The following is a 230,686-nucleotide window of genomic DNA, read 5'->3' on the forward strand; positions in this document are numbered from 1 at the left end:
ACGACATGATCCTCGGCCTTTTAATAGTCGACGTTTGATCTTTCGTAGCCGAACGAACGTTTGTTGCATGCTTTGTTTTCGTAATATTGACAGCAAGGTCATTTTCCCGGGTATGCTCTCCGATGATCATTCCCTCGTATATTTCGGTTCCGGGTTCGACGAAAATAGTACCGCGGTCTTCGACATGCATGATGCCATAAGTTGTTGCTTTTCCACTTTCCATGGAAACGAGCACTCCTTGATGTCGCCCGCCTATCTGTCCCTGTGCCATTGGCTGATAACTATCAAAGGTGTGGTTCAAGATGCCGTACCCTCTTGTAATCGACATAAATTCAGTCGTATAGCCGATCAGCCCTCGCGCCGGAACCTGGAAGATCAACCTGACCTGTCCTTTTCCGTTATTGATCATGTCCAGCATTGTCCCTTTTCGGGAGCCGAGAGATTCAATGATGCTGCCCGTATGTTCCTCAGGGGCATCGATTTGTACGTGCTCAATCGGCTCACAAAGGGTCCCATCAATTTCTTTCACGATGACTTTCGGCTTGGAAACCTGCAGTTCAAAACCTTCACGCCGCATATTTTCAATTAAAATAGACAAATGGAGCTCACCACGTCCGGAGACGATCCAAGTATCGGGAGAATCGCCAAGTTCTACACGCAAACTGACATCGGTCTCCAACTGTGTCATAAGCCTTTCTTCAATTTTTCTGGCAGTGACAAATTTGCCTTCCCTGCCGGCGAACGGACTATTATTGACAAGAAATGTCATTTGCAAAGTAGGCTCGTCAATTGTGAGGATCGGCAGAGGCTCTTGATGGTCTACCGGGCAAAGCGTTTCACCCACATTTATATCTTCCATCCCAGAAACGGCAACGATATCGCCAGAAAATGCTTCGTCGATCTCTACTCTTTTTAAACCAAAGAATCCGAACAGCTTGGTCACCCGAAATTGTTTTACTGTGCCATCTTGTTTTAAAAGGGCGACCTGTTGCCCGACTTTAATTGTTCCGCGAAAGATACGGCCGATGCCGGTTCTGCCAACATACTTGTCATAATCCAGCAAAGAGACTTGGAGTTGGAGCGGCTCTTCCCGATTTTCCACGGGAGCCGGAATATGATCCAATATCGTTTCGTAAAGGACTTCCATCGTTTCTTCCTGACGGTCCGGTTCTGTACTTGCTGTTCCGTTTATGCCGGAAGCAAAAACAACTGGAAATTCAAGCTGGTCATCGTTCGCATCCAGTTCGATAAACAATTCCAACACCTCGTCCACCACTTCTTCCGGGCGGGCAAAATCACGGTCGACTTTATTGACAACAACGATCGGTGTCAAGTTTTGTTCAAGCGCTTTTTTCAAAACAAACCGCGTTTGGGGCATGCAACCCTCGTAAGCATCCACAACAAGCAAAACGCCGTCAACCATTCGCAAAATCCGCTCTACTTCACCGCCAAAATCGGCATGTCCAGGGGTATCCATGATATTGATTTTTGTACCTTTATATTGAATGGCTGTATTTTTAGCCAAAATTGTGATTCCCCGTTCACGTTCCAATTCATTGGAATCCATTACACGATCTTCAACGTGCTCATTCGTACGGAAAATCCCTGATTGTCTTAAAAGCTGATCCACCAATGTCGTTTTCCCATGATCAACATGGGCAATGATCGCTATATTTCTTATATCATCTCTTTTATTCAAAGTTGTTCCTCCTGCCTAAGTCGTGCATATTGAACATTGAACCTGACAATTATATCATAAATGGTGGTTAAATGGTTAATTTTTTTGTACAATATCAATAAGGAGGCGAACGTTTGTGACTGGCATAAAGTGGAACTTTTTATGTCTCGCCATTTTGGCGGCATTTTCCATTGTGGGAATGGGCATTTCGCTCGGAGTACAAAGCATGTTGGGAATGCTCATTTGCTTGATTATTTTAGTATCCGTCATGGGTTACGGTTTTAAAATGAAAAAAAAGCTTCGGGAAGCCGGAAGGCTATAAGATAACCCGGTGTATTCTCATGCTTAGTATCCACAACACGGCGTCCATTCAATGAATGGCGCCGTTTGTTATTGAATGCCCTTTTTTAAATACTCTTCTATTATTTTTTCATGGAGACGCGGTTTTGCGGCGACAACCGGGGTTTTTTCAAGCAGATTCAAAGGTTCCCCTTTTAAATTGGTTATTTTCCCTCCCACTTCTTCCAGAATGATTTTTCCGCCTGCGAAATCCCATGGAGAAAGCCGCATCGTTATGTAGGCATCAAGCCTTCCTGTCGATACGTAAGCAAATTCCATGGCAGCTGAACCGTATGAACGAGTTCCGCGCACATCATTTGCCAAGGGTATAAGTGTTTTGGCCGGATCCAACAGCCTGTTGGATGTCAGCCACGTCAGGTTAATACCAATAACAGCCTTGTCAACAGTTGTTTCTTTCAACATGGGGAGCTGTTCATCATTCCAATAAGCTCCCTCACCCGCAACAGCAACATATATTTCGTTTAATACGACATCATATATGTACCCAAGACGCGATTCACCGTTTTCAAATATTCCGATGGAGATCATAAAATTCCGTTTTTGATGGATAAAATTCGTCGTTCCATCAATGGGGTCGACGATCCATACGACTCCGGAAAGATCTTTTAGGTCATCACCAAAACCTTCTTCCCCCATAATTCGATGTCCGGGAAATGTTTGTCTAATCTGTTTGGCAAAAAATCGTTCTGTCTCCTGATCGATATTCGTAACAAGGTCGTTTGCGTTCGTTTTTTCCTTTATTTGAAGAGCCGTTTGAAATGATAAAATAATTTTATCGCCGGCTTCCTTCAACCAGGCCCGAGCACATTGATCAATTTCCGTCCAGTTTGTCATTGTTTACCTCCAAAAAAGTCTTTCATAGTTGCCTTGCTACAAGCTTAGATAATTAAGGGAACGTTTTCAAGTGCCACCACACAAAAAAACGAACCCCTATTATGAAACATGGCCCTTAATAGTGAGTCCGCTTTTTCATATGTTTATATTCATTGATGTCTAATTTCATTTGTCAAACTCTCACAATGCTTCCATTTTCATTAACTCGGCACGAATTTTTTCCAACTTTCGCTTTGCTTTTATTTTCAACTCTTCATTTTCCTCTTGCATGGCATCAAATAACACAGCCAATTCATAGTTCAACTCAAGGTGAAGGACAGCAAGTTTTTGTTTATCCATCGACTTTTTGCGATAAGCATTCATTACTTGCTTCATGAAAAAACACCCCTTCCAAAATTAATCTCCATCCTGACCTTAATTCACAATTTACTTATGATATCTTATGTTGTCTGCATTATGCCGGTAACAAAATTGTGCACTTACCTATGAAAATGTTATATGAGTCCTTCTGCTTACTAGTTTAGTACCCTTTTTAGCAAAAAAATAAACGCATTGGATCAATGCGTTCATAAGGGATCATGTATGTTTTATGATGATGGTTTTGTTATCTTCAGCCTGCTTCGCTTTTTGAAAAACTTGGTAAGCGGAGTATCCGCTTACCTCTTCAAATTCCTTCGTCACCTTTTTTTCTTCTGCTTTTCCGGGAACAATTTGTTTGAAGCGGCGATATTGAGCCATAAATTCATCCCGGGGAATGCCTGTTTCATAGGCCTTTTCTACAGCTTGAAAAAAATGAATGACGGCAATGATTTCTTCCGTCGTCCAATGGTGTGAACAGGGATATTGATATTCCATTTATTTTACACCCCACTTCTTTCGAATTCCTGCTGCCTCCGAAATCAGCGATTGGATCAACTCTTCAACACTGACCACTTTATGTATTAATCCAATTGCCTGGCCGGCCCAACCATATCCTTGATCTACAAGACCTTCATGTATATATTTTTTGTTTGCTTCCCCGCTGATATACTCTTTCATTTCTTCGTAGCCGCCGCCCGCTTGCTCGATGTCCAGAATTTTTTTCGCCCAATCATTTACAATGACCCTGCCTGGGGCATTTAAAGTCTGTTTGATGACAACAGTATCGGTTTCCTCTCCCTTGATAATCGCCTGCTTGTATTCCTCGGAAGCATGTACACATTCTTTTGTCGCAATAAATCGTGTTCCCATCTCAATTCCTTCCGCGCCGAGTGCAAGGGCAGCCATCAATCCTCTGCCATCAGCGATTCCCCCCGAAGCAATGACAGGTATTTGCACACTGTCCACAACGCGCGGAATAAGAACAAAAGTCCCGATATCATCTTTGCCGATATGCCCCCCGCCTTCCTGACCAACAACCATTACAGCGTCCGCTCCAAGCTCTTCCGCTTTCTGCGCCTGTCTTTTAGCTGCAACAAGCACGAGCTTTTTGACATCGACACCTTCCAGCATCTTGAAAAATGGGGCAGGGTTTCCGCCAGTCACGGAAACAACACTGACACTTTCCTCTATGGCGGCTTCAACCATATGTTCAAAAGGTCGTCCGTGCTGGCCGATTGCAAAATTAACGCCAAAAGGCTTATCGGTCAATTCTTTCGTTTTTTTAATTTCTTCCTTCAACATTTCCGGGTTTTCCAGCGACATTGCCGTTATCTGTCCAAGTCCACCTGCGTTTGAAACGGCTGCAGCCAGTTCCGAATAGGCCAGATAAGCAAGGCCTCCCTGAATGATCGGATATTGAATATGTAATAAGTCAGTCACTCGCGTTTTCAACTGTTCCACTGCCATCTTCTCCTTTTTTTCCTTTTCTGTATTCATTCTCCATGCTTTTCGAAAAAACCTTTCTCCAACAAAAAAAAGGAAGCATACCCGGGGCTGCTTCCTTAAATGGCAGTGGCGACTGTTGTTTCCTCTTTTTTTCCGCAGTCACAGCAACAGGAATAAAGTGTCGTGACCTTCTCATCTTCAAAATAATCAATCGTTTCATTGCATGCTTGGCAGACAATGATACCCATTTATTTCATTCCTTTCGTAAGAAAATGAAATCTTTTATTTTATATTAGGGTATCATATATCTGAAATCAAGCACAAATTGTATGTCACATATGACAAATTGGTTATCCTGTTGTCATTCAATTGCAATGAGATTCGGATCTGCCATGTCGTAGCCTTTTTCCCGCAACCCCTGAACCATTTTTTCCAAACCGTCTCTTGTCCACTCTCTGTCATGCATCAGCAAATTGGCGCCGTTTTGAAGATAGGGTGTATTGACCATAATGTCAGATATGGCATCCCCTGTTTTGTATTGGGACTCCCAGTCATAACCGTACGTCCAATTCATCAGCACCATGCCTTCCTGGGCTGCAATCTCCTTGCTCTTATCCGTATTCTTTCCAAACGGGGCCCGGAAAAATTTCGGTCGCTCCCCCGTTACCTTTTCCACGATATCGTTGACGGAAACAATTTCCTCCAATTGTTTTTCTTCCGGCAAAGTTGTCAAATCACTGTGGGAATAGGTATGGTTCCCGATGACAAACCCAAGGTCATATATTTCCTTTAACATTTTTTCTTTTTCGGGTGTGTTGATAAAGTGCCCGTTGACAAAAAAGATGGCAGGGGCCTCAAGTTTTTTCAATATATGAGCCATATCCAGCGCATATTTGTCGGGAGCGTCATCAATGGTCAGCAAGACCACTTGCGGATTTGCATCGGCAATCGGTTCAAGTGCATACATTTCATTCATTTTGTACTCGGGTTTTGCTTGTGCTTTCTCGATCTCATTCTCTTCTTTATTTTCTGCTTGCTCTTCTTTCGAATCTACCTCTTTGTCATCATTCCTGCTTTTCTTTTCGGTTCCTTCGTCTTGCGGGGTTGAACCCTTGCCCCCGGCCTTTTCAGTTTCCGTTCCTGCTTCGCTGGAGCAGCCCAGCAAAAACATTGCACATAACATGATGTAAAACCATTTCATAAAACCATTTCACCTTCTATAAATCTACTATTTTCATTCGAATATATTTCATTATACCCATTTTTGGCCTAGGAATGACATAAGCGAAAAGTCATGTTGGAAAAATAAACTGCAAGAACAAATGCATGGCTGAATAAGCAGAAAGACTCATAACCGTTATGATAAAAGTGATTTTATTGGATTTGAGAATGATCCTTGCCAGCATAAAAGCGAGATAAAAAAACACTCCAAACAAAATAACTTTGAAAAAAAGGCGGTCCCCTCCCGAAAGCCATTCCACCAACGTAAACCCGCTCCAAATCATTAGTTGTAAAATAAGAGCAATATATTTATTCATCCAAAATCTCCACCGTCTCATGAAAGTGATTTGCATCTTACTGATAATATGCACGTTACGGCGGGATTTAAAACTATGAATTTAGTCTTTATTAAAAACATGTGTATCTACAAAGGAAAAACACATGGTGTTGTTCCTCATACAGGAAGAATCCATGTGTTTTTCGACTATTTTTTATTTCACAATATGAATAGGCGTTCCCAGTGCCACTTCCGCGGCTTCCATCGTAATTTCTCCCAAAGTAGGATGGGCGTGGATCGTCATCGCGATGTCCTCGGCTGTCATCCCGGCTTCAATGGCGAGTCCGATCTCAGCGATCATATCGGATGCGCTCGCTCCGGCAACTTGTCCGCCAATAACGAGTCCGTCCTCTTTGCGAGTAATTAATTTGACAAATCCGTCCGTCGCATTAAGTGCGAGTGCCCGGCCATTTGCCGCAAACGGAAATCTTCCTACTGCAATGTCAATGCCTTCTTCTTTCGCTTGCTTCTCCGTGTAGCCAACAGATGCCAGCTCCGGCTCGGAAAAGACGACAGCCGGAATGCCAAGATAATCAATCTCTGAAGAATGACCCGAAATGACTTCGGCGGCGATTTTTCCTTCGTAGGATGCTTTATGAGCAAGCTTTGGCCCATCAACGATATCGCCAATGGCAAAGATGTTCGGTATATTCGTTCTTAACTGCTTGTCTACTTCAATCAGACCTTGGTCGTTTACTTTAATGCCGACTTGCTCAAGACCAAGCTCGTCCGTATTCGGCTTTCTTCCGACTGTAACAAGGACATAATCCGCTTCAATCGTATGTTCTTCCCCTTTGGCCTCATACGTCACTTTTACACCATCGTCTGTCTCTTCGACACCTTTTGCCGACGCGTTGGTCACAACCGACACGTTTTTCTTTTTCAAGTTTCTTTTGACAAGAGCGGTCATTTGTTTTTCAAATCCGCCCAAAATTTCTTTCATTCCTTCAATGATCGTTACTTCAGTTCCAAAATTGGCATATGCTGTTCCCAGTTCAACCCCGATATAGCCTCCTCCGACAACAACGAGTTTTTTCGGCAGTTCGTCAAGGTTGAGGGCTCCTGTTGAATCAATCACCCGTTTCGAATATGTAAAGCCGGGGATTTCAACAGGACGAGATCCAGTCGCAATAATGGCGTTTTTGAACGTATACGTTTGTGCTGAGTTATCGTCCATGACACGGACGCTGTTTTCATCCACAAAGTAGGCTTCACCTTGGACGATGTCGACTTTGTTCCCTTTTAAAAGGCCTTCAACTCCTCCGGTCAGCTTGTTAACGACGCCGGATTTCCATTCTTGCACTTTTGAAAAATCCAACGTAACGTTTTCCGCGTTAATGCCGATATCGCTGGAATTTTTGGCCTCATCATAGCGGTGCGAAGCAGAAATGAGTGCTTTGGATGGAATACATCCCACATTTAAACAAACTCCTCCAAGGTTACCTTTTTCCACGATCGTCACTTTTTGGCCAAGCTGAGCAGCCCGAATAGCCGCAACGTAGCCGCCGGGTCCCGCCCCTATCACAATCGTATCGGTTTCAATTGGGAAATCTCCTACTACCATTCTCTACGCCTCCATTAGTAAAAGTTCCGGGTCGCTCAACAGACGTTTTATCTGATTTAATGCCTGCTGTGCGGTAACTCCATCAATAACCCGATGATCAAAGCTCAAGGATAATGCTAACACAGGAGCGGCTACAATTTCACCATTTTTGACTACCGGTTTTTCAGCAATTCTGCCAATACCCAGAATGGCTGTTTCCGGATGATTGATCACTGGCGTAAACCATTGGCCCCCGGCAGATCCGATGTTCGTAATTGTGCACGAGCCTCCGCTCATTTCATTCGGACTAAGTTTGCCGCTTCTCGCTTTTTCCGCCAGTTCATTGATTTCTTTTGAAATCGCAAAAACAGATTTGGAGTCGGCATGCTTAACAACAGGGACAAGCAACCCACGCTCAGTGTCGGCGGCAATACCGATATTGTAGTAGTGTTTCTGGATGATTTCTTCTTTTTCATCATCAACCGATGTATTAAGCGCCGGATATTCACGCAATGTGCTGACGAGCGCCTTTACAACATAAGGGAGGTACGTCAATTTTATATTTTTCTCGGCCGCAACAGCTTTAAATTTCTTCCGGTGGGCAACAAGTTCTGTAACATCCACTTCATCCAAAATGGTGACGTGCGGAGCGGTATGTTTCGAATTAACCATTGCTTTGGCAATCGCTTTGCGAATCCCGCTCATTTTTTCTCTTGTTTCAGGATATTCTCCTTCCAGAACGACAGGAGCCTTCGGTTTTTCTTCTTGCTTCGTATCCGCCTTTTGAACTTCCTGAGTGTCAGGAACTTCTGTAGCTTTTTCTGGCGCGTTCAAATACTGGTCAATATCTTCTTTTAGTATTCTGCCGTTTTTACCTGTACCTGTTACCTTTTGGATATCAACATTTTTTTCACGGGCGTATTTGCGTACAGAAGGCATTGCGATAACCCGGTTGTTCGTTTTTTCCTGCTCAGCCGCGGCACCCGTGCTTTCTGCTTCTTTTTCCTGTTTTTCTTCAGCTTTCACTTCTTCTTTTTGAATATCCTGTCCGGATTCTGCGGTTGATTGCACGTCCGCTTCGGTTTCTTCTTCACCACTGTCCCCTTTAAACTGGAGATCTTCGTATCCCGGCGCATCAAATGTAACGAGCACATCTCCGACAACAGCCGTCTCGCCTTCCTGAACGAGTATTTCCTCCACTGTACCAGTTACCGGAGATGGTATTTCCACCACGGCTTTGTCATTTTGCACTTCACATAATACGTCATCTTCTTCCACTTTCTTACCAGGTTCCACGAACCATTTCACAATTTCGCCTTCATGGATTCCTTCTCCAATATCAGGCAGCTTAAATTGGAATGACAATATTTTCACCCTCCTGTTGTAAATAGTTGTTCAGTCTTGAGGTTGTTTAAAATTCCAGTATTTTTTTAGCCGTTTCAACGATATCTTTATGGTTTGGCAGCCAAACCGGTTCAGCTTGTGAAAATGGATATACCGTATCCGGAGCTGTTACTCGCAATACAGGCGCCTCCAAGCTTAAAATGGCGCGATCGTTAATTTCCGCCACAACATTCGCTGCAATTCCCGCCTGTTTTTGAGCCTCTTGGACGACAATAGCCCGGTTCGTTTTTTCAACGGATTGAATAATGGTTTCAATATCAAGCGGGCTAACAGTTCGCAAGTCGATGACTTCCACGGAGTACCCATCTTTTTCAAGCAGTTCGGCAGCTTTTAGTGAATCGTGAACCATTGCGCCATACGTTATGATCGACAAGTCGCTTCCTTCACGCTTTATATCTGCTTTCCCAATAGGAATCGTATATTCTTCTTCCGGAACTTCTTGTCTGAAAGAGCGGTACAATTTCATATGCTCAAGGAAAATAACCGGATCATTGTCTCGAATGGCGGAAATAAGCAAACCTTTGGCGTCATAAGGCGTCGAAGGAATGACAACCTTTAGTCCGGGTTGCTGGGCTACAAGGCCTTCAAGACTGTCTGCGTGCAACTCAGGTGTATGTACGCCGCCCCCAAAAGGTGATCGGACTGTAATGGGCGCATGATACGAACCACCCGTCCGGTAGCGCCAGCGGGCCATTTGGCCATTGATTGAATCCATTACCTCATATAGGAAACCAAAGAATTGAATCTCTGGGACTGGACGGAATCCTTGCGTTGTCAAGCCAATCGCCAGCCCGCCAATAGCGGATTCCGCAAGCGGCGTATCAAATACCCGTTCTTCTCCAAATTCTTTTTGCAGTCCCTCCGTCGCGCGGAAAACGCCTCCGTTTACCCCCACGTCTTCGCCGAACACAAGGACATTTTCATCATTGCGCAATTCCGAGCGCATCGCATCTGTGATTGCCTGTATCATTGTCATTTGCGCCATGGCTTACTTCGACTCCTTCTCTTTATATATTTCAAACTGCTCTTTTAAATGGAACGGAAGTTCTTCATACATATTCGAAATCAAGTCCGTCACTTTTTGCTTTGGCGTTTGATCTGCTTTTTTAATGGCTTCTCTAATTTCGTCTTTCGCTTTTTCAATTACTTCATTTTCCTTATCTTCGTTCCACAGACCTTTTTCTTCCAAATACTTTCTAAAGCGGACAATCGGATCTTTTTTCTCCCATTCGCTGTCAGTATCGGAAGTTCTATATCGTGTCGGGTCATCTCCCGCCATTGTGTGTGGACCATATCTGTAGCAAATGGTTTCGATAAGAGAAGGTCCTCCTCCATCAACAGCCCGTTTCCGAGCTTCCCGCACCACAGCATATACCGCAAGCGGATCCATGCCATCTACCACAATACCCGGAATTCCTGCCGCCACTGCTTTTTGGGCAATAGTCGAAGCGGCTGTCTGTTTGTCCCGCGGTGTAGAAATGGCAAATTGGTTGTTTTGGACGATAAAGACCGCTGGCGCGCCGAATGCGCCGGCAAAGTTGATTCCCTCGTAAAAGTCTCCTTGGGAAGATCCGCCGTCACCCGTATATGTTGCGGCAACCGCTTTTTTACCGCGCTTTTTAAGTCCAAGGGCAACGCCCGCCGCCTGCACATATTGCGCTCCAATAATGATTTGCGGAGGAATGACGTTTACTTCTTCGGGAATTTGATTCCCAACATAGTGTCCTCTTGAAAATAAGAATGCTTTATAAAGCGGAAGACCGTGCCAGATGATTTGAGGAACATCCCTGTACCCCGGCAAAATAAAGTCTTCTTTTTCCAATGCGAAATGCGAAGCAATCGCGGATGCCTCTTGACCAGCAGTCGGTGCATAAAAGCCGAGCCGTCCCTGTCTGTTCAAAGAAATGGAACGTTGATCAAGTATGCGCGTATAAACCATTCGGCTCATAAGCTCAACCAGTTCATCATCAGATAAATCCGGCAACAATTTTTCGTTGACCACTTCACCCTTTTCATTCAACACTTGAATCATTTCAAATTGTTTTTCAATATTCTCGAGCGTTTCGACCGCATCGAATTCCGCTGTCTTCGCTTTTGAAGCCATCGAAATCACCAACCCTTTCTATTTTTAAATGCATTACTTGGTAGAGTGCCCTAAAAAAAGCATGTCAATATGAAATAAAGGTGTCTCTATAGTTTTTCCACAATCTTGAGTTGAAAAAACAACTATCGACCTCCTTTGAAACACCCTAATCTGTATCAGTTATTTTTTTATGTATTATAACACAATGTAATTTTTCCTCATTTTTTAGATTACATGAGAAAATCCCTTTCGTCAACGAATATATTTTAACATAAAGCCCTCTCCAATTTTTCAATCATTCATTCCTGTATTATTATCAATCAGAAAACTGTATTATATAAAAACTTATTTTCTTCCGCTGTTATAGTACATAATTAAAGCGCTTTCAACAGCTTTTTACAAATATCCCCGCCAAATTCACCAAAAACTGCCCGAAAAAAAAGAAACGGCTGATTCCCGTTTCTGTTGATTAAGATGCATTTTTAAGATCCGCTTCTTTATAAAAAGCAGATTTTTCTTCATTAAACTTTTTCGTATATTCGTTGAATTCTTTATTGGCCTCTATGACCTGCTCCCGGGCCTTGTTGGACGCAGCAATTTGTTGTTCCAGTTCTTCCAGTTTTAAATCTTTATTCTTCATCATTTCATACAGTTTTCGGTCTTCCTTGATGGTTGCTTTATAGGCTTTGGAAAGCTTGACATGGGCGTCATACCGTTCAGCCATAAGCTGCTCCAACTGATTTGCTTTTTCTTTTAACGGTTCATCTTCTAATGAAGGAATGGTTTCTTTTACTTTTTCAAATTCTTTTTTGGAAGCCGCGATCGCTTTCTCTTCTTTTTTAAGATATTCTTCCCGCTTTTTCAAATTGTTTAAGGCCTTGTCAGAGAGTTCCGTAACTTTGTCCATTTGTTTCATTCCGAGCTTCATCATTTCATTAAAAATCTCAGTTTCCTTTTCCTCAAGCTCGGCCATCGGTTTTTGTTGGCTTTCAAAATCTTTTTCTATGCTCACGGTTTCTTCAAGGGTTTTATATATTTTTTTTTCCGGACTTCCGCAACTTGCCAATAAAAAAGCAGAAACACATATAACGGTAGCCAATTTCCTTTTTCTCACCGGTATTCCTCCCATCGTTCACATTTCCTACTATAACGGGAGAAAAAAAGTTTTACAACCTTGAATTTTTTTATCTGGGAATGGAAGTAATCTGATTTAATTAGCTGATCTTTTTTGGTAAACTGATTATACAGTATCACATACAGGGGGATGTACATGATTTTAATGAAGGATATAGTTCGGGATGGACATCCGGTACTTAGGAAAAAAGCGGCCGACGTGCCGTTGCCGCCATCCCAGGAAGATATAGATACGATCAAAAAAATGGAGGAATTTTTAATAAACAGCCAAGATCCGGAAATAAGTGAAAGGTATGGCCTTCGGCCAGGCGTCGGATTAGCTGCTCCACAAATCAACGTGTCGAAACGAATGTTTGTTATGAGGGTTACGGATGACAAGGGAGAGAAATATCATTATGGCTTTTTCAATCCGAAAATAATGAGTCACTCAGTGGAGAAAGCCTATTTGACTTCCGGTGAGGGGTGTTTATCTGTCGACCGTGATATACCCGGTTATGTTCTTCGCCACGCACGAATCAAAGTAAAAGGATATGATGAAAACGGCAATGAAATCAAGTTGCGCTTGCGGGGTCTTCCGGCAATTGTTTTTCAGCATGAGCTTGATCATTTAAACGGCGTGATGTTTTATGATCATATCAACAAGGAAAATCCGTTCCACGTTCCGCAAGACGCCGTTCCGATTGATCGTTAACCAACCAGGCAGGAGAATGGGCTTTTCCCCTGCCTGGCTGCGTTTATTGTTTAACCGTATCAAATTCACGGGATAGAAGCCCGATTTCTTTCAATCCATTGACAATCCCATCATTTTCAACATTCGTTGTCACAAAGTCGGCATGGTCTTTCACAACTTGGTGGGCATTCCCCATCGCTACCCCGGTTCCAGCCTCTTGAAGCATTTCGATGTCATTCATTCCATCTCCAAAAGCGACGACATCTTCCATTTGGAAACCGAGTCGGCCAATCATTTGCTTGATCCCCTCCGCTTTTGATCCTCCCTTCGGTACGATATCCAGAGAAGATTCATGCCAGCGAATATAAGTAACATCATCGACCTCCGGCAAATCCCTCCCTGCATTCTCATTGGCAAAGATGAGCGCCTGGTATATTTCTTTGTTTTTGTAAAAATGAGGATCAAATTCCGGATGTGAAAGCTTCAATGAACGAAGGCTTTTTTCAATCAATTCATTATGAGGGACATTCGCTTTCATCGTTATTTCATTCATGTATACGAGCGGGTAATCACGCTCTCTTGCTGTTTCATCAATTTGTTGAAGGGCATAGCGATTGATTGGATTTTTGTAGATCGCTTCATTTTCAAAAACAACATATTGCCCGTTAAAACAAATATAGGAATGGATATTTAATTCCGCAAGCACGGGGGATATAAAAAACGGTGCCCTTCCTGTCGCAATGGCCGTATAAATGCCTTGCTTTTGCAATTGCCGGACAGCAGCCTTGGCAGATGCAGGCAATTCTTTTTGAGCATCGAGCAAAGTGTCGTCAATGTCGAAAAACACAATCTTTGTCATGATCATCCCTCTTTCTCTTATTTCCATTGTTCTCCATGAGAGTCACTCTATATTTGAGCATATAATAAAAACAAAAACGATGCATATAAAAACAACCTGTTTTATGATACTTTTACTTTTTACAAAAATCGGTTAAAATAGTGATAAGGAGTGATCCACCATGTTTAAGAAGCTGCGGAAAAAGCTTTTGAAACAGTGGAAAGACTTGCTCAGAAAGAAAACAATTGCGTAAATGATTATACCGTCATTTCCGAAACCCTCTGAATCAAAGAGGGCTTATTCTTTTTATGATAAGTGTGTGGCCGACATTTTCACCAGCCCTGCAAAAAACATGCATTCACCCGGGCTTTCTAATATAATAAAGAAAATTAACAATGACAACGGAGTTAAGGAGAGAAGAACATGATTTTTAAAGTATACTACCAGGATAGCATCCACGAAATGCCTGTCCGGGAAAAAACAAAAGTATTATTTATTGAAGCTGAAAACGAACGGAAAGTACGACATTTTTTAAAAGACCGCCAACTAAATATTGAATATATTCAATTGCTTGAAGGAAAATACCTTGAATATGAAAAGAACAGCCCGAATTTTAGTCTGGAGAATGTGTAACAGATGAAGTTTGTAAAAAATGACCAGACGGCCATTTTCGCCTTGGGCGGTTTGGGTGAAATTGGTAAAAACACATACGGGGTTCAATTTCAAGACGAAATTATCATGATTGATGCAGGAATTAAATTTCCGGAAGACGAGTTGCTCGGTATTGATTACGTCATTCCAGATTATTCCTATTTGGTGAAAAATGAAGATAAAATCAAAGGACTGTTTATCACGCACGGACATGAAGACCATATAGGCGGCATTCCGTACTTGCTGAGACAAGTGAATATACCCATATATGCCGGGAAATTGGCCATTGGGTTGATCAAAAATAAACTGGAAGAGCACGGTCTCCTGCGAAAAACAAAACTGATTGAAATTAAAGAAGACGATATCATCAAGTTTCGAAAAACATCGGTCACGTTTTTCAGAACGACCCATAGTATTCCGGATTCGTACGGAATTGTTGTTAAAACGCCTCCGGGCAATATCGTCCATACGGGTGATTTCAAGTTTGATTTCACACCGGTTGGCGAACCCGCCAATTTAACCAAAATGGCGGAAATCGGAAAAGAAGGAGTGCTTTGTCTGCTGTCCGACAGCACAAATGCCGAAGTCCCGCATTTTACAATGTCGGAGCGCAAGGTCGGCGAGAGCATTAAAGATATTTTTCGCAAAGTGGAAGGAAGGGTGATCTTTGCCACCTTTGCATCTAATATTCACCGTTTGCAGCAAGTAACAGATGCCGCAGTCGCCAACAACCGGAAAATAGCGGTATTTGGACGAAGCATGGAAGCAGCGATTGAAATTGGACAAGACCTGGGATATATCCGGGCGCCAAAAGATACATTCATCACTACCCAGCAATTGAACAGGCTCCCTGCAAATAAAGTAACCATTCTTTGTACCGGCAGCCAAGGTGAGCCGATGGCGGCACTTTCGCGTATCGCCAACGGAACGCACCGTCAAATCCAAATTCAGCCGGGGGACACAGTCGTCTTTTCTTCGTCCCCAATTCCCGGTAATACAACCAGTGTAAACCGGACGATTAACCTGCTCTACCGTGCAGGCGCTGAAGTTATTGCGGGCTCCTTGAATGATATCCACACATCCGGGCACGGAGGGCAGGAAGAGCAGAAGCTGATGCTGCGGCTTATACAGCCAAAGTTCTTTATGCCGATTCACGGAGAATTTCGCATGCAAACCATGCATGCCCAACTCGCGGTAGACTGCGGCATTCCTGAAGAAAATTGCTTTATTATGGATAATGGCGAGGTACTTGCCCTAAGTTCCAATCATGCTGAAGTAGCTGGAAAAATTCCATCTGGTTCTGTTTATATTGACGGAAGCGGCATTGGCGACATCGGGAACATCGTTCTGCGCGACAGAAGAATTCTATCTGAAGAAGGGCTCGTCATCGTTGTTGTTTCCATCGATATGAACGAATATAAGATTGCGGCTGGTCCCGATATTATATCAAGGGGATTCGTCTACATGAGAGAATCGAGCGATTTGATCAACGATGCGCAAAAGATGATCTCTAAGCATCTTCAGAAAGTCATGGAACGAAAAACAACCCAATGGTCCGAAATCAAAAATGAAATTACTGAGACACTCATGCCGTTCTTATACGAGCGGACAAAAAGAAAGCCGATGATTCTTCCCATTATTATGGAAGTATAGAAAAAATCCTCTTGAACGCTTTTCAGGCGCCCAAGAGGATTTTTTTATTCAAGTACTTTTTTTTCAAACCGGTTAATATCGGTATCAGCGCCGATAATGATTAAAATATCACCGAGTTGAAGTGGATCGTCCGCTTTTGGCGAAACGATGATTTCCTCTCCCCGTTTAATGGCGACGATATTTAAACCGAATTGCGCCCTAACATCCAATTCCACGAGGGAATGTCCAGCCAATAATTCATTTACCTTAATTTCCACAATACTGTACTCCTCAGACAGTTCCAAATAGTCAAGTACATTGTTGGAAACAATATAGTGGGCGATTCTTTTGCCCATATCCCTTTCCGGGTGAACGACATGATCCGCGCCTATTTTGCGGAGCACTTTTTCATGGTAGTCGTTTTGGGCCTTAACGGTAATATGAGTAACGCCAAGTTCTTTTAAAATTAAAGTGGTCAATATACTCGACTGGATATTATCTCCAATCGCTACAATGACGTGATCAAAGTTGCGAATGCCCAAGCTTTTTAACACTTGCTCATCCGTCGTGTCGGCTACGACAGCCTGTGTGGCGATGGAGGCAAATTCATTTACACGGTCCTCGTCTATATCGATAGCCATGACATCCATTCCTTGCTCGCTTAAGGAGTGGCAAATGCTTCCTCCAAATCGGCCCAGTCCAATGACGGCAAATTCCTTTTTCACTTTCATTCCTCCACTTTCGCTGTTATTTTATTCTACCACAATCCAGCGGAGTGTACATGATTTCCTTTGAAACGCCAGGATCATACCGTTCATTTTTTATTTTTTCGCCTTAATACGTCCCCCAGCCACCCTTTTCTGTAGAGCCACCAATAAATCAGGCCGGTGGAAGCGAGGATGATCACCCAGGCAAACAAGTATCCGAAACCCCAGTCAAGCTCCGGCATATTTTTAAAGTTCATTCCCCACAACGCTCCGAATACCGTGATTGGGGTGACTAACACCGTGAAGACTGTCAATGCTTTAATCACTTCATTGCCGCGGTAGGAATATAAGTTCATATTTATATTTAAAAGTGTTTCTATTTGGCTGTCGTAATGGTATAACAGCTTCATTGTCCGCTCAAGCCTTACTTTCGTCTGCCGGAACGCATCCATATCCTTAATATTTTCGTAAAAAGCCTCCTCCATAGCCAGCAACATCTCTTCTATCGGTATCGTAAGCTGTTTTAAAAAAAGCATTTCCGATCTGCGATCAAATATTTCTTCAAGAATATTGCCGTGATTATGGAAGCGAATCCTCTTTTCCAAGTCAATCAGCTTTTCCTCAAAATCATCGATCCCATCTAAAAAAGTGTTAAGGATCTCCCCCATGATAAATAAAAATGCTTCAAAGGCATTATCACACTTTTCCAGCCGTGCCATTAATGTTTGTCTCGTCATTTTAGAAATGGTGCCAATGTCAAAATCAATCGTTAACAACTTGTTCTCAGTCACATAATAATGGAGCAGCCTGTACGAATCCTCATCGCTCGGATCAGCGGAATAGTTTAACGACCCGATCAATGCGCAATCATGATGATCATCAAAAGATAGGACCCGCAAATAATTCGTTTCAATGTCCATCGCATTGTTGATCCAAACGTCGTATTCGGGAAATTTGTCAGTCAACTGTTTTAATTTATCTTTTTCTTGAAAACTAAACTCCTGCCATCTCCACCCGTTTGCAAAACAATGAATATCTTCTTTTTTTCCACTCATATGCATCACCTGCTAGTAAATTATAGGTTTTATTCCCTTTTTCCAGGTAAATATTCATGTATAGCGATTCATTTTGTTTGCAAGGGTACTTTGGATGAAGGGAGCAGATGTGATCGTGGAACTCATGTTAATGGCAGTTTATTTTATTTTCATCGCCATCGTCATTGAAATGGCGACCACTTTCCTATGTTTGACAGGTTTATCAAGAGAAGTTTCCCGCTATCAGGCCATCTCGATGTTAACGAATACCGGGTTTACAACTGATGAGGCCAAGCTCATCTTGGAACATCCCATAAGAAGAAAAATCAGCACTTTTCTTATTCTGTTCGGCGCTTTTTCACTTGCGGTTGTGATCTCCATTTTAAGCACATATTTGTCGGATGATTTGAAAATTCCCGAGATGGCGGCGCTCGTCGTTTTGTTTAGTGTATTTTTGCTGCTTTTAAAAACACAACGGGCAACAAATGTGTTAAAAAAGAAGTTTTCCTCTGAGATGAAGGACCATTATGATCCGGAAGAGCTTCCCATCAACGAAGTTCTTTATGTAAATGAAGATGATTACTTTACAGATATTCCCATTCAAGAAGGATCCTCCTATATTGGAAAAAAGCTTGCCGATATGTTTTCCGAAAATGAGGATGTGCATGTACTGTTCATAAAACGGGGTGAAGAAGCCATCCGCAAAAACTTGGACGAAGAGCATGTCCAGGAAGGTGACCTCTTCTTCGTTTATGGAAGCAAGAAAGAAATGATGCGGAAATTCCAGCACGAGCTTGACTACAAAGAACAACATAGACATCATGATTCATGACGGCTATCTTGATCGGTTATATGGGTCCAACCATCTTTTTGGATAACTTTTCCCTCTTTCATGAGTTTTCCCAGCACTTTTTTAAACAGACCTTTGCTGATGGAAAATCGCTTCTTAATATCCTCCGCCTCACTTTTATCTGAATACGGCATCGATCCGCCGCGACCTTGTAGGTAGCGGTATATTTGTTCGGCCTGCTCGTCGATCATTTCGTGAGCTCTCGGCAAGAGAGAAACATTGATCGTGCCGTCTTCTTTTACGGCTACAACTCGCCCCTCCACATGTTGACCAAGCCGGGGCTCTTCTTTCCTTTCCGATTGATGAATAAATCCGATGTATCTTTCTTCTGTAATAATCAAAGAACCGCTAAGGAGAACCCGATACACGGTCCCCTTGACGCTTTTATTAAAAACACTTTGGCCGGCCCTGACAGAAAGCCCTCTCATTACTTCCTCATTCGCCAATTCCCCGAACAGCCTGTTTTTCTTGTCCGTTTTCATTGAACAATACAGCTTGTCCCCTTTTTCGGGCCATAACTGCAACAGTTCCGGCAAGTCATCTTTTGATATAAGCAAATCTTTTTGAAGCCCGATATGGACAAATACGCCAAGCCCCGCTTTTACTTCCACTACTTCTGCCCATCCGTATTGTCCCTTTCTGATTTGCGGAATCGTTAAAGAGGCCGAAAGACGCCCTTCATGATCCTGATATAAAAAGACAGTTTGCTTTTCCTCCGGATGAAAATTTTCGGGAACTTCCGAATGGTGAAGCAATACATCTTCCTCACCGTTTGTCAAAAAATATCCAAACGGCGCTTCACGCACTACTGTCAATTCTTTTACCGTTCCTGGTTCAAGCATGGTGTTAGTCTCCTCTATTTTTGATACATTTTTATCGAAAAAATCAACCCAATTATAGCATGACCGATTGATCCTTCCTACTTTCATTAAAAAGCAACATGATATAAAAAGCCAATATACACCATTTTTTTGAGGAAAGTGATAACAACTATATCATAAAATCCCAGAAAAATGAGTATTAAGACCTATTTTGCAATTTCAAGGTGAAAAGCGGCTCAAAATGTGAAAGATATGGTACAATTTTGTATGAAAATGGTTACAATATCGACCGGTTGGCACTTGGCAGCGAACCTGTTAAAGACTAACCACCGCCTGCGCCTATCTGTGATGGCTCTATTTGCGGTGGTTTTTACTTATTCGGAAGATACTGTGTTGAGAGCGGTTACACCCCCTGATAAAATTGCTGAACTTTTCCGAAAAGGAGGATTTCACATGGAAAAATTAAAAAATAGATGGCTGATCGTTACATCGGCTGTGGGTATTCACATCTCGATCGGTTCCGTTTATGCATGGAGCAACTTTACAAACCCGCTCATGGAGCAATATAATTGGACTGCAAGCCAAGTCCAACTTACGTTCAGTTTGGCCATTTTATTTTTGGGCTTGTCTGCTGCTTTTCTGGGACATTTTGTGGAAAAACACGGCCCCCGAAAATCGGGCCTTTTGGCGAGCGCGTTTTTCGGAATCGGTGTCTTTTGTACCGGATTTGCCGTAAAGTTTGAATCTTTGCCCCTACTGTACATATGCTACGGTGTATTGGGGGGCATCGGCCTGGGTGTCGGCTACATTGCCCCTGTATCCACCCTTGTCAAATGGTTCCCTGACCGCAGAGGAATGGCCACCGGTATGGCGATTATGGGATTTGGCTTCGCCGCGGCAATCAGCAGTCCTATCATGGATTACCTGATTAAAAATACCGGGATCGCCAATACGTTCTTTATTCTTGGCGCGGCTTATTTTATTGTCATGACGGTTTCATCCCTATACTTGGCGAAGCCTCCGGATAATTGGACCCCGAGAGGTTATAAAGAAAAGGTGGAAGCAGGTAAAATATCCGCGGACCTGGCGCAGCTCACCGCCAATGAAGCGGTCAAAACTTCGCGTTTTTATTATTTATGGATCATGCTCTTTATTAATATTACATGCGGAATCGCCATTCTCTCCGCCGCAAGTCCGCTTGCGCAAGAGAGTATCGGCATGAGCTCGATTGAGGCGGCTGCCTTTGTAGGCGTCCTCGGGATATTCAACGGCCTTGGGAGGATCGGCTGGGCTTCGGCATCGGACTATTTGGGGCGCCCCAATACATATACAGCCTTTTTCGCCATTCAAATTGTGTTATTTGCTCTATTACCTTTTACAACGATTTCAATTTTATTCCAAATCATGCTCGCCATCATATATACTTGCTATGGAGGCGGATTTTCCTCCATTCCCGCCTATATTGGAGATATTTTTGGAACGAAGCAACTTGGAGCCATTCACGGATACATTTTAACAGCGTGGGCTGCCGCGGGAGTTGCTGGACCAATGTTTGCGGCTTGGGTAAAAGATGCAACAGGAAGCTATGGCAACAGTTTATTATTTTTTGCCGGACTGTTTGTCGTTGCTTTCGTCGTATCCCTCCTCATTCGTTTGGATATAAAAAAGCTGAAAGAACGGGCATCTGCTCATGCAAGCTAAAAACAGTTTTTAATTAACCGGGTTGAGAACTTTTGTAAACATGGTAAAATTAAGGAGAGGCAACAAAAATCAGGGGTTAACCGTTATGAAAAATTATGAAGCAGAGTTTAGCAATCTTGTACGGGCATTCCGCAAACGCCATATGGGCAAAGGCCCCAGTAAAATCAAAACGACCTTTTGTAAAAACTGGGCCATTTGCGAAATGGAAGGAAATCTTTCTCCGGTCGAAAAGTTTATTGCCAGTGCACAAGACGGTAGACAAATGGTAAGGGCTGCCCGTACCGAAATGGTAAAAGAAATGTATCGAAAGAACCACCCTGTCGAGATGGAAGAATTACTCGACGCCAAATTTCTGGATCTGTTCGTTGATATTGATATTGAAAAAGACCTGGGCATGTCCATTTTTATTTTTGACCAGGATCTTGAGAAAAAATTTCATCACTGACCATGCAGTTGGCACTTGACAGGGACCCTGTTAAAGACTAACCGCCGTGACACGCTTATCATAAAGATAAGCATGTTTGCGGTGGTTTTTTTATGAATGAAAGAAAGAAAGGATGTACTAAAATGGGAAATACTAAACATACTGGACCAATTAAATTGCCAAAAACCCCCGATCCACAGCATTGGGTGAGCCCCATTCCATTTGGCCTCGGCAAAGTAAAACCAAAACATATTCGCGATACCATGAAGGTGGTCATTGAAAACCGGGACAATCTTCCCTACGCTTATCGCATATTAACTCAGGGAGTTTGTGATGGATGTGCGCTCGGAGTATCGGGTCTGTATGATCAAACATTGGCGGGACCTCATCTTTGTACAACAAGGCTGAACGTGCTGCGGCTGAATACGATGCCCGCCATTTCGGAAAATGTGCTTCATGCGGATATTGAAGAGTTGCGAAAAATGGACAGCACCGAATTAAGAAAACTCGGACGCATCCCCTATCCCCTTTCGAGAAAACCCGGAGAAAAAAAGTTCCGGAGAATTTCGTGGGATGAGGCTTTAAACAAAATAGCCGGCAAAATCAAATCTATTGATCCCAAACAGTTGGCATTCTTCTTGACTGCACGGGGAATTACAAACGAAGTGTATTATACGGCGGCAAAATTTGCCCGTTTTATTGGGACAAACAATATTGATAATGCTTCGCGAATCTGTCACTCTCCTAGTAAAACCGCATTAAAAAGATCTTTGGGCATCGGCGCATCCAGCTGCAATTACAAAGATTGGATCGGAACCGATGTGCTCATTTTCTGGGGCTCGGTTGCGGCGAACAACCAGCCTGTCTCGACAAAGTATATGTACGCAGCCAAAAGGAAAGGAACAAAAATTATTTGTATTAATCCATATAAAGAGCCCGCCATGGACGGATATTGGGTCCCTTCCATCCCTGAATCCGCCTTATTTGGCACCAAAATTGCCGATGATGTATATCAAGTAAATATAGGCGGTGATATCGCCTTTATGAATGGCATTATAAAGCATTGGTTCGAGATGGAAGAGAAACATCCCGGCTCCGCGATCAATCATGAATTTGTTTCCCGGCACGCCAACGGTTATGAGGAACTAAAAGTTCATATTGAAGAGCAATCTTGGGAACAGCTCGAACAATCATCGGGCGTCTCAAAAGAAAGAATGCTAGAATTCGCGCAGCTTCTGGCCAACTCAAATAGCGGTGTATTCGTTTGGTCAATGGGATTAACCCAACACAGGTTTGGCACGGATAACATATCACAAGTGGCCAATTTGGCTATCTTAAGGGGATTTATCGGCAAAGAACATTGCGGCGTCATGCCGATCCGCGGCCACTCAGGTGTACAAGGTTCCGGAGAGATGGGAGCAGATCCATTCGTCCTTCCCGGAGGAGATTTTGAACCTGAAAACATAAAGAGAATGGAAAAAGTATGGGGTTTTGACATACCGAAATGGCAAGGTGACATCGTGGGTGTTTCCCTTGAAAATGCCTTGCTTCCGGAAGACCATGAGCGAAAGCTGAAAGTATTTTATACTTCGGGCGGAAACTTCCTGGAAACAATGCCTGATCCGGAATTCATGGAAAAATGTTTAAGCAATGTAGATATAAGGGTACACCAAGATATTATATTAAATACTTCAACGCTTGTAGATGCGAAAGAGGAAGTGATTGTCCTCCCTGCCCAGACACGCTATGAACAGCGCGGTGGCGGTACTTCGACTTCCACGGAGAGGATGGTATATTTCTCTCCGGAAATTCAAGGACCCAGAATCGAAGAAGCCCGGTGTGAATGGGAAATATATGTTGATCTTGCTGCTCGGATCAAACCGGATATGAAGCATCTCATGACGTTTAACGAAGCACAGGAAATCCGTGATGAAATTGCCGTGGCCAACCCAAACTATGACGGCATCCAACATTTAAAAAAGCGTGGCGATGTCTTTCAATGGGGAGGAGCTTGGCTCTGTGAAGGCGGCAATTGTCCAACAGAGGATGGGAAAGCCAATTTAATTCCGATTGAGTTGCCGGAATTGCGTAAACCGGACGGCCATTTCTATGTGACCACAAGACGGGGCAAACAATTTAACTCGATGATATACAGCGAGAAAGATCCTTTCAACGCTGCTGACAGATATGATGTGTTAATCAACGAAGAAGACGCGAAAGAACTTGGTATTGCCGATCAGGAAGCTATCGTTGTTTATAACCAATTTGGCACCTTTCAAGGAAGAGCCAAATACGCGGATACACGGCGCGGAAATATTTCCGTTTATTGGCCTGAAGGAAATGTACTGCTTCAAAAAGGCATTTATGAACAATTTGCGGGAATTCCTGAATATAATATCGGTGTCGTTGTTGAAAAAGCGGACACATTCAATGCCAAAAAAGATATTCAATACTTGGAGAAAAGGATCGATGACTTAGAGCAGGAAATTAGTTAAGCAGGTGATCAGATGAATCACAGGGTCAAAAAACATCTCAACATATGGAAATATGATGGGCAGACAATCCGCAAAACCGAGGACTGCGCAGCTGTAGAATTTCCTTTTACGATTTATATTGATGGAGAAGAGTTCGCGACGGCAGTTTGTTCACCGACTGATCTTGAACAACTGGCCGTCGGCTTCCTGGCATCAGAAGGAATCATCCGGCAAATGGATGATCTGGATTCATTGGACATTGACCAAGCTCGTGGTTTTGCCTATGCCGCCTTAAAAAGAAAACAAACGATTTCCAAAGAGTTTTACTCGAAACGGATGATCGGCTCATGTTGCGGCAAAAGCAGACAATTCTACTTTTACAACGATGCTAAAACAGCCAAAACTGTCATGTCCAAACAACAGATTTCGATCACCCAATGCTTTCGTTTAATGGCAGACTTGCAAACGCAATCCGAGGACTTTTTGCTCACCGGCGGCGTCCATAATGCCGCTCTTTGCACAGCCGATGATATTATGGTTTCCTTCTCAGATATCGGCCGCCACAACGCCCTAGACAAAATATACGGCTATTGCTTAATGAATCACGTACCTTTGCACGATAAAATCATTGCCTTCAGCGGCAGGATTTCATCCGAGATCGTTTTAAAAGCCGCAAAAATTGGTGTCGGCATTCTTATTTCCAAATCCGCTCCAACCACACTGGGAATCAGTTTGGCTGAGGACCTCGGCATCACTGCTATCGGTTTTGTCAGGAAAAACCAGCTGAATATTTACTCGCATCCACACCGAATCATCGAAGCAGCTGACGATTTAGAGGAAGATGCCACAACCAAATAGAGGCTGAGACAAACCTCTATAAAAATGGATAAACCGCGTGAAATCAAATATAAAAAGATGATTTCACGCGGTTTTATCGTCACAATTTATCGTTATGGGTTTTATTGTTGCTTTTCCATTTCCCCAAGAACACGGTTAACTCTTTTCTCAAGCATCTTCATTCCGCCGCCCCCGGCTTGGAAATGGCGCAACTTGCCATCTTTATCAAATACATAATAGGCGGGAACATATTGGTTTTCGAAAGCATCGGTTAATTTCATTTCACTATCCACGAAGATCGGCTGGGTAATATCATGATCCGCAGCCACCTTCTTGATTTCATTTAAATCAAGATCGTCCTCTGAACGCGGCATATGTACGGCCACAACATTTAATTTATCCTGATACTTATCGCGGAATTCATTCACTTGCGGCATTGCCTCTTTGCACAAATGGCAGCTGATCGACCAGAAATGAATAAGGGTGGGCTTTTCGCCTACAAGCTCCTCTTTTGTAACCTGGCCATTCAGCCAATCTACAGCACCGTTCAGTTCAGGCATGGGCTCACGTAATTTCATTCGCTATCCCTCTTTTCTCGTAAAATAGTTTTCGATATGGGAAGGACAGACACAATGGGTGCCTGTCCTCAAAAAGGTTTATTTAAAATTAAACATTCAATGTTTCTTGTCCTGGTCTCCAGTTGGCAGGGCAAAGGCCACCTGTTTGCAACGCTTGAAGTACGCGAAGCGTTTCATCAACATCACGGCCAATATTGTTGTGGTTCACAACAGAGTACATCATTTCCCCTTCAGGGTTGATGATGAAAAGGCCACGAAGGGCGATTCCTTCTTCTTCAATTAAAACGCCATACTCCCGGGATACGGCGTGGTTTGTGTCAGCCGCAAGCGGATATTTCAATTGGCCCAGTCCATTGTCTTTACGGTCTGTGTTAATCCAAGCCAAGTGTGTATGAATCGTGTCCGTAGAAACCCCAATCACTTCTGCATCCAAATCTTCGAACTCATCATAACGGTCGGAAAGAGCTGTAATCTCAGTCGGACAAACAAATGTGAAGTCCATTGGATAGAAGAAAAGCACTGTCCACTTGTCATTTTTCATGTTCTCTTCCAAACTTACCTTGCCAAACTCTTTGTTGGGCATAACAGCATCCATTTCAAATCGAGGTGCTTGCTTACCTACCATACGTTCTGCCACAAAAATCCCTCCGTTGTTATAATTATTATTAATTGAGAAAATGAAATACATTTTCTCATATAAAACTTGATTACATTTGACATTATAGGCTAAATTTCGACACAAGTCAACATAAATTATAATAAATGTAATTAAAAACTAATTACTGTTTAGAATTTCGTTCACACTTTTTAAGTTATACCCCAAAAAGGGAAATTTATTCCTTATTTAAGATAAGTGTAGCATGCTTCAGCATTTTGTTAAAATAAAATGCCTTTATTAAAACAACTACATAACAGGCTGATCTTTAGTATAGTCCCTTACAACATCAAGGAAAGCCTGTACCTGTCGCAATTCAAATGCCGAATCATACCCCAAGAGCCATGTATCTCTTCTGATCGGGGTCCCCCGTTCATCCAAAAGGGGAATTTTGTATATATTTTTTTCAGTTTCATTAATCGTAATAGCCGGTAAAATAGCGTAACCGATTCCGTTATACGTCATTTGCTTGCACGTTTCGATCTGATCCACGACAATAGTCCTTTTGGGAAAAGTTTGAAACTGACGGTGCCACCAATCCTGAATCTCCTGATAATAATTGGAGTCACTTTTAAATTGGATGAAAGGCCTGTCCGTTTCAATGACTTGTTCAATCTTTTGAATTTCACGGTCAACAAGATATAGACTATCCTTGAACAACGGGTATTTCGTGCCCTTCCAATCGGTTGTCCCCCGAGTGATCCCTATATGAACCTCGCCTTCGTATAAAGCTTTCAATATTTCACTGCTCCATCCCGTAATGAGAGATATTCTCACATGTGGATATTGAGTGACAAATTGTTTTAATACTTTCGGCAGCCAATTTTGACAGACAATCGAAGCGCAGGCAATTTTCAATGTTCCGTGTACATGCGTTTCCAATGCCCGAATCTCCTCATACACCCTTTCCTGCTTCTCCAGTGTTTCGCTTGCAAATTGAACGACCTTTTCACCGGAAGGTGTAAGCATTAAGCCTTTTTGTGATCTGATAAACAGCTTTGTCCCCCATTGTTTCTCAATATTTTGTAGACGCTGGGATAATGCAGGCTGCGAGACGAACAGCTTTTCCGCCGCTTTTCGCATATTCATTTCTTTGGCCAAAACCGTTAACAATTTTAAATCAGTTAAAGACATAGCATTCCCTCTTCATTATGATGATGACGAATCAACTTGCCAATTTTTCTTTTTAGGCAAAAAGAATATTAAAATAAGGCTTATGATGCCAAAAATCAAAACTGCTACATAGACAGAATGGAGCGAATGGGATAATCCGTCTTGCAAAAGCGCTTTGACGGCAGGAAGCAATTCACTTCTTTGCTCCTCCGTCAACAACTTGTTCGTGGAATCCAGTGTAAGCTCCTCCCCTACCTTTCCACCTCGCTCAGAAAAATAGCGGAGTATTTGACCATTTAATATTCCGCCAAGCAAAGCCGCTCCCACAGTATTTCCCAAGTTTCTCATGAACATGTTCGTTGCTGTCGTGATTCCCCGCTGTTTCCAGCTCACGGCACTTTGGATCAGTACGATAAATGACGTTGATGTCATACCCATCCCAACGCCAAAACAAAAAGAAGACAAGGCCGCGCCACCAGGGCCGGCAGCAGGAACAATGGCTACAAACAACAAACCGCCAACGACCAAAAATATCCCGCCGATAAAAGATGTATTCCGATAGCCGATCTTTAACATCAATTTCCCCGCAACAGTCGAGGCAATCGGCCAACCAATGGACATGGCCGTTAATGTAAAGCCCGCGACAGTTGCACTTTCTTCCATGACACCTTGTACATAGGCAGGCAAAAAGCTGGATATTCCAATAAGCATCAATCCCGTTGTAAACGAAACTACATTGGCAATGAAGAGCGGCCGGATTTTCCATATTTCAAATGGAACCATCGGTTCGGCTGTTTTTTGTTCCTGGACGATAAAGAACAGAAATGCCGCAACAGCAATTACAGATAAGCCGATGATTTGGGGGGAGGTCCAAGAAAATCGCACTCCCCCTTCGACAAGAATAATCATGAGCGAGGCAATAACGACCGTTAACAGGCCGGCTCCGGCATAATCAATCTGAGGCTTCTTCTTCTCCATATTTTCATGAAGAAAGAGCCAAAAACCCACCATGGCGAGCAGACCGAGGGGGATGCTCACCCAAAACACCCATCTCCAACTGAGAAATTCAACCAACAGGCCGCCTACTGCCGGACCCATAACGGCTGAAATCCCCCAAACGCTCGATAAATAACCTTGAATCTTCGGACGTTCTTCTGGCGAATATATATCACCGACGATCGTTGTCGCGATGGGCATGACTGCGCCGGCGCCGATCCCTTGAAGCAGCCGAAAAAGAATCAGTTGTCCCATGGAGGCGGCAACCCCGCAAAGGAGCGACCCAAGAAGGAATATACCGATCCCGAAAGTGATAACCGGTTTTCTTCCAAATAAATCGGCCAGCTTGCCGTAGATCAGGACAGTAATGGTATTCATTAACAAATAGGCTGAAAATACCCAGCTATAATGTGAAAAACCGCCCAACTCCCCTACAATGGCCGGCATGGCGGTGGCGACGATAGTGGCCTCGACCGCTCCGACAAACATGGCAAGCATAACGGCAACCAGCACATATTTTCTCTTTGTTTCTTTTTTTTCTGTATTTTGAATAGTATCTTCCACAAACGCCCCTCCCGAAATCCCAATTGGTTTCCCCATTCCTTTTAGAACCGGATTATGAACAGAAGACCCCCATTGCAGGGAAAAGAAAAAATGACCCTTTTGAATTTTTCAAAAACAAACCATAAAAAATGGGCTCCCGAATGAGGGAGCCTCCCTTGATGTTTATGTTTAAAGCTGCATTTTTAATTCTTTTAAAAGGGCTCTTCTTGTAAAAATGCCTTCAAAATACCCCTCATCATCCAGTACACACAAAAAAGGATGGTCGATGAGCAAATCAACCGCTTTTTCAAATGGATCCTTCAACAAGACGATCGGGATGTTTACCGCCATAACATCTTCCACTTTCTTATCACTAAGCTTTTCAAACTCAATTCGTTCCAATCCAAGAATGGATTCCGTAATGATGGCGGAACTGATTAATCCGTGTAATTTAAAACGGGCATCAAGGACCGGAATCGCGGAATAACCACTTTTTGTCAATACGAGCAAAGCGTGTTCCAGGTTATTGCCAACTTGAACGTGGGCTACTTTCTCAGATGGTATGATATAGTCGCTTATCTTTGGGTTTGTAAACGCATGACTTTTTAAGGAAAGCATTGTAAACTCCCTCATCTCTTTAAAATCTTTCTTACTTCATTTTACCATAAATTAAGAAAAGGGAAACCAATATGCCATAGCAAAAAAGCACTTTCACATCCCGCAAGCAGCTTTATTTAAGAGAGATTTTTCACTTCCTGGACGATGTCAAAAATCTCGATAGCCGCAGCATCAATATCATCAAACTGGTACACTCGCTTATTTTTGTGTTTGTCGTACTCTTCAACTTCAAACGTTTTTTTGTCGGGAAAAAATTTTACTTGGCAAATAACCTTTCCGTTTACTTCAAACTGTCTTTGCGGAAAGTCATCGTAGTCCGTCATATTTTGCATGGATTGCAATCTTTGAATAATGCCCATTAATTGTGACATGTTTAAAACCCCTTTCTTTGGGAGACACACTAATTATAAAAGAAGCACCTTTCACATTGCAAACTGTTTTTCTTGCTTGTGCTAAATTTGCCACTCCTTTATTTTCCAGGGGTAAAAAACCTTGATTTTGCAGGAAAATAAAATTCGAAGCCAGTCACCGGCATTTTGCGAAAGGCTCACTGACATTAAAAAGTGAAAAAAGCAGGCTGTCAGCCTGCATCATTCATCTTCTTTCATATTTAATAAGGATTCATTCAATTTTTCAAGTGAGCGGATAATTGTTTTCTTGCGGTTATAGCCTTTGACATTCACCGATACCGTATTCATGCTCGTAAACACTTGTCCCCATGAGCCATACGGTTTAAAACCGTAAATATATATTTTAATGACTCCTGATTTTGTCGGCAGGAAAAGAGCTTCATAAGTGTTGTTTTTTAACATTTTAATCCCCTTCCATCGTTCTTCCCAGCCAATGTTATATAAAGTATCCCATCATACGAATGTTTGGTCTGACAAAGTAAATATACACTTGAAGCCTTGTGTTTTCAAGTGTAAATTCTTTTTAATAAAATCAATGAATGAAATGTTTGTGTTCAAAGAAATAATCAAACTGGGTGAATCTTTATAACATAACATAAATTCACCACTCTTTTTAAAATAGACGTGAAGTTTTTTCGGAAAACTGCTGGAACAATGTACCGAAGTTTCGTACCGAACGAACGGATCAAGAAAAAAATCCTCCAGTCTGCCATTATTCAGATATAGCGCACCAAAACTGACCACTCCGAAGCCAGTGATATCTTTCCAACAGATCTATAAAATGTTATAATAATGTCAAATTCAATCAATCTCAAGAAAGGGGAACTTTCTGTGGACCTGGATTCCAATAAGACGCACCCATTGCCGCCGACGATTGAAAACCTTTCACAAGCCATTTTTACCGTCAACAGACATGCGAAAACCGCCATTAACCCCAAATTTTTATATAAACTGAAAAAAACGGCTATTGACAAAATGATTCAAGAAAAAAAAGCGACAAAGACAGGACTGCATTTTTCAAGAAATCCGAGATTCAGCCAACAGCAATCAGATGTTTTGGTAAAATGCGGTGATTACACCTTTCACATACCGCCCACTAAAGAGGATTTTCAACGTTTACCCCATTTAGGCCATCTTGATCAACATTCCCGCAATCCTAAAACCCGAATGCCGCTTAATACAGCAAAGAAGCTTTTACAAGAATATACAGGTCTTAAAGAAACCAAACAAAACCCCCATCGTCCAGAAAGAAAGAAGCCTACATTTAAAAAATTGGGCGACAGCTTTTTTTAATAGGCTAAGACCGTCTGTGCAGGCTGTCTGAAAAAGATACAGCCTTTACGGGAAGAGCTGCCTCCTTCAAGGAGACAGCGAAATCGTAAAAATATGTTAAGCGGCTTGGGGCAAAGCCGTTTAATCTTTTTGATACCGTTCATGTCATAAAAGTCAATGACTTGTTTCATCCTTCCAATGGATCGTACTTCTTGCATTTTACCATACTCGAAGTGGCTTTCATGTCGCTGTCAAGACATCGCCAATACGCGACATCCTCTCTGCTTCACTAACCATTCGTTACACACTCAAATAATGCATTTTGAAATCCGAGATCCCTATGAAAATGCTTCATTTATACATGGAAGCGCCGCATGCAGGTTCTGAAAACTCCGTGAATGATGTGAAGCATGACTTCTTTGGGGGCTTGTAAAAGGAAAACCCCCAATGAGTGAGCTTGTCGCCTGTCTACTCATTGGGAGCACATCATTGTTTGATGGGGTATTTACTTCCAATACTTAATCAATGCCTGTGTTCCGCTTTCTTCTTCTCCTTTTTTCGCAATAGCTTCATACATTTGTTTGGCCAATTCCAATCCCGGAAGCTTCAAATCCATTTTATCTGCTTCCTCAAGAGCGATGCCCATATCTTTGATAAAGTGCTTAACAAAAAACCCAGGCGAATAATCTTCTTTTAAAACCCTGGGAAGCAGGTTGGACATCGACCAGCTTCCGGCCGCGCCCGTGCTGATCGATTGGAGCATTTTCTCCGGATCTAGCCCTGCTTTTCTTGCATAAATGAGCGCTTCCATGACGCCAATCATGTTCGATGCAATGGCAATTTGGTTGCACATCTTCGTATGCTGGCCCGCCCCGGCCTCGCCTTGATAAACAATATTGTTTCCAAGGATTTCCAAAATCGGCTTAAGCTGTTCGAAAGTCTCTTTTGACCCGCCTGCCATAATGGAAAGCGTTCCGTTTTTCGCCCCGATATCACCGCCTGATACGGGCGCATCGAGCGCTCCAATACCGCGTCTTTGCGCCTCTTGAGCAATCTTTTTGGCAAGTGTCGGTGTTGAAGTCGTCATATCGACCACTATTTTTCCTTTGGAAGCCCCATTAAAAATCCCGTCATCACCAAAATAAACATGCTCCACATCATGCGGATAACCGACCATCGTTATAATGACATTTGCATCACTTGCCACCTCTTTGGGGCTTACTTTCCATTCGGTCCCTTCCCTGATCAAATCTTCAGCTTTTTCTTTCGTGCGTGTATGAATAAGAACACGGTAACCATGTTTTTGCAAATTCCGCACCATTGATTTTCCCATGACACCGATTCCAATAAAGCCGATCACTGCATCCATTGTAAAAACCGCCTTTCTTTTTATATGGATCTTAACTTGCCGCCGTCAACGATAAAAGTATTTCCAGTCATATATGTATTTCCGTCTGATGCGAGAAATACGACAACTTTCGCAAATTCTTCCGGTTTCCCGTCCCTGCCAAGTGGTATGCTCCTTTTCGCTCTTTCTTCAATAATATCAACGTGAACCCCTTCCCTATCTGCCTGGGCACGATCAAGCTCCTTCACTCTTTCCGTTGCGATTCTGCCCGGCCCCACCGTATTGACCAAAATATGATAAGGCGCAAGCTCTTGAGACAATGTTTTGGAGAGCCCGACAATCCCAAGCCTGAATGTATTGGATAAAATCAATCCTGGAATAGGTTCCTTAATGGAGGACGAGGCGATATTCACAATTCTCCCACCCTGTCTCTTTAAGTAAGGGAGTGCTTCCCTAATCGTCCTAATATAAGATAATAAATTAAGCTGGAATGAATAGGCCCAATCTTCATCCGTCATGTCCTCAAACCCGCCCGCCGGAGGACCACCTGCATTATTCACCAAAATATCGATGCCGCCGAACTTCTCAGCCGTATATTGGACTGCCTGCTGAATATCGGACGGCTTCAAGATATCGCAAACGGTATATCCGGCAGATCCTTCCTTTAACCTATTTAACTTTGAAACTACAGTTTTGAGTCTTTCTTCATTACGGCTGGCAAGCATTACTTTCGCACCCTCTAAGACAAATTGCTCCGCTATTGCCCTGCCAAGCCCTTTGCTTGCTGCCATAACGAGCACTCTTTTCCCCGCTAAGCCGAGATCCATGTCTCTTCACCCCTCGTTAAATAATAATGTTCAACAAGCGCTTAACCGCTTTTTGATCCATTCACCTCCTATCCTTAAGTATAATGAAAAAAGAATCGGTTGCCGCCTTTTCCGCATCCGGCATATTATTTTAACAATTATAAAAATTATATCTATTTTAATCCGAAAAATAAACAAAAAAACCGGAAGGCAATTGCGGCCTTCCGACAAAATAGGGGGAAAAATGAGATTGACATGACTACTAAAAAGCAAGATCAGTCATGGTTATTATTCTATACCACATTTTTTACTTTATACTCCTTCTTTTGAAGATTTTTTTGTTTCAATTATATTACAATTTTTTAAAATTCCTAATTCCTTCTATTGGATAATTGACAGTTGTTTCGTTTTCCGTTTTACTGTACATATTCGCGTAAAAACATGATTTAAAAAAGTAGCATTGTGTCATATTTGCACTTTCATAAAATATAGTGCAAACTATGTAAAAAAACATAAGGGGGAAGCCAATGAAAATTGCCAAAGTCGGAGACTTGATTGAATTCAGGGGAGGCCTTCAAGGAATTGTGGAAAAAATTAATGACAACTCGGTCATTGTTGATTTAACGTATATGAAAAACTACCGTGAACTTGAACTGGAAGAAAAAACGGTCGTCAACCATAAAAAATATAAAATCATTAAAGAATCTGTGGGGTTATAAGAAGCAAGCACCATGCTTGCTTCTCTTTCATGCCAATGATACCATAGAAAATTGTCGAAAAATGGAGTCCAGAAAGGAATTTACATATTCAAATGAGTAAAAAATGGATTGATGTTAAACTGGCCGGCGGAGTCTTTTTGGCCTACTTGCTTGTTTTTGTTGCCTTTGATAGAACAGATGTGTTCTGGTATTTATATACAGCCGCCATCTTGTTTCTGATCAGTTACTCTATCATTCATGAACCATTGGACGATGAAGCACCTACAAAACAATATATCACGTATGGCGTCATATCGGGGATCGCCCTTTATGTATTATTTTTCATTGGAGATTGGGTGTTGGGAATTATACCGAATCCGTTATCTGAACAAGTGGATAGCGTTTACACCCATTTTAGCTTTGAATTTTTTTGGCATTATTTAGTCCTCGTTTTTATTATGATTCCTGGAGAAGAAATTTTTTGGCGGGGATTTGTCCTAAAAAAATTGCTGGTTTGGCTAAATCCAATTGGCGCCATCTTTGCGGGAGCGCTACTGAATGGAGCGGCATTTTATTTTACCGGTTATTTTATCTTGGTGATTGCCGCCTTCGTCAGCGGACTTGTGTGGGGTTGGCTATATATTTGGAAAAGAAGCATTCGACTCGTCATCCTGTCCCATTTAACATTTAATTTGTTACTCTTGATTCTCTTCCCTCTTCAATAATAGAAAAGCATTTCTTCTATCGTTTGTGAAAAAGGTCTATATGTTTGTTTTGGATTGTATGCCCCGAGAAAAATATCTACCATACTTGCAAGTGGGGACTTTTGTCATAAAAGCCCCTCCTCTACCTCTTTTTATCGAAGCATGTTTTGCAGATTATTTTCCCTTCATTCTGTATGTATGCTTTGATTTCAGTCATACCTCGGCTTTTCGGATAGCGCATCTTCACATAAATCTCTTCATAAGGCTGAATTTCTTTTTTGCATACAGAACATTGGGCAGTCAATTGAAACATTATCAACCATACTCCTCCCTATTGCTTGTCTTTTTATATATACGGTGTAACGAATAGGATAGTTTTCATATGGCAACGGTTCTTCATTACTGCCTTCCAATTACCCTCACCCACAACTTTTCCAAATATATAGGAACATTATCGCATATGAAAACAACCTCCCCTTCGCCCCTTTGCACCCAGCCGCTTAAAGGGTATTTTGAGATGATCAACGATAAAAAGCCCTCAATTCAATAAACGGCCGGAATAGACAGTCGTTTTTATGGAGACACTTTCGCCGGCTTTATCAACAACAACAGCAAAAAGCCAATGCTCACATAGCCGAATAACGGATACAACAAACCGAGCAGCTTGCCATATTTCACAAGACTAATCAAACAAAACACGATAAACAGGAACAGAATGATCCATAAGGGGTTTGTCGGAACGTATTGATGGAGCTGACGTTCAATCCCATATGTATTGCCAATCAATGTTGTAAAAATTTCTCCATATATAATGAGGATATATATAAGGTAAAGACTTCCTGCCGACTCATGAACAATCACCGCCATCGGAATTTCAAACATCCTGGGATCACGCAACACGGATAAACAGATATGGCTGGAAATTAGCAGGACGGTGAGAAATACCCCTCCCATCACCCCACCCCATTTGACTGTTTTTCTGTCATTTATTTCTGCAGCAAGGGGAACTAGTACAGCTTGAGCCAAAGCAAGATTAAAGCCGGCATACGAAATGGCTGACAACACTGCAAACCACCCATTACCTGCATCTTCTACTTGAAACCATAATGTAACATTCCCCCCAGGGACAATATGAAAAAGGACGGCTGTATTAAAGGCGATCATCATTGGAACAACAATCACATTAATCGCCAACAGCCCTTTTATCCCGGCAGCCATAATAACCAGACCAATAAACGTGGTTAAGAGCATGCCGGAAAATTTGGGGAAATTCAACTGCTCGACAAACAATGCTTCCGCGCCCGCAAGCATTACTCCACAAACGCCTACAAGCATAACTAATAGAAATAGATTAATAAACTTCGCCAACTTTTTTCCAAACAAATATTCATTTAATTGTTCAAATGATGTCGCTTTAATATCAATTGACAACAACATGATTTTTGAACCGAGGATTACGAACAAAAATCCTGCCATCAGGATTGACAACAAGCCAAGAAAACCAAACCGTGTAAAAAACTCTACAATTTCCCTTCCTGTTGCAAATCCCGCACCAATGACGGTTCCTACGTAAACGGCAGCCACTTGACATACATCTATCCAATTCTTCACGGCTCATCCCCCTTAGAAAAATCGTATGATGGCTTGCCCAAAAAAATTTGCAAAATGAGTAAAAAAGAGTTGAAAGTCAAAATTGGTCAGTGTATAATGAAATCAAAGGTCAAAGTTAGTCAATGTCAAAGGACCTTTTTTATATCATTAAATGGTCAAAGAAGATCAAAAAAATAACAAATGGAGGTTTGGTGTATATGTTTTGCAGTAAATGTAAGGAAAAACAAGCAAACATTCATCTCCACGTCAATATTAACGGACAAAAGCAAACGATGGCATTATGTTCAGAATGCTATGCGTCGGAAAAACAACAACTCGGTGCATTAGGAGGCGTCCCATTTAAAAGTCAATTTGGCAGCTTTGATGATTTATTTAAACAATTCCCCGGAATGAATCAGCCATTTGGGCAAAACATGGGCGTATCCCAAAAAGAAAGAAGCACAACAGGACGCGGCGGAGGATTTCTTGATCAGCACGGTCATAACTTAAACGATGCCGCCAGAGCCGGACTGGTCGACCCTGTAATTGGCCGCGAGGAAGAAATAAACCGGGTCATCGAAATATTGAACCGGCGAACGAAAAACAATCCGGTGCTCATCGGTGAGCCAGGTGTCGGAAAAACTGCTATCGCGGAAGGGTTGGCGCTGAAAATTGTTGAAGGAAAAGTGCCCGCCAAACTAAAAAACAAGGAAGTCTATTTGCTTGATGTGGCATCTCTTGTCGCCAATACCGGTATTCGCGGACAGTTTGAAGAGCGGATGAAACAACTCATCACAGAGCTTCAAAGCCGCAAAAACATCCTGTTGTTCATTGATGAAGTGCATCTTCTTGTTGGAGCCGGATCCGCTGAAGGATCGATGGATGCCGGGAATATTTTAAAACCGGCGCTCGCACGTGGAGAATTGCAAGTCATCGGGGCCACGACACTAAAAGAATATCGACAAATTGAAAAAGACGCCGCACTGGAAAGGCGCTTCCAGCCGGTTCAGGTCGGAGAGCCATCTTCAGACAAGGCCCTGGAAATCTTGAAAGGATTAAAAGAGAAATATGAAAACTACCATGATGTAACGTTTACAGACGAAGCGTTAAAAGCATGCGTAGAACTATCAAGCCGCTACATTCAGGATCGCTACCTGCCTGACAAAGCAATCGACTTAATGGATGAAGCCGGCTCCAAACTCAACTTGACGATTCAAGATACAGATAAAGAGTCGCTCCAACAACGCTTTGCCGAAATTGAGAAAGAAAAGCAAGCGGCCCTTGCCAAAGAAGATTATGAAACGGCAGCAAAACTTCGAGACGAAGAAATGGATCTCGAAAAACTTCTTAAAGAAGAGTCTCCAGAAAAGCGGGTTGTCGTAGACGTCCGCCATATTCAGGAAATCGTAGCGAAAAAAACGGGCATTCCCGTCGGCAAGCTCGAATCAGATGAACAGAAAAAAATGAAACACTTGGAAAAAGCTCTGGGGGCAAAAGTCATCGGACAAGAGGAAGCCGTTCAAAAAGTAGCTAAAGCCATTCGCCGTAGCAGAGCCGGATTAAAAGCGAAAAGCCGCCCGATTGGTTCGTTCCTGTTTGTAGGACCCACAGGGGTTGGTAAAACAGAGCTTACAAAGGTACTGGCTGAAGAACTATTTGGCACAAAAGACGCGTATATTCGCCTGGACATGAGCGAATATATGGAAAAACACAGCGTTTCAAAACTGATCGGTTCCCCTCCGGGCTATGTCGGCCATGAGGAAGCCGGACAGCTTACAGAACGAGTGCGCCGCAACCCGTACAGCATTATATTGCTTGACGAAATCGAAAAAGCGCACCCGGACGTTCAACACATGTTCCTGCAAATTTTAGAAGATGGCAGATTGACTGACAGCCAAGGCCGGACAGTCAGCTTTAAAGATACAGTCATCATCATGACGAGCAATGCAGGAACAGGCGAAAAGCAAATTCATGTGGGATTTGGCCAAAGTAATGCATTAAAAGAGACAAGCATTCTTGACAAGCTCGGTGCATTTTTCAAGCCGGAATTTCTTAACCGCTTCGATGCGATTATCGAATTTAACTCACTTGAAAAAGAACATCTCTTGAAAATAGTTGATCTGTTACTTGCTGAACTGGCTGGGACACTTTCCGAACAAGGAATCACGATCACGATTTCCGATCAGGTAAAAGAAAAACTAACGGAATTGGGCTACCACCCTCAATACGGGGCACGTCCTCTCCGCAGAGCCATTCAGGAGCATTTGGAGGATCAAATATCCGACTACATTTTAGACCATGAAAATGTTCAAGATCTGCACGCAGTTGTGGAAAACGGACAAATCAAAGTCATCCAAAAAGAAGTTGCCTAATACGAGGCAATCCCAGGCCGTCGAGCGTTTCTCGACGGTCTTTTTATCGAGAAAAAAACTTGTGTTTGTAAAAAGTGTAAGCTTTTTTCGAGGACACGGCTGTCTGAGCTCGCCAACAGAACAGTTTCACTTTAAGCCTTTTCGATTTCGGTGAATTTAAGGAGACGGGCCATGTCTGAGCAAGCACTGGTCACTTTCAATCTTAAGCTTTGTTCTGCTTCAATCAGGAACTAAAAACCCGCTCATTGATGTTTCGTTTATCTAGCAGTGGAGTCTCCTTTTTATACATCACCAAAGTGGGATTTAGAGGTTTGCAGGCGAAGAAAGTCACATCATGTGCACCTCCCCCTCCCACTGATTGAGCTTGTATATTCATTATTTCACTTAACGTGTCCATGGCGAAAATTATCCCAGTGTATAATACGCAAGCATTTAGCGTAGTCAAAATATGTAGACTCCCGCGGGAATAGCTCGAGCTGAAGATCCCGCAGGAAAGCGAAATATGTTGACGTAGCGATGATAGGGATTTTTTTACACAAATAAACCGAACAATTATAAATGAATTGTTCGGTTTTGCTATTTCGTATTTGCTTATGTCCCATTCTCTTTTTTATCGTTTTTTACTGTATGAATTATATTCTCGGGGTTTGCAATCTATTAGGACGACCGTATATGGTTTTGACGAAATGGTTTGGAAAATAATACGAATGACTTCTTTAGAGCATGTCTCACTTTTTTAGAAACTGTGCCAGTTTGAAAGTCCCGATAATATTCATTTAACAACTGGTCAAGCTCACGGCTGCATCTCACTGTTTCCTCGGCATTCAGTCCATATTTATTGCCAATAAAAAACATTTCTTCGCGTTTTTCCTGAATTTTTGCCAACAAGATTTGCTTTTCCATCCTACCGTAACCCATCGTTCGTTCTCCCCCGCCAATTATTTTCCTTTTCAACTTCCTCATTATCTCAAAAGTCTCTATTTTTGTAAACGCCTGAAAACGACCAGTCACACTTTTGACATATTTGTGGTTCATTATAATACTCCTTCCAATTTTAGCAAAATCTCTTTTTTATCAACTTGATTTCCAGCATATCCCATGAGTGACTTGTTCTTCCCAACTACCCGATGACAAGGGATAATAATAGGAATTGGGTTTCTTCTGTTCGCCTGTCCAACAGCTCTTACCGCTTGCTCATTACCGATCCACTTTGCGATTTCTCCATAGGTTCGCGTTTGGCCGTACGGAATTTCCAACAATTTACTCCACACCATTTTTTGAAATGATGTACCATGTAAAAATAACGGCACGTTAAATAATTGAATTGTGCCTTTAAAATACTGATCCAATTGCCGCTCCGCTTCTTTGAGGATGGAATGTTCGGCATTTTCCACGGGTTTGGTGGCTGTTTGTAGAAACTTGTCCCATCCAAACGTAATACCCGTAACTGCCTCATCCGTCCCTGTTATGACAAGTTGTCCAATTGGACTGTCCATAGTTGTATAATACATTCTCTAGACTCCTTACCTCATTTTGTTATAATATGGCAAATGAAAATATCATATGTTTGTTAAACGACGTAAAGGGAAAATATAGGCTGACTTAATAAATGAATCAAGCAGGTGATTGCATATGGATAAAAGAGACAGTTATTTTGATAATGCCAAAACCCTTTTAATCTTTCTTGTTGTGTTTGGTCATTTGATCCAATCCTACATTGAAACAAACGCTTTTATATCCTACTTGTATAATTTTATTTATACGTTTCATATGCCCGCCTTTATCATCATATCAGGATTTTTTGCCAAAGGAATATATGAGAAAGGCTATATTTGGAAAATAACAAAAAAGTTAATCATTCCATATATTCTGTTCCAAGGACTTTACGCTGTTTTTTATTACTTTTTGCACAAAGAAGATACTTTTCGTTTTGAACTGCTTGACCCAAAATGGTCGCTTTGGTTCTTAATTAGCCTCTTTTTCTGGAATATTTTGCTTTTGGTCTTTAACAAATTTAAACCGGCCGTGGCTTTAACAATTACCATTGCAATCGGCCTTGCTGCCGGATATGCCGATTGGATTACGAATTATCTCAGTTTATCAAGAACGCTCGTTTTCTTTCCTTTTTTCCTGGCGGGATACTTTTTAAACAAAGACGACTTTCAGATGTTACGATCCAATAAGGCAAAAGTTGTGGCGGCGACTGTCATGTTCGTAGTAACAATTGGAATCGTCTATTTTTCGGACTTAGATGAAAAATGGTTCTTCGGGTCAAAGCCATATGGTGAACTGGAAAGTGAAGCCATTTTGGGAATGTTGAAGCGAACCGGCATATACACACTTCAGTTTTTGATGGCTGGAAGTTTCTTTGCTTTCGTTCCTCGCCGACGCTTCTTTTTTACAAGGTGGGGAAGAAATACACTGTACGTTTACTTGCTTCATGGCTTTATCATTCGCTTGTTTAGAGGAAGCAGTTTGGAGGATTATCTAAACCAAACACTGACCCTACCTGTTCTGATTTTCGCCAGTTTCGTTTTAACCGCCATCCTTTCCAGCAAATATGTAACGAGTTTGACACAGCCGTTCATAGAATTAAGAATGTCAAAGTTGAAAAAGTTTTTCGAGCAGCTGAGAAAAGAATATAGAGCACTAAGACATTCCTGAAGCCTCCCCATTAAAATGGGGAGGTTCTAAATTTTCAAGGTTTTTCGTAGTCCTTTTTTCTAATTCGTTGTATTTGGTCTTTATCCTGCTATATTCGCTCGACATTTTTCGTGAAATTGTGGTTTCCCCCTTTCTCCGCTAAAATAGAAAAAGAGTGTCAAAAAAAGGAGTTGCCATGTTTCATGAAAGTAATCGCAAGTACTTTAAACGCGAAATTTATCCATACAAATTTAGCCATCCGATATTTAAAAGCATACGCTGCACCGGAATTTGAAGTCGAAATAGCTGAATACACGATCAATGATCCGGTTTTAAATATTGCATCCGACTTATTTGCCAAAAAACCGGACGTGATCGGCTTCAGTTGTTATATATGGAACATTGAAGAAACAGTGAAAGTGATTCAAATTTTGCGTAAGATCCTGCCGGATGCGGTCCTCATTTTGGGTGGCCCGGAAGTTTCGTACGACGTAATTTATTGGCTTAAACGATTGCCGGAAATCAATTATATTGTCATCGGTGAAGGTGAAGCTACCTTTAAAGAACTGCTTGCACATTTGGCGGGTGGAAAAACAATCACGGATGTGATGGGGATCGGCTTTATGGAAAACGGAAAGCCGGTAATCAATCCGATCCGTCCGAAAATTGACTTGCGTGAAATGCCTTCCCCTTTTCGTTTTCCAGAAGACATACCGAATCTGTCCAAGCGGGTCACATACATTGAGACAAGCCGTGGCTGTCCCTTCAGCTGCCAATTCTGCCTCTCCTCCATCGAGGTCGGAGTCCGTTACTTTAACCGGGAGAACATAAAAGAAGATATCCGGTATTTAATGAAAAATGGCGCTAAAACGATCAAATTTGTTGACCGCACTTTTAATATTAGCCGGAGCTATGCAATGGAAATGTTTCAGTTTTTAATTGATGAACACGTGCCGGGCACCGTATTCCAGTTTGAAATCACCGGTGATATTATGCGCCCTGAAGTGATTGAATTTTTGAATGAAAACGCACCAAAAGGGCTATTCCGCTTTGAAATCGGCGTCCAATCTACAAATGATTTGACGAACGAACTCGTTAAAAGAAGGCAAAATTTCGAGAAGTTGACAAGGACTGTGACCATGGTAAAAGACGGGGGAAAAATTGTTCAGCACCTCGACCTGATTGCGGGCCTCCCGGAAGAAGATTACAATTCCTTTAGAAAAACATTTAATGACGTATTTGCCTTAAAACCGGAAGAGTTGCAGCTCGGCTTTTTAAAAATGCTGAGGGGGACCGGCCTGAGAATATCGGCCAAGCAATTCGGCTATACGTATATGGACCATGCACCATATGAAATCCTCGGTAACAACGTCATTGACTTTAACGACATTCTTAAAATTAAGCAAGTGGAAGATGTGCTTGAAAAATATTGGAACAACCATCGCATGGATAACGCTGTTGAATATATCGTTTCAACTTGTTTTGAAACTCCCTTCGATTTCTTCCAACGGTTTGGAGCATATTGGGATCAGCAAGGCTGGTCGAGAATAGGCCATCAACTTGAGGATTTATTCATTCGTCTCCAGCAGTTTTTGAGGGAAGAGAATGTGGAGGGAAGAGCGATAGCTGAAGGACTCATGAAGTTTGACTATTTGTTGAACATCCGCTACAAACCAAGAAAACCATGGTGGAAACCTTCCTTAAAAAAAGAAGAAAAAGCCTATATTTACAAGGCTGTACTCGCTAAACCCGAAATGGCCGGCAGCGCGTTTGCCCGTCTGCAGTTAAAGGAAAGGGATTTATTTAAGCATACGATCCTTGAACTATTTCCATTCAGCATCTCAGATTATCTTCAATCTGGCCGGATCGTTTCACAGCCATCCATGGCCCTCGTTTATTTTGACCCGGCCGATGGAAGATCATCTTTGTTCCCTTTAGCAAAAAAACAGGCTACAAACATGCGCAAGCGTCTTATTCATGACATTTAAACACCAAAAACCGGCCCTAGAGCCGGTTTTTGAAACTATATATAATTGCTAACTTGGGAACTTTTTACAAAAGCTCTTTTCTGAGCTGTTCGGGAGATTTCGGAGACAGGAGACCGACAGGTACATCAAATACCGTCTTGGCGCCAATTTGCCCCAGGGCATTCAACCGATAGGCCGCCCTTGCGTAAGCAACCAAAATGCTTGAAGTAAATTCCGGGTTGCTGTCAAGCTTTAGAGAATACTCGACAATTTGATTCGTTCCTTCTCCGGTCTTTCCGCTTCGGATCACAAATCCGCCGTGAAGCATTTTAGCATGATTTTTCTCCAGCTCTTCTTTTGAAATAAAGTGTACGGTTGTCTCATAATCGGCGAAGTAATTTGGCATTGTTTTGATTTCTTTCTCAATCCTACCTAAATCCGCTCCTTCTTCCGCTACAACGTAACATTCGCGCAAATGCTTTTCCCTAGTGGTCAGTTCAGGATTTTCCCCTCTTCTTACGCGTTCAACAGCTTCTTCAATCGGAATTGTATATTGCACGGCGCCTTTTACGCCTTCAATTCTGCGAACAGCATCGGAATGGCCCTGGCTGAGTCCTTTTCCCCAGAACGTATATGTCGCCCCTTCAGGAAGAATCGCTTCTCCCATCAGCCTGTTTAGAGAAAACATGCCCGGATCCCAACCGACGGAAATAATGCTTGTTTTTTTGCCGGATATTGCCGCTTCATTCACCGCACTGTAATATTCAGGTATTTTCGCATGTGTGTCATAGCTGTCAATTGTATTAAACAGCTTGGCAAACTCTGGCCCCTGCTCGGGAAGGTCTGTTGCGGATCCTCCGCATAAAATCATGACATCAATATCGTTCACATATGATTCAGCATCGGAAATATGCAACACTTTGACTTGTGGATTCTTCACATGAACATCTTCCGGGTTTCTGCGCGAAAAAACAGCAACAAGCTCCATATCCCGATTTTGCTCGATAGCCGCTTCTGTACCGCGTCCCAAATTTCCATAACCAACAATGCCTATTTTGATTTTTTCCATTGTCATGCCTCCTTGAAATTTTGACTAGCCAATGATGACCCGTTCTTTCGGATAATGGAAGTCCGGTTCCTTTTCATTGCTTGACATAATGAACAAGAATGATAAAATCCCGACTCTGCCAATGAACATTAATATGATCAACAGCCATTTTCCCGTATTGGTTAAATCGGCTGTTATCCCCATGGAAGCCCCGCACGTACCAAAAGCGGAGGAAACTTCAAATATAATGGCCAACAAACTGGCATCTTCCGTATAAGATAAAATAATGATGGAAATGCCATATAACAAAACCGCAAGCAATAGAACGACAAGCGATTTAATCACATCAGCCTGGTGAATCTCTCTTTTAAAGACTTTAATGGACCTGTTCCCTCTTGCATAATGATAAAGAAATAATATATTTAAGGCAAAAGTGGTTGTACGAATGCCGCCTCCGACAGAGCTTGGCGAAGCTCCGATAAACATGAGGGCCGACATGAAAAGTACTGTCGAATGATGAAGGTCGTTAATATCGAGCGTTAATAATCCGGCACTTCTCATCGTAGTTGATTGAAACAAAGCATAAAAGAATGATTCATGCCAAGATTTTCCGACAAAATACCCGTTAAACTCTAAAAAAATAATCACAATCGTTCCAAAACCCAACAATAAAAAATAGGTGGAAGTGGTAATTTTCGTAAAAAGAGAGAATTGAAAGCGATTTTTCAACGGCTTGTTAAATAAGAAGTTTTTCACTTCAATCCATACAGGAAAGCCAATGGCGCCAAGAATGATCAGGATGATTGTAACAAACTGGACAAAATAGTCCCGGGCAAAAGGAATTAAAGATTGTCCAGTAATATCGAACCCCGCATTCGTTGTCGCACTGACAGCAGCAAACAGCCCCTGAAGAAAAGCCTCCTGCCATGTTGGAAAATAGTTCAAATAATAAACGCCAAGCACAAGCGCCCCAAGAACTTCAATTAGTAAAATCAAGGCAACAATTTGCCTGAGCAAACTGACTAACCCCGAAAAATTAAGCTGATTTTGATCCGTCTTAATCAATTGTCTTTGCTTTAGCCCGATTTTTTTTCCGAAAATAAGCCAAAAAAATGTACTTATTGTCATAATGCCGATCCCACCGATTTGAAGGGCAAAGATCAAAATAAAAATACCCGTTATTGTAAACGTTTCTGATAAGTCAACAGTTGTCAAACCCGTGACACTAACGGAGCTGGCTGCAACGAAGACAGCATCCATTGCCGACCAGTCAGCTCCCTTTTGCCTGGCGACCGGAAGGCTTAAAAGTATCGACACAACCGCAACTGCCATTATATAGTAGGAAACCAATAAGCGGAACGGTGTCAGGGCAAGTCTGTATAATTTTTGTTTATGTATCGGTTTGTCATTCATCATATTCAATTTCCTTTTTGTTACTCATTCTTACATATTAAGCAAAAAAGTATTAAAAAGAAAGAATTATTCACCACGATTTCAGAAAAAATGGATTGATTTTAGCCATATAGGAAGTTATGCACCAATATACAGCATGTTCCAGCATGGTTTACACTTTGCGCGGAATAATAAAAATTAAGCCAAACAAAGAGAAAGGAGGAATAGGTATGGGACAGCAAAGTAATCAATTGCTTGTTCCTGGCGTGGAACAATTTTTGGACAACGTGAAATACGAAATAGCTCAGGAATTCGGTGTTACTCTTGGATCCGACACAGCAGCGAGGGCAAATGGCTCCGTCGGCGGAGAAATCACTAAACGCCTTGTGAAACAAGCACAAGCACAATTATCCAACCAACAAAGCGACAGCTAAGACAGCTAAAGTCTAACGCCAATTAACGCCAACTTCCCTAACTTGGATAATACCAGGTATAAATGATACTTCACCGTCCCCAAAAATATACCCCATAAAAGGGAATATCAAATATAGAGGCGGGGACTGGGACTGTTGAAAGCCTGATTAATATTCGTAAAAATCGTGAGAATAAAACCGCGTGAAATCAAGGTTTTTAAACTTGATTCCATGCGGTTTGTTTCATTTTTACATGGTTATGTCCCGGTCCCTTTCCTTTGAGCACAATAAGCGTTGAATAACCGTTTTTTCGATTATCTCCGTATACGAGCTTTGATCGTTTTTCCCATTAAAATGGGAACGAGCACCTCGGCCTGATGACCACTGCTTCGATTATCCCCATAGAACAGGCTCGATCACTGCCATCTCTTATAACCGTTTTTTCCATTTCCCCCATAAAACGGAAATGAGCACCTCGACCTGATGACCACTTTCCATGTATCCCCATGGAACGGCAGTGATCGCCTCGGTTTATTGATTTTGGCCGCTTCTTTAATCATCCCCAGGGGCTGGCGTGGTCTCGTCACTAAAGGAGCTTTTTCAAACTCATGCTATTGATACGCCATACACCATAAGCGGTCTTCCATTTATTTAGATTCTTGCAAGACATTCTTTTTCGATAGAAAATATCCACCGGCTGCAATGACAACCAGGACGATCCAGAATGTAAGCTTCCATTCCGCTGATTCGGGAAAATGCTTGTTTAAAATACCAAGATTTGGATGTGACAATGTTAGCACAGCCAATTTTACCCCGACCCATCCAACGATCAGAAATGCGGCTGTCTCCAAACCAGGATATTTGGCCAACAAACGCACAAAGGTTGTGGCGGCAAAACGCATAATGATTACTCCGATAAGGCCGCCAAGTAACATGACAATAAATTGGCCTCCGTCTATGCCCCCTACTTGAAACCATCCTGTCGGCTTCAATGTAACAGCAAGAACAACCGCTGCAAGCATGGAATCAATCGCAAAAGCAATGTCGGCAATTTCAACTTTAATCACCGTCGGCCAAAATGAGTGGGATTTTTTGTTCTTTACTTTTTCCGGTTTACTTTCATTACCATTAGCCGAATACTTTTTCACAATGTGATGAACAGATAAAAATAATAAATAAGCTGCACCAAGCGCTTGTATTTGCCATACATTAACTAAAAAAGTGATAAGGAATAAGGCGATAAATCGAAAAATAAATGCACCAAACAAGCCGTAAAACAACGCCTTTTTCTGTTTATCCCTTGGCAAATGCTTGACCATGACAGCCATGACGACCGCATTGTCCGCGGCCAAAATCCCTTCCAGTCCCACTAAAATAACCAGGACCCATAAATACTCCAGTAGCATAGAAAAATCCAAAGAAATCCCTCCAATATAGTATAGACATTCCACCGGGCATTTAAAATGGATTTTTCAAGAAAACAAAAAGACCCCTGCCCGATGGGCAAAGGTCTTGCTAGACATTTATCATGCCAACAAAGCCGGTGAAGTGTAACCTTCACGAATTGACGACTTTGTTGCAGATGCAGGTAAACGCATCTGCTGCTACTCCCCTTCACTAAAAGCCAAGCCTATTAAACTATTAGTATTATAAAACACAATGGATCAAATTTCAATGGTTATCATGAGGTTTTTTTATTTTTTTATTCATTTTTCTTGTTTCCGGGTCAAACAGACTATAAACAACCGGAATAACAAATAAAGTAAGGAAGGTACTGCTGACGAGTCCCCCGATGACCGCTACCCCCATTGGCTGGTTCATTTCTGTTCCTTCACCGATTCCAAGTGCAAGCGGAACAAGCCCCAAAATGGTCGTTAATGCTGTCATCAAAATAGGACGAGCCCTGTCTTTTACAGAAATGACAAGCGCATCGTAGCTTGACATTCCGTCCCTTTTTCGTTGATTTATATAGTCAACGATCACAATGGCATTATTTACGACGATTCCCGCCAATATAATGATACCAATCAATGCTGGTATGCTGAGCGGCATTTGCGCCAAAAATAGCGCAATCATTACACCGATCGCCATAAGTGGCACTGTAAACATGATGACAAACGGATATTTGAATGATTCGAATTGGGCAGCCATGACAATATAGACAAGGATAATGGCCAGGATAAACGCCATCATCATGTCACTGATCGAGTCTTCAAGCAGCTCTGACTCCCCGCTGTATGTGATTTCTGTTCCGTCTTCCAAGTTAAGGTCGGCTATTTTCTCATTAACTCTTTTCGTGATATCTCCTAAATTGGTATCCGTACTGTATTTTACTGTAAATTCCACAGAGTTTTGCTGGTTGATTCGCTGGATTTCAACCGGCCCTTCACCTACTTTGACTGTTGCCACATCTTTTAATTCCGTATAGGTTCCGTCCGGCTTTTTAATCAATACCGTTTTCAGCTTATCGAGATTTCTTGTTACTTGTTCATCGTATTGAACGAAAACCCCATATACATCGGAGTTTTCACCAATTATTTGCGCTGCCTGCACACCGCGTGTTACATCGTTGATGATGGTTGCGATTTGTGCTGGAGCTAGTCCGGCTTCAAACGCTTTTTCCCTGTCGATCGTCATTTGGACTTCCTCAACTTTTTCCGCGGTGCTCGTCATGAGGGATGTCACATGATCCAACTGGCCAAGCGCTTTATAAATTTTATCGGTATTTTTATCTAAACGCTCTTTATCCGTATCGCTCACATTAAATGTCAAGGTTTGTGCTTCCATGCCGGAAGCAGTGTCTACTTGAAACGTAAGTTTCGTTCCTTTTTTTGCCTTCTCCACCTCTTTTTCCAATTCCGACTTAAGATCTTCAACATAATGAAACAGTGATATGTCTCTATCCTCTAGAGATTGCATCTTTACATAAATCTCTGCCGTATTTGCTTTCGAACTGCCTTGGAAGGAGGCTTCCTGAGTAGAACCAATCAAGCTGACATACGTATTGACGGCCTTATCATCTTTTAAGCGGTCCTCAATCAATTTGACAACTTTCTCCGTTTCAGACAAAGCGGCGCCATTTTCCAGCTCCACATTCATGCTGAAAAATCCTTCATCCGTTGGAGGTAAAAACTGCATACCTACTGTTGATATTCCAGCGGCTCCTCCAACAAAGAGCAGTAGAGAGACGAGCAAGACGACGAAGCGGTGCCTTAAGGACCAGCGAATGGAACGGTCCAGCCATCTAAACGTCTTGGACCTGCGTCGCCTTGCCTCATGATTGGCTGGCGGCTTTTTCAACACCCTGCTGGCAAGCATCGGAACAACAGTCAAGGCGACGAATAGTGATGCAAAAAGGCTAAATGAAATGGTTAGAGCGAATTCTTTAAACAATTGACCTAAAAGACCACTGATAAATACAACGGGCAGGAACACGGCAACCGTGGTTAAAGTGGAAGCCGTAATGGCACCTGCGATCTCTTTGGCACCTTCTCTCGCGGCAGTTTTCGGATCTTTTCCCATCGAAAGATGCCGATAAATATTTTCAATGACAACAATGGCATTATCAACAAGCATACCGATGCCAAGCGCAAGCCCACCGAGAGTCATAATATTCAATGCGAAATCCGAAAAATAGATTAAAACAAACGTCACGATAACGGAATAAGGGATCGCAATGCCAATAATGAGTGGACTTTTTACACTTCGTAAGAATAAAAACAATACGAGCATTGCCAGCGCTCCCCCGATGATGAGGGAAGAAGAAATGTTTCCGATAGCAATCCTAATATAATCCCCTTGGTCAAAAAGAATATCTGCTTCAATGTCTTTAAATTGGTCTTTTTGAAGCAATGTTTTTAATTCTTTTTGAAAATCCTTTGAGACGCTTGCTGTATTCGCATCTGATTCCTGCAAAACACTGACTAGAACAGACGGCAATTCATTTGTCCGTGTAATTGTTTTTTCCTCTTGCTTCTGCAGGTTCACAGTGGCCACGTCACGTATCTGAATTTTTTCGCCGCTTGCCGGATTGATTGTAACGGAAAGGTTTTCGATATCTTTAGGAGATTGAAGGCTGCTAATAATGCGTGTTGTCAATTCCTTTCCATCCGTTAACACAGTTTCGCCGGGCATTGACACATTGCTCGCTTGAACCACATTCACAATATCCGACTGGGAGAGCCCATAGTCTCTCAGTTTGTTTTGGTCAAGCGTGATCCGGATTTCTTCAGTTAGCGTTCCGGACACATTCACGCTCGCTACGCCTTTCACTCTTTTCAGTTCCGTTGTTAATTGATCGGCAAGCCTTTTTAAGGAGTCCTCATCCGTATTGGATTTTAGTGAAAGCTGAATGACCGGAAATTGCGATGGATCAAACTTTAATAATCTCGGTTTTTCCGCATCGGCAGGAACCGGAGTCTGATCAATTCTTTGCAGTATATCGTTTTGAACATCATCAATCGAAGTGGACCATGAAAACTCCAACAAAACCAAGTTAGATCCATCCTCGGAAAATGATTGTATATTTTTAATGCCCGGTAGTGTGGATAAGTTTGCTTCCAGCGGTTTAGTAATCTTTTCAACCACTTCCTCCGGACTTGCCCCCTCATAAGACGTCACTACAACGGCAATGGGGGGATTAATATCTGGTATTAATTTCAGCGGAATTTTTAGAAGTGAGACGATTCCGAGTATAACAACGAGAAACATTGTAACGATTGTAAAAACCGGTCTTCTAATCGAAAAATGGCTCAGGTTCACAAAAAGTACTCCTTTCGGTATGTCTAAACACATTCCATTATATCAATGTATCCTCCAAGTTCATAAACATAAAACATAGTAGTTTTAAACATATTTTCTCACACAAACAAAACAAGACGCCCAAAGGCGTCTGGTCGCTGCCATCCAACCTTGCCGGTCCAAATGGAATCAGGGATTGTCCGATAAGTAATATTGCTGCTTGAAAATTTCAAAAAAACCCAAGAATGCTGTATATTCAACTTTCTTGGGTGTTACCTTTTAGTGCAATACTAGACAGCCTCTTTTTGGTGGGACATTTTTATCTTATGAACGAAGTCTTTCGAGGAGTTGGGAGAATTCGACGAATGCTTTTCTCCAACAGCGCTTGGGGACTTTGGCATTCGCAAACGACTTTCGCTTCGCTTTTCAACATGTTCGCCAGTGCATTTTCCCAACATAAAAAGCACCCACCGAATCGCTCAGTGAATGCCTGGGATTATTACTTTACATCTTTTACCGAATGATCCGATGCCGTCACTTTAAGCACGGCTATCCGGTTGCGGTTCGTGGCAATGATGTAAATAGCGGTAAATATAATGGCCAAGGCTATGATGGACCCAAGATTAAACAACCCTTTCTGGGAGTACCATACAATGGCATAACCGATGGAGCCGGTTAACAGCGCATAATACGTAAACGGGAATAATGTTTTTCGAATAACCGTTCCCTCTTTGCCAAGCAAACCAACAACGGCGGATGCGGCTACAACATTATGGACGCAAATCATGTTTCCCGCCGCACCGCCAACAGATTGCAAAGCGACAATCCAAGTCGGATCGACGCCAATCTGTGATCCAACGTCATATTGAAAAAGGGAAAACATCATGTTGCTCACCGTATTGCTTCCTGCAATAAATGCTCCAAGTCCCCCAATAAAGGTGGCAAAAAACGGCCAGTACTCCCCGGCAAGTTCCGCAACACCGTTGGCAAGCTCTATCGGCATTCGTTCATAGCCCGCTTCTCCACCGCCGCTATTCAGAAATACTTGCACCATCGGGACAGTAAAAATGAGAGCAGTAGATGCAGCCAAAGCCGTTTTTCCGGATTGCGCCCACGACCTGTAGTAAGCGCTTCCACTCATTCCATGTAAGAAGTATGTGATGAAAGAAACGATAATGAAAATGGTACCCGGCGAATAGAGCGGCTGAAAGCTTGCTGTAATGCCCGAATCAAACATATTTTCAAATGCGATTGTCCATGACTGGGACCACTCCATAAACGGCAAGGTCTTTAATCTGGTCAAAACGAGGAAAATCCCAACTAGAATGTAAGGGGACCAGGCACGAATCATTGACATGGAGCCGCTTTTATGAGCGATGTCTTTTATAACAACTGTTCCTTTCCAATCAGAGTCCCATTTGGATTCATCTTCAAAATTCCATGTCTCTTCTTTCGGGGGCACAAACAGCCCTTTTTTGGCCGCCAATACGACAATGATCAGGCCGACCAATCCGCCCGTCATAGATGGAAACTCGGGACCAAGAACATTTGCTACGATCACGTACGGAATCGTCATGGCAAATGCAGCGAACAACGCAAACTTCCATACTTGAATTCCTTCTGAAAATGATTTGTTTTTACCAAAAAATCGTGTCATGAGCGATACAACAAATAGTGGAACGAATGTGCCGGCTATCATGTGCAAAATGGCCGTCTTGCCGCCGATCACCGTGACCAACTGCAGAAAGTCATTGCTAATGCCGGGGTCTGCCGACAGCCCTGTTTGAACCCCGACAAGCACCGGGGTTCCCACTGCCCCAAAAGTTACCGGGGTACTTTGAATCACCATGCCCGCCACAACTGCCGCCATAGCGGGGAATCCCAAACCGACAAGGAGCGGAACGGCAACAGCCGCAGGCGTTCCAAACCCGGCAGACCCCTCGATAAAAGAGCCAAATAACCAGGCAATAATGATAACCTGGATTCGCCGGTCTTCCGAAATATCCGTAAATCCTTGGCGAATTGTTTTAATGCCGCCGCTCTCTTGGAGCGTATTCAACAATAAAATGGCGCCAAAAATGATGTATAAGAGAGTAAAGGCGACAACAACGCCATTAATTGTCGCGGCCCCAACATTTGCTCCAGGAACTTGCCACACAAAAAGCGCCAATGCGGCTGCCAGAATATAAGAAATGGGCATAGCCCTGCTGGCAGGCCACCTCAACCCAACAAGAAACACACCTACAGCAAGAATAGGCAATAGAGATAAAAAAGCAAGCAAGCCTGTACTCACCAAAAAACTCCTTTCAAAGTGAATTTTTTATATGCCTTCTTCTTGTGGTGAATGTATTATGGTTATTTTTTCTGGAGTTCTTGTTTTATCTCGGCGCAACGGCCAGGGGTTGGAAACATTTTTCCCGCATTTAACAGATTATCCGGATTAAATACCCGGCGGATATTTATTTGGGCAGTTATTTCATCATCTGTAAAAACGAAGCGCATTTCTTCCTTTTTCTCGATCCCCACACCATGTTCACCTGTAATCGTGCCGCCTGCATCGGCGCATGCCTTTAAACAGGCGCTTCCCGCTTCGATCGCCTTTTCGGTTTCGCCCGGAATCCGCGAATCAAACAGGACAAGCGGATGAAGGTTCCCATCTCCCGCGTGAAAAATATTGGCGATCCTTAATCCATGCTCTTTACTGATGTGATGAATCTTTTTCAATACTTGAGGTAATTTGCTTCGTGGTATAACTCCATCCTGGACGAGGTAATCGTTCGAAATAGCCCCCATCGCTCCAAAGCCTGTTTTCCGGTTCGCCCACCATCTTTCTCTTTCTTGTTCATTTTTGGCCACCCTCACCTCCCTCACATTTCTGTTTCTGCATACTTCTAATATTTGTTCAATCTGTTCCTCGATTCCCGCGGCGATTCCATCGACTTCTATTAATAATACAGCCGCGATGTCCCGGGGATGCCCAACCGGAAAAGCGGCAGACTCCACACCTTCGATCGCGATTTTATCCATCATTTCCAATGCAGCCGGAACAATTCCTGCCGAAATAATGTCGGATACCGCCTGGCTTCCGTCTTCTATCCGGTCAAAATAGGCCAGTACCGTTTGCTTTGATTCCGGATTTTTTAATAGCCTGACTGTAATTTTTGTCACGATGCCCAGCGTTCCTTCAGACCCCGTTAACAGCCCAAGCAAATCATAGCCCGGTTCATCGGGAATGCCGTTTTTTCCAATCTCCATTATCTCTCCATTCGGTAAAACGACCTCCAATCCCAAAATATGATTGGTCGTCACCCCATATTTCAGACAATGTGCACCACCTGCATTTTCAGCAACATTGCCCCCAATCGTACAGCAATATTGACTGGATGGATCAGGAGCATAATAATAATCTTTATTTGCAACAGAACGGGTTAATTGCAAGTTAATAAAACCTGGCTCCACGACCGCTCGCCTATTTTCAAGATCAACACTTAAAAGGCGTTTCATTCTTGTCAAACTGATGATCACTTCTCCATTAAGCGGAATCGCTCCTCCGCTCAAGCCCGTGCCTGCCCCGCGCGCCAAAAACGGTAGATTGTTTTCAGCGCAATATTTGACGACTGCTGCCACTTCTTCTGTATTTTCAGGAAAAACAACCGCCTTGGGCAAAAATCTCTGAATCGTAAAACCGTCACAATCATAAGCGGCCAAATCAACTTTTTTGTATAAAATAGGATTAGGTCCCGATAAAAGAGATGCCAAGTTTTGTATATGAGGATCGGCCACTTTTATGTTTCTTGTTTTCATCATTTCACCCCCTCTTTTTCTTTTTGATAGGCTAAATCAAGCAATTGGACTGTATGAACGATCTCCTGTCGTCGCCCGTGCCTTTGGACACCGAGTGCCATTTGGAGCATGCACCCTGGATTTCCCATAGATATAATGTCCACATCGTGGGGAACATTGCTCATTTTGCTTGCCAATATCGCATCCGCCATTTCGGGATTCGTAATATTATAGATTCCCGCGCTTCCGCAGCAGCGGTCAGCATTGGGCATTTCTACGATTTCCACACCAGGAATAGCCTGCAAAATGTCCCGGGGTTCCTTCGAAATGCCTTGCCCGTGTACCAAGTGGCACGCATCATGGTACGTTACTCGCTTGTGAATTTCGGCTGTTGGTTTTTCGTATCCAATATCATGCAAATATTCCGATATATCCTTTATCTTGTTGGAAAAGACTTCCGCACGTTCTTTCCACTCCTGGTCAAAGCGGAACAACTCGGGATATTCTTTCATCATTGACCCACATCCGGCAGCATTCACCACAATCGTTTCTGTCTCTGCAAATGCTTGAATATTTTGTTTCGCCAGCTTTCTTCCCATTTCCCTATCACCGGCATGAACATGAAGCGCGCCACAGCATGTCTGATTTTTAGGAATCGTCACATCGACTCCATTTCTATTTAAGACATGAATCGTTGCCTCGTTCACATCACTGAACATGATATCCATTATGCAGCCGGTTAACAGGGCGGCTTCACCCTTTTTCTCTGTCTTTGTCTTGATCACGTCTTCATTTTTATATTTCTTTTGAACGGCCTGCTGTTCAATAACCGGCATGATCCCTTCCATTTCAACAAGATGCTTGGGCATTACACGGATCAAGCCGGTTTTTCTTACGACTGTTTGTATCCCGCTTTTTTGATACAGCTTTAACATCCCGCCAATCTTTTGCATTCGAGCGGGATATGGGAACAAGCTTTCCAAAAATAATTTACTCACAATATTTTTCCAGCCTGTTAAAGGCATGGCCTGCCGAATCTGTCCTCTTGCTTCCTCGATCAGCCCGCCCACATTGACATCTGCGGGACACGCCGTAGTACAAGCCCGGCAATCTAAACAATCAAACACTGGATGAACCAAATCCTCATTTACTTCCAGCCTGCCTTCAGCAACCGATTGAATGAGATGGACGCGCCCCCGCGGTGAATGCTGTTCCTGCCCTGTTATTTCATATGTTGGACATGACTCCAAACACATGCCACAGTGTACGCAATCTGCCCACTTATTGGGATCAGGGGGATCTTGCCAAAGATAGTTGCCCAGCCGTATTTCCTCACATGCAGGGGTTTGTTGAGCTTCCCTTTGCTTTTCTGCAGACAATTATATCCCTCCCACAAATCTGTGCCGATTTAATATTCCTTTTGGATCAACCTCTTTTTTCATCCCTTCCAGCAAGAAAAAGTAAGACGGTTTTTCTCCCCAAACTTGAATCTCCTTTCTATAAGATAACGGCAAATGTGTGATAACGGCATAGCCGCCAAGCTGTTCCGCCTTTGTTCTCATCTGGTGAATGGCCGCAACCACTTTCTCTGCCTCTCCATAAAAATTGATTTTGCAGAGCCCATGCCCCAAACCTCCATGAGCCTCGAGTTGTATGTTTTGCGAGTGTTCCAGTTTCATGGTTTCGTTGATAATCTCTACAACGTCCATGTTGACGACGCCTATTTTGACAGCCGCCTGAAAAACGTTTTGACCCTTATTTCGTTTGGAATAAAAGGAATCCCAAAATTGTTTTGTTTCCCCTTCAGACAGTATGGACAGTTCAGAGTCCGAAGGCTTCATTGCCTTGAGTATGTTTTCTTGATAAAGAACCGAACTTTCTACATCTTCAAAGCTGACAACCAAAGTTGTGCATGCATATCCTGTTAATGTAGCGGCCATTGTTGGGTTCAGCAATTCAATGGCAACAGGCTCAATCATGACATCCAAAAGCTGTGCGGCAAATCGGCGTATCTCTTTCATCTGATTAGCCGGGAAACTGATAAAAGCAACGCTTTCGCACTTTGGTAGAGGACGCAACTTAAAGGTCACTTCCGAAATAACCCCAAGAGTTCCCATTGAGCCGATAAATAACTTATTCATGTCATACCCCGCTACATTTTTCACCACTTTTCCGCCGGTGCGGATTATTTTTCCATCTGGATAAACGATTCTCATCCCGATGACAGCATCCCGCGCGGCGCCGTGTCTAAATCGTTTCGGCCCGCTGTCATTGGCGGCAATCACCCCGCCCACCGTTGCTTCTTCGGGAAAAAAAGGATCGACGGCCACTTTTTGATAATAATCGGCAAGATACTGCTGCAATTCGCCAAATACGGTTCCTGCCCTCACCGTCACGGTCATATCACCTTGAACATGTTCAACAACCCCAGTATAGGATTTTGTCGATATCAATATATCAGCTTGTTCCGTTAAACCGCCAAATCCTCTTTTCGTTCCCGCTCCCATGACAGAAACGGTTTGTTCCGATGTGTTGGCATAAGCCAAAATATCAGCCATTTCCTGCTCAGTTTTGGGGTAAATCGTCACTTTTCCTCCATTGCCAAGATGGAGTTCATCATCTTCCCCATCAAAAATGCGATCTTCAGGAATAACTGCCTTTAAATGAGAGAGAATGCTTGCTGTCGTCATTTCATCCACCCCAATCTACGAAGTGCTGTTTTCTCCATTTAATCATTAAAATTCTTTGTATTCAAGCAATTTTTAGAATATACTAAACAGTTTAACCACAAAAAAACTCACCCAAGTAAGGATGAGAAATATACATTGTTTAAAGTGAAACCATTTTTTCCAATCATTCATCATGCCTTTGCCAATTCCACCATCTTCGCGGAAATGCGATCTACAGGCATAATATGATCCACGCACCCCAGTTGAACGGCTGATTTCGGCATACCATAGACAACGCAAGTTTTTTCAGATTCGGCAATGGTTGTCGCGGCGCCTTCCTCTTTGCCTTTTTGCATCCCTTTCGCTCCATCACTGCCCATGCCGGTCATAATAATATAGTGGCGTTTTAACTTTTTCAGCTTGGAAACAGAATCAAATAAAACATCGACAGATGGGCGATGCCCATTCCGTTGCGGCTCCTTGTTCAGCACGATTCGATAGCCATTGATGGTTTGACGGACTTCCATATGATAATCTCCCGGTGCAATATAAACCGTACCACCCCGGATGATTTCATTGTTTTCAGCTTCAGTCACGGTGACATTGGAAATGTCGTTTAATCTTTTCGCCAAATAATGAGTGAATTTAGGCGGCATATGCTGAACAACCAATACCGGACAATGAAAATCAGGCGGGAGCTCAGTAATGACGGTTTCGAGCGCTTTTGGCCCGCCTGTGGATGTCCCGATGGCAAATATTTGGTTAAACGTTGTATTGACAGGACCCGGATGAAGAATGGGATCTTTTTTTATCTTTTTTGCGGGTACGAATCTACGTTTAGGCCGATCTTTCGAAAGCGGCGCCTTGGCAACCGCTTTGACTTTTGTAAGTAGTTCATCTCTTACACGAAACATATCCACAGAGATAGAGCCCGACGGTTTTTGGATAAAGTCTACAGCTCCGAGCTGCAAGGCTTTAATTGTTTCATATGCTCCCTTATCGGTAAGAGAACTTACCATAAGGGTAGGAGTAGGGAAGTTTTTCATAATTTGCTCAAGTGCTGATAGGCCATCCATTTTCGGCATCTCAATATCCATGGTTATGACGTCAGGCTTAAGTTCTTTTGTTAATTCCATTGCCTCCAGCCCGTTTTTGGCGATCCCGACCACTTCCAGCAAGGGATCTTGATTAATCAGTTCTGAAATGAGTTTACGCATAAACATGGAGTCATCAACAACAAGCACCCTGATTTTTAACACCTGAAACCTCTCCTATACTTTCATATAAAAAAACGTCTCTGTTTCCTTTAACTGATATTTTCCGGGTTGAAAAATCTGCTCGGCCCCTCCGACAAAAAGGTATCCTCCTTTATTCAGCGATCTGCTAAATTTATGAAAAAGATCGTCCTTTGCTTCATCAGTAAAGTAGATTAATACATTCCGGCAAATAATCAAATCAAAACCTCCTGGAAAAGGTTCTGACAATAAGTCTTGCTTTTTGAATTCTACCTTTCTTTTGATCTCATCCCTCACTTTGAAATGGTCACCCGCATCCTGAAAAAAAGATTTGATTTGAGCAGGAGACAGGTTTTTCAATGAGCTTTCCTCATATTCTCCACGTTTTGCTTTATCAAGGACTTTTTGATTAATATCCGTGGCCAAAACCCGAAAATCTTTTACATTGTTGAGGGAAGACAATACCATCGCCGCACTATAAGGTTCCTCCCCAGTTGAACAAGCGGCACTCCAGCAATGAATGACATCATTTTGTGACAACAGCCTGGGAATAATTTTTTTCTCCAGTATTTCCCATCTCATGGGGTTACGAAAAAATTCTGTCACGTTGATCGTCATATGATCTAAAAACTCATCAAATAGAAATTCATTATTGATCATCCCAACGAACAAATCATCGAAGGTGGAAAAGCCCTTTCTTGTTTTAAAAGCAGTCAACCTTCGCTTCATTTGATCCTCTTTATAGAGCTGCAAATCTATATTGGTCCTCTTTTTGATCTTCAGCACAAATTGCTCATAATCTTTCTCCAAATCAATCACTTTTGGCATGGTTTTACCTTCAGCTCCATCGGGATTTTATTCTTCATACAGAAGCGTTAGTTCAATAGATCCCGTATTATTGATGGACAGAGCGGTGTATAAAGCTTTCATCTCTGTTCCTGACACCTCGATAGATTGGCCTACCACTAACGTTGGAGGTGTGATATTCATGGAAAAACCCTTCTCCATAAAAATAGTCATGGCATTGCCACAAATCATATTCCCCAGTTCCAAAAGTGCGCTTTGAGCCATTTGATCCAAGTTTTCAGTCGGCATCCCCATCATTGTAGAAGAGATCTCCAGCCCAACCTGTAAAGGAATTCTAAAAATGATTTGTCCGCGGACATCACCTGTTATGCCTATCATAGCGAGTACATCTTCCGATGTTGGTGTTGCTGCTTGGCTGTTGTCCCCGGTTTCTTGACAAGACATTTGAAATTGTTCAAACACATGTGTTGATGCTTTTAAAAAAGGTTCTAAACTAATTGTATTCATAAGTTCCATCCTCACATTCATTTCTCGCTACCAAAAAAGAGTTATTGGTCCTTGTTTACTTTTCACCAATCTTTTTGATAGCTGCACTCATTCTTTGCGGATCAATTGGCTTAACGATAAAATCGGAGGCTCCTGCAATGATGGCATCTTTAACCATTGACTCCTGCCCCATAGCTGATGAAATAAGAACCTTGGCTTTGGGATCAAGTTCCCTTATTTCCTTGGTGGCGGTGATCCCGTCTTTGTTTGGCATCGTGATATCCATCGTAACCAAATCAGGATTTAATTCTTTGTACTTCTCTACCGCATCATTGCCATCAACAGCTTCTCCCACCACTTCGTGGCCAAATTCTTCCAACATCTTTCGTAAAGTCATGCGCATAAAAGCAGCATCATCCACAATTAAAATCCTCATAATTCCATTCCCCTATTCTGATTTCATGTTTATTCGTCATTAACAACCCTGGAAATACCGGCAACTTCCAGTATTAATTCAACTCTACCATCACCCAAAATGGTAGCTCCTGATATATATTTAATTTTGCCGATATATTTTCCTAATGATTTTACAACGATTTCTTGGTTGCCGTGCAGTTCATCCACCATTAAAGCGATTCTTTTTTCACCCAAACCTACAATAACAAGCGGAACCTGCCTGTTATTTCGATCTTTTCTGGGAATCTGTAATAAATCGTTCAACCATACGACAGGTAAAACTTGCTCCCTGATCACCACAATGGATTTTCCTTTTATCGTTTGGATGGAATCCAGAGGTACTCGTACAATCTCCAGGACGTTGCTCATCGGGATGATAAAGGTTCTCTCGCCTATGCCCACAATCAGCCCTGTAATAATCGCCAATGTTAACGGAAGTTTGATTTTAAAAATGGTGCCTTTCCCCAGTTTTGAGTCCAGTTCAATGATTCCATTTAAACTTTCAATGTGGTTTCGGACGATGTCCATGCCCACTCCTCTTCCGGAAACATCACTGACATTCGCAACAGTCGAGAATCCCGGGCGAAAAATTAAATGTATCGCCTCTTCATCTGTCATTGCCTCGGCTTCTTCTGTGGTGATCAGTTCTTTTTTAATGGCGGAAGCTTTTATTTTCTCGGGGTTTATTCCCGCGCCATCATCTTCCACAGTAATGACAACCTGATTTTCCTCGTGGTAGGCATTAATACGTAAAAGGCCCTTTTCAGGCTTATTGTTCTTGATTCGCTCCTCAGTGGATTCAAGTCCATGATCCACCGCATTTCGTATTAAGTGGATGAGCGGATCGCCAATCTTTTCAATAACTGTCCGGTCCAATTCTGTTTCTTGGCCTTCAATGACCAAATCTATTTCTTTGTTCAAAGAATGGGAAAGATCACGTACCATCCTCGGGAACCGGCTGAATAATTGACCTATCGGAAGCATCCGAACTTTCATCACGCTTTCCTGGAGCTCTCCGATTACCCGGCCAATGTGATCAGTTACCTGATCCAGTTCTTCAATCGCTTCTGCCCCGGAGTGTTGTCGGCCTAAATCGCTCGCCACTTGTTTGATCCTTGTTTGGTCGATCACCAATTCACCGACCAAGTTCATTAAGTGCTCCAATCGGTCTACATCCACTCGAATCGTCTGTTTCGTCTGTTTCCTCTGCTTTGCCTCATCCTGCCTTTTGCGCTTAACCGCAGGCTTTTTTTCGGCAGATCCGCTATCCGAACGAGTCTTTTTGACTGGTTTGCTTTGCGCTTCGCTCCTTGCAGTAAACGGGACTACACTTACATCTGCAACTTCGTTCATGGATTGAAGCAAGTCTTTGATGTCCTCGGCATCTTGCTGTGTAGCGATCAGGAAGTAAACATTCTGAAAGTCAGCGTCAACTTCGCTGTCCATTGCGGGGAGGGTTTGTATCATCTCTCCCCATGATTGCAACTCATTATAAATTAAAAAAGCACGAACTGATTTCATTCCGCAGTCAGGAGATATTTTTACTTCAACTTGAAAAATACGCAATCCTTTTTCCTTTAAAGCTTGAGCTTTGCGATGCGTTTCCGCGGTGAACAAAGCAGCCGTTTCTCCCTTGCCTTCAGGTTGTCCAGAAGCATTGCCACCACCGGTTCCCTGGGAAAATGATTGCACTTCCTTTATAAGCGGAGCGACATCCGTTCTTTGTTCTTCCTCAGAAACAATTTCATCTTTTAGCTGTCTTAATTGATCGAGACATTTAAACAAAAGGTCAATTAATGCTTCGCTTACATGTAAGCGATTATTCCGGACATGGTCCAATAAATGTTCCATCGCATGGGTTAATTTGGCCATGTCATCGAATCCCATCGTCGCGGAGGACCCTTTTATCGTATGGGCGGCACGGAAAAGCTTTTGGATCACTTCCTTGGATTCTCCATCTTCTTCAAGCGCCAATACTTCCTGATCCATTATTTGCAGTTGTTCGTCCACCTCATCGATAAAAACGCCCAAAAACTCGGTTAAATCGAATGTTTCCATGTTTTTCACCACCTATTGCCCAAGAAGTTCATTTAAATTTAATACAGCAACCAATTCTTCCCCTGAAGTCCCGATTCCACTAATAAAAGATTTATCAATATTACCGTGATCCCCGGACGATGGCTGTAAATCATCAAACGTTGTCACCCGGCTTACTCGGTCGACCACAATGCCTACCATTTCGCCTTCATAGCTGACGACTATAATTCTAGTATCTTTTGTGTATTTTTCTTCAGGCAAGTCAAATCGGTGTCTCAGGCTGATAACCGGAATAACGATGCCTCGCAGATTAATAACTCCTTTTATATATTCTTTGGAGTTTGGGATGACGGTAGTATCCTGCATTTTGATGATTTCTTTTATTTCATTGATTTTGATGCCATATAATTCTTCCCCAATGGCGAAAGAAATATATTTTTCCTGTTGGATCGTTTCCATCGTTTCACCCACTCTCACTCTTCTTTTACAGGCGCTTAAACATTTACTTCTTTTTACAAAATTTCGTTTTTACCTTCATGGCAAAATGTTCACAATGGCGATTGCAAGCCGCTTACTCCAACACTTTCTTTACATCTACATCACTTAGCAGTGTTTCCAAATCCAAGATTGTGATCGTTTGATCATCATGATGATAAACTCCTTTGATCCATTCACTCTGAGATGAGTGAGGGGCAGGGGCTATATACTCTTCCGGCAGAAACTTCACCTGATCCACATCATCTACCACAAACCCGCTTTCCTTGATATTGTTGTTCAAAACGATTATGCGGGTTGTTGACACTAATTCATTTTCCTTTTCCAAAAACATTCGATGCAAGCTAACAATCGGTATGACTTTTTCTCTAAAATGAATGACACCCAAAAACTCGTCTTTTGAATTGGGAACCCATTTCACAGTCCTCATTCTGGTAATTTCAAATACATCTTGAATGGAGATGGCAAAATATTTATCATTAATCGCAAAAACAACATATTGATCATTGATCGGATTCATTCAAACCTCCCCTTTCAAAAAATAAAAACAGAACCCCTACTACTTTTCAAAGGTTCTCCAAATATGTAAAGCGGCAGATTCCACAGAGGTCTTTACGACATACAGGAACATTGACATCCTCTATTCAATATTTATCTCGTGCCTGTTTACAAAACTGGATATCTCATATCATTTTTATCGACATACATGACACTTTCTTTAGAATGCAGGGAGTTTTTTTACTATTCAAACAGTTCGTTTGCACATCTCCATCCGCCCCCTTTAGGCAAACATTCCGCAAACGGCTGTTGGATTGCTGCAATGATTCCCTTAAACACGTCTAATATTTTTGGTGCTTTCATGAACTTGACGAACCCGGCAATCTCGGCAACAAACTTTTCATAGTGAAACAATTCTCAAATCATTTTAAGCCCTAAACACTTCCTTCAAACTCACTATAACGCCTTTTTAAATGAACAATGCTGGCATCCCCCGCCATCTGCCCATTATCCTTACAAAAAGAATAAAGGAAAGTTTACAAGATAATTTTAAAAATACTACATAAAATTTGATAATTCAACGGAAACATGTTATTTTTTACCTAGGCATAAAGACTCATTTTTATTGGCTTTAGAAATTAAAAAAGATCAAGCGGCGGGACGATCGCCCCGTATAGCAAAAAAATATAAAACAAATTCCTTGTAAAACTAAATAATATGATTAACATAGCCGATATAAATAATTGCAGGCAAAATATTAAACATAATAATGTGTATGATGAATCGTATTTTTCATTTCATAAAGCAAGAAGCTGGTTAAAGTGGATCAAGGAATGGGGAGGAAGCAGGATGGCATTGTTCGGTTTGGTAAAAAAAAGTGGCAAATCCGATAAAACAGTAAAAACACTCAAAAGCAGGGGAACGGGTGATATTGACATTCAGGATGCCCGTCTCATAGCCAAAATGAAGATGATCGATTTAAGTAAATCTGATTTGGATATCATCAAAAGCATTCAGCCACTAATCGAAAAGAATATTGATCTATTGGTGAATACTTTCTATGACACTATTTTAAATCTTGATCATTTAAAAGAAATGGTTCTAAAACACAGTACGGTGGATAGACTAAAAAAGACGTTAAGAAGACATATGATTGAATTGTTTGACGGCAATATTGACAAGAATTTTATCAATAAAAGACTGAAGGTAGCCAATATACATTTTAAAATAGGGCTTGAACCTTCTTGGTATATGGGGGCTTTCCAAAATATACAAAATTCACTTACCCAGATTATTTTTAAAGAAGTGCAATCCAAAGGGGAGCTTCTGAGCGTGATTGACGCGGTGCAAAAGGTATTGAGCTTTGAACAACAAATTGTGCTTGAAGCATACCATCAAGAACAAATGGAACAGTTAAGCGTTCAGTTCGAAGAAGGGAAATCCTACTTGAAAAATAAAATGACAGCTGTCAGTGAAGACCTTGTGGCACTTGCTGAGCAAAATCAGGCTTCTGTTGAAACGTTAAGCATAAGCATTGATGAAGTCAATCAAACAACGGCTGAAAGTAACGAAAAAGCCATATTGGCTAGAGACTTTGCCAGTGATGGCCAAAACAATTTAAATGAACTCCTTGAAAAGATCAACTTTATGGAAGAACTGTCAAAGGAAATGATTGAAAGTATCCATAAGCTGGGAGAGTCTTCCGAAAAAATCTCAAATGTCATATATATGGTCCAAGATATAGCCGAACAAACAAACGTCTTGGCTTTAAACTCCGCCATAGAGGCGGCAAGAGCCGGAGAACATGGCAGGGGATTTGCTGTACTTGCCCAGGAAGTGCAAAAGCTTGCTGAACAAACAAAAGATTCCATTACTCAAATACATGAATTAATCACCACTTCCAACAACCATAAAGAGCGGGTCATCGAATCTTTGGAACAGGTGGAAAACGCAGTGCAATCCGGTATTACCTCTTCAAGAGACACCTATGAATCGTTCCAAAAAATAGTCCAGTCCGTACAACAAAACAGCATTACCGCAACGGAAGTGCAAGAACAAGTAAAAGTTCTAATCAAAGTTGTAAAGGAAATTGAACATGCGACTTCGATCGTGGCCGAATCTGCCGAAGAATTGAATGAAGCAGCCATAAAGGCGTAAAATAGAGCTGACTGCTGCTTGATCATGACTATTGAAGGCAGGAACCTGAATTGCACCCCAATTGTGAGATGCGCGTCTGACAATTGGCGGTGCTTTTATTATGTCTATATGTAGAGGCAAGGCCGTATAAAACCGTTACAAAACGATCGTGCTGGAAATGAAGAAACCCATTGAGTCGGCTGAAATATGAGTGACAGGTGAATGAAAAGGATGTGGAAACTTCCATTGAATTTCAGAAATGAACTCGGCCACCTCTTTCTTATGAAAATAAAGCCTTATACAAATGAAACCGCATGAAATCAAATGTAAAAACCTTGATTTCATGCGGTTTATTTTCACGATTGGACAAACAGCAATTCGTTTTCAACTTATGGCCGAACCTCTCACTTTCCACCTTCCGGCTTCTTGATTTTTGCGCGGTGTTCCAAAAATCCTGTTCCGAGCACGACCCCGAGCACAATCAACAAAAACCCGATCCATTGGATGGAATAAATTTTTTCTCCGAGAAATACAGCAGCCCCAACCAACGAAAAGAAGGGAGACAAGTTAAGAAAAAGAGCAGCCTGGCCTGCTCCAATTCTCTGAATGGCATAGTTATACAAAAGATGGCCCATTGCCGTCGCAATGGAACCAGACGCAAAAAACACGAGCCAGGCCATGAGAGTCCCCGTTTTCAAGGAAGCCAATCCTTCAGGTTCAACCGTGACGCTAAGGACGAATAACATAAAGGATCCCATCAACATGGACAACCCCGTCAAAGATTGCGAACCTACCGAGTTTGCCATTTTATTAATTAAAATAAAACTGGCCGCTTGAGTAAGAACGGCGATAAAAATGAATATATCCCCAATGGAAAATTGCAATGCCGCTCCCGGCTTGGCAAGCATGATCAAAGCCACTCCCGAGAACCCAAAAACCAAACCAAGAATCCGAAAAACCGTTAGACGGTCGCCAAGAAAAAGAGCAGCCGCGACGGTCGTAACAATGGGCACCGAGCCAAGAATCAAGCCTCCATTGGCCGCGCTTGTATACTTTAGTCCGACAGATAAAAAAGCATGGTGGCCAAGAACTCCAAAAACAGCAACACACGCAATCATCAGTATGTTTTTAAATGAAAGCCTTTGAATTTTATTGCGATAAAATAGCAACGGCGAGAGTGTTAAAAAAGCGAGAAAAATGCGTAAAGACGTAATTGTCACCGGAGAGAAGTGGCTGACGATAATTTTAATCGCAGTGACATTAAACCCCCAAACGATCATGAGTACAAATAATAAAATGTATAGCAAAAAGCTGTTCATCTGATACCGCCTGCCAATCCATCATCGTTCAATTTCCTATATCATACTACCATATTATTGGATAGAAAGACTATTTATTTACCCGGAAGCCTTGGGAAACCATCCATACGAGATACATAAACAGAAAATATCCAATCGTCGAATACCAATGATGCCAGCTTTCTGTATGCCGAAGTAATCCCGCGGATTCCGCCAACATTTCAAATACCGCGGCGGCAAGACCCAATCCCAAGTAGAAAAGACATCTTCCCTTCCTGGACATGTTCTTTCCCATATACAAAAACAGTAACGTGAATAACGGCAAAGCAACCAGTGTAAAAAACACATCGATAGGAAAAACATCCGAAAACGGCCGTTTAGGAAACTCATATAACCCTTTACCAACCAATAACAAATCCAAATATGTCGCGATAAGGCAGCCAAATACAATCGCCGTAAAATAAGAAGGCCTCCTATTTCGAAAATGCTGTTTTGGCGGAGGCCGCAAACTCGAGATTTTCCAGCGTTTCACAGTAATCATCTTCTATGTCCCCACTCTTTTTTTCATGATCTTTTTCCAAGTAGTAGATGACATCCCAGCGATTAAACCAGTCCCCTTCTTCCGCATCTTCTTGAACAACATTTTTCCAGGCAAATTCCAGTCTTGGGCTATAAAATCGTGGAAATCCTTTTTTCAATTGGCATTTCTTTAATCTTTTATAAATAGTGCCCGGCAACCCTTCATGCACATCGTTGAAAAGATGCGGCCAATAGTCTTTCCTTGATCCTGTATGCGGCTGGGCGATACACCATCCCAACACCTTTCGCCACAAACGCTGGTCCGAAAATAACAGACGATATAAGTGCTTACCAAGTACAATGCGTTCATGAAGCGAGCCGAAATAATCAAGGGTCATTCCGACAAGCGCGGTTCCTCCTTCATGATCCGGCTCTGAATACGGAAACAGAATATGGTTGAATGAAAGCAGTTCCTGTAAAAGAAATTCAAACGTAAAAAGCACTTTCTCTTGATACACCGGATTTTTCACAACTCGTTTTTCTAGATAACTCTGTTCATTGATGACCTGGGCAATCGCCAACGTATAGCTGTCTCCTCTATTCCAAAAGTCATTCCACACTACTTCCATAAAAACGGATACATGCAAATAGGGCAACAAATAAAATAAATTCCTATTTTGTTTCACGGATTCCGCATAAAGTAGAAACTGGGGATAGATGTCCTGGAAGATGAGCCAATTTCCCCTCTCTAAAAAAAGGAAATAGTCTTCCCTCCGTCTTTTATTTAATAGCTTTACAAGCAATTCTCCTTTTAGATCCGTCATATTCCAACCACCGTTCCGAGAAACGACATGACCTAAAAAAGCCCAATGGATTTCCGGGTAATGCAGATAAAAATTCAGGTAAGCCATTGTTCTTGTCACATTATTGAGATTTAATGCGGCAGTTTGGGCTTTTATTTGCTCCAACAGCATCTTGTCTTTACTCGGCAAGGCTGCCGATTCGCAAGATGAAGGGGTACCCTCTTTTTTCTTCAATTGATTTTTCATGGGGATAAGATGGTCAGAGAGCTTTTTTTTCGTTAGTTTTTTTTTAACAAAAAACTCCTTCACCCCCAAAGCGCATTCTTTTTCCCGGCAAGAATAAATATGAAACATACACATAGCAAGCAAGGAGTTGGTTTTAATTGAAATTTGAACACGTTGAGATGACCATCCGGCGCATCACCGAAGAGCTGAAAGCCCGCCAATCTTCTGATGGGTCGTGGGATTTCCCTTTTGAAACGGGGACTTCCACCGACGCGTATATGATTATTTTATTAAGGACGCTGGAAATAAATGATGAAGATTTAATCCGCGAATTGACTCAACGCCTCCTCAGCAGGCAAGAAAAGAATGGGGCATGGAAACTTTATTACGATGAAGGAGACGGAAATTTAACGGCTACAGTGGAAGCATACTATGCACTCCTTTATTCCACCTATTATTCGACATCAGATCCACAAATGCGGGCGGCCAAAAAGTTTATTGTCAAGAATGGCGGAATCCAAAAATCCCATATGTTTACAAAAATAATGCTTGCGTTAACCGGACAATATCAATGGCCGGCTTTTTTCCCCATACCCGTAGAATTGATCTTGCTTCCCCTCTCTTTTCCAATCCATTTTTATGACATTTCAGTATTTGGCCGGGCTAACCTCGCCCCCATCATGATTTTGGCAACAAAAAAATACAGTAAAAAAACAAAATACAGTCCAGATCTTTCGCATTTATTTACATCCAGATCGAGTGATTTCTATTCAAACGAAGAGCTCCGAAAGCTGAAAACAATCGCCGATTATATGGAAAAAGCGGTTAAATACCTCATCGGCCTGCCATTTCAGCTTCGCCAATCGGCCATTGAGCGAACAAAGCAATATATGCTTACACACATCGAACCGGATGGCACGTTAAACAGCTACTTCAGTGCCACTTTTCTCATGATTTTTGCTTTGCTTTCGCTTGGTAGCCGAAAAGATGCCCCCCTCATTACCAAAGCGATTGACGGCTTAAAAAGAATGAGATGTACTATCAAGGGTCACACCCATATGCAATACACAACAGCCAATGTGTGGAATACCTCTCTCATTTCATTTGCCATGCAAAGCGCGGGAATTTCACCATCAGATCCCGCTATCCAAAAAGCGAACAGGTATTTACTGGAGAAACAGCATATCAAATTCGGCGATTGGGCTATTCGTAATTCCGGTGTTATGCCCGGTGGATGGGGTTTCTCGGACATCAATACATTTAACCCGGATGTGGATGACACTACTGCATCTTTGAGGGCGCTGTCCGCTACGGTCCAATCTGCCACAATTCGGGAATCATGGAACCGCGGTGTGTCATGGAGTCTTTCCATGCAAAATCGTGATGGCGGCTGGCCGGCATTCGAAAAAAATATCGATAAAAAGATATGGAACCTGCTCCCGATCGAAGGAAACAAGTTTCTCATTTCAGATGCCAGCAGTGCGGACCTGACCGGAAGGACACTTGAGTTTCTTGGTAATTATACGAATTTGCCGAAAAAACACCGAATTGTAAAGAACGGAACAAACTGGCTTCTTACCAACCAGAGAAAAGACGGCACCTGGTATGGCCGCTGGGGAATTTGCTATATATATGGAACATGGGCGGCAATGACCGGCCTTTTGGCAGCTGGGATGAATCCCGAGGAAAAACATATTCAAAAAGCGCTACATTGGTTGAAGCACATTCAAAATGAAGACGGCGGCTGGGGGGAATCTTGTCATAGTGACCACAAAAATCAGTATATACCCCTAGGAGCAAGCAACATTACTCAAACTTCCTGGGCGTTGGACAGTCTCATTGCTGCCGAAGCCAAACCTTCAAGGGAAATCAATTTCGGCATCGATTATCTATTACAAAAATATGACCAAAAGGACTGGACGGATGACTATCCCGTCGGTCAGGGTATGGGCGGCGCATTTTATATCCATTATCACAGTTACCGCTACATCTTTCCTTTAATAAGCTTAACGAACTACGTAAAAAAGTATAAAAATCAATGAAAATGCCCATTGAACTATTTTGAAACAGACCTTCAAAGTGTCAAATTTAAGGGTGTTCAACTTTTCATTTCCATTAAAGACAGATGAATTCTTTGAACGCGAATAAATACAGGGCGTCATGATATATGAAAAAGAGCCGCCAAACGCCGCCGTAACTCGGATGTTGAGCAGCCTTGAAGGTGATTTATCCCGCATGTAAGATGCCATATACATCACTTCAAGACCTGAGTTGATACAAAAGGTCTAAGTGGAAGAAAACGGCACTTAAATGCCTGATTCGTTCAACCAACATTCAGTAGGAGAGGGAAGAAAACGCCTACTGAATGAAGTTTCACTTTATATAAGATGGATATTATTGATGTAATAAAACCAAATATTTGAACCATTACCTCACGTGATTTCAAGTATTAAAAAGCATTTATCACCACAGAAAGAAAATCACTATGTTTTGATGATGAAAGGGCATTTCCTGCAAAATATAGGAAATTTTGCTACACTTAGGTTATCTAGTGTCACGAAATGATTCACTAACTGGCGGCATTATAGAATATAGAGAGAATTGATAAGTATAGAAATTGACCTTTCTTGAGGGAGCGGATAGAGTGCTTTTAGATTCTGTTGAAAAACCTTTGAGTAACTTGCGTGAAGAAAATGGAACAGGAACAATAATAAAGGAGTATATACAAATTAACGGAGTAAGACAAGGAATCATCATTGAATCTTTAAATAAAGGAAACCCATTATTATTATTTTTACATGGCGGGCCTGGATTTCCTGTCTATCCTATTATTAAAGCTCACGATATTAGGCTTGAGCAATTTTTTGACGTCTGTTACTGGGATCAAAGAGGAGCAGGAATGTCTTACCATGTTAAAGACGCTAAAAAACAACTAACGGTTGAACAGTTAGTTGACGATACGATACAAGTAATAAACTATTTGAGAAATAAATATTCACAAGACAAAGTTTTTCTGCTTGGACATTCATGGGGCACTTTTCTTGGGAGCCTTGTGGCAAGAGACAAACCTGAGCTTTTCCACGCCTATATTGGTATTGGTCAAATAGGGTCAGCAAAAGAATCTGAAAAAGAGACCTATCACTTTATCTTGCAAACCGCGATAGCTAAACGTGACAATCGTGCGCAAAAACAAATAGAAAAAGTTGCATTTAACGATACATATTACAAAAATCGTTCATATGGTGCTATCAAAGAAAAGTTTACAAACAAGTATGGAGGTGGGTTTAAGCGTACCGGGTATTCATATTTTAAAATACTAAAACATGTTTTTACTTGCCCACATTATTCTTTTCAAGAACGAATGAATATTTTCCCAGGGAGTATTTACAGCTATCAGTCATTAGGTCATATCATGGCTACAACCGATTTAGTAGAACTTATTCCAACACTCAACCTCCCTGTCTTTATACTCCAGGGTGTCCATGATTATCAAACAACATACACCCAAGCTAAACGCTTTTATGAATCAATTGAAGCTCCATACAAGAAAATGTACACTTTTCATCATTCCGCACACGCTCCTTTTATTGAGGAGGAAGAGCGCTTTTATACGATTATGCAGAATGATGTTTTGGAAATTATGAAAAGGTAATGACAAATTGATCTATTTGAGAAAATAACAGTAAAAATCCTAACGGTGCTTTTGTGGGAAAAAGAATGTCGATATGGCAGTTTCCTAGCGTAATTAAAATATTGCTTGAGCGGGTACATCTAGAAAAACCTAAAATAGCTTTTACAATTATGATTGTTTTGAATACAAGAAATATCTTTAAGGATTGCACTCTTCTTATTATCCATTTTTGAAAGTGATCGAATTTGGACATGGATAGAGGGAGGAAGAAGGTGCGATTACTTCTTCAACTATAGAGTGCATTGTTTAAAATTCAAAAAAAGGGACTTGGACATAGGCAAATACGAAATAGCAAGGGGCTGGGACAAAACCCTGTAAACATGAAACAAACCGCATGGAATCAAGTTTAAAACCTTGATTTCACGCGGTTTTATTCTCGCGATTTTACGAATATCAATCAGCTTGCAACTTGTGTCCCAGCACCTTTACCTAGTATGAGCCTTTCACTTAAAAGGTCATAAGAGATGTTGCTATCATTATTGTAAAATAAAGGGCACTTTTCTTTAAATGTTATGACTATATCCCCAACGATTACATATTTCGCAAATCTGTGACGACATCGACTGAGGAAAAGTCATGATGTTTCACCAATTGGACGAGTTTTTTTGCCGTTTCTTCCGCTGAACTGAGCAATCCTTTTTCTTTATACCCTTTAAATTGATCAACAAGTTCAAAATTTTTCCGATCAGTAGACCGGATTCGTTTCTGCATATCCGTATCAATGATGCCTGGAGCAACTGAAACAATTTTCACCCCATAAGGCTCCCGTTTTTGCTCCAACGAAACAGCCCGGGAATAATGGTCAATACCCGCTTTCGCGGCACAATAACTGCTCCATCCCGCATAGGCATGCCTGCCTGCTCCCGATGACACATTTACGACCCGTTTGGGAACATGTTTGTCTTTTAATCTGCGAATAAAAGCCGAAGTTAAAATCATCGGAGCTGTTAGATTAACCGCAATGTTTCTTTCAATTTCCCCAACAGGATTGTCTTCCGTATTCCCGATCGGATCAATCACTCCGGCATTATTGATGAGTGTGACAGACTCTGGATAGTTTGGCATATGTGCAATCATGTTGTCCATTAAGCTGTCCAAGCCGGCAGTTTCGGCCAAATCATATTTTATAAAAGCGAGATGTACTCCTTTTTCTTCTGCCAGCGCAGCCAACTCATCATTCTTTGAGCGGGCTGTACAAACAAGGATGTGATTTTCATGTAAAAGTTCTTTTGCGAGCGCCAAGCCAATACCTCTTGAAGCACCGGTTATAAAGAAAACTTCCATCGTCGACCATCCTTTCTGAATAAAAGTCTTAAGCACGATTAATTATTTTCAACATCTGTATAAAATTCCGCCGGAATCGATCCGAAATGGCGTCGATGATACAGCATCGGATTGCGATTCTCTACTTGAATATCCAACACTTTCCCAATCAGAATCGTATGGTCGCCGGCTTCGACCGCCTTAAACAACTCACATTGCAATACGGAAAAAGCTCCTTCAATGACCGGCAGGCCAAATTCGGACTCGCTCCATTCGCATTGGCTGAATCTATCTACATTAGGTGTCGCAAATGTTTTGCACAATTCGACCTGATCCGCCGCAAGAATGTGAACCGCAAATTTATCGCCCTTTGTAAAAGCCTCGAGCGATGAAACGCGATGGTCGATTGACCAGAGTATAAGAAGCGGATCGAGAGAAACGGATGCAAAAGAGTTGACAGTAAGTCCAACTGGTATATTTTCGTCTGTAAACGTCGTAACAATTGTTACTCCGGTAGGATAGTTGCCAAGCGCTTCTTTAAATAACTGCTGTTTTTCTTCTTTCGTCATCTTTTAATTCCCCTTCTTCCAAATTCCTCAAACTTCTTTTATATTTTAAAATATTTCAGTCATGCGGTTGCGCACATCAGTTGTTGAAGCATTGCCTCCCCTGATCTGGTAAGCCCTTGCAGGAGAGTATGCATGATAAGCCAACCGTTTTTGCTCATAACTTCAAAAATCAAGCAGTCGTGTTGACGACCAAATCACTGTAAGCTGAGTGACATGTCCCGCCTCCGTGATACCGGCACAAATTGCGCCGACTCGAACACGGACCTCTCAGGATTCACATTTGCTCCCGCCGTAAAGCCCTCATTTTTCGCAAGCCCAGTAATTCTGTCTTCATCCATCATTTTACCATGTTTTAAAGAATACGCGCATCCCTATGGAAAATGGATGAAATCCAACTGACAGGCTCCATGCAACTCAACCGCTTTTTTAGCTACCATATTACGGCGATCATGGACCTTAGGGACCGTCCCTCGGGATGGTTTTCATGTGAAAGAATCTTTTATGGAAAATGAACGTAATCCCCGAGCCGTCAACCGACCGCTCAAAATTTCAAGAAACCTTTTGACTGCAAGAATCTTAGCATATATTCTCTGCGATTCTTTGCCATAAATTCCGCCATCACATCCGTCCAGGCATTGTCTCGTTTATTCGCTGTCCGCTGTTCATAGTAATCTTTCATGACGTTATCGTAATCTTCCAGAATCCGCTCATATTTCTCCTCGTCATATGTATCTTCATGTAAAATAGCTTCGACCGGGAGACGCGGCTTTACTTCGTTGGATTCATCCGGCACGCCAACCGTCATCCCGAACAATGGCACAACAAATTCCGGCAATTCAAGCACTTCGCTAATGAGTTCCGGATTATTCCGCACCCCTCCTATATAGCAAATTCCATACCCTTTAGATTCTGCGGCAATGACAAAGTTTTGAGAGAATAAAGCCGTATCAATCACTGAAACAAGAAAGTTTTCAGTCAATCCGGCTCGTATATCCTTTTTCTGAATTCTTGCCGCATGTTCCAGTCTCTTTAAATCGGCACAAAAAACAAGCGCCAACGGAGCAGAATCAAATTGTTTCTGATTTTTCGACAGCTCGGCCAGCTTATTTTTTTTGACAGAATCTTTCACCCTGATGACGGAATAAGCCTGGACAAAATTGGAGCTTGCCGCATGTTGTGCAGCGTGAAGCATCTCATAAAATATTTCATCAGAGATGGGTTCGTCTTTATATAGTCGAACAGATGAATGTGACTTTAACAGATCAAGCATACAAACATCCTTTCTTAAAACATTTCGCAATACATCAAACATCATCATAACAAAGTTTGACTGCCCTTACAGTATATATGCTTGGCAGGACAGCGGTAACTCATCAACTATATGTCAAGCCAACGTTTTTTTGACTGCTGATCGATCATCGTTTTTCTTCCGAAGTATCATTCCTCTCTCCCGATATCATTTCAGGACTTCCGCCGCAAGGACTACTTCTTCGTCCTGTTTTGGCAATCCCGGGCGGTACATTAACAATCGGCCGACCTGTTCCTCAGCCGCCATTTTTCTCTTAACGAAGCCAGCCCCCTCAGATTGAGCGTCCAGCTCCTTCGAGTTTAACAAAAGTAATGTTGTCACTGCTGCGTGTTTCTTCTTTACCGCTTACTGATTTGATTGTTCGTGGATCTCGTTATATTACCTTGTTATTTTCCAGCTTCGGAAAAAATAAAGTTGTCATCATCCTGATACTTTACATTGGATGCTGCTCCTCCTTTATTTTGTCTGAAACAACGCCCGCTTCCTTTTTCGATTCGAATCTTTTTCTCCCTTTTACCTTATTATTACAACCGCCAACTCTTTTTTACTGAAGCATAATGCTCTGGCTTTTGGCTGCATGCGACGTTATACAAAAGGGTATTGCTGAAAAAATACACGTGATCCAATTCATTTGATTTTATCGCTATTTCACATGTCTATTTCCCTTCCATTATATTCAAATCGAAGATAAACAGAAGGCAACTAGTTCCCTGAATATGCCTATTAAAATATGTTTGTCTGCGATTGGAATAGATTTTGCCAGCAAAAAAACGGTTTGGACGATTCGCCTGCATAGCATATGTACAAAGAGCTAGCTTTACATTTTCGTTTATTTTTTCTCATTCTTCTTCTTTCAATTTCGATCATATAATGCAAACTTGAATCCTCTGCCCATAGACTAATTATTTATTTTCAAGATTCGGCATGAGAGTTTCCCACATTCAAATATAGTCACATAAGGTTAATGAACATTCCTTATTTTGATTAGAAACCCAAACCTTGTACAACACCGGTCATATTTTAATATGAGAACAAAGTATAAGGGAGTGAAAGCCTATGAATCAATCGTATAGAAGTGGTTATGATAGCGACATGATCTGTGATTGTGAAGCTTGCAGAGCAGATTTGAATCAAGTAGATGATCACCTCCGTGAAACAGAGCAAACGAATAATAGCATGGATGAAATGATGCGGCAATCCGCTGATCGTTTGTATCGAATTCCAGTATTTTTAAGCAGACCCAATGTTTTAAATGCTGTCCAAGAAGCATTTATGAGGCGTTTGATTCGTGAAATCAGAAGAGAGCTCTTGTTCCCCAGGACATTGCCGAGAACCGAACAATACCCAGAAACGGTTTTGGAAAATGTTAGGCTTTTAGTTAATTCGAGTTATGGCTTAGTTGCAACGAATCTCAAACAATTGGAAGTTGATGTATTAGGAACGAATACCGGCAGATTTCCAACACCGAGAATAGAGTGGTTAGGATCGGAATTTTTACAAATCGAGCCAAGTATGGCCTATCAACGGGGGCTGCCTCTCCTTCTTATTAGAGAAAGAGGCGTTGAAGGTACAGGGATTTGGAGTCCGGGCATTGCGCCTTTTTTAATCTTTTTAGAGTGGGACCCTTCCCAACCTCTGAATGAGTTTTTCAATAGTAACGCCTGGAAAGAGGTATTAAAAAACTGGGCGCATGAGGTGAGAAATGGCTACTATATTCAAACAGAACCGGAATTTAGATACAAATCATGCTGACTGGAATAATGAGAGTTCAATACGCCATCAATCAACAAGGGGGTACAACGAGTGGCAATATTAACGAGAGGGACATGTGTTGGGGTATTATATCGGGCTAACCAAGGTGCTTCGTGTAATACGAGCGGCTATTGCGTTCACAATGGGAGATTAGTAGGCGGCGTTTTAAGTATCGACAACAACACGATACGTGTGAGCAGAACTGTTAACAACGCTAATTTGCAGCAATATAGAGGGATCATACTAAGCCATTTGGCCATTAATGCAAATAACCCAAGCGGCCGGCCACGCCAACAATATTTATATTTTACTACAAACCAATTGCGGAAAGTTTTAAGAACACCCTATTATGGAAGCTGCCAAACAGCTACCCGCGATAATGTACGGGATATTATTTACCCCGGAGAATGCGTTGGCATTAGGTATTATGATGTAAACGCGAATCGATACAACGTTCATTTGGGCAGGTACCTTTATTGGGTCGGACAAAGGAGACATTGTATATTGGATGAGCGACCACAAAGTACCAACCGGCAATTTTTAAGAGCAATCTGGTATTCTCACTGGATACTGGACCCCGCCAACCCGGCAAACATTATACCGACACCCACTTCCAGAAGCCATGCCATGGGAGAACGCCGAATTTTCGTGTATAAACTCAGAATTCCTGCAAATGGTCAATCTATACGGATTCAACGAGTCCCCGGGTCTAGGCAACGGCCAAGAAGAATCATATATCAATAGATGCGGGGATCTGACTGAATAAAGCAAAACAATCAGCAGGCTTTTAGTCCGCTGATTGTTCGTTAACCAATCGGATGTTTATTGGCAGTTGATCTGCCATTTACTATTCTCGCTTTATCTCGAGTTTTTAAAGAAAGCCCCCTGCAATTCATTATTTGCTTTATCAATCGTTGAATCTTCTTTCGGAAGCGACATTCAACCAGACATGAAATAACTATTTGGAATCAATCATGAATTCACCAATCGAGAACATTATTTTTGGCGTGATGGCCAAAAGACTTTACCGACATAAACATGAAAAGCCCCGGTTAAAAACCGGGACTGGTTACTTATTATGTTTACCTTATTTTAAAGGACTCGACAGACCGGTTAAGCTGTTCAGCAAGATCGTTTAAAGCCTGGGCCGTTGAGGCTGTTTCCTCGCTACTTGCCGCCGCTTCTTCAGTCGTAGCAGAAATGCTTTCAATAAAGGAAAGAACTTCCGCTGATTGTGCCGCCTGCTCTTCGCTGGCTCCGGCTATCTCCGTCACTTTATTTCCGGTGTCGTTCACCACGTCGATAATTTCTTTAAACGCCTCTCCGGATTTCTGAGTATATGTCAGACCGTCCTCAACCGCAGCTACGCTTCTATGCGTGTTGTCCTGCATCTCCTTAATGATATCGGTGATCTGTTTTGTCGCTTCCCCGCTTCTTTCAGCCAACTTGCGCACTTCATCGGCCACAACGGCAAAGCCACGGCCTTGTTCTCCGGCGCGGGCAGCTTCAATGGCCGCATTCAAAGCCAATAGATTCGTCTGATCCGCGATATCATCTATCACTTCTATTATTTCTCCAATCTTATTGGAGTCTTCTTCCAACTGAGCCACTCGTTCACTAACAAGATTCGAACCTTCAACAGAAGACAACACTACTTTTTCCCCATCTTGGGCGACTTTAATGGCTCTATTAGAAAGTTCAGCAGCCTGTTCTGTATTTTGTGCGACGGCACTGATCGCATCCGATAATTCTTTAAACAACTCATTCATTGTTTGGGCTGAATTCGCCTGTTCGGTGCTGGAGCTGGCAATCTCCTCAGTAGCAGCGGATACTTGGGACGCGGAGGCTGAAAGATTCCCTGCCGCGCTCAAAATGTTTCCGACAGTCTCCCTCATCTGAAACACCATTTTATTCAGGGACTCAGCAAGCCGTCCAATCTCATCATTCGTTTGGATATTGGTTGTTACAGTCAGATCCCCTTGCGCCACCTTCTCCAACAAATCCGCCATGTGATCAAGCGGACGGGCAATGATCCTTGTGAGCATCATTCCCAAAGCAATACAAATGATTAATGTGATGACGACGATGGCAATCATGATTTTTATCGTAGTGGAAAAAGTTTTATTAGAATTATCATATTCTTCTTTCGAAAGCGACATGTCCAATTCCCATATCTCTTCGAGACTATTTGTTAATCGATTGTGATAGCCATACAAATCGTCATCCAGTTGTGGAAAGCTTCTCCGATCCGCGACAACCGACTGGATTGCTTGATCCATTAAATCGTTATAGGCTTTGAAGTCCGCCATAAACATGTCATGAAACTCTTGCGCCTCCTGTTGCGCTTCTTTAGGTTGATTTTTATAAGAATCGGTGTAAATGCCAATATCTTCTTCAATATCTTTCCTGACTTGCTTTAATTCTTCGGTCTTTGCCTCCAGGTTCTCATTATCCTCAGAAGTGGCTATGTCACGCCAAGTAATTCTTAATTGCAAGAGTCCATTCTGGGCTTGTGCCATATTTTCCATTGGCTTCAATGCATCCGTGTACATTTCAGAACCAATATCATGAATTCTACTCATATTTGCCATGGCATAAATGCTCACACCGGCAAGTATGACAGCAATGAGAATAAAAGTCGACAGTAATTTAAATGATGTTTTTTTATTTAGGAACCAACGCATCTTTATCATCCTTTCGCTGAGTTTCTTCGTTCCACGATCTCTATCCCTGTTCGGCGAAGCGTCCAATCAGGAATGTAAATGTTCCAGAAATTCCAAGAAGAGTATATAAAGCCGATGGTAGCCCAAATGTATTCAGGTCTTCACACATGATAAACCGCGTATATATAACAATGGCGCTTTTCCGAGGAATAAAACGATTCCAATCGGCTTATAGGCACCCTCAAAAAATAAGCATCCTTGGAAGTTGGATCTTCATGTTTGAATCAAACAAAAATTTTATGTTACATGCATTACTCAATCATACTCCTTTCGAACAGCCACAAAAAAACCCCGTATAGGGGACAATATTGTGGACAGAAAAGTTTTATCGGTATAGTAACTACGAGCGGAGCAGCCTGACATGTTTCAGTAATGTCAGTAACAATTTTAACTGCCAGGCTACATAAAATGATCGCCTTATTTAATGTATCGGCTGATTTCATTACAATAATAGTGTTTTTTTAAAAAAATCATTGACAATTGAATGAAAAATGTAAATCCGTCAGCCAGATTACCCGCGTTCGGTCGAACACCGGACTGTAAACACCCCTCGAATTTATCTATTTCCGTTCCTTGACCGGGGGGGGTGACAAGCAGAATACAATGCGAAATAAACATATCATTTTGATGTTGTGGGTTTATTGATGGATACTCAAATGTTATTGAAGACAGTTTGAGCACTTTTGCTGGATACTGCATTGGCGCCGGGAAATCTACTGTTGATCGGCATGTCGCCATGGCAGGGAGCACAAATTGATTCCAACTGTGTAACGTAATCCGGCTTATGTATTTTCAAGCGGGAAATGGCCAACCGAAGTAGATGACAGGCAAGCATTTAAAAAGGCCCAAAAAGACACTGTTCCACGTTTTTAAGAAACAGCGTCATATCATTAGACCGGGCTTAAACGAGCGAGTTCCACCTGTCAGGCATTAAAAAGTGAATCCTTTTAACTTAAAAAAGCATGAATTGTCCGACGGAAAGATCGATTCTTCATATTTGTTTTAAATGATTTTCTTCATAAACGTATGTTACTTTTTCTTTTGGATAAAAAACGGTTTGGTTTGGACTGATTGGTTTTATGAGTTCTGGATATTGGCTATGCCATGGAATGACAATCTTTGGCCTAACTTGTTCAATGTATGTTAAGATATCTTTTTCAAGCGCATGACCAGATACGTGTAAAGGTTTGTAATCAATGTCTAAATGATTTAAGACAGATAGCAATTTTGGATAATCCGGATCAAAGTTGCCCAAAGGAGTTCCGTTTGTATGTATATAAACACTTTCTTTCAAGTCAAAATCTAATAAATTTAGTATGTTTTCAAAACGATTTTGCACAAAATAATTTCCAGGGCGAACATTCATTTCCGCCGGAGTAATCCTTGCATATTTCATCAGCAATTTTTTATTCCAATCTGTTTTTTTTATCTTGTTATCGTAAATTAAAAAAGACGGATTCTCTAAAAATGTATTTGCTAGATAGGCTGTTTCCAACTCTAAAACCGCTGTACGATTCGTTAATGTTGCTACTTGGAGAATATGATGTAAACGCTCAATATTACGGTGATACAGATTAAAAAATGCCAATCCTTTGTATTCACTTAAAAGATGTTTGCTAACTTGTATGATATCCGTTTCTGTTTGACAAAGTGTATCCGTATTTTCTTCCTTCGTTGGCTTAATAGTCGTTCCTTCTATCAAAAGAATGTCTATTTGTTGCTGGCTTATACTTTTTATTAAATGATGAAAATACTCAGGATGCAGTCCATGCAACCGAAAATCTCCGGAATATAAAATCTTGAGATCCGGGGTTTCAATTAAAAATGAAGCAGCCCCGATAATATCGTGGTCGATTCGATACGGAGTAACAGAAATCGCTCCAATTTGCAGCTTTTCCGCAAACTGGAAGGACAGTACTTCACGGGAAAAAGTCAAGCCTTCACCTATATTTATTAAAGTATCGTATAGCTTTTTCGATTCCGCGGACATATAAACGGGGACAGATGGCGCCAAAGTATCAATAGCGCCCATATGATCTAAATGAAGATGGGAGATCAATACTGCTGTTGTCATCTTTGATTTTTCATAGGGCACAGGCTTTTTATTGAAAAATGGTTCACCAGCCGATAAGTCTTTATTCGAATAAACTCCATCCATATTAGGAATCATAGCCAGTTTTAATAAATCCGTGATATACTTGCTTTTTTCTTTCGTATGATCGGCGTTCACAATCAAACTAGCTGGATCATAAACAAGCCCAAAGTCAAAAATAACTCGGTTGTTTCCAAAAGTGATTTCTGCGATATTTCCACCTATCGTACGTAATCCACTCCAAAAAGTAATGGTCGTTTTGTTCATAACACGATTCTCCTTATCATGATCAAAATAATGAGTAAAGGCAGGGTACGGTATGCCCCTGCCCGATCCGACTATAATTCAGGTAAAGTCTTCTTTTATTTTTTTAGTTCTGCATTTGAACGTTCTTGGGCATCTGCCAAACCATCTTCAACAGACTTTTCATTCAATAAAATCGTTTCGAATTCCTCAATCACAATATTGCGGACAGCGTCTCCACCTTTAACACGCGCAGTAAAGAAACCGGCATCAAATTGTGCTGGTCCCGCTTTATAAGCTGGATTTTCTTCGACATACTTTTTATATTCCTCTAATTCTTGCGCAGAATAGCGAACAGGCAAATAACCTGTTTTCATTGACCATTCTGCAGTAACTTCAGGGGTTGTCAAGAATTTCATAAACTCCCAAGCCGCTTTTTGTTCTGCTTCATCTATTTGATTAAACATGACGATATCATTTCCGGCAAAAGGAGTAGCGGCTTTACCTTCAAAAGTCGGCAAGACTGCTGTTGACCATTCCATATTTCCTTCGACGGCAGTGCCTACGTGCGGGATCCCCGCAGAAGAACCAATGTACATAGCGACATCACCGCGTCCAAACGGATTCGACATATATTGGTCTTCACCGGCAGTACGTGCTAAACCGTCATCAATCATTTCCTTCATAAAGCTCAATGCCTTTATTCCTTCTTCTGAAGCGAACTTTGCTTCACTAGTGGCCTCATCAATAAAAACACCACCCATTTGTTCCAATAATCCTTGGAATTCTAATTCAAATGAATTTTCAAAGCCCATTCCGATCGTCTTACCTTTCGTCAGTTTTTCGGAGGCTTGAAGAATTTCTTCCCAAGTTTTCGGTACTTCGACTCCATTTTCCTCTAATATATTTTTGTTATAATATAAAACTCTTGTACTTTTACTAAATGGTAAGCTGTAATAAGTATCGTCCCATTGACTAGATTCACGGAAGACGTCGACATAATCATTTAATTCTTCTTCGGAAAGTCCCTTTTCGCTATCTTCAATAAACTCATTTAATGGTGTGATCAAATCATTAGCTATATACTCCGGGATGGCTCCTGTAGCCGTTTGTGCTACCGCAGGTAATGTTTTTGCTTTTGCAGCTGCCATTGTTTTTTGTCTTAAATCATCATATCCGCCTTGATTGACAGGTTTGATCGTAATATTTTTATGCTCACGATTAAATTTTTCAACTAGAGCATTCATAGCTTCTTCATGTGGCCCACTCATTGCGTGCCAAAATTCAATTTCGACTATATCCGTTTCTCCTTCTTCTGAAGTTCTTTCTGATTCTTTATTTTCATTATTTGCTGTGGCTTCTTGCCCTTTATTTTCTCCTCCACCACAAGCACTGAGCACGACAATGAATAATAGACAAAATAGGCTGAAGGGTAACCATTTTTTCATCGTATCTCTCCTCCTATACTCTTATTAGTCATCAAACGATCCATGAACGCCTCAAACGAAATTGCTTGGCATCACCCCCCCAAAAAAGTCCTTTTGAGATTTAACCTTTTAATCCAGCTCGAGCGACACCAGCGACAATATATTTTTGCATGATAAAAAAGAGTATGATCATAGGAAGTATAACCATAGATGAGGCGGCCATTAATAATTCATACTTAATTCCTGCTTCTGTCGTAAACGCCGATAAACCGACAGGCAACGTGCGTAACTCTTTAGAATTTGTAACAATTAAAGGCCAAAGAAAAGCGTTCCAACTATTAATGATTTTTAAGAGAGCTATCGTAATAATGGCGGGTTTGGCAAGTGGAACCATCACATACCACAAAAATGTAAAATCCCTACACCCGTCGATTTTGGCCGCATACGATAATTCGTTTGGAATGGTTAAGAAAAACTGCCGAAGCAGGAAAATGGCAAAAACACTTGCAATCCAAGGAATGATTAATGCTTGATATGTATTAATCCAACCTAAATTAGATAATGTCACGAAATTAGGAATGATCAGAACCTCACCTGGAACCATCATCGTTCCAAGCAGGATGGCAAAACAAATATCCCTACCAAAAAAATTGATTCGTGAAAAAGCATAGGCGGCCAGAATAGTAGTCAGTAGTTCACCAACAGTACTAAGCAGTGTCACAATGACACTATTAACAAAATAGCGATCAAATGGTGCGACTTCTAGCGCTTTTAAAAAATTATCCCATTTTATTTCACCAGGAATCCAAATGGGAGGCATTGCCATTACTTCATTAGGTGCTTTGACTGATGTACTAATCATCCAAATAAAGGGTAATATCATCAAAATGGCTCCCAAAGAGAGTAAAAAATAGATCGTTCCTTTAGACAAAGCATCACGTGTCATTTGGATTCCCCCTAATTGTAATGTACGAACTTCCTGCCGATTAATAATTGAACAAGTGTAAAAATAAACACAATCATAAATAGGATAAATGCCGCGGTTGATGCAAGACCAAACTGCCATTCCTCATAGAACTTTTGATAAACATAGTAAACAACCGTTAACGCGCTATTGGCAGGACCAGGTCTTCCACCAAATAAGGCAAAGATTTCATCAAAAACTTTAAAACCATTTATGATCGAAATAATGGACACGAAAAACATAGTCGGAGATAACAAGGGGAGCGTCACAGATGTAAACCGATGCCAAGCTGAAGCCCCATCTACTTTTGCTGCCAAATTATACTGTTCATCTATGTTTTGTAAGCCAGCGAGGAAAATAATGATATTAAACCCCAATCCTTTCCAAATACTTAAAATGATTAAGGAAGGCATGGCATAGGTCGGGTCAGTAACCCATTTGATCGGATCTATACCAAAAAAACCGAGGAAAAAATTAAGCAAGCCATAATCCGAATGAAATATCCATCCCCAGACAATCGCTACAGCCACCACTGAAGTAACATAAGGGAGGAAATAGATCGTTCGAAAAAACCTAAGAAATTTTATTTTGCTATTTAATAACATGGAGATACCAAGTGATAGGATAATCGATAAAGGTACGACACCGACAACAAATATAATCGTATTAATCAGGGCCTTAATAAAATTGGGATCTTGAAAAATGGCGATGAAATGATCAACACCATAGGCATGAACGATATTGGCGAAATAATCATAGTCTACATAAAAGCTCATTAAAAATGATTTCATAATGGGATAAATATTAAATGGAATTAGGATAATAAGGGCGGGTAGTAAATAAAGATAAGCTTTAAGCGTACTCTTCCAGGTCGGTTTGATCATCATCAACTTTTCCCCCTTTTAACCGTTCACCCGTTTCACTAGAAAAATAATGAATCTCTTCTTCCTCAGCTCCCAAAAAACATACATCGCCAATCTGAAGTTTCTTTTTGGGATCAACTAAAGCCCGGACAGTGGATTCCCCTAAATCGACCCGTATTAATGTATCACGGCCAATTGTCTCAATATGAATGATGTCCCCTCTAAACAAAGAGTTGTTCTGTGTGGTAACAAATAAGGATTCTGGCCGAATGCCCATTTTTAAAGTGGTTCTGTCAAAATGTTTTAATCTCGATAAATGTATCGGTTGTGCTGTATGCTTTATTTTGTAATGCTCATTCTGACGATGTCTTTCAACAGTGATGAAATTGATCGGGGGATTTCCTAAAAAGGAAGCAACGAATTCGTTTGCAGGTTTTTTATACATTTGCTGCGGTTCGCTATCTTGTTGCAGGACGCCATTATTCATAATCATGACTCGATCTGAAATACTAAGTGCTTCCTCTTGGTCATGAGTGACAAAAACAGCAGTAATTCCAACTTCTTGTTGAATTCTGCGAATCTCTTCTCTCATTTCTAAACGAAGACGTGCATCTAAATTGGAAAGAGGTTCATCTAATAATAATACATTGGGTTTTTTTACCAACGCCCTTGCGATGGCAACTCGTTGTTGCTGTCCACCGGATAATTGTCCGGGCTTTCGATTCAGTAAGTGGCCAATATGTAGTAATTCTGCCATTTCAGTAGCTTGTTCCCTCGCTTCTATTTTGTTCATTCTTTTCATTTTAAGAGGGAACATAATGTTTTTTAAAACAGATAAATGAGGATATAATGCGTAATTTTGAAAGACCATACCGACTTGTCTTTTTTCTGCATCAAGTTCAGTGACATCTTGATTACCAAAATAAATCCTTCCCGATGTCGGTTTATAGAGCCCTGATAACAGCATTAATGTCGTACTTTTTCCACAACCACTTGGTCCTAGTAATGAAACGAGCTCTCCATCCTTTATTGTTGTTGATAGGTGGTTCACCGCGGTTATATTATCAAAACGCATCGTTAGGTCTTGAATACGAATATCCATATGTCTGCTCCTTTCACAAAACTACTTAAATGTAGTTTAATAGTAGCAAGCTAAAATCAATATAACGTTAAGATATCGTAAAATAATTCTTTACAATATTTCATTTCCGAAAGAAAAATGTTATGATATAATCTTGACCTTATATCCTATTTTCGAAATGGTTTAATAAAAACGGCATTTTTAAATATACAAAAAAGCCTGATCCCAACAGAATTTAGGGATACAAGCTTCTTGGGCCATAATAGGGAAAGGATCCCCGACCTACACCCAAAACGATGATTGACAGCGTTTGTTAGGAGATGAATTTTCAATCAGCTGTGTTGTTGTACGCTAAAACAAAGAAATTTGGGGTTTGAGAAAGCATGATAGGTCATATGATGGGTGAAGAGCTTTTGAAACCTAATAAACCGCTTTTATATGAAAATACGGCACAATACATACAACGATTGTTGTTCGACCAAGCAATATATACACCAAAGCCTCCCCCTACATTTTGGGGGAGGTTTTCTGATTAAAAGGGAGATTTTCGTAGAAGAAAGCGACTATTATTAGAGGGGGGTTGTACGTCAGGAATTATGGCTTGAGACATATCCTGCATAATTTGTAATGGTAATTGAAGTGAAATGGAGGCTATTTACTCTTTGATGATCATCGCATAATCGAAAAAGACTCGACAAAATAGTGTGCGAAGATTGTTATGAAGGCTAGTTGTTTTTATATGAATAAAAGCCCGGTCAGCGCCGGGCCTGTTTTTATTTAGCCATTGATTTCTCTACAACGGCAAATGAATCGCTCGCGCTCACGATCATGGTGGTGGTCGTGATCACAATCATCCCAATCCCTTACTTCCCTACATCTACAAACTAACCTTACTCTCCTTCTCCGCTCTTCTCTTTCTCCACCGACAAAATCATCTTCAAACCACATATACATCTCTCCTATTGTTTATTAAAGCCGGCTTCGATATTAATATATTGTATTTTGTATAAAAGGATTGGACAAACATTCTGATGCAAATGACGATTTTTAATATAAACAAGCAGGAGCCATTATTCAGTATCGTTATTTAATTAACCGCGCATCTGATTAAGCAGCAGCGTATTTTGTGCAGCCGTACCGGTATAATTCTTGATACCGTGCTGCGCTGCCAGCTTTTTCCGGTTTGCGTAAGACGAGTCAACACCGAGCGACTTAAGATAATCAACAATGCTGTTCGTCTTTTGGTCGCCTTTCTTGGTGTTAACGGGCTTTGGATATGCCGCGGCGGTTTTGCCTGCGCGCATTTTATTGAGTAGCTGCATATTTTGCGCGGCAGTGCCTTGGTAACCGGATATGCCGTACTGTGCGGCCAATCTCGCGCGGTTAGCATAGCTTGCATCCTGGCCGATGCTTTTTAGATAGTCGACGATACTGCTGCCGTTGTAGCCGCTGGATGGTTTGCTGGCGGGTTTTGATGCTACAGGTTTGGTCGCGCTTGACGCACCTTTAACCATGTTGATAAAGTCTTGCCACGTAATACCTTTATAACCTGCCCGCAATTGCGCCGGACAATTTTTCGGATACCAGTCACGATGCTGTTTAACCTTGTCAATGCCAAGTCCGTGTTTGGCCAGCAAATGTTTTGTAAGCTCGGCAGCGTTTTGCACGGCTTTTTTATAATCACCGTCGCTGTTAATGCAAATCTCGATTGCAATTGAAGTGGTGTTGCCGGGCCCTTTCCCATCAGTAGCATGCCAGCACTTGACGCCATCAGGGAACGACTGAATGATTTCCTTATCGTCCACCTGATAATGCCAGCTTGCTTGTCTTGGATTTAATCTTGTTTGGATGTTGGCATGAGCCTGTGCATTAGCGCCTCTATTCGTATTTCCTGTTTGGTGGATAGTGATAAATTCGCACGGGTTACCGTGACCATGTGTGCGTTTGTTGATGACGTTTTGCGATACCAATTGTTGTTTGATTGTTAAAGACATGATATATCCCTCTCTTTTTAAACATAAAAAAGAGCGACCTTGTTCGTCACTCCTTCACTCCCCTTTATCGTTCTTTATTTGCTCAAACCGATTTTTTAAAAAGTCCGGTACATCCACGCCGATCTTTCCTAAATTCTCGATCAACGAGATTCCTTCCGCTGCAATCAAAAAGAAAATCATGCTGTTACGCATGAATCCACTGTCAGATCCTGCAATTATATCTAACTGATTAGCAATAATCACAAGCGAAAGCATAGCACCTTTCTTGGCAAGTCCTTTGAGCGCTTTCCTGCTGTTTACTTCTTGGCTTTGCCAACCTGCAACAATTCCAGTGATGTAGTCGCAGATCATAAAGATGGCCAGCGCTATGACCAAGTGATCAACTCCCCCAAACAAATATGCGACACCTGCTAAAGTGCCCCCTATAACCGACATATATAATGTGTCAGTTTGCTTCATTTGAATTTCTCCTTTTTTTAACCAAAATAAAAAAGCACCCGTTAAGGTGCCGGATAATACTTCACGAATATGTTAAAAAGCTTGTTATTACTCTATATTTCAAAATAAATTGCCGCGATAATATTCCTGTATTTAAAACGTAAACGACGTATGGCCTACACATCCATACGACTCCGTAGTCGATCCAGTGTGGTTAAGTTCTTAATTATTTCATCAAGAACGCCACATCTTTTATTTCACCTTTAATACTTCAAATTCATTCGAAAAAGCATTCCTTCTATCATACCATGTCGATAAACAAAAGAAAGCCCTACTCGGCTAAATGTCCCATGTCCAAATCAATCAACGTTTGTTTTACTGCGGGTTTTAACAGGTCCGGTACCACGCTGTATTGTTTCAGTCCCTTGATAATATAAGTTGCATAAAGTAGCGCCAACATTATTTACCCCCTCCATTTAACATTATTTCCGCCAATTCCATAACAGCCATGGCGTTTACTTCATTTTCCTTTTTTAGTCTCTCATTTTCCTGTTGCAATTCCTCCACTGTTGGTGGATCAACAACCTCCCCCGACACCCATTTCTCGCCGTCCCATCTTGGGTTGACTACCCCCTCCGGAATCGGCTCTATGATATACCGGTCCGTTTCGTCCTCCGGCACATGCTGTATATCTACAATATGCCCGCACGGATCAACGAGATAGGCCTTGACATGTTTTTTTGCTTGTTGAGCTTTTATTACAAACTCTTTTTGGTCGTCGGTTAACACACCATTATCTACATAAAAAAGATGAGACCGATTGAAAAAATAATCGAACTCATCTTGTGTCATTTCGGTCAAATATGGCAGTGACGGGTCCAATGCAAGATTATGCGCAGCAGACAAACCGTCTACATATCCATCATCACCAACGGAAAACTGGACATACAACTTAATCACCCTCCTAATCATTACGTAAATACCGTGACGACATTCGTAAACCAGCTATTAGGTCCCCCTTTCCGCCTGTTTTACGTGCTTTGAACTGGATGTAATAAAAAGAGTGCGATTTATATGTCGTTCCTAAATCTATTTTGAATTGTAAACCGGCACCTCCCGAAGCGGACCAAGCCGATACTGACCGCATGGCAAGTTGTTTCCCTGCGCTATCAATTACACGCACGTCTATATAGCCTACCGCAGACATTTGATCATCATAAGGGCTGTACGCACGCTGTACCCCGCCTACCAGGTTGATGACCAGATAGCGCATTGAGTTGTCCGTATATATAAAATCAAATGTCTTCCAGCTGTACCAATCTGTAGGTGAAGTGTGAACTTCGTGATGACTTGTCCATTGGTTTGCAAAGGTGATCAACCCGGGAGACGTGTACTGTGGCGTACCGCCCTGCAACGCAAGTGATATGCCTACTTTTCTGCCCGCGATAGAGTCAGATTCAGGAGATTCGTTGATACGTTCTATGACTTTTGTTTTTTCTACTCTTTTATTTACTTCAGTGTCAGCGTGTTGCTTCACTTGGTCTGCTCGTTGATCAGTATATCTGGTTCCATCTTGGTAGACACCCTCGTCCTGCTGATCGGCGTATTGCTTTGATTTTCGCTCTGCCTCTTGAATCTCTTTCTCAATATCTTCGGGTGCAGGAGTCCAGTCAGTAGCAACATTCCCTTTTTCTACCTGTAAATCCCATATTTCAGCCACATAAGGCAATCCATAGTGATCCCTGTTAGGTTGAATGTACAGGTTTGCATCTAATGCAGTCATATTCGCAGCTTTAAAATATATTACATACTCATGCATATTGTTGTCATTTGGATAAGGGTTATTGTTTATGCCTCCCGACCAGTTATTTGAAACCAACTGTCCATCCCTATAAACCTTAAAGTCAACAAATGCGTGGGCATGTCCAGCTAAACTTGTAATGTTGCCGGAAATTTTTCTGATCTTAAAAGAGAGTACATAATGTTCCCCCTGCTGAAAAATAGAATTATCCAGTTTTATGCCGGATCTATCGTTTGTAGATAACCTATAAACATAGTTATTCTCTGTCCAGGGAGTGGAAGTTGTTCCTATGATATCTTTTCTTGCCAAGTTGCGCGAACCAACCTCCACGTTGTCATACAACGGACTCCACAAGTAATCATTTGGATTAGTAGACTCGATCTGGGTCGTCTTATTATGTGCTAGTCCCAGCCAACGCTTGCCAACGGGACTATCCGACATGCCAGCGCCCTTGTCGTCATCCGCATACTTGACCCACGTAAATGTGGGTTGACCATCTTTTCCGGGAGCACCGGGCGCCCCCTGATCACCTTCCATCTTTGCCCAAGTGTAATCAGATGGGTTTGTGGACTCCGTAGGTGTTGGTTTGTTGTAGGCCAACCCGATGTACTTCTTGTTGGTCGGGTAGTCACTCATGCCCGCACCTTTGTCATTATCGGCGTATTTCACCCACGTATATAGACTTTTTCCGTCGGCGCCTTTTGGTCCTTGCACTCCTTGTGGTCCTTGCGGGCCTTGAATAAGGGACCATTGATAATCGGCATAGTTGGTGCTCTCGTTTGGTGTAGTTTTGTTATACGCCAGCCCCATATATTTTTTCCCGGCAGGGCTGTCAGACATGCCAGACGTAGGGGTGTCCGCGTATTTTAGCCATGTATAGTACGTCTTGCCGTCTGCTCCTTTGACCCCCTGATCACCTTCGATCTTCGCCCACTGATAATCTGCTGGATTGGTAGACTCTACAGGAGTGGGCTTGTTGTAGGCAAAGCCGATGTACGATTTCCCGTCAGGTAAATCAGACATACCGCTACCGTTTTTATCGTTTGCATACTTAACCCAAGTATAGAGCGTCTGCCCGTCCTTTCCGGGCGGCCCCTGAACACCTGGAACGCCCGGCTCTCCTTTATCTCCCTTCGGCCCCTGCGGTCCCTGTTGTCCATCCTCACCGTCAAACACGTTACTGATCGTGATCTGTGCCGGAACCGACACTTTATCACTCTGCACAACCACAACAAACGTGGCTTTTTCGTCAATCTCTGCTGCAGTGACAGTGATTGACTTACCGTTTTTTGAAAATGAGGGTATGAGATTTCCAGTTTTGTCGTGTTTGGACCATAGGTAATTGTATTTTTTGCCTTCCGGGTCAAACTCACTGCCGCTTAATAGGGCGTTGGCGGTGAGTGTTGTGCTACCAGTTCCATTTTTAAAGACGGTGCCTGCGCTTGATGTAACAGTCGCAATAATCAAAGACGACAGGCGGTCGCTCATGAGTTGCTTTAAAAGCTTCACTTGTTTTTCAAGGTCCTCTTTTTTGTACTCTATAAAGTTGCCGATTTTAAACGAGACAATTTTACGAGTGGCTGGATTTTCTTGCACCTCTTGGATTCTAGCCTCCAAGTATAATGGCGGATTGTAACCCTCATCCTTGATCCGGACAGTCTGTCCCAGCCTGATACGTTCGTGTGATCTGCCAAATACATGTTCCAAGCTGACAGATTCGCATTCATAGCTAACGGCCGCATCAATGCGTTCTTCAAGCTCATTTTGCGTGAGAATCCTCAACCGTTCTTCGGTCACATCCTGATTGCTCGCTTCAGGCTCATAGGCATCAATTAGGTGTTGACCGTTTCTTCCCCAGCGTTGTAGTGCTTCTTCGTTTTCTACGAGTACCGCAGGGCGTGATCCGTCCTCTTTTTCAGAGCCTACCCCTAAGAGCGCCGTAACAATGTGGCTGCTGTCCTCAATACGCCTGATGCCGATTAAATCTTTTCCAAAGGTAATTTCTTTTCCCTCAAAGCCCGCAATTTGCTTTTTCAAATCTACGAACCTACCGGAAATGTGACCGCCTTTGACAACTACACGAAAACGTAACTCTAAACCAAAGGTAGAGGCGACCTGTTTTAGAAAGTCATATGGATTGGTTAGATCGGTTATGGTGATCGTCCGTATATTTATATAATCAATGTCGCCCGGTTGCCACTCTGTACGTTCGAGCGCATAGTGGGCGGCGGTCTCCGGGGTCTGTCCTTCTAAATGTATTGGCTCAATAACCTTTGCCTTTTTCAAGTCAATGAAACTTGCATCAGACTTAATATTCTTTTCATTTCGTTTATATTGCTCGGCGTAATTGATAATAAACTCACTAAAAAAACCGTCTGCATCTTGTACAAGCAGGCGGTTCCTCTTTTCTAGTTTGTCAAACTTTTTTAGAGCGATAAAATCGAATGTGCTTTTATTCTCAAGTGAATTTGTTATGAGAGAATCTTTGTATTCACCTTTTTCATTGTTCAAAGTTGCGATTATATTGTCAGTTTTCCTGTCCAATATGTGTATTAGCGCCATCTATTCTGCCACCTCGCTGTCATGCTTTCGATAGCATCTGCCGGCTCGATAGCCAAAGCATTTTTACCCGGTTTCAAAGCGAAATATTGGCCTATGAAGGCTTTTTCTTTGTTAACCTCAATCCCATTTTTATAAATAACATTTTGTGGGTGATCAAACGTAATAATGTCGCCTGTCGTAGCGATATAAGGGACGCCCTCTTTTTGTACGATTTTGTCCATATATACACGCTCGGCGCGGTTCCGGTTTAATGCGGGAGATTGCCTATACGCTTGAAAAACGACTGCCACCGACACAACAGGACGTTGATATTCGTCCTTTACATCTTCGTACACCTGCATCCGTGCATCCCGCACTCCGCCAAACAACCCCGTTGATTTATCTGCTCTGGCTACAATCTTCCTTCCCTCTCTAACTATGGAAATGTACCCATAATGGATTTTCCAGTCGGGCACCTGCTCACGCTTGAGAGAGAGGATTTTTCTAGGTTCTCCATTCGATTTATAAACAATGATTTCCGGTCGAATCACTTTTCCATAACTATCTTTTATAAAATGTAACGACATAACGGGCTTATTTGCGCTGTCCAACGCATACAGTTCTTGGCGCCCGACACTGGTAGGATCGGTCGCCCGCAAGTATGACGAGAAATGCATATACAAATCTTGCAAAGGCTCTGACAGGCTTTTAGCCAATGCCGGTCCGTGCCACTCAAGTCCGGGTACATACCCGTAACTAGACGGAAAAAAGCCTTGCGAATCAGCCGATATAATGCCGTCTGTAATGGTGCCAGTGTAAGGAGGAAACTTTATTTTTTCCCATCCGACTGTTGTGCTTAAATAATCCATCAAGATATTACTATATTTTTCGTATACCGGTTCCTCTGCGTCCGGTATCTCTCCGATCATATTAATCTCATTGCCGTTGCCAATCGAGACAAACGTGGTAGGCTTTTTAAGCTTGACCTCGACGACCGGAAACGTTTCGGCTGAGCCTTCATTGTTAATTTCTAGTATTCCCGTATCTTCGGGGGCGGGGGACCATGGTGTTGCGGTGTCTCCTAGCTCTATTTTGAAATTGCTTAGTGTTGCCGTGCCTGAAAAATCCCGAAAATAAACACGTAGATATACAAACTCTTTTAAATCCCTGACTATCAAAAACTGTCGATTTAATCTCAAAACATTGTTTCCGTCTGGCAATTCATCGAAAGAAACAGAGTTGTAACTAATGTACCTTTCAATGTCATCATTCGCTATATATTTCAATTCCATGCCTACGAAGGGATTGGTTGAGCCTTTTTTAAAATCATCATCCGTTTTAACATCATACGATAGAGTGACAGTGCTATCAGCTTTAATTAGGTTTTTAATATCGTTAGAAACATCCAACGACTCATATTTAACGGTTGTTGGCGCGTTGGAAAAAGAGAAGGTTTTTTCCGACTCTAGTACATAATTTCTCCCGTTCCCCGGCTCACTGTTGGGCGCTACCTGCTCAGGGCCGTATTTAAATGGGTCCGAACAGAGAAAAGTCAGCGTCCCAACTAGGTTATTAGATTCTTCTTCTGGTACATCGTTTTCTAACAAAGTTGCATAAAATAAAGCATTTTCGTCAGTGAATTCTAGTACCTTTTTAGAGCCTTCTAGTAGAGCAAGAAACTTATTATATCTTTTTCTGAATCCCTCATTTGTTTTATCAGCAATTTTATATTTAACGGTTATTTCCCTTACATCAATAGTTGGATCTATTTGTTCTAAGACACCATTTAAACCTGGTATCTCTATTGTTTCTATCCTTTGTGCCAAATTTGCTCTGCCTGTTACCGTCAATGTTATAAAACTGCCGTTTTCATCACTTAGCATTTCATCTAAATTGAAACCATTAAATATTGTCTGCAATGATAGGGAAGTGCTCCCTGTACCACTTCCTTCTACGGTGTCCACGAATTTATACATAAAAGCACCTCCTAAAAACTTCTATTTCTTGCATCAACAAAGTTCTGCTCCCGCGTAATATCTTGCACAAAAGCCGAAAACTCACGTCCACCAATATTCAAACTGATATATGCCGGCTGTTTATCAACTGTTAACTCGTGCGCAGCGGTACTCCTCATCTGTACATTGGCCATCTGGTTAACACCCGCCATCTGCCCCGCAATGTTAATAGGCTCAACATTCGGTATCGCTACAAGTTTTTTCATTTCCCTTTGCACTATTGGAACAGCGCTTTTGATACTTTGTGCTATGGTGCCTCCGAAGTTTAGTTTTTGGATATCACGTAATGGCCCTTCTTTTGCTGGCGAAAACGGCAAGAAATCACGAATTCTTGATGCCACATTGTCAATTGCGTCAGTCACTATGCTAATAGCCGAACTTATGCCGTCTGCTATGGAAGTGACAATATTTCTTCCAGCATCAAAAAACCTGCTGACCATGTCAGTAACAGCCGTTAACGCACTGTTAATGCCATCTGATACGGCCGAACTTACATTTGTCAGCGCGCTTTGCACGATGCCAGCCAAAGCATTAAACACATCATTTATGACACTTCTTATTGTGTTTACAACAGTTGATATAACAGAGACGATACCATTCCAAACACCCGAAATGACAGAGCTAATAACGTTCATTATCGTCGAAATAATAGAGGATATGAAATTAAATCCTGTACTGACAACGTTCCTTGCCCAGTCTACTCCGGTTTGGAAAACACGGGTTATAAAATTCCACATGGCTTGAAGAAGATTTTTGAGACCTTCAGCGAAAAGCGAGCCAATCGCTAGAATTCTCCCGATAAAAAAGAGATTAATTAATCCCCAAACCAACTGTAATGCGCCGGTAAATATCATTTTAATCGCATCCCACATTGCCGACCAATTGCCAGTAAATAATGCACTGAAAAACTGAACAATACCTAAAATCACATTGATGGCGCCTTGTATTACCCCTTTTATTGATTCCCAAGTAGATACAATTAACGCCTTAATGACAGGCCACACTGTTTGCATGATGGTCCAAATCACGATCATTACTGCGCCTATAACAACACTAATGACATTCCACACGTTTTGTACAGCTTGTAGGATCATTTCGTTGTTTTGTTGCCACCATGCGACCAGTTGCCCCCATATAGTCATTACAAATTCATGTATTGTCGTTATGACCGTTTGAATGATTCCAGATATAAAAGCCCATGCCGTTTGCATGGCTGCTCTTACCGTCTCATTCGTGTTGTACAGATAAATGAGTATTCCCACTAATGCTCCAATGGCAAATATGATTAAAGTTATTGGTGATGCCAAAAATGCTCCAATAGTAGAAAAAGCGGCCATTGCGTTTGTTAATATCCCTGTTGTTATAAACGCACTGATCGCCGATGCATTATAGGCGATGATAGCTGCTGTTAAGGTAGCTAAAGCGACAGCTACCAGAAGGATGGTCGTTTGATTTTCTGTCGAAAGCGTATCGAAATTCCTCAAAGAATCAGCAGCTATACTCAATAAACCAGTTACTGTGCTAAATGCATCCATTAACGGATCAAGAACCGGTTCCAGCACTGCTGTCGCAAAGTCAACAAAAGCGGCTTCTGCTTGGCCTATTGCATTTTGAAATAACTCGCTTTCCATTATTGCAGATCCGGCAAATCCTGCTATCCCTGTTGTAGCTGCTGCCATTACGCTTTTAAAGCCGCTTGTAAATTCTTTTCCTTTTTTTGCCTTTTGCCCTTTGGAGCCAGTTTCATTTTTAAATGCTGTTGAAAAAGCATCAGCACCACTCGCTTTTAAATATGCTTCAACAGAATAACTTTCACCCATCAGCAATCCCCCTCCCTGAATTTATTCTTGCAGCCAAAGAAGCCATCCGCTGCCATTTAGGGAATAGCTTGCTTCTTTGCGGTCTTTCTACTTTTTTAAGCTCTTCTTCATAGTTGTAAAAATCCTGAAACTTCCTAAATACAGGAACTTGTTTCTTTCCTTGCTCTTTTGTTGCACCCGCCATATGATATAACCATGCTTGTATATGCATATCATGTTCTTTATCTATTCTTTTTAATTGATATGCTCTCATTTTGTATGCATATTCTTTTAATGACATGGTATTGATTTCATACAGGCTCTTGCAATCAAGAAATCTAAAGCAATTGATTACAATTCCATCGTACGTTTCTCGTGATGTTTTTATTGTTGTACCTTTGCTTTCTTCTCGAAATCCTCGATCTTCTGTTTCAAAAAAACCGATTCTCTCATTCCATTTTCTAGCGTTTCAAATAATTCGTTCAACTTTCCATCGAAAGCGATTTTTTCCAATTCGGCTTCGATGTCATTGTTAGACGGCTTCGATTGAAGATGATCCGTTCCAGCTTTTATGACATTGAAAAGCACGGTTGGATTTTTCGTTTTAAAATAAAACAAAGATTGTTCAATACCCATGCCAAATTCCACGCCATTCATATTAGCTGTATAAACTTGATCCATTTTTTTAATAAAACCAATCCCAAATTTCAATTCATATTCTTTACCGCTAATCATTAATTTCATATCCGTTATCCCCGCTTTCTTTTTTAATGATGTAGAAAGGGAGTAAATCCCCTTCTACAATCTATTGTCCTTCTGGCGCTGGTTCAGTAACTGTTGTTGTATCTTTAAATGCATACTGCGCAGCTTGTTCTTGTTCTGCTGTTAAAGTCGCGCGTCCAAATTGCGGTTCCATTTCAACTGTGAATGTACTGGAAATCGTTACATTTTCCTCTGCGTTTGCAGGATCTTCCCATTCAGATAGATAACCCTGTGCATATACAGCAGGATATTTTCCTTCTGCATCTTTTAAATCCTCGTCAACGGTCACTTCCCATAATTCTAGTTTTTCACCTTTTATGACGGCTTCTTGCAACATTTTTCCAAGTGGATCTCCTTTAGCTTGAATAGCATTGACCTCCACTTCCGCTTCAAGACCGCCAACTTGAATAACTCGTCCATCTTTTGTGACGAGCGCTTCTAGTTCTCGGGAATAAGTAAATGTGTGTTCCGTTTGGAAAGCTAGTTTTGCAGCTTCTTGATTTTGATCAGCTAACTTTCTGAATAACAAAATTTTATTTTTACCATGTTGCATTTGCGTTTCTACTGACATTTATACCCCTCCTGTTGGATTTGATATCCCTATGATTCCATTGATTTTTCCGAGACATTTTTTGATCAGGCTCGGATTCCATTTTCTTTCGGCTTCCTTCTGGATTCCATATGACACGATCGACAGAATGTTAGTCAAATAGGAAAATTATATGCCATCCTTTACTCCCCTTTCCCAGACGCTTCCCTTCAACAAATACCTAGAGTTCCAATAGCTGTGCAATTTGACGCTCTTTGTAAATGTTCCTTGAAGCCTCTGAACAGTTGATTTTGAACATAATAAATAAGCCTTTTAATGACTTGCTTAGGTCAATCGCAAAAAAAAATGAAAAGCTATAGGGTCTTTTCTTGCTATCAACTCTGTCTCATTGTTTCAGGTTAAATTCAACCTCGCGATCAGTTGTTAAGGAAAAGCACCCTTCACTAATAGAGACTTCATACGACAAGTCGTACGTCATGAAACCACTTGTTCTACTTTTTTTCTTGCCCGTTCAATATACTGTTGGACGGTCCTCTTTTTAAGACTCAGCATTTCTGCTATATCGGACATGCTCAATCCTTGAGCAACATGCAAAATATAACATTGCCTTTCCCTAAAGGAAAAAGAAGATAATATGTTCAGCAAAACTTTCTTTTGTTCTTCACTTAAACTTAGTGGCTTATGATTTGGTTCCAACTGTTCCATTATATCTGGGATAAATTCCATCGTTTCTAATGATCGTTTTTGATATACACTTTTTACGTCTATCCCGCGCATGACACCTGGTTGCTGCCCGGTTTCAAGCCACTTGATCACAAAATCCATGTCTCCAATCATGCTGCTAATTGTTTTTCTATCTTGCATATCCATAGGATCTGTTTTATCTAAACTGTTGCGCAATTTATCAAGCTGTCTTTTTCCTTCTGAGTATTCTTGAATTAAAATATCTGCCCAATTTCCCATTAAAAACCCCTCCTTAAAGCTGTCTGAATGAATATCCAGTTTATTCACTATTTAAAAAACTCTCTATACAGTGTTTGCATCCGCCCATTTTTCACATAGCCTTTTGAAAATTTCACTTGACAACTACCCCATCCAATTTTATTAAGTACATTGGCCTTGTTCACATTACTAAAAAGGAATATTATTCATCCGCTTATCCTTGGTTTCCTTGAATACAACAAACTTGGGGTTTCTAAACAACCTTGATACCAGTTTTTTATCGTACATGTGAAACAGTGTTTCGCTTGAAAGATTTGTAGTAATGATTGAAGATTTATCCTGCCTGGTGGTAGTAATCGCATATAAAACTCTTTGAACAAAATCGGTGGCAACTTTATCGGTGCCGATCGCGCCAGTTTCTGCGCCAATATCATCCAACGCGAGATAATCAACTTTGGACATCAGTTCTACAAAATAGCTTTCGGTGTGTTTTCTCTCTTTGTTGTTAAACGAATCCTTAATCGTCCTCATCATGCTTTCTACATTGACAAATAGGCACGATGCATTTAATTCACTCTCATTCAATTCACGTAGAGCGGCATAAGCTAAGTGGCTTTTCCCGGCACCTTGATTACCTTGAAGAACCAAATTAAAAACTTGGCCATCTTTAAAACGGGCTACCGATTCTACAACTGTTCGTTTGTTCATTCGCGCTTCTTGGTGTTCAACTTCATAATTATCTAATGTAGCTGCCAAGATCGTTTTATCGGATAATATACTAAGGTTGTAAAAAGTGTTATAATTTTTTCGCTTTAATAATTCATCGTACCGCCTTTGGATGGCCTCCTGCAGTTTGTCATCTTCTTTCTCCAATTCACAGCGGGGACAAACCAATTCACCATCTACCATCATCATTTGAATAGGCTTGACGATCTCCAGCCCGTCTTTTATATAAGTGTGCCGTTCACATATTTCAGAATGGTATGTTATATTCTTTGGCCATTTTTCCGGAATCGTGATTTTCTCCATTTGTTACACCGCCTTTTTGATTAAGGTAGGATTCAAATTTCGTTCCGAATAATGTTTCTGGCCGAAGGAATTTATTCATCTTTTTATCAACGAGCCACTCTTTGCATTTGATATGAATGACAGTTTTAAAATCCTCCAGCCTATATCCCTCATTCCAACGGGCTTTAATGAAGGCTTTTGTTTTCTTCGTTGTATGTCGATAATTGGTATGAGCCGCTTTGTTAAGATAGGTGACTATCTCGGCATATGGTATATTATCTATATCTTTATCTAGATCTCTATCTATATCTGTGCCGTCACGTGACGTCACGCTAACGTCACTTAACGTTGCTCGTTTTTTTCGTTCTCTATACCTTTTATTTCTTTCCGCATTCAGTTTTCGAACTCGTTCCATCCCCTCAATGTTTTGATGTTTGTCCCAATTCGTAATACTGATAAAATGCTCATCAGAAATGTCAATCATCCCAAATGATTTTAATGTTTTAAGAGCCATTCTTACAACATTAAGCGGTCTATTGAAAATAGTTGCCAACATCTCGTCCGTGTATGGGACATTTTCGCTTAGATAGATATATCCGCTCGCGTTTGTCTTTCCAGCTTGGGCCAAAAGCTTCACCCAAATGATTAGAATAGTGTCGGCTTCCGGCATATTTTCAATGAGGCGAATCTTCTCGTCTTCAAACATTTGTGTACTAAGCTTGATCCACTTTACATTCATTCATGTCACTTCCCGTTAAAAAATTCGGATCGTGATATACTTTTTCTCAGTTTTATAAATATGAACGATTTTACAAATGACAATTGCGGTAATCATCTTTAAAAACAATGTCTGATGTTCAATGAGGATGCGAATATCAAGTAGAATCCTTTTAGAATCACCAACGTCTCTTGGCTGGGCAATCGCCACACTCCCAATACACTTACTCGCTCTTTCGTTCCTTTATAGGAACTAAACATTCAAAAAAATATGTAATGGGAACGCCCATTTCCGTATGAATTTTTTTAGCTTCTTCTAGTGTAAAATCACCGAAGCCATTTAACTTTTTACTAACAGTGTTTGGTTTAGTATCGATCACTTTTGCTACATCTCGGTGCTTAAAGCCATTTTCAACTAAAAATGCTTTAATTTTATCATAGGCTCGTCTCTGCTTACTCAAATTTCAGTCCTCCTTTTGTTCCATAATAGGAACATCTTTACTATAAAACATGCCATATTCAATGTCAATAAAAAATGTTCCTTAAAAGGAAAAAAATATTGTCTAATGTTGCATTTAAGGAATACATATTATATTATATTCCTAAATCAGGAATGCCAAAGGGAGATAAACATGAGTGTATTTGGTAAACGGATAAAAAAATTAAGAGGGAGCCAAAGCATAGAAGAGTTGGCGAAAAAATTGAACGAAAAATATGAAACGACAATAAGCAAGAGCATGATTTCGCGCTATGAAAACGGACAATCTGATCCCAGAATGGAAATAGTGAGGATATTTGCCGATTATTTTCAGGTATCTGCTGATTATTTAGCTGGATTAAGCGAAGAGAGTAAACCACGCGTAACTGAAAAAGGCGGATTATATACAATCGCTGCCCATCACGAAGGAGAGGAATGGACCGAAGATGAATTAGAAGAAATAGAAAAGTTTATGGAATTCGTAAAATCAAAAAGAAAACAAAAGGGGGAAAAAAATGTATGACAGACTTCTAAGAGAGGCTTCTGACAAGGGAGTCGATATCTACGAAAAACCTATGAAACCAACCATTAAAGGATTATATTGTGACAACAATATTTGGATTAATAAACACCTTGCGACTACTTCTGAAAAAGCATGCATCTTAGCAGAAGAATTAGGCCATTACTATACATCAGCAGGAAACATCCTAGATCAATCTAAAGTTGAAAATCGAAAACAAGAATTAAAAGCCCGTTCATGGGCTTATGAAAAGCTGTTCCCTCTCCAAAAAATTGTACAAGCACATCAATCAACAGTCCGAAACCGTTATGAGTTGGCGGAGTTTCTCGGAGTAACAGAGGAATTTTTAGAGGAGGCTATCCAGCGCTATCGCGAAAAGTACGGCCCCTACACTACAATCGACAATTATACTATTTGTTTTGATCCTTTAGGTGTATTTGAAATGTTTGATTAACATTGAAAGCTCTTCCATTGATCTAGCTGGAGACCTTATAACAAGGATCGTGACACAATTCTCGTGATCAGGCATGGGGCGAAAATCGAAAAGGTTCGCTTCCATGACCTGCGGCACTCCTCCGTCTATTTGATGTTAAGTGAGGGAATCAATATGAAGGTTGTACAAAAGACTTGTACACAAAAACATCAAAAAACGATGAATATTTACTCACATGTCAGAGAAAAAGACGATGAGAAAGCAAGCAACGTTTTTGACGACTTGCTATGAATTGGTCACACGTTGATCACTGGCAGACACATACAAAGAAAAAGACGCTATTCCTATTTTCAAAGAACAGCGTCATATCAAGGTTTGTATGAGTGATTCCGACTGGGTTCGAACCAGCGACCTCCACCCTGTCAAGGTGGCGCTCTCCCAGCTGAGCTACGGAATCGCTATTTAATGAAATCGACATTTATTAATATATAATAGATTCTTTATAATGTCAACTATTATTCTAAAAATATTTGGCAACCAGTTTATACACCGGAATGTTTATGCACTCCATCTTTGTATGCTCCATATGCTGGTGTTTGTCTTCTCCTATTTTTGGCAAGGGGTTTGATGAACGTTTGCCAAAAATGGAGCCGCCAGTTTGAAAAGGCCAATGATATAGCGTGTATTTTTTCTCATTGCCAGTCCATTCAGCTATTTCATAATAGAACAATTTGATTTCAGTTGTCAAAAGGACGGCGATTTCTCCTTTCTCCGACCATAAATGACCTCATTGATGTTCCTTTTTTTCGATCATTTTTTCCTTTGCAACAATCCACATATAGCATAGACAAACCATGAACGAAAAGGTGCCGCCGCCCTGATACGCTACACCACTCGCTTTATTCTGTTATTCTTCCTTTTTTAGAGAATGTTGTACGGTCAATATGTGATCTTATTGCATTTCGGCGCGGGCAGCATCTTGATCCTTGATCAAAAAATAGGCCTGAAAGGCCCGTAGTTGTTCTTCCTCATAAGACAACGCTTTTTCCCATCAAAAACGGCCAAATGAGCGGACTGTCCCGATCTGATAGATATATAGCCTTTTTGGCTATTTAATAAAATATTACATTGTTCTCATAACATATCACTATTATTTTTATCTGTAAACCTTTTCACGGACTGACTACCCAAAGCAAAAATAAGGTGAAGCTTCCGTTGCTTTTTCCTCAACTTTATCCAGCAAGTTCTCAGAGGGTGCTAGCTCAAAGCACTCCTTACAATTCGCTTCACTGGTGCTGAACTGTCGAAGTACATAAGCGAACCCTCTTTGTTATATAAATTTCGCTGGCGACTCAAAAAAGCAACTCCAAGAGTGGGGTTTTTTTTTAATACCTCGCGATAAGCTTTCCAGAACCATACGCCTAGCGCTTGGTCAGCTTGTAGAGAAAGTCGATGGCAATTTCCAAAAGTCGTGAGTAAATCAAAAAAAGCGCGCGTCATTATCTGGAGTCAGCGTTTAAATTAAAGAATTTTCCAAGATTCGTTCGAAAACCCCAAAACAGACGAGTGCATTCCAAAGGGTGGGAGGATTTAGGCTTTCAAGGGTTTTGTCCCAGCGCCAACGTTTTGCCTAGTTATGCCCCAGCCCCAAAAAAAGCGAAAAACCGTTTAATCTTGGTTTTTCGCTTTTTGACTTTAAGCTGCCTTGTATTTTCCTTTGTTTTTCGTAATGATTTGGCTTGCGATCAAAGCAATAAACAATCCAAGACCGATCGTATCGGACATACCTTCCGGATACATGAGCATGAGACCGGCAATGATCGCGATAATGCGTTCAAACCAGTACATTTTTCTGTACCAGAAGCCAATGATTCCCGCGCCAATAGCAATCATTCCCGTAAATGCCGTAAAGATGACCCATATCATGTAAGGAACAGTCGTATCAATCATTAATAACTCGGGAGAAAGGACGAACATATACGGTATGATAAATGCGGCGATCGCCAATTTGGCCGCGTTCACACCGGTTCGTATTGGTTCTCCCCCGGAAACCCCCGAGGCGGCAAAAGCTGCCAACGCAACCGGTGGTGTAATATCTGCCACAATACCAAAATAAAAAACAAACAAATGTGCCGATAAATCAGGAACACCCAATAAAATAATGGCTGGCGCAGCGATTGTAGAGGTAATGACATAGTTGGCCGTTGTCGGCGATCCCATTCCGAGCACGATGGCCGTCAACATGGTAAAGAACAACGTTAATAATAGTTTTTCGTTGGCCAAACCGACCAAGCCGTTCGCAAGATTCAGCCCGAGTCCTGTTTTGGTCACGACACCTACGATGATCCCGGCAGTGGCGGTAGCCGCCGCCACGGAAAGAGCGGTCCGGGCACCATCAACGAGTGCTTCCACCATCTGCTTAAATCCGATCCGAGTGCTTTTGCGAATGGCACTGACCACAATTGTGCCGATGATGGACCAGAGGGCAGCGCGCATGACACTAACACCGGACATAAGTAAAATAATGATCAATAAAATCGGAATTAATAAATAAATTTTACTTAATACATCTTTTCTATCAGGCATTTCTTCCTTGGCAAGCCCTCTGAGGCCAACACGCTTCGCTTCAAAATGGGTCATGATCCAAATGCCGGAAAAATATAGAATAGCAGGTATCGCTGCCGCTTTGGCAATTTCCCAATACGTAATCCCGATAAATTCAACCATTAGAAATGCTGCGGCTCCCATGACTGGAGGCATAATTTGCCCTCCGGTCGATGCAGCGGCTTCAACCGCTCCAGCGAATTCTTTTCGGTAACCAAGCTTTTTCATCATGGGAATTGTAAAGGAACCTGATGTCACAACATTCGCGACCGAGCTGCCGCTGATCGTTCCCTGTAAGGCACTGGAAAAAATGGCGACTTTGGCAGGTCCGCCTACCCGCCTACCCGCAATCGAAAGCGCCAAATCATTGAAGTATTGGCCTACACCTGTTTTGACAAGAAATGCCCCGAACAGCAAGAAAAGGAAAATAAATGTCGCCGATACGTAAAGCGGAGTCCCCAAGATGCCTTGTGAAGTAAAGAACAGCGTATTGACAAGGCTTTCAAAGTTCAGTCCCCGATGAGCCAAAAAGCTTGGCATTGACTGTCCAAAATACGCATATAACATAAACAGAATGGCGATAACCGTAATCGGCATTCCTACTGCCCTTCGTGTCGCCTCAAGTGTCAATAAGATTGCGAGAACGCCAACCGTCAAGTCGATAGGTGTCAACGTTCCTACTCTATTGACAATCGTTTCGATCATCATCGGCCAATAAGCACCAATTCCAACGGATATAAGCGATAAAATAATATCATACCAAGGAACCTTATTTTTCCTTTTGATTTTTCTACTTGCTGGAAACAAAAGAAAAATCAAAGAAAGCGCAAATCCAAGATGAATCGATAGCAGAATTTGCCGCGGAATAGATTGTGTAATGGATGCATATAACTGGAATATGGAAAAAGCAAGCAAGCCAAAAAAGATAATCCAACCGGTCGGGCCGCTTGCTTTTCTTGTTGCCGACTCTGGGTCATATTTCTCCAATATTCTCTGTTGTTCGTCTTCTGATAAAACTTCAAACTTTTGTTGATCTGCCAAGCAGGTTCACTCCTTTCCAGAGCTGCCATAGTGCCAATTTTTGTTTTTTCACTCTTACAACGGAACCGGGAGCTGAAAATGAAGAAAGCGGGATGGTTTTATTTTGAATCAACAACCTGTGATTGGCATTTACTTGACCAACACTTATGTCTATCCAGGAAAAGTCACGCTTCATATCACGGATATAATATTTACCATCTTTCATTTCAAAGTCTCCCCCTCCTTCCGATTCGGACGGCATCCCTATGGATGTATCTTCATACTCCAATTCTATTTGGCGAATTACCCCGCTATTTTCCACCTGATATGTTTCTATCACTTCTGATTGATGAATAGAGTGTGTATATTCGATTTGAAAGGTTTTGTCAGTATCCCGCAAGAGAAAATACGCCAGGAGCTCCCCGCTCTTTCGAGCTTCAAAGGTGACTGCCTGTTGAAAAGGGATAACCGCCAAAACAGCCCCGATCATGAGAGTAAAAACGACCCAACCACCATATTTATTACATTTTTGCATCATATTCTCCATTTGGTCTTCTAGAACAAGACAAAGAAAAGAATAGACCGTGAAGCGGCCGGCCTATTCACTCAGTTGAGGATTTTGTGTCATTCCGATGAAATGCCCTTTTCATCAAAATATTTTTTTGCACCAGGATGCAAGTCGATAGCCATGCCCTCTAATGCTTTTTCAGCACTAATTAATTCACCTTTTGCATGGCCGATTTTATCCGTATTTTCATAGATCGATTTTGTGATTTCGTAAACAAGGTCATCAGACAAATCATCGCGAACGACGAGCATCGCCTGAACGGCTACTGTGTTTGTATCGTCAGATAACCCATAAGTGCCGGATTTGATTGTTTCCTTTGCGTAATAAGGATATTTTTCAATCAGTGCATCAATTTTGTCGTCGGCAATAGGAACAATGGACACTTTTTCTGTTGCAGCGAGCCCTTCTACCGCACCTGTCGGTGTACCTGCCGTAATAAAGGCCGCATCAATGGTTCCATCTTGAATGCCTGTTGTGGAGTCATCGAACGATAAGTTACGCGCTTTAACGTCATCCAATGTCAAGTCATGCACTTCCAAGATCTGCTCGGCGTTTGCCAGCGTACCGGAACCAGATTCACCAACCGATACCGTTTTTCCTTTTAAATCTTCAACAGATTTGATACCCGACTTTTCAGTCGTTACGATTTGAATCGTTTCAGGGTAAAGAGTTCCGAGGCCTTTCATATTTTCCACTTTGTCGCCGTCAAACATTCTTGTACCTTCAGTCGCGTAAGTGGCGATGTCTGTTTGGGTAAATGCCACTTCGGTTTCTTCTTTTTTAATCAGCGCCATGTTTTCCGCTGAAGCCCCTGAAGTAATAGCATTTGCCTCGATCCCTGTCGCATCTTTAATGAGGTTGGCAAAGTTTCCACCCAATGGATAATATGTGCCCCCCGTACCGCCTGTTGCGATACTTAAAAATTTAATCCCATAATCCTTTTTGTCTCCGCCATCACCTTTCGATTCTTTTTTACCGTCTCCTCCTCCGCCGCAGGCGGCGAGCATAAATGAAAGCACTAACATTAAAGCGGTTACAAATAATAGATTTCTTTTCTTCATTGAAGCATCCCCCTCATCTTTATTATTTAACAATAACGATTTTAACACATTACTATCTGGAATCAAGCAATAACTTTGCTGAATATACCTTGCCTGGTCAAGCTTTACCTCAATAAACGGGACGAGAAACATTTTTTTATTTCAACGCAGGCTTGTGGTAAAATCATACATATCATTTTCAATTATGGAATGTGGAGGAAATAAATGTATGAATAAGGGTCAAGGAACCGTTACTGAATATGAATTTGAAAGTCGGGAACTGGATGAAACAATTTCGCTCCTGATTTATCTGCCCCCCGGCTATTCGCCGCTTTACAAACACTCTGTTGTCATCGCGCAAGATGGCAGGGACTACTTTCAATTGGGCCGCCTTCCCCGTTTCGCGGATGAACTGATTCACAATAATGAAATCGAAAATGTCATCATAATCGGCGTTCCTTATAAAAATGTAAAAGATCGTCGAAACAAATACCACCCGGACGGAGAAAAAAATGAGGCTTATATTCGTTTTCTGGCCCATGAGCTGTTGCCGTGGATCGAAAGCGAGTATCCGGCATATTGCATCGGGAAGTGCAGAACACTAATAGGGGATAGTCTTGCGGGTACAGTATCATTAATGACTGCCCTTCGTTACCCAAACATATTCGGAAAAGTCATCCTTCATTCGCCATTTGTGAACGACAAGGTTCTTTCCGAAGTAAAATCCCACACTGAACCTCATTTATTGGACATTTACCATGTTGTTGGAAAAAAAGAAAATGAGGTGAGATTTTCGCCCGAGCGGGTGGAGGATTTTTTAACACCCAACAGAGAGTTGCATGAGGCCTTTATGGAAGCGGGCTTCACCTCGTTCTATGATGAATTTGATGGAGGTCATGCGTGGACATATTGGCAGCCTGATGTAAAAAGAGCGCTAAAAATGATGTTTCCCTAGATATAACTCTTTCTTCAGTCCTATAGGAAAATAGGATGAAATTTGCTATAGTTAAACATAAGTTGTATCATTTATCTAAGTTTTGACAATAAGGAGGTAGACAATTTGAAATATGGCGTTGTTATTTTTCCATCCAAGAAATTACAGGACTTGGCAAACTCCTATCGAAAAAGGTATGACCCCAATTATGCACTGATTCCTCCACATTTAACATTGAAAACTGCATTCGAAACAGATATGGATGTGGAAAAAATCACTGATCATTTAGAAGAAATTGCTAAAAAATATGAACCTTTTACATTAAAAATCCGGAAAGTCAGTTCTTTCCAGCCGTTGAACAACACTATCCACTTTAAAGCGGAAAAAGACCCCGTGCTGGAAGGCCTATCCGAAGATTTATATGAAACGTTGCCAGGCGAAAGACCCGAACATCCATTCGTTCCACATATTACGATCGGACAAAAGCTGTCCAACGATGAACATTCGGATGTGTATAGCCAATTAAGAATGCTTGGCCTAGAACACGAAGAAATCGTCGATCGCTTCCATCTTGTATACCAATTGGAAAACGGTTCTTGGACGGTGTATGAAACATTCCGCCTCGGAAAGGACCCCCAGTAAATGGAAGTGATTCGGGCAACAACAGAAGACCAGCTTCAGGATGCCTATGCCATTCGAAAGAAAGTATTTGTTGAGGAACAGCATGTTCCTCTTGAAATTGAGATAGACGATCATGAAAACGATTCATCACATTTTGTCCTCTATGATGAAAACAAACCTGTCGGCGCCGGCAGGTTTCGTATTTTGAACGGAAAAGGGAAAGTGGAAAGAATTTGCATCCTTCCATCTTACAGAGGAAAAGGTGCCGGCCTAAAAGTGATGAAAAAAATCGAGGAATTTGCAAGCGATCTTTACATAAAAGAGCTCGTGTTGAATGCCCAAACCTCGGCCATCCCCTTTTATACAAAACAAGGGTATGAAGTCGTTTCGGAAGAATTTTTTGACGCAGGAATACCCCACCGCACGATGAAAAAAACGCTCAAACATACATCGCCCCTGGATTCATAACAAATCCAGGGAATTGGTGCTTATCACCCAAAGTACATTGTCCTTTACAGTCAATTTCACTTTACCATCTTCTACCAGGGAAGAGAGGTATGCTGTAAAAGAAGTTCTGTACAAAAGCCATTGCCCCACTTCCCTTGCCTTAAGATCGAAATGTTCCAAGATTTTTCTTTGTATGGTGTCCATCGAAACGCCCGAAGGAACACTTTCTATTAGATTTTGTATAAATGTTTTTACATGTTCATGACATTCAATATTGGCGCGAATCGTATAAGTGGGGTCTTTTTCAAACTCTCCGTGTCCAGGCACAAATCCGGAGCAAGACAGCCGCAGGACTTTTTCCAACGATGTAATGGCTGCATTCGCGTCGACAATAAATGGAACTTTATGCTTGCGCAGTACTTCAACTCCAAAGTAACTGTCAGCCGCATAAAAAATTTCTTCAACCAATATCCCGCATTGACTGTAACTGTGACCGGGCAGATGTATAGCCGTGATCTGAAAGGGACCAATGGCCTTCTCCCCACAATCAAGCAGACTATCAACTTTGACAGGTTGTCCTTCCAGAAATTTGTTTCTAAGCGCTTTCATTGGAAAAGCCCCGTTCCATAAGTAAATAGGCTCCAAAACTGGATTTTCCATGATAGCGGCTTCAAGTGGTGGCGCAAACACCTCGACATGCGCCTCTTTTTTTATGTACGCAGCCCCGCCATAGTGATCGGCATGGGCGTGGGTCACTATCAAGTAATGGACAGGCAGTTCTCTTTTGATTAATTGCTTAAGAACTTTCTTGGCGGTACTTTTTTCCAAGCCGGAATCAATCAACATGCCTTTTCCATCCTTGAAAACATAACCGATGTTGACCGCACTTTTAAAGTAATGGCAATGCTCCGATACGCTGATGAACTCCAATAAGAAACACCCTTTCAATCATGATACTAGACATATTCGTTCACGTATCGGCCTTTTCCTGTCGGGTCCAACAATTCCTTTGCCTGTTGTTTGCTCTTTTCGGGGTAATATTTGCCCTCCTGGTAAAATGGCAATATTCTCCTTCCAAAAATGCGCTCCACTTTTGCTGTTGGGGTAACCGGCATCGGATCCTGAATATGTTCGGCTTGCTCAATCCTTCGCTTGTAGTCCTCGTATTGGTATGCAGTTACAGGAGCAATGTAACCCATTGTTCGTCCCTCCTTGATTGTGATGTTTTTATTTATTTACCCTCGTTTGTTTCAATATAAACATTTTTTTCATAATTTGCCAGCGCCAAATTGGCTCATTAAAAAAAGGACTTGCAGCAATGTCTGCAAGCCCCATTCATTATCTATTGTTTAACATATTGGTTATAGTTCCCATATCCAGTTTGCTTCCATCTTTCGTAATGGTTTTGACCATTTTGTCTTCCAATTCTTTGGAAACCGGTTTATTAGCAATCTTGGCCACTTGGCGTATCACTCTTCTGACTGTCTTTTCATCTTTAAAGTTTGCACCTTGTAATGAGTTGGCGAGTCTAAGTACCTCATCCATACTTACTCCGGTCTTTTTTTCAATGTTCTTGAAAAACTGGTTATCCATTCCTTCCCTATCCCTCCTTTACATCTTTTATATATTATGAAGGAGGAATTTTTTGGTGAAGTCAGGAAAACCAAATTCAAAAGATCGGGGCAATGCCCAGTATCTATCCGCTTATCCCTTCGGTTTAAAAATAAGAGCCCCGAGAAAACCGAATATGATGGCAGCCGAAATACCCGAAGATGTGACTTCAAACATGCCGGTTATCACCCCGATAATCCCATGTCGTTTCGCTTCTTGCATCGCTCCTTCTACGAGTGAATTTCCAAAGCTAGTAATAGGAATGGTTGCTCCGGCACCTGCAAAATCAATGAGTGGCTCATATAGCCCAAAACCGGCAAGAACTGCCCCGGCCACAACCATGATGCTTAATGTATGTCCCGGTGTTAGCTTGGCTACATCGAACATAAGCTGTCCAATTACACATATGGAGCCGCCAATCACAAAAGCCCAAAAAAACATTGCTAGCATCCGTTTACCTCCTCATCACATACATTCAATTCCAACAGCATGCGCAATGCATGGAATGGTCTCTTTCTGTTGATATGACAACGGGGATAAAAGCGCTCCTGTCGCCACAAATAAAACTTTCTTGTAAGTTCCTTTGCTCATTTCGTTTAATATATGCCCATAAGTTACGACTGCTGCACATGCCGGTCCGCTGGCACCGGCAAAGACTTCCTGTTCCTCACTGTAAATCATCAAACCACAGTCAAGAAACTGTTCTTCCTTCATTTTCAGCCCTTGCTGATGAAGCAAATCAAGGGCTGCGGCTCTGCCGATTTTGGCTAAATCGCCCGTCAAGATAAGATCATAATAAGAGGGGTCGATGTTCAAATCAAAAAGATGGCGCGTAATCGTGTCTACTGCTGCGGGCGCCATCGCTCCTCCCATATTGTAGGGATCTGTTAATCCCATATCCACCACTTTTCCAATCGTTGCAGAGACAATCCGGGGGTGGGGGCTGTTGAGTCCCTGTCCCTTGCTCAGCAATGCAACACCCGCGCCAGTAACCGTCCATTGTGCAGTCGGCGGCTTTTGCCCTCCATACTCTGTCGGATAACGAAATTGCCTTTCTGCAGAAGCATTATGGCTTGAAGCTCCAGTTAAAATATAGTTTGCTCCATCATTATCGAGAATCATGGCGGATAGGGCCAACCCTTGTGTTGCAGTGGCACAGGCGCTGAACAGTCCTAAATGGGGAATTTGATTCTTCCTGGCGGCAAAACTCGTTGGGGTTATCTGGTTGATTAAATCGCCGGCCAAAAAAAATTGAATAGCGTCTTCTTTTAATGCTTTTTTTCTCAGGGCAATATCGACCGCATCTTCGAGGAGAACTGTTTGCGCTTTTTCGTAAGAATCCTTTCCCATCCATAAGTCCTGATGAAACTTATCGAAGTCTTTTGCCAAGCGGCCGTCTTTTTCAAACGGTCCTCCTACAGTTCCGGTGGATATGATAGCCGGCTTTGTTTTAAAAACCCATGTTTGGGCTCCTGTAAGCATTACGATCCCCCCCATGTAATCCATATCGTTTTGATCAATGTAATGACAAAGGCGGAAAAAACGCCAAAGACGATAACCGATCCGGCCAATTTAAACATATTTCCGCCAACACCGAACACAAAGCCTTCTGTTCGATGTTCAATCGCCGATGAAATGACGGCATTTCCAAAGCCGGAAACCGGCACCGCGCTGCCTGCTCCTCCGAATTGTCCCATCCTGTCGTACATGCCAAAACCGGTAAGCAACATGGCCAAAAAGACGATTGTGGCGACAGTTGGATTTCCAGCAGTCTGTTCGGTAAAATCGAAATAGTAAATGTAAAAATATGTAATTGCCTGGCCAATGACGCAAATGCTTCCGCCGACAAAGAAAGCCCGAACACAGTTTTTGAAAATGGGGCGCTTTTCTTCATGCTTGCTCTGCAATTGTTCGTATTTGATTTGATTGGGTGTTTTCGTTTTATTTTTGCTTGACATGCTGATGCTCCTAAGTCATTTCTTTTTTTAGTTTGATGATTTTCTTAAAGCGTTTTTCAGCTTCTTCATTCGACATGTTCGCGCCATCCAAATCTTCTTTTAACCTTACTGTTTCAAGAAAAATTTTATAGTCGCTTGAAACAATGAAATCATCACCAGGATATTTTTTATTTAATTTGTCCGTAATTTTTTTTTCAATACTCTTCATTCGAAAGCGATTCAGATGCTTCACTTTGTAGGCGACTACAATCTGTTTGTCGCCTTCCAAAACAGCCACATCATAAATTTCATCCACCTTGGAAACATCTTTGCGCACTTGGTAGGCAATAGAATCTTTTTCTTCTCTTTTTTTCAGTTCCACCGGTGCGGGTTTTGTCGTTTTGAACAGTGCCGTATCGCTTTTTTCATGCTCTTTACCGCCATCATAAGAACAACTTGTCAAGAATATGAAAGCGAATATGATCAATATAAATGGCTTTTTTGTATATGGAATCATAATAACCCCCGTAAGAAATGTACTGTAACCTTATTTTTCACCATTCCTCATAAAATATGAACGGTTCAAATGAAATAAAAAAAAGACTGGATGAACCAACAGATTTCATCCAGCCTTTTGATTAATAATAACGCGGCTTTTTTTTAGGGGAGCCACAGCCACAGCCTTTTTTTCTTTTTCTCTTACTTGCCGGCTTGATTACATGAGGATTTTTTGTTTTTTTCATGCCTTCACACCCCGGTTAGTTTTGGAATGATTTGCCACCCCTATTATAATTTATGTTCCGGTGGATATTTTTGCTTTCCGAAAATCCCAGTTTAATCCGAAATGATTGCCTGAACGATCGTTTCAATTAGTGCAGCAAGACCGGCCAGTGAGAAGATGACAATAATGGGTTCCGCAATAATGGGGGCGCTGACGTAACATACATATAATCCAGCAGCAATCCAGACGCCGGTACACCAATAACAACTCAGAAGCGATCCGACCCAACCCCTGAATCCGCGCTCAATAGGCATATAATAAACTTCTTTTTCTCCCGCTTCATTCTCCTCTTCATATTCCTTCATGAAAGGCTTTCTCAACCATTCCATAATTTCGTCATACACAAAAAGCCTTGTTAAGCGGAATATGGCCAAGCTGAGCAATCCCAATTCCATCCAGGAAATATCCATGTCCCCAACCACTCCTTTTGCCTATTTTATGCAATACAGGCGATTGTCCGTTACTCATTTACCTACCCATTAATATGTTGTTAATGTAAATGACCATATACACTAAATTAAAGGAGGAATTTGATTTATGAGCTTTGAAGAAATGGAGTCATCGTCCATGACATTTGGAGGAGAGTCTTCTTCGGTTGAATCAATGGGGATGCAACACCATCACCATCATCATGATCGGAAAAAAGACTGTGGGTGCAAATTAAATTGTGTATGCCAGGTTGTAAAGGCGATCAAGGATATTCAAGATCAGGCTGTTGAAGAAGAATGCGAAAGGTGTACGACAAATTGCTTCATCGAACCTCTCGGTGAATTGGGTGTAAGAGGCCGAATGCATGCCGATACACGCGTATTCACATTGACGAATAAAAATGGCGAATTATTTAAAGCACTGTTCAGAGGTCATCACGGTAAATGCGTTTCCGTCTTTTTCCGAGTTGAAGAAATCTTTGATAATTGTTGTGCCACGCTGCGGGTTCTGATTCCATTGAAAAAAGACCGTCAAACTGTCGTTGATATTTTAACACCAAGTGGGCATATCAACCATCATGATCTTTGCGAAGTAAGGAGCTGGGGTGCAAGCAACAGCTGTATTACAGTAGATCTTCACTGCTTCTGTGCAGTACAATGTATTGCCGACGTGGATTTGGAAATTTGTGAATAAATGTTTGGGACGGAAATGGACCCCCTCTCCATTCCGTCCTTTACTCTAACCGATAATCCGGATCGCAACAAGATCTTGTCTCTCGATCGTTTGCCTAATTCCTTTTGTCGTCATGATCAGAATGTTGTCTTGATGAAGCTCCTTTATTTTCCCAACAAATTCGCTGTCTTTAGTCTTAAAAGCGCAATAGTAAAATTGCGGGCTTGAAAAAATATAATCTAGTTTTTCATCAATTGTCATGCTTGGAAACGACTTTACCGGCTGTAACCCTTTTGAAGGCTGCTGATTGACAGATGATTCCGGCTGCTTTGGGACCTCTTTGACAGGCTCCTCAAATATAAGCGACTGTTCTTCAACGGAGATTCTTTTCCTGTTTCTTTTGTTTTCTTGAACTGAATCTCGTTCATCTGTTTTTTGAACCGGATGTTTTTCAACTTGTGTTGAATCTGGTATTTGGACCGGTTTTTCAGGTGAAAAAGTGAAGCTGGATTGCATTTGTCCCAGAGGCTCTTTCATTTTTGGCTGATTTATAAAAAGTAAAGGCTTTTTCGTCACTGGTTTATGATCCATTAGGAACACCCCTCAAATATTTGTTTCATAATAGCGTATGCACATCCCGATTTAGAAGTTTATACTTGTGCAACAAAAAAAACTGCTGCATCAAAAATGCGGCAGTTTTTTATATTAATTTCCCATAATATGGTATCCAGAATCAACATGAATGTTTTCGCCGGTAATACCCCTCGATAATTCGCTGAACAGGAATAATGCCGTATCTCCCACTTCTTCCTGTGTCGTCGTTCTTCTGAGTGGCGCTTTTTCCTCAATTTCTTTTAAAATACTGTTAAAATCACTGATTCCTTTTGCTGACAGCGTGCGGATCGGGCCGGCAGAGATAGAGTTCACCCTAATGCCGTATTTACCGAGATCACTGGCCAAATATTTAACACTCGCATCAAGTGAGGCTTTAGCCACACCCATCACATTATAATTGGTGACTACCCGCTCTCCACCGAGATACGTCATCGTGACGATGCTTCCTCCCTCAGGCATTGCCTGGAGCTTTTGTACTGCTTTGGCAACCGCTGTTAACGAGTACGAACTTATGTTATGGGCAAGCAGAAATCCATCGCGAGTGACATTCAAATACTCACCCACCAGCTCTTCTCGATTGGCAAATGCGATGCAGTGGGCAATCCCGTGAATCGGCCCTACCTTTTCTTTAATGTTGCTGAAGCATTCTTCAATGTCTTCATCTTTTGTTACGTCGCATGGCAAAACGATAGGTTCATTACCTTCCAACGATTCGGCCAGCTCCCGGACGCTTTTTTCCAAACGTTCCCCCGCATATGTAAAAACAAGGCGAGCGCCTGCTTGGTGCAGTGATCTGGCGATTCCCCACGCAATGCTCCTTTTATTTGCCACCCCCATCACCACAAATGTCTTTCCGTCCAATGACAACATAATTGATGACCTCCTAATGATAACGTGTTATTAGCACCTAGTACTAATCATACATGAGCGCTTTTTATTCTGTAAAGATATTATTCCTTAAATTGAAGTTCACGAGTTAATTCTTCCACATATTGGGAAGAACCGGTCACAACAAGACGGTCGTTCATAAGCAGCTCCGTATCGCCGTGGGGAACAATGGAATCGACTCCCCTGAAGATTCGGACGATAATAACATCCCCCGTAAACGGAAACTCCCGTAAAGTCATCTTATGGTAATGCGGATTCAGCATCTCAATCTCATGTAAGGCCGTATCCTGATTTGTCATGATTTTGGCGATATTAGCCGATTCAATTAACGCTTTGACTAAAGCGGTTGTCGAAAGGATCGTTGAAAATATTTCAATGTCCTGTTCTGCCAGCGGCTTGCCCAGATCAGGGGTTTCAATTCTGGCGATGACCCTTTCTACCCCCCGCTCCTTTGCCGCCATGGCGATGACAGCATTCAACTCTTCATCTCCTGTTGAGATAAAAAGAATGTCCGCTTCGAATACTCCCTCTTGTTGCAGAATGTCCTCGTCGTATCCTTCCACCTCATGAATGTCAAAAACAGAATTAGTCGTTTGTGAATCTGCTTTTTCAACTTTCTTATGAATGAGTGAAAGGTCATACAAAGATCTGTTTAATTCTTTTGAAACCGCCAAGGTAAGCTGGTTGGCACCTATAAATACGACGCGTGTTTTTCTTTCTTCCCCGTTTTCTTTCGGAAGCCATTTTTTGAATAAAATAGGTGTTACAATGCATGAAATAACCGCCACCAATATCAAAGTTCCGCTCATTTCATGCGAAATGACATTCATCCGTTCCGCGATTTTTGCGGCCGCAATGACTAAGGATAATGTCGACGTTAGTAAAAAAGAAGACGCTACGACAGTTTTTGTATCAAACCAACGCTTTAAAAACAGCACCGGGATAAATTTAGATATAAATAGTGCAAGGAGTAAAAGCGGAATCAATAAAAGCATATCTTTATTGTTCAACAAAGTCCATAAATCAAGGTCTACTCCCACCATGACAAAAAATATGGGAATAAAAAATCCATATCCGAAGGAATCCAACTGCCGAACCATCGTCTTGTTCGGGTTAAGCAAAGAAACAAGGGTTCCCGCGATAAAAGCCCCCAAAATATTTTCCGCCCCTACCGACTCAGATAATGCGACCAACACGATAATGAGCGTAAATACTGCCCGCGTCCCGATCTGCACTGTTCCCCTTGAAAGGCGCGGGATGACATATTTATTCTTAAAACGGGCGCCGATAAAGTAAAAGAAAACCCCAGTGGCAAACAAAATAAGCAGAAGCCACATTTGGCCGCCGCCTTCACTTGACAGTGAAACGAAAACGGACAATAAAATCATCGTGACAAGGTCCGCAATGACCGCTATCAGCAGAATGATTTGGCCAATGCTTGTCTTCATTAGATTCGCTTCTTTTAGAGTGGGTACAACGACACCGAGGGAAATCGTGGAGATGATCAACGTCATGAGAAAGACATTTTCCATCAACCCGGCCATTTTCATGATAAACGCTAGCAACAGCGAAATAAGGAAAATGCCTATAAAAACAGTGAAGGAAACCGCCAAGCGGTTGGGTTCCTTCTTTCCGTTCGCCAGTTCCTTATGCTGATTTCCTTTAAAAGCAGAAAAATCGATTTCCAAACCGCTTAAAAACATTAAAAAGATAAAGCCCAATACAGATAGCGTGTCCAGCCACATATCATGCTGAATCAAATTAAATCCACTTTTTCCGATAATCAGCCCCATAACGATTTCAGCGATCACGACCGGAATAAAAAAGAGCCGCAAACGGTGGAGCAGAAGCGGAGTAAAAAAAGCGACCAACAGGACAATGACGAGAGAAAGCAAAGAAGATTCATTTTCCATATATTCACACCCCGCTTCAAGCATTAATGGACGAGATAGCCCATGAATAACGTCGCCAAGCCAAAATAAATCAAGATTGATGTAATATCGTTCATCGTTGTAATAAATGGTCCCGATGCAACTGCGGGATCAATTTTTAACTTATGCATCAAAAGAGGAACAAGGGAACCTGCCAAGGTGGCAACAAATAAAGAAGCCAGAATGGAGACCCCCACCAAAAAACCAAGAAACAGTTCCCCTTTCCAAAGATATACGATAATGGAAACCATAATACCGCAAATAGAACCGGTAATCAGGCCTGTTCCCGCTTCCCGCAGTACAAGCTTCCACCTGCTTTCTTCTTCCAATTCACCAGTGGCAATTCCCCTGACGGCGACAGCCAAGGCCTGGGTCCCCGTATTTCCGGCCATTCCAGCGATCAATGGAATAAATACGGCTAAAATGGAAACCTCATTCAATGTCGCTTCAAACCTGCCGATAAGACTCGCTGTAAACATACCGAGAAACAGCAGGATGATCAGCCAAGGAAGTCGTTTTCTCGCTGCGGTAAATGGACTTTTATCAACGGTGTCAACATCAAATACACCCGCGAGTTTAGAGTAGTCGTCAGACGCTTCCTCATCAATAACGTCAATGATATCATCAACGGTAATAATCCCTAATAAATGATTTTGAAAATCGACAACTGGCAGTGCCAACAAATCATAATCCCTCATTTGCTTCGCGGCGGATTCCTGGTTTTCATCGACAGTCGTAGATACGACACGGTCGGACATCATATCGGCTATCATCGCATCGTCATTACTGATGATCAGGTCACGAAGAGAAATGACTCCGACGAGCCGATGGTCATCATCGACAACATAGACATAATAAATCGTCTCGGCAGTAGGTGCTTCATTTTTTAAAATATGCATGGCCGAACGGACCGTTTGATTGGCGGAAATGGCAATAAATTCCGTCGTCATAATACTTCCGGCGGTAGATTCTTCATAATGCAGAAGATTTTTGATCTCTTGCGCGCTTTCCTTGTTCATAATCGTTAAATAGCTGACTGCCTGGCGTTTATCAAGCTTATTTAACACATCTACCGCATTATCGGTGTACATGAAGGAAAGCATGTCGGCAGCATAATTCGGCTCCATTTCAGCCAAAATATCTTTATATTCCTGGTCTTCTATATCAAGAACTTCAAAGAAATCCGCCACTTCTTTCGGTGATAAGAAATAATAGATGTTCAGCCGATCGTCGAATTCAATTTTCATAAAAAACTTTGCCTGGTCGTATGGATGCAGTTTTAGGAAGTTTTCCCTGAACTGCTTAATATCATTCTTTGCGAGAGCATGCAGCAGCAACTCTTCGTTTATTTGTTCCATTTCGTCATCATGTAGTTCCATTGTCGACACGCCTCCTCTCCCATTCGTATTCATTATCCTAACAAATCTTTTATCAATTGTCGCTTATATCATTCATTTTTTTGCAATAAATCATTTCTGTTCGTTACAATTTATGATGTAAAGAAAGGTGATGCAGGTGAAAATCGATATTATAGGCGATATTCATGGCTGTTACAGAGAATTAAAAAATCTTACTGAACACCTTGGTTATACATGGAGAAATGACAAGCCCGTTCATCCGGAGCGAGTCCTGGGCTTTGTCGGAGACCTGACTGATCGGGGACCCGATTCTTTAAAAGTAATTGATACAGTTTGGGGGCTATGGAAAGATCATAAAGCCTATTATGTTCCAGGCAATCATTGTAACAAACTATACCGCTATTTTCTGGGGAGAAATGTAAAAATAGCTCATGGTTTGGAAACGACGGTGGCCGAATTAAACAGCCTTTCTACGGAAAAAAGACTTCTTTATAAAAAAAAGTTCATGGAATTATATGAAAATGCCCCGCTTTATCAAGTATTGGCTGACGGAAATCTCGTGATTGCCCATGCCGGTATTAAAGAAGAAATGATCGGCAAGTCGAACAATAAGGTCAAAACATTTGTGCTTTACGGAGATATTACCGGCGAAGTTCTTCCTGACGGAATGCCTGTCCGCCGAGACTGGGCCAAATCATATACGGGAAAACCCTTTATCGTCTATGGCCATACGCCGGTCCATACACCGCGCATGGTCGGAAACACCATCAATATTGACACCGGCGCTGTTTTTGGGGGAGCATTAACAGCATTTCGGTATCCCGAAATGACAACTGTTTCCGTTCCGTCAACGATGCCTTTTGTAAAAGAAAAATTCCAGACATTTGACGAGTAAGCCTATTCCAGTAAATGAAGCACTTGTTTTAGATCAAGAGGAAGCGGCGCATTAAAGTGTAGTTCCTTATGTAAAAAGGGATGAAAAAACCGCAATTCACTGCAATGAAGCGCCTGCCGCTTCATCAAAACTGTCGGCCCTCCATATAGTTCATCCCCCAAAAGCGGATGGCCTATGTAAGAAAAATGGACTCTAATTTGATGGGTCCGTCCCGTTTCCAGCCATATTTTCACATGCGCCGCGTCATGGAACTGTTGTAATACTTCGTATTTTGTTACCGCCCGCTTTCCGTCATCTCTTACTTCACGTTCGATAATGCTGGAAAGCTTTCTCCCAATCGGGGCATCAATGACATCCTCCTTCTTGCTAAAGACACCTGAAGCAACGCCCTCATATGAACGGGCGATTTCGTTTTTCTGTTGTAAAATGCTACATAAATGATGCGCATGCCGGTGCTTTGCCACGAGTAACAAGCCGGATGTATTTCGATCAAGTCTCGTCACAATATGAACGGCGGCGGATATCCCCTTTTGTTCATAATAATAGGCCAGTGCATTGGCAATACTGCCTCCCGGATGTTCTCTGGAAGGTATCGTGTTCATTTGGGGCGGCTTATTGACGACCAATAGGTCCCTGTCTTCATAAAGGATGTCAAGAGGAATGTTTTCTTTTGTGAGTTGTTTGTTTTTGGATTCCTCCGGAAATTCCACCTCAAGCCTATCTCCAAACTTCAACACGTAACGGACATTTTTCTCTATCCCGTTTACTTTAATGGAGCCGCCTTGAAATTTTATTTTGGTCAGGGCTCTCCGCGAGATCTGTTTTTCCACTAGAAACTGTTTAATTGTTTTTTGTTTTTCGCTGCTTTTCACGATCCAGCTTAGCTTATATTGTCGCATATCGTGTTAGCTCATCCTTCGTCTGAAATAAACGAATCATGCACTCTCTTCCAAAAAGGAAAGGGGCGAAAACGTGCAAAGCGCACTTTTTCATCAGCGACTCGGAATTGAATTGATTTCACATCCCGGTGCATGACCGTTAAATGATCGATTGTGACATGAAAGTCATTCGTATTGACCGGTTTTAACATTAACGTATGGTGCGCCGGTAAAATAAGCGGAGAGCCGACTGTCCGGAATACCCGGTTGTTAATCGATGCCATTTCGGCCAACTGGATGGCGTGCAACGTCGGGTGGATAATAGCTCCACCGAGCGCTTTATTGTACGCCGTGCTTCCGGATGGGGTTGATACACAAAGACCGTCGCCGCGGAACCGCTCAAAGTGTTCCCCCCGGATTTCCACATCCATTACGAGCGTTCCTTCCATGCTTTTCACGGTTGATTCGTTTAATCCGAGATACTTCGTCTCTTTTCCTCCATGCCTGTAACGTATGATCACTTCAAGGAGCGGATACTCCACTACCTGGTAGGGGGTTTTGGCAATGGCGATCACCAGTTTTTCAATTTCTTCCGGAAGCCAATCTGCGTAAAATCCGAGGTGGCCGGTATGTACCCCGACAAAAGCCGTTTTATCTAACCGTGAACTGTAGCGGTGAAATGCATGTAAAAGGGTCCCGTCACCACCGACCGAAATGACGATATCCGGTTGCTCTTCATCATAGATCAGCTCAAAATCCTGTAAATATGTAATCATCTTTTGCATTAATGCATTTGAAGTCGAATCTCCTTTTGACATGACTGTGAATCTCAAACGTCTCCACCCTCTCCAAGTTAATTTCTGTCAGTCCGTTCAAAAACTTCTTTGTTTTTTGTAAAATATACTTGCGCTTCTTGAACTTCTTCTTTAATTTGCGACATTTGTTCATCAAGACGAAATGCAGCTTCGGCGGCTTTTTGCAACCTTATTTTAATGTCTTCGGGAATCTCCCCCTGATATTTATAGTTGAGTGAATGTTCGATTGTTGCCCAAAAATTCATGGCCAATGTTCTGATTTGAATCTCCGCCAAAATTTTCTTCTCGCCATTGATCGTTTCAACGGGATATTCAATCACGACATGATATGAACGGTATCCGCTCGGTTTTTTATTGGAAATATAATTTCTTTCCTCTACGATTCGAAAATCGTTTCTTTGTCTAAGTAAGTGCACGACCGTCTTAATGTCATCGACAAATTGGCACATGATGCGCAAACCCGCAATGTCCTGCATTTCCGTTTCTATCTTTTCCAAAGGGATGTTTTTCAAATTCGCTTTAACAAGAATACTTGCGACGGGTTTTACCCTCCCGGTAACAAATTCAATAGGAGAATGAATATGTTCTCCGACAAATTGTGCCCTCATCCCTTTTAATTTAATCTTTAACTCATCAACGGCTTGTTTATATGGAGATAAAAATTGGTCCCACTGATTCAATGCAAATCACCTCTAAAAACAGACACTGATTCTCATTACATGAACCCATTTTAGCACAAAGCCCTGTTACTGAACATTGACAACCCGGACAAACAGCACATAATAAAACATAGACAGGGAAAGGACGATGAAACTTTGGGAAGACATATTGAAATCGAATTTAAAAACATGGTCACAAAAGAACATTTTGAATTACTGCTAAGCGTTTTTCACATAACAAGGGATGACTTTGCCAAACAGGTGAATCATTACTTTGATACGGATACATTTTTGCTGAAACAAAAGGCGGCGGCACTGAGAATCAGAAACAGGGATCACCTTTATGAACTGACATTAAAAAAGAAAACAGAGACGATTGGACTGCTGGAAATCAATCAAGAGATATCACCCGCTGAAGCCAATGCATGCTTACATAAACAAATGTTCCCCGAAGGCGAAGTGAAAGCAGAATTGGCGGCAATTGATATTAATCCCAACTGGCTCATCTGTTTCGGTTCGCTTGAGACGAGACGGGCGGAAAGGCCATTTGGTCCAGGATGCCTGCAATTTGACCATAGTCTGTACTTGGGGAGAGAAGATTTTGAAGTGGAATACGAAATTCCTGAAGGCAAACTAGATGAAGGGAAAAAATTTTTCTTCCAATTACTAAACGAGCTTAACATTCCTACTAAAAAAGCCGATAATAAAATTAAGAGACTTTATGATGCGAAATTTACATATTTGGAGTGAATAGGCTTGAACAAGCTTGGTGAAATAAATTTGTTAATGGAATTGCAGACACTGAGAAGATTGACAACACAAACGGCCAACCACATGCTACAAGATTCAACCGAGGCGTTCAGCAGTTTGCTTGGGGAAGCTATAAACAATGTGATGGCTGAAGCGGCGAAGAATCCCGAAAAAATGAACACGCTTGGCCTCATTCATTCATTGGCTCAGAATCAAGTGCAGACGAAAACAAACAAACCGCTGCCAGCGGTTGACATGAAGCACATAAACAGCTTGGAAGGAATGATTGACGCCGCGGCAAATAAATATAACCTCCCGCCAAAGCTGATTAAGTCCATTATTCGCCATGAATCCAATTTTAATCCGAACGCGGTGAGCAAAGCGGGCGCTTCCGGATTGATGCAGTTGATGCCCGCAACCGCCCGCGGCCTGGGCATTAAGAATATATTCGATCCTTTGGAAAATATTATGGGCGGCAGCAAGTACATCCGCAACATGCTGGATAAATATAATGGAAATATAAGGCTCGCTTTGGCAGCTTATAACGCGGGACCAGGAAACGTCGACAAATATGGAGGTATCCCGCCATTTAAAGAAACACAAAATTATGTAAGAAAAGTAACCGAATCATTTTACAGTTAAACCCCTGTTCCTTTACACAGGGGTTTTATTTATTTCAATTCCCTTTTTTTCCAAAAAGGCTATTTATTTGAGTTATTTTTTACACGTTGTTACAATGTACATACATTTTAGAAAAAGGAGCGATTCATATGGTTGAAGAGCGCATGACGCCGTATGACGCAATTGGGGAAAAAAAGCTTTCTTCCCTTGTGGACGCCTTTTACCGCAGGGTGGCAAATCATCCCGAACTCATCCCCATTTTTCCTAAAGACTTAACCGAAACAGCCAGATTACAAAAGCAATTTTTAACACAATTCTTGGGGGGACCTCCATTATATACAGAAGAGCACGGACATCCCATGTTGCGTGCCCGGCACCTGCCTCATGAAATTACTCCACGGAGGGCAAAGGCTTGGTTGTCTTGCATGTCGGCCGCTATGGATGAGGTAAAGCTCGATAGTCCCATTCGGGAGCACTTTTTTTCCCGGCTTGCATTGACCGCCAACCATATGGTAAATAGTCCTGATAAGGTGCAAGGTGAAGTGCCGTGATGGAATGGAAATCCCAGAAAGAACTTAAAGCCAAATATATGCAAAACAAGCCTGTAGAAATGTATGTGTTTGTAGATCCGTTTTGTATGGACTGCTGGATGCTTTCGCCCATTGTAAAAAAACTTCAAATACAATACGGAGATTACTTCACAATAAAGCATGTTTTAGCTGGCGATTTAACGGCTTTAAATTCGTGTAAATTAAACAACCGAAAAGAACAGCTGACAAACTCATCGACTCCTTCCAAAAAAATGAAGCATATGCCCCATTTGGCCGCCATCAGCATCAAGGCAGCCGAATTGCAAGGAAAAAGGGCTGGAATACGCTATCTGCGTCGGCTTCAAGAACTGCTTTTTATGGAACAGGAGGATATTACAGACCTGTATGTTTTGGAACAATGCGCGGATCATGTGGGGCTGGACTGTAAAGAGTTTCTGCGCGATCTGTATTCATCGAGCGCGGCCAGAGCGTTCCAGTGTGATGTCATCATTGCTACTGAGATGAATGTGGCAGAAATGCCGGCTATCGTCTTTTTCAACGAGCGCATAGAGGACGAAGGCCTTAAAATCAGCGGCCTGTATTCATATGATATTTATGTCCATATTTTAACGGAGATGCTTGGCGGGTACGTCCAGCCGACAGAGCTTCCGCCGCTGGAGCTCTATTTATCCGCAAATCCGATGATATCCACTCAGGATTTGGCCATGATCTATGATATGCCTTTCCAAACAATCGAAAGAAAAATGAAAAAGCTGCAATTACAGCGCAGAGTGAAAAGAATTCAAACACAGAACGGTTCTTATTGGAAATATATTGCATATGAACAATAGGAGCGCTTCGTTCATTACGGAGCATCGGTAATGGTGAGCCTGGCGTATGTATCGCATGAAAACAGATGTACAGCATCTGCAAAATGCGTACCAAGACAAGGACGGCAACCAACAGCGCTAGCCGCCTTTCATAGCCGCATCTTCCGAAAAGCCCGGCGTGTATGATTCACGGCCATGCTGCTTCCTTTGATGGTTGCGCGCGGTACTAGACTTCCTGCCCGGAGCAGGACAAAGCAAGTTTTATATTTTACTTTCGAGGAAGGCCGAGACGGCCTTTCTTTTTTCGTATAAAATGGGACAACAATGAATACTCATTGTTAACAGACGCTTCCTCTAAATAAGCTCTCGTATAACTGAAAGGAGAGATTTCAAAAGATGCGAAAGGCATATATAGCCGGAATGATTCTTTTCTTTTTAATCAGTTTTTCTGTACAAATGCTTGCTCTAATCCGGTTAATACCACTGTATATATCTTCTCCCATTTTATTCCTTTCCATTTTAGTGTTTTTTTCATATTTGAATAACCGCAACAAATTTAAAGGCTTTCAATAACCATAATGCCGACGAGGCTGGGACATAAGCAAAAACCGAACAATTCATTATAATTGTTCGGTTTATTTGTGTAAAAAAATCCCCATCATCACTACGTCAACATATTTCAGTTTCCGCAGGTCTCTTCAGCTTCCTCAGAAAGCAAAGGTCGCTTTCCTGCGTGATCTTCAGCTCGAGCTATTCCCGCACTATGTTGACGACGCTAAAAGCTTGCGTATGATACACTAGGACAATTTATCCGGCATGTAAGGTGCCGTAACATGAGTGAATACAAAAAGTCCAAGTGGGAGAAAACGGCACCTAAATGCCCGATTGGTTCAACTAACATTCAGTAGGAGATGGAAAAAAACGCCTACTGAATGAAGTTTCACTTTATCCCGCATGTAAGGTGCCGTATGACTCCCACTTCAAAACATGAGTGAATACAAAAGGTCTAAGTAGGAGATAACGGCCCCTAAATGCCCGATTGGTTCAACTAACATTCAGTAGAAGCCCTACTGAATGAAGTTTCACTTTATCCCGCATGTAAGGTGCCGTAAAACTCCCACATCAAAATCTTGAGTGAATACAAAAGGTCCAAGTGGGAGAAAACGGCACCTAAATGCCCGATTGGTTCAACTAACATTCAGTAGGAGCTGGAAAAAAACGCCTACTGAATGAAGTTTCACTTTATCCCGCATGTAAGGTGCCGTAAAACTCCCACATCAAAATCTTGAGTGAATACAAAAGGTCCAAGTGGGAGAAAACGGCACCTAAATGCCCGATTGGTTCAACTAACATTCAGTAGGAGCTGGAAAAAAACGCCTACTGAATGAAGTTTCACTTTATCCCGCATGTAAGGTGCCGTAAAACTCCCACATCAAAATCTTGAGTGAATACAAAAGGTCCAAGTGGGAGAAAACGGCACCTAAATGCCCGATTGGTTCAACTAACATTCAGTAGGAGATGGAAAAAAACGCCTACTGAATGAAGTTTCACTTTATCCCGCATGTAAGGTGCCGTAAAACTCCCACATCAAAATCTTGAGTGAATACAAAATGTCTAAGTAGGAGATAACGGCACCTAAATGCCCGATTGGTTCAACTAACATTCAGTAGAAGCCCTACTGAATGAAGTTTCACTTTATTGTTCGTTTTTTCATCAGCTGATTTAGTTGTGTCCCGGCCTCGTATATTATTGAAAACTGATGAAGTTTATAAAGAAGCTCGATGATCCTAATTTACATTTTTGAAGCATCGAGCTTTTTTGTCATGCCTAATTTTCACTTAGAAAATGGATGGAATTCACCAATAACAGTATTGACTTTATATAGTTAGCCTCGTTGTTGATCCTACTTGCGTATTAGGACATTAACAGTTGTTCCATTTCATTCAGTTTTTCTTCAAACACTTTACATGCCGCTTCGATCGGCTCTGTTGTTGTCATGTCAACCCCTGCCTGTTTGAGCACTTCGATCGGATAATCAGAGTTGCCCGCTTTTAAGAAGTTGATATATCGCCCGACAGCTGTTTCACCTTCTTCCAATATTTGTTTGCTTAATGCAGTTGCGGCGCTGAATCCTGTAGCATATTGATAAACGTAATAATTATAGTAAAAATGGGGGATTCTCGACCATTCAAGCCCGATTTGTTCGTCAATATGGATATGGTCCTCGCCAAAATATTTTTTGTTTAATTCATAGTATTGTTTTGTAAGGAAGTCTGCGGTTAAGGCAGTCCCTTCTTGAGCTTTTTGGTGGATTACATGCTCAAATTCCGCAAACATCGTCTGGCGAAAAACGGTTCCACGAAAGCCTTCCAAGTAATGGTTAATCAAATATAGACGCTCCTGTTTATCAGCAGTCGCTTTTTGCATATAATCTCCAAGTAGTGCTTCATTGCATGTAGAAGCCACTTCCGCGACAAATATGGAGTAATTGCCGTATGGATATGGCTGGTTTTTTCTTGTATAGTAGCTGTGCACACTGTGCCCGAATTCATGTGCCAATGTAAATAAGTTGTTGACGTTATCCTGCCAATTCATGAGGATATAAGGATTCGTGCCATATGCGCCCGAAGAATAGGCACCGCTTCGTTTCCCCTTATTTTCCACAACATCCACCCAGCGGTTTTCAAATCCTGCTTGCAAGATCCCGACATACTCTTTTCCTAGAGGAGTAAGGCCGGAAAGGAGAATGTCTTTCGCTTCCTCGTATGTCACTTTCATGTCGACTTCTTTTACAAGCGGTACGTATAAATCATACATATGCAACTGTTCCAGTCCCAAAATCTGTTTGCGGAGTTTCAAATAGCGCTGCAACAGGTGCAGATTGTTATTGATCGTTGATACAAGATTGTCATATACTTTTTCAGGAATGTTGTTGGCTGCCAAAGCTGCCTGCCTTGCCGTTTGATAATTTCTCGCTTTGGCATAAAAATTATCCTGCTTGATAGAACCGCTTAAAGTACTGGCAAATGTATTCTTAAATTTTCCGTACGTGCGGTACACATTCATAAATGCTTCTTTTCTGACGGAGCGATCCCGACTCTCCAGAAAACGAATGTAATTTCCATGCGAAAGCTGCACATCATTTCCTTCTTCGTCCTTTATGACCGGGAATTCAAGGTCTGCGTTGTTTAACACGCTGAATGTGGTGCTTGATGCCCCCATTACTTCCGAGGCTTCGGCAAGAAGCGCCTCCTGCTCTGCGTCCAACACATGCCCGCGCTTCAGGTTAATACGGTTTAGCGCATGCTCATACAATTGTAATGCCGGTTCTTCTTTTAAAAATTGCGCAAGCTGTTCCTTTTCGATATTGAGTATTTCCGGAACGATATATGAAAAAGCGCTGGTTAATTGTGAATACAAGCTTTCCGCCCGGGCATTCATCCCTTGATAATGTGTATTCGTCGTATCCTGATCGTTGCGCATATGAGCATATGTATAAAGTTTACCCATTCGTTCCGACAGTTTTGATTGAAATTGCAACGCTTCATACAATGTTGCCGCACTTTCGCCCAATTTCCCTTTAAACTGTTGCGCTTCTTTCATCTTTTGCTGGATGGCAGCATACTCTTTTTCCCACTCCTCATCCGTCACAAATATATCCTCTAATCTCCATGTTAATTCTTCCGACACTTCCGATCGGCTTGGAAGAGTTTTTACGTTATTCTGCTCTGTCATCTGTTATCCTCCATTCAAGTTGTAATGCGAAATTCCGCCCATGTTATAATCATTCTATTTAAATATTCATTTTTCCTGCTCCCCAAACAGGAAACATTGCTTGTTTTTTTTATTTATTTTGTTTGTGTAGGAACTTTTGATGAGAACTTTAAAAATATATTCCTCCTCTGTCCGATCTTCCGTATGCTTCAAGCTGTTGATCATTTTTCGCTTTACAAATAAGTCTTCCCCCGCAATTCGCAAATATGACAAATGAACGAGCAGCCGCAAGTAAAAAGCGACGGCCTTTTCCCAATTGCGATAGTCGTGAAACGGCAACTGTCGTAAAAGAACATCTTCACGATCGATCCGCCGTCCAAGTTTATACAGGACGTATTTTAAAGAAATCTTTTTGCCAAAAGGTAATTTTTGCAAACAATCGATCCAAACATAAAACTGCCAGATCATCGGAGCGGAAGCAAAGCTTTCCATATACGGAACCGGGAGGCCGCATACAGCCGGCAATAAAAAAGGATTATTCCCCGATTTATATACGTTTTTAAGAAAACTTCCATGAACAATTGTTCCATATCTGACTTTTTGTTGAATCCACTTGTTCTTTTCCTTCAACCAATGTAGATACGGAAAAGAAGCCGTTTGGTCTTGAATGTAAAAAGGAATGCGACAGTTGTTGAGTGGGATACTTTCCAGGCGGGCAAATACTTTTTTGGAGGTGAAAGGAGCCAAATTTGATAATACAAACAGGGTGCTGTCTACAGGTTCGTAGCCGATTAAGGTGATATCTGCACCGGTTCTTTTCGTCAAGGACCAATAAAAATCGGTAAGCTCATAGACGGAGTTTTTCAGTTTTTTCACAAATGGATAACCGCCGATAATCCATATGGGCGTAATGCCGATCTTTAAGTAACGATCAGACCTTTGTTGTATGGAACGGATAGAAATGGGGGTGCATTGGTACTCAATTGCATAGCGCCTCCCGTTTCTAATGGCCAAAACATCGGGACGCTGTTGAATTTCGGGGAGATACTGTTCTAAAGTAGATTCATAGCCGTTTTTAAGACAAAATCGAAATAAATCTTTCTTTCCTTGGAGATGTCGGGCGCTTTCGGGTTCTGTTGTGAAGCATTGGGATTTGATACGGTGGGCAAAATGGGGAATACGGACAGATCCTGCCTTCAGGACGAGGGGCTCTTTACAAACGGGGCAGTAGAAGCGGATGTTTCGCAACTTACCTACATGACGGCGTTCCATCTCTGCAAGATTAACCGCCATTCCCTTTTCATTAACTGCTGTGAACAGATTAACACTTCCTTTCAACTCTTTGGACTTAAAAAATGGACGAATAAACGTTGGAGTCCATTTGTTCAACATTATAGCATAAGTCCAATGATTATGAAAATTGCTCGCTTTCATCTGGCAATACCCTTTCCCTTCACTTCATTTCATCGCAAAATATACTAACGAATTTTTAAGTTTTCGAAGCTTTCGATAGAATAGTAGTTTTTCGAGTGGCCATTAAACACCGTCTTCAAAATAGATCAAAGTGCCTGCGAGCAAATCTTCCTTGTTTTTCACATTTTTCTGTACTATTTAGCGACTTGATACAAAAATAAAACGGCTTCCCTCTTCGAAATTATCGTATTATTTATTTGTTATAACTTGGACGACTCCATGTACAACCTATAAAAAAACCGATTTCTGCAAGAAATCGGCTCAGTTAGGAAAAATGTTTATTTAATGTGGCAAATACGTCTTGGCTGATGATTTGTTTTCCGTATTCTTGCAAACGATGAATCGTAAAGGACGATTCATGCCCATATTCCAAAAGAACACTTAACATGTCTTCAACTTCTTCTTCATCATATTCCTCATCCGGGAACTTAACATATAGGAAATATTTGCCTTCATATGAAAAAAGCTTTGTGTCCAAATCACTCGTAGTTTGCGTTCTTGCCAAATCAAGGATATCATCAAAATCATTAAAGAGGAGAACAAATTCGAGCAAGTCATCTTCCGAACGGTCATATTGATTCAGATGAAGATGATGGTCCAAAAACTCCTCGATTCTTTCATCAATCGGCAAGTCCTTAAGCTTGTCATCCGGAATCGGCAATTCAAACCTTTGGCCATCTTTGGAAAGCTGGGCTTTTGTAACGAGGACCTCCAAGCCCTTGTCCAAAGCTTGCACTTGAATCCAGAGCGGCCCCTCTGGGACAAACTCCTCTTCATGATGAATTTCATCCATCATTTCCCAAAATAACTCTTCACTTTTTTCGCGATTGTACCATATCTCTTCGCGATCAAAGCCCCTTTCTTCTATATCGACATATGAAATGTAAAATTTCACCGTATTTTCGTTAATGCGTTCAATTTCCATCATACAACTCCCCCTTCTATAATAGGGTAGTAAGGTGAAGGGATCTTACTTCCCGGAGACCAACCATCAGGACTTAAATACAGTAAGTAATAGTCTTCCCCTTGTACTTCTTATTTTATGATAAATAAATGGAAAAGGGAAACAAAATATGTTTCCATTTCATAAATCATCATATGCCTAGCAACGCCCAAGATGATGTTGCGCCTATCTTAACCAATATATGAAGATAAATCAAGCATATTTATTCATCTAAATGGAAGCAACTTGCAGACCATCAGCCGTCCGATGACTTTCACTCCTTCTCTTCCCTTATTCCCTTGCGGCCAGCGGCTTACACATTGGAGCAGAGAAAAGGGAAGGCACGGCGGCAAAAGAGCCAAGCAGCTTGCTTTAAAGTCTCATGCATGTGCTCCATTAGAGATAAGCTTCAGGTAGCTTTGCGACAAACTAAACAAAACTTCTTCGAATAAGCATGGACGTATCGTAGCGCACCGAATCTCCTCCCCCATAAAAATGGCCATGTGAAAAAAGCCGAGCTTTCGATAATGGGAGGGAGAAGTTGCTTATCGTCGTACACCAGTTTATCGTACGAATATTCATACTGAAATGGTACTGTTCACCTTATAAAAAAAACCTCCATACTTTCGCATGAAGGTCGGGTTCATTTGTTAGTCTGTGTTGTCATGTAAGCCTGCATGGTACCAGTGTTAATTCACCATTTTCTGAGCTTGGCGAAGCTGATACGTTCTTACCTTACGAGGCAGAAAACGTCTAATTTCATCTTCATTGTAGCCCACCTGGAGTCTTTTCTCATCAAGAATGATCGGGCGCCGAAGGAGGCCCGGGTTTTTTTGAATAATATCGTAAAGCTGCTGCAACGGCAGAGAATCTAAATCTATATTGAGCTTTTGGAAAACTTTAGAACGTGTCGAGATAATCTCGTCTGTTCCGTCTTCGGTCATGCGCAAGATTTCCTTGATTTCCTCAAGGCTCAAAGGTTCGGAAAAAATATTCCGTTCAACATATGGAATGTTTTGTTCTTCCAACCACGTTCTCGCTTTCCGGCATGATGTACAACTTGGTGAGGTGTATAATGTGACCATGTTCATCCACACTCCCATTCATAAATTGAAATGCACAATTGTATATGCAAGGCCCGTCTAAAGACCCATATTATAATTAATCTTAATAAACACTCTCTATTATGTATTATACACTAATATCGGCAGAAATAATAGGTGATTTTGGCAATTTTTCGCTCTGTATCTCTCCTTTTCATTAAACTGTTACATATGGATGTATTTCTTATTACCACCTCTGATTACCTTTTAAACATTCTCTTTGTATAATTTATCCATCCACCCCATTTCCATACATAAAAATGATTTATTTTATATGGGTAAATAACTGTCACATTATTGATCCGGTGTATAATCCACGTTTTTCGTATACGTGTTACCCGCATTCCATAGCAGGAATTCTTTGATTCCCGAATCATACAATGCCTTTATTTGGGCTTCAACTTCCGCTTTTCCGTACACTTTATAATTTCCGCTTCCCAAATAAGATGCCGTAAAATCTTGAATCCAAGGGCGCGAAACAGGAGGATTTTCCAACTTGGATAACTTTGCATTCTCCACCTTTGCATATTCATGCACAAGTTTATAAGGCTCTAAATCAGGTTTGGCGATTCCAAAGTATGACGTCCAGTGGCTTGGATAAATCATCGAGGAAATGACATCTACATTTTCGGATATTTTACTGAAGTTTTGTCCGATTCCAGGTGCCTCCGGAAGTGTTGCGGTATAGCCAAAAATATCTACGGACACTTTTGCACCGTATGGCTTTAGTTTTTCCCGCGCATAGGCAACAAAATCGGTAACAGCATGAACGCGCTTTTGCACGTTGTCTTCCTTCATATTTTCATATTCGCCCATCCCGTACTGTAGCTGTTGATCACGCTTTTCAAATCCTTCCGGGAAACGGACATAGTCAAACTGAATCTCCTTAAATCCGAGCTTTGCCGCCTCTATGGCGATTCCCACATTATAGTCCCATACTTCTTTTAAAAACGGGTTGACGAATGCCTCCTTTCGGTTGTTGACCCAGACTTTCCCCCCTTGTTGAAAAGAAAGGTCGGGACTTTTTTTCGCAAGCAGAGAATCTTTAAACACAACAATTCTGGCAATGGGGTAGATCTGTTTCTCCTCCATTGTTTTTAGCATTTCTCTTGGATTCTCTATATAACTTTGGCCGATTCCTGCATAAGGTGAATCTTTATCGGCTTTGTATGTCACATTTCCCCAATCGTCTTTTATGTCGATAACCATGGCGTTTAAATCTGTCGTTTCTATCAACTTAACGAGCTCATTAAAACGGCTTCCTCCTGCTGAATGACCGGTCACATAAATTCCCCGGACCGCGTCGGGATATTCAAACTTTAAGCCGGAATCATACACAAAGCGGGGTGAGTCCACAGGAACGGTTTTCAACTCAACAGCCAGTTGTCTTTGCGGGTTTGTATGTACTTGATCAGATGCTTTACCCGAAACTGGCTGGGCCGGTAACGCAATCATTCCAATCAGCCCCGCCGTTGCCAGTATCTTTTTGACTTTCAATATGGTTCGCTCCTTTTCCCAGATGCCTTTCATCCAAGGTAAATTCATTACCTATTCTAGCAATAATTTCTATGGAAAGAAATCCTTTTTTCCTCCTTTTCTTTTTGGGTGTTCTTGTGTTGGCTTGATTGTAAGCAGGCCAAAAGTTATAATAAGAACATAAGTTTTTTCGAATACATATAACATTTATTATGGAATACGCAAGAAAGTTGTTATAAAAACCATTTCGCCCATGATCGGGTAAAATGGTTTTCGCGTATACAGGAGGATTTTAAGATGAAAACGATTTTTTCTGGTATTCAGCCCAGCGGTGTCATTACGCTTGGCAACTATCTGGGAGCCATTAAACAGTTTATAGAGCTCCAGCATGAATATGATTGTTATTTTTGCGTGGTAGACCAACATGCAATTACTGTGCCGCAAGACCGTCTGGAGCTTAGAAAAAATATCCGTTCCCTAGCCGCATTGTACATTGCTGCGGGGCTCGACCATAAGAAAGCGACGCTATTTATCCAATCAGAAGTACCCGCTCATGCGCAGGCAAGCTGGATGCTGCAATGTATCGCATATATCGGCGAGTTGGAAAGAATGACACAATTTAAAGACAAATCAGCGGGTAAAGAAGCCGTCTCAGCCGGATTGTTAACATATCCGCCTTTAATGGCTGCCGATATTCTGCTTTACGGCACTCACCTTGTTCCTGTTGGAGAAGACCAAAAACAGCATCTCGAATTAACCCGCGACCTTGCGGAAAGATTTAACCGAAGATACAACGACATTTTTACGATTCCGGACGTGCGCATTCCAAAGGTTGGGGCCAGAATTATGTCCTTGCAGGAGCCAACGAAAAAAATGAGCAAGTCGGATCAAAATAAAAAAGCCTTTATCACGTTGTTGGACGAGCCGAAACAAATTGAAAAGAAAATTAAAAGCGCCGTTACAGATTCTGATGGCTTGGTAAAATTTGATCGCGAAAATAAACCCGGTGTTTCGAACCTGCTTGCCATTTATTCAATTTTGGGGAATAAAACAGTTGAAGAGCTTGAGAACCAATATGCCGGCAAAGGCTACGGGGAATTTAAAGCGGATTTGGCTGAGGTCGTCCTCCAGGCATTAACGCCCATTCAGGAAAGATACCGCGAATTGGTTGATTCCAAGGAACTCGATGACATCTTGGATGAAGGAGCTGAAAAAGCGCGGGCAAAAGCCAACCGTATGTTAAAGAAGATGGAAAATGCGATGGGGCTCGGCAGAAAAAGGTCCTAGTATGCATTAGCTTAAAACTTTAAGCATAAAGAGGCTAACTATATAAAGTCAATACTGTTATTGATGAATTCCATCCATTTTCTCAGTAAAAATTAGGCATGACAAAAAAGCTCGATGATTCAAAAATGTAAATTAGGATCATCGAGCTTCTTTCGTATTTCCTTATGTCCCAGACTGTTCTTTTTCGCGGCTTTGGGCTTCAATTTACTTTTGAATCACATTCCATCTCCCAAAGCTTTTCAAAGAATGGCTGGCCTTTAATCATATTTTCACACAATAATTGATGTTTTTCCGACCATCCTTCTTTTGTTGCCTCATAAAGGTCGTTCCACACCTTTTCAAAATCCATCTCCTGAATTTCAGAGTACAGATGAGGACACCATTCTGTATACCAATATCTTACTTCTGCCGTATTTTTTGACGAGTAAAGCTGGTCCAGCGCCATAAACAGCAACTGTTTCAACTGTCTTTCTTTTCTTGTCAAACCGCGCATTAATATTGGGTCCGGCGATAGTATATGGTACTCTTTCTTTTTGGTTAGCGGCTCAAATGTAAACGTTTCGGGCTGATTATTGGCGATCATCTCATACACCAACTGCTCCTGACGGGGAATGAGCCTGCTTTTTCGCAGCGGTATCGAGTATCCGACCGTATCTACAGCAAGAATTCCTTGTCCATCTGTTACAACAAAACAATAGTCCAACACAATTCGTTCATGATTCTTTCTCAAATAGGCCTTTTTATAAATTTCATTCAACAATGCCTCGGGCAAATCGGCCATATCATTTTCTATATGGTTGAAAAGGAGAGAATCGATATATAACAGCGGAACTTGATCTAACAGTTCAATCACGTCTTCTCCTCTTCTCCACTCGTGAAAATGGCATACATTATACCCATTTTCTTCTCCTTCAAACCAATTAACCCATACATCATGAAGATAAAGCATCTTAACCCCTCACTTCATCACTATTTGTTTTTCAGTATGGGCAGGCTTTAGTCAATTTATTCCTATATATCCAGTTCTAACGAGGGACTATTCGCCCGTCTGAAACCCAAACACGGCAAGTGAGATCATCATGACGCCAACGACAAACAAATAGCATTCAGGTCTTTTTAAAATAAAAAGAATATATTCTGCAAAACTGGCGCCCATTACCAACAAATTGAAATAGGCGATAATGTTGAACCCTCCCGCAACCGCAAATCCGAATCCTGCCAGATAAAGGAATGTTCTGAAGAGCATATCAATTCCCCCGGAGTGTTTATCATACAATTTTCTTTGCTTCATTATATTCGGCCATGCCTGTTCTATACATTTTCCCCAAAAAAAAAGCGCCTAAGATGGCGGGTTGTATCGGGAATTATTTGCTAGTATCTCCTCTGAAGGAATTTGAAAAGAGTACTGGACTGTGAGCGGCCTGCGCCCTTTATACCCTTTGACCAAATCAGCTCCAATCGCATAACCCATCATCGGAGGAACTGGCCCACTGCCAAATAAGAGTTGATCATGAAGGGGATGATTTTTCTTCCGTTCAAGATTTGGTTGATAATGCCTCTCCCAAAATACCCGGAGCATATCAGGATTATATTGTTTTACCCATTCAGATTGATATTCTTTTCCGCAATATTTTTGGACGGCCTGCTCGGCAAGCCCTTCAAATACAAGTGAATCAAGCAAATGGTAATGATCTACATCTTTTTTATAATGATGCATCCTCGTTGCGTGATGATACTCATGCACGAACAAGGATTCCCAATTTTTTTCATCTTCCGTCGGCGATAAAAACAAAAACAACTTTTTGGGAAACGCCGCACCCGAACGTCCTTTTAAACCTTCGAGAAATTGTCGGGTTGGATTAATCGGAAAAATATAAATATCAATCTTATGCTGTTTCCACTTATTATAGTATTTTTGATAAATGTTACCGATTTTTTCCCATGCGTTTTGCCTTTTCAGCTCTTCAAAAAAGCCAAATGTAGCCCTGGACGGTTCGTACATTCCGAATCGGCGCAAATAGTGGTAAAAACGGCCGCCTTCTTTATCCTCAGAATAAGCCATGCCGCAAACATGCTCTGGATTGAAAAAATGCTGCTCAAGCCAATCATTCGTTTCAATAACTCCCATATGCCGTCTCCTCCCCTTCGATATTGTACGAAAGCCTAGAAAAAAGGTGACAGCGTTCCAAATACGAAGTAAAACAAAAAAGATATAGCCCGATTGCTCTGGCTATATCTTTTGTACTTACTCATATTTTTTAAAGGCGATTGTAGCATTATGTCCGCCGAACCCGAGAGAGTTGCTCAGAACCCCTTTCAAGTCCCGCTTACGGGCTTCGTTGACCACATAGTCGAGATCGCATTTTGGATCAGGTGTCTCATAGTTGATCGTCGGCGGCATGATGCCGTCTTTAATAGCCAAAACAGAATAAATGGCCTCAACTCCCCCTGCTGCCCCAAGCAGATGGCCTGTCATGGATTTTGTGGAGCTAATCCCTAATTTATAAGCATGTTCGCCAAACACTTGCTTGACTGCGTTCGTTTCAAACTCATCATTATAAGGCGTGCTTGTCCCATGGGCATTAATATAGTCAATGTCTTCCGGCTTCATACCCGCATCCTCCAGAGCCAATTTCATCGCTCTCGCGCCGCCTTCACCACCGGGAGCCGGCGCTGTAATATGATAGGCATCTCCCGTGGAGCCATATCCGACGATTTCTGCATATATATCCGCTCCGCGGTTAAGCGCATGATCCAGCTCTTCCAGAATCAATACACCGGCCCCTTCACCGATGACGAAACCGTCGCGATTTAAGTCAAACGGTCTGCTTGCCGTGTTCGGATCAGGATTTGTCGATAATGCCTTATTGGCACAAAAACCGGCTACCGACATTTGAGTGATCGGCGCTTCTGTCCCGCCGGCAATCATGGCATCGGCATCACCGCGCTGAATCACTTTAAAAGCGTCCCCGATGGAATTCGTCCCTGTTGCGCATGCTGTCACCGTACAGGAATTGACGCCCTTGGCTCCGAGGAAAATCGACACTTGGCCTGTCGCCATATCCGGAATCATCATTGGGACAAAGAACGGACTGACCCGGCGGTAGCCTCTCTTTTGAAAAATCTCATATTGCTTTTCAAATGTCTCCATTCCCCCGATGCCGGAACCAATCCATACACCGATCCGGTGCGCATTGTTGTCGTCGATGACCAGCCCCGCATCTTTAACAGCCATCAATGCTGATGCCAACGCAAAATGGGTAAAACGATCCATTTTCCGGGCATCTTTTATCTCAATAAACTTTTCTATATCAAAGTCTGTTACTTCTGCAGCTACTTTCACAGAAAAATCGTCCGGATTTAATCGTGTAAGGGGCCCAATCCCTGATTTTCCAGCCACAATATTTCCCCATGCTGTTTCTACATCGTTCCCAACCGGCGATATGGAGCCGATTCCGGTTACAACTACTCTTTTCTTCATCTTTTGCATCATCTCCTTTATGTTATTTCAAGAAGATATTAAGCGCCTAGCGGCCCCATCTTAAAGCAATGGCCCCCCATGTGAGACCTCCGCCAAAACCGACTAAAACGATAACATCATCATCCTTTATTTTTCCGGCTTCCACTTCATCGGCAATCACCATTGGGATGGAAGCAGAGGATGTGTTGCCGTATTTATGAATCATTTTGGACATTTTTTCTTCAGGGAGCTCAAGGCGCTGCCTGGCCGCTTCCATTATGCGAATGTTGGCCTGATGAGGGATCAAGAAATCAACATCATTTTTGGTTAAGCCGGCTTTTTCGAGAACTTTGACAGAAGATTCCCCCATTTGCCTGACAGCAAATTTGAATACTTCTCTTCCGTTCATCACGATATATTGATCTTGGTATAAATGTTGGCCGCCTGTTCCGTCTGCGCCAAGGTCAAATGCCAAAATACCCCGGCCCTCGGATACGGGCCCCACTACGACCGCTCCGGCTCCGTCCCCAAAAAGGACAGCCGTGTTCCTGTCAGTCCAGTCGGTGATTTTTGACAGTTTTTCAACACCTACAACTAAAATGTTCTTGCAGGCTTCATTTTCTATAAATTGTTTCGCTGTTGCTACGGCATACATAAAACCAGCGCACGCCGCGCTGACATCCATTGCGGATGCGTTGACGCAGCCCAGCCTCGCCTGCAGCATACACGCAACCGAAGGGAACGGGCGGTCAGGAGTCACCGTCGCAACAAGAATCATATCAATATTTTCCGGTTGCACTCCGGCATGATCCATGGCTTTTTTGGCTGCTTCATAAGCCATGTCCGATGTATCAATGTCGTCAGGGGCAATTCTTCGTTCCTCAATCCCCGTTCGCGTCCGAATCCATTCATCGGACGTATCCATCATCGTTTCCAGCTCTTTATTGGTCACAACCCGGTCGGGCATGTATTTTCCTACGCCAATAATACCTGCATTCATAGGTAATTCCCTTCTTTCCCTTACAAACATAATGAATTTATTATGATATCTTCTATTAAGACTTGGTGCTAATTATACCACCTGTCTTCTTCATTGTCACCCTCATTATAGAGCACGCCGATGTTTCGAAACTTGTCAGGGCCTTCCAAGCCATTCTCTGTTTTTTAATGCCGTTATTCCTAGTTGCCAACAAGCTTTTCTTCAGATCTGGAAAGCACGTTCTCCACTTCACGCTTGCACTCTTCCTTGGTTATGACTGACTCTTTTTCTATCTCTATAGACAGGAAAAAGTCGTTAACAGAAACTTGATTCGTTTGAAAGTTTGAGTAAATGCTATCGAGATTTTTGAAAAAGGGAGCCTGATGCAAACGTGAAGCAGGAGGATAAATGAAAAACACGAATGCTTCTTCCAACATTTCCATATGGGACAAAAACGTTAATTGCCGAACAAGCTGATCAGCTACATGTGAAACATGGCGCATGACATAATCAATAATAGGAATAAATATGAGACAATTTTTGGAAGGTTGAAATGGAAGTTTGGCTTGGTCTTCTTCCCTTGCGATCTCATGATAGACCAAATTGGCATTGCGGCCAATAAAGAGCCATTTTTCTTCATCCTCCTCCCTCATCCAATGTTGATGGTCAACGGCATGCACAACATATCCTTTTTCAAGCAGTTGCGAACATAATTCAAATCCAAATGGCTGGCGCGCTCCATAAACTACGGCATGTCTCATACATGAAAACTCCCTTCTCTTTTTCCTACTTCATACATATGCCAAAGTGACAAGGACTTACCACCAGATGTGGAAATGCCGACAGCGAATGTTTGTACCATTTGATTGATTTATGTTATACTATTGGGGTAAATATATCGTGGATTTTTTATGTGGGTTTGAAATGGGGTGAAGAGTTTGAGATATATCGTTACAATTTTTTGGACATTTTTGCTTGTCAATATGGTCATGTACGTTGGCGGATCTATGATCGGATCCACTTATGATTTTAAAACGGCCTCTATGTTGTCTGCTGCAGTCTCTATCTTAATCTTCATTGCATCGGCTATTTTACCACAGCCGGTGGAAGAAAAATAACTCGCCGAAACATTGGCGAGTTATTTTTTCTTTGTTTATGATCTCTGAACTGTTACCGCCAGCTCGCCGTCTTTTAATTCAACGAGGAGCGAGTCGAAAGGATGTACATGGCCGGCAATGATTTCTTTGGCGATCTTCGTCTCCACATTGCTTTGCAGATATCTTCTGAGTGGACGCGCGCCATACACAGGGTCAAACGCTTCACGGGCTATAAAGCTTTTGGCTTCCTCTGTCATGTTCATCTGTATATGTTGGTGCCGTAACCTTTCTTTGAGTTCTTCCGTCAATTTTTCAACGATTCCTTTTATGTTTTCCAAGTTTAAAGGCTTAAACAGAATAATTTCATCCACCCTGTTTAAAAATTCCGGTCTGAAAGACGCTTTGAGCTGACTGAGTACGCGTTCTTTTGTCTGTTCATCAATGTGGTCTTCATGTTGCTCCCTTTCCAGCAAAAACGCCGATCCTATATTGGATGTCATAATAATGACGGTGTTTTTAAAATCGACTTTCCTGCCTTGAGAATCGGTGATTCTTCCATCATCCAACACTTGAAGCAAAATATGAAACACTTCCGGGTGGGCTTTCTCAATTTCATCCAGCAAAACGACCGAATACGGCTTTCTCCGAACCGCTTCTGTCAGCTGACCTCCTTCTTCATAACCAACATAACCCGGCGGCGCGCCGATCAACCTGGATACAGCATGTTTTTCCATGTACTCGGACATATCGATTCGGATCATTTGTTCTTCACTGTCGAATAACGTTTCCGCCAACGCTTTCGCCAACTCTGTTTTCCCGACACCTGTAGGGCCTAAAAAGATAAATGAACCAATTGGACGATTGGGATCTTTAATTCCGGCGCGAGCGCGAATGACGGCATTGCTGACGAGCGCGACCGCTTCATTTTGGCCGATGACCCGCTTGTGCAAAATGGATTCCAGGCGCAATAGTTTTTCCCTTTCGCCTTCCACCAGCTTGGTGATCGGGATTCCGGTCCACCGGGAAATAATTTCAGCAATTTCATCTTCGGTGACTTCTTCTTTTACGAGCCGAGATTCTTCCGCCTCTTTTCTTTCGAGAGTTCTTTCCATTTGTTTTAACTCTTTTTCAAGAGCCGGAATTTTTCCATGCCGCAGTTCCGCAGCTCGATTCAAATTATATTCATTTTCAGCATCTTCGAGCTCCCTGCGCAGTTTTTCCAGCTGCTCCCGTTTTTCACGAATGACGGAAATCTCGTCTTTTTCCTTCTCCCATTTTGCCTTCATTTCCTTGGCTGTTTCTTTTAAATCGGCCAATTCTTGTCTCAATAAATCCAATCTCTCTTTGCTTGCTTCATCATCTTCTTTCACAAGAGCCGCTTCTTCAATTTCCAATTGCATGACACGTCTTGTAATCTCATCAAGTTCACTTGGCATCGAATCAATTTCAACCCGGATGTTGGCGCAAGCCTCATCAATCGTGTCAATCGCTTTATCAGGCAGGAAGCGGTCCGTGATATAGCGGTCCGATAAGGTGGCGGCGGCCACGATGGCACGATCATGAATATTAACCCCGTGATGTATTTCAAACCGCTCTTTCAGTCCGCGCAATATGGAGATCGTGTCTTCCACCGTAGGTTCGGGAACGAGCACTTTTTGAAAGCGGCGTTCCAGTGCGGCGTCTTTTTCAATATAGAGCCGGTATTCATCGAGAGTCGTGGCGCCAATACAATGAAGCTCGCCTCTGGCAAGCATCGGTTTGAGCATGTTTCCGGCATCCATCGCGCCTTCCGCTTTGCCTGCGCCGACAATTGTATGAATTTCATCTATAAAGAGCAGGATCTTGCCCTCGCTTTTTTTCACCTCTTGAAGTACCGCTTTCAGCCTTTCTTCAAATTCTCCCCGAAACTTGGCGCCGGCAATTAATGAACCCATGTCAAGAGCAAAAATCGTCTTATCTTTCAACCCTTCGGGAACATCCCGTCTGACGATCCGTTGGGCAAGTCCTTCGACTATCGCTGTTTTCCCGACGCCGGGCTCGCCGATCAAGACAGGGTTGTTTTTCGTTTTTCTGGACAGGATTCGGATGACATTGCGAATCTCCTGATCCCGGCCAATGACAGGGTCCAGCCTGCCCGACTTTGCCTCTTTCACCAAGTCCCTTCCATATTTTTTTAATGCTTCATATCCGGCTTCAGGATTTTGGTTTTCCACACGATGTCCTCCCCTTATTTCTGTAATTACTTTCAATAAAACATCCCTCGTTATGCCTTGTTTCGTAATATAACGGGTAATGTCGTGATGTTCCATATCTAAAAGGGCTAATGCAACATGTTCTACCGATAAGTAAGCATCTTTAAAGGCGACTCTTTGTTCCTCCGCTTTTCGGATAAGTTCCCCAAGAGCGCTGCTTAAGTATTGCCCGCCTTGAACACCTTGTCCATATACTTCAGGTATTTGATCGAGCAATTGGTCGATCTGGCCAATCATTGCTTCTTTTGCCAGCCCCAGCCGTTCATACAAGGAAGTCAGCAAGCTATCGCTTTTTTCAAGGAGCGCTTTCCAAAGGTGAACAATATCCATTTCCGGATGGTGATGAGAAACAGCAATTTGCTGAGCTTTTGCAAAAGCTTCCTGCATCGTATGAGTCATTTTGCTTAGGTCCATTTTTAACCCCCTCCACACTTGATAAGGTGATGACAATAAAGAGCGAAGCCGCCTCTTTACAGGTGCTCCGCTCTATAAACGCTGTGTGTCAAATATCAGGTTACGCCAAGTGCAATTTTTGCGTACCGTGACATTTTGTCTTTTGTCCATGGAGGATTCCAGACAATATCGACTTCTGTCTGTTTCACTTCCGGTATATCGGCAAGAGCCGCATTAACCTGGTCTACGATAACTGGTGCCAACGGACACCCCATAGATGTGAGGGTCATGGTAATTTTGGCGGTACCATTTTCGTCCAAATCGACATCGTACACGAGTCCGAGATTGACAATATCTATTCCAAGTTCGGGGTCTATTACTTGTTCCAAGGCACCGTAAATATTTTCTTTCAACGCTTCATCCATCGGTCCCCACTCCTTTCAAGAAATCAGGATTCTATTCTTATCATACCAAAATGAAGCCAATTTCACACGGAAAAGCCTTATGATTGTAAATATGTTGTGAACCATTCCACCGTTTTTAAAAATGCTTCCCGGGTGACTTTATGACCGGCCCGCTCATCCGCTAAAAACTGTAACCGTTCGGGATATTTCTTATATTTATCCCGGACTGTCAAATAAAAATCATATGTAGGGCCAAACGGCACAACAACATCTTGTTTCCCGTGCCAAATGAACAGCGGCCTGTCATTCAGCGTTTCGGGCTGCACGCTGACATCATACTTTTTTACCGTTTGATACATTTCTTCCAATTCATTATCGGTGTGGGGGAGGTCAATTCCTTCTCGTTTCAATGCCTCAATCTGTCCCCTGACAAATGTTTCAAATGTTGGGCTTCCCATTAACGATGCCCCGGCTTTAATCCAGTCGTACTGAGTGAGTGCCCCAAAGGTGATCATGCCGCCCATCGATGTACCGATAACCCCGATGTGATCACTGATCAGCGCTTTTGTCGCCAGGGCATTTTTCATCTGATCCAATTCTGCTATCGTATGGATCACAATATCCAAAAACTCATACATCATTTCTTTTTCCGGCCGGCCATCTGTCCGCTCACCGTGCAGTCTGGCATCTGGAAGGATAACCCGAAAGCCTTTTTCGGCCAATAAATAAGCAAAGTGCAAATTATGTTCCTTTGCTGATGTGAAGCCATGAACGAAAAAAATAAGCGGTAGTTTTTTGTTCATATTGTCGGACTTTACGGCATGCAATGCTGGAATTCCCGCTAAAATTTCCCGATGAATCTCAATCAAGCGACCACTCCTTCGGTTATCCCGTTGTTGATTTCAGTCTAACATGAGCGAATGTTATTTTCCAAAACATACAAATGGATTGCCTGCGTTTTTTGCAACGATTCGCAAACAATAAAGCTTGAACACGCTTTGTGTTCACATCCTGTTCGAATGGTGGTGCGGTTTAGTGGCTAAAAACAGCAAATCAAAACGCTTTACCCAGCAGGGGAAAGTGTCGGTGGAAAAACATGCCGAAAGATTTCCTTACCGGGCAACCTTGGATGAAGCAGAAAAAGAAAAAATTGAGTATATGAAAAAGTCGTCTCTAGGCGGTATTTGAATCATACGGGAGCTAGCGCTCCCTTTTTTCACATAACTAATCTCTCCGGAAAAAACCCAAGACGCCCGCGGTTTCCACAATATTGGTAAAAGCATTAGGATCAACTTCCTTGATGATTTTTTTGAGTTCATATAGTTCGTAACGGGTGATGACCGATATCATCAAGTCTCTGTGTTCATTTGAAAAAGCGCCTTTCGCCGGCACAATCGTAATCCCGCGCACCAGCCTTGAATAAATCGCTTTCTGTAAAGCAGGCGCTTTCTTGGTGACAATCATGGCAGTCAGCTTTTGATGACGGGTATGAATGGCATCAATAACCCTTGTGGAAACATACACCGAAAGCAGCGTGTACAATGCTTTATCCCATCCGTATAATGCGCCGGCTGTCAAAATGATGATGGCGTTTAAGATAAAAAAATACGTTCCAACCGATTTGTCGCTCATCCGCGACAACACCATGGAAATGATATCGAGCCCCCCTGTTGAAGCGCCGACCTTTAATGTGATTCCGATTCCGATTGCCGCAATGACACCGCCAAAAACGGCATATAGCATCACATCTTCGGCTCTTTCCTGAACGGGAATGAACTCCAAAAATACGGTTGTCAACACCACTGAAAGAAAACTGTATAAAGTGAATGAACGGCCGACTTTTAACCAGCCCAGGATGGCGACGGGTATATTGAAAAGCAGCAAGAGGATGCCAGTCGATACCTGGATTGATGCAAAGTCGGCCAAAATTCTGGACAATAGTTGGGAAGCCCCGGCAAAACCGCTTGCATACACATTTGCCGGAATCAGAAAAAAGTTTAACGCCAATGCTCCTAAGAGAGCCCCGAATGTAATGATGCTTATTTTTTTTATCATTTCCCACACCGAAACAGTTTTCATGTTTTCACCCTTAAAAACAATTGTTGAGCTTTCTTATGAAAGCATATACACTAAAAACAGCGGAATGCATATTATTACTATTTCACGAAGGGTGTTATTTTATGTCTACGAAACTATTTGCGGACAGTTCATGCGACCTGCCGCTTGCTTTTTTTAAAGAACATGGCGTTGAACTTATTTCCTTGCAAGTACATATTGATGACAAGGAATTTAAAGATTTGATCACCATACAGCCGGAAACGGTATACAACGAAATCAGGGCTGGGAAAATGCCAAAAACATCCCAAGCTACCCCGCAATTTATTGAGAATTTGTTTATCGAGCTTGCGGAGTCGGGAGAGAGCGGCATTTACATCGCACTTTCCTCGGAACTTTCCGGCACATATCAAACGGCTGTCATGATGTGCGAACAAGTAAAAGAAAAATATCCGAACCTTGATTTAACAATCATTGATTCCAGATGCGTATCTGTCGGATACGGCATGGCGGTCATGACTGCGGTGGATCTTATAAAAAAAGGAAAGCCAAAAGACGTCATTGTAGAAATTGTGAAGGAACAATGCCAGCATATTGAACACTTGTTTACGGTCGAGGATCTGGACTTCCTGGCCAAAGGCGGACGATTATCCCGCTCTTCCGCGTTTATTGGCGGGCTCTTAAATATCAAACCCCTCCTGCATGTGGAAGATGGAAAGCTCGTCCCTCTTGAAAAAATTCGCGGTAAGAAAAAACTGCTGAAGCGAATGCTTGATGTAATGGAGGAGCGAGGCGTTGATTTGGAAAACCAATTGATTGGCATCAGTCACGGAGATGATGAAGCAACCGCGCTTGAAGTCAAACAAATTATTGAAGAACGGTTTGGGGCAAAAAAGTTTTACATTAACTTGATCGGCTCTGTCGTCGCATCTCATGCCGGGCCAGGAACACTTGCTGTCTTTTTTCTCAATAAAAAACCATCAATGGAGGAGGTATAAAATGGCTAAAGAGCATTCATTTGATATTGTCTCCAAAATCGATATGTCCGAAGTTTCCAATGCGATCAATATCGCGATGAAAGAAATTAAAAATCGTTATGATTTCAAAGGGAGCAAAAGCGACATTCGTTTGGAGAACAATGAGTTGGTACTCGTATCGGACGACGAATTTAAATTATCTCAAGTGAAAGACGTACTCCATGGAAAACTGATCAAACGGGAAGTGCCGATTAAAAACATTGACTACGGGAAAACCGAAAATGCGGCAGGCGGCACAGTCCGGCAGCGTGCCAAGCTTATCCAAGGCATTGATCAAGACAATGCCAAAAAAATCAATACCATTATTAAAAACAGCAAATTAAAAGTAAAAAGCCAAATACAAGATGACCAAATCCGTGTAACAGGAAAAAATCGCGATGACCTGCAACAAATCATCAGCGCCATCCGCTCCGCGGATTTGCCAATCGACGTTCAATTTATCAATTATCGCTAGGAAAGCTCTTCCCATTCGGGTTGAACGCGATTCAGGCTGAATTTCGGAGGAGGTCAATATAGACAATGGTAAGCACTCGGTGTCCAATGGCAACGAGTGCTTTTTTCTCAGCACGCGAATCCACATTTCGTTTCATTTATGCTTCTTTCACTTTAACAATAAAAAAACAAGGCTGCCGAACAACCTTTTCGGGAGCCTTGTTTATAATGGTCATGGCCGCATATTGTGTTTTTTTCCTCTTTTCCATGCAGCATACATAAACACGATAAAGAAACCAAATACAGCAAATAGCGCGATGATAAACGGTATATTGTAACTGCTTTTGTCAACCAGATCATAGATTTCCGTCATCTCTCTGTCCACAATGATCTTATATTCGCCGTTTTCACTTCGAACCATATCCGTACCATATAATCCGCGCAACTCTTTTCCATCCTGCAAATCAGCCGCTTGAATGACAGCCGTTTGGTCCTCACTCGTATTATTGATGGCCACAACGATTGTATCATCCTGATACTCTCTTTTAAACACGAGCATTCCATCTTTTTCATATAAAAGCTCCATTGTCCCATGGGTGAGTGCCGGATGCTGACTGCGAATCTCCGCCAATCTTCCAATGAATTCAATCAGCTCTTCTTTTGCCCAAAAACTCATCAACGGAACATTATCGGGCGGCCCCCCGCCATTTACTGCGATTTCCGAACCGTAGAAAACAATGGGGACTTGTGGCTGAGTATACAAATAAAACAGCGCGAGCTTCCATCGGGAACCGGGGAATTGCTTTTGATCCACCATATCCCGCGTATATCTCACGGTATTTTTGTCATCCAAATAAGCCGGAAATAAGCTTGGTTGATCATAGGCGCTTACATTTTCTTTCCAATTATCCAATAACGCAGAGGAGGAAGCATCTATTTTGGAAAAAGCGTCCCTCATCGGCTTGTTCAACTGGATATCTTTTATCCCATCAAGCCCGGCTGCCTCCAATTCGGCCAGTTCTTTCCGACTTCCTTCATTAACTGCGCCAATCAGATAGGACCCTTTTTTGAAAGACTTCACTTCAGATGTAAATGCTTTTATAAAATCTGACGGAACATTATCCAAATATTGAAGGCTGAATCCATCTACCTGTGTTTCATCCATCCACCATTTGGCCGCCTCGATCAAGTAGGCCCTTACTTCCTCATTTTCCAAATTAATCACTGGAAGCCCCTTATTCCATTCGCTCCCGCCGTTATCGGCACCTGCTTTAATCCAATCTTTCGTCTCGGGGTTTGAATTCCAAGGGTGAGCTTCTGCCACCCGATCAACCGGAAATTCAAGCATGACTTTCATCTTCCGCCTATGGGCTTCTTCAACGAGTTTTTTCAAATCCTCAGTAGAGCCAAAATGTTCTTCTGTTTTGTAAAAATCTGTTACCGCTTCACCATGGAAACCACCTGAATCATTTTGAAAAACAGGCGACAGCAAAATGGTTGTGAATCCCATCTCTTGTAAATAATCAAGCTTTGCGGTAATCCCTTTGAAATCCCCGCCTTCAAAACCGGCTTCATCCGCTTCATGAACCCTATCATTTGCGGGGTCTCCGTTGTTAAATTTGTCGATCATGAGTGAATAGACAATTTCCTCTTCCCATACCCGTTCTTCTTTTTTGTCGGCACTTGCTGGAAAAGCGTAAAAAAGCAAAAACGGAACAAGCAGGAATGCCAATATTTTTTTACCCACTTCCGTTACCTCCCTAAAACTACTCCGCCTTAAGATTATCTCTTTTTATAGCCCTTCGTCAATTTTATAATTATTACAACTATGTGGCGGGGGCTTGATGTCAAATCAAAAGCCCCGGCAGTTGGCACCGGGGCGTTCAAATATTCGAGTTTTTCCGCTTCCTTTCCAGCCAGTGTGTAAAACGCCTTGCTTCCAACGGCTTTTCTATCAAATATCCCTGAACGAAATCACAACCGAGACTCGTTAACATATGCAGTTGTTCAGTCGTTTCGATTCCTTCCGCAACAATTCTCAACCCAAGCCCATGTCCCATTGTCAAAATGGCGTGAACAATGGCAAGATCCGGAGATTGCTTATTGAGATTCTGGATAAAAGAACGATCAATTTTCAACGTATGAATTGGAAAATGTTTTAAATAACTAAGAGATGAGTAACCCGTCCCAAAATCATCTATCGAAATATGAATGCCCATTTCCATCAATTCACGCAACATTTCAACGGTCGTTAATGATCGGTCAATCATTACACTTTCAGTCAATTCCAAATGGAGATACCGGGGGTCAAGTGCTGATTCGTCCAATGCCTGTTTAATATTGTCGATAAATCGGTTGTTTTGCAGCTGATGGGCTGACACATTGACAGATACACTAATATGTTCAAAACCGTCTCTTTGCCAATCTTTCACCTGCAAACAGGCGGTTTTTAAAATCCACTTGCCCAGCGTATGAATCATCCCTGTTTCTTCAGCAATTGGAATAAACTTCTTCGGCGACACAATTCCCCATTCGGGATGTTCCCACCTAAGCAGCGCTTCACAAGCGACAATTTCATTGGTCACCGGGTTTATGATTGGCTGATAAGCCAGGAAAAATTCATTGTTTTCGATCCCTTTGCGCAAGCTTCTTTCCAGCTCCACCCGCTCAATCATTTCCTTATTCATTTCATTTAAATAAAAAACAACATTTTTATTTGTTACAGTATCAGTCCGGCTTAGTGCCACGTCCGCATTTTTCATTAAGCTTGCATATTCCTGCCCATCAAAAGGATACACACTTATCCCAATGCTTGAAGCGATATAAAATTCTTGATTTTCAAAAAGTAATGGTTCTTGAATGGTTTGTAAAATACGTTGGCTAATGGACATCACCGTGGTTGAATCCGTTTCCCCTCCAAGCAAAACGGTAAATGTATCAGTCGAAAACCTCCCCAAAAAAGAGCCGCTTGGCAGTAAAGATTGGATTCTGGAGGCCAATTGTATCCGCGCTTTGTCACCGATATGATGTCCAAACGCATCATTAATGGTTTTTATGCGATCCAGCTTGATAAACAAGATCGGAAATGACTGTTTTCCCCTTTCGGCTTTTTTAATCCATTGGTTCAAAATTTGTTCCAACTTTTTTTGGTTCGGCAGCCCTGTTTTCTCATCATAGTACGCCATTTGTTCAAGCTTTTTTTCCATTTGCCGCAGTTCCGTCATATTACGGCCCAAAAACAATATTTCCACACATTCACCATCTACGAAAATAGGGAAGACGTGCAAGTCAAACGTTTTTAATTTCTTTCCCCATAAAAGTTCCAATTCTAATTGAACTGCCTGTCCCGTTTTGGCGATCTCAACATTCTTTTTCAGTCTCTCTCCTTTCTTAGGATTAAGAAATTCCAGCCAGCTTTTCCCTGCCAGGTCTGCTGTCTCTTTGCCAAATAGCTTTGTAAAAGCTGGATTCACCATATGAAAATGACCATGTAAATCTGTTGTAAAAATGATATCCGGGTGGTTCTGTATGATGGAATCACAAAATTCCTTTGAATGAATCAAGTGGTACCGCTCTTCTTGATCATACTGCGAAGCCTCTTCTGGCGATTGCTCCAAGCATTCCCTCATCTTGGCGCCAGCCCGCTTTGAAATATATAAAAATACGTCCTTTTCATGATGCCATCTTGCGGATTTGCCGGGATGCTTCACAATTTTTTGCAAGCACGGGAACTGTCCAGTATTTGCCCTATGAAGCTTTGACAACCCTTGCAATTGACTGACGAAACCAATAACGAAATTGGTATCATCATAAACGGCCGTTCTACCTTTTCTTGTCGTGTAATGTTTGGCTGGCAGCAGCTTTGTAGCAGTCTTTTTTCCCAACTGCATGTTTAGCGGCTTAGTTGGAATTGGGCTGTCTGTTTCTTGTGAAAAATCTTTTGCATCACCTGATACATTCGGCTCCACCACCCTTTTCTTCACAGCGATATGGACTGCCGAGTTTTGCCCGCTGAAAGTGACGGCTGCAATTCCTTCTTCGGCGATCATCGTTTCTGTAAAAATAATGGTGCCGCTTCCAGATATTCCGCCGGCAATGGCGATTTCCGGCAGGTGATGTTCAAACAGGCCCAGGCACTCTTCAAGCATCCCGGTCCATTTATTCGCCATCACCATGGCCGCTTTTGGCCTGTCAAATGTAAGACCTTTTACAAAGTCATTTATGGAATCATTATCGGAAAGTTTAAATAGAGAAGATGTTATGTTTATGTCTTTAAAATGTGTAAAAAATAGCCTGGATTGCTCATTCATACCGTCAAATAAACAGCCAGAAGAATTGCTCCCAATCATCACTGCACGGGGTAAAAGAGTGGAAAATAAACGCCGCAATCGATCAATTTTTTCAATTGGCCAATTAACAAGATTCGCTTGGATTAGAAGGTTGTTGGAAAATTCGTGATAATGTGCTTGTATGAATTCCTTCAATTCATTTTCATTCTTGTAAAGATAGGCATATGTCGTTTTCAACCCGCTAGTCACCACCGTTTTATTTTACGACATTTTTTGACTATATCCTTGTTATTACTATTCTAATAAATTTTGTCCTGCTATGTCACTACTAATTGTTCACCTTTTCAAGAATTAAAAAAAACCGCCGATATGCAGCGGTTTTTTCCCAAGTTCTATGCCAGCCAATTCCATCCAAGCGGTAATTTTATCCCCAGAATAAACGTTACAATAAAGGCAATGATCAAGACACCCCAAAATAATCCTGTCCCTTTTCCTTTTGACATACGTACAAGTATCATTTCCATCATCGCAATCACAATGACGCCGCCAAGAAATTTCATTCCGTATAAAGCCGGGTTGTAGCCTTGGTGTTTCCAAAATAATAATATTCCAGTCATGAGAATGAGCAAGTAAAAAATCCTAAGGATCATTTGGACAATTTTCTTGCCTTTTTCGTTGCCGGCGTTAGATAAAGCCACGGCAACAACAAAAAGAATAAGTGCGATCACCCATGTTGTAATATGGGCATGTGTCGTATCAAACATCAGTCAAACCTCCTCAAACTTGCCTCATTTTTTGGTATCTATCCTCTCACCATCTTAGCATACAAGGGTTCGGCAAAATATTGTCAAGCCTTTAGTTCACAGTATTGTTTAATTTTCCAATTCCTTCAACATAAATCTCGACTTCATCCCCTTTGCTTAATAAACGGGGCGGCTTAAAGCCTTTTCCTACCCCCGACGGCGTTCCTGTCGCAATGATATCGCCGGGTTCCAGTGTCATGCCTTGTGAAAGAGTTGCAATGATTTCCTCAATAGGGAAGATAAAATGTTCTGTATTGGAATTCTGGCGGATTTCTCCGTTAACCCTCGTCTGGATATTTAATCCGTTGGGATTTTTGATTTCCGAATGATGGACAATCCACGGTCCCATTGGGCAGGAAGAGTCAAGACTTTTCCCCAGGAAGTATTGCTTATGCCTTACTTGAAGATCCCGAGCCGTAATATCATTCACGATTGTATAGCCAAATACATAATCAAGCGCATCTGCTTCAGCTATATTTCTCCCCTGTTTGCCAATGACTACCGCCAGTTCGCCTTCATAATCCAGTTCATTCGTCAATTCTTCATGGGCTTCGATGCTATCTTTATGGCCAATCACTGTCGTAGGAGCTTTCGTAAACACAATCATATGCTTTGGTATATCTGCTTCGCTCCCCATTTCTATCGCATGATCTCGATAGTTTTTTCCCACACACATGATGTTTTTCCAGGGCTTTGGAATGGGTGGAAGCCACTTGACATCTTCCAAAGGCAATTGATATTCATTTTTTCCATTTTCCACTCCCCATTGAACCAACTCTTCAAGGGTGGCATAAAAGGGGCCGCTCTCTTGAATTCCTGCGAAAATGGAATCAGGGACTTCCTGATTTTTGGCTTTCGCAAGTGCCGGCACATCCCAAACGCGATTGCCGTTTTCGTGAACTACGCCATATGTTGGCGTGCCATTCCACTCAAAGCTCATTAACTTCATTCGTTCCACCTCTTCTTTTCATATTCTTTCCATACGTCAAGCTCCGCCATAGCATTTCTGCCGGACCCCTTTGGAATTTTGCCAGCCATAACCCGGCCAAAACGACCTGAATAACATATATACAAACGGCAAGCCATGTTCCAGTTGTTAACGAAATATCACCATACAACCCTAAGCCATAAGGATAAAAGATAAGCGTTCCGATAAGCGATTGCATTAAATACATCGAAAGAGACATACGCCCTATTGTCGAAAACGGCTTCAACAGCTTGCCGGCCATGCGGGCATTCATGAGCAGAATGAGACCGGCTGCATAGGCAAATCCCAAAATCGGTCCTCCCAATGCGTCCTGAATGTATTGAAAACTGAGTGAAGGTTCCACAATCAGCGGGAGAAGCTTTATGGCTATCCCTATCGGCAACGCAATCAAGAAAATAACAAGCCACATTCGCCAATATTCCTTCGACTTTTCAATCCACTTCAACTTGGCAGCTCCAGCGCCTATCAACATCATTGGTAAAATTAAAAATATGTATAAAGTAAAGCCAGCCGACAGATTGATTGTTTTCCAATCAGATATACGCTGGGCAGTCACTTCCATGTAGCTTCCATTTGTATAAGCTTCCTGCGAAGTTTGCAAAGCGACGATATTCGTATAATCCGCCAATGAAACCCCATTAGACAAATGGAGTATGAGAAAAAGTGCTGTTAAAAACAACTGAGGCAACAAATACAAAGCCATGCCCAAACCAATCAGGAAGGGACCGGGAATTCTTAAAAACAAAAGCAATAAAAACCCTATCAGTGCGTATGTAATCAATATGTCTCCGTGCCATATGAAAAAGGCGTGGATGACGCCGAATGCCAGAAGAACCAGCAGCCGCTTGACACCAATTTTCCAAAAAGTATTTCCATTTGCCAAAGCTTTTCTTCGAATCATGACCATGCCATATCCAAAAAGCAAGGCGAAGATCGGGTAAAAGGTTCCTTGTACAAGTACATCTATCCAAGTATGTGTTGTGAGGTCGTCATATTTCCACCACTCGTACGGATTGTAATACCCGTAAGGAGAATGAAATCCGATCATATTCACAAGAATAATTCCAAAGAGGGAAAATCCGCGCAAAACATCGAGTGTTTGGATTCGTTCCGTTTGGACAACAGGCGGTATGTCATTCATCGCCATAACTCCTTTCTAAATGTTTGAATATATAACACCCCCCTTATTGTAAAAAAAGACGGCAATATATTCCCCTGCTTTTGTTTATACCATCTTCGCCCATGTTTGTCTAAAAAACTGTGCTTATGACATAAAAGCTTTACAAAGTAGGCCTGGGCAATTGAATCACAAATTACCCAGTTACTCATAAAATACAATAATGATATATAGAAGCAACGGAAGGATGTGAACGGATTTGCCTGGATTTGTTGGTGCCGTTCAAGTAATTAGTGTTAGTACAGGAGGCGTCGTCAACATTGGAGACGTGTTTCAAATCCATCCGATTGCCTATGCCAAAACATTTTCTGGAGCAGGTTCATTTAACACCGGTGAAGGGATCACGGTCAAAAATAATTATTCTTCTACAAACACTTATGATGTCGACGGCCTTGACCAAGGAATATTGTTTAACTTATAAAAAAGCAGGCGACTGTTTTGTAAAGTACAAAATCGGATACTCCGCAAAAAGATGAAAGAAGCACTAGTCGCAAAGAAAGACAGTCACGAGACAGATTCCCATATTATACCATCAAGAACAGGAGGCCGAAATGATCATTAATGTTCAACAAAACATTCATATTAATACGCTAAAAATTGGCGGGATTACAAACTCTTCAGTATTGCAAATCGGAACTTCAGGAATCATTAAGCCCGCATCTTATTTATTTAATACAGGAGGATTCGAAGAGCCGGCCCCTCCTGCCATTCCTGAGCTGGTCGAGGAGCAAGTAAGCTTGATTCCTTTGTAATTTGCCTGATACCAAAATAAAGCGTGGTGGAGGAATATGAACGTCAACTACTATATTCAGCAATTGTACGGCTGTATCAACCAACAGCAAAAGGCCATCGCACAACTGAAAAGCGACATACAACATTTATCGGCGGAAGTCAAACGATTGGGGGAAAAACCGCCCATGACCGTCGAAAGGCTTGAGTATAAATTCGACCAATTGAAGGTTGAAACGTTGGAAGGAACTTTAAATATCGGCCTTTCACCAAGTAGCCTTGATGCCGTCGATGAGTTATCCATTCCGAACGGAACGTTTCCCCAGACGCAAACTTTTTTCCGGAACAAAGAGATTTATCGCGATACGATCAGCAAGCTGAACCATTATATTGACGAAGAACTAGAACAACATGTTTTGGATTCCCAAACACAGGCAGGAGTTCAACTTGATCCTTCTTTTATTCAAATGATCAAAGAGGATGTCCGAAAACAAATTGAGAGACGAGCGGATCATTATTTGAACTATTTTAGTTCGCAGCCAAATAACGAAGGAACAGAAGAAGAATTATATCATAAAGTATATCAAACGGTCGTTGCCGATATTAACAAGGCGGTACATCGTTTTATCGCGGAAATGCCGAATAACCAGGGAGGGGTGAACCCCCATGGAACTTAATGTCGTAAACCGGGAATTATCCGTCGGCCAAATTCGAGTCATCGGGGTGAGCGCCGCCTCATTGCTGTTGGTTGGGGACGCTAATACGATTCAATTGGGCTCTGTTTTTGATACGCCCCCTGAATCATTGATCATCGGTCCTTTCGTTCCCCTCACCAGAGAAACTGGAGTATTTCCAAAATGATCGGAACAAGGAACTCTATCGTTCAATATCTTGATATTAAAAATCTCATCTTTGGTTCCATATTGGAAATTGGGGATTCGGTTCATCTGGGGGCGAATGCGAACGCCTTGGCGGTCCAAAGGAGGAGACAGCTTTTTTATGCCAATGAAGGAGATTTGCGCTCTTTCTCCGCTTTTAACAAACCCATTCCCCTTCCGCCAATTTACGAATCATTCCCCATCAGACATAAAATACATGATAGTCCGAACATTCGAGTAGGAAATGTTCATGTCATCGCTGCTTCCAACGCTGCCGTCCTGCATATAGGAAGTACAAACCATATTGCAATGGAAGCAAGGGTTAAACATATTCGGCAAATCAATCCGAGGATTTAAAAATGGATAAGGAGATGCACAATGCCTGCTATTCTGGGACCCGTCCAAATTTTTAACGTTTCCGGAGGAATTGTTCAATTTGGCGATACTGCTGTCATTTCACCAAAAAGCAGTTCAAAATCATATGCCGGCTCGGGCTCGAACAGTACCGGAGGATTAATCGTAACAAATAACGGTTTAAGTTCCAGCAATACGCTTGATACGAACCTCGTTGACCAGCCCACGGTAGGCAATAACTGATTTGCTAGATTCACGAAAAAAAACGGGGCAGGGACAGAACCCTGTAAAAAGGAATAAACCGCGTGGAATCAAGTTTAAAAACGGGGTGGTTACCCCTTGATTTCACGCGGTTTTATTCTCACGATTTTTACGAATATGAATCAGCTTTCAACTTATGTCCCAGTCCCGTTTTATAGTTTGATGGTAAATCCACCATCGAAGAAATATAAATAGGCTTCCTTGACTTTCTTTTTTAAAATTTCCTTAATGGCCCGTTCATATAAGCGAACTTGCATTTGATATCTGTTCTTCAATCGCTCTTTGGCCTGAGGGAATCCTCCCGGGAATCGGCCCGTGATAGAATCGGTTTTATAATCAAGTAAAACGACTCCGTCTTTTTCTTCGATGATACAGTCCATCACACCTTGCACAATCACCAGTTCATCTTCCCCGTCCCATGCCGGATAAATGTCCCGCGCCGGAATCCCCATTGTAAAAGGAACTTCTCTTGAAACACCTGATGCTCCCAGGAGCCTTTTTCCTAATTCGGTTTCGAAAAATTGGACAATCTGTTCACCGGAAACCGCATCAGCCTGCTCTCCTGTAAGAATTTCTCTTTGAATAAGCTCATCGAGCAAATGTTCAATAGACAGCAGTGTCGGAGCTTCTGTCAAGGGAATATGCTGCATGACGGTATGCATGATGGTTCCCCGTTCAGCAGGCGACAACACTTTTTGCTCCAAAAACTTGGGCTTATGAAACAAAAGAGTGTTTTGACGCTTTCCTGCAAACTCATACCCGCTTGTCTCATCCTGCAATTCAACCATTCTTTTTAACTCGGAAACGGATTGCTTCGACATTTTATTTGTGGCCATTTGATGCGAATATGTCCAGCTAAGTCGTGTAAAGACAAGATGCTTACATGAAGATTCAACAGGAAATGGCTCACCTGCTTTTACGTGTTGCAGCCATTCATCGCTGTCACTTGCTTCATCTTCCGCTACCGGTTTGATATCCATTTTTGAAACGATATCGATGTGCCAGCGGGAAGGGTGTTCCGCTATGAGGCCTTCCGACCAAATACTTTCGGAAATATGGCAATGGCGATGCCGTAGCAAAGCCGGCCCAATCCAGTCCAAGTAGGCCTTCGCATTCGCTCTGTCAAAATCTTTTAATAGCCATTCCCCACTGATGAAGGATTTTTGCCATTTTAACACTTCTTTTTCCGCATTTTTCACCGTACCGACAAGAAACAGTTTCTCCTTGGCCCTTGTGAGCGCCACATAAAGAACCCGCATTTCTTCGGCCACCAATTCCAGCCTCTTTTTTCTCTTTAAAGCCAACTGGGGCAGGGATGGATAGGAAATCCGTTTTTCCGGGTGGATATATTTGCTTGCAAATCCGTAATCTTTGTCAATTAAAAAGGGACGATGCAAATCCTTTGTATGGAATTCGCGCCCGAGTCCCGAGACGAATACGATGGGAAACTCCAACCCCTTGCTGGAGTGAATCGTCATAATCCGCACGACATCTTCCTGCTCCCCCAATGCCCGGGCCACGCCCAAATCTTTGCCTCGGTCACGCATTCTGTCGATAAAGCGAAGGAACCGGAATAACCCCCTGAAGGAAGTTTCTTCATATTGGGAAGCTCGGTCATAAAGCGCACGCAAATTCGCCTGCCGCTGTTTTCCTCCCGGGAGGCCGCCAACGAATTCATAAAAGCCTGTATCACGATACAACTGCCAAATGAGATCCGGGAGCGGCCCGCTTCTGGCAAGGGTTCTCCATTCATACAAACCTTCCAAAAAGCCCCGGGCTTTTTCCCTCGTTTCTTCTTGTCCATCTTCCTCAGGGGTGTTCACATACTGTTTAACGGCTGCAAAGTAACTCCCCTGCCGGGCTGCCAGCCGGATTCGGGCAAGCTCTTCTTCATCCAAACCGACAAGCGGCGACCGCAGAACCGCAGCCAGCGGTATATCCTGTTCCGGATTATCAATCACTTTTAACAACGACAGCATGATGGTCACTTCAGTCGCGTCAAAATAGCCTTCCGACAGATCAGCATAAACGGGAATGCCCGCATGCCTCAATTCATCGACCATATCCTGGGCCCAGGTCAACGAACGCAACAAAATAACAATATCTTTATATTGTGCTGGGCGGGAGACGCCTTTTTTCACATCATAGACAGGTTTTTTTTCGTCGATGATCTTCCTGATCTTACCTGCCAAAAAGCGGGCTTCCAGTTGCGACTTTTCAAGTTCTTCCTCCATTATTTCCGCTTCTGCATCTTTGCTTTTCCCGGAACTTTCATCCGCCAGATCAATGATGGCCACTTCCACAGGATACGGTTCATCTTCGGGATATCCTGCCCCCTTCACCAATTCCGCGTCAGCGTTATATTCGATTTCACCCACTTGAACCCCCATAATTTGCTTGAACAAATAATTTGTTCCTTCCAGCACTTCAGCCCGGCTGCGGAAATTCCGGGATAAATCGATGCGGAGGCCGCTGTTTTCTCCATTGGAAGAAAAGCGGCTATACTTTGCCAAGAACAAATTGGGTTCCGCCAAACGGAATCGGTAGATGGATTGTTTCACATCACCAACCATGAACAGATTGCCGTTATATTCTTCATCTTGTGAAATGAGCTGTAAGATGGTCTCTTGCACCATATTAATATCTTGATACTCATCAATTAGCACTTCTTTAAATTGATGACGGTAACCGCGAGCCACCTCCGAAGGGCTGACCTGGCCTTTTTCCTGATCCACTAAAATAGCAAGTGCCAAATGCTCCAAATCCGAGAAATCGACAAGCCCTTTGTCTCTTTTGATTTGTTCAAACCGGCAAGCAAAAGCTTTTACAACTTTTACTAAAGTCGCATAAACAGGCCGCATCTCGCGCATGTCCCGAATAAAATTTTCAGGGGACCTTGAAAAGAGTTCAGCTGTCATTTTATTCAGGATTTCTTTTGCCTTATCCCGTAAATCAGCGGCTCTTTTCATTAATTCAGGATCGTATTCATCCCCTCGACATGGTTTGGCGCGTGAAAAACTCCAATTATTCATCATTTCATAGAGCGCATCAAATCCAGTATCGGCGGCTCTTTCCATTTGGCGAATGATCTCCAAATCGTCTTCATAATTGACAGCGCGGGGAGCCGGCCCTCCCGGCCACTTGGTCATTTCATATGCTTCCTCTAACAGTCCTTTTGCACCTGAAAGCTGAAGCCTGATATCGGCTAGGAGGAGCTTTCCAAATTCCAGGTCATCCACACGAGTGTTTTCTGTAACATCATACTTACTGACAAGCTCATCAAGCCATTGATTTGGAAACGGATGAGACCGGGAAAATTCGTATAACTTTAACACAAGGGTTTGCAGTTCTTCATCACTTCGGTCACTTGTAAAAGTATCCACTAGCCTAAAAAAAGCGTCATTATCTATTTTCCCGTACTCTTCTTCAAACAATTCATCCATCACTTCATCTTGAAGAAGCACCATCTCTGTGTCATCGCCAATGCGAAATTGCGGGTCGATGTCCACCATATAATAAAACTTTCTGATTACCTCCAGACAAAAAGAGTGGAGAGTGGAAATCGACGCTTTGTTCAATAATCCCAATTGCTTGCGAAGATGATTGGACTCGGGGCGATCGTTGATTGCCCGGGAGAGTGCTTCTCCGATTCTGGATCTCATCTCCGCCGCCGAAGCGTTTGTGAAAGTCACGACGAGTAATTGATCCACATTGAGCGGATCTTTTTCCGCCAATATTCTTTGGATAATCCTTTCTACGAGAACAGCCGTTTTTCCAGAACCCGCCGCCGCCGCCACCAATATATCCTGGTCCTTGGCAAAAATCGCTTTCCACTGATCATTTGTCCACGAGGCCTGCTCCGGTTTTGCCGGAATGAATGTTTTCATATTTCTTCACCTTCTTCCCGAATGCGCGCAATAACTTGCTCCCGCTTTTCTTTTTGAATGAGTCGAAATTGGTTTGCAGCCAAGGCCTGGTCGAATTGACAAACAGGCTTATAAACACAAAATTGGCAAGGTGTTTTGTTCGCGAATTGATAGGGACTGATGTCAACATATCCTGACAAAATAGCATTCCCCGACTTTTTATAAAGGCTGCGGACATGGTTCCGTAGTTTGTGGAAATCTTCCTTGCTGGCTGCTTTAGAGTTTGCCCTTAGGGTTCCGTCCGTTTTCAAACCTGCGGAAATAATGTGGGAACTGCCCGATTTCAGCGTGTTGTCCATGAGGCGGATGATGTCGGGATCTTTCAGAACGAGTCCATCCATTTTAAATTTCTTGTGAATTTCTCCTTCAATGGCTTCCATTGTCATTGCTTTATTACTTTCAATCATTGGGTTATGCAAATGGAAATAAAATACCCCTGCAGGGAATCCCTCTTGACCGATTAATGCTTTTGAGTGGGTAACGACAATGTCCAAATATGTCAACATTTGAACAGACAATCCGTAATACACTTCCGTTAAGTCAAGCTGGCGGGCGCTTGATTTGTAATCGATCACCCGTACATAAATACCATTTTCATTTTCGGCTTTGTCTACACGGTCAATGCGTCCTTGCAGCTCCATCCGGGTTCCGTCTTTCAAGGTGAACGCCAAAGGCGGCAGAGCCTGGTTCGGGCCAAAAGAAAGCTCAAAACCGACAGGCGAGAACCCGCTCTTTTTGGCATGTCCGCTCATGACATAGGAAGCTCTTTCAATTACTTTTTCCAATTTTCTTTTAAGATAAGAATGCCGGTTCGAGCTTAACAATATTTGATTGTTTAATTTTGGAGCCAGATGTTCGACAGCTTCTTTTGCAAGCTGGGCACACTGTTCCTTTGTCAGCTCGGACCATTTCAACCGATGTTGATTGATTTGGTCGGCAATCCATTTCAATGCGCTATGGAACAAGTCGCCGATATGAGGAGCTTCCAGCCGATAAATCTCTCTCTCCTGCAACTTTAACCCGTGTGAGACAAAGTGGGAAAAAGGGCAACTGTGAAAAAGTTCCATTCGCGAAACGCTGGCGACCATTTTGTCTCCGTATAATTTTTTACTCGTGTCTTCTGAAAGTTTCTTCGTTCTGTTATCGTAATATAAACTTGACAATATGCGTCTTGCCTTATTTTTCCAAGTGGGGTCGGCCATATAAAAATTGTAAACATCCCACCAAAAGTCAGCCATTGGATATTTTCTTTTTTTCAATTGCAGCTGCCCGGTCAAATACGCAATGGCAGAGTCTGGATGGGAAATATATTCAAGTTGGTTGTCTTCAAACAATTCGGCCGGTTCGTTTACAACCATGCTTTCAGTTGCATGGGGAAACATTGTCCTGATCCGTTCAATAAATGGAGAAGGCTGAAGGGCTTTCCCTTCATCATCTGCCAATGGATAGGACAGGATGAGTTGCTTTTCGGCTGCAGTAAATGACCGATAAGCCACAAACTCCTCATTCAGCAGCCGCCTTCTGCTGTCCGGAGCAATAGGCACGCCTGCTTGCAATAATGCAGTCCGGTCTTCGTCAGACAACACTCCCCCATCTATCATCCTTGCCGGCAAAACGCCGTCGTTTAAACCGGCTACAAATGCCGTTTTAATATGAGACAACCTCGATAATTCCAAATTGGCAACAAAAACTTGATCTACGGCCGGCGGAATAAGAGAAAACTTCATTTCTTCCAATCCGGAGTCAATAATGGAAATAAATTTATCCAATGAGATGCTCAAATCCCCCAAAATCTCCACAAACTGGTCCAATAACTCAATGATGGCATTCCACGCCTGATCATGCTCCCTTGATTCAATTAACCGGCCTTTCTTCTCGGCATTCTCACTGAGCTGCTCCAATTTTTGCGGAACTTCCAGTTCTTCCAGAAATAAATAGACAGCTTCGCATAAATCCCGTCCCTTTACAGCTTTTTTAAGTCGCCTAGACAGCCTTACAATGGGAAGTGTAACGAGCTCCCTTGAACGGGCGATCTCCCTCTCTATTTCCTTTTCTTTATCAGTCTGTACGAATTGGGCAGACTCCAACCCGCGAAACCGGCTGTACGTCCATCGTTCGTTCTTTGTCCAGTCTTCCCCTTTCTTCCCATAAGCAAGAACGTAATTTTCCAGCCTGTCCATTTGCTCCCGGAACGTCTCAATATGTTCTCCAAGCGGAAAAAGCAGGTCTGTTTTGACAGCCCGAAATACCGGCTCGTATCGCCAGTTTCCATTGATGACCTCCAAAACAGAGCGAAGCAACTCTACGAGCGGATGATTGAGCATTGAACGCTTTTGATCAATAAAAAACGGTATGTCGTAGTCATGAAAAATGGTCTCCAAAGCCGACCGATAATCATTTCCATTCCGGATTAAAACAGCGATATCTTTATAACGGTATCCTTCCTCCATCACCAGCCGGCGAATTTCTCTTGCAATGCCTTCCATTTCCGCCCGGCGATTGGCGGCTGCCATCAATTGTATACCGCCTTCCTCCTTTGAAGCACTCACCGGCCTGCTTTCAAATTGGGCTTCTAAATGGCGCAGGTTTGCAGACTTGAATTTTTTCGCATGCAAAAGCTGGATATCTTGTTCAACCGGAACGTCTTCTTGCTGCGCCATCTCATATAAGTGAGCATACGTTTCGCCAGTCATTCTAAATAGATGAAGTTCATCAGGCAGCTCATGTTGAAAGGGCCGATCCAGTATAAGCGCCACCGTCACCCTGCTGCATTTTTTCAAAAGGCGATTGATCACCAAATATTCCTGGGGCGTAAAATTGTGAAAACCGTCAATATAAATTTCGGCATTCTGCAGATATTGAGACCGGTCAATCAGTTCTGACAACAAGCGCAAGCTATCATTGGAATCCAAATACTTTCCTTCCAGTCCTTTTTCAAAAAGCCGGTAAATCAATTCAATGTCATGGAGTTTATCAGCCAATGCCCGTGTAGAATGAAGAAACGCCATTTCCTCCTTCTGTTTAGCCAGGTCATCAGGCGCCACACAATAATGTTTCAGTTCAGTGAACATCTGTTCCAATTGCTGGACAAAGCCCGATTTATCGGATGCCTGTCGGAACAACTTCAACTCATTCTTATGGTCTTCCACAATTTTTCTGATCAACATATTCAGCCCGGCACTTGTCACATGATTTCTGCTTGACCCGCCTGTTTCCTGAAAAATCCGCCAAGCAAGCCGGGTGAAACTGTATACTTGGGCCCGGATCGTTCCGGCGAGTCCCGGCGTTTGCACCAATTCATATTCAGATAAAAACGTCATTTGCTCCGGAACTATGTATAAAATGGGGGGACCGTCAGGAAGTTCTTTTAACTTCTCTCTGATTTCGTTTAGAATGAATGTCGTTTTTCCTGTCCCCGAACGGCCGATAATAAAACGAAGCGACATATTTCCAACCCCTTTATTCACTTTTTCCCCATGAAACCGAAAAATTTCCTTTTATTATAACATATAACGCCCAACAAATACGAACATACATTCCGCAAGAAAAGTGGGAAAGTCACCGGCCTGCACACAAAAAATGCGATCATTTCAATAAGTACGGTCAAATCGCACAAGACCATTCCCACCGGTGTCAAAATCACATCGGGCCAGTTGACCAATTTACTCGCCTCATTCCTGGGAGCGGGCATGATCAACCGGGTTTGATGACCACTTTTGCGATTTACTCTATAGGGAGGACGGAGCTGTCATGGATGGTGACCGTTTTCTTCGCCTCTCCCGGGAGCGGGCATGATCTATCATAGCTAGTGGTCGGTTTCCGTTATTACTTAGACGTTATACTTGTGTGTGCTCCTTTTTTCAACCTTGGAAAGTAGAATGGTAATGACCGCTGCTGTTTCTGTGATGGACGATCTCTCCTCTGTTCCTTTCATCAAGCATGTTCCATTTAAACGATAAAGTGTACGGTGAGTTTTGCGAGCGCTTTCTCCCCCAAAGTGATACATATGTCTCTCATTTCTTTTCGATTAATTACATGCAACATGAGAAAAGCACCTCCAATATTTGATTGGGGTGCAGTTCAACGTTCACATCTTTATTGCCATCCATTTTCCAGATCATGCGTACGTTTTTTAAATGCGCGACGCCAAAGCCTTTTGTTTATTTGAAAATCTGCGCGACGCAAAAAGAAGGCTTGTACACTTTTCTTAATCGTGCAGACGTGTCTTATCCTTTTCTTTCAGCTTTTCTTCGACCCGTTTTCCAGCATACCACAGGATGGCGATGATCAAACAAACAATTCCCGTTCTGACGGGCTGTTTTACTAAAGAGATGACGTCATATCCAATAAAGCTCATTGTAAAAATCATGACGGCTTTCCCGGTTAACACAGCAAGCATGTATTGATATATGCCTATTTTCGAAAGACCTGCCACAATATTTACGACAGCTGATGGTGTAAACGGAAAACAGAGTAGAATAAATAACGGACCAAAGCCGCGCCTTTCCACCCAAGCCATCAAGCTCCGAACTTTTTCATTCCTGCGCAGAAAGTTGAACACCCGCGCTTCGCCAAATCTTCGTATGAGCAAGAACACAAAATAAGCCCCGCTCGCAGAGCCAATCCAGGAAAACAGAAACCCCCAGCCAAGTCCGAAAGCATTGGCGTTTGCCATCACAAACAAAAACAACGGCAAAAACGGGAAAAACGCCTCTAGGAATGGCAATAAAATACCGGGGAGCGGACCGAAAGAGCGGTACTTTTCGATTAATTCCATCACATTTTCAATCGTTATCCATTCTTTGAAAAAATCCAGATCCATCAATATTCCTCTATTCACAACCGGGAGCACGGCCTTGTTTGTTTTTAAATTATAACATAGCCGCATGCCTCTGATCTATTCTTCTTCCTCCATGCAAGAATTGCCTTCCTTACCAGCAATTTCATCTTGCTATTTCGAATGCCTCTTAGTAAAATGAGAACAAATGTTCCCTTCTTTAAGGAAAGGAGAATGAAAAATGACAAGGATTCCTGACAATGAACGGGATGTAATTGAGCAGGCGATCTACTTGCCAATGGTTCTTTCCGTATTGCGCCGTGACTTGCGCATGATAGAAAAAAGTCCCTTCAAACTAAAAAAACCTTATCAGGAATTGATTCAAAAAACAATGAACATCATTCAGAAGGAGCTTGCAGCAGTAAAACACCATTTGCAAAAAAACAATATCCGTGTCAAGAAAATAAAATCAGACAATGCTTTTACGATGTACATGTTTTTTTACAAAGGCTACGAGGAACACCATAATTACTTTAATCCCCGTCTGCGAAACAGGGTCGAAGAACTGCTCACTGATTATTTGGGCAGCGGCAGCCGGACCAAATCACAAGCGCGTAGCCCCGAAACGGAGCCAACACCAAAAAAGAAGGAGACATGAACATGTTCCTTCTAAATTAAGTCCAATAAAATCCTCTCTGCTCTGAAACCTGATTATGTATCAGCTTGGCAAACTTCTCCATCCGCTTCATATTTTGCATAAATTTAATTCTTAGCATGGCCGTCCGCGATAACTGGTTTTCAAACGAATAAAATGAAATCGGAAGTTCATGGATTTCATTGTTTTGGAATGTAACGATCGTCGCATCTGACCCGTTTCTTTTATGTGAGGTAACATAATCGTGAGAAATCCATATACAATGGGAGCTTGTAGGTGATGCGGTAGGAAAAAGAAAGATGGATGTGTAGGGGTCTACAATAATCGGTGGCTTGTGGGTAATTCCTATGAGCTGCCGTGTCCCGTGTCGTCTTCCATTGAAAGAAGATCCAAAATATTCACAGCTTCTCTTTACGATATTAAAGGGCGGGTCTGAAGATAAGTAACGACCATTCATTTCAAAAATTTCCGAGAGAATTTGAGGATCATTGTTCGTTGCGGGCTTAATCATCATCGTGTACGGGTTAATTTCATAATCCTCAACAAAAACGATGTCCTTTTTCGCCATAGCTCTTCCCCTTTCAACAAACTTCATCATTATTCATATAAATCATAACATACGCGCACAAAAATGTCACATAAATTCCAAATTATATTAAATAATGAAAATTCTCTCATTCATAATAAGCAACAGATTTATTCTTAAAAAACATCTGAAAATTTTCATAGATTAGTTGTATTTTGCCCATTAACCGTGTATAATTAAAAAAAGGTTCCGAGGTGATCATCGATGGAAAGGAAGAAATCTTATCAGGAACTGTTGAAAGAGTATACGATGACACAGCAACAAAAAGAAGCACAAGCGCTTGAGTGGTACACTGACCTTTTCCTGAACGGACTCCTGCAAAAAAGACGCGAAGAGCAGTTGCGAAAAGAAATTGACTTGGCGCTTGACCGAAAAGACAAAGAAGCTTTTATGAAGCTGACAAAAGAATTGGCCAAATATACAGAATAAATACTCAACAATAGTCATCCCCCTCTTAAGGGGGATGTTTTTCATTTATAACTCTTCGTCCCGATCACCTTCAAATTCTTCCATCATTCTAATCCGTTCCAGCATCGTTGGATGTCCATAACGGAAAATTTTCACAAGGTATGGCGGGTTTACTTGGCTTAACCCTGCTTTCGTCAAGTTTTGAAATGTCCGTACGGCCGCGTCTTTGTCCTGTGTCATTTCGATCGCATATCGATCAGCCCGCATTTCCTGGTAACGTGATACCCAGTTTGTCAACGGACTGACGGCAAACAGAAGAATAGAGATTGTCAGCAGAAAAACAGGCAGGGAGCTGATGTTTGTTATACTTTCCACCTTCCACACTGTTCCTCTTTTGGCAACCCACCGTTCCATCCATTTCGCTGTCAGCCACAGGCCCGCAAAGGAAAGCAGCGTATAGCCGGCAATGCCAAAATAAATATGCTTTTCCACGTAGTGGCCCATCTCGTGAGCCATGATAAACAAAACTTCCTCATCATCCAAACGTTCAAGGGTCGTATCCCAAAGAACGATCCTGGAGTTAGATCCAACACCCGTTACATAGGCATTTAACGCATTCGTTTTTTGCGACATATCCACTTCATATACATGTTCCGCCGGTATGTCCGCTTCATTGGCAAGCAGGAGGATTTTGGATTCCAGTTGTTTGTCTTTCAAGGGGTAAAAATCATTATACAGCGGATCAATGACGACAGGCTGGATAAACATCATGAAAATGGAATACGGAACCGACAACACCCATGCGGCCAACCACCACTTCTTTTTAAATTTTTTCATCAAACTATATAGCACGAGGACAAGGATGAACATAGTGGCGTAACTGACCCAAAAATCAATTAATTCATCCTTCATCCACGATGGGAACAACTGTGTGGAAATATTGTAAGTTCTTGAAAATACATAAGAGATATAAGAAAATGGAAAAGTAAATACGAATGATGCAAGAGACAGCCAGAATAAATAAATAGCTGTTTTCAACGGAAACCATTTTGACGCTTGGCCTGCCCAACGTTCGAAGGCGGCTGAAACACCAAAAATAAGTACTAAATAATAAAACAACCACTCATATGGAGAAGACAGAAAAAAAAGCAAGTTGCGGATCTTGGAATATTCTTCACTTAACATCATTTCCCGGGCGTTTAAAAATGTGGTTGGATCGACGCTTGTACCTTTATACATATCCGGGATGGACGTATCAGCCAAAAAAAACAAATAAACGTACATGACTACGCCGAACAAAAAATAAGCGGCGATTGCACGTAAACACCATTTTCTAACCATTTCATTCCCCCCCTCGTCCATTCATTATTATATGTAGAAAAAAATACATCAGAATAGAACCTGTTTGAAAGTATTGTGTCCTACTGCACAAAAAAATAAGCGGGCGAAGACGCCACGCTAATGAAAACCATTCGTATTTTTTTACAAAAAAGTTGAAGAAGCAGCTAAGATCACAATGGAACCAATGACGACGAGAATGACGTTCGCCCCAGCAAAGGCGATCAAAAATGCGGCCACCGCCCCGACAATGCCGTACAGAATATCCCCGTCACGTATAAATAAAACAGCCGGAAAAATGAGGGCGCCGAGCGTTGCATATGGGACGTTTTTCAGGACACCCTGTACAAACGGCGGCAACTCCTTTCCTTTAAACATAATAAACGGCAGCATCCTCGGGATATACGTCACAACAGCCATTCCGATAATCGTTAAAATAATCGTGGAACCGGAAGGATTCATTTGATCATCCCTCCTTTGTTTTTCACCATCTCGACAATTTCAATGATAATGGACGAGAAAAGAGTCGCTGCCACAATCGCCCAACCTTTTCCCATCACTCCAGAGTAAACAAAGAGACTATTGAATACCGCGGCTAACAGAGCCAAACAGCCCACTTTTACACTCTTTTTCATAGATGGCACGAGCAATCCAATGAACATTGCATAAAGTGAGATGGCCATACTTTCTTGCAACACTTGCGGCAGTCTGGCGCCAATGGCAAAACCTATAGCCGAACAGATCACCCAGCTGCTGTAGGCAAGTGTAATAATCCCAAATATATATCCCGTTTTCACTGTGTCCGGCTTCGTGGCGGCGACCGAAAAAGTTTCATCTGTAATACCAAAAGCATAAATGGCTTTTTTCCAACGGGCGTCTTCTTCCATTTTTTCATTTAAGGAAGCAGACATGAGAAAATGCCTGATATTAACGATAAACGTCGTCATTATGATTTCAATGGCCCCAGTCCCAAGTGCAAACATGCTGAGCGCCATATATTGTGACGCCCCGGCAAAAACGATTAGGCTCATCAAGACTGTCTCCAATAACGTCAACCCTGATGTTTTCGCAAGCAGCCCATAAGTTAAGGCTATGGGGGCATACCCGATTGCGATACTGATGCCTCCCTGAAGGCCTAGGCGAAATGATGAATCTTCCTGTTTGCCGACCGATACTTCCACCATTGTCCCTCCTCACAACAAAACCGGCTTTTAACATACTTAGCTTAGAACTTGGTTCGTTTCTTTCATGATGTTTTTAAGAATATGAGCGGCATGTTCTTCAGGCCGCCGGAGGAGCCGTGTTCCTTGTCCCGCCCACAAAGACATATATTCTGGATCGTTTTGTTCTGCGGCTACCTTTCTGATGTCATTTGTCAAGGTATTCTGGGTAGGAAACGGAAGCGGTTCTACCGCAGCTTCAAATTCTTGGATAAATGTGTTTTTGATTCCCCGAGCCGGTCGGCCTGAAAAGCTTTTCGTAATAACAGTACTTTCCTCTGTACTTTCGGACAATGCTTTCTTATAAACAGGATGAGCGACAGACTCTTTGCTAATTAGAAAAGCCGTGCCAAGCTGAACACCGGCTGCCCCCAGTGCCAGTGCTGCTATTACCCCTCTGCCATCCATAATGCCTCCGGCAGCGACTACGGGGACATTCACATGATCTACAACTTGCGGAATGAGAGAAAAAGTGCCGATATTGGCTCCATTCGGATGTGCGCCGATGTCAAACGTTCCACGATGGCCGCCCGCATCGCTTCCTTGAGCCACAATTATATCCACTCCCGCTTTTTCGGCTGCAATCGCTTCGTTTACAGTTGTCACCATGGAAATGGCTTTGCTTCCTGCCCTTTTTGCCTCTTTCATTTTATCCGGTGAAAGCAAGCCGAAGGCTGTGCTGATCACCGGAACTTTTTCTTCCGTCAGTACTTGAAATTGCTCTTCAAACAACTGTGGCGGCATTTCAAAGTCCAATTTCTCATCCATGCCCAGATCCTTTCTGAAGCGATTTAAGACATGTTGAACTTTCTCGAATCCATCCGTGCCGCCTTGCTCTTTCGTACAAAATAAGTTCACTCCAAACGGCTTATCCGTCTTTTCTCGAATGTCCCTGATACACGTTCTGATCGTTTCAGGAGCCATATAAGCCGCCCCCACTGTCCCAAGCCCGCCGGCCATGGAAACAGCTGCAGCTAATGCCGCGGTCGCGGTCCCTGCCATACCTGCCTGAATAACCGGAAATTGAATATTTAACTCATCACAAATAGATGTTCTCACATTAATCATGATTCCGCATCCTCTTTTCTTTTTCTATCAATCTTTTGACATGTTCTTTCGGTGTCCAGCAATCAAACTGATAGTTTGTTTTTGTTTCAAACCCGAGGCGGGTACATAAATAGACCATCTTGCCCTCTTTTCTTTCTGCCGAAAAATGAATGCAAGTGGCACAACAATGATAATTTTTCATCTCAAGCCCCCGATTCATTTCTACACGTATAACCCCATTATAAAGAACCAATAGTATAAGCAGGAGGGTTCTTTCATGAATATAATGCGAGCAAAAGAAATTGCTTCCTTGCCAGACATGGTAAAGGTCACTTTAAACGGCGTTCCTGTATATATCCAACATGTGGACGAGAAAAACGAAACGGCCAGGATTTACCCGCTTGATGAGCCGCAAAATGAACAATCCGTTTCAATCCGCCAACTGAAAGAAGAAGAGGGATAAAGTGAAACTTCAATCAGCGGAATTTTTCGTCCGCTGATTGTTAGTTGAACCAATCGGGCGTTTACTGGCAGTTGGACCTCTACTCACATTTTTCATTTTACCTTGAACTCTTGGAGTGGGGGCTTACTGCCAGTTAATGCGGGATAAAGTGAAACTTCAATCAGCGGAATTTTTTGTCCGCTGATTGTTAGTTGAACCAATCGGGCGTTTACTGGCAGTTGGACCTCTACTCACATTTTTCATTTTACCTTGAACTCTTGGAGTGGGGGCTTACTGCCAGTTAATGCGGGATAAAGTGAAACTTCAATCAGAGGAATTTTTTGTCCGCTGATTGTTCGTTGAACCAATCGGGCGTTTACTGGCAGTTGGACCTCTACTTACATTTTTCATTTTACCTTGAACTCTTGGAGTGGGGGCTTACTGCCAGTTAATGCGGGATAAAGTGAAACTTCAATCAGCGGAATTTTTTGTCCGCTGATTGTTCGTTGAACCAATCGGGCGTTTACTGGCAGTTGGACCTCTACTCACATTTTTCATTTTACCTTGAACTCTTGGAGTGGGGGCTTACTGCCAGTTAATGCGGGATAAAGTGAAACTTCAATCAGCGGAATTTTTCGTCCGCTGATTGTTCGTTGAACCAATCGGGCGTTTACTGGCAGTTGGACCTCTACTCACATTTTTCATTTTACCTTGAACTCTTGGAGTGGGGGCTTACTGCCAGTTAATGCGGGATAAAGTGAAACTTCAATCAGCGGAATTTTTCGTCCGCTGATTGTTCGTTGAACCAATCGGGCGTTTACTGGCAGTTGGACCTCTACTCACATTTTTCATTTTACCTTGAACTCTTGGAGTGGGGGCTTACTGCCAGTTAATGCGGGATAAAGTGAAACTTCAATCAGAGGAATTTTTTGTCCGCTGATTGTTAGTTGAACCAATCGGGCGTTTACTGGCAGTTGCTCACCCCGCCACATCTTCGTTTTATTTTTTTGAATCGAGTGTCTTGCTGCCGATTCAGGCGGGAAAGTTGAAACGAGTTACTTGTTCATCCAGTTCAGCTCGTTATTTTCCTTGGTATACAGGCTTTCTTTTTTCACTGAATGCCTGAAGGGCTTCCAGTCTGTCTTCTGTCGGGATCGTCAATTCATAGGCTTTTCTCTCGATTTCAAGCCCGGTGGCAAGATCGGCATTCATCCCCGTTTTAACGGCATATTTCGCCTGCTGGACGGCAATCGGGCCATTAGCCAAAATCGCATTTGCCAATTCTCTTGCGGCTTCCATAACCCTTTCCTTTTCCACCGCTTTCGTTACCACTCCATATGTAACAGCATCTTCACCCGAAAATCTTTTCGCCGTCAAAATTAATTCGAGCGCCTTTGCTTCACCAATCAGACGCGGCAGCCGCTGTGTCCCGCCGGCCCCCGGTATGATGGCAAGGCTTGTTTCCGTCAGACCCATCAACGCCTCTTTGGCAGCGATCCGGAAATCGCAAGCAAGCGCCAGCTCCATCCCTCCGCCAAATGCATGTCCATTCATGGCGGCAATGGTCGGCTGTGGAAGTTGTTCAACCGCCTGAAACACTTTTCCTATTTTATAGACATTGCGGCGCACTTGCTCTTCTGAGAGTGTTTTTCTTTCTTTCAAATCTGCTCCAACGCTGAATGCTTTGTCACCTGCTCCCCGAAACACAATGACTCTGGCGTCCTTGTCCATTCTCAATGATTCAATTGTTTCTTCAAGCTGGCACAGCGTTTCATAATTAAATGCGTTCAAAGAATCCGGCCGGTTAATCGTAATGGTTGCGATAAAGTTCTCCACATGACAAACAATATTTCCCATTTTATTCCTCTCCTTTGGAAGATCTTTTAGCATTTTTTATTTTTAGGAACAAATTTAAAGCATCTATCATCAAAAGCTAATAAATTAAATTGACGATTTCCTCTTTCGTCACATTTCCGAAATAATGGGAGACATCGATCCCCGCCAGCGCTCTTTCGATATCGGCTCGTTCATAGCGTGTTCCGATCAAACGGCTTTCTATTTCGGCTACATCTCCAACACCGAAAAAGTCGCCAAATATTTTACATTGCGAGATGACTCCTTTCGTTACATCGAGGCGGAATTCAACCAGGCCAACCGGGAATCTGCGGGAATGCTGGATATTACACTGAGGGGACTTTCCAAAGTTCCAATCCCAACTCTTGTAGCGTTTTTCAGAGATTTCATGGATCTTTTGCCAGTCATCCTCGGTTAGCTTATATTCCGGAATCTCGTCTACCCCTTCAAAAATATGCCGAAGCAGTAATTGCCTAAACGCTTCAATCGTCATTTCTTCCGTTAAGAACTCAGAGATGTTGGCCACCCGGCTTCGAATCGACTTAATGCCTTTGGATTCTATTTTATCTTTTCTTACTTTTAAAGCCGATACGACGTTTTCAATTTCCGAGTCAAACATAAGCGTTCCATGGCTGAACATCCTGCCCCTGGTTGCGAATTGGGCATTTCCCGAGACTTTTCTCCCCTCAACGAGAATATCATTTCTTCCTTTCATCTCCGCTTTCACCCCGATTTTATCCAGGGCCTGAATGACAGGCTGTACGAACTTTTGAAAGTTCATGAAGCTGTCGCCATCATCTTTTGTAATAAAGCTGAAGTTCAAATTGCCGAGATCGTGGTAAACGGCTCCTCCTCCGGATAGCCTGCGGACGACATGAATACCGTTTTTTTCTACATACTCCGTATTGATTTCCTCGATGGTATTTTGGTTTTTTCCAATAATGATGGAAGGTTCATTGATATAAAATAATAAATATGTATTGTCCGCATCCAAATGCTTGAGCGCATATTCCTCGATTGCCAAATTAATGCGCGGATCCGTAATCCCGTTGTTATCAATAAAAAGCATTTTTTCCTTTCCTTCCTTTCCAATTTTATAACGAAACAGTGAGTCCTTCTTGGGCGATGAGAATGTCCCCCCTGTATTGTTCCCCTGCTTCTGTTTTAAGTTGATTCAAGTTTCCATAGTGCGGAAGATGCGTCAAAATCAGCTTCCCCACTTTTGCCATGTTTGCCACACGTCCTGCCTCTTCACTCGTCATATGCCCCGCGGCTGTTCCATCCATCCCTTTATAAAAATTGGACTCCGCCAATAATACGTCGGCATCCTTGGAAAATTCGGCCAACTCTTCAAAAAATGCGGTGTCCCCCGTGTACACAAGCGTCTTTCCGCCAGCTTCAATCCTCATGCCATAGCAAGGAACAGGGTGCTTCGTTTTAAAGAAGACAATGGAGAAGGGTCCAATATGCAATAGTTGATCCGATTCATAGGGAATGCCTTTCATGACATCTTTATAGGATAGCTTGTCAAATTCGGCCTCATTTTGGCCGTGCCCATAGACGGGAAGGCATCCGTCGTATTGATGAATGAATTTTGCAACGTAAAGTGCATGTTGGGTAACGCCGATATCCGCTATATGATCGGGATGATAGTGTGAAAGTACGATGGCATCCAGTTTCTCTGGCGGAATCATCATTTGCAACTTTGACAGGACGGCACTACCGCAATCAAGCAGCAAGTAATAGTTATCATACTTCAACAAATAGCCGGAGCTTGCTTCCCCCGCTTTCGGATAGCCGCCCCAGCAGCCCAATACAGACAGTTCCAATTGATTCACCACTTTTTTTATTTACCTTAACTATACTTGATTTCGAAAAATTTATCATGACAAAAAATTTTTATTGACAGGAAAAGTGCTGTTATAATACAATATTATTAACGTTGATCAGTTGTATAACAAAATGGAAGGAGAGGGAAACAAGTAATGCTTGATAACGTCGTAGAATTCTTTAAAAACCTGCCTCCAAAAAGATGTACGGAATGTGGAGAAACTGTATCAGAACAGCACGAGTGTTATGGAACAAAATGTGAAAAATGCCTTGATTTTAAATAATGATAGATAAAGAACTTATAAGATTTGATAACAGCAAAAAATCTCCTTTCATGCAGTCATGAGATCGGAGATTTTTTTTCGTCCTTCTATTCCTCGTGAATATCGGCGTTCCATTCCGGCTTGATTTCCATTCCGATTGTTTCAGCCACTTTTTTATTGACCATAAATAATAAGGTTTTGGGCGGCTGAGCCGGTATGTCCCCCGGGTTTGCCTCCTCTGTTAATATTTTGACGGCCATTTTTCCTGCTTCATGGCCAACCTCAAAAAAATCAACACCATATGCGGCAAAAGCACCGCGTGGAACCGAGGCAACATCGGCTGCCAGTAACGGCACTTTTTTATCCGATGTTACGTCAGCAACCGATTCAAAAGCGGAAACGACCGTATTATCCGTGATCACATAAAAAGCATCCACTTGATCGATGATCGACTCGGTTGCCTGTTTGACATCGGCGGTGGTTGAAACCGTCGCCTCCACTAATTCCAACCCGTAATCATCCATTTGTTTGATCAGCTTATCAATTTGGGCCCGCGCATTTTGTTCTCCTGAATTATAAACAGTTCCGATTTTCTTCGCGTTTAATTGTTCTTTAAAAAATGTTAACGTCTCCGGAATCGAATCAGGATGGTGATGGCTCGTCCCTGTTACATTCCCGCCCGGCTTTTCCATTGATTCTACTAATTCGGCGCCGACTGGATCAACGACAGAAGTAAACACAATCGGAATCTCGTTCGTTTTGCTTAATGCAGCCTGTGCGCTCGGCGTTGAATTGGCAAAAATCAGATCTACATTTGCACTGACAAAGTTGGTGGCAATCGTGTCATTGGCTGTGTTGTCGCCTTGGGCATTTTGAATGTCATATTCGACATCCAGTCCCGCTTCTTCCAGGGCTTTTTGAAACCCTTCAGTGGCAAGGTTCAAAGCAGGATGCTCTTGGACTTGTGTAATGCCAATCGTATATGTTTTCCCTTTTTCTTCATCTTTATTGGTATCTGGAGAAGCAGTGTCATTGTTGCACGCCCCTAAAATGAAGATAGCGCTCATAAAAACAAAAGCGCATTTTTTGAATGCGTTCATTTACATCCCCCCATAAACTCCCTTAATAATAACTTTAGAAAAATATTAATTTTCAAAAATTATAATGGAGGGAATATTGACTGTCAACCTATTTTGTGATTTGGTCGATCGCAACAACCAGATATAAATAGAAAGCCATCAAAAAAGACGGCTTTCATGTTTCGTTATTTTACATCGGCCCCAACCACTTCGGAAATATGGTGGATGCCGTCCCGGTCCATCAGTTCAATTAGCCTTGCGTTGATGTTTTTGGCAATGCTTGGCCCCTCATAGATCATTCCGGTATATACTTGAATAAGGCTCGCTCCCGCACGGATTTTTTCGTAAGCGTCCTCCCCGGTAAAAATACCGCCGACTCCAATAATCGGCAGTTCGTCCCCCACCTCTCGATAGATTTCTCTTATCCAGGCGGTTGAACGTTCTTTCAGCGGCAAGCCGCTTAAACCGCCGGCCTCGGAAGCTGTGTCCCGATTTCGCAGGCCTTCCCGCGACAATGTCGTGTTCGTGGCGATAATGCCGGAAAGTCCCTCCTCTTTGGCCAAGCGGATGACATCAGACATCTGTTCATCTGCCATATCAGGGGCGACTTTTAACATAATCGGTTTCTTTTGGGCACCATTGTGTTCCAAATCTCTTTTCTTGTTTTGAATGGACGCGATTAAATGTCGGAGACTCTCTGTTTCCTGCAAGTCCCGCAAGTTCGGCGTATTGGGGGAGCTGACATTGATGACAAAATAATGTCCGTACGGATAGAGGACTTCCAAACATTTTTCATAATCACTTGCCGCGTCTTCGTTCGGGGTAATTTTGTTTTTTCCGATGTTGATTCCAATCGGTATATGAGCTTTCTCAAAATCCCGCAAGTTCTCTTTGATCCGCTCTGCTCCTTCGTTATTAAAGCCCATTCGGTTAATGACTGCTTTGTCATCAGCAAGGCGAAATAAACGAGGTTTGTCATTCCCGGATTGAGCTTTGGGCGTAATCGTCCCTACTTCCACGAATCCGAAACCGAGTGCGGCCAGCCCGCCGTATACTTCCGCATTTTTATCAAAACCGGCAGCAAGCCCGACAGGATTGGGAAAGCTGATCCCCATTACCTTGGATGACAGCCGGTTGTCAGCCGCACCATATATTTTTTTTAGCAGTCCGCCCCCACCCATATTTTCAGCCAGCTTTAGCAGCGCCACCGTCTTATGATGGACATCCTCAGGATCAAGCCGGAATAAATATTTTTTTATAAGAGGATAAATGGCTGTTCACACCTTTCTATTGTCTCGATGCTATGTACTTGAAGAGATTCTACCATTATACACAAAATTGCTCAATGACCTGTAATTGAATGTCTAAATTGAATAATTTCTGAACTCTTGCGTGACATAATCCTCTTTAAAAGAATCGTAGGTTATAATAAGGATAAGAAGTGCGTAAATGGAGGTATCTTTCTTGAGAAAATCGCTATATATCATGTTCCTGGCTGTGTTGCTCGCATTAGCTGCCTGTTCATCCGAAAAAAAAGGGACGCCGATCGCGGACTTTAACTTTACCGATCAGGATGGGAAGCCTTTCGGCCTGAAAGATTTGGAAGGAAAAGTGTGGGTGGCCGACTTTGTGTTTACAAATTGTACGACCGTTTGTCCGCCCATGAGTATGAATATGAGTGAACTGCAAAAAAGGGTGAAGGAAGAAAAACTGGATGACGTCCATTTTGTTTCTTTCAGTGTGGACCCTGAAGTCGATACGCCCGAAGCATTAAAAAAATACGGAGAATCTTTTAACGCGGACTTTTCCAGGTGGCACTTTTTAACAGGGTATACGCAAAAAGAAATTGAAGATTGGGTTCCGAAAAATTTTAAATCTGTTGTGAAAAAGCCTCGTGACGACAACCAAGTGATCCATGGCGTCAGCTTTTACCTGATGAATAAAAATGGAGAAATTATCGGTGAATATCCCGGCGATAAGGATGTTCCATTCGATCAAATTATGAAAGACATTAAAAGAGCCTTGTAGCAGGAAAGGAGATCCTCCTTCCTGCTTTTTTGAGGACATATATGTAGCACAACAAAAGCGGCCCATTTCCGGCCGCTTTTATTACGAGTTGATATAGGTTAACACTTTGTTCACTACCGCTTTCCCCTGGTCAATACAATCCGGAATCCCGAGTCCTTCAAACGAACTTCCTGCTATATATACCCCCGGCAAATCCTCGCTGACGATTTTGTTCATCTTTCCGACACGCTCTTTGTGCCCTATTGTGTATTGGGGCATCGCCTGTTTCCAGCGGGTAACGATCGTAAATTCGGGTTTGGCTTGTAAATCCATGATCCTTTTTAAATCATCCAATACAATCTGCTCAATTTCTTCATCCGGCAGATCAACAACGGTTTCTTCTCCGGCACGGCCAACATATGACCGTAAAAGCACTTTTCCGGCAGGTGTCGTATGCGGCCATTTCTTATGAGTCCATGTGCAGGCTGTGATCGTGTAATCACTGTTTCTGGAAACGACAAAGCCGGTTCCGTCCATGTGGTCCGCCACGTCATTTGCATCAAAGGCCATCGCCACTGTCGCAACCGACGTGGAAGGAACATGCTTAAAGCTGCCGAAAAAGTCGTATTGTGGAAATAGATCGGCCAATAACATATGCGGTACTGTACAAACGACACTATCCGCTTCTATATTTTTTCCGTTATTTAAATAAACGGTATAACCTTCTTCGTCTACTTTCCTTAAAACTTTCATGACCCGGGTCCCTTTTAGGATACTTGATGCGGGAAGCTTTTCTTCAATGGCACATACAATCGACTGAAGCCCGCCTTTCAGTGTTTGAAAAATCCCCTGGGTTTTCGGGTTCAATGTTTTTTTCGGCGCAGATGGCGTTGTGTTCTTCATCCCCAATATTAAGCTGCGATATTTCTTCTCCACCTCGTAAAATTGGGGAAAGGTGGATTGAAGGCTTAACTGGTCGATATCCCCGGCATAAATGCCCGATAAAAGGGGTTCAATCAGATTTTCAACGACTTCATCACCAAGCCGCCTTCTGAAAAATCTTCCCAAAGACTGGTCTCCCGAAACTTTGGAACGCGGGATGATAAAATCAGCAGCCGCTCTCATTTTTCCTTGAACCGAAAATAAATTAGTAGTGATAAAAGGAGTAATTTGTGTGGGTATCCCCATTACTGCCCCTTTCGGCATGGAATGAAGCTTATCGTTTACAAGCACGAATGACTTTCCCACTGTATTGTTGACAAGCTCTTCTTCCAATCCCACATCTTTTGCGAGTTCAGCGGCACTTTTCTTGCGTTCCAGAAATGAGTCCGGACCGCGTTCGATGATAAAACCGTCCTTATGGACTGTTTGAATTTTTCCTCCAAGCTTGTGGCTTGCTTCAACGAGTTTAATATCTATCGGGAGCTCTTGTTCATCAATAGCCCGCTGTAAATAATACGCTGCTGTCAAACCGGTGATGCCTCCGCCGATTACAACAACTGTTTTATGACTATCCAAAGCTATACCGCCTTCTTTTGCAAATTAATCAACTTGTTCCAATTTCTTTAACACAACCGTGGCCATGGCATCAATAAAGTCCGGCTGGGCATCCGGCATGGCGGGACGGTAGTATGACGCACCAACCTCATTGGTGACAACCTTACATTCATAATCATTATCATAAAGGACTTCCAAATGCGTCGAAACAAAACCAACAGGAATATATATATATGCCTTATAACCTTTACGTTTATGCAAATCCCTGGTTAAGTCCTGCACATCGGGGCCAAGCCATGGCTCAGGTGTATTTCCTTCACTTTGCCAGCCCACGGCATACTCTTTCACCCCTGCTCCCTCGGCAATCAAATCGGCTGTTTCTTCCAATTGCTTCGGATAAGGGTCATTCAATTGCAATATTTTCTCCGGGAGGCTATGAGCCGATACAATGAGACACGCCGAATGTTGCTCATCCTCAGGCATGTTTTCCAGTGTCTCTTTAACTTTCTCGACCCAATAATCGATAAACTTAGGTTCGTTGTACCAGCTTTCCACTGACGTAATGGCCGGACCGCCAAGCTTATCAGCTTTTTCTTTCGCGCGGCTGTTGTATGACTTGACGCTGAATGTTGAAAAATGTGGTGCCAATACGATTGAAACAGCTTCCTCAATACCGTCTTCCTTCATTTTTTCAACAGCATCTTCAATGAACGGTTCAATATGCTTCAGTCCAATGTAAGCCTTAAACTCAACATCTTGCTGAACTTCGTTTAACCGCTTCTCCAAACCAAAGGCCTGATCCTCGGTTATTTTGGCAAGAGGTGAAATACCTCCGATGGCCTCGTACCTTCTCCGCAAATCTTCCAATGCTTCTGGAGATGGCGGCCTGCCATGCCGAATATGTGTGTAATATCTTTCAATATCGTCTTCGGTGTATGGAGTGCCATATGCCATTACTAGCAAACCCATTTTTTTTCCTGCCACGTTTTTCGCTCCTTTTTTATTGGGACTGTTTCATTTTCATTGCGCTGTATTCGTGAATAAAAGCTGTCAGTTTTTTGAGTGTTTCCGGTTTTACATCAGGGAACACACCGTGTCCCAGATTAAAGATGAATCCCGGCTTTTCTATACCTTGGTCAATAATGTCTTTTGCCCTTTCTTCAATCATTTCCCACGAGGAAATGAGCAGGGCCGGATCCAGGTTTCCTTGCACGGCCTTTGTGATTCCAAGGTTTCTCGCCTCACGAATCGGAAGCCGCCAATCAAGCCCGATGACATCAAGCGGCAGATCATTCCATTCCAATGCGAGGTGGCTTGCTCCCACGCCATGCATAATGATTGGTGCTTTTTCACTTTTAAGGCCGTAAAAAATCTTTTCCATATGAGGTTTGATATACGTCCGATAGTCTTGACGGCTCAACGCCCCTACCCAGGAATCGAAAAGCTGCACGGCACTTGCACCGGCATTGATCTGTGCTTTTAAATACACAATGGTCATATCGGCCAGCTTATCCATTAAAAGCGCCCAAGTTTCAGGTTCCGAGTACATAAGCGCCTTCGTTTTATGGTAATTTTTTGAAGGTCCGCCTTCAATCATGTATGACGCCAAAGTAAACGGAGCCCCGCCAAAGCCGATCAAAGGAACCGATAACTGCTCGTCTGTTAACAGCTTGATCGTTTCCAATATATAGCTGATGTCTTCTTCAGGAGAAAGCTCCCCGAGTTTTTCCACATCCTCTTTCGATCTGATGGGATTGTCGATTACCGGGCCTACCCCGCTCACAATTTCCACATCAATTCCGAGTGCCGGAAGGGGTGTCATAATATCTTTATATAAAATGGCCGCATCCACATCATACATTTCTACGGGAAGCCTGGTGACATACGCACATAATTCCGGTTGATGTGTAATTTCAAACAAGGAATATTTTTCTTTTAGCTCCCTATATTGTGGCTGTGACCTTCCCGCCTGGCGCATATACCAGACAGGAACATGATTAGTCTGTTCTCCCTTTGCTGCCTTTAAAAAAGAATCGTTTGTTATGTTTTTCATATAAGAAACCGCCCTTCATCATTTTAGACGCATGGATCTAGTATAATTGTAATGGTTGGAACGCACATAATTTATGTTCGCCTTTACTATAGTCTTTTTAGAGCCCAAAGTATAGCCGGGGCGCATGGTTGTCATAAATTTGTGCTTTTTTTGTTCTCATTAGCAACTTTCCGTTCGTGGAAAATGGCGTTTTCAATTTCAAAAAAGGGTAAACTACAAATATGAAATAAAAATGGCCAAAGAGGTGCTTTTATTGTACACATATATTACAACTGGTACTTATTATTTTATGAAAAAAATAGCCGACCAATATCCGAATGAAACGATGATTTTGATGGTAAGTCCCGTAACAGTCCAATTATGGCATGAAACAGATGGCGCAACCATTTTCAAGTCTCCCAGAAAATATGAGGTCATCCACTCAAGCGGAACATGGGCAGAAAAAGGGTTTGTAGCCTGTCACCATATTCCTGTACGGGATGAAGGACGCCCTGTTTTTGAATACGACTTCATAGAAAGTGTCAAAAATGTCGAGCAGTTTCCAGGATTAATCGTCATGAGAGTGTTGCGGCCCCTGTCAAGCGATACGTACATTACCATGACGATGTGGAACGATAAAAAAGCATATAATGATTGGAAAGACGACTTGAAACAGCAGATAGATTTAAAAATAGTCAAAAATACCGGCATATTTGCTGGACCATCTTATATTTCCACATTTGCCGTTGGTGAAGAAGAGGATCAAGAGTAAGCAGCTGATCTCATTTGACCGATCCGGCGCTGAGCCAAACACAGCTGGGAATTCGATCACGTATGTGCCGCCAACCAAATCACCTAACACATTCCTGAAAAAGCGATATGTTTACAGCCAGCGTACCCACTTCGTTCTCAAACCCATTTCAAAAAAACAGCCCCAAATAAAAAAAGTGGTATTAAATGGGCACCTACTGGCAGTTAAGGTGGGGAAAAAAGCCCGCTAAAAATAATAACGTTGGAGAATAGGGGGTGGAATCTCGCGCCCTCACGATAATCGTGATGGCGTTTTCTCATTTTTAGGCAAGCAATAAACATCCTTATCATCATAATATTTACATCTGGCGGCGTCCATAAACGCGAACCAATGAAAAACGAGAGCAGACTTCGCAAAAAACCCTTGCCGCCACACATTTTTTCGGCAAGTAGAGAAGCCAACTGCCGGCATTCCTTTATTTTTCCATTAATGATATAATTTAATGTGAAAAATGGATGGGTGGTGTTTTATTTGAAACAAGCACTCTTTACAAAACTGGAGCAATATTATGATGAAATGGTTGAAATTCGCCGTTACTTGCATCAATATCCAGAATTGTCTTTCAAAGAAGAAAAGACTCCACAATATATTGCCGATTTTTACAGAAAACTCGGAATAAAAGTCCGTACCGGCGTTGGCGAAAATGGAGTGGTTGCCCGTATCAAAGGAAACAAACCTGGGAAAACGATTGCTTTGAGGGCTGATTTTGACGCGCTGCCAATACAAGAAGAAACGAATTTGCCATTCCAATCCAAAAACCCGGGCGTCATGCACGCTTGCGGACACGATGGCCATACTGCGACATTGTTAATTGTCGGTAAAGTTCTACATGAATTGAAGGAAGAGCTTTCGGGAGAATATGTACTCATTCATCAACATGCCGAAGAATTGGCTCCCGGCGGAGCCATCGCCATGATTAATGATGGGTGTCTTGAGGGTGTAGATGCCATTTTCGGTACCCATCTATGGGCCGAAACTGCATATGGGACTGTCCGTTACAAAACAGGTCCCTTTATGGCGGCTGCCGACCGTTATGAAATTACCATCAAAGGCCGCGGCGGTCATGGAGCCATGCCGCATAAAACGAAAGATGCCATCGTGATTGGCTCCCAACTTGTCATGAACTTGCAGCAAATTGTCAGCAGACAAGTAAATCCTACGGAACCTGCCGTTGTTTCAGTAGGCTCTTTTGTGGCAGAGAATGCGTTTAATGTTATTGCCGATACGGCCAAAATAAGCGGAACCGTTAGAACTTTCAGTGAACAGATACGAGATCAGGTCGAAAAGGAAATGGAAAGAATTGTCCGCGGAACATGTACAGCAGCCGGATGCGAATATGAATTTGAATATGCCCGTGGGTATCCGGCAGTTGTCAACCACCAAGACGAAACTGAATTTTTAATGAAAGTCGCCCACGAAGTGCCCGAAGTATCTGTTGTGGAAGAATCCAACCTTGAAATGAGTGGGGAAGATTTTGCCCATTACCTGCAACACGTAAAAGGGACATACTTTTTTACGGGAGCAAAACCAGATGCGCCCATCACTTATTCACATCATCATCCAAAGTTTGATATCAATGAAAAATCGATGCTGGTGGCAGCCAAGATTCTGGCACTCTCTGCGATCGACTATCAGCACTCGGAAACAAAGTGCAAACAGAAAGCCACAGTGTAAACAAGAAAAGAGTCTGGGAGGCAACTAAATCAGCTGATGAAAAAACGAACAATAAAGTGAAACTTCATTCAGTAGGCGTTTTCTTCCTTCTCCTACTGAATGTTAGTTGAACCAATCGGGCATTTAGGTACCGTTTTCTCACACTTAGACCTTTTGTATTCACTCAAGATTTTGAAGGGGGAGTCTTACGGCACCTTACATGCGGGATAAAGTGAAACTTCATTCAGTAGGAGTTTTTTTCCATCTCCTACTGAATGTTAGTTGAACCAATCGGGCATTTAGGTACCGTTTTCTCACACTTAGACCTTTTGTATTCACTCAAGATTTTGAAGGGGGAGTCTCTTACGGAACCTTACATGCGGGATAAATGGTCCCAGTGTATTATACGCAAGCTTTTAGCGCAGTCAACATATGTAGACTCCTGCGGGAATAGCTCGAGCTGAAGACCCGCAGGAAAGCGACCTTTGCTTTCCGAGGAAGCTGAAGAGACCTGCTTTAAAGCGAAATATGTTGACGTTGCGATGATAGGGATTTTTTAACACAAAAAAACCGAACAATGATAAATGAATTGTTCGGCTTTTGCTATTTCGTATTTGCTTATGTAGCTCCTTTTTTACTCGAATCGTTGCGCCCCCACTTTTTTCGCCGCATACACCTTCACAAACCAGGCTGTAAACGCCGCGCTCGCTCCCCCTATATAGACAGCATTTAAAAAGTTGCCATTCAATAGTTGAATGATCACAAACAAAATAGCCTGTCCCGCCAACACAAACAACAGTAATTTTAAAAAAGCTTTCTTTTTATGATGAGGTGATATTGGATAAAGATGGACCCATACTTTTACATCATTCCGGCGGTAAACCGGAAGCAGCTGGAATCCAGTCAAATATAAAAAGGCCACTGATATGGCAACCGCAATATACGGATTGTCCACAAACCATAAAAGAATCGCCGGTATGACTGATAAGCGCAAGATCAAGCCCGAAAACTCTTTCGTCCGCAGAAGTGTTCTTGAAAACAAGTGTACATATACTTGCTGTTGACCATATGGGATAAAGCGAAAAATCGGATCAAGCCATTTTCTTCTGCCGACACGGCTTTTTAAATGGGGAACGTCTGTGAACATATTGGCCGTGCGATAAAACAGCTGCATTCTTCCAGACTCTTTTTCAATCAGTCTTTCCCATTTAAGCGGCTGCTCCTTGCTCTTGCTTTCTGAGTACAAAGTGTAGGCAACGATAAACAAAGCAACCGCCAACATGATCATGACAGAGGATTGTGTGATCAGAAAAAACAAAAAAAAGCCGTTAAGCAAACTGCGAACTGAAAAGTCAGTGATAAGAGATGCCGTTTTTCCCGACTTCAAGGCATTCCAATGCATCCGTATGTTCCAAATTTTTAACAACAGCAGGCAGGCCAATATAATAAAGAAAGACCTGAAGTCGGCTCCAACCGTTCGATTCAGCAGCGGCATGAGGGCGGCCAAGACAAGCAAAAGCAAATACGACTGCAGGATAAAACTAAGCCGGCCGCCTTTTTGGAAATATCCGGACAGGCGCTTTTCCAAAGGGGAAAGAAAGACGGCATCCGGTTGCTTTAACAGCGTAATAATGGGACTGGCCGCAAGAAATCCCGCCAGCATCACCGCTGCAATTGCCGCACCGGGAAAGTCCGGCCCTATCGTTCTGATCCATTGGGAATAATAATAGATGGCGGCGCCTCCGCCAAAAATAAGAACAAACCTCACATGGTCATTCAGCATATATTTGAAATAACGCCTGATCTCCTTCATAAACGAATGGAGCCGTTCCGGCCATAGCGATTCAATCTGTTTCATTCGTCTCTTCCTTTGTCAGATGAATATATATATCATCAAGCCGAGCATCTCTCATTCCGAACTCTTCCTGCAATTCAGCCAGTGAGCCGTTTGCCCGCACCTCTCCGTTATGCATGATGATAAAACCGTCACAAAATCGCTCTGCAGTCGCCAGGATATGAGTAGACATCAATATTCCGGCTCCCTCTTCTTTTCTCTTGTTCATCAACTCCAGCAAAGATTGGATCCCGAGCGGGTCCAACCCCAAAAAAGGTTCGTCAATGATATAAAGCATTGGTTCCACCAAAAAGGCACACATGATCATGACCTTTTGCTTCATCCCTTTGGAAAAATGTGCCGGGAACCAACTTAATTTTTTATCGAGGCGGAACTCTTTTAATAAGGATTCGATTCTTTCCTTATATGTTTCCTCTTTCAACCCGTATGCCATTGCCGTTAAACGAAGATGTTCCTCTAGCGTCAATTCTTCATATAAAACAGGCGTTTCAGGTATGAAAGAAAACTGCCTTCGATATGTTTCCGTGTTTTCTTTTAAGGTAATGCCGTTTATCGTAACTGTTCCGGATCTTTCTTCCATCAAGCCGGTGATATGCTTAATCGTCGTACTTTTACCGGCGCCATTTAGGCCGATCAGTCCAATCATCTGTCCTTCTTCGACTGAAAAACTGACATTTTTAAGTACAGGATTTTTTGTATAGCCTCCGGTTAGATCTTTGACTTCCAATAAAGCCATCGCAAACGTCCTCTCTTTAAATTGCTTTCATTGTAACATATCAGCCATTTGGATGGTATTCCCACATAATGAATGCCGCCAGGGTCTTCGTACGGATCATATATTTTCCGCTTTTTTCCGGTCATGAAGGCAGTCAATATGGTTACCTTAATGATTGAAAGGGCTGGAAAAGAATATGGGGTGAAGCCGTTGGGCAATATTCTGCTTCAAACGCGCAAGTCGATCAGCATTTAAAGCACGAATCAAACCGTTAAGGGGATGATAGTGTTGGACATGTTATCGGATCATCGCATTTTTCTTTAGCGACAATTCAATTTGTGCGCCCTTTCCTTCAATGATGTGCAGGGAAGCTTTCCCTGCACTTTTCGTTTTTCATCGGGTTTGGACATGACAAACAGACGCCTCGTGCTTTTGTACACCGTCCTTTCCTATGCTAAAATGTGGGTAACAACAAGGAAAGGTGGAACTAACCATGGGTGCTTGCATTTTTTGTAAAATTATTAACGGAGACCTCCCCTCTGCACAAATTTATGAAGATGAGCATGTATTGGCTTTTCTTGACATCAGCCAGGTAACGAAAGGCCACACGCTTGTCATACCGAAAATACATATCGAAGATATTTTTCAAATGGATTCCGCGACAGCAAAAAACCTATTCTCTCCCGTCCCGGAAATAGCAAATGCGATTAAGGAAGCGTTTCATGCGGAAGGGATGAACCTTTTAAATAATAACGGGGCATTTGCCGGACAGGAAGTTTTCCATTATCATTTGCATCTTATTCCCCGGTATGATCATAAGGATGGTTTTTCCAAAACGTTTATCAGCCATCAGAAGGAATATTCGCCAGCGGACCTGCAAGAAATTGCTGCAACCGTACGCACCAAGCTTCAATAAGCCGATGCAGTCCCTCTTTTCACTTTAAAAAAGGCTTCATTCCAAAAGTTTAGTATGATACAATATTTCTAATCTTTCGCTGGCAGCATCAGAGCATGTCAGGAAAGCAGAAAGCCAGTTTAGTTGAGCAGAGGAGAGTTAGTATGAATACTAGAACGTTGGTCGTGTTATCCCTATTTATCGCCATCGGGGCGGCATTGCATTTCATCATGCCTGGAATTTATTTGGGAATGAAGCCTGATACAATGCTGGCCATGATGTTTTTGGGAGTTGTGTTATTCCCCGGCGTAAAAAATGTGCTCGTGCTTGGAATCGCAACCGGAGTGCTTGCCGGAATGACATCGAGCTTCCCGGGAGGCCAGATTCCAAACATAATCGACAAACCGATTACTGCATTTATCTTTTTCGCCTTATACTTGCTGATCGCCAAAAAATTTACGAACGTTGTCAGTGTATCCATTTTAACAGCAGTTGGCACGCTTGTATCGGGAACTTTGTTTCTTACATCCGCATACTTGATCGTCGGTTTGCCGGGACCATTCGCTGCACTTTTTGGCACGGTTGTCATCCCTACCATCGTCATGAATACGATCGTCATGTTTATTTTATACCCGATCGTCAAAACGATTCTCAAACGGACGAACCTTTTACAGACGGCCCAATAGAAGAACCCTTTCGGGGTTCTTTTGTTTTACATACTTACAGCAACAGAGCTATAATGATCATCACTAGACCTGTAAAGCCGAGCAAAGCGGCCCGCTGTTTCAAAACTTTTTTCGGCGGATAAATTCTCGGACGCATGCACGCCATCATGTGGTGCAGCATTCCAAACAGCAGGCATATGCCAATTACGATTGCCAAACCTTTTACGATGTTCAATTCCCGCCACCTCAATCCCCGCAACTTTCTAAATCATATGCTCAAATGCGTGTGGACATGAAAAAGTTGGGGTATAAAGTATATAAGGGAGTCTATTTTTTCACCAAGGAAATGATTATAATGATAGGGGTGATATGAAATGAACAAAAAAATGTTGACTTATGGATTAGTAGTTGGAGGGGTGGTTGGTGCTGCGACAGCACTGCTCTCTGCGCCGCTTTCGGGAAAAGATTTGCGCAAACAGATAAAAGAAGCCAAAAATGAGTGGGTTCGAATCGCCAATGAATTCAAAGAGAATGCTGCCGAAATGAAGCATTCTGTCGCAAAGCTTTCCAAAGAAGGAACTGAAATCATCAAAGAACTGGCAACAGATGTTAAAACAGTTGTCGAAGAATGGCAGCAGGACATCGAACCAACTAAAGAATCACTGCAACAAGAAATTAAAAATATCCAGCAAACAATTGCTGATTTGGAAGACAAGTTGCAAAAAGGAAAAGGGACAAATAATCCAGCATAAATAAAAAAAGCAAGAGTAAATTTCGACAAAACTCTTGCTTTTTTTATTTTTTACTTAAAAACCATGATTTTCTCATTGCATCTTTATTTTTTATTTTGCATAATAATGAAAAGACATGCAAAGCGAGGGAATAAAATGCAGAAAGAACATTTCTCAATGAAGGAAGCGATGATTTTCAGCCAACGGATGGCACAACTGAGCAAGGCGTTATGGAAAGCGATAGAAAAGGACTGGCAAAACTGGATTAAGCCATACAATTTGAATATTAACGAACATCATATTTTATGGATTTCCTACCATTTGAAACAAGCATCTATTTCTGATATCGCCAAGTTTGGTGTGATGCATGTATCCACTGCATTTAATTTCTCGAAAAAGCTTGAAAAGCGAGGGTACCTCCAATTTTCCAAAACAGAAGATGACAAACGGAATACGTATATAAGGCTGACGAAAAAAGGAGAGCATTTACTGCTGGATTTAATGGAATGCTATGAGCCTCATAAAAGCATGATTGTCCAAGGAGCATTGCCGCTACAAGACCTATATGGAAAGTTTCCGGAAGCACCAGAAATCATGGTAATGGTACGTAAAATATATGGCGATGACTTTATGGAAATTTTTGAAAAATCATTCAACAATCTCGAATCCGACTTTACAGAAGACGGACTGGCCATTCATAAAACAAAGGTTGACAATGCGGTTTAGCGCACACTAATCCATATTTTGCAGCAATTTATTCATCAGTTCCACATATATGCCTTGCTTTATGCATGCGGTAATGGTTTCTTTTAAGGATAATTTTTTATTCAATCTTGTTGTAAATTCTTGAAAAAGCGGAGTGTAATAAACAAAATGATCCGCTTTTAGTTTTTTTAAATCTTTGTTAAGCTTTTCACAAAGTTCCAGGAAGCCCTCTACCTCCTGTTCAGATAAATTATATTTTATGACAAGAAGGTCGAAAGCTTTGTCCGTATGCTGGATCATTCCCAACAGCAACCTTTGGTGATATTCCAACTTTTCCACCCTCGCCTTCATCTCTCCCATATCCATGTTTTCCCTTCCCCCCATCGACTCTATATCTTTGTTTTACATTAAGGAAAAAGCATATTGCAATTCAGCATTTTTCATCGTAAAGTATGGAAAGTAACCCATTTTCAAACCACTGGAGGCTGTCCATTATGCATTGTTGGAAAACATATTATTTAAATCGCAAGTACGATTTTTTTCGGCGTTTTTTTATTTCTTCTATTGTTACTCTGCTTGTTTTTATTATATTTTATGTAACAATGCAATCCTTTATGGACCGTCAATTTAACGATGATTACGTGTTTGCTTTTATATTGGCAACCATTCTTCTATACCCGCTTCATAAATTATGCCACCTGCTGCCAATCATTCCATATTATCAGTATATGAAGTGGGAAATCGAGTTTTTTTATCTATTGCCAGTTATTAAAATGAAAGTGGAATATCCCATTCCAAAAAAAAGGTTTCTCTTTGCACTTATTTTACCATTTTTACTGATCAACGCGGTACTAATCACATTCCTATTTCTTTTTCCGAAATATGGACATTACATCGCTATTTTATTTTCTTTACACAGCGGTATGTCCACGTTTGATTTTATTTATATAAGAGCGCTGTTTTCTTCACCCAAAAATACACTCGTTGAGGAAAATGAAGACGGCTACGACCTCCTTGTGGAAGACGAGGAGGACTAATTCACAAGCATTTTCAACATGGCACTGTTATTTTGTTATAAAATTTGCTATCCTTTCTTTATGAGGCAGTGAGGGGGAGGATCATTCTTGGTTTCTTTTTTTATTGTGTATGCAGTTATCATATTATATGTTTTTAATAATTTAACTTACTCCCTCTGTATCCAGAGAGAGATTCCCGAAGAGCGCCATCCCAAAATTTTTCGAACGATCAATATTTTAATTACGATATTGCTATTTTCGTCATATATTGAAATTTTGTTTACGTAAATGCCGGGCTGGTTTAAAGATCGGATAAAAAGAAGGACGGGATGTTGGAATCCCGCCTTTTTTGGCCTATATAAACCGTTATTGGCTTCTTAGTAGCCCCAAGCGGCACCAACGATTACTAACAAAATGAACAAAACGACGATCAGGGCAAAGCCGCCGCCGTATCCAACTCCTGCGCCCACTTTCTACACCTCCTCTATACCATTCACCATTTATCATATTCCCTTATCAGTTTATTGATCAGGTAATTAGCCCACTTTTCAGCAAATTACCAAACAAATGCCGCCCCAACGATCACCAGCAAAATAAACAACACAACGATCAAGGAAAAGCCGCCGCCACGAAAGCCGCCCATTCTTCATGACCTCCTTTACTCACTTACAGCATATGCCATGCAGGGCTATTTGGCTGATACAAACGCCCAATTTGCTTCGATTTTATGGAAACTGTTTTTTTCTGTAATCATCTATGATATAGTAAGTTTTGTGGAATTTCTCCAAAAAGGATAACATTACAGGGAGTTGGCTTATATGAAAAAATGGGTAGTTACCCTTACGATGGCGGCAGGAATCGTCGGTTTAGCAGGTTGCGGCGGCCAAAACAGTGATACAGTAGCAAAAACGAGTGCCGGTAATGTAACAAAAGATGAGCTTTATGAAGCAATGAAAGGAAAAGCCGGTGAACAGGCCCTTCAGCAGCTCGTATTTGAAAAAGTTCTTTCCAAGGAATATAAAGTATCGGATAAAGAAGTTGATAAAAAAATGGACGAGCTAAAAGAGCAGCTCGGACCCCAATTTGAAATGGCGCTGGCTCAAAGCGGTTTTAAAGATGAAGATGATTTCCGCGAGTCTCTCAAAGTAAATCTGCTGCAAGAAAAAGCCGCGGTAAAAGACGTTAAAGTTTCTGAAAAAGAAGTAAAAGAATATTACGATAACAAACAAAAAGAACTCGAAGTTCGCCACATTTTAGTGGAGGACGAAAAAACCGCGAAAGATGTGAAAGCAAAGCTTGATCAGGGCGGAGACTTCGCGGCACTCGCAAAAGAGTATTCTGTCGATACGGCCGCCAATGAACAGGGTGGAAGCCTTGGGACAATTACCATTGATACTCCACAGATGGATCAGACATTTATAAAAGAAGCATTCAAATTAAAGAAAGATCAAATCAGCAACCCTGTGCAAACACAATTTGGCTGGCATATCATTCAAGTAACGAATATTAAAGAGAAACCTAAAAAGGATGTTAAACCATTCGATGAAGTCAAGGATGATTATGCCCATGAATTAAAAGTGGCCAAGCTTGACCCTGAGACCATGCAAGAAGCTTTAACGAAAGAACTGAAAAAAGCAGATATCAAAGTAAATGACAAAGATTTAAAAGAAACCTTTGATGCCATGTTAAATGACAAGCAGGATCAAGGCGACAATAAAAAAGAAGAAGAAAAAAAATAACGCGAGTCTGGGACAGAACACTGTAAAAATGAGTAAACCGCGTGAAATCAAGTTTGAAAACCTTGATTTCACGCGGTTTTATTATCACGATTTTTACGAATATCAATCAGCTTTCAACTTATGTCCACTCCCCTATTTGTGTAAAAAATCCCTATCATCGCTACGTCAACATATTTCGCTTTCCGCAGGTCTCTTCAGCTTCCACGGAAAGCGAAGGTCGCTTTCCTGCGGGATCTTCAGCTCGAGCTATTCCCGCATATGTTGACTACGCTAAAAGCTTGCGTATGATACACTGGGACAATTGATCCCGCATGTAAGGTGCCGTAAGACTCCCACTTCAAAATCTTGAGTAAATACAAGAGGGCTAAGTGGGAGAAACGGCACCTACATGCCCGATTGGTTCAACTAACATTCAGTAGGAGATAGAAGAAAACGCCTACTGAATGTTGTTTCACTTTATTGTTCGTTTTTTCATCAGCTGACTTAGTTGTGTCACAGACTCTTTCCATTTTTCATATAAAGCAAAACGCCTTAAGCATTTTCCGCTTCGTTTACTTCCTTTCTTCGCTCTTTCTCTTCTTCCATTCTCTTCATAAATACTTCTCCTTCTTTTTCAATCCATTCTTGCTCCACTTCCCGGTCTTCTCGGGCCGTTTTCACGGCCATAAACGCGCTGACAAAGATTCCTGCAATAACGAAGTATATCCAAATAGGCAGAGACATGTGTGACATCTCCTTTCATAAGCTTGTCCGTTTGTTTTCATCATATGCCGGGATCAAAAAAAAATGCCTCTTAACAAGAGAAACTATCAGATGAAAAGGATGCATACGCTTAACTTTACTTGCGTGATCATTCGCAGGAAAAAACAAAGTGAATACATAGGAAAGCGACACTCCAAATAAAAACCCGTGTCTATATTCAAATGAAAATAACACTCATAAAACCCGCGCCAATATTTATATGAAATCGTTACCATCTTATTTCAAAATAAAACTTGTAGAGAAATGATTCCCTACAAGCTGATTGACTTTAAATGAAAAAGCCATTATGAATGGAATGTCGGCTTGTAAAACGAGCGATTGTCCAGAGGAAATATTTTTTCTGTATATTCCCCGGGTTTTACCCGTTTTAAGGCGCGATCCAACATATTCATTTTTGCATCCAAGTTATCAATCAAATGTAATATTTCCGCTTCTTTGATCATTGGCTGCTTCGGACTTCCCCATTCCATTTTTCCGTGATGGCTTAAGACAAGGTGCTGAAGGACAACTATTTCCTCCCCTTGGATGCCCAACTCCTCAGCGGCTTTTCCAATCTCCTCCACCATGATTGTGATATGGCCGAGCAAGTTGCCTTCGATTGTATAAGCAGCCGCCACCGGGCCTGTCAATTCGATGACTTTGCCCAAGTCATGCAAAATAATTCCTGCATACAGCAAATCCCTGTCTAGAGACGGATATAATTCAGTGATCGACCTGGCAAGATCCAACATGGACACAACATGGAAACCAAGTCCCGATACAAATTCATGATGATTTTTCGTAGCCGCCGGATATTCGAGAAACTGCTCATAATATTTGCGGAGCAGATGTCTCGTAATCCGTTGGATATTGGGATTTTTCATTTCAAATATATATTGTGTCACCTTGCTGGATATTTCTTCTTTTGACAATGGGGCTGTTTCCAGCAAATCTGCAACCGTTATTCCGTCTTGTGGAGCCGATCTTCTAATCTGCTTGATCTTTAATTGCATTCTTCCCCGATAATTATGGACTTCCCCCGCTACTCGCACGATTTTTCCCGGCTGGTATATCTTGACTTCATCATCAGAAGCATCCCATAACTTCGCTTCTATATCCCCCGATCGGTCCTGGAGGATAAGCGTAAGAAATGGTTTTCCGTTGCTCGCAATTCCCCTGACCGCATTTTTGATCAGTAGAAACATATCAACATGTTCGCCCACTTCATATTCCAATAGTTCTTTTAGCATCCAAACGCCTCCATCCCCTTGTTCCAATCAAATTATACCATAACCCTTTCCTATTGAGCCCCGCTCAATTGAAATGATTGCTCATCAAGCTCCAAGACATGTTCTCCGGGAAGGTGTTCGATTACATGCGGATGACACGTAAACAACAATACTTGCGTGTTGGAACTAACTTGTTTGATCAACTGTAACACCCGCTGTGTCCGCTTTTGATCAAAATTGACAAATCCATCATCAATGAAAACCGGAAACGGGAGTTCTTCTCTCAGCACGTGAATCAGTCCCAAGCGAATCGCCGTATATAGCTGTTCACCCGTTCCTTTGCTCATTTCGATAGGTGTAAACACTGTCCGGTCTTTTCTTTCCACAAGCAGATTTCCATCCTCCCGCAAGAAAATGCGCCTGTATTCACTGCCTGTCAATATGGAGAAGCATTCCTCCGCTTTTTGTATTGCCTTTGGAAAGCGTTCTTCTTGATATTTTTGCAATGTTTTTTCAAGTATCGCTTTGGCGGCGGCAAGCTCTGTCCATTTTTTGGCGTCCTCGTTAAAAGTTGAGCGCAAATGATAAAAGTGATGGAGGTGCTCCGTATAAGTTCCTCCGTTTTCAAGGAAGCGGATCTCCTGAGTCAGAGCTGCAAGCTGATTGCGGTAGCGCTCCATCTTCTCCTCATCATTGTTAATAGAATCTTTTAATATGGCCATTTCACCTTTTAACTCCCCGGCAGTTTGGAATTCAGGCACAAGCTGATCGGGATCAATCTGACTTGCTAACAGGTCGAGTCTTTGGCTTAATTTTTCTGTCTCATGAAACAAGTCCGCCTTTTTTCGAAATGCCTCTTCTGTTTCAACCCCCGCCGCTTCCAGTAATGTAGACATATGCGTTCTGATTTCTTTCTGCTCATTTTCATAAAACAGCGCATCCGTTTGTAAATTTTGCAGCTTTTTCTTCAATTCCTGGAATACAATTTGTTTTTTACGTTCCTTATCGAGTAATTCTTTGATCGTAAAAACAGCTTCAGAGGGATCTGTTACTCGTATATCAAGCGCGCTCAAAAAAGTCTTTATACCGGTATGCCATTCTTCCTGTTTTCGGGATAACATACGCCATTGTTTCTTTAGATCATGTATACGCTCTTTCGTCTCCTGCAGTCGTTTCAAGAGTTGAAACGCGTCTTCCAGCTTCAAATTATGGAAACTTTCGTGAAGCCCGAACGCTTTTTTAATCTCATTCAGCTCTTTTTGATTGGCCGACATCGCTGTCCTTACCGTTTCGTACTGGTCCTTTACTTGGTCCACTTTCTCCCGTTGCTGTTCTAATTGATGATAAGCCTGCTTCCACTCCTCACGAAGCTGGAGTTGCCTTTCAAATCGTGAGAAAAGATCCGTTCGTCCGTCGAATTTTGCAATGGTCTCCTCCATTGTTTTTAATTGCTCTTTCTTTATGCGAATGCTTTCATCGTATAACCCATCATTATTTCTCTTCCAAGACAGCATCATAACCGAATACAAGATGGCAGCGATGGAAAACAGTGCAAATATCCATTGGTTGGAAAAAAAGCTCCATATAAAAACAAAAGCAAACAGTGAAACAAACAGGCCGTTTATAATAAAGCTCTGTTTTCTTTTTTGTGCCCTTACCCGCTCTTCACGGCTTTTTTGCTCAAGAAGGCGTTCAATCTCCCTTTCCAAAGTCCGCTTTTCTTGTTCGGCCGACTGGACAGAAGCGTGCATGTCATACTGTTTTTTCCACTTTTGAAATGTTTCTTCATCGATCAGGTTGTGTTCAATGTCCTTACACGTTTCCTCACATTTTTTCAGCAGCACTAGCTCATTGTTCAACATGTCATCCATGTCGCTTATTTTTCCTTCCAAACGGACATATTGTCGAACCTGTTCCTTCAATTTCGCTTTCATGTCCATTCCCAAGTTGAATTCATGCATGGCGGAAAAAATATGCTCGGACAAATTCAATTCCTTCAAAATATAGGCCGTTTCTTTTTCATAATCCTCTATTTCTTTAGCAATCAAGGAAATTTTTTCGTCTGCTTGCTCATATGAGGGCCATCCCTGTACAAGCAACTCAGCCCGGCTTTGTTGAAACCCCGGCATTGGCGCGTGCGCCTCCAGCTCCTCCTTTGTTTCCGCCCATTTTTGTTTGGCTGTTGCCAAAGCACTGCTCACGTGAATCAGTTGATCTTTATATTTTTCAAGCCTGGCAATCCCTTCTGCCGGAAAATCGACAGGACCCACTTGTTCAAGCCGGCTTTTGATCTGTTCGGCCTCCATGATGAGCGGCCAGGACTTATACAAGTTCTCATAGTTTCTTAGCTGTTCCTTTTTCAAACGCAGTAACTCTTCAAGTTCCCTCATGGCTTGTTTTACAGACTCTTTCTTTTGGAGCAACGTTTCATATTGTGCGTTTTCTTGCCTGGCATGTTTAAGAAGCTGTTCCTGCTCACGGAGCTTTTTCATTTGGACATTCATCCGGGGTTTGCGTCCGCCTGGTTTAAAAAGATCATGCATGTTTTTTTGCAGATGCTGTTCCGCTTGGAGTAATAAGTCTGTTCCCACTGTTCCGGCAGCGATTAAATACTTGGCGATATCCTCTTCTTTTAATCGGTGGATTTGCTGCAATCCTTCGAGGCGAAAAGAAAAAATACTTTCAAACATCTGCCTGTCCATTCCGTTTAAAAGTTCGCGTAAAAATGCTTCATCTTTGATCGTTCCGTCTTCCAACACAATTGTTACATCTCCCGCAGCCTTTCCCCTTACTCGTTCGATGACGACTTCACCAAATTTACCGGTTGCCATGACCAATTTACCGCCATAAGAAGAGCCGGTTTTCGGTTCATATCTTGGCTGAGATGTCTGTTGTTTGCCTGGAAATCCGAATAACATGCTTTGGATAAACGACATGATCGTCGATTTGCCCGCTTCATTCTCACCGTAAAAAATTTGGAAATCCCCCATGTTTTTAATATGGAGATCGTTAAATTTACCATATCCGTATATGTAAATTTCTGTAAGCCGCAATGATTCTCCCCCTTTACTTCATCCTGGAAATCGAGTCAATCACAAGCTTTTGGGCAGAATAAAGTATCTCGTCTAATTCCTGTTCAGTGAAAGCATCCAAATAACGACTTCCATATGTATGGGAGTAAAGATCAGCAATCGCTTCATCTAATCCATCGCTCTTTAATTCCAAAACGATGCTTTCGATAGTGTCTGCCAGTTTTTCATCAATAACACTCGAGGAATGAAGCATCGTGGCATGAATCTTATAAGGCCAAACAAATGATCCTTCGAAATCAGCATTGTCTTGAAGCATTTCCAGAAACTCTTCATTCTCAATCGTTCGCAAAACGTTATCCAAAAGCAAATCCGCCTGGTGAAGGGTCAAACTGCAAAGGACCCCTTCGGCTTTGTTTGACCGGAGTGATTCCATTTCTTTTATACATTCATTAAAAAGCTGCGTTAGATCCATGCCTTCCCGAATGTGGATGTCGATTGATTCCCAGCGAATATCCGCCGTTTCAATAAATTCCACTTCCGTTTCGCCCGCCTCTTTTAAAACAACAAAATAACAACCTTTTTCCCCATACTCTTTTTGGTGCCTTCCTTGAATGTTTCCCGGATATACGATATACGGATTGGAATGCAGTATTTGTTTTTGATGTATGTGGCCGAGCGCCCAATAATCCATGGTTTTTTTGAGCAATTCATCAACTGAAAAAGGAGCATAAGGCTGATGCGTCCCTCCTTGCCCTTCTTCGCTTCCATGAAGCATGGCAATATGGAAATCGGCCCCTTCCACTCTTTTATATTCTGCGATTTTCCGGGAATAGACATGCCGCTTTGGATAACTGAATCCGTACACATAAGCGGAAACCCCGTTTTTCCCAATCCATTTGACGGACTCCACTTTCTCTGAAAAGATCCGAACATTTCCCGGCATGTCAAGCGAGATCCAGCCGCCGTCCAAGTGATCGTGATTCCCGTGTATCATAAAAACGGATATGCCGCTTTCTTCCAATCGCTGCAACTGTTTTCTCAATCGCGCCTGTGCTTTGATGCTGCGGTCTTCCCCGTCATATAAATCACCACATATGAGCACGAAATCAACCTTTTTTTCGATAGCCGCGTCAATTACTTTTTGAAATGCCGTAAATGTACTTTCCCTTAAACGCTGTACCAATGGTTTCGGCAAATGGCCCAAGCCCCGGAAAGGACTGTCCAAATGCAAATCTGCTGTATGTATAAAACGGATTTCTTTCATGATGACAGCCACCCCCCAAACGAATATACGTTCTCATTATTATACTAAAGTTTGGGAGTACATGCCATCACCACCTTTTCATTTTACCGCAAGTATGTAATGATAGTGATAAAAAAAGGAGGTTCATAGAATGGGAACCTATTACTTAACCGCTTTTGAGAAAACAGGGAAAACATTGCTGGATGAAACGTTTGAAGCAAACAATGAAAGCGAGGCCAAAGAGAAAGGGAACGCCATTCTGGCTGAAAAAGGACTGCTTCAACACACACACCGATGCACAACACAAGCGGGACAGCTTGTTTTATTTCACCGCTGACAATGAACAGGCGCCTCCGAGCTTTTACCAAAAGCCGAAGGCGCCTTTCCAAGCGTTTATTTAAGCATATTGTTCTTTTTTAAAAATTCGATGCGATACTGCTTTCGAAAATGTTCTCGAACCATGTAGGCCAAGCCGTTTTCATTATTGGTCCTCGTAATCCAGTCTGCGGAATCTTGAAGCGCAATAGGCGCATTGCCCATGGCAACACCCAAACCCGCCCAACTGACGAGAGGAATATCATCCATGCCTGCTCCGACGGCAACGACTTCGTGCTGCTTGATGCCATAGTGGTTACAAATATACTTGATCCCATTTAACTTTGAAGCCCCCGCCGCCACAATTTCCATCTTTAGTCCATCGGATTCTATGCAATGGACTTCTTCGTACATTTCCTCAATCGCTTTTTTCGCATCTTCCAAATCCTTTTTCGCGAAAAAAACCACTTCCATTTTTGGTGGAGAAACAGGATCATCCAACAGTCGTTCACTTAGAGAATCAACGTACCTTTCTTGGTAGATGAAGCGGCTCGCCGATTGAAAAACAACCTTTGCCAGCATGTTGTTGGGGACCTTCACTTTATTGCCAAGTAAAAATTTTTCATGTACAAGGCGAATTTGGCAAGAAAAAGATTCTAAAAGCGTGACGAGTTCACTTGTGATCTGCTCATTAATTCGATGAACATATATCGGTTTGTTTAATTCTTTGGCGATGAAAGCGCCTTGATGCGTAGCTAAATAGGAGTCAAGCTTTAGCATTTTCGCCACACGTTTGGCTGCCGGAAAGTTCCTCGATGTGGCGATCGTTATATGAATTCCCTTTTGCAGCGCAAAATCCACCGCTTCCCGGGTATGTTTATGAATCTTGCCATTGTCTTGCTCAAGAGTTCCATCGATATTCATGACAAGCATTTTATATACCATGTTGCATGCTCCCCCTTTACGCAGTCTCTGCCTTTATTTATATATACGAGATGCGCAGGACAATTAGAACAAACTTGACGGATTGGAAAATAGCAAGAAAACGGGGCTGGACATAAGCAAATACGAAATAGCAAAGGGACCGGAACAAAAACCCTGTAAAAATGAAACAAACCGCATGGAAACAAGGGTGGTTACCCCTAAAAGCTAGAGTTTTTATTATGCAGCTGATTGGCTGGATTGAGTTCGGTATTGGACCGGACTTAGTCCAGTCAATTTTTCTTTGGATCGTTCATTGTTATACCAGTAGATATAGTCTTCTATTCTCCTTTTTAACTCCTCATAGCTTACTAGTTTTTCCCCATAATACATTTCTTGCTTTAAAATGCCAAAGAAATTCTCCATCGAGGCGTTGTCTGCGCAGGCTGCTTTACGTGACATGCTTTGGAATACTTTATTTTTCTTTAATGTTTTAACCCATTGTTTGTGTTGGTAATGCCACCCTTGATCAGAGTGGACGGTAGTACGTAGGTTGCGTGATTCTTTATGATCTCAATTGTTTCGTCTAAAGGTTCCATGACAAGATCCAATGTTGGACGTTTCTTAATTCCAAACGAAATAATTTCTCCATTATAAAGGTCTAGAATAGGGTTTAAATACAACTTCTCTTCGCCTAGACATTTGAATTCTGTAATGTCAGTTACTAATTTTTGAAGAGGAATAGATGTGTTAAAACGGCGGGATAGAAGGTTTTTCGCTACCTTTCCAACCCTTCCCTTATAGGAGTTGTATTTCCGAGATTTCCGCATAAATTTAACACATTTCAGACTTAATTCCCGCATAAGTCGATACACTTTTTTATGATTAACGCAATGTCCTAATTTCTTTAATTCTTTTGTGATTCGTTTATAACCATAGCGTTCATGGAATTGCTTAAATAGGTGTCTAATGAGTTCTTTTATTTCTGCATCAGCATCTTCTTTACCAAAGTTTTTTACATGATAGTGATAGGTTGCTTCAGGAATACCCACAACAAGGAGAATATGTTTTAATCGGAATCCTTCTTCTTTGAGTTCGAATGCCACCTTTGCCTGTGCTTTTCGTGGAAGGCATTCGGATTCTCCCGAAAAGCTCGCAACTTTTTTAGATACGCATTTTCTAGCCTTAGTAGTTCATTCTCACGTTCCAGCTCTTCTTCACGTGTTAACTTTATTTCTTCCTTTTTCTTTGGTTTATTGGGTTTCTTGGACATAGAAGACTCCCCCTTTGGTTTCAGGCCTTCTACACCTTGTTCCTTAAATTCTTTCATCCAGCGTCTAATTAAGGAAGGGTTGTTCAACTTAAATTGAACAGCAGTTTCTAAATAAGAAGCACCTGTCTTTAACACAAATTGTATCGTATCTAATTTAAATTGGACAGGATATATCTCCCTAGTTTGCTTTCTTTTTAACCCATCCATTCCCTGAGATTTATACACTTTCACCCATTCAACTATTGGTGTTTCACTACCCATATTATATTTTTTTGCCAATGATTTATATCCTAGGTTGCCATATAAATACTCGGTGACAAGCTTTATTTTAAATTCCTCATTATATTTAGCCATAAAAACACCCCCGAAAATTAGATTTTCTACTCTAACTTTCGGGGGTAAGTACCAAGTTTCAAAACCTTGATTTCACGCGGTTTTATTCTCACGATTTTTACGAATATGAATCAGCTTTCAACTTATGTTCCAGCCCCTTCGTTCAAATCACCCGAAACTGGGACCATACAGATCATCAAGTGGTTTCAGAATGATTTTATTTAATTCGGCAATGATCATGCTCATCCGTTGTTCTGCATCCATTAACTTCGCCACTTTATGATGTTGCTGCACCCGGTTGGCAATTTCTTGTGCTTTCATTACTTCATCATCAGTAATATGCAGGCCTTCCATTTGTTTGTGCTGAAGCTGCAATTGAACATTCCGAAACTCATCAAACAAGTCACGGGCTGCCGGATCATTGGCGACTGCTTCAAACATTTGCTTCAGGTGGCTGAATTCTGTGCTTCTTCGCACCGCTTTTTCAAGAACATACGCTTGATCATATAAATTGGTACTCATATTAACAACTCCTCCCTCATCGTTTAACATACTATGATGCAACTGTAACAATGATACCCTGTATGATTCCAATTACTCCCCCCAATATCGCTCCGAGATAAGTGATCATGACCAATTCTTTTTTAGCGATTGAAATGACAAGCTCTTCCAATCGTTTCAGGGAGAAAGATTCTATTTCGTTCCGAATAATGTCTTCTATTTGAAAACGTTCCAACACCTCGCCGGATTGTTTCGTCAAGTACTCCCCTGCGATGGACAGAAGATTCGGGAGGACAGATTCCTTTATTTTAGCCCGATAAGGGAGGACAAGTTCACTGATCGGCTTTTGTAAAATGTCATCCACTTTCACCATCTTTGCAGCCGTTTCTTGCAAAAATGAAATAGCTTTTTGATCATTTAAATGTTGCAGAAACTCATGCGCCTTTTTACGTTTAAATTTGGCTGTTTCTTCTTCCATGATGGAGACAAGTACTTGTTTTGTGTTTGGATGATGCAGAAATTTGTTCAACTCAGGCTGCACCTTTTCAGCAAGCTGTTCCTCACCAATAAACATTTGAATCAGGTTCCATATTTTCCCCCGGGTTTTGAAAAAGTTTTCAATCATGACAGTAATTTTCTCTTTGCCTTCCTCACTTGTAAAATACTCGCTCCCCTTTTGAATGATTCGGTCGGCAATAAGGGGAATGTTTTGCTGAAAAACTTCCAACCACTGTTCGGGAACGATCTCCATTAATGATTTGTCTTTATATTGTTGCTTTAATGAATAAAACTTTTTTTCAATTTGGGTATTCATATATACAGATATTTTTTCACCCGGTGCGAATATTTGCATGTGTTCCAACAATTCTTCCAATGTCATTCCTTTGTCAAGCCAATGAGATATCTTGTCATTGATCCAGATTTCCATTTCTTGTTTGAACGTTTCATCTGTCAATTTTTTATTAATGCTGTCGGGCGTGACTAAATGGCTGACGACAAGCCGCCCTATTTGTGCCGCCAGTTCCCCTTGTCTTTTCGGAATTAACCCCGGCGTAAACGGAAGCCTCCATTTCCCGATATAAATTGGATAAAACGGCCGAAACAGCATCCGAATGGCAAGAAAGTTTGTAAAGCCACCGATCACTGCTCCTATCACCATCATAAACAACACTAATATGAACCAATTGTTCATCATGCATCTCCTCCAACTATGCAAAAGCGTATAAACGATATAAACAAGCACTTTGGATTGGCCACGATCAGCATAAGCCTCTTCAACTGCTATAAGCGTGGTAACCCAGTGGTGGCAACGGTTTTTTCAATGACAGCTAGTCCGAAAAAAACTTGCCGGGGTCGATGATCCGCTTTTCCGACTAGCACACAAGCAAAAAATCAAGCAAGGTATCTTGCAACTACCGGCGCACAGCATACAATGTCCGGCGCAACCGGATAGTGACCGATATTGTTTAGGCGAATATTCATATTTCTTTTGAACACAGACATTTACACTCACATACGATGATAAGAAAGAGCCCACAAAAACCGGTCATGACCTGATTATAAAGAATGACCGCATACAAGGGCAAATATGGACGCTCCCAGGGAGGCTTCAGCAATGAAAAGACATTTTAAAATTGAGTTTTTTGAAGAGCCAAAGCTGGAATTGCATTACCCGAAGGATTTCACTTTTAAACAAAAACATCAATATGCGGCATTTGGTTCGGCTTTGGAAGAGGCGGTATTTCTAACACATCCGGATGGAAAGAACGTGGTCAGGATCAGTACAGGGTTGCGCGCTGCCCTTGAACTTCCGGATTTTATTTCCTCCATCAGTCTTTTTGAAAATGGGGAAATCTTATTTTTGGGACCGCTCATCGGTATTTACACGTCAGGCTTCACTCCGAAACAGCTTACACCAATTGGACCAAGATCCGACCTCATTGCAAGTTCAATGTCTGTTCATAGAGCGTTAGGAGCTGTCCCGTTTTTATTCGGGAAAGAGCATATTGACTGGGAAAACGGTTGTATCCACGGGTTTTTCCATACGGAGGAGGGTTGGAAAAAAAGTACGGTCCCTTTTCCAAGCATCGTAATGGATCGTCTGCCAAAAAGGTCCAGCGAAAATCGTCATAAATCAGTGTTATTAAAACAAAAGTTTGAAAATGATTATTTGATCTCCTGGTATCATCCCGGCTTTTTCAGCCAACTTGAACTGTATGAAAAACTTTACAATGATTCGCGGGCAGAGCAGTACTTGCCGGAAACGCATCCGTTCATCTCTTTTTCATCCGTGGGGCGCATGCTCGATGACTATGGCCATGTCTTTTTAAAAGGTGATGACGGCCATGCAGCCTGCCAGCTTCTTTATCACCCGAAAGAACGGTTATATTACTGCCGCTTATTCGACCAAACGAACAAACTCCTGAAATTCAAATCTCTTGAAGGCTTTTCAAGAAGGGTATACGGGAGAAAGCAATTGGAAAAATTCCTCATTCAACAAGGTATCCGGCTCATTCGAAAAGAAAACAAAGCAGTTGATTTTCATGTTGTTGTAAATCACAATAATACATGGGAAGCGGATACAATCAAAGTAAAATACGCCTATGAACAAAACGGAACAAACGAACTTTCTTTTGAAGACGTATTTCAAGACGAAGAGGAAAGGAATAAAAATCTGGAAAAGCTTAAAAAGGCTGCCAGTGAAATTGCCAGTGCGATCGAGGATAATATCGGAGGAATACTTACAGGAATGAAATTGGAGCTGGGGATAGACCGTGATGGGCGCATCTGGCTGCTTAAAGCGGAGGAAAACTGCGATCCAGCCCTTTTTCCCCATCCGGAATTGGGCCAAACAGATTATTTGACGAAACGGCTGGCTGGCGCCTTTTTGCTTCGATCTAACAAAACACTGGAAAATGAACTGGTATTATCGAAACAATAGAAGGAGCGATTCAGATGCTGCAACATTTTCAATACAGTCCGTTGTATCGGAATGAAAACATTCCCGGCTGGAATTTTTCTTTTTATTTTAACGGACAAAAATATGAAGGCATATACAAGCAAAACGGAGGCATTGATTGGCTTACCCAAGCTCCCGATGCCAAAAGTGTGCAAAATATCGAGAAGTATATACACGATTTAATGCTTTATCATGTTTATGACCAACGCTAGCAAAAAACTGACATTCTTTTCTATGAATGATTTATCACATAGACTGCCGAAACTGTAAAAAAGGAGGTTTATGTGATGGATCAAAAAAACGGCCAATTTTTACCCGATACAAAATATGAAGGAAAAAATCAATCTTTTCTTGATATCGACCGCATGGTGAATGAGGGACTTGCGGGTGGAACAGTGTTTATGAGAAAAGATTATGTAAACATCGAACAGAGTACAGATTTTCCTCCCGAAGAATCGCCGGAAAACAATGAGAGTATGCCATAAAGGGCGCGGATATCCGTGCCCTTTTTTATGGATGATGAACCGTCAATTCTCGTTCGTTACCACAATAAGGGCAGATCAATAAGTGTACGCATTCCGGCTTCTCTGCATTATCCGGAATGCCATCCACGAGTTTATTCCAATCAATCTCCATATAAGGAGAATAATCGTCGTAGTAATCGTACATTTTTCCTTTATCCTTCATTTCCCCCTTACATATGGAGCATTGATAAGACTCATCGCTCATTCCGTTACATAGTGGACAAACTGACATTTGGAAGCCACCTTTTTGATTACTTTTTGTGGCCGCGCTGAAATCATACATGTTTGATGCCAGGGAAAATTTCCCTTTTATCTACATGTATATTTTTTTCTTATGAAAACAAAATAGAAATACATTGGGTTGAGCTTAGTAGCTAACATGCATGTTTGTCGGTGCAATTCCGACTGACCCAACCAATTTATATCATACAATAAGGAGATGACAACATGGCTAACAATAACAGCTCCAACCAAATTTTAGTACAAGGAGCCGAGCAAGCGATTGATCAAATGAAGTATGAAATCGCTCAAGAGTTTGGCGTGAATCTTGGCGCGGACACTACCTCCCGTGCAAACGGATCTGTTGGTGGTGAAATCACCAAGCGTCTGGTTGCAATGGCGCAGCAGCAACTTGGTGGATTTTCCGGCCGATAACATGATAATAGGATGGATAAAAACCCCCTGGGAATGACCCGGGGGGTTTCAATTTTTTGTCCATTATTTCGGAAGGTTGACCATTTTGCTTGGATCAATCCATTCGTCATATTGCTGTTCTGTTACATAACCTGTTTTAATGGCCGCTTCTTTCAACGTTGTTCCTTCTTTAAAAGCCAACTTCGCGATTTCAGCAGCTTTTTCGTAACCGATGTACGGGTTGAGGGCTGTCACGAGCATTAGAGAACGGTTTACATTCTCATTAATGACCTCGATATTAGGCTCCAATCCACGTACACATTTTTCATCAAACGAAACCATGGCATCTGCCAGTAAATGAACGGATTGAAGGAAGTTGTAAATAATGACCGGTTTATAAACGTTCAATTCAAAGTTGCCCTGGCTCGCCGCAAATCCGATCGCGGCATCATTTCCAAACACTTGCACAGCCACCATTGTGAGGGCTTCACTTTGTGTCGGGTTTACCTTTCCAGGCATGATGGAGCTGCCAGGTTCATTCGCCGGAATGGCAATTTCTCCGATGCCGCTCCGTGGACCGCTTGCCAGCCAGCGTACGTCATTGGCGACTTTCGTCAAATCGGCGGCAAGTCCTTTTAGCGCACCGTGAACAAAAACAATTTCATCATGGCTTGTCAAGGCATGAAATTTATTGTCGGAAGATACGAATTCATATCCTGTTTGTTTGCTGATCTGGTTCGCGACTTTGTCTCCAAATTCGGGCTCCGCATTAATTCCCGTTCCGACAGCAGTTCCGCCAATCGCCAAGTTAAGCAAGTGTTCCGCGCTTTCTCGAATCATTTTTTCACTTTTCTCTAACATGGCGCGCCAACCGCTGATTTCCTGTCCCAATGTAAGCGGCGTAGCGTCCTGTAAATGTGTACGGCCAATTTTGATAATGTCCATATACGCTTCTTCCTTTTCAAGAAGCGTCTGCTTTAATTGTTCCAATGCCGGAAGCAGTTCTTGATAAATGGCATGATAGGCCGCGATGTGCATGGCCGTTGGAAAAGTGTCGTTCGAGCTTTGTGACATGTTAATATCATCGTTTGGATGAACTTTCTCATCCGAACCCTCGCTCAACCACTCGTTGGAACGGCGCGCAAGCACTTCGTTAACGTTCATGTTAGATTGGGTGCCGCTCCCTGTCTGCCACACAACAAGTGGAAAATGCTCGTCAAACTTTCCTTCCAATACCTCATCACAAGCTTTGAGGATAGCTTCTTTTTTTGTATCGGACAACTTGCCGAGCTCATTGTTCGCAATGGCAGCAGCTTTCTTCAATTGGACAAATGCCTTAATGACTTCCAGCGGCATTTTTTCATGGCCAATTTTAAAGTTCTCCTTGCTTCTCTGTGTTTGTGCTCCCCAATACTTGTCCGCAGGAACTTTCATTTCACCAATTGTATCCCGCTCAATCCGGAATTCCATCTTGTACATGCCTCCTCGTGTTCTTTAACAACATGTATTCTCTCATAAAACGCCAAAAATTTCATCTTCCGTGTTTAAGAAAAACTGGACTTGAAACGTTTATTGTTCTTTCAGCCGCCGGTACGTATCCTTTAGTTTTTCTTCAAGTTTTTCCAGATGACCTTTTCCTTTTTCCAGCTGCTCCTTCCATTTTTTGGCTTCTTCCTTCATTTTTTCGTCAAACTGATCAAGCTTTTCCTTTACGGATTGTTCCTCTTTTCGTTTTTCTTCTTCTAACCGCTCATTAACAGAAGGTATATCAAATTCTTCTTGTTCCACATGGGGAAGCGCATTTGCCATCATTTCCCGGAAAATAGGAACAACAGTTTGGCTGCTCGATCCCTTTAGGTAATGGTTTCTGTCAGTAATATCATATCCGAGCCAAACAGCTCCAACTAGATTAGGGCTGTACCCCACGAACCACTGGTCTTTTGTGCCGTTTCTAATTTCTGGATATGGCAGCTGGGTTGATCCGGTTTTTCCGGCAATCGAGTAGCCTTCTACTTTTGCATTTCTGCCCGTTCCAGTTTCTACAACATTCTGTAAAATGGCCGTCATTTGTTTAGCCGTCTTTCGGCTTGTCACACGGGTTGATTTTGGTTTGAATTCAGCTTCAACATTGCCGGTGGGACCGACAATTTTTGTAATGATGTGGCTTTCCATCCTTTTTCCGTCATTGGCAAATACAGAATATGCTTCAGCCATTTGGCGCGGTGAATATCCCGTAGTCGTTCCCCCCAACGCGAGACTTAAGTTTTTATCCTCTTCTTTGATCGTCAAGCCAAACTTTCGGGCTGCTTCTACCCCTTTTTCCAAGCCAATTTCATTTAAAAGCCAAACCGCCGGAACATTTAATGATTGCTCAACGGCTGTATAGAGGGGAACTTCACCTGCATATTGGCCGTTAAAGTTTTTCGGTGTGTATCCGTTAAATGACATACCCTCTTCATCTTTCAACATTGATTCGGCCGTATACCCTTCTTCAAGCGCCGGTGTATATACGGCCAGCGGCTTCATGACAGATCCAGGCTGCGCCTTTAGTTGAGTAGCACGATTATAAGCCCTGAACGTATGCTTGCCGCGCCCCCCGACAAGCGCCCGGATACCGCCTGAATTCGGGTCAAGAAGGATGGACCCGCTCTGAGCCAATGTTCCATCGGAACTCGACGGGAAGATGGCATGATTGGCATACACCTTTTCCAAGCTGGCTTGGAGGTTTTGATCCATTTGCGTATAGATTTTATATCCCCTCGTCAAAATCTCGTCTTGGGTCAATCCATATTTGTTGATCGCTTCATTGAGAACAGCATCCACATAATATGGATACTTTCCTTTCAATGGATCTCCTCCCTTATCATCCAACACAATCTTTTCTTTACGGGCTTTTTGATAATCTGACTTAGAAATCATTTCAAATTCGAGCATTTGTTTTAATACTAGATTTCTTCGTTCTATCGCCCCATCAAAGTTTTTATAGGGATCAAGGGCGGTTGGTCTGTTTACAATGCCAGCCAGCATGGCCGCTTCACTTAAGGTGATGTCATCCACATCTTTTCCAAAATATTTTTTCGATGCGTTTTGCACACCCCAGGCACCGCTGCCAAAATACACTTGATTCAAATACATTTCCAATATTTCATCTTTCGTATATTTCTTTTCGATTTCAATCGCCAGAAATACTTCTTCCAATTTTCTTTTATAGGTTCTTTCAGGTGACAAAAGAGCGTTTTTCGTCAACTGCTGTGTTAACGTACTTCCTCCCGCCCGGATTCGGCCGGACAATAAATTTTGGAAAAAGGCGCGCATAATTCCCCGGACATCAAACCCTCTATGATCATAGAAGCGGTGGTCCTCAATAGCGACTATCGCGTCTTTCAAATGATCGGGCACTTTACCGATTGATACGCCTTCTGTCCGATTGGCGGATATTTTGCTGGCCTCATCGCTATCTTTGTCATAGATCACGGTAGCTTGAGCCAACCCTTGCTTTAAAGACTCGACATTCGCCGTGTTGGCCAAATACGCAAAATAAGATAATCCTATCAATATGAATAATGATACGAGCAATAATATAATTTGGTTTAAATGGGCTTTTTTCCATAGTTTTTTAACTGCAGCCCATAGTTTGTGAAAAAGTTGCATTCTTTTATCCCTTCTTTCTTCCACACCCATGCTACAGTAACCCATCTTCTAATATAAAGTTTTTTTATTTGAAAAGCCATTCCTTTTTTGTTGGCTAATCAGCAATATTTAGGAAAATACAACAAGTAAAAGAGGCGTACCCAATTTATTCCATTAGATACGCTCAAGGCGCAAGTCTATATGGACAAAACTCATTGCAAGCCGGTCTTTTCAACCACCAGAGCATTGTCGGCTTTGGATATGTTTTTCGGAAACTACTCCAAGCTCGCAGCAATTTCCGCTATCGCACTTTTCAATTTCTGTCGCTTCGCCGGTCATCGCCAGGCAAGCAACCTTGTTACTTCACATGCACACCAATCTTCCTGTTTAATGAAGCTGGGGTGAATTACACATCGTCGGTATAAAAGCGGTTTGATTTTATATTATGTAACAATAAAAAAACAATCGGATCACCGATTGTCTACAGAATTTATAAGTTGGTCAACTTGAAGGTTTTGTTTCTTCAACCTTTCAATTTCTTCATCCATTGACTTCATATACATATACACAATTTGCCTTGTCTTATCACTAGCTCCGATGATATCCAAATGCTTCATACATTTTCGAATGGCTGGATGCTGCCGTCTGTTAGGTTCATGTTCATTTTTCATGACCGGTTTCACCCCGCGTGACAAGATTGTGCCTTGTCCAATTTTATACTGTGGCTGATCCGAGCATTCGACACCATCATGATTTTACTTGCATAAAAATTAAGCAAATTGGCTGGGAAACGTTGATACCATTATTATAAATGACTTGGGAAAATTAATATATAGGCATATATCCCTGCTTTATAAAATGATACAATGGACATGGAATCCTGTTCTTTATAAAGAAAAAACTTGCAACATTTTGTATGAAGAATGAATATTTTGCCGAATAACGAATAATAGTCTTATAAAGTATTATTTTTTTGATAGAGCTTTTTATTTTCTAGTTGTTATAATAGTAGAGAGGTGAGTGAGGCTATGGATCAGCTAAAGGATGATGTGATATCTTATCTCCAAGAGAAAAAGACGACAATCCTCGAAAGATGGGATAAAAAAGCAATGCATCCGCCCGATCAGACCGGATCAGGACAATTAAGCACAAATAGCGTAGGGCGATTTATTTTAAAGGTAGCTTTGCATGGTCTGTCACTATCCAAAGCTGAACTGGAAAATTATTTGCAAGCCAACGCTTATAAATTGGCCAAGATTAAAATTAAGGATAATTTAGGGATTGAAACACTCGTATATAATGTCAATATGGCAAGAAACATGCTCGTGGATGAGCTATACAATTATCCTGCCCATCTAAAAAAGTTGGAACATATCTTTTCACAATTATTAAATATCATTGATCGATTCACATTTCATTTGATTTCCCACTACTGTGCCATAAAAAATCAAATGAATGAAGAGAAAAATCGCCATATTAATTCAAGTCACGAAGATCGCCTGACGTTACTCGGCCAGATGACATCCAGTTTTGTTCATGAATTCAGGAATCCGCTTACAACTGTTCAAGGATTCGTTCAACTATTGCGTGCCGAATACCCGGATCTCCCGTATATGGACATTATTTCGGCGGAGTTGGACCAACTAAAGTTCAGAATTACACAATTTCTTATGCTTTCCAAAAAGCAAGTGGTTGATCAAGAAAAGGTGGTCTTTTCCTTAAACGATTTAATGGATCAAATTTCTGCATTTGTTTATCCCAGGCTGCTCGAACTAAATGTTTCCTTAAAGCAAGAACTGGAACAAAATCTATTTGTAAAAGGGGTTCAAGAAGAAATTCGCCAAGTCATCATCAATATTATTTTCAATGCCATTGAGGTGATGGCGGCAGAGAGCTCCGAAGCAGTGATCCATATAAAAGGGTACAGAAAAGACGGGAAAATTGTTCTGGAAACATCCAATACAGGGCCTAAAATACCGGATCACCTGATTAAAAGCATTTTTGAGCCGTTTGTGACGACTAAGAAAACAGGAACTGGCCTTGGGCTTTATGTATCCAAAGAAATTATCGAAAAACATAACGGAAAATTATTTTGCCGGTCAAACGATGATTGGACTACTTTTACTATTATTCTCAATGCATATGATAAACAAGAAGGGTTTGACTAAACTTGGCAAAAGTGCAGACTGCCCCATACCTGCTGGGAAGTGAGGCAGTCTTTTTCCGGCAAATTATTTTATGAAGACAGTGCGGTAAACCGTCTCCACTTATATTTTAGTAACCCCAAGCAGCGCCGACAATAATCAACAAGATAAATAATACGACGATCAACGCGAAGCCTCCGCCGTAGCCAAAGCCATAGCCTCCAAAGCCATAACCGCATCCCCAGAAGCCCATGATCTTCACCTCCTGATTCGGGAATAAGGGAAAACCCCCTACACCATAAGCTATTCAAAAGCTTAGCTTTTGGATTGGGCGCTTCATTTATATACCATCAACTATTTTATCTTTCGTCTATTGATCGTTATACTAAGATATGAACCTTAAGTTCGAAGGGAGCACCATAATGAAATCACTCATACTAGCGGAAAAGCCCAGCGTAGCACGCGATTTGGCGCGTATTCTGGGCTGTAAAACAAAACAAAAGCATTATATAGAAGGAGAAAAGTTTGTCATTACTTGGGCACTAGGACATTTAGTGGAATTGAAGATGCCTGAAGACTATGATACAAAATATAAAACTTGGCGCATGGAAGACTTGCCCATTATCCCAGAGAAAATGGGCTTAAAAGTCATCAGACAAACAACAGCCCAGTTTAAAGGCATTGAGAGGCTCGCGAAAAGAAAAGACATGAAAGAACTGATTATCGCCACGGATGCCGGACGCGAAGGTGAACTTGTCGCCCGCTGGATTATCGAAAGAATCCGGTGGAATAAACCAATTAAAAGATTATGGATATCGTCCTATACAGACCGGGCGGTCAAAGAAGGCTTTCGCCGGTTGAAGCCCGCAAAACAATATGATTCACTATACAAATCAGCGGTTTGTCGTGCCGAAGCCGATTGGCTCATCGGCTTAAACGCAACCCGGGCCTTGACGACAAAATATGAAGATCCGTTATCCGCCGGTCGGGTACAAACACCAACATTGGCCATGATCTTAAACCGCGAAAAAGAAATTCAATCTTTTATTCCCAAACCATATTGGACCATTCACGCCCATATCGGGACCTTAACAGCAATATGGGAAACAAATGGCAACAAAAACATTTTTTCAGAACAACAGGCCAAACAAATTTTCGAGAAAATAAAAGGCAAGCAGGCTCTCGTGAAAACGATCGAACGAAAAGAAAAAACAGAGCCGCAGCCCCTTCCCTATGATTTGACAGAATTGCAAAGGGATGCCAACAGACGGTATGGATTTTCCGCCAAAAAAACGTCCAACGTCTTGCAAAGCCTTTATGAGCAGCATAAACTCGTAACGTATCCACGAACTGATTCTCGTTATCTAACGACGGATTTGGCCGGTACTATGTCCGAAAGGCTCTCCGCTCTTTCATCCGTTTATAAAGAAGAAGTGCGTCATGCAAGGAAACATAGTGGGAGCGTATTGGCAAAACGGGTTTTTAATAACGAAAAAGTAACCGACCATCACGCTATCATACCGACAGAAGAAAGACCTTCCATGAATGATCTTTCTGTGGATGAGAAAAAGTTGTACGGATTAATTGCCACAAGATTTTTGACTCTTTTTTATCCAATCTGCCGATTCGAATCGGTGCGGGCAGTATTTGATATTGAAGGGGAATTCTTTACAGTCCAAGAAACCATTGCGGTTGATCCCGGCTTTAAAGTGATTTTGCAAGGCAATGATCCTACGGAAGCTTCCAACAGTTTGGCAGTCCTGAAACCTGGTAAGAAAATCTCTGTACGCGACGCCATGTTGAAGGAAAATATGACAGAAGCACCTCCCCGGTTTAACGAATCGGACTTACTTGCCCGAATGGAGAAATACGGTTTGGGGACACCGGCAACAAGAGCCGACATTATCGAAAAGCTCTTAAGTTCCGAAGTCATTGACCGCCAAAATAACCGGTTGTATCCAACTCCTAAGGGCAAACAGTTGATTGATTTGGTGAATGACGAATTGAAATCACCCGAATTGACGTCTGAGTGGGAGGCCGAGCTTGAGGCCATTGCACGCGGAAAAGGCAATCCAGGCGAATTTTTACAAAAAATAAGAAACCAAACGAAACGAATCGTAACAGAAATAAAACAAAGCGAAAAAAAATATAAAGCACATAACTTGACAGGGACAAAATGTCCGGAATGCGGCTCTCTTATGAAAGAAGTGAAAAGAAAAGACGGCCGGATGCTCGTTTGCTCGGACATGTCGTGCGGCTTTCGAAAACGGAAAGACCCAAAACTGTCAAATCGCCGCTGTCCGCAATGCCGCAAAAAAATGGAAATCCACCAGGGGAAGGCGGGTGCCTATTTTCAATGCCGCCGCTGTAATATTGTAGAAAAGCTGGAAAAACAGAAAAAAGCCGTGTCAAAAAGAGAGGAGCGGCAGCTTTTAAAAAAATATTCAAATGACGAATCGTTTGGGAACAGTTTGGCGGATGCGTTAAAGTCAGCCATGGAAGAGAAAGATGAATGAGATCACTGTCAAGCTCCTGTCCGTAATTTTGGAGCTGACAAATCTTCTCATCTAAAAAAAGGCGGTGCCGCGCGGCACTGCCTTTTTTCAAATTCTACATGTCCATCGAGCTGTAGAGATTGGCCATTTCAATAGCGCTGACAGCCGCTTCCCATCCTTTGTTTCCCGCTTTTGTCCCGGCACGCTCTATAGCCTGTTCAATCGTGTCAGTCGTCAATACCCCAAAAATAACAGGTGTACCAGATTCCATTGCGGCGTTAGCAACTCCTTTTGCCGCTTCTGCACTTACATAATCAAAATGGGGTGTCGCCCCGCGAATTACTGTGCCAAGCGTAATAATAGCATCATAATCATTTGTCTTGGCCATTTTTTTGGCCGTTAAGGGAATTTCAAATGCACCGGGGACCCAAGCAATGGAAACATCGCCTTCGGAAACCCCGTGCCGTTTGAGCGCGTCCAATGCACCGGAAAGAAGTTTTCCCGTAATAAATTCGTTGAACCTGCCTGTCACAATGCCTATCTTCAAACCTGTCCCAACAAGATTTCCTTCAAAAACTTTACTCATTTAAGCCTCTCCCTTTTCTTAGAATAGCAACATATGACCCAATTTCTCAGCTTTTGTTTTTAAATATCTTTCGTTCTCTCTTTTCGTTGGCACCTGTATCGGTATTCTCTCAACAATGTCCAAACCCAATCCTCGCAAGCTCGATATCTTTCTTGGATTATTCGTTAATAACCGCACCTGCTTGACGCCAAGATCCTTTAAAATATGCGCTCCTATGGAAAAGTCACGCATGTCGGCGGGGAAACCGAGCTTTTCATTCGCCTGCACCGTATCATATCCTTCATCCTGCAATTGGTAGGCTTTTAATTTATTGACAAGCCCGATCCCTCTTCCTTCTTGGCGCAAATAAAGCAGTACACCGTTTTCCTCTTCAGAAATTCGTTCTAGGGCAGCCTCTAGTTGAGGGCCGCAGTCGCAGCGGCATGAACCGAACACATCCCCTGTTAAACATTCAGAATGCAAGCGGACAATAATAGGCGAATCGGAAGAAACATCCCCTTTTACAAGTGCCACATGTTCTTTCCCGTCCGTTTTATCTACATAACCGATCATCTTAAAATCTCCGTACTTCGTAGGGAGTTTCGTCTCCGCTTCCCGGCTCATCTGCGATTCTGAAAAAAGCCTGTACATGATTAAATCTTTTATTGTAATCATGACCAAGCCAAATTGGCCGGCCAACTTTTCAAGATCTGTAAGACGTGCCATCGTTCCATCGTCATTCATAATTTCACAAATAACGCCCGCCGGCTTTGCACCACATAATACAGCAAGATCCACCGCAGCTTCCGTATGTCCCGGCCGCTTTAATACTCCCCCGTCCACAGCTACGAGGGGAAATACGTGGCCCGGTCTGTTAAAATCAGCAGGTTTTGCGCCGTCTTCAAGCATTTTTAATATCGTTGTAGAGCGCTCAAATGCGCTGATACCTGTATGGGTGGAAATATGATCTATGCTGACAGTAAAGGCCGTTCCGAGCGGATCTGTATGTTCAAGCACCATTTTCGGCAAATTCAAATCGACCGCCAACTCTTTTGTAATCGGTGTACAGATAAGACCTCGCCCCTGTTTCGCCATAAAATTAATCACTTCCGGGGTCGCTTTTTCGGCGAGAGCAACAAAATCCCCTTCATTTTCCCGATCCTCATCATCAACAACGATAATCATTTTTCCTTTTTTCAATTCTTCCAATGCAGTTTCAATATCAGCAAACATATTTTCACCTCCATACTTTCTCCATTCAGAACTGATCAAATAAAGTGAAACTTCATTCAGTAGGGCTCCTACTGAATGTTAGTTGAACCAATCGGGCATTTAGGTGCCGTTTGCTCCCACTTAGACCTTTTGTATTCACTCAAGATTTTGAAAGGGGAGTCTTACGGCACCTTACATGCACACATGCTACAAATCGGAATACTAGCAACTTTTTTAAAATCCTTGCGACCTTTTTGGAATACTAGCTACTTGACTTCTTTTACTTTCGACTTTTACGAAATAGTAGCGGCTTGACTCTAATTACTAGCAACTTTCTGAAATAGTAGCGGCTTGACTCATTTACTTTCAACTTTTACGAAATAGTAACGGCTTGGCTCTAATTACCAGCAACTTTCTGAAATAGTAGCGGCTTGACTTACATAACTAGTCACTTGTCCAGATTACTAGCGACTTTCCCCTTGAAATACGGAATTTATAAAAAACCATTGTTGACAAGGGTTTCCATTGTGACACCCCTGTTTGATTGGCCTGTTTTGTTGAGCATATGAAAGACATATTTTGCAAGCATGTCACATTCTATATTTACTGGATCTCCAACCGCTTTTTCGGCCAGAATGGTTGCTGTTTGTGTATGCGGAATGAGGGAAATAGTAATGTTGTTTCCCTTCACGCCAAACACGGTCAATGAGGTTCCATCAATGGCAATCGAACCTTTATCATGAATAAAGGAATGACATGTATCGGGTACTTGAATCGTTACATACAACGCGTTCTCACTGCGCTTTTTCTCTATAATGGTACCTGTGCCGTCGACGTGGCCGCTCACAAAATGTCCTCCGAATCTGCCATCGGCTCTCATTGCCCGTTCAAGGTTGACAACCGAACCAGTCCGCAATTTTTTCAAGGCGGTGGCCATATACGTTTCAGGCATGATGTCGGCCGCAAAGGAATTGGCATCAAACTTAGAAACTGTAAGACATACACCATTGACAGCGATACTGTCTCCTAAATGAACATCTTGCAACACTGTTTTGGCTGCAATCATGATCGTAAAGGATGTAGAACCGTGTACCACCTTCGAAACAGTTCCAATTTCTTCAACAATCCCGGTAAATATCGTCTTCTCCCCCTTCCTTTGGCACAGCAATAATCTTAATGTCGGGACCTACTTTTTCAACCGCTTGGAACGCGATGGGGGTTCCTTCTTTTATCAGCTCTTTTGGCGTTCCGCCAAACACTGGGCGGCCTTTATCATCAGATAATATCCTTGGCGCCATATACATGATTATTTCTTGAAATGCCTGAGCCTGAATAAAAGAAGAATGGACCGTACTTCCTCCTTCAACAAACAATGAAGTAATTTGTTCTTCTCCCAGCCACGTAAGCAGTGAATCAATATGAATCATGTCTGATGGCATTCTTTTTACTTGTACACCCAGTTGTTCAAGAGCAACCTGTCTGCTTTGTTGAGCACCTTTCCCGCACACAACAATGACTGGGGCGACACTATCATGAAGCATATTGGCTTGCAAAGGTATGGTTAAAAGGGTATCTAACAAAATTCGAATGGGATGTATTCCACCTTGGGGCAATCGAGTGGTGAGATGGGGGTTATCGGCCAGGACTGTGTTCACACCAATTAAAATCGCATCGTGGCGATGGCGATATTCATGAACATCCATCCGCGCCTCTTTTGAAGTAATCCATTTGCTGTTCCCGCTCGCAGCTGCTGTTTTTCCGTCGAAGGTAACAGCTGTTTTCAATGTGACGAACGGCTTTTTTGTTTTGATAAAATGAAAATAGTGTTTATACAAAGTTCGGGAAACATCTTCACATATTCCCGCCTCAACAAAAATTCCGGCATCGCGCAATTTGTCTGCGCCTTTTCCCCCAACAAGCGGGTTCGGATCAACACTCGCGATATAGACATTTCTAATCTTTTTGCGAATGATCAGGTTTGCGCATGGCGGCGTTTTCCCCGTATGTGAACAAGGTTCAAGCGTAACATACAGATCGGCTCCTTCAGCCTTGTCTCCCGCCTGCATAAGCGCATTTACTTCTGCATGCGGCTCTCCGGCTTTCATATGCGCTCCCATACCGATGATCCGGCCGTCTTTTACAACGACACAACCAACGGGCGGGTTCGGGCTTGTTTGTCCGATAACAGACTCGGCAAGCTGCAATGCCAATTTCATATAAAATTCTTTATCAGGCATGGCTCCTCCTTTCAAAATGACCATGATCTCGACGGAAAAGCCCCGAAACGATTTGTTTCGGGGCTTAAAAGAACAGCAAAGTTAACGTTTGGACAAAGCTTTTCCATAGAAAAATAAGCATGCTTACAAGCATGTTTTGTCCTAACGCCAGTTTCCTTCTCCCATCCAGACTATCACTGTCGGCTTTGGAATTTCACCAAATCCACCGTCTTGACACAAGACGGGTCACGGGCTAAGAGAGATCATCTCATCACCGCCGGTAGGGATTTTCACCCTGCCCCGAAGGAAAACTTATTCGAATTTTTATGATCACTGGTTTCTCCCTTTACTCGAAAGTGTTTATTATAAACATTTATGCGTTAGAAAAACGACCAAACGTCTACCAGTGATTTTACACTTTCGATTGGTTAAATTCTATCAGCATAAAAAAATAAAAGCAAGAGCTTTCTTGTCGGGGGTTTTCCGACAGCCTGTAAAAGCAAGAGCTTTCTTTCTCTTACTTCCCACCAAACCATTCAAAGAACGATTTTTTTGAAGCTTTATAAGACGTCCCACTTTAGCCACACTGAGTAGTTCATATATCAGGCGCCTATCACTGTTGAGGATGCTTCGGTTCTAACGCTTCTGGTAATTAAACAATTGCAATAGATAATCCATCTTAACATCAATTCTCATGAAATTCACCTTTATGAACACACACATTACCGTTCTGAAGTTCTTAAACCTTTTCTTTTAACCGTGCGTGATCGTCGTGTGCTCATTAAAAACATGTATAAATCACATAAAAAGCAAGTGAACGATTTTTAAGGCCTTGAACTGACGCCCCATTATGAATCGTAATAATACATAACTTTGCACTTTATTTATGTAAAAAAGGATCTTCCCAGTCATATCTATCGAATAAAAAGTTCACTAAATATGCATGTTATTTAAGTACTGCAATCATGTATTAGTGATAAACTAACTAGATGTATGGAGTTGATATGAATGATTCAGCATGTGAAAACACATCAATTACTCATGGAAGCAGCCCACTTTATAAATAATTGTTACAGTGAACTTGGGATTTCTAAAGAAAAGCAATTGAAACGAATTGAGGAAATAAAAAATGAAATAAACGCTACCGGAACTTATGTTCACAAGACTTTTGAATTAGAACACGGAGCCAAAATGGCGTGGCGAAATAGTAATCGCTGTATAGGGCGATTGCTCTGGAATAGGCTGCATGTTTTTGATGCGCGGCATGTACAAACAGCAGACGACGCCTATAAAACATTAATAAAACATATTGAATATGCTACAAATAATGGGAAAATCAGGCCTACTATCACGATCTTTGCGCCCCGAAAAAACGGAAAAAATCCAATCAGAGTTTGGAACCATCAATTAATACGTTATGCCGGATACAAAGAAGGCGATCAAGTAATTGGAGATTCAACGTCTATCAAATTGACCAACATGTGCGTAAAAATGGGGTGGCGAGGAAACAAAACCCCCTTCGATATTCTTCCGCTTGTCGTTCAAGAATATGGGGAAGAACCAAAGCTATATGAGATTCCCAAGGAAATGGTGAAAGAAGTTCCTATAACTCACCCGGAGCTTACTGGTTTTAGCAAGCTGGATATAAGGTGGTACGCTGTTCCCATTATTTCAGATATGCGTTTAGAGATAGGCGGAATTGATTATCCGCTGGCTCCGTTTAATGGTTGGTATATGGGGACCGAAATTGGAGCAAGAAACTTGGCGGATGAAGACCGTTATCATTTACTGCCAAAAGTGGCGGAAATCATGGGCTTGGATATTCAGTCCAACCGATCATTATGGATGGACAAAGCTTTAATTGAATTAAATATCGCGGTGTTGCATTCTTATGAAAAAGCGGGTGTCACGATTGTCGACCATCATACGGCAGCCAAGCAATTGAAACAATTTGAAGAAAACGAAATAAAAAGCGGACGCCCGGTCACCGGGGATTGGACATGGCTTATTCCACCAATATCTCCAGCAACAACTCATATTTTTCATAAACCTTATAACAACGAAATTTTAACCCCTAACTACTTTTATCAAGAAGATCCTCAAGAAAGCTAAACAGTCAATTTCCAACAATGAGTTGATTGAAACAGTTTGGGCTTTCCTATTTATTGTTGCTTTGAGAATTGTTTTTGACATGTGAAAATAATTGTGAATGAAAGGCCAGAAAGAATGGACGCTTTTTTAACGTGATGGTTCATGTGCCAAATGCTTTTTTTCAGTTGCCCATCCGCAATTTTCTAGATAACCCTTTTCAAAACATCCATAATCCCTCTAAGGACACATGTAGCAGGCAATGCCAAGTATACCCTAATGGGTGTGTGTCCTTATTTGGGGCTTCTTAAAAAAATGTTGGGGATGATTCTGTACGTTACGATTGCATTTACGGCAAGATTGGATTTATTCCCTGTAAAACAGGCTGAAATAACTGCTTCGGAAGCACCGCCTCTTTTTACAATTTATCCGAAGAACTCCTGTCTACATGCTGTTTATTGTTCAGCCGGATTTTTCAAAAACGAAATATTCACAAAAATGATTCTTCATGAGCAGAAGCTATGATATACTTTGATTGTACAATAGAAGAAGGCTCTCTCAAGGGTGGTCTGGCTCACTCCCGGTGAAAGGGGGTGATGCCATTGACGGTATTTGAAGCGCTGTCACTTATGATTGCTTTCGGCGCTTTGATCGCGATACTGTCCGAAGACAAAAAGAAATAGACCTCCCTTGAGCCCTCGACAAGTTTAGGGGATCGGTCTATTTCATGTAGACAATCTGAGCCGGCCGCTCTTGAAAGGGCGGCTATTGTACGAGGCCGCAAGTGTCGGCAACACTTGCGGTCCTTTTTATTTTACTTATGTCGTACCCTTTTTATAACATATTATTTTATCGATTACAATAAACAATATGCCCCGGCAGGAACAATCCTTGCCAAGGCATATGCATTTTCTTTACTAAAATTGCGCGGCTTCTGTCGATCCAGCCAACGCTGTTGTGGAAGACTTTCCGCCCGAAATGACGAGAGATACTTCATCGAAATAGCCGGTTCCGACTTCACGCTGATGGCGAGTTGCCGTATATCCGTCAGATTCGGAAGCAAATTCGGCCTGTTGCAGTTTGGAGTATGCAGCCATTCCTGTTTCTTTATATCCTTTGGCAAGCTCAAACATGCTGTGGTTAAGAGAGTGAAACCCGGCCAGCGTAACAAATTGGAATTTGTAACCCATTTTACCCAACTCTTGCTGGAAGCTGGCAATTTCCTTATCCGTTAGCTTGCTCTTCCAGTTAAATGATGGTGAGCAGTTGTACGCGAGAAGTTTTCCGGGATACTTTTCATGGATCGCTTCGGCAAATCGTCTTGCTTCATCCATATCAGGTTCGGCCGTTTCACACCAAATAAGATCGGCGTATGGAGCATACGCAAGTCCCCTGGAAATGGCCTGATCCAGCCCCGGTTTCGTATAGTAAAACCCTTCTGGACTCCTTTCTCCTGTTAAAAATGGATGATCGTAAGGATCAACATCACTTGTCAGCAAGTTCGCTGCATTGGCGTCTGTGCGTGCAACTATGACAGTAGGGATATCCATGATATCTGCAGCAAGTCTTGCGGCAATCAAATGCTTGATGGCTGTTTGGGTGGGCTGAAGCACTTTTCCTCCAAGATGGCCGCATTTCTTTTCGGATGCAAGCTGGTCTTCAAGGTGAACGCCTCCCGCACCGGCTTCAATCATTGCTTTGGTCAATTCGAATACATTTAACGGCCCGCCAAAACCTGCCTCCATATCCGCGACTATCGGCGCAAACCAGTATGTGTCTCCCTTCCCTTCCGCTTGCTGGATTTGATCGGCACGCTGCAATGTTTGATTAATGCGTTTGACAACCTGCGGCACGCTGTTGGCGGGATATAAGCTTTGGTCCGGATACATATGGCCAGCCAAGTTCGCATCTGCGGCCACTTGCCATCCGCTTAAGTAAATGGCTTTCAAACCCGCTTTTACCTGCTGCATCGCCTGATTTCCTGTTAATGCGCCAAGTGCGTTGATGTAGTCCTCTTCATTAATGAGTTTCCACAACCTCTCTGCTCCCATGCGCGCCAATGTATGTTCCACAACGACCGAGCCGCGAAGCTTTACAACATCGGCTGCCGAATACGGCCGTTCAATCCCTCTCCAGCGATCCGTTTTCCAACTTTCTTCGATTTGGCGAATTTGTTCCTCTCTTGTGGACATTCTTTTCTCTCCCATTCAATTCATATTTTTTTATCATGAGTAGATTGGCTTTAAGCCAATCTATCAATCACTCAACCTGTTGTATATCTGAATTCTAATAACACAATATGTTATATAACACTATAAGCAAAAAAATTAATCAATATCAGCGCAGCATTGCAAGGATTCCTTAAAAGAAGAGTATTCTGTTCCACACTTGGGACAAATCTCAACTTCTGTATGTGGTTTTTCCAAAACGACCACCTCCGGCGCTTTTTGCGGTACGACCACAAACGAACCATCAGCCTTTTTCTTGAGTGTTAATAATTCGTTTCCATATATAAATGTAGTTCCGTTCATATCTTCGATTGATTTTCCCATGACTAATCTTTCCATCACCCATTCGTCAATAAAGATTCTTCCAGCTGATTGGTTTGTTTGCATATTGTCACCTTCTTATGATTTGTTGTTATTAATATATAACAGACACAAATATTTATCAAGTGTTATATAACAATTATTTTGAAAAATTTTCTCTTTTACTCAATATAGCAAAATGAGCTTGACTGCTTGCCTTATGCCCTGTTCAAAGCCCGTTTCTTCTTGAATTCCAATCGGCGCCGATGCAAGATTGGTTCCGTATAGCCGTTTGGCTGATGTTTACCTTCTAATACGAGTTCACAAGCCGCTTGAAATGCGACGGATTCGTCATAGTTTTCGGACATCGGTATATAGTTTGGATCGCCAGCATTTTGTTCATCAACCACTTTTGCCATTCGTTTCATTGTTTCCAACACTTGCTCTTTCGTACAGATGCCATGATGAAGCCAGTTGGCCATATGTTGGCTTGAAATTCTCAAGGTGGCCCGGTCTTCCATTAGGCCGATATTATGAATATCAGGTACTTTGGAACAGCCCACGCCTTGTTCAACCCAGCGGACAACATACCCCAGTATGCCTTGGGCGTTATTGTCCAGTTCTTCCTGAATTTCTTCATTGCTCCAGTTTGGTATGTGCTGCAAAGGAATTTTCAATAAATCATCTTTCATATCCGCTGTTTTCTTGTAAAGCTTCTTTTGTACTTCTTTTACATTTGCTTGATGATAATGGAGCGCATGCAATGTCGCCGCTGTCGGTGAAGGCACCCACGCCGTATTTGCCCCGGCTTTGACATGGGCAATTTTTTGTTCAAGCATATCTTTCATTTTGTCAGGCATTGCCCACATGCCTTTTCCAATTTGAGCTTTGCCTGGAAGTCCAGTTGCAAGCCCTATCAAAACATTTGATTTTTCATATGCACTCAGCCATGTGGAGTGTTTCATGTCATTTTTCCGGATCATGACCCCAGCTTCCATGGAAGTATGGATTTCATCGCCTGTTCTGTCAAGAAACCCGGTATTGATAAAGACGATACGGTCACGCACCTGTTTAATACAGGCTTTTAGATTTAACGATGTCCGTCTTTCTTCGTCCATTACGCCCATTTTTATAGAGTTTCGTTCTAAACCAAGAAGATCCTCGACGCGGTCAAACAATGTATTGGCGAAAGCAACTTCCTCAGATCCATGCATTTTCGGCTTAACGATGTATATCGAGCCTTTTTCTGAATTTTTCTTTACTGTATTGCCAAGTAAATCATGCTTCGCAATTAAACTCGTTACAATCGTATCAAGAATGCCTTCCGGAACTTCTTCCCCGTTTTCATCAAGAATCGCGGGTGTTGTCATTAAATGGCCAACGTTGCGAATGAGCTGCAATGAGCGGCCTTTCAAGCGAATGTTTGTACCCTCAGATGATGTATATGTTCGATCATCACTAAGTGAACGCTGGACGGTTTTTCCATTTTTTGAAAAAGTGGAAGTGAGTGTTCCTTTCATCAGGCCAAGCCAGTTTCTGTAGACAAGCACTTTATCTTTTGCATCCACTGCAGCAACTGAATCTTCACAATCCATAATAGTGGACAGAGCCGATTCCAAAATCAAGTCTTTGACACCGGCATCATCCGTTTTTCCGATCGGATCATCATGGTCAATTTGTATTTCTACATGCAGCCCGTTATTTTTTAATAAAATTGCCTCTGGTTGTTCCATGTTACCACGGAAGCCGAAAAATTGACTTGCATCTTGCAGTCGTGCTTTGCCGCCATTTTTTAGTCGGACAATAAGCTCGCCTTCGTCCACAACATATTTTACCGCCTCCTGATGAGAGGATTTAGCCAGGGGGAACACGTGATCCAAAAATGCCTTTCCATACGCGATTACTCTTTGTCCCCTAATCGGATTGTAAGTGTCGGTCCGCTCCGCACCGTTAGATTCATCGATCGCATCTGTACCATATAATGCATCATACAAACTCCCCCACCTTGCATTGGCCGCATTAATGGCATATCTCGCGTTATTGATAGGTACAACGAGCTGCGGTCCTGCCTGTACGGCAATTTCGTCATCAACACTGTCAGTTGTGATGTGAAAATCTTCCACCTCAGGCTCCAGGTACCCAATTTCCTTCAAAAACTTCTTATAATCTTCTAACCTGAAAGAATTGACATGCTGTTGATGCCATTCATCTATTTTGCTTTGCAAGGTTTCACGTTTTTTGAGTAATTGTTTGTTTACGGGGGCAAGATCGCGAAAAATATGGTCCATTCCTTTCCAAAATGCTCCATGGTCTACACCCGTCTGGGGCAAAGCCTCTTGTTCAATGAAATCATAAAGAACCGAAGCAACCTGCATTCCGCCTACTTTTACATATTTCTCCATTCCCTCTCCTCCTAAAAAACAGCATTGTTATATATCAGATTTAATGAAATCGTATTTATTATATAACAACATTTTTGGAAATGAAAGAGTTTTTTAGCAAATCAGACCATAAATCTGGAAATTTATGAAGCAAAAGCTTCAAAAGTCTCTTTTTTTTAAAAGCCAAAAGTGCCGGCAGCTTCTTGCCAAAAAAAAAAGAATCCACTCTTTGTAAAAGGGATTCCTAAATGGATTCAACATGCTCGCGGCTTCTTTTTGCCTCCATTTTTCCAACGATATAAATGCTTGCTTCATACAGAAGCGCCATGGGAACGAGAACCATTAATTGGCTGACAAAATCGGGCGGCGTTATTAGCGCCGAAACAATGGCGATCACTAAATAAGCCCATTTTCTGGCTATTTTCATCCTCTCTTTCGTTAATACACCGATGGATGACAAAAACATGGCAATGATCGGCAATTCGAATAAAAATCCAAGCGGAATCGTTGTCATAATCAGAAAATGAATATATTCCTGAGCTGAAACGATGACATCAAAATTTATGGCCCCAACCTTCATCAGAAAATGATAGCTTAAAGGATTCACAATAAAATATCCGAAAGCTACCCCGCCGATAAACAGGAAAAACATGGCAGGTGAATAAAGGCCGAGAAATCTGATTTCCTTTGGCTTCAATCCCGGCTTGACAAACTGCCATAAAAAATGAACAAGAAAAGGAAGAGAGAGCCCGAGTGCCAGTGTTACACAAATGGAGGTGTAAAATTTCACGACTTGAAACGGGCCAAACACAACTAGCTCATTCTCTTTTGTTACGTACGGAAACCACCAGTTGATTGTTGAGAATACAGCCATCAAAAACAACATAAATACGATGCCGCTTTTTATGAATTGCTTGCGGAGATCACTAAGGTGTTCCACAAGCGAATCTGTATTCTTTTTTGCCTCCATGCCCCCTCCAGAGGATTGATCCAGTTGTTCCGTCCCTTTAGGTGAAACCGCCTGCTTATCCAAGGGACTGAGGAATCTTCGTTTTTGTTTGACTACTGGTCCCATAAAAAACACCTTCTACATCATAGTTGCTTTTTCTTATCCTGTTTCGGGGTCTCGTTCTCATCCATGATTTCCCGCGTCGACTTTTTAAATTCGGAAAGTGTTTTTCCCATCGCTCCGCCAATTTCAGGTAGTTTTTTTGGGCCAAAAATGATGAGAACGATCACCAAAATAATGATAAGGCCGGGTATGCCAATTTGTGCTACTCCCATTAAAGCCACCTCCTAACGTTATACTAGGCTTCCTCCGTTTTTACTGTATTTGATAACGCCTTCCGCACAGCGATAAGCCAGTGCGCCAACTGTCCCTGTCGGATTATATCCGCTATTATGCGGAAAATTGCCGGCACCGACAACAAACAGATTATCCGCATCCCAATGTTGCAAATAATTATTGACGACACTCGTATCAGGATCAGAACCCATGATCGTTCCGCCTGTATTATGCGTCGTTTGATAAGGAACGATGTCATAATCGGAAATCGCATTTGAAGGAACAACTTCCTTCGCGCCCATTTCCTTTATAATTTCTGCGGACCGATCCGTCGCAAATTGATGGAGCGCGCGATCCTGGTCCGTAAAATTATAAGTCATCTGCAATAATGGCAGGCCAAAGGCATCCTTGTACGTCGTGTCCAATGATAGATAATTTTCCCGGTGGGGAAGCGTTGCTCCCTGACCGCCGACAAACAGTGTCCTCGTGTAATAATGGATCGAGGCTTTTTTGAACTCCTCTCCCCACAAGGGAACATCCGGCGGAACCGGGTTGCTGGATATGGGTCTTGTGCCCGATTGTACAATCCAAATTCCCGCCCCGTGCAAAAAGTCTTCTTTTGAATGGTCAAAATTATCGCCATTAAAGTCATCCATATACATGCCCAGCGCTCCGGCTCCCATAAACGTGTTCATTTGTTCATCGAAAAATCCGGTTGCACCCGCGTTGATCTGATAACAATAATTTTTTCCAAGTGTCCCCCTTCCCGTATCCGGATCATATGGGGTCCCGATATCAGATATCATGAGAAGCTTCGCATTGTTAAGCACATAACTTGTCAGTACAACCGTTTCGGCTGGCTGGATAAACTCTTCCTTTGTCAAAGTATCGATATATCTGACACCCGTCACTTTATCCCCTTGTTTCAAAACTTCCACAACATTGGAATTTGTCCTTACTTCAAAATTTCCTGTCTTTACGGCTGTTGGAACAACCGTTACTTCCGGAGTGGATTTCGCGCCGTATTCACATCCAAACCTTTCACAAAAACCGCAATATTGGCATGCATAGATGGTCTCGCCATCCGGGTTTTTATAAGTCTCCGACAAATTTCCCGATGGCATCATGTACGGATTATATCCTTTATCTGTTGTCGCTTTTTTAAATTTCTCCAGAATTGGCGTCATTTTCATCGGTGGTGTCGGGTATTCATTTTTCCTTTTTCCTCCAAGTGGATTGGCTTCACCCGAAATGCCGGCAGTCTTTTCAAATTGATCGTAATATGGTTCAATTTCGTCATATGTAATGCCCCAATCCTGAAGCTGAAAGCCTTCCTTAATCTTGTTTTTTCCGTACTTCTTTTCCGTCTGTGACTTAATTTCAAAGTCGTATGGAAGGAATCTGAACGTCCAGCCGTTCCAGTGAGTGCCAGAACCGCCAAGCCCTTCACCAAGCAGAAATGAACCCATTTGCCGCATTGGAAGCGCACGCTCTTTACGAGTGTTTCTAAACGTAATTGTTTCCTTCGACAAATCTTGCATTAATTCATAACGGATCGCATATCTATATTCATCATGTATTCGCAAATAATCTTCCGTTCCTCTTTTTCGTCCTCTTTCCAGACCGACAACTTTTAATCCCGCTTTCGCACATTCTGCTGCGACAATACCTCCGGTCCAACCGACACCGACCGTCACAACGTCCACTTTATCCAGTGTTTTAGCCATGATTTACATCTCCTTTAATGATCCATGCTTGACAATGATTGTGGCTTGATCTTTTGAAATTTGTCACTCTCAATGACATTTATGTATGCGGCCTGATGACCCGGAAAGTTTTTCATTTTCCAACCATCCATATTGTTATTTCCGCCATAGATCGGGTCGGAGTATGCCCCCTCCAATGTGGCAGACCTAAGAAGGGTAAAGAAAAAGCTTGAGGTGACTCCATTCAATTTCACTTCCCCTTTTTGAAAAGCCGTTAAAATCTCATCCATTTGACCGCCTTCCAGATCCGTGAAGCTTTTTTTAAATCGCTTCTGAGCCTCATTGTCTAAGGCAGCGATGCCGACAGAAAAAATTTCCGCCCTTGTTAAGGGACTCTGATACCCTTGCGTCTCCTTTCCCACAAAAAACGGTCCTTGCATATATTCTCTGGAATTCATTCCATAAGCGCCCGCAAGCTGGTTGTCTATGAAATAGGGCACACCCAATTCGATGGCCCCCGGCCCCAAATCATCCTTGGGAAATATCCTTTCCGTTGCTTGGGACAGTATTTTAAAGTCTGCATCCCTCGTAAAAAACTTTCTGCCTTTCGGACTGATCTGTCTGGCTTTTTCACGGGTTTCTTCCGGGGATGTTTCCGTATTATTTCTGGCATTGTAGCCAATGACGCCTCCCAGTAAGCCGCCTCCGACCAATGTGCCAGTAACAATGCCGGACCTTTTTAAAAAGTCCCGGCGAGAAAGTCCTTTATCCTTTTCTGTCATAATGAACCCTCCTGCACTGTAAGTAAATGATCCAAACAATGAATGGATCTTTTTAAAAAAATAAAAAAACAACCGCTTAAGACTTTTATTGCACTTTAGCGGCTGTTTTAAACTCTGTAAGTGAAAAATTATTCATTTTTACTATTATTTGGTAGATGATTGAAGAAATTCTTCCATGCAAATCCTTTGACCTGTTCTTCAGAATAATATTTAAGCAATTCATTTATGAGATTTTGGTATTTAGAAGCATCTTCCAAACCGATGATATGCTCGTCGATGCCGTCAAAGTCGGAACCAAATCCGATGTGCTTGACGCCCCCCAATGAACAAAAATGATCAATGTGTTTGATGAGATCTGAAATATATACTTTTTCCTTATTGGCCGTAAAGTGCGGATAAAACACTACATGAATCATGGCGTTTTTCATAAAAAGTGTTTTTGCCTGGTCGTCGGTCAAGTTCCTCTGATGGCCACAAACTGCTTTGGCGTTTGAATGGCTGGCGATTGGATAGTTTGCTAGTTCAACCACTTCCCAAAAAGCGCGTTCACTTAAGTGGGATACGTCGGTAAACAGGTGGTGGTTGTTATGGAACTGAACAACCTGTTTTCCGAATGCAGTCAGACCTGCTCCCCGCGGCTCTTCTATTCCATCAGCCGCAAGATTGGCGTTATTCCAAGTAAGCCCGACCAGCCTTACACCAAGGCGATACAAGATACTAAGCTTTTGCGGATCACTGCCAATGCAATCAACCCCTTCAAGGGAAAGAATGGCTCCGATTTCATCTTCCCCCAATGTAAGCAAATCCGACCATTGCTTA

General features: G+C 42.1%; 226 protein-coding genes, 1 tRNA gene and 1 riboswitch (2 of these 228 cut by a window edge). Of the genes, 65 read left to right on the forward strand and 162 right to left on the reverse strand.

Annotated features, from left to right (window positions below; genetic code table 11):
* Window positions 1–1,699 carry the 5' portion of a translational GTPase TypA gene (typA, locus tag NST31_RS02195; protein WP_077111250.1) on the reverse strand. The gene continues 131 nt to the left of window position 1, outside the view, so 1,699 of the gene's 1,830 nt are visible here — the first part of the coding sequence; it begins with the start codon at window positions 1,697–1,699; its stop codon lies beyond the left edge, outside the window.
* A 115-nt stretch (window positions 1,700–1,814) separates the two neighbouring features.
* On the opposite strand from typA, the gene NST31_RS02200 reads away from it, so the two are divergent.
* Window positions 1,815–2,000, forward strand: coding sequence for a YlaF family protein (locus tag NST31_RS02200; protein WP_077111251.1), 186 nt, complete (start codon window positions 1,815–1,817; stop codon window positions 1,998–2,000).
* 68 nt (window positions 2,001–2,068) lie between these two features.
* Here NST31_RS02200 and NST31_RS02205 read toward each other — a convergent pair whose 3' ends face one another.
* The 12 genes from NST31_RS02205 to NST31_RS02260 form a co-directional block, all read right to left on the reverse strand.
* Window positions 2,069–2,872 (reverse strand): inositol monophosphatase family protein, encoded by an 804-nt coding sequence (locus NST31_RS02205; protein WP_077111252.1) that lies wholly within the window; start codon window positions 2,870–2,872, stop codon window positions 2,069–2,071.
* A gap of 180 nt (window positions 2,873–3,052) precedes the next feature.
* Window positions 3,053–3,247 (reverse strand): hypothetical protein, encoded by a 195-nt coding sequence (locus NST31_RS02210; RefSeq protein ID WP_077111253.1) that lies wholly within the window; start codon window positions 3,245–3,247, stop codon window positions 3,053–3,055.
* A 201-nt stretch (window positions 3,248–3,448) separates the two neighbouring features.
* Complete coding sequence (locus NST31_RS02215; protein ID WP_077111254.1) at window positions 3,449–3,727, reverse strand: UPF0223 family protein; 279 nt, start codon at window positions 3,725–3,727, stop codon at window positions 3,449–3,451.
* Window positions 3,728–4,729, reverse strand: a complete 1,002-nt coding sequence (locus NST31_RS02220) for a nitronate monooxygenase family protein (RefSeq protein WP_339163619.1) — start codon at window positions 4,727–4,729, stop codon at window positions 3,728–3,730.
* 65 nt (window positions 4,730–4,794) lie between these two features.
* Window positions 4,795–4,926 carry a GapA-binding peptide SR1P gene (locus NST31_RS02225; protein WP_077111255.1) on the reverse strand — a complete coding sequence of 44 codons (132 nt, stop codon included), beginning with the start codon at window positions 4,924–4,926 and terminating at the stop codon, window positions 4,795–4,797.
* A 113-nt stretch (window positions 4,927–5,039) separates the two neighbouring features.
* Window positions 5,040–5,879, reverse strand: a complete 840-nt coding sequence (locus tag NST31_RS02230; RefSeq protein ID WP_077111256.1) for a polysaccharide deacetylase family protein — start codon at window positions 5,877–5,879, stop codon at window positions 5,040–5,042.
* Between the two features lie 91 nt (window positions 5,880–5,970).
* Window positions 5,971–6,216 (reverse strand): hypothetical protein, encoded by a 246-nt coding sequence (locus NST31_RS02235; RefSeq protein ID WP_077111257.1) that lies wholly within the window; start codon window positions 6,214–6,216, stop codon window positions 5,971–5,973.
* A 174-nt stretch (window positions 6,217–6,390) separates the two neighbouring features.
* A complete protein-coding gene (lpdA, locus tag NST31_RS02240) occupies window positions 6,391–7,800 on the reverse strand; it encodes a dihydrolipoyl dehydrogenase (RefSeq protein ID WP_077111258.1) in 1,410 nt (469 codons plus the stop codon).
* 3 nt (window positions 7,801–7,803) lie between these two features.
* Entirely contained in the window at window positions 7,804–9,144 is a 1,341-nt protein-coding gene (locus NST31_RS02245) for a dihydrolipoamide acetyltransferase family protein (RefSeq protein WP_077111259.1), read from the reverse strand.
* Between the two features lie 46 nt (window positions 9,145–9,190).
* Window positions 9,191–10,168 carry an alpha-ketoacid dehydrogenase subunit beta gene (locus NST31_RS02250; protein ID WP_077111260.1) on the reverse strand — a complete coding sequence of 326 codons (978 nt, stop codon included), beginning with the start codon at window positions 10,166–10,168 and terminating at the stop codon, window positions 9,191–9,193.
* Window positions 10,169–10,171: 3 nt separating this feature from the next.
* Complete coding sequence (pdhA, locus tag NST31_RS02255; RefSeq protein WP_077111261.1) at window positions 10,172–11,287, reverse strand: pyruvate dehydrogenase (acetyl-transferring) E1 component subunit alpha; 1,116 nt, start codon at window positions 11,285–11,287, stop codon at window positions 10,172–10,174.
* Window positions 11,288–11,735: 448 nt separating this feature from the next.
* Complete coding sequence (locus tag NST31_RS02260; RefSeq protein ID WP_083717450.1) at window positions 11,736–12,380, reverse strand: YkyA family protein; 645 nt, start codon at window positions 12,378–12,380, stop codon at window positions 11,736–11,738.
* A 156-nt stretch (window positions 12,381–12,536) separates the two neighbouring features.
* On the opposite strand from NST31_RS02260, the gene def reads away from it, so the two are divergent.
* Complete coding sequence (gene def / locus NST31_RS02265; RefSeq protein WP_077111263.1) at window positions 12,537–13,091, forward strand: peptide deformylase; 555 nt, start codon at window positions 12,537–12,539, stop codon at window positions 13,089–13,091.
* A 43-nt stretch (window positions 13,092–13,134) separates the two neighbouring features.
* On the opposite strand, the gene NST31_RS02270 is transcribed toward def, so the two are convergent.
* A complete protein-coding gene (locus NST31_RS02270; RefSeq protein ID WP_077111264.1) occupies window positions 13,135–13,929 on the reverse strand; it encodes a Cof-type HAD-IIB family hydrolase in 795 nt (264 codons plus the stop codon).
* Between the two features lie 402 nt (window positions 13,930–14,331).
* Between NST31_RS02270 and NST31_RS02275 the strand changes: the two genes are divergently transcribed.
* Window positions 14,332–14,541, forward strand: coding sequence for a DNA-directed RNA polymerase subunit epsilon (locus NST31_RS02275; protein WP_077111265.1), 210 nt, complete (start codon window positions 14,332–14,334; stop codon window positions 14,539–14,541).
* Between the two features lie 3 nt (window positions 14,542–14,544).
* The gene (gene rnjA, locus NST31_RS02280; protein ID WP_077111266.1) at window positions 14,545–16,212 is read left to right on the forward strand and encodes a ribonuclease J1; all 1,668 of its coding nucleotides are present in this window, start codon (window positions 14,545–14,547) and stop codon (window positions 16,210–16,212) included.
* A 44-nt stretch (window positions 16,213–16,256) separates the two neighbouring features.
* Here rnjA and NST31_RS02285 read toward each other — a convergent pair whose 3' ends face one another.
* Together NST31_RS02285 and NST31_RS02290 are read right to left on the reverse strand one after the other, a co-directional pair.
* Complete coding sequence (locus NST31_RS02285) at window positions 16,257–16,922, reverse strand: TrkA family potassium uptake protein (protein ID WP_077111267.1); 666 nt, start codon at window positions 16,920–16,922, stop codon at window positions 16,257–16,259.
* 83 nt (window positions 16,923–17,005) lie between these two features.
* On the reverse strand, window positions 17,006–17,953 hold the full coding sequence (locus tag NST31_RS02290) for a magnesium transporter CorA family protein (RefSeq protein ID WP_077111268.1): 948 nt from the start codon (window positions 17,951–17,953) through the stop codon (window positions 17,006–17,008).
* Between the two features lie 94 nt (window positions 17,954–18,047).
* On the opposite strand from NST31_RS02290, the gene NST31_RS02295 reads away from it, so the two are divergent.
* Window positions 18,048–18,764, forward strand: coding sequence for a TrkA C-terminal domain-containing protein (locus tag NST31_RS02295; RefSeq protein ID WP_083717454.1), 717 nt, complete (start codon window positions 18,048–18,050; stop codon window positions 18,762–18,764).
* Here NST31_RS02295 and NST31_RS02300 read toward each other — a convergent pair.
* Window positions 18,752–19,624: a S1-like domain-containing RNA-binding protein gene (locus NST31_RS02300; protein ID WP_205180035.1), complete on the reverse strand. Its 873-nt coding sequence runs from the start codon at window positions 19,622–19,624 to the stop codon at window positions 18,752–18,754. The genes NST31_RS02295 and NST31_RS02300 overlap by 13 nt on opposite strands.
* 432 nt (window positions 19,625–20,056) lie before the next feature.
* On the opposite strand from NST31_RS02300, the gene NST31_RS02305 reads away from it, so the two are divergent.
* The 4 genes from NST31_RS02305 (at window position 20,057) to fdhD (ending at window position 25,060) form a co-directional block, all read left to right on the forward strand.
* Window positions 20,057–21,304, forward strand: coding sequence for an OFA family MFS transporter (locus NST31_RS02305; RefSeq protein ID WP_339163628.1), 1,248 nt, complete (start codon window positions 20,057–20,059; stop codon window positions 21,302–21,304).
* 85 nt (window positions 21,305–21,389) lie between these two features.
* Entirely contained in the window at window positions 21,390–21,749 is a 360-nt protein-coding gene (locus tag NST31_RS02310) for a DUF2294 domain-containing protein (RefSeq protein WP_077111271.1), read from the forward strand.
* Window positions 21,750–21,871: 122 nt separating this feature from the next.
* Window positions 21,872–24,223 carry an FdhF/YdeP family oxidoreductase gene (locus NST31_RS02315; protein ID WP_339163630.1) on the forward strand — a complete coding sequence of 784 codons (2,352 nt, stop codon included), beginning with the start codon at window positions 21,872–21,874 and terminating at the stop codon, window positions 24,221–24,223.
* 12 nt (window positions 24,224–24,235) lie between these two features.
* The gene (fdhD, locus tag NST31_RS02320; protein WP_339163635.1) at window positions 24,236–25,060 is read left to right on the forward strand and encodes a formate dehydrogenase accessory sulfurtransferase FdhD; all 825 of its coding nucleotides are present in this window, start codon (window positions 24,236–24,238) and stop codon (window positions 25,058–25,060) included.
* A gap of 101 nt (window positions 25,061–25,161) precedes the next feature.
* Here the strand turns inward: fdhD and NST31_RS02325 are convergent, their stop codons facing one another.
* The 7 genes from NST31_RS02325 to NST31_RS02355 form a co-directional block, all read right to left on the reverse strand.
* Window positions 25,162–25,617 carry a TlpA disulfide reductase family protein gene (locus tag NST31_RS02325; protein WP_339163637.1) on the reverse strand — a complete coding sequence of 152 codons (456 nt, stop codon included), beginning with the start codon at window positions 25,615–25,617 and terminating at the stop codon, window positions 25,162–25,164.
* A gap of 88 nt (window positions 25,618–25,705) precedes the next feature.
* Window positions 25,706–26,254, reverse strand: a complete 549-nt coding sequence (locus NST31_RS02330; protein WP_077109383.1) for a peroxiredoxin — start codon at window positions 26,252–26,254, stop codon at window positions 25,706–25,708.
* Window positions 26,255–26,521: 267 nt separating this feature from the next.
* Window positions 26,522–27,406, reverse strand: coding sequence for a LysR family transcriptional regulator (locus NST31_RS02335; RefSeq protein WP_339163640.1), 885 nt, complete (start codon window positions 27,404–27,406; stop codon window positions 26,522–26,524).
* A gap of 15 nt (window positions 27,407–27,421) precedes the next feature.
* The gene (locus tag NST31_RS02340) at window positions 27,422–28,945 is read right to left on the reverse strand and encodes an MDR family MFS transporter (protein WP_328799812.1); all 1,524 of its coding nucleotides are present in this window, start codon (window positions 28,943–28,945) and stop codon (window positions 27,422–27,424) included.
* A 168-nt stretch (window positions 28,946–29,113) separates the two neighbouring features.
* Window positions 29,114–29,542: a cyclic-di-AMP-binding protein CbpB gene (gene cbpB, locus NST31_RS02345; RefSeq protein ID WP_077109381.1), complete on the reverse strand. Its 429-nt coding sequence runs from the start codon at window positions 29,540–29,542 to the stop codon at window positions 29,114–29,116.
* Window positions 29,543–29,658: 116 nt separating this feature from the next.
* Window positions 29,659–29,913: a YkuJ family protein gene (locus tag NST31_RS02350; RefSeq protein WP_205180102.1), complete on the reverse strand. Its 255-nt coding sequence runs from the start codon at window positions 29,911–29,913 to the stop codon at window positions 29,659–29,661.
* A 219-nt stretch (window positions 29,914–30,132) separates the two neighbouring features.
* On the reverse strand, window positions 30,133–30,354 hold the full coding sequence (locus NST31_RS02355) for a hypothetical protein (RefSeq protein WP_077109379.1): 222 nt from the start codon (window positions 30,352–30,354) through the stop codon (window positions 30,133–30,135).
* Window positions 30,355–30,789: 435 nt separating this feature from the next.
* On the opposite strand from NST31_RS02355, the gene NST31_RS02360 reads away from it, so the two are divergent.
* On the forward strand, window positions 30,790–31,245 hold the full coding sequence (locus NST31_RS02360) for a YkyB family protein (protein ID WP_236017157.1): 456 nt from the start codon (window positions 30,790–30,792) through the stop codon (window positions 31,243–31,245).
* A gap of 484 nt (window positions 31,246–31,729) precedes the next feature.
* Here the strand turns inward: NST31_RS02360 and NST31_RS02365 are convergent, their stop codons facing one another.
* Together NST31_RS02365 and NST31_RS02370 are read right to left on the reverse strand one after the other, a co-directional pair.
* Entirely contained in the window at window positions 31,730–32,593 is an 864-nt protein-coding gene (locus tag NST31_RS02365; RefSeq protein WP_077109377.1) for an NAD(P)-dependent oxidoreductase, read from the reverse strand.
* 20 nt (window positions 32,594–32,613) lie between these two features.
* The gene (locus NST31_RS02370) at window positions 32,614–33,399 is read right to left on the reverse strand and encodes an SDR family oxidoreductase (RefSeq protein ID WP_077109376.1); all 786 of its coding nucleotides are present in this window, start codon (window positions 33,397–33,399) and stop codon (window positions 32,614–32,616) included.
* 506 nt (window positions 33,400–33,905) lie between these two features.
* Here NST31_RS02370 and NST31_RS02375 point away from each other — a divergent pair.
* Both NST31_RS02375 and NST31_RS02380 read left to right on the forward strand, forming a co-directional pair.
* Window positions 33,906–34,097 carry a DUF2187 family protein gene (locus NST31_RS02375; RefSeq protein WP_077109374.1) on the forward strand — a complete coding sequence of 64 codons (192 nt, stop codon included), beginning with the start codon at window positions 33,906–33,908 and terminating at the stop codon, window positions 34,095–34,097.
* A 92-nt stretch (window positions 34,098–34,189) separates the two neighbouring features.
* Entirely contained in the window at window positions 34,190–34,801 is a 612-nt protein-coding gene (locus NST31_RS02380; protein ID WP_077109373.1) for a CPBP family intramembrane glutamic endopeptidase, read from the forward strand.
* Window positions 34,802–35,353: 552 nt separating this feature from the next.
* On the opposite strand, the gene NST31_RS02385 is transcribed toward NST31_RS02380, so the two are convergent.
* The gene (locus tag NST31_RS02385; RefSeq protein WP_077109372.1) at window positions 35,354–36,391 is read right to left on the reverse strand and encodes a hypothetical protein; all 1,038 of its coding nucleotides are present in this window, start codon (window positions 36,389–36,391) and stop codon (window positions 35,354–35,356) included.
* A gap of 197 nt (window positions 36,392–36,588) precedes the next feature.
* On the opposite strand from NST31_RS02385, the gene NST31_RS02390 reads away from it, so the two are divergent.
* Window positions 36,589–38,742 carry an ATP-dependent Clp protease ATP-binding subunit gene (locus tag NST31_RS02390; RefSeq protein ID WP_205180100.1) on the forward strand — a complete coding sequence of 718 codons (2,154 nt, stop codon included), beginning with the start codon at window positions 36,589–36,591 and terminating at the stop codon, window positions 38,740–38,742.
* A gap of 657 nt (window positions 38,743–39,399) precedes the next feature.
* Here the strand turns inward: NST31_RS02390 and NST31_RS02395 are convergent.
* Window positions 39,400–39,777 (reverse strand): aspartyl-phosphate phosphatase Spo0E family protein, encoded by a 378-nt coding sequence (locus NST31_RS02395; protein WP_205180099.1) that lies wholly within the window; start codon window positions 39,775–39,777, stop codon window positions 39,400–39,402.
* On the reverse strand, window positions 39,777–40,253 hold the full coding sequence (locus NST31_RS02400; RefSeq protein ID WP_205180098.1) for a methylated-DNA--[protein]-cysteine S-methyltransferase: 477 nt from the start codon (window positions 40,251–40,253) through the stop codon (window positions 39,777–39,779). Before NST31_RS02400 ends, NST31_RS02395 begins: the two co-directional genes overlap by 1 nt.
* A 121-nt stretch (window positions 40,254–40,374) precedes the next feature.
* Between NST31_RS02400 and NST31_RS02405 the strand changes: the two genes are divergently transcribed.
* A complete protein-coding gene (locus NST31_RS02405; protein WP_339163648.1) occupies window positions 40,375–41,406 on the forward strand; it encodes an acyltransferase family protein in 1,032 nt (343 codons plus the stop codon).
* 182 nt (window positions 41,407–41,588) lie between these two features.
* Window positions 41,589–43,373, forward strand: a complete 1,785-nt coding sequence (locus tag NST31_RS02410; RefSeq protein WP_339163651.1) for a B12-binding domain-containing radical SAM protein — start codon at window positions 41,589–41,591, stop codon at window positions 43,371–43,373.
* Between the two features lie 64 nt (window positions 43,374–43,437).
* Here NST31_RS02410 and NST31_RS02415 read toward each other — a convergent pair whose 3' ends face one another.
* Window positions 43,438–44,421, reverse strand: coding sequence for a diaminopimelate dehydrogenase (locus NST31_RS02415; RefSeq protein ID WP_077109367.1), 984 nt, complete (start codon window positions 44,419–44,421; stop codon window positions 43,438–43,440).
* 24 nt (window positions 44,422–44,445) lie between these two features.
* Window positions 44,446–45,816 (reverse strand): TrkH family potassium uptake protein, encoded by a 1,371-nt coding sequence (locus NST31_RS02420; protein ID WP_083717169.1) that lies wholly within the window; start codon window positions 45,814–45,816, stop codon window positions 44,446–44,448.
* Between the two features lie 206 nt (window positions 45,817–46,022).
* Between NST31_RS02420 and NST31_RS02425 the strand changes: the two genes are divergently transcribed.
* The gene (locus NST31_RS02425; protein ID WP_339163654.1) at window positions 46,023–46,226 is read left to right on the forward strand and encodes an alpha/beta-type small acid-soluble spore protein; all 204 of its coding nucleotides are present in this window, start codon (window positions 46,023–46,025) and stop codon (window positions 46,224–46,226) included.
* 626 nt (window positions 46,227–46,852) lie between these two features.
* Here NST31_RS02425 and NST31_RS02430 read toward each other — a convergent pair.
* The 13 genes from NST31_RS02430 to NST31_RS02490 form a co-directional block, all read right to left on the reverse strand.
* Window positions 46,853–47,623 carry a TerC family protein gene (locus NST31_RS02430; protein WP_077109365.1) on the reverse strand — a complete coding sequence of 257 codons (771 nt, stop codon included), beginning with the start codon at window positions 47,621–47,623 and terminating at the stop codon, window positions 46,853–46,855.
* A 253-nt stretch (window positions 47,624–47,876) separates the two neighbouring features.
* Window positions 47,877–50,966 carry an efflux RND transporter permease subunit gene (locus NST31_RS02435; RefSeq protein WP_077109364.1) on the reverse strand — a complete coding sequence of 1,030 codons (3,090 nt, stop codon included), beginning with the start codon at window positions 50,964–50,966 and terminating at the stop codon, window positions 47,877–47,879.
* A 478-nt stretch (window positions 50,967–51,444) separates the two neighbouring features.
* Window positions 51,445–53,238: an L-lactate permease gene (locus NST31_RS02440; RefSeq protein WP_339163657.1), complete on the reverse strand. Its 1,794-nt coding sequence runs from the start codon at window positions 53,236–53,238 to the stop codon at window positions 51,445–51,447.
* Between the two features lie 62 nt (window positions 53,239–53,300).
* Complete coding sequence (locus NST31_RS02445) at window positions 53,301–54,749, reverse strand: FAD-linked oxidase C-terminal domain-containing protein (protein WP_339165460.1); 1,449 nt, start codon at window positions 54,747–54,749, stop codon at window positions 53,301–53,303.
* Entirely contained in the window at window positions 54,749–56,056 is a 1,308-nt protein-coding gene (locus NST31_RS02450) for a (Fe-S)-binding protein (protein WP_253191819.1), read from the reverse strand. The genes NST31_RS02445 and NST31_RS02450 overlap by 1 nt, the downstream gene beginning before the upstream one ends.
* Window positions 56,057–56,107: 51 nt before the next feature.
* On the reverse strand, window positions 56,108–57,418 hold the full coding sequence (locus tag NST31_RS02455; RefSeq protein WP_339163660.1) for an FAD-binding oxidoreductase: 1,311 nt from the start codon (window positions 57,416–57,418) through the stop codon (window positions 56,108–56,110).
* A 170-nt stretch (window positions 57,419–57,588) separates the two neighbouring features.
* The gene (locus NST31_RS02460; protein ID WP_339163663.1) at window positions 57,589–58,656 is read right to left on the reverse strand and encodes a chemotaxis response regulator protein-glutamate methylesterase; all 1,068 of its coding nucleotides are present in this window, start codon (window positions 58,654–58,656) and stop codon (window positions 57,589–57,591) included.
* Window positions 58,657–58,668: 12 nt separating this feature from the next.
* Window positions 58,669–59,460: a protein-glutamate O-methyltransferase CheR gene (locus NST31_RS02465; protein WP_077109358.1), complete on the reverse strand. Its 792-nt coding sequence runs from the start codon at window positions 59,458–59,460 to the stop codon at window positions 58,669–58,671.
* A gap of 27 nt (window positions 59,461–59,487) precedes the next feature.
* Complete coding sequence (locus NST31_RS02470) at window positions 59,488–59,946, reverse strand: chemotaxis protein CheX (RefSeq protein WP_077109357.1); 459 nt, start codon at window positions 59,944–59,946, stop codon at window positions 59,488–59,490.
* A gap of 55 nt (window positions 59,947–60,001) precedes the next feature.
* Complete coding sequence (locus tag NST31_RS02475) at window positions 60,002–60,361, reverse strand: response regulator (protein ID WP_077109356.1); 360 nt, start codon at window positions 60,359–60,361, stop codon at window positions 60,002–60,004.
* Window positions 60,362–60,390: 29 nt separating this feature from the next.
* On the reverse strand, window positions 60,391–62,439 hold the full coding sequence (locus NST31_RS02480; RefSeq protein WP_339163667.1) for a chemotaxis protein CheA: 2,049 nt from the start codon (window positions 62,437–62,439) through the stop codon (window positions 60,391–60,393).
* Between the two features lie 12 nt (window positions 62,440–62,451).
* Complete coding sequence (locus NST31_RS02485; protein ID WP_253191817.1) at window positions 62,452–62,889, reverse strand: chemotaxis protein CheW; 438 nt, start codon at window positions 62,887–62,889, stop codon at window positions 62,452–62,454.
* A 100-nt stretch (window positions 62,890–62,989) separates the two neighbouring features.
* Window positions 62,990–63,433: a chemotaxis protein CheW gene (locus NST31_RS02490; protein ID WP_077109354.1), complete on the reverse strand. Its 444-nt coding sequence runs from the start codon at window positions 63,431–63,433 to the stop codon at window positions 62,990–62,992.
* Window positions 63,434–64,260: 827 nt separating this feature from the next.
* Here NST31_RS02490 and NST31_RS02495 point away from each other — a divergent pair.
* Complete coding sequence (locus NST31_RS02495) at window positions 64,261–65,568, forward strand: globin-coupled sensor protein (protein WP_077109353.1); 1,308 nt, start codon at window positions 64,261–64,263, stop codon at window positions 65,566–65,568.
* Window positions 65,569–65,951: 383 nt separating this feature from the next.
* On the opposite strand, the gene NST31_RS02500 is transcribed toward NST31_RS02495, so the two are convergent.
* From NST31_RS02500 to NST31_RS02510, 3 genes are all read right to left on the reverse strand, one after another.
* Window positions 65,952–66,866 carry a DMT family transporter gene (locus NST31_RS02500; RefSeq protein ID WP_339163672.1) on the reverse strand — a complete coding sequence of 305 codons (915 nt, stop codon included), beginning with the start codon at window positions 66,864–66,866 and terminating at the stop codon, window positions 65,952–65,954.
* A gap of 70 nt (window positions 66,867–66,936) precedes the next feature.
* A complete protein-coding gene (locus NST31_RS02505) occupies window positions 66,937–67,386 on the reverse strand; it encodes a CBO0543 family protein (protein WP_339163674.1) in 450 nt (149 codons plus the stop codon).
* Complete coding sequence (locus NST31_RS02510) at window positions 67,319–68,413, reverse strand: DUF2515 family protein (protein WP_339165462.1); 1,095 nt, start codon at window positions 68,411–68,413, stop codon at window positions 67,319–67,321. The genes NST31_RS02505 and NST31_RS02510 overlap by 68 nt, the downstream gene beginning before the upstream one ends.
* 158 nt (window positions 68,414–68,571) lie before the next feature.
* Between NST31_RS02510 and shc the strand changes: the two genes are divergently transcribed.
* Window positions 68,572–70,434 (forward strand): squalene--hopene cyclase, encoded by a 1,863-nt coding sequence (gene shc, locus NST31_RS02515; RefSeq protein ID WP_339165464.1) that lies wholly within the window; start codon window positions 68,572–68,574, stop codon window positions 70,432–70,434.
* A 602-nt stretch (window positions 70,435–71,036) separates the two neighbouring features.
* On the forward strand, window positions 71,037–72,044 hold the full coding sequence (locus NST31_RS02520) for an alpha/beta hydrolase (RefSeq protein WP_339163677.1): 1,008 nt from the start codon (window positions 71,037–71,039) through the stop codon (window positions 72,042–72,044).
* A gap of 570 nt (window positions 72,045–72,614) precedes the next feature.
* On the opposite strand, the gene NST31_RS02525 is transcribed toward NST31_RS02520, so the two are convergent.
* The 4 genes from NST31_RS02525 to NST31_RS02540 all read right to left on the reverse strand — a co-directional run bounded on the left by NST31_RS02525 (window position 72,615) and on the right by NST31_RS02540 (window position 75,545).
* Window positions 72,615–73,367: a (S)-benzoin forming benzil reductase gene (locus NST31_RS02525; RefSeq protein ID WP_339163679.1), complete on the reverse strand. Its 753-nt coding sequence runs from the start codon at window positions 73,365–73,367 to the stop codon at window positions 72,615–72,617.
* Between the two features lie 38 nt (window positions 73,368–73,405).
* On the reverse strand, window positions 73,406–73,915 hold the full coding sequence (locus NST31_RS02530) for a flavin reductase family protein (protein ID WP_339163681.1): 510 nt from the start codon (window positions 73,913–73,915) through the stop codon (window positions 73,406–73,408).
* A 541-nt stretch (window positions 73,916–74,456) separates the two neighbouring features.
* Window positions 74,457–75,185 (reverse strand): oxygen-insensitive NADPH nitroreductase, encoded by a 729-nt coding sequence (gene nfsA, locus NST31_RS02535; RefSeq protein ID WP_077112012.1) that lies wholly within the window; start codon window positions 75,183–75,185, stop codon window positions 74,457–74,459.
* A 186-nt stretch (window positions 75,186–75,371) separates the two neighbouring features.
* Window positions 75,372–75,545, reverse strand: coding sequence for a hypothetical protein (locus NST31_RS02540; protein ID WP_171973916.1), 174 nt, complete (start codon window positions 75,543–75,545; stop codon window positions 75,372–75,374).
* A gap of 735 nt (window positions 75,546–76,280) precedes the next feature.
* On the opposite strand from NST31_RS02540, the gene NST31_RS02545 reads away from it, so the two are divergent.
* Together NST31_RS02545 and NST31_RS02550 are read left to right on the forward strand one after the other, a co-directional pair.
* Complete coding sequence (locus NST31_RS02545) at window positions 76,281–76,976, forward strand: hypothetical protein (protein WP_339163685.1); 696 nt, start codon at window positions 76,281–76,283, stop codon at window positions 76,974–76,976.
* A gap of 51 nt (window positions 76,977–77,027) precedes the next feature.
* Window positions 77,028–77,720, forward strand: a complete 693-nt coding sequence (locus tag NST31_RS02550; RefSeq protein WP_139345650.1) for a hypothetical protein — start codon at window positions 77,028–77,030, stop codon at window positions 77,718–77,720.
* A gap of 338 nt (window positions 77,721–78,058) precedes the next feature.
* On the opposite strand, the gene NST31_RS02555 is transcribed toward NST31_RS02550, so the two are convergent.
* The 21 genes from NST31_RS02555 to NST31_RS02655 form a co-directional block, all read right to left on the reverse strand.
* Entirely contained in the window at window positions 78,059–79,660 is a 1,602-nt protein-coding gene (locus tag NST31_RS02555) for a methyl-accepting chemotaxis protein (protein WP_077112010.1), read from the reverse strand.
* 1,030 nt (window positions 79,661–80,690) lie between these two features.
* Window positions 80,691–82,058, reverse strand: coding sequence for an MBL fold metallo-hydrolase (locus NST31_RS02560; protein ID WP_339163690.1), 1,368 nt, complete (start codon window positions 82,056–82,058; stop codon window positions 80,691–80,693).
* Between the two features lie 95 nt (window positions 82,059–82,153).
* The gene (locus tag NST31_RS02565) at window positions 82,154–83,482 is read right to left on the reverse strand and encodes an ABC transporter substrate-binding protein (RefSeq protein ID WP_339163693.1); all 1,329 of its coding nucleotides are present in this window, start codon (window positions 83,480–83,482) and stop codon (window positions 82,154–82,156) included.
* Window positions 83,483–83,582: 100 nt separating this feature from the next.
* Window positions 83,583–84,407: a carbohydrate ABC transporter permease gene (locus NST31_RS02570; RefSeq protein WP_077112007.1), complete on the reverse strand. Its 825-nt coding sequence runs from the start codon at window positions 84,405–84,407 to the stop codon at window positions 83,583–83,585.
* Between the two features lie 11 nt (window positions 84,408–84,418).
* Window positions 84,419–85,312 (reverse strand): sugar ABC transporter permease, encoded by an 894-nt coding sequence (locus NST31_RS02575; protein ID WP_339163695.1) that lies wholly within the window; start codon window positions 85,310–85,312, stop codon window positions 84,419–84,421.
* Window positions 85,278–86,390, reverse strand: coding sequence for an ABC transporter ATP-binding protein (locus tag NST31_RS02580; protein WP_339163697.1), 1,113 nt, complete (start codon window positions 86,388–86,390; stop codon window positions 85,278–85,280). The genes NST31_RS02575 and NST31_RS02580 overlap by 35 nt, the downstream gene beginning before the upstream one ends.
* Window positions 86,391–87,146: 756 nt before the next feature.
* A complete protein-coding gene (locus NST31_RS02585; RefSeq protein WP_171973915.1) occupies window positions 87,147–87,317 on the reverse strand; it encodes a hypothetical protein in 171 nt (56 codons plus the stop codon).
* A gap of 143 nt (window positions 87,318–87,460) precedes the next feature.
* Complete coding sequence (locus NST31_RS02590) at window positions 87,461–88,363, reverse strand: N-acetylmuramoyl-L-alanine amidase (RefSeq protein WP_339163699.1); 903 nt, start codon at window positions 88,361–88,363, stop codon at window positions 87,461–87,463.
* A gap of 54 nt (window positions 88,364–88,417) precedes the next feature.
* Window positions 88,418–88,822, reverse strand: coding sequence for a phage holin family protein (locus NST31_RS02595; protein ID WP_339163702.1), 405 nt, complete (start codon window positions 88,820–88,822; stop codon window positions 88,418–88,420).
* Window positions 88,823–89,132: 310 nt separating this feature from the next.
* Window positions 89,133–89,261, reverse strand: coding sequence for a hypothetical protein (locus NST31_RS02600; protein ID WP_339163705.1), 129 nt, complete (start codon window positions 89,259–89,261; stop codon window positions 89,133–89,135).
* Window positions 89,261–89,752, reverse strand: coding sequence for a hypothetical protein (locus NST31_RS02605; protein WP_339163707.1), 492 nt, complete (start codon window positions 89,750–89,752; stop codon window positions 89,261–89,263). Before NST31_RS02605 ends, NST31_RS02600 begins: the two co-directional genes overlap by 1 nt.
* A 13-nt stretch (window positions 89,753–89,765) precedes the next feature.
* On the reverse strand, window positions 89,766–93,164 hold the full coding sequence (locus NST31_RS02610; RefSeq protein ID WP_339163709.1) for a phage tail spike protein: 3,399 nt from the start codon (window positions 93,162–93,164) through the stop codon (window positions 89,766–89,768).
* Window positions 93,155–95,119 carry a distal tail protein Dit gene (locus tag NST31_RS02615; protein WP_339163712.1) on the reverse strand — a complete coding sequence of 655 codons (1,965 nt, stop codon included), beginning with the start codon at window positions 95,117–95,119 and terminating at the stop codon, window positions 93,155–93,157. The genes NST31_RS02610 and NST31_RS02615 overlap by 10 nt, the downstream gene beginning before the upstream one ends.
* Window positions 95,120–95,130: 11 nt before the next feature.
* Window positions 95,131–96,978, reverse strand: coding sequence for a hypothetical protein (locus NST31_RS02620; protein WP_339163713.1), 1,848 nt, complete (start codon window positions 96,976–96,978; stop codon window positions 95,131–95,133).
* Window positions 96,971–97,258, reverse strand: coding sequence for a hypothetical protein (locus tag NST31_RS02625; protein ID WP_077111995.1), 288 nt, complete (start codon window positions 97,256–97,258; stop codon window positions 96,971–96,973). The genes NST31_RS02620 and NST31_RS02625 overlap by 8 nt, the downstream gene beginning before the upstream one ends.
* A gap of 83 nt (window positions 97,259–97,341) precedes the next feature.
* A complete protein-coding gene (locus NST31_RS02630) occupies window positions 97,342–97,701 on the reverse strand; it encodes a tail assembly chaperone (protein ID WP_339163716.1) in 360 nt (119 codons plus the stop codon).
* Between the two features lie 61 nt (window positions 97,702–97,762).
* Window positions 97,763–98,290 carry a phage major tail protein, TP901-1 family gene (locus NST31_RS02635; RefSeq protein WP_077111993.1) on the reverse strand — a complete coding sequence of 176 codons (528 nt, stop codon included), beginning with the start codon at window positions 98,288–98,290 and terminating at the stop codon, window positions 97,763–97,765.
* A gap of 453 nt (window positions 98,291–98,743) precedes the next feature.
* Entirely contained in the window at window positions 98,744–99,232 is a 489-nt protein-coding gene (locus NST31_RS02640; protein ID WP_339163719.1) for a sigma factor-like helix-turn-helix DNA-binding protein, read from the reverse strand.
* 168 nt (window positions 99,233–99,400) lie between these two features.
* Window positions 99,401–100,240: a DnaA/Hda family protein gene (locus tag NST31_RS02645; protein WP_077111991.1), complete on the reverse strand. Its 840-nt coding sequence runs from the start codon at window positions 100,238–100,240 to the stop codon at window positions 99,401–99,403.
* Window positions 100,185–100,958, reverse strand: a complete 774-nt coding sequence (locus tag NST31_RS02650; protein ID WP_339163722.1) for a phage replisome organizer N-terminal domain-containing protein — start codon at window positions 100,956–100,958, stop codon at window positions 100,185–100,187. Before NST31_RS02650 ends, NST31_RS02645 begins: the two co-directional genes overlap by 56 nt.
* Window positions 100,959–101,160: 202 nt before the next feature.
* Window positions 101,161–101,397, reverse strand: a complete 237-nt coding sequence (locus NST31_RS02655) for a helix-turn-helix transcriptional regulator (protein ID WP_339163724.1) — start codon at window positions 101,395–101,397, stop codon at window positions 101,161–101,163.
* A gap of 171 nt (window positions 101,398–101,568) precedes the next feature.
* Here NST31_RS02655 and NST31_RS02660 point away from each other — a divergent pair, with 171 nt between their 5' ends.
* Window positions 101,569–101,937 (forward strand): helix-turn-helix transcriptional regulator, encoded by a 369-nt coding sequence (locus NST31_RS02660; RefSeq protein ID WP_077111988.1) that lies wholly within the window; start codon window positions 101,569–101,571, stop codon window positions 101,935–101,937.
* The gene (locus NST31_RS02665; RefSeq protein WP_339163727.1) at window positions 101,930–102,388 is read left to right on the forward strand and encodes an ImmA/IrrE family metallo-endopeptidase; all 459 of its coding nucleotides are present in this window, start codon (window positions 101,930–101,932) and stop codon (window positions 102,386–102,388) included. Before NST31_RS02660 ends, NST31_RS02665 begins: the two co-directional genes overlap by 8 nt.
* Window positions 102,389–102,751: 363 nt before the next feature.
* Here the strand turns inward: NST31_RS02665 and NST31_RS02670 are convergent.
* From NST31_RS02670 to NST31_RS02690, 5 genes are all read right to left on the reverse strand, one after another.
* Window positions 102,752–102,824, reverse strand: a tRNA-Val gene (locus NST31_RS02670).
* Window positions 102,825–102,887: 63 nt separating this feature from the next.
* Window positions 102,888–103,115, reverse strand: coding sequence for a hypothetical protein (locus tag NST31_RS02675; protein WP_339163729.1), 228 nt, complete (start codon window positions 103,113–103,115; stop codon window positions 102,888–102,890).
* Between the two features lie 947 nt (window positions 103,116–104,062).
* Window positions 104,063–106,012 carry a TRAP transporter permease gene (locus NST31_RS02680; RefSeq protein ID WP_205180288.1) on the reverse strand — a complete coding sequence of 650 codons (1,950 nt, stop codon included), beginning with the start codon at window positions 106,010–106,012 and terminating at the stop codon, window positions 104,063–104,065.
* Window positions 105,990–106,538, reverse strand: coding sequence for a DUF1850 domain-containing protein (locus NST31_RS02685; protein WP_339163732.1), 549 nt, complete (start codon window positions 106,536–106,538; stop codon window positions 105,990–105,992). The genes NST31_RS02680 and NST31_RS02685 overlap by 23 nt, the downstream gene beginning before the upstream one ends.
* Before the next feature lie 77 nt (window positions 106,539–106,615).
* The gene (locus NST31_RS02690; RefSeq protein ID WP_077110274.1) at window positions 106,616–107,620 is read right to left on the reverse strand and encodes a TAXI family TRAP transporter solute-binding subunit; all 1,005 of its coding nucleotides are present in this window, start codon (window positions 107,618–107,620) and stop codon (window positions 106,616–106,618) included.
* A gap of 208 nt (window positions 107,621–107,828) precedes the next feature.
* On the opposite strand from NST31_RS02690, the gene NST31_RS02695 reads away from it, so the two are divergent.
* From NST31_RS02695 to NST31_RS02705, 3 genes are all read left to right on the forward strand, one after another.
* A complete protein-coding gene (locus NST31_RS02695; RefSeq protein WP_077110275.1) occupies window positions 107,829–108,554 on the forward strand; it encodes an esterase family protein in 726 nt (241 codons plus the stop codon).
* 105 nt (window positions 108,555–108,659) lie between these two features.
* On the forward strand, window positions 108,660–109,175 hold the full coding sequence (locus NST31_RS02700; RefSeq protein WP_077110276.1) for a YjcG family protein: 516 nt from the start codon (window positions 108,660–108,662) through the stop codon (window positions 109,173–109,175).
* On the forward strand, window positions 109,176–109,622 hold the full coding sequence (locus NST31_RS02705; RefSeq protein WP_077110277.1) for a GNAT family N-acetyltransferase: 447 nt from the start codon (window positions 109,176–109,178) through the stop codon (window positions 109,620–109,622).
* Here the strand turns inward: NST31_RS02705 and NST31_RS02710 are convergent.
* The 8 genes from NST31_RS02710 to NST31_RS02745 all read right to left on the reverse strand — a co-directional run bounded on the left by NST31_RS02710 (window position 109,617) and on the right by NST31_RS02745 (window position 114,340).
* Window positions 109,617–110,531 (reverse strand): MBL fold metallo-hydrolase, encoded by a 915-nt coding sequence (locus tag NST31_RS02710; protein WP_339163735.1) that lies wholly within the window; start codon window positions 110,529–110,531, stop codon window positions 109,617–109,619. The genes NST31_RS02705 and NST31_RS02710 overlap by 6 nt on opposite strands.
* A gap of 26 nt (window positions 110,532–110,557) precedes the next feature.
* Window positions 110,558–110,800: a hypothetical protein gene (locus NST31_RS02715; protein WP_077110279.1), complete on the reverse strand. Its 243-nt coding sequence runs from the start codon at window positions 110,798–110,800 to the stop codon at window positions 110,558–110,560.
* Window positions 110,801–110,939: 139 nt separating this feature from the next.
* Entirely contained in the window at window positions 110,940–111,194 is a 255-nt protein-coding gene (locus tag NST31_RS02720; RefSeq protein ID WP_077110280.1) for a stage VI sporulation protein F, read from the reverse strand.
* A gap of 111 nt (window positions 111,195–111,305) precedes the next feature.
* Window positions 111,306–111,662, reverse strand: coding sequence for a stage V sporulation protein AE (gene spoVAE / locus NST31_RS02725; protein ID WP_077110281.1), 357 nt, complete (start codon window positions 111,660–111,662; stop codon window positions 111,306–111,308).
* A 15-nt stretch (window positions 111,663–111,677) separates the two neighbouring features.
* Window positions 111,678–112,694, reverse strand: coding sequence for a stage V sporulation protein AD (gene spoVAD / locus NST31_RS02730; protein WP_077110282.1), 1,017 nt, complete (start codon window positions 112,692–112,694; stop codon window positions 111,678–111,680).
* Window positions 112,694–113,170 (reverse strand): stage V sporulation protein AC, encoded by a 477-nt coding sequence (gene spoVAC / locus NST31_RS02735; protein WP_077110283.1) that lies wholly within the window; start codon window positions 113,168–113,170, stop codon window positions 112,694–112,696. Before spoVAC ends, spoVAD begins: the two co-directional genes overlap by 1 nt.
* Before the next feature lie 10 nt (window positions 113,171–113,180).
* On the reverse strand, window positions 113,181–113,666 hold the full coding sequence (locus NST31_RS02740) for a YhcN/YlaJ family sporulation lipoprotein (protein WP_077110284.1): 486 nt from the start codon (window positions 113,664–113,666) through the stop codon (window positions 113,181–113,183).
* Between the two features lie 317 nt (window positions 113,667–113,983).
* Window positions 113,984–114,340, reverse strand: a complete 357-nt coding sequence (locus NST31_RS02745) for a DUF1360 domain-containing protein (RefSeq protein WP_077110285.1) — start codon at window positions 114,338–114,340, stop codon at window positions 113,984–113,986.
* Window positions 114,341–114,539: 199 nt separating this feature from the next.
* Here NST31_RS02745 and NST31_RS02750 point away from each other — a divergent pair, with 199 nt between their 5' ends.
* A complete protein-coding gene (locus tag NST31_RS02750; RefSeq protein ID WP_077110297.1) occupies window positions 114,540–115,052 on the forward strand; it encodes a CotY/CotZ family spore coat protein in 513 nt (170 codons plus the stop codon).
* A 45-nt stretch (window positions 115,053–115,097) separates the two neighbouring features.
* Here NST31_RS02750 and NST31_RS02755 read toward each other — a convergent pair whose 3' ends face one another.
* From NST31_RS02755 to mgtE, 4 genes are all read right to left on the reverse strand, one after another.
* A complete protein-coding gene (locus NST31_RS02755) occupies window positions 115,098–115,622 on the reverse strand; it encodes a CotO family spore coat protein (protein ID WP_339163739.1) in 525 nt (174 codons plus the stop codon).
* A gap of 114 nt (window positions 115,623–115,736) precedes the next feature.
* Window positions 115,737–116,519 (reverse strand): enoyl-ACP reductase FabI, encoded by a 783-nt coding sequence (gene fabI / locus NST31_RS02760; RefSeq protein WP_339165466.1) that lies wholly within the window; start codon window positions 116,517–116,519, stop codon window positions 115,737–115,739.
* Between the two features lie 77 nt (window positions 116,520–116,596).
* On the reverse strand, window positions 116,597–118,447 hold the full coding sequence (locus NST31_RS02765; RefSeq protein ID WP_339163741.1) for a monovalent cation:proton antiporter family protein: 1,851 nt from the start codon (window positions 118,445–118,447) through the stop codon (window positions 116,597–116,599).
* Between the two features lie 23 nt (window positions 118,448–118,470).
* Entirely contained in the window at window positions 118,471–119,844 is a 1,374-nt protein-coding gene (mgtE, locus tag NST31_RS02770) for a magnesium transporter (protein ID WP_339163744.1), read from the reverse strand.
* Window positions 119,845–119,980: 136 nt separating this feature from the next.
* On the opposite strand from mgtE, the gene prpE reads away from it, so the two are divergent.
* Window positions 119,981–120,718 (forward strand): bis(5'-nucleosyl)-tetraphosphatase PrpE, encoded by a 738-nt coding sequence (gene prpE / locus NST31_RS02775; protein WP_339163745.1) that lies wholly within the window; start codon window positions 119,981–119,983, stop codon window positions 120,716–120,718.
* Between the two features lie 2 nt (window positions 120,719–120,720).
* On the opposite strand, the gene NST31_RS02780 is transcribed toward prpE, so the two are convergent.
* From NST31_RS02780 to NST31_RS02790, 3 genes are read right to left on the reverse strand one after another with little or no spacing between them, the layout of a single operon-like run.
* Window positions 120,721–121,617 (reverse strand): RluA family pseudouridine synthase, encoded by an 897-nt coding sequence (locus NST31_RS02780; protein WP_339163747.1) that lies wholly within the window; start codon window positions 121,615–121,617, stop codon window positions 120,721–120,723.
* A gap of 11 nt (window positions 121,618–121,628) precedes the next feature.
* Window positions 121,629–122,429, reverse strand: coding sequence for an NAD kinase (locus tag NST31_RS02785; protein WP_077110292.1), 801 nt, complete (start codon window positions 122,427–122,429; stop codon window positions 121,629–121,631).
* Window positions 122,430–122,449: 20 nt separating this feature from the next.
* Window positions 122,450–123,091: a GTP pyrophosphokinase family protein gene (locus tag NST31_RS02790; RefSeq protein ID WP_077110293.1), complete on the reverse strand. Its 642-nt coding sequence runs from the start codon at window positions 123,089–123,091 to the stop codon at window positions 122,450–122,452.
* A gap of 135 nt (window positions 123,092–123,226) precedes the next feature.
* Here NST31_RS02790 and NST31_RS02795 point away from each other — a divergent pair, with 135 nt between their 5' ends.
* The 4 genes from NST31_RS02795 to NST31_RS02810 all read left to right on the forward strand — a co-directional run bounded on the left by NST31_RS02795 (window position 123,227) and on the right by NST31_RS02810 (window position 125,822).
* Complete coding sequence (locus NST31_RS02795; RefSeq protein ID WP_339163751.1) at window positions 123,227–123,820, forward strand: CYTH domain-containing protein; 594 nt, start codon at window positions 123,227–123,229, stop codon at window positions 123,818–123,820.
* A 6-nt stretch (window positions 123,821–123,826) separates the two neighbouring features.
* On the forward strand, window positions 123,827–124,462 hold the full coding sequence (locus tag NST31_RS02800; protein WP_339163754.1) for a lytic transglycosylase domain-containing protein: 636 nt from the start codon (window positions 123,827–123,829) through the stop codon (window positions 124,460–124,462).
* A 128-nt stretch (window positions 124,463–124,590) separates the two neighbouring features.
* Window positions 124,591–124,992: a globin gene (locus NST31_RS02805; RefSeq protein ID WP_077110295.1), complete on the forward strand. Its 402-nt coding sequence runs from the start codon at window positions 124,591–124,593 to the stop codon at window positions 124,990–124,992.
* Window positions 124,992–125,822, forward strand: a complete 831-nt coding sequence (locus tag NST31_RS02810) for a ClpXP adapter SpxH family protein (protein ID WP_077110296.1) — start codon at window positions 124,992–124,994, stop codon at window positions 125,820–125,822. The genes NST31_RS02805 and NST31_RS02810 overlap by 1 nt, the downstream gene beginning before the upstream one ends.
* A 1,893-nt stretch (window positions 125,823–127,715) precedes the next feature.
* On the opposite strand, the gene pepF is transcribed toward NST31_RS02810, so the two are convergent.
* The 5 genes from pepF to NST31_RS02835 form a co-directional block, all read right to left on the reverse strand.
* A complete protein-coding gene (gene pepF, locus NST31_RS02815; RefSeq protein ID WP_339163758.1) occupies window positions 127,716–129,536 on the reverse strand; it encodes an oligoendopeptidase F in 1,821 nt (606 codons plus the stop codon).
* Window positions 129,537–129,602: 66 nt separating this feature from the next.
* Window positions 129,603–130,949, reverse strand: coding sequence for a competence protein CoiA family protein (locus tag NST31_RS02820; RefSeq protein WP_339163761.1), 1,347 nt, complete (start codon window positions 130,947–130,949; stop codon window positions 129,603–129,605).
* 304 nt (window positions 130,950–131,253) lie between these two features.
* Entirely contained in the window at window positions 131,254–131,913 is a 660-nt protein-coding gene (gene mecA / locus NST31_RS02825) for an adaptor protein MecA (RefSeq protein ID WP_077112431.1), read from the reverse strand.
* Between the two features lie 707 nt (window positions 131,914–132,620).
* On the reverse strand, window positions 132,621–133,016 hold the full coding sequence (gene spxA, locus NST31_RS02830) for a transcriptional regulator SpxA (protein ID WP_077112395.1): 396 nt from the start codon (window positions 133,014–133,016) through the stop codon (window positions 132,621–132,623).
* Between the two features lie 312 nt (window positions 133,017–133,328).
* Window positions 133,329–134,531, reverse strand: coding sequence for a putative glycoside hydrolase (locus NST31_RS02835; protein WP_236017177.1), 1,203 nt, complete (start codon window positions 134,529–134,531; stop codon window positions 133,329–133,331).
* Window positions 134,532–134,807: 276 nt separating this feature from the next.
* On the opposite strand from NST31_RS02835, the gene trpS reads away from it, so the two are divergent.
* Entirely contained in the window at window positions 134,808–135,797 is a 990-nt protein-coding gene (gene trpS / locus NST31_RS02840) for a tryptophan--tRNA ligase (protein ID WP_339163766.1), read from the forward strand.
* Between the two features lie 199 nt (window positions 135,798–135,996).
* On the opposite strand, the gene NST31_RS02845 is transcribed toward trpS, so the two are convergent.
* The 6 genes from NST31_RS02845 to NST31_RS02870 all read right to left on the reverse strand — a co-directional run bounded on the left by NST31_RS02845 (window position 135,997) and on the right by NST31_RS02870 (window position 140,997).
* Window positions 135,997–136,746 carry a YjbA family protein gene (locus NST31_RS02845; protein WP_339163769.1) on the reverse strand — a complete coding sequence of 250 codons (750 nt, stop codon included), beginning with the start codon at window positions 136,744–136,746 and terminating at the stop codon, window positions 135,997–135,999.
* Window positions 136,747–136,833: 87 nt separating this feature from the next.
* The gene (locus tag NST31_RS02850) at window positions 136,834–137,043 is read right to left on the reverse strand and encodes a hypothetical protein (protein ID WP_077112427.1); all 210 of its coding nucleotides are present in this window, start codon (window positions 137,041–137,043) and stop codon (window positions 136,834–136,836) included.
* A 93-nt stretch (window positions 137,044–137,136) separates the two neighbouring features.
* Window positions 137,137–137,925, reverse strand: coding sequence for a DUF2268 domain-containing putative Zn-dependent protease (locus tag NST31_RS02855; protein ID WP_083717587.1), 789 nt, complete (start codon window positions 137,923–137,925; stop codon window positions 137,137–137,139).
* 117 nt (window positions 137,926–138,042) lie between these two features.
* The gene (gene fabF / locus NST31_RS02860) at window positions 138,043–139,278 is read right to left on the reverse strand and encodes a beta-ketoacyl-ACP synthase II (protein WP_077112390.1); all 1,236 of its coding nucleotides are present in this window, start codon (window positions 139,276–139,278) and stop codon (window positions 138,043–138,045) included.
* A gap of 46 nt (window positions 139,279–139,324) precedes the next feature.
* Window positions 139,325–140,257 (reverse strand): beta-ketoacyl-ACP synthase III, encoded by a 933-nt coding sequence (locus NST31_RS02865; protein WP_339163772.1) that lies wholly within the window; start codon window positions 140,255–140,257, stop codon window positions 139,325–139,327.
* Between the two features lie 179 nt (window positions 140,258–140,436).
* Complete coding sequence (locus NST31_RS02870) at window positions 140,437–140,997, reverse strand: hypothetical protein (RefSeq protein ID WP_077112386.1); 561 nt, start codon at window positions 140,995–140,997, stop codon at window positions 140,437–140,439.
* A gap of 168 nt (window positions 140,998–141,165) precedes the next feature.
* Between NST31_RS02870 and NST31_RS02875 the strand changes: the two genes are divergently transcribed.
* Window positions 141,166–141,354, forward strand: coding sequence for a YjzD family protein (locus NST31_RS02875; protein ID WP_321189684.1), 189 nt, complete (start codon window positions 141,166–141,168; stop codon window positions 141,352–141,354).
* 35 nt (window positions 141,355–141,389) lie between these two features.
* Here NST31_RS02875 and clpB read toward each other — a convergent pair whose 3' ends face one another.
* The 3 genes from clpB to NST31_RS02890 form a co-directional block, all read right to left on the reverse strand.
* Window positions 141,390–143,999, reverse strand: coding sequence for an ATP-dependent chaperone ClpB (gene clpB, locus NST31_RS02880; protein ID WP_339163774.1), 2,610 nt, complete (start codon window positions 143,997–143,999; stop codon window positions 141,390–141,392).
* A gap of 95 nt (window positions 144,000–144,094) precedes the next feature.
* Window positions 144,095–144,403 (reverse strand): metal-sulfur cluster assembly factor, encoded by a 309-nt coding sequence (locus NST31_RS02885; RefSeq protein WP_077112380.1) that lies wholly within the window; start codon window positions 144,401–144,403, stop codon window positions 144,095–144,097.
* 77 nt (window positions 144,404–144,480) lie between these two features.
* Window positions 144,481–145,251: an alpha/beta fold hydrolase gene (locus NST31_RS02890; RefSeq protein ID WP_339163778.1), complete on the reverse strand. Its 771-nt coding sequence runs from the start codon at window positions 145,249–145,251 to the stop codon at window positions 144,481–144,483.
* 166 nt (window positions 145,252–145,417) lie between these two features.
* Between NST31_RS02890 and NST31_RS02895 the strand changes: the two genes are divergently transcribed.
* Complete coding sequence (locus NST31_RS02895; protein WP_077112376.1) at window positions 145,418–145,570, forward strand: competence protein; 153 nt, start codon at window positions 145,418–145,420, stop codon at window positions 145,568–145,570.
* Window positions 145,571–145,606: 36 nt separating this feature from the next.
* On the opposite strand, the gene NST31_RS02900 is transcribed toward NST31_RS02895, so the two are convergent.
* The gene (locus NST31_RS02900; protein ID WP_077112374.1) at window positions 145,607–146,461 is read right to left on the reverse strand and encodes a YitT family protein; all 855 of its coding nucleotides are present in this window, start codon (window positions 146,459–146,461) and stop codon (window positions 145,607–145,609) included.
* A 101-nt stretch (window positions 146,462–146,562) separates the two neighbouring features.
* Between NST31_RS02900 and NST31_RS02905 the strand changes: the two genes are divergently transcribed.
* Window positions 146,563–147,435, forward strand: a complete 873-nt coding sequence (locus tag NST31_RS02905) for a DegV family protein (protein WP_339163782.1) — start codon at window positions 146,563–146,565, stop codon at window positions 147,433–147,435.
* Window position 147,436: 1 nt separating this feature from the next.
* Window positions 147,437–147,928 carry a YajQ family cyclic di-GMP-binding protein gene (locus tag NST31_RS02910; protein WP_339163784.1) on the forward strand — a complete coding sequence of 164 codons (492 nt, stop codon included), beginning with the start codon at window positions 147,437–147,439 and terminating at the stop codon, window positions 147,926–147,928.
* A gap of 210 nt (window positions 147,929–148,138) precedes the next feature.
* Here NST31_RS02910 and NST31_RS02915 read toward each other — a convergent pair whose 3' ends face one another.
* From NST31_RS02915 to NST31_RS02935, 5 genes are all read right to left on the reverse strand, one after another.
* Window positions 148,139–149,653 (reverse strand): alpha-amylase family glycosyl hydrolase, encoded by a 1,515-nt coding sequence (locus NST31_RS02915; protein ID WP_205180299.1) that lies wholly within the window; start codon window positions 149,651–149,653, stop codon window positions 148,139–148,141.
* A 136-nt stretch (window positions 149,654–149,789) separates the two neighbouring features.
* Entirely contained in the window at window positions 149,790–152,432 is a 2,643-nt protein-coding gene (locus NST31_RS02920; RefSeq protein WP_077112366.1) for a GGDEF domain-containing phosphodiesterase, read from the reverse strand.
* Between the two features lie 155 nt (window positions 152,433–152,587).
* Entirely contained in the window at window positions 152,588–152,959 is a 372-nt protein-coding gene (locus NST31_RS02925; RefSeq protein ID WP_077112364.1) for a YisL family protein, read from the reverse strand.
* A gap of 91 nt (window positions 152,960–153,050) precedes the next feature.
* Window positions 153,051–153,947, reverse strand: a complete 897-nt coding sequence (locus NST31_RS02930; protein WP_077112362.1) for a fumarylacetoacetate hydrolase family protein — start codon at window positions 153,945–153,947, stop codon at window positions 153,051–153,053.
* Window positions 153,928–155,127, reverse strand: coding sequence for a DUF418 domain-containing protein (locus NST31_RS02935; protein ID WP_339163789.1), 1,200 nt, complete (start codon window positions 155,125–155,127; stop codon window positions 153,928–153,930). The genes NST31_RS02930 and NST31_RS02935 overlap by 20 nt, the downstream gene beginning before the upstream one ends.
* Window positions 155,128–155,362: 235 nt before the next feature.
* Here NST31_RS02935 and NST31_RS02940 point away from each other — a divergent pair, with 235 nt between their 5' ends.
* The 6 genes from NST31_RS02940 to NST31_RS02965 all read left to right on the forward strand — a co-directional run bounded on the left by NST31_RS02940 (window position 155,363) and on the right by NST31_RS02965 (window position 157,367).
* Entirely contained in the window at window positions 155,363–155,584 is a 222-nt protein-coding gene (locus NST31_RS02940; protein WP_077112358.1) for a spore germination protein, read from the forward strand.
* A gap of 130 nt (window positions 155,585–155,714) precedes the next feature.
* Window positions 155,715–155,915 carry a spore germination protein GerPB gene (locus NST31_RS02945; protein WP_077112356.1) on the forward strand — a complete coding sequence of 67 codons (201 nt, stop codon included), beginning with the start codon at window positions 155,715–155,717 and terminating at the stop codon, window positions 155,913–155,915.
* 36 nt (window positions 155,916–155,951) lie between these two features.
* On the forward strand, window positions 155,952–156,569 hold the full coding sequence (gene gerPC / locus NST31_RS02950; RefSeq protein WP_339163790.1) for a spore germination protein GerPC: 618 nt from the start codon (window positions 155,952–155,954) through the stop codon (window positions 156,567–156,569).
* Window positions 156,559–156,753 carry a spore gernimation protein GerPD gene (locus tag NST31_RS02955; RefSeq protein WP_339163793.1) on the forward strand — a complete coding sequence of 65 codons (195 nt, stop codon included), beginning with the start codon at window positions 156,559–156,561 and terminating at the stop codon, window positions 156,751–156,753. The genes gerPC and NST31_RS02955 overlap by 11 nt, the downstream gene beginning before the upstream one ends.
* The gene (locus NST31_RS02960) at window positions 156,750–157,127 is read left to right on the forward strand and encodes a spore germination protein GerPE (RefSeq protein ID WP_339163796.1); all 378 of its coding nucleotides are present in this window, start codon (window positions 156,750–156,752) and stop codon (window positions 157,125–157,127) included. The genes NST31_RS02955 and NST31_RS02960 overlap by 4 nt, the downstream gene beginning before the upstream one ends.
* 21 nt (window positions 157,128–157,148) lie before the next feature.
* Window positions 157,149–157,367 (forward strand): spore germination protein, encoded by a 219-nt coding sequence (locus tag NST31_RS02965; RefSeq protein WP_339163799.1) that lies wholly within the window; start codon window positions 157,149–157,151, stop codon window positions 157,365–157,367.
* 170 nt (window positions 157,368–157,537) lie between these two features.
* Here NST31_RS02965 and addA read toward each other — a convergent pair whose 3' ends face one another.
* The 3 genes from addA to NST31_RS02980 form a co-directional block, all read right to left on the reverse strand.
* Entirely contained in the window at window positions 157,538–161,272 is a 3,735-nt protein-coding gene (gene addA, locus NST31_RS02970; protein ID WP_339163802.1) for a helicase-exonuclease AddAB subunit AddA, read from the reverse strand.
* The gene (gene addB / locus NST31_RS02975) at window positions 161,269–164,757 is read right to left on the reverse strand and encodes a helicase-exonuclease AddAB subunit AddB (protein ID WP_339163805.1); all 3,489 of its coding nucleotides are present in this window, start codon (window positions 164,755–164,757) and stop codon (window positions 161,269–161,271) included. Before addB ends, addA begins: the two co-directional genes overlap by 4 nt.
* 761 nt (window positions 164,758–165,518) lie before the next feature.
* Entirely contained in the window at window positions 165,519–166,133 is a 615-nt protein-coding gene (locus tag NST31_RS02980; RefSeq protein ID WP_077112423.1) for a TVP38/TMEM64 family protein, read from the reverse strand.
* A gap of 196 nt (window positions 166,134–166,329) precedes the next feature.
* Between NST31_RS02980 and NST31_RS02985 the strand changes: the two genes are divergently transcribed.
* A complete protein-coding gene (locus tag NST31_RS02985; protein ID WP_077112342.1) occupies window positions 166,330–166,746 on the forward strand; it encodes a hypothetical protein in 417 nt (138 codons plus the stop codon).
* Between the two features lie 16 nt (window positions 166,747–166,762).
* Here NST31_RS02985 and NST31_RS02990 read toward each other — a convergent pair whose 3' ends face one another.
* Complete coding sequence (locus NST31_RS02990) at window positions 166,763–167,311, reverse strand: competence protein ComK (protein ID WP_077112340.1); 549 nt, start codon at window positions 167,309–167,311, stop codon at window positions 166,763–166,765.
* A gap of 222 nt (window positions 167,312–167,533) precedes the next feature.
* On the opposite strand from NST31_RS02990, the gene NST31_RS02995 reads away from it, so the two are divergent.
* Window positions 167,534–167,758, forward strand: a complete 225-nt coding sequence (locus tag NST31_RS02995) for an IDEAL domain-containing protein (RefSeq protein ID WP_077112338.1) — start codon at window positions 167,534–167,536, stop codon at window positions 167,756–167,758.
* 45 nt (window positions 167,759–167,803) lie between these two features.
* On the opposite strand, the gene NST31_RS03000 is transcribed toward NST31_RS02995, so the two are convergent.
* The 5 genes from NST31_RS03000 to NST31_RS03020 all read right to left on the reverse strand — a co-directional run bounded on the left by NST31_RS03000 (window position 167,804) and on the right by NST31_RS03020 (window position 171,544).
* Window positions 167,804–169,078, reverse strand: coding sequence for a M48 family metallopeptidase (locus NST31_RS03000; RefSeq protein ID WP_077112336.1), 1,275 nt, complete (start codon window positions 169,076–169,078; stop codon window positions 167,804–167,806).
* A gap of 141 nt (window positions 169,079–169,219) precedes the next feature.
* A complete protein-coding gene (locus NST31_RS03005; RefSeq protein ID WP_077112334.1) occupies window positions 169,220–169,537 on the reverse strand; it encodes an AzlD domain-containing protein in 318 nt (105 codons plus the stop codon).
* Window positions 169,534–170,259: an AzlC family ABC transporter permease gene (locus NST31_RS03010; RefSeq protein WP_077112332.1), complete on the reverse strand. Its 726-nt coding sequence runs from the start codon at window positions 170,257–170,259 to the stop codon at window positions 169,534–169,536. The genes NST31_RS03005 and NST31_RS03010 overlap by 4 nt, the downstream gene beginning before the upstream one ends.
* A 36-nt stretch (window positions 170,260–170,295) precedes the next feature.
* Window positions 170,296–171,363: a nitronate monooxygenase gene (locus NST31_RS03015; RefSeq protein ID WP_077112331.1), complete on the reverse strand. Its 1,068-nt coding sequence runs from the start codon at window positions 171,361–171,363 to the stop codon at window positions 170,296–170,298.
* A complete protein-coding gene (locus tag NST31_RS03020; RefSeq protein ID WP_083717583.1) occupies window positions 171,356–171,544 on the reverse strand; it encodes a hypothetical protein in 189 nt (62 codons plus the stop codon). The genes NST31_RS03015 and NST31_RS03020 overlap by 8 nt, the downstream gene beginning before the upstream one ends.
* 75 nt (window positions 171,545–171,619) lie before the next feature.
* On the opposite strand from NST31_RS03020, the gene NST31_RS03025 reads away from it, so the two are divergent.
* The gene (locus tag NST31_RS03025; RefSeq protein ID WP_077112327.1) at window positions 171,620–171,805 is read left to right on the forward strand and encodes a small acid-soluble spore protein H; all 186 of its coding nucleotides are present in this window, start codon (window positions 171,620–171,622) and stop codon (window positions 171,803–171,805) included.
* A gap of 1,059 nt (window positions 171,806–172,864) precedes the next feature.
* On the opposite strand, the gene NST31_RS03030 is transcribed toward NST31_RS03025, so the two are convergent.
* From NST31_RS03030 to NST31_RS03040, 3 genes are all read right to left on the reverse strand, one after another.
* The gene (locus NST31_RS03030; RefSeq protein ID WP_077112325.1) at window positions 172,865–173,641 is read right to left on the reverse strand and encodes an enoyl-CoA hydratase-related protein; all 777 of its coding nucleotides are present in this window, start codon (window positions 173,639–173,641) and stop codon (window positions 172,865–172,867) included.
* Window positions 173,642–173,717: 76 nt separating this feature from the next.
* Window positions 173,718–174,707, reverse strand: a complete 990-nt coding sequence (locus tag NST31_RS03035) for a lipoate--protein ligase (RefSeq protein WP_077112323.1) — start codon at window positions 174,705–174,707, stop codon at window positions 173,718–173,720.
* A gap of 25 nt (window positions 174,708–174,732) precedes the next feature.
* The gene (locus tag NST31_RS03040; protein WP_339163814.1) at window positions 174,733–175,467 is read right to left on the reverse strand and encodes an MBL fold metallo-hydrolase; all 735 of its coding nucleotides are present in this window, start codon (window positions 175,465–175,467) and stop codon (window positions 174,733–174,735) included.
* Window positions 175,468–175,623: 156 nt separating this feature from the next.
* Here NST31_RS03040 and yhfH point away from each other — a divergent pair, with 156 nt between their 5' ends.
* On the forward strand, window positions 175,624–175,752 hold the full coding sequence (yhfH, locus tag NST31_RS03045; protein ID WP_077112319.1) for a protein YhfH: 129 nt from the start codon (window positions 175,624–175,626) through the stop codon (window positions 175,750–175,752).
* An 86-nt stretch (window positions 175,753–175,838) separates the two neighbouring features.
* Here yhfH and NST31_RS03050 read toward each other — a convergent pair whose 3' ends face one another.
* Together NST31_RS03050 and NST31_RS03055 are read right to left on the reverse strand one after the other, a co-directional pair.
* A complete protein-coding gene (locus NST31_RS03050; RefSeq protein WP_339163816.1) occupies window positions 175,839–176,831 on the reverse strand; it encodes an ABC transporter substrate-binding protein in 993 nt (330 codons plus the stop codon).
* A gap of 164 nt (window positions 176,832–176,995) precedes the next feature.
* On the reverse strand, window positions 176,996–178,081 hold the full coding sequence (locus NST31_RS03055; protein ID WP_339165467.1) for a quinone-dependent dihydroorotate dehydrogenase: 1,086 nt from the start codon (window positions 178,079–178,081) through the stop codon (window positions 176,996–176,998).
* Between the two features lie 214 nt (window positions 178,082–178,295).
* Between NST31_RS03055 and NST31_RS03060 the strand changes: the two genes are divergently transcribed.
* On the forward strand, window positions 178,296–178,838 hold the full coding sequence (locus NST31_RS03060; RefSeq protein ID WP_236017052.1) for an SCO family protein: 543 nt from the start codon (window positions 178,296–178,298) through the stop codon (window positions 178,836–178,838).
* 81 nt (window positions 178,839–178,919) lie between these two features.
* On the opposite strand, the gene hemY is transcribed toward NST31_RS03060, so the two are convergent.
* From hemY to hemE, 3 genes are read right to left on the reverse strand one after another with little or no spacing between them, the layout of a single operon-like run.
* The gene (gene hemY / locus NST31_RS03065) at window positions 178,920–180,335 is read right to left on the reverse strand and encodes a protoporphyrinogen oxidase (protein WP_077112311.1); all 1,416 of its coding nucleotides are present in this window, start codon (window positions 180,333–180,335) and stop codon (window positions 178,920–178,922) included.
* A gap of 24 nt (window positions 180,336–180,359) precedes the next feature.
* Window positions 180,360–181,298 carry a ferrochelatase gene (gene hemH, locus NST31_RS03070; RefSeq protein ID WP_339163820.1) on the reverse strand — a complete coding sequence of 313 codons (939 nt, stop codon included), beginning with the start codon at window positions 181,296–181,298 and terminating at the stop codon, window positions 180,360–180,362.
* Between the two features lie 16 nt (window positions 181,299–181,314).
* Window positions 181,315–182,367, reverse strand: a complete 1,053-nt coding sequence (gene hemE, locus NST31_RS03075; protein WP_077112308.1) for a uroporphyrinogen decarboxylase — start codon at window positions 182,365–182,367, stop codon at window positions 181,315–181,317.
* A gap of 253 nt (window positions 182,368–182,620) precedes the next feature.
* On the opposite strand from hemE, the gene NST31_RS03080 reads away from it, so the two are divergent.
* Together NST31_RS03080 and NST31_RS03085 are read left to right on the forward strand one after the other, a co-directional pair.
* Window positions 182,621–183,118 carry an antibiotic biosynthesis monooxygenase gene (locus NST31_RS03080; protein ID WP_083717581.1) on the forward strand — a complete coding sequence of 166 codons (498 nt, stop codon included), beginning with the start codon at window positions 182,621–182,623 and terminating at the stop codon, window positions 183,116–183,118.
* Window positions 183,119–183,628: 510 nt separating this feature from the next.
* The gene (locus tag NST31_RS03085; RefSeq protein ID WP_077112304.1) at window positions 183,629–184,831 is read left to right on the forward strand and encodes a M20 family metallopeptidase; all 1,203 of its coding nucleotides are present in this window, start codon (window positions 183,629–183,631) and stop codon (window positions 184,829–184,831) included.
* Between the two features lie 613 nt (window positions 184,832–185,444).
* Here the strand turns inward: NST31_RS03085 and NST31_RS03090 are convergent.
* Both NST31_RS03090 and NST31_RS03095 read right to left on the reverse strand, forming a co-directional pair.
* Window positions 185,445–186,668, reverse strand: a complete 1,224-nt coding sequence (locus tag NST31_RS03090) for an ABC transporter permease (RefSeq protein ID WP_339163822.1) — start codon at window positions 186,666–186,668, stop codon at window positions 185,445–185,447.
* A complete protein-coding gene (locus tag NST31_RS03095; protein WP_077112300.1) occupies window positions 186,655–187,401 on the reverse strand; it encodes an ABC transporter ATP-binding protein in 747 nt (248 codons plus the stop codon). The genes NST31_RS03090 and NST31_RS03095 overlap by 14 nt, the downstream gene beginning before the upstream one ends.
* A gap of 472 nt (window positions 187,402–187,873) precedes the next feature.
* On the opposite strand from NST31_RS03095, the gene NST31_RS03100 reads away from it, so the two are divergent.
* Window positions 187,874–188,296 carry an HIT family protein gene (locus tag NST31_RS03100; protein WP_077112298.1) on the forward strand — a complete coding sequence of 141 codons (423 nt, stop codon included), beginning with the start codon at window positions 187,874–187,876 and terminating at the stop codon, window positions 188,294–188,296.
* Window positions 188,297–188,439: 143 nt separating this feature from the next.
* A complete protein-coding gene (locus tag NST31_RS03105; RefSeq protein ID WP_077112297.1) occupies window positions 188,440–188,961 on the forward strand; it encodes a tryptophan transporter in 522 nt (173 codons plus the stop codon).
* 34 nt (window positions 188,962–188,995) lie between these two features.
* On the opposite strand, the gene NST31_RS03110 is transcribed toward NST31_RS03105, so the two are convergent.
* Window positions 188,996–189,175: a hypothetical protein gene (locus NST31_RS03110; protein WP_077112293.1), complete on the reverse strand. Its 180-nt coding sequence runs from the start codon at window positions 189,173–189,175 to the stop codon at window positions 188,996–188,998.
* 139 nt (window positions 189,176–189,314) lie between these two features.
* Between NST31_RS03110 and NST31_RS03115 the strand changes: the two genes are divergently transcribed.
* Complete coding sequence (locus NST31_RS03115; protein ID WP_077112291.1) at window positions 189,315–189,692, forward strand: YtxH domain-containing protein; 378 nt, start codon at window positions 189,315–189,317, stop codon at window positions 189,690–189,692.
* 135 nt (window positions 189,693–189,827) lie between these two features.
* Window positions 189,828–190,397, forward strand: a complete 570-nt coding sequence (locus NST31_RS03120) for an HTH-type transcriptional regulator Hpr (protein ID WP_077112289.1) — start codon at window positions 189,828–189,830, stop codon at window positions 190,395–190,397.
* Window positions 190,398–190,403: 6 nt separating this feature from the next.
* Here the strand turns inward: NST31_RS03120 and NST31_RS03125 are convergent, their stop codons facing one another.
* On the reverse strand, window positions 190,404–190,742 hold the full coding sequence (locus NST31_RS03125; RefSeq protein ID WP_236017051.1) for a DUF1878 family protein: 339 nt from the start codon (window positions 190,740–190,742) through the stop codon (window positions 190,404–190,406).
* A 128-nt stretch (window positions 190,743–190,870) separates the two neighbouring features.
* Here NST31_RS03125 and NST31_RS03130 point away from each other — a divergent pair, with 128 nt between their 5' ends.
* On the forward strand, window positions 190,871–191,413 hold the full coding sequence (locus NST31_RS03130; protein WP_077112287.1) for a DUF3267 domain-containing protein: 543 nt from the start codon (window positions 190,871–190,873) through the stop codon (window positions 191,411–191,413).
* 87 nt (window positions 191,414–191,500) lie between these two features.
* Window positions 191,501–191,680, forward strand: a complete 180-nt coding sequence (locus tag NST31_RS03135; RefSeq protein ID WP_077112285.1) for a hypothetical protein — start codon at window positions 191,501–191,503, stop codon at window positions 191,678–191,680.
* 89 nt (window positions 191,681–191,769) lie between these two features.
* Here NST31_RS03135 and NST31_RS03140 read toward each other — a convergent pair whose 3' ends face one another.
* Together NST31_RS03140 and NST31_RS03145 are read right to left on the reverse strand one after the other, a co-directional pair.
* Window positions 191,770–191,862, reverse strand: a complete 93-nt coding sequence (locus tag NST31_RS03140) for a YjcZ family sporulation protein (protein WP_077112283.1) — start codon at window positions 191,860–191,862, stop codon at window positions 191,770–191,772.
* Between the two features lie 86 nt (window positions 191,863–191,948).
* Window positions 191,949–192,035 carry a YjcZ family sporulation protein gene (locus tag NST31_RS03145; protein ID WP_077112281.1) on the reverse strand — a complete coding sequence of 29 codons (87 nt, stop codon included), beginning with the start codon at window positions 192,033–192,035 and terminating at the stop codon, window positions 191,949–191,951.
* Between the two features lie 175 nt (window positions 192,036–192,210).
* On the opposite strand from NST31_RS03145, the gene NST31_RS03150 reads away from it, so the two are divergent.
* Window positions 192,211–193,131 carry a peptidylprolyl isomerase gene (locus tag NST31_RS03150; RefSeq protein WP_339163826.1) on the forward strand — a complete coding sequence of 307 codons (921 nt, stop codon included), beginning with the start codon at window positions 192,211–192,213 and terminating at the stop codon, window positions 193,129–193,131.
* Between the two features lie 531 nt (window positions 193,132–193,662).
* Here the strand turns inward: NST31_RS03150 and NST31_RS03155 are convergent.
* The 4 genes from NST31_RS03155 to NST31_RS03170 form a co-directional block, all read right to left on the reverse strand.
* A complete protein-coding gene (locus NST31_RS03155; RefSeq protein ID WP_077112277.1) occupies window positions 193,663–193,854 on the reverse strand; it encodes a sporulation YhaL family protein in 192 nt (63 codons plus the stop codon).
* Between the two features lie 323 nt (window positions 193,855–194,177).
* Window positions 194,178–195,122 carry a 3'-5' exoribonuclease YhaM gene (gene yhaM, locus NST31_RS03160; RefSeq protein ID WP_077112276.1) on the reverse strand — a complete coding sequence of 315 codons (945 nt, stop codon included), beginning with the start codon at window positions 195,120–195,122 and terminating at the stop codon, window positions 194,178–194,180.
* A gap of 50 nt (window positions 195,123–195,172) precedes the next feature.
* Complete coding sequence (locus NST31_RS03165) at window positions 195,173–198,154, reverse strand: AAA family ATPase (protein WP_339163829.1); 2,982 nt, start codon at window positions 198,152–198,154, stop codon at window positions 195,173–195,175.
* A 13-nt stretch (window positions 198,155–198,167) separates the two neighbouring features.
* Window positions 198,168–199,397, reverse strand: a complete 1,230-nt coding sequence (locus tag NST31_RS03170; protein WP_339163832.1) for a DNA repair exonuclease — start codon at window positions 199,395–199,397, stop codon at window positions 198,168–198,170.
* A 130-nt stretch (window positions 199,398–199,527) separates the two neighbouring features.
* Here NST31_RS03170 and NST31_RS03175 point away from each other — a divergent pair, with 130 nt between their 5' ends.
* On the forward strand, window positions 199,528–199,713 hold the full coding sequence (locus tag NST31_RS03175; protein ID WP_077112270.1) for a YhzD family protein: 186 nt from the start codon (window positions 199,528–199,530) through the stop codon (window positions 199,711–199,713).
* Between the two features lie 56 nt (window positions 199,714–199,769).
* Here NST31_RS03175 and NST31_RS03180 read toward each other — a convergent pair whose 3' ends face one another.
* The 6 genes from NST31_RS03180 to NST31_RS03205 form a co-directional block, all read right to left on the reverse strand.
* The gene (locus tag NST31_RS03180; protein WP_077112268.1) at window positions 199,770–200,636 is read right to left on the reverse strand and encodes a Cof-type HAD-IIB family hydrolase; all 867 of its coding nucleotides are present in this window, start codon (window positions 200,634–200,636) and stop codon (window positions 199,770–199,772) included.
* Between the two features lie 216 nt (window positions 200,637–200,852).
* The gene (locus NST31_RS03185; protein ID WP_339163835.1) at window positions 200,853–201,074 is read right to left on the reverse strand and encodes an IS3 family transposase; all 222 of its coding nucleotides are present in this window, start codon (window positions 201,072–201,074) and stop codon (window positions 200,853–200,855) included.
* 23 nt (window positions 201,075–201,097) lie between these two features.
* A complete protein-coding gene (locus tag NST31_RS03190; protein ID WP_339163836.1) occupies window positions 201,098–201,718 on the reverse strand; it encodes an IS3 family transposase in 621 nt (206 codons plus the stop codon).
* Window positions 201,682–202,239, reverse strand: coding sequence for a transposase (locus tag NST31_RS03195; RefSeq protein WP_339163839.1), 558 nt, complete (start codon window positions 202,237–202,239; stop codon window positions 201,682–201,684). Before NST31_RS03195 ends, NST31_RS03190 begins: the two co-directional genes overlap by 37 nt.
* Window positions 202,240–202,386: 147 nt before the next feature.
* Window positions 202,387–202,740 carry a YlbF family regulator gene (locus NST31_RS03200; RefSeq protein WP_077112266.1) on the reverse strand — a complete coding sequence of 118 codons (354 nt, stop codon included), beginning with the start codon at window positions 202,738–202,740 and terminating at the stop codon, window positions 202,387–202,389.
* A gap of 31 nt (window positions 202,741–202,771) precedes the next feature.
* Window positions 202,772–203,914, reverse strand: coding sequence for a DUF445 family protein (locus NST31_RS03205; RefSeq protein ID WP_339163841.1), 1,143 nt, complete (start codon window positions 203,912–203,914; stop codon window positions 202,772–202,774).
* Window positions 203,915–204,334: 420 nt separating this feature from the next.
* Between NST31_RS03205 and NST31_RS03210 the strand changes: the two genes are divergently transcribed.
* The 3 genes from NST31_RS03210 to NST31_RS03220 all read left to right on the forward strand — a co-directional run bounded on the left by NST31_RS03210 (window position 204,335) and on the right by NST31_RS03220 (window position 206,163).
* Window positions 204,335–205,660: a YheC/YheD family protein gene (locus NST31_RS03210; protein ID WP_339163844.1), complete on the forward strand. Its 1,326-nt coding sequence runs from the start codon at window positions 204,335–204,337 to the stop codon at window positions 205,658–205,660.
* 14 nt (window positions 205,661–205,674) lie between these two features.
* Window positions 205,675–205,890, forward strand: a complete 216-nt coding sequence (locus NST31_RS03215) for a YheE family protein (protein ID WP_077112260.1) — start codon at window positions 205,675–205,677, stop codon at window positions 205,888–205,890.
* A 75-nt stretch (window positions 205,891–205,965) separates the two neighbouring features.
* The gene (locus NST31_RS03220) at window positions 205,966–206,163 is read left to right on the forward strand and encodes a hypothetical protein (protein WP_205179250.1); all 198 of its coding nucleotides are present in this window, start codon (window positions 205,966–205,968) and stop codon (window positions 206,161–206,163) included.
* Window positions 206,164–206,188: 25 nt separating this feature from the next.
* Here the strand turns inward: NST31_RS03220 and NST31_RS03225 are convergent, their stop codons facing one another.
* Window positions 206,189–206,434, reverse strand: a complete 246-nt coding sequence (locus NST31_RS03225; protein WP_339163847.1) for a hypothetical protein — start codon at window positions 206,432–206,434, stop codon at window positions 206,189–206,191.
* Between the two features lie 215 nt (window positions 206,435–206,649).
* On the opposite strand from NST31_RS03225, the gene NST31_RS03230 reads away from it, so the two are divergent.
* Window positions 206,650–206,856 (forward strand): alpha/beta-type small acid-soluble spore protein, encoded by a 207-nt coding sequence (locus tag NST31_RS03230; RefSeq protein ID WP_077112254.1) that lies wholly within the window; start codon window positions 206,650–206,652, stop codon window positions 206,854–206,856.
* A 63-nt stretch (window positions 206,857–206,919) separates the two neighbouring features.
* Here NST31_RS03230 and fumC read toward each other — a convergent pair whose 3' ends face one another.
* From fumC to NST31_RS03245, 3 genes are all read right to left on the reverse strand, one after another.
* On the reverse strand, window positions 206,920–208,305 hold the full coding sequence (fumC, locus tag NST31_RS03235) for a class II fumarate hydratase (RefSeq protein WP_077112252.1): 1,386 nt from the start codon (window positions 208,303–208,305) through the stop codon (window positions 206,920–206,922).
* A 99-nt stretch (window positions 208,306–208,404) separates the two neighbouring features.
* Window positions 208,405–210,486 (reverse strand): penicillin-binding protein 1A, encoded by a 2,082-nt coding sequence (locus tag NST31_RS03240; RefSeq protein ID WP_339163850.1) that lies wholly within the window; start codon window positions 210,484–210,486, stop codon window positions 208,405–208,407.
* A 449-nt stretch (window positions 210,487–210,935) separates the two neighbouring features.
* Window positions 210,936–211,136, reverse strand: a complete 201-nt coding sequence (locus tag NST31_RS03245) for a hypothetical protein (RefSeq protein WP_077112250.1) — start codon at window positions 211,134–211,136, stop codon at window positions 210,936–210,938.
* Window positions 211,137–211,493: 357 nt separating this feature from the next.
* Between NST31_RS03245 and NST31_RS03250 the strand changes: the two genes are divergently transcribed.
* A complete protein-coding gene (locus tag NST31_RS03250; RefSeq protein ID WP_077112248.1) occupies window positions 211,494–212,633 on the forward strand; it encodes an ATP-binding protein in 1,140 nt (379 codons plus the stop codon).
* 106 nt (window positions 212,634–212,739) lie between these two features.
* Here the strand turns inward: NST31_RS03250 and NST31_RS03255 are convergent, their stop codons facing one another.
* Window positions 212,740–212,862: a YjcZ family sporulation protein gene (locus tag NST31_RS03255; RefSeq protein WP_077112246.1), complete on the reverse strand. Its 123-nt coding sequence runs from the start codon at window positions 212,860–212,862 to the stop codon at window positions 212,740–212,742.
* A gap of 169 nt (window positions 212,863–213,031) precedes the next feature.
* Here NST31_RS03255 and NST31_RS03260 point away from each other — a divergent pair, with 169 nt between their 5' ends.
* Complete coding sequence (locus NST31_RS03260) at window positions 213,032–215,125, forward strand: DNA topoisomerase III (protein ID WP_339163854.1); 2,094 nt, start codon at window positions 213,032–213,034, stop codon at window positions 215,123–215,125.
* 94 nt (window positions 215,126–215,219) lie between these two features.
* Here NST31_RS03260 and ribE (NST31_RS03265) read toward each other — a convergent pair whose 3' ends face one another.
* The 4 genes from ribE (NST31_RS03265) to ribD all read right to left on the reverse strand — a co-directional run bounded on the left by ribE (NST31_RS03265) (window position 215,220) and on the right by ribD (window position 219,118).
* Window positions 215,220–215,690 carry a 6,7-dimethyl-8-ribityllumazine synthase gene (gene ribE / locus NST31_RS03265; protein ID WP_077112243.1) on the reverse strand — a complete coding sequence of 157 codons (471 nt, stop codon included), beginning with the start codon at window positions 215,688–215,690 and terminating at the stop codon, window positions 215,220–215,222.
* An 18-nt stretch (window positions 215,691–215,708) separates the two neighbouring features.
* On the reverse strand, window positions 215,709–216,902 hold the full coding sequence (locus NST31_RS03270) for a bifunctional 3,4-dihydroxy-2-butanone-4-phosphate synthase/GTP cyclohydrolase II (protein WP_339163856.1): 1,194 nt from the start codon (window positions 216,900–216,902) through the stop codon (window positions 215,709–215,711).
* 472 nt (window positions 216,903–217,374) lie between these two features.
* Complete coding sequence (ribE, locus tag NST31_RS03275; protein WP_205179264.1) at window positions 217,375–218,019, reverse strand: riboflavin synthase; 645 nt, start codon at window positions 218,017–218,019, stop codon at window positions 217,375–217,377.
* Entirely contained in the window at window positions 218,000–219,118 is a 1,119-nt protein-coding gene (ribD, locus tag NST31_RS03280) for a bifunctional diaminohydroxyphosphoribosylaminopyrimidine deaminase/5-amino-6-(5-phosphoribosylamino)uracil reductase RibD (protein WP_339163860.1), read from the reverse strand. Before ribD ends, ribE (NST31_RS03275) begins: the two co-directional genes overlap by 20 nt.
* A gap of 149 nt (window positions 219,119–219,267) precedes the next feature.
* A riboswitch (FMN riboswitch) is annotated at window positions 219,268–219,409 on the reverse strand.
* 696 nt (window positions 219,410–220,105) lie between these two features.
* Here ribD and NST31_RS03285 point away from each other — a divergent pair.
* On the forward strand, window positions 220,106–221,209 hold the full coding sequence (locus tag NST31_RS03285; protein ID WP_205179260.1) for a nitric oxide synthase oxygenase: 1,104 nt from the start codon (window positions 220,106–220,108) through the stop codon (window positions 221,207–221,209).
* A gap of 893 nt (window positions 221,210–222,102) precedes the next feature.
* Here the strand turns inward: NST31_RS03285 and aceA are convergent.
* From aceA to NST31_RS03325, 8 genes are all read right to left on the reverse strand, one after another.
* On the reverse strand, window positions 222,103–223,377 hold the full coding sequence (aceA, locus tag NST31_RS03290) for an isocitrate lyase (RefSeq protein WP_077112235.1): 1,275 nt from the start codon (window positions 223,375–223,377) through the stop codon (window positions 222,103–222,105).
* 135 nt (window positions 223,378–223,512) lie between these two features.
* Entirely contained in the window at window positions 223,513–223,800 is a 288-nt protein-coding gene (locus NST31_RS03295; RefSeq protein WP_077112234.1) for a hypothetical protein, read from the reverse strand.
* Window positions 223,801–223,931: 131 nt separating this feature from the next.
* Window positions 223,932–226,115: a malate synthase G gene (locus NST31_RS03300; RefSeq protein ID WP_077112232.1), complete on the reverse strand. Its 2,184-nt coding sequence runs from the start codon at window positions 226,113–226,115 to the stop codon at window positions 223,932–223,934.
* A gap of 223 nt (window positions 226,116–226,338) precedes the next feature.
* Window positions 226,339–227,169: a twin-arginine translocase subunit TatC gene (tatC, locus tag NST31_RS03305; protein ID WP_077112230.1), complete on the reverse strand. Its 831-nt coding sequence runs from the start codon at window positions 227,167–227,169 to the stop codon at window positions 226,339–226,341.
* Between the two features lie 17 nt (window positions 227,170–227,186).
* On the reverse strand, window positions 227,187–227,378 hold the full coding sequence (gene tatA / locus NST31_RS03310) for a twin-arginine translocase TatA/TatE family subunit (protein WP_077112228.1): 192 nt from the start codon (window positions 227,376–227,378) through the stop codon (window positions 227,187–227,189).
* Between the two features lie 18 nt (window positions 227,379–227,396).
* Window positions 227,397–229,106, reverse strand: coding sequence for a GMC family oxidoreductase (locus tag NST31_RS03315; RefSeq protein ID WP_077112226.1), 1,710 nt, complete (start codon window positions 229,104–229,106; stop codon window positions 227,397–227,399).
* A 14-nt stretch (window positions 229,107–229,120) separates the two neighbouring features.
* Complete coding sequence (locus NST31_RS03320) at window positions 229,121–229,867, reverse strand: gluconate 2-dehydrogenase subunit 3 family protein (protein WP_077112225.1); 747 nt, start codon at window positions 229,865–229,867, stop codon at window positions 229,121–229,123.
* A gap of 128 nt (window positions 229,868–229,995) precedes the next feature.
* Window positions 229,996–230,686: the 3' portion of a dipeptidase gene (locus NST31_RS03325; RefSeq protein WP_339163865.1), read on the reverse strand. It continues 248 nt past the right edge of the window; only the last 691 of its 939 coding nucleotides appear in the window; its start codon lies off the right edge, out of view; its stop codon occupies window positions 229,996–229,998.

Origin of the sequence: Siminovitchia sp. FSL W7-1587 (assembly GCF_037963795.1) — a bacterium.
Lineage (GTDB): Bacteria > Bacillota > Bacilli > Bacillales > Bacillaceae_C > Siminovitchia > Siminovitchia thermophila.

Coding starts and splice junctions, on each gene's coding strand:
- NST31_RS02205 (WP_077111252.1), bottom strand. CDS start 2,872: ATGACAAACTGGACGGAAATTGATCAATGTGCTCGGGCCTGGTTGAAG.
- NST31_RS02210 (WP_077111253.1), bottom strand. CDS start 3,247: ATGAAGCAAGTAATGAATGCTTATCGCAAAAAGTCGATGGATAAACAA.
- NST31_RS02215 (WP_077111254.1), bottom strand. CDS start 3,727: ATGGAATATCAATATCCCTGTTCACACCATTGGACGACGGAAGAAATC.
- NST31_RS02220 (WP_339163619.1), bottom strand. CDS start 4,729: ATGAATACAGAAAAGGAAAAAAAGGAGAAGATGGCAGTGGAACAGTTG.
- NST31_RS02225 (WP_077111255.1), bottom strand. CDS start 4,926: ATGGGTATCATTGTCTGCCAAGCATGCAATGAAACGATTGATTATTTT.
- NST31_RS02230 (WP_077111256.1), bottom strand. CDS start 5,879: ATGAAATGGTTTTACATCATGTTATGTGCAATGTTTTTGCTGGGCTGC.
- NST31_RS02235 (WP_077111257.1), bottom strand. CDS start 6,216: ATGAATAAATATATTGCTCTTATTTTACAACTAATGATTTGGAGCGGG.
- lpdA (WP_077111258.1), bottom strand. CDS start 7,800: ATGGTAGTAGGAGATTTCCCAATTGAAACCGATACGATTGTGATAGGG.
- NST31_RS02250 (WP_077111260.1), bottom strand. CDS start 10,168: ATGGCGCAAATGACAATGATACAGGCAATCACAGATGCGATGCGCTCG.
- pdhA (WP_077111261.1), bottom strand. CDS start 11,287: ATGGCTTCAAAAGCGAAGACAGCGGAATTCGATGCGGTCGAAACGCTC.
- def (WP_077111263.1), top strand. CDS start 12,537: ATGATTTTAATGAAGGATATAGTTCGGGATGGACATCCGGTACTTAGG.
- NST31_RS02270 (WP_077111264.1), bottom strand. CDS start 13,929: ATGACAAAGATTGTGTTTTTCGACATTGACGACACTTTGCTCGATGCT.
- NST31_RS02275 (WP_077111265.1), top strand. CDS start 14,332: ATGATTTTTAAAGTATACTACCAGGATAGCATCCACGAAATGCCTGTC.
- rnjA (WP_077111266.1), top strand. CDS start 14,545: ATGAAGTTTGTAAAAAATGACCAGACGGCCATTTTCGCCTTGGGCGGT.
- NST31_RS02285 (WP_077111267.1), bottom strand. CDS start 16,922: ATGAAAGTGAAAAAGGAATTTGCCGTCATTGGACTGGGCCGATTTGGA.
- NST31_RS02290 (WP_077111268.1), bottom strand. CDS start 17,953: ATGAGTGGAAAAAAAGAAGATATTCATTGTTTTGCAAACGGGTGGAGA.
- NST31_RS02295 (WP_083717454.1), top strand. CDS start 18,048: ATGAAGGGAGCAGATGTGATCGTGGAACTCATGTTAATGGCAGTTTAT.
- NST31_RS02300 (WP_205180035.1), bottom strand. CDS start 19,624: ATGCTTGAACCAGGAACGGTAAAAGAATTGACAGTAGTGCGTGAAGCG.
- NST31_RS02305 (WP_339163628.1), top strand. CDS start 20,057: ATGGAAAAATTAAAAAATAGATGGCTGATCGTTACATCGGCTGTGGGT.
- NST31_RS02310 (WP_077111271.1), top strand. CDS start 21,390: ATGAAAAATTATGAAGCAGAGTTTAGCAATCTTGTACGGGCATTCCGC.
- NST31_RS02315 (WP_339163630.1), top strand. CDS start 21,872: ATGGGAAATACTAAACATACTGGACCAATTAAATTGCCAAAAACCCCC.
- fdhD (WP_339163635.1), top strand. CDS start 24,236: ATGAATCACAGGGTCAAAAAACATCTCAACATATGGAAATATGATGGG.
- NST31_RS02325 (WP_339163637.1), bottom strand. CDS start 25,617: ATGAAATTACGTGAGCCCATGCCTGAACTGAACGGTGCTGTAGATTGG.
- NST31_RS02335 (WP_339163640.1), bottom strand. CDS start 27,406: ATGTCTTTAACTGATTTAAAATTGTTAACGGTTTTGGCCAAAGAAATG.
- cbpB (WP_077109381.1), bottom strand. CDS start 29,542: ATGCTTTCCTTAAAAAGTCATGCGTTTACAAACCCAAAGATAAGCGAC.
- NST31_RS02350 (WP_205180102.1), bottom strand. CDS start 29,913: ATGTCACAATTAATGGGCATTATTCAAAGATTGCAATCCATGCAAAAT.
- NST31_RS02355 (WP_077109379.1), bottom strand. CDS start 30,354: ATGTTAAAAAACAACACTTATGAAGCTCTTTTCCTGCCGACAAAATCA.
- NST31_RS02365 (WP_077109377.1), bottom strand. CDS start 32,593: ATGGATGCAGTGATCGGCTTTATTGGAATCGGTGTCATGGGAAAATCA.
- NST31_RS02370 (WP_077109376.1), bottom strand. CDS start 33,399: ATGGATCTCGGCTTAGCGGGGAAAAGAGTGCTCGTTATGGCAGCAAGC.
- NST31_RS02375 (WP_077109374.1), top strand. CDS start 33,906: ATGAAAATTGCCAAAGTCGGAGACTTGATTGAATTCAGGGGAGGCCTT.
- NST31_RS02380 (WP_077109373.1), top strand. CDS start 34,190: ATGAGTAAAAAATGGATTGATGTTAAACTGGCCGGCGGAGTCTTTTTG.
- NST31_RS02390 (WP_205180100.1), top strand. CDS start 36,589: ATGTTTTGCAGTAAATGTAAGGAAAAACAAGCAAACATTCATCTCCAC.
- NST31_RS02395 (WP_205180099.1), bottom strand. CDS start 39,777: ATGAACCACAAATATGTCAAAAGTGTGACTGGTCGTTTTCAGGCGTTT.
- NST31_RS02400 (WP_205180098.1), bottom strand. CDS start 40,253: ATGTATTATACAACTATGGACAGTCCAATTGGACAACTTGTCATAACA.
- NST31_RS02405 (WP_339163648.1), top strand. CDS start 40,375: ATGGATAAAAGAGACAGTTATTTTGATAATGCCAAAACCCTTTTAATC.
- NST31_RS02410 (WP_339163651.1), top strand. CDS start 41,589: ATGAAAGTAATCGCAAGTACTTTAAACGCGAAATTTATCCATACAAAT.
- NST31_RS02415 (WP_077109367.1), bottom strand. CDS start 44,421: ATGGAAAAAATCAAAATAGGCATTGTTGGTTATGGAAATTTGGGACGC.
- NST31_RS02420 (WP_083717169.1), bottom strand. CDS start 45,816: ATGATGAATGACAAACCGATACATAAACAAAAATTATACAGACTTGCC.
- NST31_RS02425 (WP_339163654.1), top strand. CDS start 46,023: ATGGGACAGCAAAGTAATCAATTGCTTGTTCCTGGCGTGGAACAATTT.
- NST31_RS02445 (WP_339165460.1), bottom strand. CDS start 54,749: ATGAAAACAAGAAACATAAAAGTGGCCGATCCTCATATACAAAACTTG.
- NST31_RS02455 (WP_339163660.1), bottom strand. CDS start 57,418: ATGACGACAGCAAGCATTCTCTCTCATTTAAAGGCAGTTATTCCTGAA.
- NST31_RS02465 (WP_077109358.1), bottom strand. CDS start 59,460: ATGCCAAAAGTGATTGATTTGGAGAAAGATTATGAGCAATTTGTGCTG.
- NST31_RS02470 (WP_077109357.1), bottom strand. CDS start 59,946: ATGAATACAATTAGTTTAGAACCTTTTTTAAAAGCATCAACACATGTG.
- NST31_RS02475 (WP_077109356.1), bottom strand. CDS start 60,361: ATGAGGATTTTAATTGTGGATGATGCTGCTTTTATGCGCATGACTTTA.
- NST31_RS02480 (WP_339163667.1), bottom strand. CDS start 62,439: ATGGAAACATTCGATTTAACCGAGTTTTTGGGCGTTTTTATCGATGAG.
- NST31_RS02490 (WP_077109354.1), bottom strand. CDS start 63,433: ATGAATCCGATCAATGATCAATATGTTGTTTTTGCGATTAATGATAAA.
- NST31_RS02495 (WP_077109353.1), top strand. CDS start 64,261: ATGGCATTGTTCGGTTTGGTAAAAAAAAGTGGCAAATCCGATAAAACA.
- NST31_RS02500 (WP_339163672.1), bottom strand. CDS start 66,866: ATGAACAGCTTTTTGCTATACATTTTATTATTTGTACTCATGATCGTT.
- NST31_RS02505 (WP_339163674.1), bottom strand. CDS start 67,386: ATGATTACTGTGAAACGCTGGAAAATCTCGAGTTTGCGGCCTCCGCCA.
- NST31_RS02510 (WP_339165462.1), bottom strand. CDS start 68,413: ATGAAAAATCAATTGAAGAAAAAAGAGGGTACCCCTTCATCTTGCGAA.
- shc (WP_339165464.1), top strand. CDS start 68,572: ATGACCATCCGGCGCATCACCGAAGAGCTGAAAGCCCGCCAATCTTCT.
- NST31_RS02525 (WP_339163679.1), bottom strand. CDS start 73,367: ATGGAAGTTTTCTTTATAACCGGTGCTTCAAGAGGTATTGGCTTGGCG.
- NST31_RS02530 (WP_339163681.1), bottom strand. CDS start 73,915: ATGACGAAAGAAGAAAAACAGCAGTTATTTAAAGAAGCGCTTGGCAAC.
- nfsA (WP_077112012.1), bottom strand. CDS start 75,185: ATGCTTGATCTGTTAAAGTCACATTCATCTGTTCGACTATATAAAGAC.
- NST31_RS02545 (WP_339163685.1), top strand. CDS start 76,281: ATGAATCAATCGTATAGAAGTGGTTATGATAGCGACATGATCTGTGAT.
- NST31_RS02555 (WP_077112010.1), bottom strand. CDS start 79,660: ATGCGTTGGTTCCTAAATAAAAAAACATCATTTAAATTACTGTCGACT.
- NST31_RS02560 (WP_339163690.1), bottom strand. CDS start 82,058: ATGAACAAAACGACCATTACTTTTTGGAGTGGATTACGTACGATAGGT.
- NST31_RS02565 (WP_339163693.1), bottom strand. CDS start 83,482: ATGAAAAAATGGTTACCCTTCAGCCTATTTTGTCTATTATTCATTGTC.
- NST31_RS02570 (WP_077112007.1), bottom strand. CDS start 84,407: ATGACACGTGATGCTTTGTCTAAAGGAACGATCTATTTTTTACTCTCT.
- NST31_RS02575 (WP_339163695.1), bottom strand. CDS start 85,312: ATGATGATCAAACCGACCTGGAAGAGTACGCTTAAAGCTTATCTTTAT.
- NST31_RS02580 (WP_339163697.1), bottom strand. CDS start 86,390: ATGGATATTCGTATTCAAGACCTAACGATGCGTTTTGATAATATAACC.
- NST31_RS02585 (WP_171973915.1), bottom strand. CDS start 87,317: ATGTGGTTTGAAGATGATTTTGTCGGTGGAGAAAGAGAAGAGCGGAGA.
- NST31_RS02590 (WP_339163699.1), bottom strand. CDS start 88,363: ATGTCTTTAACAATCAAACAACAATTGGTATCGCAAAACGTCATCAAC.
- NST31_RS02595 (WP_339163702.1), bottom strand. CDS start 88,822: ATGAAGCAAACTGACACATTATATATGTCGGTTATAGGGGGCACTTTA.
- NST31_RS02600 (WP_339163705.1), bottom strand. CDS start 89,261: ATGTTGGCGCTACTTTATGCAACTTATATTATCAAGGGACTGAAACAA.
- NST31_RS02610 (WP_339163709.1), bottom strand. CDS start 93,164: ATGGCGCTAATACACATATTGGACAGGAAAACTGACAATATAATCGCA.
- NST31_RS02615 (WP_339163712.1), bottom strand. CDS start 95,119: ATGTATAAATTCGTGGACACCGTAGAAGGAAGTGGTACAGGGAGCACT.
- NST31_RS02620 (WP_339163713.1), bottom strand. CDS start 96,978: ATGGGTGAAAGTTATTCTGTTGAAGCATATTTAAAAGCGAGTGGTGCT.
- NST31_RS02625 (WP_077111995.1), bottom strand. CDS start 97,258: ATGTCATTAAAAGAATATGCATACAAAATGAGAGCATATCAATTAAAA.
- NST31_RS02630 (WP_339163716.1), bottom strand. CDS start 97,701: ATGAAATTAATGATTAGCGGTAAAGAATATGAATTGAAATTTGGGATT.
- NST31_RS02635 (WP_077111993.1), bottom strand. CDS start 98,290: ATGTCAGTAGAAACGCAAATGCAACATGGTAAAAATAAAATTTTGTTA.
- NST31_RS02640 (WP_339163719.1), bottom strand. CDS start 99,232: ATGGGAAATTGGGCAGATATTTTAATTCAAGAATACTCAGAAGGAAAA.
- NST31_RS02645 (WP_077111991.1), bottom strand. CDS start 100,240: ATGGAGAAAATCACGATTCCGGAAAAATGGCCAAAGAATATAACATAC.
- NST31_RS02650 (WP_339163722.1), bottom strand. CDS start 100,958: ATGAATGTAAAGTGGATCAAGCTTAGTACACAAATGTTTGAAGACGAG.
- NST31_RS02660 (WP_077111988.1), top strand. CDS start 101,569: ATGAGTGTATTTGGTAAACGGATAAAAAAATTAAGAGGGAGCCAAAGC.
- NST31_RS02665 (WP_339163727.1), top strand. CDS start 101,930: ATGTATGACAGACTTCTAAGAGAGGCTTCTGACAAGGGAGTCGATATC.
- NST31_RS02685 (WP_339163732.1), bottom strand. CDS start 106,538: ATGGAGAATATGATGCAAAAATGTAATAAATATGGTGGTTGGGTCGTT.
- NST31_RS02690 (WP_077110274.1), bottom strand. CDS start 107,620: ATGAAGAAAAGAAATCTATTATTTGTAACCGCTTTAATGTTAGTGCTT.
- NST31_RS02695 (WP_077110275.1), top strand. CDS start 107,829: ATGAATAAGGGTCAAGGAACCGTTACTGAATATGAATTTGAAAGTCGG.
- NST31_RS02705 (WP_077110277.1), top strand. CDS start 109,176: ATGGAAGTGATTCGGGCAACAACAGAAGACCAGCTTCAGGATGCCTAT.
- NST31_RS02715 (WP_077110279.1), bottom strand. CDS start 110,800: ATGGGTTACATTGCTCCTGTAACTGCATACCAATACGAGGACTACAAG.
- NST31_RS02720 (WP_077110280.1), bottom strand. CDS start 111,194: ATGGATAACCAGTTTTTCAAGAACATTGAAAAAAAGACCGGAGTAAGT.
- spoVAE (WP_077110281.1), bottom strand. CDS start 111,662: ATGCTAGCAATGTTTTTTTGGGCTTTTGTGATTGGCGGCTCCATATGT.
- spoVAD (WP_077110282.1), bottom strand. CDS start 112,694: ATGCTTACAGGAGCCCAAACATGGGTTTTTAAAACAAAGCCGGCTATC.
- spoVAC (WP_077110283.1), bottom strand. CDS start 113,170: ATGTCAAGCAAAAATAAAACGAAAACACCCAATCAAATCAAATACGAA.
- NST31_RS02740 (WP_077110284.1), bottom strand. CDS start 113,666: ATGATTCCATATACAAAAAAGCCATTTATATTGATCATATTCGCTTTC.
- NST31_RS02745 (WP_077110285.1), bottom strand. CDS start 114,340: ATGGATATTTCCTGGATGGAATTGGGATTGCTCAGCTTGGCCATATTC.
- NST31_RS02750 (WP_077110297.1), top strand. CDS start 114,540: ATGCAACACCATCACCATCATCATGATCGGAAAAAAGACTGTGGGTGC.
- NST31_RS02755 (WP_339163739.1), bottom strand. CDS start 115,622: ATGGATCATAAACCAGTGACGAAAAAGCCTTTACTTTTTATAAATCAG.
- NST31_RS02765 (WP_339163741.1), bottom strand. CDS start 118,447: ATGGAAAATGAATCTTCTTTGCTTTCTCTCGTCATTGTCCTGTTGGTC.
- mgtE (WP_339163744.1), bottom strand. CDS start 119,844: ATGGAACTACATGATGACGAAATGGAACAAATAAACGAAGAGTTGCTG.
- NST31_RS02780 (WP_339163747.1), bottom strand. CDS start 121,617: ATGCGACAATATAAGCTAAGCTGGATCGTGAAAAGCAGCGAAAAACAA.
- NST31_RS02805 (WP_077110295.1), top strand. CDS start 124,591: ATGGTTGAAGAGCGCATGACGCCGTATGACGCAATTGGGGAAAAAAAG.
- NST31_RS02810 (WP_077110296.1), top strand. CDS start 124,992: ATGGAATGGAAATCCCAGAAAGAACTTAAAGCCAAATATATGCAAAAC.
- pepF (WP_339163758.1), bottom strand. CDS start 129,536: ATGACAGAGCAGAATAACGTAAAAACTCTTCCAAGCCGATCGGAAGTG.
- NST31_RS02820 (WP_339163761.1), bottom strand. CDS start 130,949: ATGAAAGCGAGCAATTTTCATAATCATTGGACTTATGCTATAATGTTG.
- mecA (WP_077112431.1), bottom strand. CDS start 131,913: ATGGAAATTGAACGCATTAACGAAAATACGGTGAAATTTTACATTTCA.
- spxA (WP_077112395.1), bottom strand. CDS start 133,016: ATGGTCACATTATACACCTCACCAAGTTGTACATCATGCCGGAAAGCG.
- trpS (WP_339163766.1), top strand. CDS start 134,808: ATGAAAACGATTTTTTCTGGTATTCAGCCCAGCGGTGTCATTACGCTT.
- NST31_RS02845 (WP_339163769.1), bottom strand. CDS start 136,746: ATGCTTTATCTTCATGATGTATGGGTTAATTGGTTTGAAGGAGAAGAA.
- NST31_RS02850 (WP_077112427.1), bottom strand. CDS start 137,043: ATGCTCTTCAGAACATTCCTTTATCTGGCAGGATTCGGATTTGCGGTT.
- NST31_RS02855 (WP_083717587.1), bottom strand. CDS start 137,925: ATGGGAGTTATTGAAACGAATGATTGGCTTGAGCAGCATTTTTTCAAT.
- fabF (WP_077112390.1), bottom strand. CDS start 139,278: ATGAAGAAAAGAGTAGTTGTAACCGGAATCGGCTCCATATCGCCGGTT.
- NST31_RS02865 (WP_339163772.1), bottom strand. CDS start 140,257: ATGAATGCAGGTATTATTGGCGTAGGAAAATACATGCCCGACCGGGTT.
- NST31_RS02870 (WP_077112386.1), bottom strand. CDS start 140,997: ATGAGACATGCCGTAGTTTATGGAGCGCGCCAGCCATTTGGATTTGAA.
- clpB (WP_339163774.1), bottom strand. CDS start 143,999: ATGGACCTAAGCAAAATGACTCATACGATGCAGGAAGCTTTTGCAAAA.
- NST31_RS02885 (WP_077112380.1), bottom strand. CDS start 144,403: ATGGATGAAGCGTTGAAAGAAAATATTTACGGTGCCTTGGAACAAGTA.
- NST31_RS02900 (WP_077112374.1), bottom strand. CDS start 146,461: ATGAAAACTGTTTCGGTGTGGGAAATGATAAAAAAAATAAGCATCATT.
- NST31_RS02905 (WP_339163782.1), top strand. CDS start 146,563: ATGTCTACGAAACTATTTGCGGACAGTTCATGCGACCTGCCGCTTGCT.
- NST31_RS02910 (WP_339163784.1), top strand. CDS start 147,437: ATGGCTAAAGAGCATTCATTTGATATTGTCTCCAAAATCGATATGTCC.
- NST31_RS02925 (WP_077112364.1), bottom strand. CDS start 152,959: ATGTTTGATACGACACATGCCCATATTACAACATGGGTGATCGCACTT.
- NST31_RS02930 (WP_077112362.1), bottom strand. CDS start 153,947: ATGAAGTTAATGAGCTTTGAGTGGAATGGCACGCCAACATATGGCGTA.
- NST31_RS02935 (WP_339163789.1), bottom strand. CDS start 155,127: ATGAATGACATACCGCCTGTTGTCCAAACGGAACGAATCCAAACACTC.
- NST31_RS02945 (WP_077112356.1), top strand. CDS start 155,715: ATGATCATTAATGTTCAACAAAACATTCATATTAATACGCTAAAAATT.
- gerPC (WP_339163790.1), top strand. CDS start 155,952: ATGAACGTCAACTACTATATTCAGCAATTGTACGGCTGTATCAACCAA.
- NST31_RS02955 (WP_339163793.1), top strand. CDS start 156,559: ATGGAACTTAATGTCGTAAACCGGGAATTATCCGTCGGCCAAATTCGA.
- NST31_RS02960 (WP_339163796.1), top strand. CDS start 156,750: ATGATCGGAACAAGGAACTCTATCGTTCAATATCTTGATATTAAAAAT.
- NST31_RS02965 (WP_339163799.1), top strand. CDS start 157,149: ATGCCTGCTATTCTGGGACCCGTCCAAATTTTTAACGTTTCCGGAGGA.
- addA (WP_339163802.1), bottom strand. CDS start 161,272: ATGAAAACATTCATTCCGGCAAAACCGGAGCAGGCCTCGTGGACAAAT.
- addB (WP_339163805.1), bottom strand. CDS start 164,757: ATGTCGCTTCGTTTTATTATCGGCCGTTCGGGGACAGGAAAAACGACA.
- NST31_RS02980 (WP_077112423.1), bottom strand. CDS start 166,133: ATGGATCTGGATTTTTTCAAAGAATGGATAACGATTGAAAATGTGATG.
- NST31_RS02985 (WP_077112342.1), top strand. CDS start 166,330: ATGACAAGGATTCCTGACAATGAACGGGATGTAATTGAGCAGGCGATC.
- NST31_RS02990 (WP_077112340.1), bottom strand. CDS start 167,311: ATGGCGAAAAAGGACATCGTTTTTGTTGAGGATTATGAAATTAACCCG.
- NST31_RS02995 (WP_077112338.1), top strand. CDS start 167,534: ATGGAAAGGAAGAAATCTTATCAGGAACTGTTGAAAGAGTATACGATG.
- NST31_RS03000 (WP_077112336.1), bottom strand. CDS start 169,078: ATGGTTAGAAAATGGTGTTTACGTGCAATCGCCGCTTATTTTTTGTTC.
- NST31_RS03005 (WP_077112334.1), bottom strand. CDS start 169,537: ATGAATCCTTCCGGTTCCACGATTATTTTAACGATTATCGGAATGGCT.
- NST31_RS03010 (WP_077112332.1), bottom strand. CDS start 170,259: ATGGTGGAAGTATCGGTCGGCAAACAGGAAGATTCATCATTTCGCCTA.
- NST31_RS03015 (WP_077112331.1), bottom strand. CDS start 171,363: ATGATTAATGTGAGAACATCTATTTGTGATGAGTTAAATATTCAATTT.
- NST31_RS03020 (WP_083717583.1), bottom strand. CDS start 171,544: ATGAAAAATTATCATTGTTGTGCCACTTGCATTCATTTTTCGGCAGAA.
- NST31_RS03025 (WP_077112327.1), top strand. CDS start 171,620: ATGAATATAATGCGAGCAAAAGAAATTGCTTCCTTGCCAGACATGGTA.
- NST31_RS03030 (WP_077112325.1), bottom strand. CDS start 173,641: ATGGGAAATATTGTTTGTCATGTGGAGAACTTTATCGCAACCATTACG.
- NST31_RS03035 (WP_077112323.1), bottom strand. CDS start 174,707: ATGCTTTTTATTGATAACAACGGGATTACGGATCCGCGCATTAATTTG.
- yhfH (WP_077112319.1), top strand. CDS start 175,624: ATGCTTGATAACGTCGTAGAATTCTTTAAAAACCTGCCTCCAAAAAGA.
- NST31_RS03050 (WP_339163816.1), bottom strand. CDS start 176,831: ATGAACGCATTCAAAAAATGCGCTTTTGTTTTTATGAGCGCTATCTTC.
- NST31_RS03060 (WP_236017052.1), top strand. CDS start 178,296: ATGTTCCTGGCTGTGTTGCTCGCATTAGCTGCCTGTTCATCCGAAAAA.
- hemE (WP_077112308.1), bottom strand. CDS start 182,367: ATGAAAAACATAACAAACGATTCTTTTTTAAAGGCAGCAAAGGGAGAA.
- NST31_RS03090 (WP_339163822.1), bottom strand. CDS start 186,668: ATGAAACAGATTGAATCGCTATGGCCGGAACGGCTCCATTCGTTTATG.
- NST31_RS03095 (WP_077112300.1), bottom strand. CDS start 187,401: ATGGCTTTATTGGAAGTCAAAGATCTAACCGGAGGCTATACAAAAAAT.
- NST31_RS03100 (WP_077112298.1), top strand. CDS start 187,874: ATGGGTGCTTGCATTTTTTGTAAAATTATTAACGGAGACCTCCCCTCT.
- NST31_RS03105 (WP_077112297.1), top strand. CDS start 188,440: ATGAATACTAGAACGTTGGTCGTGTTATCCCTATTTATCGCCATCGGG.
- NST31_RS03115 (WP_077112291.1), top strand. CDS start 189,315: ATGAACAAAAAAATGTTGACTTATGGATTAGTAGTTGGAGGGGTGGTT.
- NST31_RS03120 (WP_077112289.1), top strand. CDS start 189,828: ATGCAGAAAGAACATTTCTCAATGAAGGAAGCGATGATTTTCAGCCAA.
- NST31_RS03125 (WP_236017051.1), bottom strand. CDS start 190,742: ATGGATATGGGAGAGATGAAGGCGAGGGTGGAAAAGTTGGAATATCAC.
- NST31_RS03130 (WP_077112287.1), top strand. CDS start 190,871: ATGCATTGTTGGAAAACATATTATTTAAATCGCAAGTACGATTTTTTT.
- NST31_RS03145 (WP_077112281.1), bottom strand. CDS start 192,035: ATGGGCGGCTTTCGTGGCGGCGGCTTTTCCTTGATCGTTGTGTTGTTT.
- NST31_RS03150 (WP_339163826.1), top strand. CDS start 192,211: ATGAAAAAATGGGTAGTTACCCTTACGATGGCGGCAGGAATCGTCGGT.
- NST31_RS03155 (WP_077112277.1), bottom strand. CDS start 193,854: ATGTCTCTGCCTATTTGGATATACTTCGTTATTGCAGGAATCTTTGTC.
- yhaM (WP_077112276.1), bottom strand. CDS start 195,122: ATGCTAAAAGAACTATTGGAATATGAAGTGGGCGAACATGTTGATATG.
- NST31_RS03170 (WP_339163832.1), bottom strand. CDS start 199,397: ATGAAAGAAATCCGTTTTATACATACAGCAGATTTGCATTTGGACAGT.
- NST31_RS03175 (WP_077112270.1), top strand. CDS start 199,528: ATGGGAACCTATTACTTAACCGCTTTTGAGAAAACAGGGAAAACATTG.
- NST31_RS03180 (WP_077112268.1), bottom strand. CDS start 200,636: ATGGTATATAAAATGCTTGTCATGAATATCGATGGAACTCTTGAGCAA.
- NST31_RS03185 (WP_339163835.1), bottom strand. CDS start 201,074: ATGTCACGTAAAGCAGCCTGCGCAGACAACGCCTCGATGGAGAATTTC.
- NST31_RS03195 (WP_339163839.1), bottom strand. CDS start 202,239: ATGGCTAAATATAATGAGGAATTTAAAATAAAGCTTGTCACCGAGTAT.
- NST31_RS03200 (WP_077112266.1), bottom strand. CDS start 202,740: ATGAGTACCAATTTATATGATCAAGCGTATGTTCTTGAAAAAGCGGTG.
- NST31_RS03205 (WP_339163841.1), bottom strand. CDS start 203,914: ATGATGAACAATTGGTTCATATTAGTGTTGTTTATGATGGTGATAGGA.
- NST31_RS03210 (WP_339163844.1), top strand. CDS start 204,335: ATGAAAAGACATTTTAAAATTGAGTTTTTTGAAGAGCCAAAGCTGGAA.
- NST31_RS03215 (WP_077112260.1), top strand. CDS start 205,675: ATGCTGCAACATTTTCAATACAGTCCGTTGTATCGGAATGAAAACATT.
- NST31_RS03220 (WP_205179250.1), top strand. CDS start 205,966: ATGGATCAAAAAAACGGCCAATTTTTACCCGATACAAAATATGAAGGA.
- NST31_RS03225 (WP_339163847.1), bottom strand. CDS start 206,434: ATGTCAGTTTGTCCACTATGTAACGGAATGAGCGATGAGTCTTATCAA.
- NST31_RS03230 (WP_077112254.1), top strand. CDS start 206,650: ATGGCTAACAATAACAGCTCCAACCAAATTTTAGTACAAGGAGCCGAG.
- fumC (WP_077112252.1), bottom strand. CDS start 208,305: ATGGAATTCCGGATTGAGCGGGATACAATTGGTGAAATGAAAGTTCCT.
- NST31_RS03240 (WP_339163850.1), bottom strand. CDS start 210,486: ATGCAACTTTTTCACAAACTATGGGCTGCAGTTAAAAAACTATGGAAA.
- NST31_RS03245 (WP_077112250.1), bottom strand. CDS start 211,136: ATGAAAAATGAACATGAACCTAACAGACGGCAGCATCCAGCCATTCGA.
- NST31_RS03250 (WP_077112248.1), top strand. CDS start 211,494: ATGGATCAGCTAAAGGATGATGTGATATCTTATCTCCAAGAGAAAAAG.
- NST31_RS03255 (WP_077112246.1), bottom strand. CDS start 212,862: ATGGGCTTCTGGGGATGCGGTTATGGCTTTGGAGGCTATGGCTTTGGC.
- NST31_RS03260 (WP_339163854.1), top strand. CDS start 213,032: ATGAAATCACTCATACTAGCGGAAAAGCCCAGCGTAGCACGCGATTTG.
- ribE (WP_077112243.1), bottom strand. CDS start 215,690: ATGAGTAAAGTTTTTGAAGGAAATCTTGTTGGGACAGGTTTGAAGATA.
- NST31_RS03270 (WP_339163856.1), bottom strand. CDS start 216,902: ATGTTTGCTGATATTGAAACTGCATTGGAAGAATTGAAAAAAGGAAAA.
- ribD (WP_339163860.1), bottom strand. CDS start 219,118: ATGCCTGATAAAGAATTTTATATGAAATTGGCATTGCAGCTTGCCGAG.
- NST31_RS03285 (WP_205179260.1), top strand. CDS start 220,106: ATGATTCAGCATGTGAAAACACATCAATTACTCATGGAAGCAGCCCAC.
- aceA (WP_077112235.1), bottom strand. CDS start 223,377: ATGTCCACAAGAGAGGAACAAATTCGCCAAATCGAAGAAAGTTGGAAA.
- NST31_RS03295 (WP_077112234.1), bottom strand. CDS start 223,800: ATGCAAACAAACCAATCAGCTGGAAGAATCTTTATTGACGAATGGGTG.
- NST31_RS03300 (WP_077112232.1), bottom strand. CDS start 226,115: ATGGAGAAATATGTAAAAGTAGGCGGAATGCAGGTTGCTTCGGTTCTT.
- tatC (WP_077112230.1), bottom strand. CDS start 227,169: ATGGGACCAGTAGTCAAACAAAAACGAAGATTCCTCAGTCCCTTGGAT.
- tatA (WP_077112228.1), bottom strand. CDS start 227,378: ATGGGAGTAGCACAAATTGGCATACCCGGCCTTATCATTATTTTGGTG.
- NST31_RS03315 (WP_077112226.1), bottom strand. CDS start 229,106: ATGGCTAAAACACTGGATAAAGTGGACGTTGTGACGGTCGGTGTCGGT.
- NST31_RS03320 (WP_077112225.1), bottom strand. CDS start 229,867: ATGACAGAAAAGGATAAAGGACTTTCTCGCCGGGACTTTTTAAAAAGG.